The sequence below is a fragment of the Sphingomonas pollutisoli genome (assembly GCF_029167165.1).
GTDB lineage: Bacteria > Pseudomonadota > Alphaproteobacteria > Sphingomonadales > Sphingomonadaceae > Sphingomonas > Sphingomonas pollutisoli.
The window spans coordinates 170111-400796 of the sequence record NZ_JARFNJ010000002.1; the positions used below are offsets into that span (position 1 = coordinate 170111).

Sequence of the window (230686 nt, forward strand, 5' to 3'; positions counted from 1 at the left end):
ATCCCATCTGCCACATCAGCCAGTTGAACGTCTCGGCCCGCGCGCGCGGCTCGGTCGGCAGGAACGCGCCGAATTTCTCGGCGAGATAGACGAGAATCGAGCCGCTCTCGAACAGCCGCAGCGGCGGATCGAGCGTGTGATCCGCCAGCGCCGGGATCTTGGAATTGGGATTGATCGTGACGAACCCGCTGCCGAACTGGTCGCCCTTGCCGATCTCGATCAGCCAGGCGTCATATTCGGCGTCGGCATGGCCCGCCGCGAGCAACTCTTCGAGCAGGATCGTGACCTTCTGGCCATTGGGCGTGCCCAGCGAATAGAGCTGGAGCGGATGCTCACCCACCGGCAACTCGCGTTCATGCGTCGCGCCGGAAATCGGGCGATTGATGTTGGCGAACTGCCCGCCATTGGTCTGGTCCCAGGTCCAGACCTCGGGAGGAACATAGCCCGCGGGTTGGTTGTTCGCGCTCTCGTCGGTGTCGGCCACTTGCGTTCTCCACGGTCAAACCAGGTCGTTTCTCCCGTATCACAGCGCGCGGCGTGATCCATCGCGTCATTCTCATAGTTGCGGTGCGGCGCCGAAACCCTATGATTGACACCGGTAACCAAAGCCGGAGTCCATCCGGCCCGACCAGGAGAGACTTGGATGCAAGACGCCGCCCTCACCCGCCGCGATCTGCTCGCGGGAACCGCCGCGCTCGGCGTCACCGCAGCCATCGCGCCGCGCGCGGCGCAAGCGGCGCCGGCGTCCGCCGCGATCGACGCCGCGATGCTCGGCGCGGCCCGGTACATGGTCGAAAAGGTCAGCCATCAGGGCGGTTACGTCTGGCAGGTGCTGCTCGATCGCTCGCGCGAATGGGGCGAGATGCAGGCATATCCGACGAGCGTGTGGATTCAGAACCCCGGCACGCCGCTGATGGGCCAAGTCTTCCTCGATGCCTATCACGCCACCGGCGACGCCTATTTCTACCAGGCGGCGGCCAAGGCGGCCGACGTGCTGATCCGCGGCCAGCACGAAAGCGGCGGCTGGAACTATCATTTCGATCTCGCCGGCGAACGATCGATCCGCCGCTGGTACGATACGGTCGGCAAGAACGGCTGGCGGCTGGAGGAATTCCAGCATTATTACGGCAACGCGACCTACGACGACAGTTGCACCGCCGATTGCGCCAAGTTCATGCTGCGCATGTATCTGGAAAAGCGCGAGCCGCGCTATCGCGCCGCGCTCGACAAGGTGCTGGGCTTCGTGCTGGCGAGCCAATATCCGGTCGGCGGCTGGCCGCAGCGCTTTCCGCTGCGGGACGAGTTCCACGATCACGGCCTGCCCGATTACACGTCGTTCATCACCTTCAACGACGACGTCGCGGCGGAGAACATCGTCTTCCTGCTGATGGTCTGGCAGACGCTCGGTGACGCGCGCGTGCTCGATCCGATCGCACGGGCGATGGACTGCTTCGTGCGCGCGCAGCAACCGCAGCCGCAACCCGGCTGGGGCCTCCAGCACAGCGTCGCCGATCTCAAGCCGGCGAGCGCGCGCACCTACGAACCCGAGGCGCTCGTCTCGCACACCACCGCGACGAACGTCGCGTTGATGATGGATTTCTATGAACTGACCGGCGAGCGCAAGTTCCTCGATCGTCTGCCCGAGGCGCTCGACTGGCTCGATTCGATCCGCCTGCCCGCCACGATCGACCCGCAGCGCCGCTATCCGACCTTCATCAAGGTCGGCGCCAACACGCCGATGTACATCCACCGGCGCGGCTCGGATGTCGTCAACGGCGAATATTATCACGACGGCGATCCGCACAATACGATCGCGCATTACAGCTCGTTCCGCTCGCCCGATGTCGCCGCTCTGCGCGCGCGCCTTGCCGTGCTGTCCGCGCGCCCGGTCGCCGAGGTCACCGCCGGCTCCGCGCTGAAGGGGGGCCGCCGGCCGCTGCCGCGCTATTTCACGCTGCGCGATATCGCGATCGGCGATCTCAAGACCACCGCCACCCACACAATTGCGCCGAGCGCACCGGGCGAGGCCGCCGCGATCCTGGCCGCGCTCGATGCCGAGCATCGCTGGGTCACGCCGCTGCATACCACCAGCCACGCCTATACCCGCGACGGCTATGCGACGCCGGTGCCGGGAGACTTTTCGCACACCTATGTCGGCGACGATACCGACACCTCGCCCTTCCCCGATCCGCGCCCTGTGCCCGGAATCAGCACCGCCGTCTTCGCAAAGAACATGGGCGTGCTGATCCGTGCGCGGGCCACGGCCTGATCGCGCTTAGAACAGCGTCGTCAGCAGGTAGAAGAGCGCGCCGACCGCCGCCGAGGCGGGAATGGTGATGACCCATGCGATCATGACGTTGCCCGCGATCCCCCAGCGCACCGCCGAGGCGCGCCGCGCCGTTCCCGCGCCGATCACCGCGCCGGTGATGGTGTGCGTGGTCGATACCGGGATGCCGAGCCACGAGGCGCTGAACAGGATGATCGAACCGCTCAGCGACGCGCTGAACCCCTGATGCTGCGACAATTTGGTGATCCGCGACCCCATCGTCTCGATGATCTTCCAGCCGCCGCTCAGCGTCCCCAGCGCGATCGCGATATAGCAGCTCACCGCCACCCAATGCGGCACCGCGAAGCGGCCGTGCAGATAGCCGGTCGAATACAACAGCACGGTGATGATCCCCATCGTCTTCTGCGCGTCGTTGAGCCCGTGCGAGAGTGAATAGGCGCCCGAGGAGATCAGGTGCAGGATGCGGAAGCTGCGCTCCGCGCCGGTCGCGCTCGCGCGCCGGAACAGCCAGCTCGTGACCAGCATCACCAGCATCGCGAGGATCATGCCGAGCGTCGGCGACAGCACGATCGCGATGAGCGTCTTGTTGAGGCCGATCCACTGCACCCCGCCGACGCCGGCATGGGCGACGCCGGCGCCGATCATGCCGCCGACCAGCGCGTGGCTGCTCGATGAGGGGATGCCCTTGATCCACGTCACCACGTTCCAGAACATCGCCCCGACCAGCGCGCCGAACACCACGCCCGGCGTGATCAGATCCTTCTCGATCAGCCCCTGCCCGATCGTGTCGGCGACCTTGTGCAAGGCCGGGAAGGTGATCGTCAGGAAATAGGCGGCGCCGTTGAAGGCCGCCGCGAACAGCACCGCATGCACCGGCTTGAGCAAACGCGTCGCGACCACGGTGGCGATCGCATTGGCGGCATCGTGCAGCCCGTTGAGGAAATCGAACGCCAGCGCGACCAGAACCAGTCCGACGAGCAGCGGAAACGCGAGCTCGTACATCAGGCGTGGTCGATGACCAGGCCGTCGATCTCGATCGCGACATGCTCGAACGCGTCGATGATCCGTTCGAGATGCTTATAGACCTCGCGCTGGACCGAAAAACGCAGCGAGTCGATCGGCCCGAGTTCCTTGAAAGCGCGCTTCAGCCCGGCGGTATGGATGTCGTCGCCGTGGCTCTCCATCCGCACCAGCCGCTCGGTCAGTTCGTGGAGCCGCACCCCGTTGCGCGCGACATCGCGCAGCAACGGCATCGCCTCCGCCGTGAGCCGCGCGGCATCGACGATGATCGCGGCCATGTCCTTCATTTCCGGCTCGAACACGGTCATGTCGTACAGGTCGATCGCCTGCGCCGCCGCCTGCATCTCGTCGATCGCATCGTCGAGCGAGCCGATCAGGCTGGTGATCGCCCCCCGATCGAACGGCGTGAGGAAGGTTTCGCGAACGGTGGTCAGCACCTGGCGGATGATCTCGTCGGCGTCATGCTCGCGTTCGATCACCTCACGGATGTGGTCGCGGTCGCCGTCCTGCAGCAGCCGCGACAGCGCGTTCGCGCCGGCGACGACGGTCATGGCATGGGCTTCGAACAGATCGAAGAAATTGCCCGTCTTCGGAAGCAATCTTTGGAACCACGCAAACATGCCACTCACCTTCGATCGCGCGGCGACGGCATGGAGGATTCCGGTGCGCTGCGCTGCCGCCTTGAATTCCGCTTGGCCGAAAGATCGGATCAGGTCACGCAAATCCGGTTCATCGACCATGTCGGCCGCTTCGGCGAGGCTGACCCAGCGCCGCTCGCGTTGCCCCTGTTCCTTCCAGGCGGAAAGTTCGCTGCTCACCGCGAGCGGAAACACATCGACGTCGATCAGCAGCGACGCGCCGCTGCGGCGCCTCTTGCGATAGCGGTACGAACCGAGCGGTTCGGGGCAGATCAGCCCGCGCACGCCCGCTTCCTCCTCGGCCTCCATCGCGGCGGCGACATGCGCGCTCATCCCCGCCGGCTGGTTGCCCTTGGGAATCACCCAGCGCCGCGTCTCGCGCGACGTGACCAGCAGGATGCGGACGGGCGCGTCGATCGCATGTCCTTCGGAACGGTACGGCAGGGCGGCGATCTGACGGATGAGCATGCTCCGATCGGGTGCGGGGGCGAGACAGTTACAGAATTATGGCAGCGCTTCCAACCGTTTCCACCGCGTGCCGAACAGGCATTGGTGAATCGATGCAACCAACTGCGAGATCGGGCTTTGACACGATCGACCGACCAAAGGAGTGGATCGAACATGAGCACACTCCACGACCGCGCGCGCCGCGCCGGCTTGCAGATCGATTGGGAAGACGCACAGGGCCATGCGCAGCGAGTCTCCGATGCCTCGCTGACCGCGATTCTCGCCGCCCTCGGCGAGTCCGCCCCGGACGATATGGACGATTGCGGCTTAGTCATCGCCGATGCCGGACGAGCGATCACCCTGCCCCGCACCTGCGCCGCACCGGGGCCAGCCGAGTTGATCCTGGAAAACGGCGAGCGCCGCCACGTCATGCTGACCCTCAGCGGCGACCGGCTGGAAATCCCTGCGATCGCGACGCCCGGCTATCACCGCCTCGACGTCGGTAGCCGCGAGGTTCAACTCGCGGTCGCACCCGCGCGCTGTTTCTCGGTCGCGGATGCGGTGGGCGCACGGCGCATCTGGGGGCCGTCGGTGCAGATCGCCGCCCTGCGCGACCGTGCGGACAGCGCGTTCGGCGATTTCGGCACGCTCGCCAGCGCCGCCCGCGCCTTCGCCGCGCGTGGCGCGGATGCGCTCGCGATCAGCCCGGTCCACGCGCTGTTCCCCGCCGACAGCAGCCGCTTCAGCCCCTATGCGCCATCGAGCCGGCTGTTCCTCAACGTGCTGTATGCCGATCCCGCGCTGGCCGGCGCGGCCGCCACCGGCCCGGCGGGCGGCGATCTGATCGACTGGCATCATGCCATCCCCGAACGGCTGCGCACCTTGCGCGCCGCCTATGACGGGCGCTCCGACGCTGTTCGCGCCGAGGTCGCCGCGTATGCGCTGAACGGGGGCGAAGATCTCGAACGCCACGCGCGTTTCGATGCGCTGCACGCGCATTTCTTCGCGCTGAGCGGCGCGCGCGGCTGGCAGGACTGGCCGAGCGCGTATCACGATCCCGCCAGCCCGGCGGTGGATCGCTTCGCCGCCGAGCACGCTGACGAGATCGGCTTCTATCTGTTCCTGCAATGGCTCGCCGCGCGCAGCCTGCAAGCCGCGCAACGCGCCGCCACCGGTGCCGGGATGGCGATCGGGCTGATCGCCGATCTCGCGGTCGGCATGGATGCGGGCGGTAGCCACGCTTGGAGCCGCCCCGGCGATCTGCTCACCGGCCTGTCGATCGGCGCGCCGCCTGATCCGCTCGGTCCCGACGGGCAAAGCTGGGGGATCACCGCCTTCGCGCCGGATGCGCTGCGGCGCACCGGGTTCGCGCCGTACATCGCCACGCTGCGCGCCGCGATCGGCCATGCCGGCGGCATCCGGATCGACCATGCGCTCGGGCTGCGGCGGCTGTGGGTGGTGCCCGAGGGTGCCTCGCCGACCGAGGGCGCGTATCTGACCATGCCGATGACCGACATGCTCCGCCTGCTCGCGCTCGAATCGCAGCGCGCGCAGGCGATCGTGATCGGCGAGGATCTCGGCACCGTGCCCGAGGGGTTCCGTCCCGCGATGGACGCAGCCGGGATGCTCGGCATGCGCGTGCTGTGGTTCGAACGCGACGCGGCGGGCGGCTTCCTGCCTCCCGCCGGCTACGCGCGCGACGCCGCCGCGATGACCGGCACGCACGATCTCGCCACCGTCGCGGGCTGGTGGCGCGGGCGCGACATCGACTGGACCTGGCGCTTGGGGCGCAGCTCCCCCTTCCCGGACGAAGCTGCCGACCGCATCGCGCGCGCTGCCGACCGCACGCGGCTGTGGGACGCGTTCACCGCCGCCGGTGCGGCTGACGGACCCGAACCGCCCGTCGAGGCGGAGGCGCCGGCGGTCGACGCCGCGCTCGCCTTCATCGGCGCCACCCCGTCGGCGCTGGCGATCGTGCCGCTTGAGGACGTGATCGGCGCGGTCGAACAGCCCAACCTCCCCGGCACGATCGACGAGCACCCGAACTGGCGCCGCCGCATGCCCGATGCGACCGACGCGCTGCTCGCCCGCGCCGAGGTGACCGCGCGGGTCGCCGCGCTCGACGCGACCCGACGCGGGTGATCGTCACCGCTTCGGCGGGCGCGGTGAGAGCCAGCCGCTATCGGCGAGCCAGTCGTTGAGCCGGTCGGGCCAGTGCAGGATGCCGATCCGGTTCGATTCGTCGAGATTGAACGCATGCCCGCTGTCGGCATACATGTGCAGTTCGGCCTCCACCCCAGCCTTGCGCAACTGCTCGTAAAGCGCGACCGACGGCGCCGCGCAGCACGGATCGAGGCTGCCGGCGGTGATGAACGCGGGCGGCGCGCTCGCGGCGGCCGTGCCGGGGATGCCGAGCGGCCCTGGGAACACCAGCACCTGGAAATCGGGCCGCGCCGACAGCGAATCGATCGCATCGGTCTTCGGCCGGCCGGCGGGTTCGGTATTGTCGGCGATCAGCGAGACCAGTTCGCCGCCCGCCGAAAACCCCATCACCCCGACCCGCGCCGGATCGATGCCATAGTCCGCCGCATGCGCGCGCACCCAGCGCACCGCGCGGCGCGCGTCATCGGCGGCATCCCCCTCGATCGAGTAGGGCGAGCCGGGCTCGCGCGCGAGCCGGTATTTGAGCACGAACGCCGAGATGCCCATCCGGTTGAGCGCGACCGCCGCCTTGGTGCCCTCGTTGGTCCAGACGAGGATCTTGTGGCCGCCGCCGGGAATGACGACGATCGCCGCGCCGGTGTTGTGCGCGGGCAGCGCCGGAAACGCCAACAGCGACGGCGTGCGGATATTACGCACCCAATAATCGCGCCCGACTTCGGGCGTGACCGGGCGCGAGTCGGTGCCCGGCGGCCCCTTGGCCCACAACGGGATCGCGACGAGCTTGGCGGGCGGGACCGGATCGGGGTCTTGCGCGGGCGCGTTGCCGACCAGCGCGGCACAGGCCAACAGCATCCATCCGGTCTTGCGCATCAGGTCTCTCCTATGACTCGGCCATTGGCGGCGCGTTACCGATATCATAGCGGCCAAGTGACTTCGTGGAAGCGTGATTGCGCTTCGCCCTCAGTGCTTTATGGTTGCGCTATCAAAATGTACCGACCGGCCCGACGTCGGCGGTTTCCGGAAGGGGATGCACAATGGCCATCAATCGCCCGCTCGGCACGATCCTGACCACCGCGATCGCCGCTGCCCTGCTGGCGATCAGCCCGGTGGCCGCGCAGACCGCCGCGCCCGCGCCCCATTTCCCCGGTGACGGCCAGGGCGCTTTCAAGACGCACCGGTACCGCGATCTGTTCGCCGAGCAGCTCGGCACCGCCCCCGGCGCGGCGCGCGCGAAGATGGAGGCGGCGTTCCAGCAATTCTTCCACGGCGACGGCCAGGAACAGCGCGTTTATTTCGAGACCGGCGCCAACGCCAACGGTCCGCTCGCGTATGTCACCGATTGGGCGAACAACGACGCGCGCACCGAGGGCATGAGCTACGGCATGATGATCGCGGTCCAGCTCGGCCACAAGCGCGAGTTCGACGCGCTGTGGAACTGGTCGAAGACGTACATGCTCGTCACCGATCCCAAGAACCCCTCGGTCGGCTATTTCGCCTGGTCGATGGCGACCGACGGCTCGCCGCGCTCGACCGGCGCCGCGCCCGATGGCGAGGAATATTATGCGATGGCACTGCTGTTCGCCGCGCGGCGTTGGGGCAATGGCAAGGGAATCTATGATTATCAGGCCGAAGCCGACAAAATCCTGCGCGGCATGCGCCACCATCCAGTCCTGACCGGCACGCCGCCGTTCCGCATCCACCCCGGCGACGCGCCGTTCGTCCAGCCCGACCGGCCGTGGCCCAGCCCCAACAATCGCGCGGCCGCCGTCGAAGCGGCGAAAGCGGGCACACCCTGGCCGCCCTTCCGCCCCGATCGCACGCCGCGCCCCGTCACGGTCGGGCCGATGGTCGATGAGGCGCACATGATGGTGCGCTTCGTCGCCGAAACCAACGTCGATGGCACCGACGCCTCGTACCATCTGCCCGCCTTCTACGAACTGTGGGCGCGCTGGGGTCCGGCCGAGGACCGCGCGTTCTGGGCGCGCGCCGCCGATGTCAGCCGCGCGTTCTTCGTCACCGTCACCAACCCGAAGACCGGCCTCGCTCCCGATCGCAGCCATTTCGATGGATCGACGATGCTGACGCGCGACGGCAAGCCCGATCCGTTCGGCTATGATAGCTGGCGCACCGTCAGCAACTGGTCGGTCGATTACGCCTGGTGGGGCAAGGATGCGCGCCAGCGCGCGCTCAGCGACCGGGTGCAGGGCTTCCTCGCCGCGCAGGGGATCGACCGCTTCGCCGATCGCTACACGCTCGATGGCACGCCGCTCTCGACGCGCCACTCGCCCGGCATGGTCGCGGCGGCCGCGGTCGGCGGATTCGCCGCGACGCCGGGCGCGAATTCCAAGGCGTTCCTCAAGGCGCTGTGGGACATGCCGCTGCCGACCGGCGAGCAACGTTATTTCGACGGCATGCTCTATCTGATGAGCATGCTCCACTGTAGCGGCGAATTCCGCATCATCGACGGGCCGGGCCGATAAGCGCCGTTCGACCCGCGATGGCGCCCACCACCAACCCGATCAGAAACGCGCGTTGACGCCCACCGCGAAGGTGCGGCCCACCCGCGTCTGGTACAAGGTGTCCTTGCGCTGGCTGTCGGTATAGAGCCGGTTCTGCTCGTCGGTGAGGTTCTGCGCTTCGATGATGAGCTTGAAATTCTCGGTGATATTGTACGAGGCTGAGGCGTCGACATACGTGGTCTGCGCATTGCCTTGCAGGTCGCTGCCCGCCGATGCCGGGATGCCGCGGATGAACGGCCCGCGATAGTTGATCGTGCCGCGGATGCTAAACCGGCGATCCTCGTAATAGAGCGTGCCCGAGGCGGTGTTCTTGGACAGGCCGACGAGATCGTTGGTGGTGGTGACGGTGCAGACGCCGGCGACGCTGGTCAGGCAATAATTGATCCGCGAGGTGACGTGGGTGTAATTGCCGAGCGCGCCGAAATTGCTCAGCACACCGGGCAGGAAGCTGAACGGCACTTGCGCGTTGATCTCCACGCCCTTGAGCTTGCCGCCCGGCGTGTTGACCGGGCGCGTCACGCTGAACAGCTCGGTCGGCTGGGTGTTGCTGCCGTCGAGCAACGCCACCGGTAGCCCGAGGTCCGTGTACGGCACCAGGCTGGTCACGCTCTGGATATAGGTCTTGATGTCCTTATAGAAGAACGCCGCCGACAGCAGCGAGCCGGGCCGGAAATACCATTCGAGCGCGGCATCGAAGGTGTTCGCGCGGATCGGCTCGAGCAGCGGGTTGTTGACCGTGCCGGTGCGCGTGACCGGGTTGACGCCGCTCGTCGGGGTGAGCACGCCCAGTTCCGGGCGCGACATCACCTTGGCGCCGGACACGCGCAGCAGCAGGTTCCGGATCGGCTCGAACACGATGTTCGCTGAGGGCAGCCAGTCGTCATAGCTCCGCGTCACCGCGCCATAGAGGCCGGTCACGCCGGTCGGCGAGGCGGCGCTCGCGGTCGATACATAGCCCGACGAGAATTGCAGCGTGTTGATGTAGCGCACGCCGACATCGCCGCGCACGCCGAAGCCGATCGTATCGGTCAGATCGAACACGCCCATCGCGAACGCGCTCTTCTCCTCCTCGCGAACGATCGGTTTGGGGCTGCCGCATTCGATGGTGCAGCTTCGCGATGCGCCGAGATTGGCGGTGTCGTAGAGTTTCTTCCAGTCGAGCGTCGCCCAACTCGCCGGCGCGCCATTGCCCCAAAGGGCGCCGAAATCGGTGATCCGAGACGAGATGCTGGCAAGCGACGTGCCGGCGGGCAGCGGCTTCACCAGCGTGTCGGCGGTGTAATAGCGGGTGTCGATGCCCGACTGCTTCGATTGGCGATATTGCGCGCCGCCGCGCAGCGTGAGCGCGTCATTGATCTCCCATTCCGCCTCGAACTCGGCGAGATAGCCGTCGGTCGTCGTGGTCGCGGGCTTGCCCTGGAGCGAGAAGCCGCCGAGCACCGTGCCGTCGGCGAGTCCGGGCGCATAGTTGAAATTGGCCGGGTCGGTCACGTCGAAGCCGAAGCCGAGCAACGGGGTGGTGCCGCCCTTGCGGTAATCGAGCGTGAAGCCCTTATCGATCGCGTCCATGAAATATTGCACGCGCTGGTGATCGTCGAACACGGACTGGTTGAGGCCGAACTTGCCGGTGATCTTCAGCCGGTCGGTAAAGCGGTGCATGAAGTTGAGGTTGGCCTGTTTGAACGTCGAGGTGAAATCGGCGTGCAACCCCTCCGAACGGATATCGACGCCGTTGAACGCGCCATATTGCACCGAGCCGAGCGACGACAATTGCAGGTCGGTGACCGAGGTCATCGGCTGGCCATCGTTCGACGCCGATCGGCCGAACGAGATCGCGCCGAGATAATTGTCGTCGCGAATGACGTGGAAGCGCGAATAGAGCAGGTCGAGCGAAATGTCGGTATCGTCGCCGTCCTTGAACTGGAGCGTCAGCGTGCCCGCGATCCGCTCCTGGCTCTGCGTCGAGTTGAGGTAGCGCGGAATACGCGGGAAGAACGCGCCGCTGCCCGGTGTGTTGGGGGCGTCGGCCCGGCGCGCGTTGACGATCGCGTTGTAGGCCGAAAGGCTGCCGGTGCGCGGATTGTTGGTGCTGCAGTTGGTCGCCGTGACACCGCGCAGCGCGAGCTGTGCCGGTGTCTGCCCGGCGGTGTTGATCGGCGCGCCGATCGGCGAGCAGAAACCGCCGTTGGTGTTGGCGGACAGGATATCCACCGCCGAATAGCCGACTTCGCGCAGGTGGCGCTGGTTGTACGCGACCGAGCCGAGGATGCCGAACCGGCCCTCGCCGAATTTCTTCGATATGAGCGCGGACACGCGCGGATCGGCGCGCTTGGAGATTTCGCCGTAGATCGCCCGTCCGGTCGCGGCGGCGACGAAATCGTCCTTCTGGTCGAGCGGATGTGGCGCGGCGAGATCGACCGTCGCGCCGAGCGAACCTTCCTCGATATCGGCGGACGGCGTCTTGCGCACCGAAAGCGACGAGAAGATCTCGGTCGGGAAGACGTTGAAGTCGAAGCTGCGGCCCGTGTTGCCCGCGCCGTAGATGTCGGAGCTGCCGGTCTGCGAGGTGCCTTCCATCCCGTTGATGCGGACGCGCGTGAATTGCGCGCCGAGGCCGCGCACCGATATGTTCTTGCCCTCGCCGCCGTCGCCCCGCGCGAGCGCGACACCGGGGATGCGCTGCATCGATTCGGCGAGGTTCGAATCCGGGAATTTGCCGATGTCCTCGGCGACGATCGAATCGACCGCGGCGGTCTGCGAGCGTTTGAGGTTGAGCGCGCTGTCGAGCGAGGCACGGAACCCCGTCACGACGATATCCTGCACCTCCGCGTCGGACGGTGGCGTGGCGACCGGGCGCGAACCGCCATCCTCGGCGGATGTCTGCGCGTGGGCGGGAAGCGCGAGCCCGGCGGCGATCATCAGTGCCGCGCCGGACGTGCAATGGAGCCACGCCGATGTCTTCTGGAACGTACCCGCCACGCCAAACCTCCCCTTTGATAGCAACTTTATTGTCCCAATGTTTTACATTGTGGAACATAGTTGATGTATATGGTTGAAAATCGGATGTATGAAAAGCCGGAAAGTTCCATTGACGCGCAGATATTCCCTAAATATGGAAATTATCAGCGCTTTATGGGACCAAACGGAAGCCCGTCGGGCGCGGTGGCCGCTTGGATACCCGGCGGAGAGGATGCCCGATGCCCGTCAACGCCGCGTTCGCCTTGATGCTCGCCGCCGCCTCGCCGGCGGGCGCGCTGCATTTCGATCTGTCGGCGAATGCGCCTGACCGCCAGCCGTATCGGGCGGGCGGGCACGGGGTCGAGCCGGGCGGGTCCGCCGCCGATTTCGCCTTTTCGGTGGCGGTGCCGGAGGGGCTGTACCGCGTCACCGTGCGGCTCGGCGACCGCCGCGTCGCGGCGGAGGCCACCGTCAAGGCGGAAGCGCGCCGGCTGATGCTGCGCGGCGTCGCGACGCGCGCCGGACAGTTCGTCACGCGCAGCTTCCTCGTCGACGTGCGGACCCCCGCGCTCCCCCCGCCGCCGCAGAGCGCGCCCGGCGGCGCCACGGTCCGCATCGACGCGCGCGATCGGGCGGAATATACCTGGGACGACAAGCTGACGCTGGAGTTCCTCGGCGATCCGCGCGTGACCTCGGTCGATATCGTGCCGGCGACTGCGCCGACGCTGTATCTGGTCGGCGACTCCACCGTGACCGACCAGTCCGCCGAACCCTATGCGAGTTGGGGGCAGATGCTACCGGCGATGCTCGACGATACGGTCGCGGTCGCCAACCATGCGCGCTCGGGCGCGACGCTCAAGAGCTTCCTCACCGATCTGCGCTTCGACAAGGTGCTGTCGCGGATCAAGCCCGGCGACTGGCTGTTCATCCAGTTCGGGCATAACGACCAGAAAGCGGAATGGCCGCAGACCTACGTGGCGGCGGATACGACCTACCCGGCCTATCTCGCCGCCTATATCGCCGAGGCGCGGCGGCGTGGTGCCTTCCCCGTGCTGGTGACCTCGCCCGAGCGACGCACGTTCGACGCGCGGGGGCGGATCAAGGAAACGTTGGGCGGCTATCCGCAGGCGGTGCGCGCCCTGGCGCAGGCGCAGGCCGTGCCGCTGATCGACCTCAACGCGGACAGCCGCGCGATCTACGAGGCGCTCGGGCCGACCGTGGCGCCCCGCGCCTTCGCGAACGACGGCGCCGATCTGACCCATCATGACGATTACGGCGCCTGGCTGCTCGCCAGCGCGGTTGCCGAGCGGATTCGCGCCGCCATCCCCGCGCTCGCGTCGCACGTCGTCATGCCGCGTTTCTCGCCCGCGCATCCACCCGCGCCGTCCGAGGTGGCGATCGTCGCGAGCGCCGCGCGCGCCGCCGATCGTCCGGCGGGGAGTTGAAGCGATGTGGATGAACCGCCGCGATCTCACCTTGGGCATGCTCGCGACCCTGGCGCTGATGCCCGCCGCCGCGCTGCCGTTCACGCGGCACCTCGCCCGCCGCTTCGACGTGCGCGATCACGGCGCGCGCGGCGACGGCGTTACGATCGACAGCCCGGCGATCAACGCCGCCATTCTCGCGGCGTCGCGGGCGGGCGGCGGCACCGTCGTCGTGCCGCGCGGCCGTTACCTGTCCTTCTCGATCCGGCTGAGGAGCCGCGTCACGCTCCTGCTCGCCGCCGGCGCCGTCATCGAGGCGGCCGACCTCGCGCGCCACCCCGGCCGCTACGACGTGCCCGAGGCGGGAAGCGACCAACTTTATCAGGATTTCGGGCACAGCCACTGGCGCAACAGCCTGATCTGGGGCGAGGACGTCTCCGAAGTCGCGATCGTCGGCCCTGGGCTCATCCACGGCGCCGGCCTCACCCGCGACGGCCCCGGCGCGCGCTGGAAGGCGCAGACCGGCGAGCGCCCGCTGTCGATGCGCGGGATGAGCGCGCGCGAGATCGCGGCGCTCGAACCCGACTGGAACCGGATGATCGGCCTCGGCAACAAGGCGATCGCGTTTCGCGGCGGGCGCGACATCCACCTGTCGGGCTTCTCGGTCCTGAAAGGCGGGCATTTCGCGATTCTGGCGACGGGCACGCGCGGGCTGCGCATCGATGGCCTCACGATCGACACCGACCGCGACGGCATCGATCTCGATTGCGTGCGCGACGTGGTCGTCGAGCGCTGCCGCGTCAATTCTCCCAATGACGACGCCATCGTCGTGAAGAGCAGCTTCGCGCTCGGTCGCGCGGTCGCGGCGGAGGACATCGTGATCCGCGACTGCGCCGTGTCGGGCTATGACATGGGATCGTTGCTCGACGGCACCCGGCGCACGACCCAGCAGTTCGCGCCCGACCGCGACCGCGTGACCGGGCGGATCAAACTCGGCACCGAATCGAACGGCGGCTATCGCAACGTCCGCATCGAGGATTGCAGCTTCACACATTGCCGTGGCCTCGCACTCGAAACGGTCGATGGCGGGGTGATGGAGAACGTCGTCGCCCGCCGGCTGACGATGCGCGACGTGACCACCGCGCCGCTGTTCCTGCGGCTCGGCGACCGCCGGCGCGGCCCCGAGGGCACCGGCGTCGGCGCGATCCGGGGCGTGACGATCAGCGACATCGACGCGCGCGGCATCGATCACCGCTTTCCCGCCGCGATCGCCGGCCTGCCCGGCCACCGCATCGAGGATGTCTCGCTCAGCCGCATCCACCTGTCCTATCGCGGCGGCGGCACGGCGCAGGATGCGCGCGCCGTGCCCGAGGAGCATGCCAGCGCCTATCCCGAGCCGAGCATGTTCGGCGCGCTGCCGTGCTGGGCCTTGTGGGTGCGCCACGCCGAGCGGCTGCGGATCGACCGCTTCACCGCCGAGACCGCCACGCCCGACAGCCGCCCGCCCTTCGTCTTCGCGGACGCGCCCGGCCTGTCGATCGCGCGCACGCCGCTGTTCCGTGCTTGACGTTTGACACGCGCCACCAGTACATTGCCCATATTACGGAATGCTATTTCATAATATGGCGGGAAGAGGGGCAATGAGCGAACGCGCATCGCAAACGCATTTTCGCCGAAGCGCGCGCACGCCGCTCGGTCGAACGCTCGCCGCGCTGCTGACGGCGGCCTGCCTCCTGTCGCCCGCCACCGCGCAGGTCGCCAAGCCGACCGCCAATCTCGCCGCCCCGGTCCGCAGCTTCGGCCGCGTCTCCTACGATGCGCGCTCGCTGATGATCGACGGCAAGCGCACGCTGATCTGGTCGAGCGAGTTCCACCCCTTCCGCCTGCCCAGCCCCGATCTGTGGCGCGACATCCTCCAGAAGATGAAGGCGAGCGGCTTCAACACCGTCGCCGTCTATTTCGACTGGGGATATCACAGCCCGAAGCAGGGCGTGTACGATTTCAGCGGCATCCGCGACATGGATCGGCTGCTGACGATGGCGGAGGAAGCGGGCCTCTACGTCATCACCCGCGCCGGCCCCTATGTGAACGCGGAATTGTCGCGCGGCGGCTTCCCCGGCTGGCTCGTCAACCAGCGCGCCAAGGCCCGCACCGACGATCCGCAATATCTGGCCGCCGTCGATGAATGGACCAGCCGCATCGACGCGATCATCGCCCGCCATCAGATCAACGGCGACGGCAAGGGGCATCGCGGCACCGTCATCCTCCACCAGATCGAGAACGAACTGTCCGCGACCACCGCGTCGCAGCGGCGCTACATGGACCATCTGTACGCGCACGCGCGCGCGGACGGCATCACCGTGCCGATCTTCCACAACGATCAGGGCCGCAACGGCAATTGGGTGCCCGACGGCTCGCCGGTCGCGCGGGTCGTCCACGGCCCCAACGATCTCTACGCGTTCGATGGCTATCCGGGCGGCACCTGCACCGTGCAGGGCAAGCCGACCCGCGACGTCGCCGCGCCCGACTGGGGCTTTTACGGCCCCGGCGGCGCGAAGGGCGGCGCCTCGGCATCGCCCGACACGCCCGGCTTCCTCGCCGAATTCGGCGGCGGCTGGTTCGATTATTGGGGATCGAACGGCGGCTATGATTGCAACGCCATCCAGCGCGGCAAGCGTTTCCAGCGCGTGTTCTACGGCACCAATCTCGCCAACGGTATCGGCATCCAGAGCTTCTACATGGGCTATGGCGGTACGAGTTGGGGCTGGCTGCCCGCGCCGGTGGTGTTCACCAGTTATGATTATGGCGCGGCGATCTCCGAACCGCGCGACATCCGCGAGAAAGCCGGAGAACTCAAGCAGCTCGGCGGCCTTATCGCCTCGGTGCCCGATCTCGCCGGGATGGTGCCGGCGCGGCCGGTGGCGATCTCCTCCCCCGCCATCCAGGTCTATCACAACCGGAACCCCGAGAGCGACGCACGCTTCCTGCTGGTGACGCACAAGCCCTCCAACGCGCGGAGCGACGACCGTTTCACCGTCACCGCCGATCTCCCCGACGGCCGGTACACCCTGCCGCTGCGGCTTGACGGCTTCGATGCCAAATGGCTGGTCGCCGGGGTCGATCTCGCCGGGCAGCGGCTGGTCTATTCGACCTCCGAGCTGCAAAGCGCGCAGACGATCGACCACGCCGCGCTGCTGCTGCTCTACGGGCGCGCCGGTGAGGCGGGCGAGACCGTGCTGCGCTATGCCTCCGCGCCCACCGTCGTCGTGGTGGAAGGCACGGCGACGAGCGTGTTCGATGCCGCGACGGGCGATCTCAAGCTCGGCTACACGCATGCCGGCCGCGCGGTCGTGCGGATCAGTGGCGGCGGCCGCCCGCCGCTCACACTGATCCTCGCCGACGAAATCGAGGCGGTCCGATATTGGCGCGAAGACAGCGCGGCGGGGCCGGTGCTGGTGCGCGGCCCGGCGCTCGTCCGCACGGCGGAGAGCCGGGGCGGTGTGCTGGCGCTGACCGGCGACACCGCCGCCGACACGCCGCTCGAGCTGTGGGCACCGAAAGCCGTACGCGCGGTGCGCTGGAACGACGGCGCCGTGCCGGTGAAAGCGACCCCCGCCGGCAGCCTCGCCGCGATCCGCCCGCTCGCCGGCCCGGCCGCCGTGACATTGCCCGCGCTCGCCCACTGGCGCACCGCCGACGGCGTTCCCGAAACCGCGCCGGGCTTCGACGACGCCAACTGGCAAGCGGTCGACACCCGAGCCAGCGCCAGCATCACCGCGCGCCCGGACGGCCAGCCCAACATGGGAATGGATTCCTACGGCTTCCACGACGGCGACGTCTGGTATCGTGGCCGCTTCACCGGCGCGCCCGATGCGAAGACGCTGGCATTGTTCTACGGCGCGGGCGGATCGGGGTTGGTACAGGTCTGGCTCGACGGCGTCTTCGTCGGGCAGGACGAACTGCCCGGCGGCCTGCCCCGCCCGATCACCACCGGCGGCGCGCGCTTCACGCTTCCCGCGACCGCACAGGCGCCGGGCGAGCACGTCCTGTCGATCATGATCCGCAACGACGGCCATAATTGGGATCTCGACGCCGACGATTACCACAAGGAAGCGCGCGGCCTGATCTCCGCATCGCTCGAAGCGCCGGGCGGCCGCAGCTTCGGCATCCCGATCGCCTGGCGGATCCAGGGCCGGCGCGGCGGCGAAGACCTGCCCGATCCGGCGCGCGGCCCGGCCAACAGCGGCGGCCAATATGGCGAGCGACAGGGCTGGCATCTGCCGGGCTTCGATGACCGGACGTGGGCGGCGGCGACGCTCCCCGCCGCAGCGGCGAAGGCCGGCACCACCTGGTACCGCACCGGCTTCGATCTCGCGGTGCCGAAGGGGCAGGATGCGACGATCGGCGTCTCGTTCGGCGATCCGGCGGCACCGCGATCGGCCGCGCGCTACCGCGCCTTGCTGTTCGTCAACGGCTGGAACATGGGCCAGTTCATCGCGCATGTCGGCCCGCAGCGCACCTTTCCGATCCCCGAGGGTATCCTCGATCATCACGGCCACAATGTCATCGCGCTCGCCGTCACCAGCGACGGCGCGCCCGGCGACGCGCTGGAGGCGGTGAAGCTCGTCACGCTGCGCACGGTGGCGGGCGGCGTTCCCGTCCGTATGGTCGCCGCGCCGCGTGCTCCGGCCGAACTGAAGTGAGCGCCGTCTCGCTCTCGCGGCGCGCGCTGGGAGTCGGCGCGGGCGGGCTGCTACTCGCGGGGGCGACGCGCGCCGCTGCCGTCGCAACGCGCCCGTGGCCCTATCTGATCGGCGCCGACATCTCATGGGTGCCCGAGGACGAAGCGGCGGGCGCGCGCTATTACGAAGGCGGCATCGAGCGCGATCCGCTGGCCATCTTCCGCGATGCCGGCTTCAACGCGATCAAGCTGCGCTTGTTCGTTGATCCCGCGAACGGCTATTCGCGCGGCAAGCCGGGTGGGCCGTGGTGCGGCCTCGCCCAGGTCATCGACTTTTCGCGGCGGATCAAGGCGGCGGGCTTCCACCTCTCGCTGACGCTGCACTATTCCGATACCTGGGCCGATCCCCAGCATCAGGACAAGCCGGCGGCATGGGCGGGGCTGCCCTTCCCGAAGCTGGTCGAGGCGGTGCACCGGCATAGCCGCGATTCGCTGGCGGCGATGGCGGCAGTGGGCGCCGCGCCCGATCTCATCATCATCGGCAACGAGACCACGTTCGGAATGCTCTGGCCCGACGGGCGCGTGCCGCTGACGATCCCAACCGGCAATCCCGTCACCGACCGCACCCACATGCAGGTCGCCGGCGCGGGCGGCTATGATCGTTTCGCCGCCTTGCTGAAGGCCGGCATCGCCGGCGCGCGCGAAGCCGTGCCGGGCGCGAAGATCGCGCTGCACAACCATCTCGGGCGCCACTGGCCGATCGTGCAGGCGTGGATGGACAATTTGCTGCGTCGTGGCGTGCGCTTCGATGCGACCGGCTTCTCCTGCTACCAGCAGGCGGCCGAGGGTGATTGGGCGCGCACCTTCGACGCGTTCGAACGGCGCTATCCCGATCACGGCTTCTTCGCGATCGAATATAGCTCGCGCAAACGCTATCTGAACGATCTCGTTCACGGCCATCGCGCCGGCTGGGGCAGTTTCATCTGGGAACCGACCCGGCATCAGGAAGCGATCTTCACGCGCAACGGCGTCAACGCCGGCGAAGGGCCGAGGCCCAACCTGCTGTCGCAAGGCGCCAACGGCGCGGAGGCGCCCGGCGGCGCATCCGGCGCGGCCCCGACCCTGCCAGAGGATCATGGCGGCCGCTACGATGCCGATCCCCGCTTTCTCGATCTCTATCGCCACATGGCGCGCGATTACGGCCTGTCGGCCACCGCGCGCCCCGCCCCGACCCGCAAGTAACAGGAGATACCCTTGGCCGCTCTCACCCACGACATCCCGCGCACCCAGGTGACGGCGGCGATCGGTCGGCTGATGGACAATCTCCTCTCCATCACCGACGAAACCGGCGCGTTCCTGCTCCATCTCGAGGACGGGCGGATCATCGACACCAAGGGCTGGGCCGGCTGGGAATGGACCCACGGCGTCGGCCTGTTCGGCATGTGGCGCTATTACGAGCAGACCGGCGACGCGCGTGCGCTCGGCATCATCAAGCAATGGTTCGAGGATCGTTTCGCCGAGGGCACGCCGACCAAGAACATCAACACGATGGCGCCGTTCATCACGCTCGCCTACCTCCACGAACATGCGCCCGATCCGCGCTACATCCCCTATCTCGACACCTGGGCGGAATGGCTGATGGCGCCCGACGGCCTGCCCAAGACCGAGGACGGCGGCTTCCAGCACATCGTCTATAACGACGAGAATCCCGGCGAATTGTGGGACGACACGCTGATGATGTCGGTGCTGCCGCTCGCCAAGATCGGGCTGCTGCTCAATCGCCCGCACTATGTCGAGGAAGCCGAGCGCCAGTTCCTCGTCCACATCAAATATCTGTTCGACAAGAAGACCGGGCTGTGGTTCCACGGCTGGGACTTCAACGGGCGCCACAATTTCGCCGAGGCGCTCTGGGCGCGCGGCAATTGCTGGGTGACGATCGCGATTCCGGAGATCATCGAGATCCTCGATCTGCCGCACGGCGACGCGCTGCGCACCTTCCTCATCGACACGCTCGCCGCGCAGGTGAAGACGCTGGCCGAGACGCAGGACGCCGAAACCGGGCTGTGGCACACGCTGATCGTCGATCCCGAAAGCTATCTCGAAGCGTCGGCGACGGCGGGGTTCGCCTATGGCATCCTCAAGGCGGTGCGGAAGGGCTACCTCCCGCGCCAGTATGAAGCGGTCGGCATCAAGGCGGTGCGCGGCGTGCTCGCCCATATCGACGAGACGGGCGAACTCAGGCAGGTCAGCTTCGGCACCGCGATGGGGGACACCTTGCAATTCTACAAGGACATCGCGCTCACCTCGATGCCGTACGGACAAAGCCTGGCGATCTGCGCGCTCGCCGAATTCCTGCGCAGCTACATCTGACTTCCGGGAGCGCCGCCGTGGAGACCGTGTCCGACACCACCCGCCACGCGCCCCGCCGCGTGCGGCTGCACACCTATCTCGCCTATGGCGGCAACGACGTCCTCGGCGCCGGGTCGATGGCGGTGGTCAGCACCTGGATCTTGATCTTCTACACCAGCTTCTGCGGGCTTTCGGCGGCGCAGGCGACGATCATCTTCGGGGTGGCGCGCGTGCTCGATGCGTTCACCAGCCCGCTGATCGGGCATCTCTCGGACAATCTCGGGCGGTCGTGGCTCGGGCGCCGCTTCGGGCGGCGGCGCTTCTTCATCCTCGCCGCGATCCCGCTGCTGCCGTCTTTCGCGGTGATGTGGGTCGCGGGCCAGGGCTTCTGGTATTATCTCGTCACCTACGTGCTGTTCGAGATGGTCTATGCGATGGAGATCATCCCCTATGAGACGCTCGCCTCCGAAATGGCGACCGATTACGCCACCAAGGCGAAGTTCGCGGGCGCGCGCATCCTGATCGGCCAGGTGTCGGCGATCGCCGCCGCGTTCCTGCCGGGCTGGCTGATCGCATGGCTCGGGCCCGACTCCCCCGACACCTATCTTTACATGGGCATCATCTTCTCCGCGCTGTTCATGGCCGCCGCCACCTTGCTGTACCTGTTTAGCTGGGAACGCCCGCGCGCCGCCGGGCTCGACGACGCCGCGGGCGACCGCCCCACGCTCGGCGCGGCCTTCGCCGCCCTGTACCGCAACCTGTGGTCGACGCTGCGCATCCGCGCGTTCCGGCTTCACCTCGGCATGTACCTCGGCGGCTATATCAGCCAGGACATCTACAACGCCGCCTTCACCTATTTCGTGATCTTCGCGCTGGCGGGATCGACCGCGATCGTCGCCAGTCTCGTCGGCGTCACCTATATCGTCCAGCTCGTCGCGGTGGTGCTGGCGATCAACTTCGCGCTGCGGCTCTCCCCCGCCGCCGCCTATCGCTTCGCCGCGCTGAGCTTCGCGAGCGGCGTGGTGATCTTCCTGGCGATGTACGCGGCCGGCTACACCGCCACCGCCGCGCTGTTCTGGCTGCCGGTGGTGTTCGCCGGGCTGGGGCGCGGCGCGCTCAACTATATTCCGTGGGCGACCTACAATTACATGGCCGACGTCGACGAGATCGTCACCGGGCGACGGCGCGAGGGCGCGTTCGCGGGCGTGATGACCTTCGTGCGCAAGATGAGCCAGGCGCTCGCCGTCATCCTCGTCGGGCAGGTGATGCAGGCGGCCGGTTTCGTGTCGAAATCGGCGCAGCAAAGCCCGCAGGCGATCGCGGCGATCGTCGCGGTGCTCGGCGCCGGCACGCTGGCGATGCTGGCGTTCGGCGTGCTGGTCTCGCTCCGCTTCCGGCTGACCCCGGCGACGCACAAGATCCTGCTCGACGAGATCGAGCATCTGCGCCGCGGCGCGCGCACGCCCTCCTCGCCGGAGGCGGCGGTGGTCGTCGAGGCTTTGTCGGGCTGGCGCTACGCCCGGCTGTGGGGCAACAATCCCGTCGCGGCGCCGCGCGCGCGCTGAGGCTCCGGCCCCCGCCCGTTCGTGTCGAGCGAAGTCGAGACACCCGCGCACGGGCCGGTCCCTCGACTTCGCTCGGGACGAACGGCTTTTATCGATTACAAAAACCCAACCTGCCGCAACCACGCTTCGCACAGGCCCGGCCACGCCGACACTGGCAACCCCGGCGTATCCAGCGCGAAGCCGTGCGGCGCGTCGCCGAAGACGTGGAGGTCGGCGACGGCTCCCGCCGCGCGCGCCGCGCCATACAGCCGCAGCGCATTCTCGACCGGGACGACCGCGTCGTTGCCGGAATAGACGATGAACATCGGCGGCGGCGCGGGCAGAAGCTGCGCGTCGGGCTGGAGCCGGTCGTACAGCGCCTGCTTCTCGGCGGGCGGCAGCGGCGGCTTGTCGGGCCGCAGCGTGCGGCCCTTGGCGTTGGTCGAGAGCGGGCCGTAGCCGACCACCAGCACATCGGGCCGCGTCGTCGCTTCGCCATGCGGCGCGGGCGGCTCGCGCCATTCGGCCGGATATTCGGCGGCCAGGCACGCGGCGAGATGCCCGCCCGATGACAGGCCGACGACCCCCAGCCCCGCCGGCGCCGCCCCGCTCGTGCGGATACGCCGCATCGCCGCGCGCGCGTCGTCGAGCGGCGCCGACGGCCCCGTCGTCGCGTCGGGAAAGCGATGGATCAGCACGAACGCGTGATAGCCGAGGCCGGTCAGCCAGCGCGCGACCTGCACCCCCTCGCGCCCCGCCATCAGCGCGACATAGCCCCCGCCGCCGAGCACCAGCATCGCGCGGCCATTGGGCGCGGCGGGCGCGAAGCCGAGCAACACCGGCTCGGCGACCGCCGTCACCACCGCCCGCTCGGGCGCGGCGGCGGCATCCTCGAGCGTGAAGGCACGCTCGCTCGCGGTATCCGCCCATATTGGCCAGAGGGTATCGGCGCCGAGCTTCGTCATGATGTCCCCGCTTCGGCGCCGGACGGCGCCGCTATTTCGCGCCCTTGTAGCCGATCGCCGCGCTGACCTGATTGGCGGCGCGCGCGACCTGCGCGGCGAGATCGTCGATCGTGTCGTCGGTCAGATAATGCGCCGCGCTGGCGATGCTGATCGCGATGCAGATCTGGCCCCGCGCGTCGCGCACCGGTGCGGCGATCGAGCGGACCCCATCGCCGAGTTCGCTGTCATGGAGCACCAGCCCGCGTTCGCGGTTCTCGCGCATCATCGCGATGAAGCGGGTGCTGCGCGCCGAACCCGCCGGCTCCCCGGTCGCCTGCTGGTAGAGCTGCGCCCAATGCTCGTCCGGCTCGTCGAGCAGCAGCGCCTTGCCGATCCCGGTTTCCGCGATCGGGCGGCGATCGCCCGGGGAGGTCGCGACGCGCAGCCGTTGCCGCCCGGTCACACGGTCGAGGTGGCGCGACCAATCGCCCTCGCGCTTGCCCGCGAACACGCAGAAGCCGGTCCGCTCGGACAGCAATTCCATGAACGGGCGGGCGATGTGCATGAAGTTGATCTGCTCGGTCGCCAGCGCGCCGAGCTGGAGCAGCTTCGGCCCGAGCGCGAAACCGGTCGGCGTCACCTGCAGATAGTTGCGTGACGCCAGCGCCTGCACCAGCCGGTGCGCGGTCGTCTTGCTCATCCCCAGCTTGCGCGCGAGATCGGTCGCGCGGATCGGCCCGGCGATCACCTCGTCCATGATATCGAGCGCGCGCATCAGCGTCTGCGCGCCTTTCACGCCCGCCGGTTCCTGCTTTTCGTCCTGCTCGTCCATCACTCTCATCTCGTTCCGCGCGGCAGCGCGGATTGCCGGACCTACGCCGAGATGGTGGCGCGAGTCAGCAGCTTTTTGATCGCCGGCGCTTTCGGGAACGCCCGGCGGCGGGCGTCCGCGATCGGGAACCACCGCGGCGCTCGATCGCTGAAGCGCTGATCCTTCAAGGAGTTACCCATGAGCGACCGCCTGACGATGCAAGATCCGCGACAGCAATATCCGCGCCCGCCCTTCCCCCGCCAGCCGCAGCCGGTGCCCGGCCTCGCACGCGCGCTGGACCCGAAGCCGGATCACGGCGAGACGAGCTACACCGGCTCGGGCAAGCTGAAGGGGCGCAAGGCGCTCATCACCGGCGGCGACAGCGGCATCGGCCGCGCCGCCGCGATCGCCTTCGCGCGCGAGGGCGCCGACGTCGCGATCTCCTATCTTCCCTCCGAACAGCCCGACGCGGCCGAGGTGATCGCGCTGATCGAGGCCGAGGGCCGCACCGCGGTCGCGCTGCCCGGCGACATCACGGACGAGGCATGGTGCCGCGATCTGGTCGCGCAGGCGGTCGAGAAGCTCGGCGGGATCGACATCCTCGTCATCAACGCCGGCCACCAGCAGAACCGCGAGGATATCTCGAAGGTCACGTCCGAAGATTTCGACGTGACGCTCAAGACCAACCTCTACGCGCTCCACTGGATCACCCAGGCGGCGGTGCCGCATCTGCCGGCGGGCGCCTCGGTCATCACCACCGCCTCGATCCAGGCGTATGAGCCCTCGGCGATCCTGCTCGATTACGCGACCACCAAGGCGGGCATCGTCGCCTACACCAAGGCGCTCTCGAAGCAGCTCCTCGAAAAAGGCATTCGCGCCAACGCGGTCGCGCCGGGCCCGTTCTGGACCGCGCTGCAACCGTCCGGCGGGCAGCCGCAGGAAGTGATCGAGAAGTTCGGCTCCGAAAGCCAATACGGCCGCCCCGGTCAGCCGGTCGAGATCGCGCCGGTCTATGTGCTGCTCGCCAGCCAGGAGGGCAGCTACATCACCGGCGAGGTGTTCGGCGTGACCGGTGGCGCCGGAATCGCCTGAACCGCCGTCAGGCGCGGCGGCGGAGGTCTTCGTACAAGGCTCTCAGGTCCGCCGCGTCGATGTCGAGCGTCTCGCCATATTCGGCGAGCACCGCGTCGAAATCGGCGGGGGTGAGCGCGTCGGGCGCGGGCTTCGCCGTGGCGTGGGCGCGGTGCGGATAGGAATGGCCGGTCGCGGTGTTGAACGCGATCGCGACGATCATCAGCAGCAGCGAGTTGAGCAGCACCGGTTCCAGCACGAAGCCATAGCCCGCGGCGGCGATGCGGCCGCCGCCGAGCACCGCCGTCAGCGCCACCGCGCCGCTCGGTGGATGGACGCAGCGCAAGGCCGACATGGCGGCGATGCTGAGCCCCAGCGCGATCGCGGACGCCGTGACGGGATCGGCGATCGTCCGCGCCGCCGTCACGCCGATCAGTGCGGCGATCAGGTTGCCGCCGACGATTGGCCAGGGCTGCGCGAGCGGGCTGGCCGGCACCGCGAACAGCAACACCGCCGATGCGCCCATCGGCGCGATCAGGAACGGCAGCCCGGACGAGCCCACCCCCATCCACCACGCCGACACGAACCCGATCAGCACGATGCCGAGCGCCGCGCCGAGCGCGCCGCGCACCCGCTCGCCCCAGCCGATCGCGGGCGGCGGCGGCACGAAGGCGGCCCAGAAGCTTCGCACGTCAGGGTTTTTCGGCTCGGTCATGATGGGGCGGGTCGCTACCGGATTTGCGCGGCGCGAGCCACCGATGATAGCAAGCCGGGGACAGGAGGGCCTTGATGCGCAGGCGAGATCTTTTGCGCGGCGCGTTGCCGCTGGCCACGCTCGCGATGCCGCGCCTCGCCTGGGGGAGGCCGACCGGTGATCTCTGGCGGTTCGATTCGCTGCGCTCGGTCGCCGGGCTGCCGGTCGAGGTGCTCGGCGCCCCCACCCTCATCGACAGCCCGTGGGGTGCGGCGACCGCGTTCGACGGCGTCGGCGATGCGCTGCTGATCGGCCGCCATCCCCTGGTGGGGGCGCGCACCTTCACCTTCGAGGCGCTGTTCCGCCCCGATGGCGGCGCGTTCGAGCAGCGGTGGTTCCACCTCGAAGCCGATGACGGCGCGGGCGGCGCGCCGGGCACCGGCACGACGCGGATGCTGTTCGAAATCCGGGTGGTCGATCGAAGCTGGTATCTGGACGCCTTCGTAACCGGCCCCGGCTATAAGCAGACGCTGATCGCGCCGGCGCGGCGCTTCCCCGTCGGCCGCTGGTATCACGTCGCGCAAAGCTATGACGGCCATGTCTATCGCGCGTTCGTCGACGGCGTGGTTCAGGCCGAGGCGCCGCTCGCCTTCACGCCGCAGCGCTCCCCCGGCGGGCCGGGGCGCGCCGCGATCGGCATGCGGATGAACCGCGTCAATTATTTTCACGGCGCGGTCCGGGCGGCGTTCTTCGCGCGGCGCGCACTCGATCCGGCGGATTTCCGGCTGCTGCCCCCCGGCGCGGCGCGATCCGGACGCGGCCACCTCTGAATGCCCAAACGCAATCCCTATCATGCCGGCCCGGTCACCGATCATTTCGATGGGCTGCGCTTCCGCAACGTCGAGAACGAACCCGAAACCGACCGCTCGCTCGGCGACGTGCTGCGCTGGCGCCGCGCCGCGCCCAACACGCCTTGGCCCCGCGCGCTGGAAGTCTCGCCCGTCGTTCCCGAAACACGCGTCGCCGGGCTGCGCGTGACGATGGTCGGCCATGCGACGGTGCTGATCCAGATCGCCGGGCTCAACATCCTCACCGATCCGGTCTGGTCGCCGCGCGCCAGCCCGCTCGCCTTCGCCGGGCCGAAGCGGGTCACCGCGCCCGGCGTGACGCTCGACGCGCTCCCGCCGATCGACGCGATCCTGCTGTCGCACAACCATTACGACCATCTCGACATCGCCACGTTGCGCGCGCTCCACGCCCGCCACGACCCGTTGATCGTGACCCCGCTCGGCAACGATGTGATCGTGCGGCGCCATATCCCGGCGGCGCGGACGGTAGCGCGCGACTGGGGCGAGCATGCCGACATCGCCGGGGGCGCACAGGCGCATGTCGTGCCCGCGCTCCACTGGTCCTCGCGCGGCATTCGCGATCGGCGGATGGCGCTGTGGGGCGGCTTCATGCTCCGCGTCGCCGGGCGGCAGGTCTATTTCGCGGGCGACACCGGCTACGGCACCGGCGCGATCTTCCGTGCGATCCACGCCCGCTTCGGCGCGCCCGATCTCGCGCTGCTGCCGATCGGCGCCTATGATCCACGCTGGTTCATGGCCGCGCAGCACACCGATCCCGACGACGCGATCCAGATCATGGCCGATCTCGACGCGCGCGCCGCGATCGGCATCCACTGGGGCACGTTCAAGCTCACCGACGAGCCCCGCGACGATCCCGCCCTTCGCCTCGCCGCCGGGCTGGCCGCGCGCGGCATCGACCCCGCCCGCTTCGTCGCGCTGCAACCGGCAGAAAGTTTCACGCTGGACTGACGTCTACCCCCAGTGCGCCCGCTTGGAGGTCTGACCGATCCCCGGATTGAAGCTGTTGGTCGGATCAAGCGCCCGGTAATGGGCGGCGAGCGCGGGCTTGGCCGGGTACAGATGGCCGACATTGTGTTCGGCCGGATATTCCGCGCCGCGCGCATCGAGCAGCGCCCACATGCGATGCTCGATCTCCAGCGGATCATGGCCTTTGCGGATCACGTAATCCTGGTGGAAGACGTGGCAGAAGAAATGCCCGTAATAGAATTTGTGCGCGATCGCCGAGTCCAGCTCGGCCGGCAGCGTCTCGAACCAGTCGGTGTCGTTGCGGCGCAGCGCGATATCGAGCGCGACGATATCGGCGACCTCGCGCGCATGCACCGCGCGGTAGCGCACCGCCGCCCCCGCCGCCGCGAAGCGGTGCAGGAACGCGGCGTCGCCCTCCTCACGCGTGCAGCGGAAGAACGCGCCCCGCCCCTGCCCCAGCACCCGCGCGAGCAGCACCTCGGTCGCCTCCGCATCGGCGCCGCTCACGCGCAGCATCAGATGATGTTCGAACCGGTCGCGATAGTCGGTCAGCCGCTTGGGCAAATGGCTCGGGCCGAACCGGGTCGCCACCTGCAGCGCCTTGTCCGCGACATCGCGCAGCCCGACGCGCCGGAACCAGCCATCGACCCGGTCCTTCCAGCGGAACAGCGCCGGCAACCGCGCGGTGCCGAGATGGCGGATCGCGAGGAACGTGTCGCGGCCGTAGCGCTCGGTTAGCACGAAGGCATCGTGGTGGAGATATTCGCCCGCGATCGGCAGCGGCAGCTCGCTCCCCAGCATCTCGCGCCGCAACCGCGTCAGGTCGGCGGGGTCGTTCGATCCGATATAGAACACCGCGGTCGCGGCTTCCTTCGCGAAGGTATCGAGCCGCACCGCGAACACCACGACATGCCCGGCCGATCCCGACGCCTCGAACAGCCGCCCCGGATCGGCGTTGAAGCGCGCCGGCGTGGCGGCATCGACCTCGCGGACATGCCGCGCATAGGCGTGATCGGACGCGCGGCCGCCCTCGCGGACCGCGCCGAAATCCCCGCTTTCGAGCCGAGTCAGCATCTCCTCAGGCGCGTCGCCCAGTTCCACGCCGAGATGGTTGACCAGTTCGAGCCGCCCGTCGCCATCGACCCGCGCGTACAAAGCCAGCTCGGTAAACGCCGGCCCACGCCGCACCAGCGCGCCGCCCGAGGTGTTGCACACCCCGCCCAGCACCGACGCGCCGATGCACGACGATCCGATCACCGAATGCGGCTCACGCCCGAGCGGCGCCAGCGTCCGTTCGAGCCCGTCGAGCGTCGCGCCGGGCAGGCACACCACCTGCTCGCCGCGCCGCACGACATGCACACCGGCGATCCGCCGCATCGAAACGATCACCACCGGGCGATCATATGTATCGCCATCGGGGGTCGATCCGCCGGTGAGGCCGGTGTTGCTCGCCTGCGGGATCAGGATCGCGCCCGCATCCACCACCGCTTGCGCGACCCGCCACAGTTCGACCAGCGACCCCGGCCGCACCACCGCCGTCACCGGCCCGGTGCCGAAACGATAGCCGGTGCGGAACCGATGCGTCTCGGCATCGCCGGTCAGCACATGGCCGGCGCCGACGACCCCGCGCAGCGCCGCGAGCAGATCGCTCACGCGCGCACCAGCCGCACCGCGATCCACGGCGTGCCGGGTAGCGCGAGCGTCGGCCGCACCGGATCGTGGACGTCATAGTCGTTCATCTGCGCCATCGTGAAGGTGCCCGCCGGGGTGATCGTCATGTTCCAGGTATCGATGATGTCGGCGCGATAGGTATGCAAGGCTTCCGCGCCTTTCCCCGGCAGAATGACGGGCCATGCGCGCGGCGCCTCCTCCCCGAAATAGCGCAGATAATAGTCATGCTCGCGCCCGCCGAGCCGATAGCCCCACCAGGTCTGGATCGGGTCGATCCCCGGCACCGGCCCATCCTCGAGGATGCGGCGCAGGAAGCCGAGCCGGGGCGCGCTCGCGCCGTGCAGCGTACCGCCCTGCCCCAGCCACGAGAAATCGGCGTTGCGACCGCTCGCGAAGGTTTCGCTATGCCCGACATAGGTGCCGCCGATCGTGCCCCACCAGAAGCGCTCGACCATTCCCTCTGCCGAGAGATTGCCCCAGCGCTTGTCGATATCGCCCTCATAACAGACCTCGTCGAAGATCACCGGCTTGCCCGTCATCGCGCGGTGAAGCTCGGCGCGGCCGTCGTCGAGCACGGCATGGCCGTTCTGCACGCTGGCATGCGTGATCCACGGTTTGCGATGATCGTAATAGCGCTTGATCTGGTGGATCGAGCGCAGCCGGTCATGCGGATCGGCGGCCTGCAGCACCTCGAACAGATGGTCCCAATCCGCGTCGCTCTTGCTCTTCACATCGTCATATTCGTTGGCCATCGACCACCAGACATGCCGGAACGCGCCGAACCGCGCGGCGACGTAGCGCAGATAGCGTTCGTCATCGGCGCGGCGCATGTCCGAATAGCCGCGTTTCACGTCATAGGGGTGGAACAGGATCACGTCGGCTTCGATGCCGAGCGCGCCGAGCTTGCGGAGCCGATCCTCGTAGCGGCGGAAATACGCCGGATCGAACCGGCTCGCATCCCAGTCGCGCGGCCCCGTGCCGGTGCGCACGAACGGATCGGTCGCGACCGAGGGTACGTTCGGGAACACCAGCATCCGCATCTTGTTGAACGGCGTGTCGGCAAGCGTCGCCAGCGTCTCGGCGCATTTCGCGTCCGATTGCAGCGCCCAGGAATAGCATGTTGTGCCGATCTGCCGGTAGGGCGTGCCGTCGGCATACGCGAAGTGGAAGCCGTCGCGCGTCACCCGCACCGGGCCGTGGTTGCCCTTGCCCGGCGCCCCGCACCGGAACGCGCCGGTGCGCCCGTCGAGCGACGCGGCGTTGCTTTCGGATCGCCAGCGCCACGCGCCGGTCGCGTCGGGGCTGAAGCGGATGCGGTAGGTGCCGTCGCCATCGTAGAAGCCGGGAACCCGGACCCGCCGCCCCGCACATTCGAACACGGCCGCGATGTGCACGTCATCGAACGGATTGCCCTCCGTCGGGCCGGAGAGCGTGGCCTCGAACACGCCCCAGCGCTCGATCTGCACAGGCGGCGTGGCCAGCGCCGGCGTGGCGGCGACCGCGCCGGCGGCGAGCGTACCGGTCAGGATCGTGCGTCGCGATAGGGTCAAGCCATCCTCCTCATGTCTTTCGAAAACGAAACCATTCGAAATCATTTACGTCAATATTTTATTCTATTCGAAAGATGTTCGTCGATAATCGAAGCCGAACCTCTTGCCCCTCTCGGGTCGGCGCGATACGGTGCGCCAATAGCACAAGCGCCCACCGCCCAGCACGAGGACGGAAGGATCGCGCGCCACCATCGGGAGAGACTCTTTTGCCGCACAGCGCCGCCCAGCCCGGTTCGACACGCGCCGACTGGAAGAACACGATCCTCGCCGGGCTCGCCAATTACATCGATGCCGGGTCGATCGTCGCGGGCGGGGTCGCGCTGGCGCTCTGGATGGAGGCGTACAAGCTGAGCGCGAGCTTCGTCGGCGTGATTGCCGCGCTTGGCCCCAATGCGATTTCGGCGGGGCTGGGTGCGATGATCGGCGGGCGACTGTGCGACGCGTTCGGCCGCAAGAAGATCTACCAATATGACATGCTGTTCTACGCGTTCGGCATGGGCTGGCTGGTGTTCGCGGTCAGCCCGTGGATGATCGTGCTCGGCTTCTTCCTGGTCGGGCTCGCGGTCGGCGCCGATATTCCCGCCTCCTGGTCGCTGATCGCCGAGATCGCGCCCGAACGCGAACGCGGCAAGCACAGCGGCGTCGCGCAGGTGCTGTGGTATCTCGGGCCGGTGGTGGTGCTCGGGCTGTTCCTGATCGTCGCGCCGCTCGGACTGCTCGGCGCGCGGCTGGTGTTCGCGCATCTCGCCATCCTCGCGGTGGCGCTGACCTTCCTGCGGTCGAGCATGCATGAATCGTCGCATTGGCTGGAAGCGCAGGCCGCCGAAAAGACCGTGAGCGCGGCCCAGCGCACGGGCCTGCGCGATCTGCTCAAGCCGCGCTACATCGGCGGCATGGCGTTCCTGACCGGAATGTACCTGTTCTGGAACCTGTGGGCGGGCACCAACGGCTTCTTCTTCCCCTATATCCTGCGCACGGTCGGCGCGCAGACCCAGGCGACATCGGTGATGATCCAGATGCTGAGCTTCACCGCCGGCATGCTGTCGATCGCGTTCATCTTCATGCCGCTCGCAGACAAGGTGAACCAGCGCATGCTGTTCGCCGCCTCCGCGATCATCCAGATCGTCGGCATGGCGCTGCTCGCGATCTTCCCGCTGACGCTGCCGGTTGCGATCATCCATGTGTTGATGATGGCGATCGGCCAGGGTTTCGGCGCGCAATCCTTCTTCCAGCTCTGGAGCTCGGAACTGTTCCCGACGCTGCTGCGCAGCACCGCGCAGGGCGTGATGTTCGCGGTGGTGCGGATTTCGCTGGGCTTCTGGTCGTTCTTCGTGCCCGTGCTGACCGCGACCGGCTTCCACACGCTCGCGTGGATCTTGACCGGCTTCCTCGTCATCAGCGGCGCGGTCGGCATGATCTGGGCACCACGCAACGAAGGCAAGACACTCGACGAACTCGAAGCGCGGCTGCGCTGAGCCGCGCCCCGGTTCCGGCCGTTCCACATAACCTGAACCCGCGACCGGTTCGGGAGAATGCCCGTGCCATCTTGAATGTCGGCTACGGGGTCGGCGCCACCGTCATTCCGTTTCGACAGTATTGCCCATTTGGCGTCGCGGACGACATGGATCTGTCCGGCTACCTCACAACCCAGGCACCGCACGCCGCTGGGGCGGTTCAGCGGGACCGCGATGTGGCCTTCGCTGAAGTGGGATCTGCTTTAGGGGGCCGTTGCCGCCGGCGCGACGACACCGGCGACCGGCGCGCTACCGGAGCCGGTCACCGGAGGTGACGGGGTGGCAATCGCGATCGGTGTATCTGCAGGCGGGGGAGTCGAAAGCGACAGGGTGCCGAGCGTAACCGGGGCAGCGCCGTCGAGCGTCACGACCGGGGCCGGCGTTGCGACAGCGATGGGCGTATCGATGGTTCTTACAACCGGTGGCGGCGCCGGCTCATAATAGTCGCGCCAGGCATTGAAAGCCGCGTAGAAATCGACGAACGGCTTGTCGAGCCGCACCAGAGCCTTCCGGGCGAAGGCTGGCAGATCGGTATCCGCAACCTGACCGACCTGCGCGATCTCCCGGCGCGCCACCGCGCAAAAGGCCGCCCGCATCGTCGGCTGGCTGTAGAAATTGTAGATCCGCGTCTGGTTGTTGTCGTAAACCCGCTCCCAGTCCCACCAGCCGGTGGACTGCCATTCGTGACGATAGGCCTGAAAGTAATGGTCGAGCACGGCGGCATGTGTCGTGAGCCAAGCATTATAAGGCTCGACGATTCCGCCGCCCGCCTGATCGCAACCGAGAGCAGCGACATTCAGCGCATTGCGCAGATGCCACACTGCGGCCTGATCGGTATTGTCGATGTTGGGCGTGACGTAGGTGCCGTTCGCAAGTTTGTGTGGAATCTTCATGCCGATATAGCCACCCGGCGGCATCTGCGGGGGTGGCGGCGGCACCGTTGCGACAACCGGTGGTGGCTTCACCGGCGGCGTGGCGCAGCCGGCCACGCCCAGAACCCATCCGGCCAGCACGCCCCGGCCAAGGATCGCACGCAATGTCATCGTCTCGTCCGTATAGTCCGCCGTCGCCTGCTTAGTCCGTGCCGGATGAACTCTGCAAGAATGGCCGGCAAAGGCGCTGGCGGCGCGTGCAGCTATCCCCCTGTTGCAGATCCATACCTGCCCTTCCGCAGTGGCCGAAAAGCTGCCGGGCAACGATCGCCCGCCTCCGGCCTTCAACCAGCGATGCCGCCGATGTCCTACGCGCGGTCTCCGCCATATTTCCGGTCTCGCTCTTTGACACTGTCGGCGCCAATATCGACGGCTCGTTCGCTGCCGCGCGGAGCGCCTGCCGCCCGCCGATGGACGCAAAAGTCACACGCCCACAGACCGTGGCTCGGGTAGGCAACGTTAACCATGTTTCGATCTCCCGCGCGGACGAAAAAAGGGCGGCGCGATCGCTCGCGCCGCCCGTGAGGTCAGACCGAACGGCCGCTCAGAACTTCAGCCGCACACCGCTGTAGAAGCGTCGGCCGATCGGATCATAGGTGCCAGCCGCCGTCTCGGTGCCGGTCACGCTGCCGGGCAGGCCGGTGATGACCCGCGGCGGCTGGGTGTCGAGCAGGTTGTTGACGCCGACGTAAAACTCGAATTGCTTCTTCACATGGAAGCGCACCTGCGTATCCAGATAGAAGGCCGCGCCGACCCGGAAATACTTCTTGTCGGGCAGCGATCCGTCGGCGAGCTTGAACAGCATCCGGTACTGATCGTCGAGGTACGACGCGCCGATATACTGGCCGTTGAACGTCACGCCGACCGCGTCGCTGTCATAGCTGAGCGAGAAGGCGCCCCGATCCTGCGGCGTGTTGATCTCGCCAAGCGTGGTATCATAGGCCGCGCCCGTCAGCGGCGTGCCGCCTTGCTTGAACAGATGCGTATAGCTGACCGAGAAGGTCGCCGCAGCATTGCCAAGGCCCCAATCGGCCATGTTCTGCCGATATGAGAAGGTCGTATCGAGGCCCTGCGTCAGCAGCCCGCCGCTGTTGACCAGCGCCGAATCTACCTGCTGGATCGACCCTGCGCTATACGGGCCGGAGCCGATCGCGCGGCGTGATACCAGCGAGCAGAACGTCGGATCGTTGTTCTGGTAGCATTGCTGGAGGATGTAATCGCGGCTGGTCCGCGCGATCGCTCCGTCGAGCTTGATGTTGTAATAATCGAGCGTCAGCGTGACGTTGCGCAACGCGTGGATCGAGACCGGATTGATCACCGCGCCGAGCGTATAGGTCGTCGCTTTCTCCTCGCGGATGTTCGGGTTGCTGACGTTGAGACCGCCGACACCCTGAAGATCCGATTGGTTGAGGATGAAGCTGCCGTTGGCGTTGATATTCGCGAGAACACCCGCGTTGGCGCGGCAGACCGTGCTGGTGGTGCCCGTGCTGGTGAGCGTGACGCCTTGGCACGGATCGTTGACCGACGAGATGCTCACCGCCGGCGCCGCATACAGCTCGCCGATATTGGGCGCGCGCACCGCCTTGGCATAGACGCCGCGGAAACGGATATCAGGCACCGGCGACCACTCGACCCCGCCATTATAGGCGTAAAAGGTGCCGACCGTGGAGTAATCCGACATCCGCACCGCACCGCGCACGGTGAGATTGTCGAAGAACGGCGTGTTGTGGATCAGCGGTACGACGATTTCGCCGTACACTTCCTTGACGTTGAAGCTGCCCGACGTGTTGGTCTGCTGGACATAGGCGTTGCGCGCCGCGATCGAGAGCGGATCGAACGTCTCCTCGCTCGACTCCCGGCGATACTCCGCGCCGACCGCGACCTGCACCTTGCCGGCGGGCAGTTCGAACAGCGAACCGGACAGGTTGGCGGCGGCGACTTCGAGCGTCTGCACCGCATCATGCGTCGATGTGGCGTTGAGATAGGCGATCGACGCCGGTGAGGCCTTGCCCGCGCCATAGACGTTCCACGGCACGCAGCCCTGTGCGCGCGCCTCGGCGCTGGCGCAGATCGCCTCGCTGGTGTTGCCGTTACCGTTCACGTCGTACACGTCCTGGATGACGTTGAGCGCCTGAACCGCACGGTCCTGGTTGATGAGCCCGGTCAACTGGCTGGAGACGCGAGTCTGGCCCCAATTGTACGACACGTCCCAGTCCCAATTGCTGCCGAGAGTGCCGTTGAGCCCGCCAACGAAGCGTAGGTTGGTCCGATCGAAAATCGCGAACCGCTGGCCGAACTCGGTGAGCCGGCGCGAGACCGCGACATCGCGGAAGCCGTCGCCGTTGGTGTCGGTCGCGACGTTGTACAGCCCCGCCGGCACCAGCGGGTTGCGCACCACTTGCGATTGCAGCGGGTTGTTGGGGTTGGTGACGAGCTGCTCGATATTGTACCGCCCGTTGCCCTGACGGAACAGCCCGAGCGATCCGGTCGGCACCAGCGGCGACGGCTCGAGCAGCCCGCGCGACTTGGTATTCGCATAGGTGCCTTCGAGATAGACGTTGATGCTGTCCGAAATCTGGTAATTGCCGCGCCCGGCGAACTGGCGCTTTTCGAGCGGGACCGAGATCTGGTCGTACGGGGTGCGATCGAACCCGTCGGTTGAGGCGTTGTACGGGCGCACGACGCCGGTCGAATCAACGATGTAGTTGCCAGTGCCGGCGTTGAACGTGCTGTCCGGCACCACGCTCGACTTGTTGGCACGCGCTACGAACAGGTTCTGAGCAGCGGTCAGATTGGCGTTGGTCAGCGCGTTGCTGCGCGTCGCCGCCCCGACGCTGGTCTGGTCGGTGACGCTGCGGCTGCGCGCGGCGGAGGAGACGCCGCCCTGTTTCTGCCACCCGCCGAACAACAGGATGTTGCCGCGATTGTCGTCGAAATTGTGCCCGATCGTCAGATCGACCGAATATTGGTCGTCGTCGCCCTTCTCGGAGATGCCGGTCTGCGCGTTGAGCACCACGCCTTCGAACTTCTTCTTGTAGATGAAGTTGACCACGCCGGCGACCGCGTCTGACCCGTACACCGCCGAAGCACCGCCGGTGAGCACATCGACACGCTCGATGAACGAACTCGGGATCATCGACAGATCGACCTGCGCGGTGCCGGGCACACCCGCCACCACGCGGCGCCCGTCGATCAGCACGAGCGTGCGATTCGCGCCGAGGCTGCGCAGGTTGATCGTCGAGGTGCCGGCGCTGAGCGCACCATAATTAGAGGTGTTGCGCGATTGCCCGGGCACGCCGAACGCGGGGTTCTGCTGGAGCACTTCCTGGATGTCGAGCTTGCCGGTGCGCTGGATATCCTCCGACGTGACCGCCTGCAGCGGCGACGGCGAGGTGAGCGTCGGGCTTTTGATGCGCGAACCGGTAACGATGATCGTCTCCGCGGTCTCCGTGTCGATCGCGGCCGCTCTTTCCGCGGGCGTCGTGGCTTGCTGCGTTGCCGGCAGCGCACTTGCCGGCGCGGCTGTGTCCTGCGCGTGTACGGTGCCGGCGGCGAACGCCGTCACCATCCCCGCGCTGGCGAGAAGCGCACCCTTGCGCACGCCCCGGCCGGTTCGTCTGATAGTGCCTTTCATGTCCCTCATCCCCTTTTTGATTGTTATTGCGCTTCGGAAACGGATCCTTCCCTGTGCGATGCTGGCATCGCCTCGGACCGGTCGGAGCGAAGCGCCGCCCCGGCCATGTCGGTGATCGGATGAACCGCGCGCGCCACCGCGTTGCGCCACTGCTGGCGGACGGCGTTGCGCCGCTCGGCTGGCATCGCGGGCGCGAACGTGTCGGCGTCGCGCCGCGTGGGCGGCTCGCTCCACCCGAGGGCCGCGGCAGCCATGCGCGCCGCGCCGAGCGCGCTCGCCTCCGCCACGCGCGGGCGGATGATCGGGCGGTCGAGCAGATCGGCGAGCAGTTGGATCAGCAACGGGTTTCGCGCCGCGCCGCCATCGACAAGCAGTTCGGGTAGCCTGGTGCCGAGATCGGCGTCGATCGCATCGAGCACGTCGCCGATCTGAAGCGCTATCGCCTCGAGCGTCGCCCGCGCGATATGCGCCGGCCGCGTCGAGAGCGACATGCCCGAGATGGTACCGCGCGCGCTGGTACACCAATGCGGCGCGCCGAGCCCGCCAAGCGCCGGCACGAACACCACGCCATCGCTGGTCTCGACGCTCAACGCGAGTTCGGTCAGCGCCGCTTCGTCGGCAAGGCCGAGCAGCGCGGTGGTGAACGCAGCGGCATGCCCTGAGACCGAGATGTTGCCCTCGAGCGCGTGCTGAGTCACGCCGCCGCGGCGCCAGGCGATCGTGCTCGACAGCCCGTGGCGCGAATGAACGCGCCCCGCCGTAGCCACCATCAGCGAGCTGCCGGTGCCGATGGTCGCCTTGCCGAGCCCGGGCGTATCGACCCCGTGGCCGAACAGGGCGGCATGGCTGTCGCCCAGCATGGCGTGGATCGGCGTTCCCGCCGGCAGCGCGGTCGCGCCGGGGGCGACATCGCCGAAGTGGCTGTCCGACGGGCGGATAGCGGGCAGGATCGCAAGCGGGACGTCGAACAGCCGCGCGAGTTCATCATCCCAGCCGAGCGTATCGAGATTGAAAAGGTGCGTACGCGAGGCGTTGCTGAAATCGGTCGCATGCACCGCGCCGCCGGTGAGGTTCCACAGCAGCCACGTATCGATCGTGCCGCACCGGATTTCGCCGCGCGCGGCTCTTACGCGGGCGTCTGGGACCGAATCGAGCAGCCACGCGATCTTCGCTGCTGGAAACAGCGGATCGAGGCCGAGGCCGCTGCGCGCGACAATGGCCGCTTCGGCACCCGCTCCGCGCAGCGTGGCGAGCCGCTCCGCCGAGCGCTGGCATTGCCAGACGATCGCGGGGGCGAGCGGACGGCCGGTTGCCGCCTCCCATAGCACGACCGTCTCGCGTTGGTTCGAGATGGCGAGCGCTGCCACCTCGGTGTCCGGCGCGGCGGCGTGAACCTCGCCGATCAGCGCAGCAACCGCTTCCCAGATTTCGGAGGCGGATTGTTCAGCCCAGCCTGCGCGCGGATAGGTGACGCGCATCGCGCGCGACCGAGAGAGCAGCACCGTCCCATCGGGCGCGACGAGCAGCGCCTTGGTGTTGGTGGTGCCCTGGTCGATCGCAAGGATGGCGTGGCGGGTCATCGGCCTGCCTTGGCGTCCAGCAATTCGCGCGCCGCGCCGGCAATGCCGGCTGCGTTGAGGCCGAAATGCTCCATCAGCCACGGGGCGGACCCGGTCGGCGCGAAACCGGGAAAGCCGACCATCCGCATCGGTACGGGCGCGTGCCGCGCGCAATATTCCGCGACCGCGCCGCCGAGACCACCCCGCGACAGCCCCTCCTCGGCGGTGACGATCGCGCCCGTGGCAGCGGCGGCAGCGAGCGCGGCCTCATCAATCGGCGCGACCGTCGCCATGTTGACGACGCGCGCCGCGATCCCCTCGGCTGCGAGCGCGTCGGCGGCGGCCAGCGCGTGATGTACGAGCGTCCCGTTGGCGATAATCGCGAGGTCGCCGCCCTCACGCAGCGTCTCGGCCCGTCCGATCGCGAACGTCGAATCTGCCCGCGCAAGCTCGGGCACCGGCATGCGGCTGACCTTGATATATACCGGGCCGTCGAACGCCGCCGCGGCCTTGATCGCCTCGGCGGTCTGCCATGGATCGGCGGGAACGATCACCGTCAGCTTGTCGATCGCGCGCAACCAGGCGACATCCTCGATACTGTGATGGGTCGCGCCGAGTTCGCCATAGGCGACGCCACTCGAGATGCCGCAGAGCTTCACATTGGCCTGGCTGTACGCGCAGTCGACCTTGATCTGCTCCATCGCGCGCGCGGTGAGGAAGCATCCTGCGCCGCTGACGAACGGAATCTTGCCGCCGTTGGCGAGGCCGGCGCCGACTCCCACCATATTCTGCTCAGCGATGCCGACGTTGATGAGCCGATCGGGGAAGCGTTCGCGGAAGGCGCCGAGCTTGGACGACCCGACCGAGTCGTTGACCACCGCAACGATGCGCGGATCGGCTTCGGCAAGCTCGCGCACCGCGCGGACATAGGCGTCGCGGCAGTCGAACAGGCCGGGCGCAGAGCTGGAAGCGCTCATGCCGACAGTTCCGCCAGCGCCTGCGCATATTGCGCGGCGTTGGGAACGCCGTGGTGCCAGCCCGCCTGATTTTCCATGAAGCTAACGCCTTTGCCCTTGATCGTATTGGCGATGATGCAGCGCGGCCTGTCGCGCGGCGCAGCGGTATCATCGAACGCGGCGAGCAACGCGGCGGGATCGTGCCCATCGACCTCGACCACATCCCACCCGAACGCCCGCCATTTGTCGCCGAGCGGTTCGAGCTGATTGGTATCCTCGGTGCCCGCGCCCTGCTGCAAGCGGTTCCGATCGACGATCACGGTGAGTTTGCCAAGGCCACGGTGGCCGGCGAACATCGCCGCCTCCCACATGCTGCCTTCTTGCAACTCCCCATCGCCGGTCAGCACGAAGACGCGGTATTCCGATCCGTCGATCTGCCCCGCCACCGCTATGCCGACACCGACCGGAAAACCGTGGCCAAGCGGCCCGGTGTTGGTCTCCACGCCCGGCAGGTACGTGCGGTTGGGATGGCCGTTCAGGCGCGACAGCGGCTTCAGATACGTATCGAGTTCCGCCTCCGCGAAGAAGCCCGCCCCGGCCAGAGCAGCATAGAGCGCGCCCGTACAATGGCCCTTGCTCATCACGAAACGATCACGCTCCGGCGCGGAAGCGTCGGTGGGGTCGATCCGAAGAATATCGAAATAGAGGCTGGCAACGATGTCGGTCGCCGAGAGGTCGCCACCGGGATGCCCCTGGCCAGCATCGACGATCATGCCGAGAAGCCGCCGGCGCATCCAGTTGGCGCGTTCGCGGACATGCGCCACGCGCGCCTCCGTCGTGCCCGCACCCATGCCGCCAACTGGCCGAAGCTGTTCCGATGATGCCATTGTGCCCCTCTCCTGCGCTGCTGAATACCGCAGCCCTCGCGCAACCGCAAGCTGTTTGCTTTCGATTTTTTACGTTTTAAAAGTTTACAGAAGACTATTTGACAGAAACCGAAACGAGAAGCTAACAGGTCGCAAGGCATGGCCGGCGTGGTGTTGCCGGTCCTTCGGAGTGATGATGTCAAAAACGGTCGGTCTGGACTTGCTATACGAGCGCGACCACGCGGATAGTCGTGCCATGCAACGCTCCCGCACCCCGCTCGACAGCACCCAGCCCAACAGCGCAGCCTCGCAATCGCGCGCGCTCGGCGAAACCCGGCGCCACAAGATCCTGGAATGGCTCCGCGAACAGGGCAGCGCCCGTGTCCGCGAACTGGCGCACGCCTTTTCGGTTTCGGAAGTCACCGTTCGGCAGGATCTCGAAAAGCTGGAAAGCGATGGTCACATCGTACGCGAACATGGTGGCGCCTATCTCAAGTCGGTGCGCCAGCAGGTCCGTGCGATGGCGCTCCAGCATCTCGACAATATGGACGCCAAGCGCCGCATCGGTCGCCGCGCCGCCGCGATGATCGGCGACGGCGAGACGATCATCCTCGATTCTGGGTCGACCACGACGGAAGTCGCCGCAAACATCCTCGGCCACCGCGACATGACAGTCATCACCAATGCGCTCAACATCGCGCTGATGCTGGGCGCGGAGCCGGGGTTCGAAGTGCATGTCAGCGGCGGCCAATTCAAAGCCCCGACCTTGTCGCTGAGCGGCGAGCGCGCCGCCGAATCGTTCCGCGGCATGTTCGTCCAGAAACTGTTCCTCGCCACCGCCGGCTTCGATCTCGACGCCGGCCTCACCTACCCTGCGCTGTCCGACATCGCGGTGAAGCGCGCGATGATCGACGCGGCGGAGAAGACCATCCTCGTTGCCGATTCGAGCAAGATCGGCGCGCGCTCCTTCTCCGCGCTTGGCGGGATCGAGCTGGTGGACATCCTCATCACCGACGAAGGCATCCGGGATGCCGATCGCGCGGTGATCGAACGGGCGGGCGTCGAAGTCATCATAGCATAATCCGCCGGAGCGGCGCCTTCGCGCGTCCTGCTTTCCGGCACCATTGGGAAGAGGACGAACGAGTGAGCAATCAACGCTACGGCGCAGGCATCTGGCATTTCGCGACCTATGTCGATCGGTATGCGACCGACGGCTATGGCGCGCCACGTTCGCTGATCGAGATGATCGATCTGGCAGGCCAGGTCGGCGATCTGTCGGTGGTCGATATCAATTATCCCTTCCCAGGCGGCGAGACCTCGCTGGAGGCGATCGGCACCGCGCTGGAGCGCAACAACCTGTCGGTGATTGGCATCACGCCCGAGATCTACACGCGCCAGTTCGCCAAGGGGGCGTTCACCAATCCCGATCCGGGCGTCCGCCGCCTGGCCAACGAAATGTGCAACGACGCCGCCAATATCGTGCGGCATTTCGGCGCCGATTATGTGAAGCTGTGGCCGGGGCAGGACGGCTGGGATTATCCGTTCCAGGTCGATCACCGCAAGCTGTGGCGGATGAGCGTCGAAGGCGTCGCCGAACTCGCCACGCAGAACCCCGATCTCAAGTTCGTGATCGAGTACAAGCCGCGCGAGCCGCGCAACCATATGAGCTACGACAGTGTCGCACGCACCTTGCTCGGCATCGAGAAGATGGGCGTGCCGAACGTCGGCATCCTGCTCGATTTCGGTCATTCGCTGTACGGTGGCGAGAGCCCGGCCGATGCGGCGCAGCTCGCGATCGATCATGGCCGGCTGTTCGGCATGGACGTCAACGACAATCTGCGCGGCTGGGACGACGATATGATCGCCGGCTCGGTCCACCCGATCGAATTGTTCGAATTCTTCTATACGCTGCGCAAGAACCGTTGGGAGGGCGTGTGGCAGCTCGACCAATTCCCGTTCCGCGAAGATTCGGTGGCGGCGGCACAATCGGCGATCGGCTTCCTCAAGGCGATCGAGCGCGCGCTCGACACGCTCGATTTCGAGGCGATGCAGGCCGCACAAGACCGACAGGATGCGGTCGGTGCGCTCAAACTGGCGCGCGAGGCGCTGTTCTCCTCCTACTGAATCAGGACGTCTGATGCGCGTCGTCGATCTCCGTACCGAATACATCACACGCCCGCTTGGTATCGAAGCGGCGCGCCCTCGCTTGTCCTGGCGCGTCGAGGCGACCGTGCCCGGGGTCGTGCAGACGCGCTACCGTATCCGCGCGGCGGCCACGCGAGAGGCTCTGGCGACGGGCGATCTGCTGTGGGACAGCGGCGGCGTCGACTCCGCCGCGAGCGTCGACATCGTATGGGACGGCCCAACGCTCGCGCCCATGCGACGCATTTGGTGGGACGTGGAGGTCTGCACGAACGACGCGACGTCACGGTCGGAGCCGACATGGCTCGAGACCGGGCTCCTCTCGCCCGACGACTGGCGCGGCGACTGGATTGAGGTCGAGGATGACATCGCCGCCGCCGACCGCAAGGCGGCCCTGGCATGGGTGTGGAGCGAAACGGCACTCGACGATCGGCCACACGCCTTCCGGCTCGACTTCGACGCACCGGCCGACCTTGTCCGCGCGGAGGTTCTGCTTGCGGGCAAGGACCATCTGCGCGGCGTGTGGATCAACGGCACCGCAGCGCCGCTCGATTGGCCCTTCGACTGGACTACCGAACTGCCGTTCTGTGGCACGCTCGGAGTGTATCGCGGCGAGGTGAAGCCGGGCGGCAACAGCATCTGTGCTCTGGTTGAGGCCGATACCACCGGCTTCTTCCCGGTCGATGGTGGCGCGTTCGCGGCGTTGATTCGGCTGTGGCGCGCGGACGGCAGCGTGGACCGGATCGTCAGTGGCGGCGGCTGGCGCGTGAGGCCCTCGCCGCCCGAGGGCTGGATCGAAGCCGCTTTCGATGCCACCGATTGGGCGTCTGCCCAGCGAAGCGGTGCAAACGTCCACAATGATCCACGTCCGCCCGAGCCGGCGATGCAGGTGCGAACGCGCTTCAGTGTGGATCGGCCAGTTACAAGCGCGCGGCTCTACGCCACCGCGCTCGGCGCCTATAATGCGCGAATCAATGGCGCCCCCGTGTCGGATGCGATCCTCGCGCCAGAGATCAGCGTGGCGCGCGATCACGTGCTCTATCAAGTCCATGACGTCACCGATCGTATCGTGCCGGGCGAGAACGTGCTGGCGGCACTGGTGGGCGACGGCTGGTATGCCAGCGCGTTCGGCTGGCGCATCGAACGCTACGGCTTCGGCCCTGCGCCGCGCCGGCTTCGCGCGGCCTTGCGGCTCGATTATGCCGATGGCGACAGTGATTGGATGACGACCGGCCCCGACTGGCGGATCGCGCCATCGGCGATCGTCACGTCCGAAATCTACGACGGCGAGACGTATGACGCGCGGCTGGAAACGCCGGGCTGGGACACGCCCGGCTTCGACGCCTCGGGCTGGCAGTCCGCCAAGATCGGCGAAGCGCCCGGCACGCGGCTGGTCGCGCAGATCGCACCAGCACTGGAACGGACCGGAACGCGCACGGCGGTCCGCGTAGATGTACCGGCGCCCGGCCGATACGTGTTCGATTTCGGTCAGAACACCTCTGGCTGGGTCCGCATCACCGCGACGGGTTCGAGCGGAACGACGATCACCGCGAAGTTCGCCGAATTGCTCTACCCCGACGGGACGGCCGATCTATCGAACCTGCGGCTCGCCAGAGCGACCGACCGTTTCACGCTGGCCGGAACCGGCCGAGCCGAAGTGTTCGAACCACATTTCACGTACCACGGCTTCCGCTATGTCGAAGTCGAGGGCTTCCCCGGCGTACCGACCGCCCAAGACATACTTGGCATCGTCGTTCACAGCGCCTGCCGCGAGACGGGCACGATGACCTTCCACGATGCGCCGCTGCTTCAGACGATCTGGAACAACGGGCTGTGGAGCCAGCGTTCGAACTTCTTCGCGGTACCGACGGATTGCCCGCAGCGTGACGAGCGGATGGGCTGGATGGGCGACATCCTCGTCTTCCTCGATGCGGCCGCGTTCAACATGGAAGTCGATCCGTTCATCCGCCGCTTTCTGCAAGAAGCGCGCGCGGCGCAGCGGCCCGACGGCGCCTATCCGATCGTGGTGCCGCAACCGCAATCCTTCCCCGACGTGGTGACCGCGGGATGGAGCGAGGCGGGCATCGTGCTGCCCTGGCTGCTGTGGCAGCGTTATGGCGATACCGCCGTGATCGACGAGAATTGGAAGGCGATGGAACGCTGGATGGCGTATGTCGCCGACCGCAATCCCGATCACGTCTGGCGCGACGGCCGCGGACTCGATCTCGGTGACTGGCTCTCGGTCGATGCGATCAAGCCCGATGACGAGACCACGCCGCGCATCCTGTGCGCGACCGCTTTCTGGGCCTGGGTAGCGCGACAGATGGCGGATATGGCCCAGGCGACCGGACGGACCACCGCGTTTCGACGCTATCGCGAGTTGCGCGCGAGGATCGGCGCCGCCTTCCTAGCCGAATTCGTCGCGGAGGATGGTACGGCCGGCAACGGCAGTCAGACAAGCCAGGTGCTCGCGCTCTACATGGATCTCGTGCCCCCAGATCTTCGTCCATTGGCGGCACGCCGCCTCGCGGACGACATCCGCGTACGCGGAATGAAGCTTTCCACCGGCTTTCTCGGTACCCCGTACATCCTCGATGTGCTCGCCGACGCCGGGCTGCACGATGAGGTCGCCGGCCTGCTGCTTCAGACGGGGTATCCGAGTTGGGGCTATATGGCGTCCAAGGGCGCGACGACGATGTGGGAGCGCTGGAACGGCGACACCGGCGATCTGTCGATGAACAGCTACAACCATTACGCCTTCGGCGCGGTGATCGGCTTCTTCTACCGCCGCCTCGCCGGCATCGCACCCGCCGCGCCCGGCTTCACGCGAATCGCGGCCCGGCCTTTGTGGTATCCGCGGATCGGTCGGGTGTCGGCGCGCTACGAATCGTGCATGGGGCTGATCGTCACCGAAACTGGCGGCGATGCGAGCGGCCTCGCACGATTCCGGCTCACGATCCCCGCCAACACCGTTGCCGAGGTCGAACTGCCCGACCGCGAGTGGCGCGAGAGCGGCCACTTGCTCGTCAACCATCCCGAGGTCCGCGCGCTGACTCGCGGCGATCGCATGATCCGCTTCGAGATCGGCTCGGGTGACCATCATTTCACGACTCCCGCCTGAGAGGATATTCCGTGCCGACGCTTGGCCTCATCCACAATTCGCCGGTGCTCGCGCCGATTTTCAATGAGATCGCGGCGCGGATCATGCCCGACGTGCGCATCCTGCACTTCGTCGATGAAAGCACGATCAAGAATACGATCGCCGCCGGCTATCTCCAGAAGGCGACCAAGCGGCAGGTGATCGGTCTGGTCGGCTCGGCGTTCAACGCCGGGTGCGACGCGGCGCTCGTCACCTGTTCGTCGATCGGCCCGGCGGTGGACATGGCGGCTGAGCTGTACGATCAGCCCGTGCTGCGCGTCGATCGGCCGATGGCGGAGAAGGCCGTCGCGATGGGTAGCCGGATCGGCGTGGTCGCGACGCTGACGACCACGCTCACGCCGACCGCCGATCTGGTGCGGCTGGTGGCGCAAGAGCAGGGCCGGACGGTCGAGATCGTCGAGCACGTCTGCGATGGCGCCTTCGCGGCGGTGATGGCAGGAGACGGCGCGACTCACGACCGCATCGTCGGCGAGGCGCTGACCGACGCGATGCGGGGCATGGACGTCATCATCCTCGCGCAAGCCTCGATGGCGCGGGTCGTCGCGGCCTTGCCCGAGGGAGCGCTGCCGGCGCCGGTGCTCTCCAGCCCCGAACTCGGCATGGCGCGCGCGAGGGATCTGCTCGCGGGCCTCGCGCAGTGAAGAAACGGCGCATCGTACTGGGCTTCCTCGCGACGCTATCGGTCATCACCTTCATCGACCGGCTCGCGATCGCGGTGACGGGGCCGACGATGCAGAAGGATCTGAACATCAGCCCCGCGCAATGGGGCTGGGTGCTGAGCGCCTATGTAATCGCCTATGCGGTGTTCGAAGTGCCCTCGGGCGCGCTCGGCGATCGGCACGGTTATCGTAAGGAATTGTCGCGGATCACGGTCTGGTGGTCGGTGTTCACGGCGGCGACCGCCTTGTGCCGCAACTTCTGGCAGCTCGCCAGCGCGCGTTTCCTGTTCGGGCTTGGCGCGGCCGGCGCGTATCCGAACATGTCGGGCGTGCTCTATCGCTGGTTGCCGGCGCGGGAGCGGGCGCGCGGACAAGGCGTGATCTGGGCCGCGAGCCGGCTCGGCGGCGGGCTGGCACCGTTGCTGCTGGTGCCGGCCAACGCGATGTTCGGTTGGCGGGCGGTGTTCGCGATCCTCGGCGCGCTCGGCTTCGTCTGGGCGATCGCGTGGTGGCGCTGGTTCCACGACCGCCCCGAGGCGCAGCCCGGCATCACCGCGGAGGAAGTCGCCGAGATCGGCGGCGATGCCGGCGCGGCGCATTCGGGGACGCCGTGGCGGCGGCTGCTGGCGTTGCCGCAGCTCTGGCTGATCGCGGCGGCCTATGGCTTCTATGCGTTCGGGAGCTGGTTCTTCTTCGGTTGGTTCCCGACTTGGATGGTGAAGGGCGCGGGCTTCACCGTCGGCGAGATGGGCGTGTACGGATCGATCCCGTTCCTGCTCGGCATCGTTGGCAACCTCGCGGGCGGCATCTTGTGCGATCGGCTCGCCGAGCGGATCGGCATCCGGCGGGCGTACAGCCTGATCGCGGCGGTGTGCCTGACGATCACCGCTGCGCTGCTGGTGGCGATGAGCCTGGCGGCGGGGAAATTCACCATCATCGTCCTTGCGGGGGCGGCGTTCATGGTGATGGACCTGATGCTGCCGGCGGCGTGGGCGATGTGCATGGCGATCGGCGGGCGGTGCGGCGGCACGGCGAGCGGCGTGATGAACACCGCGGGCAATATCGGCGGCTTCGTCTGCTCGGTCGCGTTCGGCTATGTCGTCGCGGCGACGGGGAATTACGATCTGCCGTTGCAGGGCGTGGCGGCGATGGTGCTGATCGCGGCGGGCATCTTCGCGTTCATCGACTGTACCAAGGGACTCGGCGCCGATAGCGGGGCGTGAAAGATGGCTAACGTCGCGCAGAGGCAGCGCGGTCGGGGCGCGTGGCTTTTGGGCCGGCGGGAGAGGCATTCGAGCGGCGCGCGACCGGCAGTGTGGCAGGTTTCGGGCGTGTAGGACAGGCCCGATGCCGCGCGCGTCAGCCCGGCGCCTTGGGGCCGGCGATCGGATCCTTGGTGGCTATCATCACGTAGAAATCGGCCTCCGCACCGCTTCGCCACACGACGCCGTCCTCGCTTTCGCGCGCGAGCACGACCTGGTCGGTCGGGCCGATCACCATGACGGTATAGTCGTTGGCGTAATTGACGGCCATCGCGTCGGCGGCGGCCTTGTCGGCATAAGCGAGTATGACGGTTCGGGACATCACATGGCTCCTGCGCAGGGGTTCAGGGGATGGTCCAGGCGGCGAAAGCGGCGTCGAACGCCGCCTTCCTCGCGGTGTAGAACGGTCGATAGGGATCGTTCTCGGTCACGGCCTTCCGGCACGGATCGACCGCGGTGCAATCGTCGGCGACACCCACGCTCGTCGCGCCCGCCGCCGCCTCGAACGCCTTCATCTTGGCGCCGAGCTGGCGCGGGTCGGTAAGCGTGATCTTGGCGAGCAGCCCGTCGCGGAAGGCGGAATAGGCGTCGCGCATCGCCACGCCCTTTGTGAAAGCGGTCTCGCCGCCGAACAACGCCGCGAGGGTGGCAGGCTCGGGCGGCCCCTTCCTGGCGGCCTCCTTGGCGGCGTCTCCCACCGCGACGACCGAGGCCCCGCCGGTGTAGGCGAGGATCTGCGCCGCCATGCCGGTCGCGAAATATTGCGCGAGACCGCCCTTCCCGCTCGATCCGTCCACGCGCGCCCCGGCATCGAAGGTCGCGCCGAAGCTGGCGAGCACCGAATAGCTGTCCTGCGCCTCGCCCTTCATCGCCACGAGCGAGCAGGGATGGACCGCAAAGCCGGACCCGCCGACGACCGTCACCGGCGTGGTCAGATCGCACGGTTTCTGGGTGTGGCCGTCGTCCGCGACGTTGGCGACGAGCGGCATGACCACCGCCTCCTGCCGCGAATAGCCGATGTTGACCTCGGGCACGCTGGTCGGGCTGGTGCCCGCGCGAATGCCGAAATGCGTGTTGGTCCCGAACAGCAAGGTGTTGCTGTGACGCGTCGATTGCACGCAGCCGCCCGCGAGGGCGACCGCCGTCAGTGCCGCAAACTTCCGGTATAATCCGCCACGCATGCGTTCCGCCCCTCCAGCGCCCGCAGCACCTCCGCCGCGTTGCGCGCCTCCACGCCCGACCGGATCACGACGAGAAGCTGACATTTGGCCGGATCCGCTTCGACCCAAGTGTCAGAACGCCAACCGAGCCAGGGGCCGCGATGCCAGCCCGCCCCCGCCGTCTTCACGGAATACGCCACAAGGTCTCCGGCTCGATCCGGCACCGTCACACGCACCACGCCGAGGTACACCCGGCTTTCACCCCGATCGGCCACCTGCACGCTCGTACAGCCGCAGAGCGCCAACGCCACGCAGATGACACCCCGCAGAACCGATCCCCCCGAGTCGCACATCAAGAGTAACACACTGACCAAGCTCGTCGATATGGGCCACGATACTATGACACGACTTTAGCGCCGATACGGGTATTCCACGGTATCACGATCCGCTACTCGCCCTATTCGGCATGGCATCGGGCACGGAAATGGGCCTGCTTGGATCAACCTTGGCGCGATGCGCGCGGCCCGTTCGCCGGACGCGTGCCGACCGAAGCGGGCGGCTTCACGCGTCGGCGCGCACCGTCGCGCCGTGGCCGACCAGCGCCGCCGTCTCCCGCGCGATCTGTTCCTCCTCGTCGGGGGCGCACACGCGAACGCCGACGGCACCGGCCTCGCCGGCGCGCGGCACGCCCGCCCAGGCGAGGTCCGCGCAGATCGCGTCGCGCGTGGCGGCATCATGCTCGCCGATGCCGCCGCTGAAGACGAGCATGTCGATTCCGCCGAGACTGACGATCATCGCGGCGATCTGCTTGGCGACCGACCGGCAGAAGATGTCGATCGCGAGCCGCGCCTCGGGCGCCGCCTCCCGCGCCTCCCGGAGCGTCCGCATGTCGCCAGAGCGATCCGAAACGCCGAGCAGACCCGATTTCTTGTCCACCAGTTCCTCGAGCGTCGCCGCCGTCATGCCCCGCTCGCGCAGCAGGAACAGCAGGACGCCGGGATCGATATCGCCGCTGCGCGTCGCCATCACGACCCCGCCCGACGGGGTCAGCCCCATCGAGGTATCGACGGAACGGCCGGCGCGAACCGCGGTCACGCTGGCGCCGCTGCCGAGATGCGCGATTACGAGGCGTTCGGGAAGATCGTCGCCGAGCTGCCGGACGATCGACCGGCACGACAGGCCGTGGAAGCCATACCGGCGGATGCCCTCGGCGCGAAGCCGCGCGGGCACGGGCAGCACCGCCGCGACCGGCGGCAGATCGCGGTGGAAGCCGGTGTCGAAACAGGCGACTTGCGGAATATCGGGGAAGCGCCGCCGCGCCGCGCCGATCAGCGACAGCGCCGCCGGGCCGTGCAGCGGCGCGAACGCGCACGCCGCCTCCAGCCGCGAAGTCACGTCCGCATCGACCACGACCGGATCGAACAGGTCGGGGCCGCCGTGGACGATGCGGTGGCCGATCGCGTCCGGCGTCGCGCCGTCGAGCCTGGCGGCGATCGCATCGAAGCCTTCGGCATGGTCCGCCCCCGCCACGGTGCCGCCCGCGACGGCTTCGCAACGGTTCCCGTCGATCGTGAAAGCGCCGTATTTCAACGACGACGAACCGGCGTTGAGCGCGAGGATCAGCGCGCCCATCGCCAGTCGCGCACCTCCGGCAGATCATCCCCCTGTTCGGCGACATGGAGCTTGTGCCGCTCCATCATCGCCCAATAGCGCGCCGTCGCGGCGGGCACGTGATCCTTGAGGCGTGGCACCCGTTCGATCGCATCGAGCGCGAGCCGGTAGCGATCGAGATCGTTCATCACCACCATGTCGAAGGGGGTCGTGGTCGTGCCCTCGCCTTTGTAGCCGCGGACGTGGAAATTGTGGTGCCCGGCGCGCGCATAGGCGAGCCGGTGGATGAGCGACGCATAGCCGTGGAAGGCGAAGATCACCGGCTTGTCGGTGGTGAACATCGCATCGAACGCGCGATCATCGAGCCCGTGCGGATGCGCCTTCTGCGGCTGCAACACCATCAGATCGACCACGTTGACGACGCGGACGCGGATGTCCGGCACATAGTCCCGCAGCAGCATGGCGGCGGCGAGAGTCTCCAGCGTCGGCACGTCCCCCGCGCAGGCGAGCACCACATCGGGATCGCCCTCGTCGCTGGCCCAATCCCAGACGCCCGCGCCGATGGTGCAATGGCGCACCGCCGCCTCGATATCGAGCCACTGAAGCTCGGGCTGTTTGCCGGCGACGATGACGTTGATGTAGCCGCGGCTGCGCAGGCAATGGTCCGCCACCGACAGCAGGCAATTGGCATCGGGCGGTAGATAGATGCGCGCGACGTCGGCGGTCTTGTTCGCGACATGATCGAGGAAGCCGGGATCCTGGTGCGACGACCCGTTATGGTCCTGCCGCCACACGTGCGAGGTGAGCAGATAGTTGAGCGACGCGATCGGCTTGCGCCACGGGATCACGCGCGTGGTCTTGAGCCATTTGGCATGTTGATTGACCATCGAATCGACGATGTGGACGAACGCCTCATAGCAGGAGAACAGCCCGTGGCGGCCGGTGAGCAGATAGCCCTCCAGCCAGCCCTGGCAGAGATGCTCGCTGAGCACCTCCATCACGCGGCCATCGGTGCTGAGATCGGTATCGTCGGGGAGCGTTTCGGCCATCCACCGCTTGCCGGTGACGTCATAGACCGCTTGCAGGCGGTTCGAGGCGGTCTCGTCCGGGCCGAACAGGCGCAGATTGGCGCCGGCGAGATTGAGCGCCATCGCGTCCTTGAGATACCGCCCAAGCGTCGCGGTGGCCGCCGCTTCGACGCAACCGGGCGTCGCCACCGCCACGGCATGCGCGCGGAAATCGGGCAGGACGAGCGGGCGCATCAGCTCACCCCCGTTCGCATGCGGGTTCGAGCCCATCCGGCGGTGGCCGGTCGGTGCGAGACCGGCGAACGCCTCGCGGAACTTGCCATTGGCGTCGAACAGCTCGTCGGGCCGGTAGCTGCGCAGCCATGTTTCAAGCTGGACGAGATGCTCGGGATCGTTGAAATCGGCGATCGGCACCTGATGCGCGCGCCACGTTCCCTCGACAGGCTTGCCATCGACGCGCTTCGGCCCGGTCCAGCCCTTGGGGGTGCGCAGCACGATCACCGGCCAGGCCGGCCGATCGCCCGCTGCGCCGGATCGCGCGTGCCGCTGGATGTCGCGGATGCGGGCGAGCGCGGTATCGAGCGTCGCCGCCAGCTCCTGATGGACGATCATCGGATCATCGCCGCCGACGAACAGCGGTTCGTGGCCGTAGCCGCGCATCAGGCTGGCCAGTTCGTCCTCCGGGATGCGCGCGAGGACGGTCGGGTTGGCGATCTTGAAGCCGTTGAGATGCAGGATCGGCAGGACCGCGCCGTCGCTCGCGGGATTGAGGAACTTGTTGCTGTGCCAGCTCGCGGCGAGCGCGCCGGTCTCCGCCTCGCCATCGCCGATCACACAGGCGACGACCAGATCGGGATTGTCGAACGCGGCGCCGTATGCGTGCGCGAGCGCATAGCCGAGTTCGCCGCCCTCGTGGATCGAGCCGGGGGTTTCGGGCGCGACATGGCTGGGGACGCCGCCCGGCCAGGAGAATTGCCGGAACAGCCGCTCCATCCCGCCCCGGCTGCGCTCGATCGCCGGATAGCGTTCGGTATAGGAACCTTCGAGATAGGTGTGTGCGACCAGCCCCGGCCCGCCGTGGCCGGGGCCGATGATCGCGATCATGTTCACGTCCTGCTCGACGATCAGCCGGTTGAGATGGACGTAGAGCAGGTTGAGCCCCGGCGTGGTGCCCCAATGGCCGAGCAGCCGGGGCTTGATGTCGGCGCGGGTGAGCGGCCGCTCCAGCAGCGGATTGGCGCGCAGATAGATCTGCCCGACCGAGAGGTAATTGGCGGCGCGCCAATAGCCGTGCATGCGGTGGAGCAACTCGGCGGAGAGCGGCCCCGCCGGCGCGCCGGGCGCCCGTTCCAGCTCCGCCTGTTCGACTCCGGTCTGTGTCGTCACGGTCAAGGCCCTGCTCCTCTTGCGTCTCGAACGGGCGCGCGCCGGACGCGGCAGCGCCGGCGCGAGACGGTACCCACGATGGGCGCTTGTACCACAGCGCGGGCGGCGGGCGAAAGCCGAAGCGGGGCCGAACGGCCGGGCCGGTTCGCGCGCGGGGTGGATGCGGCGCGGGCATCCGCGCTATGGCGCGGCGATGCGCCGCTACGAACACCCCCACCGCCTGCTCGCGATCGGGCTCGCCGCGCTGGCGGGCTTCGTCGATGCGCTCGGCTTTCTGAAGCTGGGCGGAATGTTCGTGTCGTTCATGAGCGGCAATTCGACACGGCTCGCGGTCGGCGTCGCCGGTGATCCGCGCGGCAGCCTGTTCGTGGGCGCGGTGATCGCGGCGTTCGTGATCGGGGTGATGGCGGGCGCGACGGTGGGGCGTGTGGCCGGGCGCTGGCGCAAGCAGGCGGTGCTGGGGTTCGTGCTGCTCGAGCTGATCGTCGCGGCATCGCTCGACAGCGGCCCGGTGGTGGCGCCGCTGCTGATGGCGAGCGCGATGGGGGCGCTCAACGCGGTGTTCCAGCGCGACGGCGAGGTCAGCGTCGGCGTGACCTATATGACGGGCACGCTCGTCAAGTTCGGGCAGCATCTCGCCGCCGCGCTCGCCGGGGGACCGCGCTTCGCGTGGGTACCGTATCTGCTGCTGTGGCTCGGGCTGGTGACGGGCGCGATCGCCGGCGCGGCGGTGTACCCCGCGCTGGGGCTGACGGCGCTGTGGATCGCGGTGGCGGCGACGGCACTGCTGCTGGCGGGAACGGTCGCGATCGGGCCGGTGCGGGAGGTTTGAGCCGGCTCACTTGCGGCAGGGATAGGCCTTCTTGAACGCGCGCAGGACGATGATGCTGCCCTGCCGGTCGCGATCCTCGGGATGCTTGTTCATATATTTGACGGTGACGGCGGCGAGCTTCTTGATCGTCGCCTTGGTGGGGATGCAGACCTGCCGCACGTTGCGCCGGTTGGACCATTGCGTGACGGCGATGCCGTCCGCCGCGCCCTCGACATAGCGCAGGCATTGCAGCCGCTCGGAGTCGTCGCCCTTGCACAAGGCGTACAGATCCTGCCCGTTCATGAAGGTGGCGCTTTCCGCCGCCAGAAGCATCATCAGGCCGATCATGTCGCTCTCCTCGCGCGCGCTGTTCGCATATCGCGGCGCGATCCACAATCGGACACGGGCGGCTTTGGCGATCGGGGCGATCCGGGGTAGAAGCGCGGCATGACTCGTTCGATGCCATCGCGCGCTGGCGCGATTCCGTTTGCGTTCGCCCTCGTCGCGGGGGTTTGCTGCTGGCCCGCTGCGGGCATCGCCCAGGCGCCCGAGCCGGCCGCACCGCCGCCAAGCGACACGATCCGGCTGAGCGATGCGGAGCGCGACGCGATCCTCGACAGCAACACCGTGGAAAGCGCGGCGGCGGCGCGCGGTGAAGCACGCGACGCCGGCGGTCCCGGCATCCACGGCGAGATCGGCGCGATGATCGGTTCGAACGGGACCCGCGGCGCCTATGGCGTGGCGGCGATCCCGCTCGGCGACAATGCCGGCGCGGTGGTGTCGTTCGAGAGCAGCCAGTTCGGCGGATATCGGCGCGGCCGCTGAGCGTGACGAGCGAATGGGACGGCGCCGCAGTGCGCACCTGGCTCGCGCGGCGGATCGTCGCCGCACGCGCCGAGCAGGTGCGGGCCGAGCGCGGCGGGTATGAGTTTCACGACGATTGCGACAAGGCGGCGGCGGAGGAGATGGTCTGCGCCGCGCTGAAGGACAAAGCCTCGGTCGATGCGCAGAGCGCGTTCGCCGAGGAGGTGCGCGCGCTGCTGGCGCGTGACGACTATATCTGGCGCGGCGTGTATGACGATACGCGGTTCGACCGGCATGTTCGCAGCTATCTGCGCAAGCTCGCCAAGATGACCAGGACCAACACCGGGTTCGGCAACGTCGCGCGTTATCAGTGACGCGCGGCGCTATCCGCCCCGCCGCACGGTTTCGAAAAAGCCTTCGCCCCCCATTTGCCCGCCCTTGAGAACCAGTTCCAAACCGTCGATCGCCGGATCGGTGGCGTGCGCGCGCACGAGCGGGGCGCCGCGTTCGATCGGCGCGGCCCAGGTGAGCGCGTCGATGCCGAGCTGGGCGACGCCGTGGCTCGATGTGTCACCGCCCGCGAACAGGATGCGCGTGAGGCCGGTGCGCTCGATCACCGCGCGGGTGACGCGGCCGAGCGCCGTCCCGAGCATACCGCCGGCGGCAGGCGCGGTCTCGCCGAGCGGGCCGTCCGCCGAGTGGATCACGCCGCGCCCACCCTGCCCCAGCGCGGCGACCGCGGCGGCGACCAGACGCTCTTCCTCGGCGCTCTCGCCGCGCAGCAACGCGGCAACATCAGCGCGCGCGGGCGCATAGCCATCGGCGATGCCGCGCGTGATCTGGCGGGCGGTGACGGGTGAGCAACTGCCGCTGACGACGAGCAGCCGATCGACCGGCGCGGCGCGCGGCGGTGGCGGCGCCGGTTCGATCAGCCCTGCCGCCTGCCAGGCGAGCACCAGCGCGCGCGTCACGCCCGAACTGCCGACCGCGAAGCGCACGCCGCGCGTGAGCAGCACGTCGCCGGTGGCGGCGAGATCACGCAGCGAGACGCCGTCGAACAGCACCGCGTCCGCATCGGCCGAATCGAACGCCGTGCCGGCCTCGCCCGCCTCAATCCGGTCGAGCGGGATGAGGGCGATGCGCGCCTCAGTCTGCGCGGCGAGGTGGCGGGTCAGGTCGGCCTCGTGCATCGGCGTGACGGGGTGGCGCGCCATCGTCGGGTGGCGGTCGATGCGGTACACCTCCGCGCCGGCCGCCGCGAACAGGTTTCCGAACGCGACGTAGCGGCGCAGGTGCGGCGCGCCGACGACGATCGCGGCGGGGCCACCGAATGCGGCGACACCGAGGTCGAGCGCGCGGCCGATCGAGCCGGTGTGCGGGCTGCTGTCGAAGGTCGAGCAGGTCTTGTAATGGACCACCGCCCCCTCCCCGAGCGCGCGATAGGCGGCGGGGAGATGCTCGGCCATCCATTCGGGCGAGCGGCTGCGGCTGTCGCCGGCGAGGCCGATCGCGCGCACATCGGGAAAGCGCGCGCGGAGCGCGGCATCGGGCGCGCGCAGGAACAGCACCGCCGGCACGCCGCCTTCGGCGAGCTGTTCGAGCACGTCGGTCGAGCCGGTGAAATCGTCACCGTAGAAGGCGTAGCGGAGGGTCATGGGGTGGGTGTCGTTAACGCGGCCCAACCGGGTCCGTTCGTGCCGAGCGAAGTCGAGGCACCTGCGCTCCTGTGCCGCCCCTCGACTTCGCTCGGGGCGAACGGAGTGGGTGTGGATGCAGCACGTGCTTCGACTTCGCTCAGCATGAACGGAGAACGGGCGGCTTCGTTCAGCACGAACGGAGTGGGTACCGATGCAGCACGTGCTTCGACTTCGCGCAGCACGAACGGAGAACGGGCGGCTTCGTTCAGCGCGAACGGAGTGGGTACGGATGCAGCACGTGCTTCGACTTCGCTCAGCACGAACGGTACGGACGCGAAGCTCATCCGCCGAACGCGCCGAGCGCGGCCGCGAGTTCGGGCGAATCCTTCGCTGCCTGTTCGACCGGCACCCCAGCCACGGCCGCCTCCCACGCCTGCATCAGCGCGCGTACCCCCGCCGCCGGGCCGCCGGGGTGCGCCATGATGCCGCCACCGGCCGCGAACATGCAATCGACCGAGCCGAGCGCGGCATAGGTCGGCGCGGCCTGGCGCGCGGACTGGCCGGAGGAGAACACCGGCATGATCTCGCAGCCGGGATGGGGCGCGTCGAACATCGGCGTCAGGCACTCGCGCGCCGAGGCGATGACGCTGTCATTCGGTTCGCAGAACTTGTTGTCGATGCCGTTGACATGGGTGTGGTCGATCCCGGCGAGCCGCCACAGTTTCTGATAGGCGATGAAGCTCATCCCGATCGCCGGAGACCGCCCGAGCATCCCCCAGCCGTTGCGATGGCCGTGGATCGGCAACTGGCTGTGCGCGCGCAACACCTTCATCGCGGGCAAGCCGATCGAGTTCATGCTCGCCATGATGCAGGTGCCGCCGTGCGCGACGACATGATCGTGGCGGGCGAGCATCTCATCGATGTCGCCGGTGAGGTTGGCGGCGTACATCACCTTCTTGCCGGTCTTATCGGCGTGATCGTTGATGACGCGCATCACGGCGGAGATACGCGCGTCGAACGGGCAATGCGGGCCGTCGGCCTGAAGCTCGTCATCCTTGATGAAATCGACCCCGGCCTCAACCAGCACGCGGACCTGATCGGCGGTGGCTTCGGGCGAGAGGCCGACGCTGGGCTTGATGATCGTGCCGATGATCGGACGATCGTACACGCCGGCCAGCCGCCGCGTACCGGCGACGCCGAATTGCGGCCCCTGATAGCGGTCCAGGAAGGCTGGCGGGAGGGTGAGATCGATCAGCTTGAGGCCGGAGAATGCCTTCAGCTCGGAGAGATTGCCCGCCACCGTCGCGAGCAGGTTGGGGAGCGACGCACCTAAATTGACGAGCGGCCACGACAGCACCACGCGCGCGGCGCGGCGCGTCGCCTCGCCCGACTTCGGGAGGCCGCTACCAGGCAAGGACGGCGCGGCGACTTCGCCCAGATCATCGATCGCTTCAACGCGGGCGGCGTGCGCCTCGCGCAGCGCGTCGGTCTCGCCGGGAACGCGGACGAAGGTGCCAGTCGATTGCTCGCCCGCCATCGTCGCCGCCGCCTGTTCGAGCGGGAAAGCGGTCTCGATCCAATAGGTCGCGAAAACGCGGTCGTCGCTCATCACGCCACCTTGAAATAGGTCGCCGATCGTTCGGTATCGACGGTATAATAGGGCACGAAGACGAGGTTTCGCCCGCCGACATCGGTGCGATAGGCCTGCGGGTTCTCGGGCATCGCCTCAAGCGCCTGCGGCAGCGCGATCGGCTGGGTTTCGATTCCGGCCCAGGGGTTGATGCCGACGTACATCACCGGCCCGCGCAGCACGGCGGCGAGTTTAGGGTTCTGGTCGTCGATCGGGAGCGTGCGCAGCGGCTGCGGGATGACAAGATCGATCACGTCGCCGGCCTTCCATGTGCGTGTCACCACCGCGAGCGTGCCGGGCGTGACCGGTTGGGGCTTACCGTTGACCTTCAGCGTGGCGTCGCGGGTCCACGCCGGGATGCGAAGCTTGACGCCAAAGCGGCCATCGCCCGCCTTGCGTACCGTAAGTCGAACCGTATCCGCGGCGGGGTAGCCGGTTTCCTGCACGAGTTCGACCGTGCCGCCCGGACGATCCCAGCGCACTTCGGAGGGCGTGTAGAGATTGACCAGCACGCTCGCGTCGTCGTGGAAATAGGCGTTGAGCCCGTAATCCGCGACGCCCTGCACCAATGTGCCCGAGCAGCATGGCCATTTCTGGTGATAATAGCGTTTCTCGCCGGCCGGACCGTAATCCGAATAATACGGATAGCCGCCGTCGCTGTCGGGCATGCGCGCGGCGAGCATGGTGTTGTAGAGCGTGCGCTCCAGCCCGTCGCCATACTGCGCCTCTCCCGTGAAGCGGATCAGATAGCGCGCGAGCTTGAGATCGGCGAAGCTGCCGCACGGCGTCTCGAAATGCGCTTTCGAACTGGTCAGGCTGGCGGCGAGCTTGCCCTGATGGAGCGGAACGAACTGCTCCTCGGGCCCCCAGCCGCCGCTGGCGAAGCGCTGCGGCTCCATGAAGCGATACGCGTTGACCAGCGCCTTGCGGTATTTGTCGTCGCCGAGGTGGAGATAGGCCTGCGCGCCCGAGCTGAGCGCGATCGTGTGGCTATAGGCGTGCTTGCCGGGCAGCACGTCCTGCCCCGCCGCGAGCGGATCGAACCACTCGGGATCGAGCATGTAATGTTTGGCGAGCTGGCGGTATTTGTCGTCACCGGTGATGTCGGCGACGAGGAACAGGTTCTCGGGCAGGACATAGGTTTCGTCATAGGGCGGATCGAGCTTGCCGATCCGGTCGCGCGAGACCGGGGAGATATAGGGCAGGCATTTCGCGACGATGATCGGCAGCAACGTCTTGGCCTGCTCGACGCCGCTCAGGCGATAGGCGTCGATCATGCCGACGATATATTTGTCCATGACGTATGCGGCCCACTGCGCCTGCGCCTTGGGGCCGACATAGGGGTTCTTGGCGGCGACGAACGCCTTGCCGAAGCCATCGACCAGCGCCGCGACTTTCGCGTGGCACGCCTTGTCGCCAGTCGCGGCGCCGAGCCGGGCAAGGCCAGAGATATATTGGCCGAGCGTGAGGCCGGGGACGAAGCCGTCCTTGTCGTACCAGCCGCCCATATCCGGCCCCGGCGCGGGCAGGCCGGCATTCTCGCGGAAGACCTTGAGGATGCGATCATTGTCGAGCGCGAGATAATGCGCGTGGATGCGATCGAACTGCGCCTTGAGCGGGCCGCCGGTGAGCGTGACCGCGCCATATGGAAACTCGCGCATCGCCTCGCGACCCGGCTGGGTGGCGGATGCCGGGACCGCCGCGCGGCCGACCGACGCGGCGCCGAGCGCGGTTCCCGCCGTCGCGCAGGCGGCGCATTGCACCATCGTTCGGCGCGACAGCTCCAGATCGAGCAATCCTCTCAAGACCATTTCCTTTTCGCAGGGACCGCTGCGCGGTGGCTTCGACTCGTGATTAGCGGCAGACAAATACGAAGGCAATCGAAAGCGATTCGAAATTAAAGCCAAACATGCTATGCCGGCGCGACAGAACCATAAACCGGGACGGGAGAGGATGATGCGGAGATCGGCGATGTGTTTGGCGGCGCTGGCGTGCGGCGGGGCCGCGCCCGCGCCGATCCGGCTGTTCGACGGGCGGACGCTCGCGGGCTGGGAACAGGGCACGGCGGACAGTTTCCGCGTCGAGAACGGCAGCATCACCGGCGGCACGATCGACCAGGTGCTGACCAAGAAGACCTTCCTGTGCACGACGCGCGACTATGGCGACTTCCGTTTGACCGCACGCTTCCGCATCGACGGCGGGCAATATGCCAATACCGGCATCCAGTTCCGCACCGCGCGCGTCGATGCGGGGGCGACGCAGGTGATCGGCTATCAGGCCGATGCCGGGCATATCTATTGGGGCACGCTGTATGACGAGGGCCGCCGCAAGGTGACGCTCGCCGATTTCGACCAGAGCAAGATCGCGCGGCATCTGAACGACGGCAAATGGAACCGCTATGCGATCGTCGCCAAGGGGCGGCATATCGTGCTGACCTTCAACGGCGTGAAGACGGTCGATTATGTCGAGCCGGACACGAGCATCGCGCAGACCGGCAAGATCTGCCTGCAATTGCACGACAAGGTCGCGATGACGGTGGCGTTCAGGGATATCGTGCTGACGCCGTTGTGAGGGGGCGTGCCGGCATAAACCTGCTGGCCTTCCGCCGAGCCTTGCGCCACAAGCGCGTCGAAACGATCCCCAGGGGTCTTTTCGGCCTTTGGCTGTTGGGAAACGGCGGACGTTCTGGATTTTTCGATGCACCCCGCGCTGCGACACATAAGCAACTGGATCTTCGATCTCGACAACACGCTGTATCCGGCGAGCGCGGACCTGTTCCGCCAGATCGACGCGAAGATGACCGCCTATATCGCCAACCGCTTCGCGGTGGATACGGCGGAGGCGTTCCGGTTGCAGAAGAGCTATTTCCTCGGCCACGGCACCACGCTCGCCGGGCTGATGGCCGAGCATGACGTCGATCCGCACGATTTTCTCGACTTCGTCCACGATGTCGAGATGGACGTGCTGGAGGAGAATGCGCCGCTCGCCGCCGCGATCGCGCGGTTGCCGGGGCGCAAGATCGTCTTCACCAACGGCGACGGGCCGTATGCGGGCCGCGTGCTCGAAAGGCTCGGGCTGTCGCAGAGCTTCGAAGCCATCCACGACATCCACGCGATGGACCTGATCCCCAAGCCGCAGGCATCGGCCTATGCGGGGCTGTGCGCGGCGTTCGATCTCGATCCGGCGGCGTCGTTGTTCGCCGACGACATGGCGCGCAACCTCGCGCCGGCCAAGGCGATCGGCATGACCACGGTGTGGGTCGATAACGGCTCCGAACAGGGGCATGACGCCGACCGCGGCTTCATCGACTTCACCACCCACGACATAACGCACTGGCTGCACGACATTCTGGAGGACCAATGAGCGACGACCTGCAAGCGACCATCGAGGCGGCGTGGGACGCGCGTGACACCATTGGATTCGATACAGGCGCGCCGGTGCGCGATGCGGTGGAAAGCGCGCTGGCGCTGCTCGATGCGGGCAAGGCGCGGGTCGCCGAGCCGTCGGGCGATGGCTGGGTGGTCAACCAGTGGCTCAAGAAGGCGGTGCTGCTGTCGTTCCGGCTCAACGACAATAGCCTCGTCGATAGCGGCGCGGCCGGCGCGCCGGCGTTCGACAAGGTGCCCTCCAAATTCGCCGGCTGGGGCGAGGCCGAGTTCCGCGCGGGCGGGTTCCGCGTTGTGCCGGGCGCGGTCGCGCGGCGCGGGTCGTTCATCGCCAAGGGTGCGATCCTGATGCCGAGTTTCGTCAACATCGGCGCCTATGTCGGCGAGGGCACGATGGTCGATACCTGGGCGACGGTCGGCTCGTGCGCGCAGATCGGCAAGAACGTCCATCTCTCGGGCGGGGCGGGGATCGGCGGGGTGCTCGAACCGCTGCAGGCCGATCCGGTCATCATCGGCGACGGCGCGTTCATCGGCGCGCGCGCGGAAGTGGCGGAGGGCGTGCGCGTCGGCGAAGGCGCGGTGCTGTCGATGGGTGTCTATCTCGGCGCATCGACCAAGATCATCGATCGCGCGACCGGCGAGGTGCATGTCGGATCGGTGCCGCCCTATGCGGTGGTGGTGCCCGGCTCGATCGGCGGCGGCGAGGGCAAGCCCGCGCTGTACTGCGCGGTGATCGTCAAGCGCGTCGATGCGCAGACGCGGTCGAAGACCAGCATCAACGAACTGCTGCGCGACTGATGCGCGGGGCCGGTCGCCTCATCGGGCTGCTCGCGCTGCTGGGGCTTGCCGCCCCGGCGGCGGCCGACCCATTGCCGCTCGAACCGGCCAAGGTGATCGCCAGCTTCCCGCACGATACCAGCGCCTATACCGAGGGACTGTTCTACCGCGACGGCGATCTCTACGAGAGCACCGGCTTCGAGGGACGCTCGACGATCCGCCAGGTCGACATCAAGACCGGCGTGGTGCGGCGCAAGGTCTCGATCCCGCCGTCCGATTTCGGTGAGGGGATCGTCGACTGGGGCGACCAAATCGTCAGCCTGACCTGGAAGGGCGGCCACGGCTACCGATGGACGCTGGGCGGGTTCAAGCGCATCGGCAGCTTCCGCTATCCGGGGGAAGGCTGGGCGCTGACCAAGGACGCGCACCACATCATCATGTCGGACGGGACGCCGGTGCTGCGCTTCCTCGATCCCAAGACGTTGCGGATCGTCAAGCGCGTCAGGGTGACGGCGGACGGCAACCCGGTCGAGAACATCAACGAGCTCGAATATGTCGATGGCGAGATCCTCGCCAACATCTGGATGACCGACCTGATCGCGCGGATCGACCCGGCGAGCGGGCATGTGCTCGGCTGGATCGACGTGAGCGCGCTGACCAAGCAGGCCGACGCCGGCGGCGGCGATTCGGTCGCGAACGGCATCGCCTGGGACGCCAAGACGCGCCGGCTGTTCGTGACCGGCAAGAACTGGCCGCTGCTGTTCGAGATCGCGCCGCCGCATGCGCGGTAATCGGCGCCTGACACATGATTGGTAACGCTACCGTCTTTTTCGGCCGCAGCAAAGTCTTGCCGACACGCGGCGAAGAGTAAAACGCCGAGCGAAAGCTTTCCGCCCGAGCCGGACAAGAAGACTCCCGCCACGCCTCGACAACGTCACATCCGCTGCCTATCCGCAGGTCACACGCAGCAGGGGAAATCGTTCATGTCGACCGTCAGCAATGTTCTGGACCGCGTCCTAGTCCTGGAAATGGTCCGCGTGACCGAAGCGGCGGCGATCGCCTGCTCTCCCCTGATCGGCCACGGCGACGAGAAAGCGGCGGACGCGGCGGCGGTCGATGCGATGCGCACCGCGCTCAACGGACTCTACATGGACGGCACCGTCGTGATCGGCGAGGGCGAGCGCGACGAGGCGCCGATGCTCTATATCGGCGAGAAGGTCGGCTCGGCGATCGGCAAGGGGCCGAAGATCGACATCGCGCTCGATCCGCTCGAAGGCACGACGATCTGCGCCACCGCCGGCCCGAACAGCCTCGCGGTGCTGGCGATCGCCGAGGAAGGCGGGCTGCTCAACGCGCCGGACGTGTACATGGACAAGATCGCGGTCGGCCCCGGCTATCCCGACAACATCATCGATCTCGACAAATCGCCGAGCGAGAACGTCAAGGCGGTGGCGGCGGCGAAGGGCGTCGAGCCGTCGAAAATCATGTGCTGCGTGCTCAACCGCCCGCGCCACGAGGCGCTGATCGCCGAATTGCGCGCGCTCGGCTGCGGCGTGATGCTGATCGGCGACGGCGACGTGGCAGGCGTGATCGCGACGACCAACCCGGAAACGACGATCGACATCTACATGGGCTCGGGCGGCGCGCCGGAGGGCGTGCTGGCGGCAGCGGCGCTCCGCTGCGTCGGCGGCCAGTTCAAGGGCCGGCTGCTGTTCCGCAACGATGACGAGCGCGCGCGTGCCGCGAAATGGGGCGTCACCGACCTCGACAAGCAATATGACCTGACCGAACTGGCCAAGGGCGACTGCATCTTCGCGGCGACCGGCGTGACCGACGGCTCGCTGCTCGCCGGCGTGAAGCGCAAGAAGGGCGTGATGACCACCGAGAGCGTGGTGATGCGCGCGTCCTCCGGCACGGTGCGCTGGGTGAAGGGCGAACACCGGATCTGATGTACGCCCTCCCGCTCCGGCGGGAGGATTGCCCGGCGGACTGCGGAAGGGGGCGCGAACGGGCGGCTTCGCCTGGGGAAGCGCCCCCCGCCCCGTTCCGGGGAGGATCAGAGCGTGCGTTGGAGGAAGAGGACGTCGAGCGAGCGGCCGAATTTCTCGCCGATGTCGTGGAGCCGGCCGACTTCGCGGAAGCCGAGCTTCCCGTGAAGCGCGACCGAGGCGGGTTCGGGGCCGCCGACCACGGCGACCATCTCGCGGAACCCCGCCGCCGGCGCGGCGGCGATCAGCGCGCCGAGCAGGACGGTGCCGACGCCGCTGCCGCGCGCTTCCTCGGCGATGTAGATGCTGTCCTCGCACGCGGCGCGGTACGCCGCGCGATCCCGGAACTGCGCGGCATAGGCATAGCCGAGCACCCTGCCCGCGCGCTCGGCGACGAGGAACGGCCAGCCGCGCGCGCGAATCTCGGCGATCCTGTGCCGCCAGTGCGCGACGCCGGGGGGATCGATATCGAACGTGCCGGTGCCGTGCAGAACGTGGTGCGCGTAGATCGCGGTGATCGCGTCGGCATCGGCTTCGGTTACAGGGCGGATCGTCGTCATGCCCGCGCTTTGGCAGAAATCGGCTCGGCATCAAACCACCGAGTCCGCGGGTACCCGCCCTCCGCTTTGGACGCCGCGCGCGGCAGCGCGTGCCGCATCAGGGCATGAATCGTCGCTTTTCCGGTATTTCCGTGCCGCCAACGTGATATGAGGCGCGCGTTGAGGACAAGGTCGTCATGATCGATACCATTATCGAGCCATCCGACCCGGAGGCGGGTTGGTCGCGACTGGCAGCGGCGAGCGAGCGGCTCGCCACGACGCGCTCGCTCGGCGAGGTCGTGGCGGTACTGCGCGAGACGGCGCGCGCGATCGTCGGCGCGGAGGGCATCGCGGTCGTGGTCCGTGAGGCCGGCACCTGCTTCTACGCCGCCGAGGATGCGGTCGGCCCGCTATGGGCGGGGAAGCGCTTCCCGATCGAAAGCTGCGTTTCCGGCTGGGCGATGCTGCACCAGGAAACCGTGGTCATCCCCGACATCCGTACCGACGACCGCATCCCACGGGATGCCTATAGCCCGACATTCGTGCGCAGCCTCGCCATGGCGGCGATCGGCCGGCCCGAGCCGATCGCCGCGATCGGCGCCTATTGGTCGCGGATGGGCGAGCCCGATCCGGCGGTGGTCGCGCGGCTCGAGGCGCTCGCCCGGTCCGCCGCGATCGCGATCGAGAATGCGCGGCTGCTCGCCTCGATTCGCGAGAGCGACCGTCAGCGCGAGATGGCGCTCGCCGCCGGGCGCATGGGGGTGTGGTCGCTCGATCTGCCGAGCCGCACGCTCAAGACCTCGGCGATGTGCCGGATCACCTTCGGGCGCGATCCCGACCGGGATTTCTCCTTCGCCGAACTGCGCGCGGCGATCCACCCCGATGACCGTGAGCGCGTGTTCGCGACGATCTGGGAAAGCATCGCCAACGCCAACGACTGCGATCTCGAACATCGCGTGGTGACGGCGGCGGGCGAGACGTGCTGGGTCGCGATCCGCGCGCAGCCGACCTATGCGGCGGACGGAACGCCGCTGATGCTCGTCGGCGTATCGGTCGACATCACCGCGCGCCAGCGGATGGAGGAGGCGCTGCGCGACTCCGCCGCGACGCTCGAACATCTCGTCGCCGAGCGCACGCGCGAACTGATCAAGACGCAGGAGGCGTTGCGCCAATCGCAAAAGCTGGAGGCGATGGGCCAGCTCACCGGCGGCGTCGCGCACGATTTCAACAATCTGCTCACCCCGATCATCGGCAGCCTCGATCTGCTGCAGCGCCGCGCGGTCGGCGGCGCGCGCGAGCAACGGCTGATCTCGGGCGCGATCGAATCGGCGGATCGCGCCAAGACGCTCGTCCAGCGGCTGCTCGCCTTCGCGCGCCGCCAGCCGCTCAACCCCGGCGCGATCGACGTCGCGACGTTGCTGATCGAGATGAGCACGCTGATCGGCACCACGATCGGTCCGCAGATATCGCTCCGTCTCGATATCGCCGAGGATCTGCCGCTCGCCCACGCCGATGCGAACCAGGTCGAGATGGCGATCCTCAATCTGGCGGTGAACGCGCGCGACGCGATGCCCGAGGGGGGCACGCTGACGATCGCGGCAAAGCTCGACAGCGCCGGCCGCGACCACCGCGCCAGCCTGAGCGAAGGGCAATATATCCTGCTGTCGGTGGCGGACACGGGAACCGGCATGGACGAGACGACGCGCGCGCGCGCGATCGAACCGTTCTTCTCGACCAAGGGCGTCGGGCGCGGCACGGGGCTTGGCCTGTCGATGGCGCACGGCCTCGCGCTGCAGCTCGGCGGCGCGCTCGCGCTCGACAGCGCGGTCGGCGCGGGAACGCTGATCGAATTGTGGCTGCCGGTCTCGAATGTCGCCGTGCTCGCCGTCGCGGCGGTGCCGGCCGAAGCGGCGCCGCACCGGCACTCGGGCACGGCGCTGCTGGTCGATGACGAGAATCTGGTCCGCGCCACCACCGCCGACATGCTGACCGATCTCGGCTTCACGGTGATCGAGGCGCGCTCGGGCGAGGAGGCGCTCGCGCTGCTCGACGCGAACCCCGACATCGACATCCTCGTCACCGACCATGTCATGCCGCACATGACCGGGGCCGAGCTGGCGCGCGCGGCGACCGCGCGGCGCCCCGGCCTGCGCGTGCTGGTGGTTTCGGGCTATTCCGACGCCGGCGGCCTGTCGCCCGACCTGCCGCGGCTGGAGAAGCCGTTCCGCCAGGCCGACCTCGCGCTGCATATCGCCGCGGCGATGCAGATGCCGGCGGCGGCCTCGGTCTGAATTGGTCAATCCGATCAAGACGATGATCGCGCGATTGGAAAGAACCCGAGACAGACCCGCTTCGATTATGGCAGAAGACGCGGTGGGCCGCGAAATCGCAAGGGGCGCGGGCGGCCACGGCATCGGAGGGGGGCATGAAGGCCGAAGGCGAAACACAGGCTGAGGGCTCCGGCGAAGGCCGCGACCGGCTGTATCAGCAGCTCGCGCGCAAATTGTTCGAGGAACTGGCTTCTGGCCGCTACGCGATCGGCGACCGGTTGCCCGCCGAACGCGATCTCGCGATCGAGCATGGCGTCAGCCGTCCGACCGTCCGCGAGGCGATCATCGCGCTCGAGGTGCAGGGCTTCGTCGAGGTGCGGATCGGTGCGGGCGCCTATGTGCGGCGCATTCCGGGCACCGCCGAGACGCCCGGTTTCCACGTCACCGGCTTCGAGCTGATGGAGGCGCGGATCGCGATCGAAGGCGAGGCGGCGGCGCTGGCGGCGGTGCAGATCACCGATGCCGAACTCGATCTGCTCGACGAGCTGGTCGAACGGATCGACCGACAGAACCGGATGAGCGCCAACCCCGACGACGCGGACAATACCGACCGCGAGTTCCATCAGGTGATCGCGCGCGCGACGCGCAACGCGGCGATGGTCAATACGGTCGAGCATATGTGGCATCTGCGGGCGAGTTCACCCGACATCGCGCTGCTGCTCGCCAAGGCGCGGGCGGCCAAGGTGAAGCCGGTGGTCGAGGAACATCGCGTGATCGCCGAGGCGCTACGCTCGCGCGACCCGCAGCGCGCGCGCGGGGCGATGCGCGCGCATATCGCGGCGGTGCTCGACCATCTGCTGTTCGCGACCGAGGAAGCCGCCGTCGCCGAAGCGCGGCGCGCGGCGCAGACCACGCGCGAGCGGTTCAGCCGGCTGAGCGGGCTGTAGCGAGCCGGGCGCGGGATCCGACGAACGGTTTCGAGACGAACCGTTCGCACTGAGCGAAGTCGAAGGGCGTGCCGCAAGCGCCGTGCTCGCGGTACGGGCTTCGACTTCGCTCAGCCCGAACGGGGTTGAGGGTTACTCCGCCGCCTGCGCGAGCGCCGCGTCCTTCCACACCAGCACCGGCTTGCGCGCCGCCTGCGTCTCGTCGAGGCGGCTGCGCGGCGCGAAATGCGGTGCGGTCTTGAGCGTGGCGTCGCCCGCGCGCGCACGCTCGGCCACGCTGCGCAGCGCGGCGACGAACTGGTCGATGCCGGCCTTGCTCTCGGTCTCGGTCGGCTCGACCAGCATCGCGCCGTGGACGACGAGCGGGAAATAGACCGTCATCGGGTGGAAGCCCTCGTCGATCAGCCCCTTCGCCACGTCGAGCGTCGAGAAGCCCTCGGGGAAGCCGTCGTCCGAGAACAACGCCTCGTGCATGCACGGCCCCGACGCCGCGTAGGGCGCGGAGAGCGTGCCCTCGAGGCTGCGCAGGATGTAATTGGCGTTGAGCACCGCATCCTCGGCGACCTGCTTCAAGCCGTCGGCGCCGTGGCTGAGGATATAGGTGAGCGCGCGCGTGAACATGCCCATCTGGCCGTGGAACGCGACCATCCGGCCGAAGCTCTGCGGATGATCGTCCCCCGCGGTCTCTTCCTCGACCAACGCGAAATGGCCGTCGGCGTGCTTGGCGACGAACGGCAGCGGGCCGAACGGCGACAGCGCCTCGGACAGCACGACCGGGCCGGAGCCGGGGCCGCCGCCGCCGTGCGGGGTCGAGAAGGTCTTGTGCAGGTTGATGTGCATCGCGTCGATGCCGAGATCGCCCGGACGCACCTTGCCGACGATCGCGTTGAAGTTGGCACCGTCGCAATAGACGAAACCGCCAGCGGCGTGGACCGCGTCCGAGATCGTCTTCATGTCGCGCTCGAACAGCCCGCAGGTGTTCGGGTTGGTGATCATCACCGCCGCCACATCCGGCCCGAGCCGGGCGATCAGCGCGGCGCTGTCGACACGGCCTTCGTCAGTGGCGGGGATGTTCTCGACCGTATAGCCCGCGAACGCCGCCGTCGCGGGGTTGGTGCCGTGCGCGCTCTCCGGCACCAGGATGACCTTGCGGTGCCCCTCGCCCTTCGCGTCGAGCGCCGCCTTGATCGCGAGGATGCCGCACAGTTCGCCGTGCGCGCCCGCCTTGGGGCTCATCGCGACGCCGTGCATGCCGGTGAGCGTGATGAGCCACACCGCGAGTTCCTGAATCACGCCGAGGGCGCCCTGCACGGTATCGACCGGCTGGAGCGGATGGACGTCGGCGAAACCGGGCAGCCGCGCCATCTTCTCGTTGAGGCGCGGATTGTGCTTCATCGTGCACGAGCCGAGCGGGAACAGGCCGAGGTCGATCGCGTAATTCTGGCGGCTGAGCCGGGTGTAGTGCCGCATCATCTCGGGCTCGGACAGGCCGGGCAGGCCGATCGCGGTGGTGCGTTCGAGATTGCCGAGGCGCGGCTTGCCGGCGGGCGGCTCGGCGAGATCGACGCCGGTGGTGCGGGTCGAGCCGACCTCGAAGATCAGCGGTTCCTCGAGCATCAGCGCGCGGTTGCCGGTGACGGTGGTGGGCGCCGCGTTGGCGGCGGTCTCGGGGCGCTCGGGGCGCCAGCCGGCGGGATTGATGCTCATGCCAGTTCCTCCGCGAGCGCCTGCGCCAGCGCTTCGACATCGTCTTCGGTGGTGGTTTCGGTGACGGCGACGACAAGGCCGTTCGCCAGCGCCGCCGCGCCCGGATAGAGCCGCCCGAGCGACACGCCGGCGAGAATGCCGCGATCGGCGAGCGCGCGTACGACCGGGCGGGCTTCCTTGGTCAGCTTGAGCGTGAACTCGTTGAAGAACGCGCCGTTCACCAGTTCGACGCCGGGCACTTCAGCAAGCCGGTCGGCGGCCGAAACCGCGCCCAGGTGATTGAGATCGGCGAGTCGGCGCAGCCCCGCTTCGCCCAGCAGCGTCATGTGCGCCGACATCGCCAGCGCGCACAGAACCGAGGAGGTACAGATGTTCGAGGTCGCCTTCTCGCGGCGGATATGCTGCTCACGGGTGGAGAGTGTCAGCACGAAGCCGCGCTTGCCCTCGGCATCGACGGTCTCGCCGCAGAGCCGGCCCGGCATCTGGCGGACATATTTGTCCTTGCAGCCGAACAGCCCGACATAGGGGCCGCCGAACTGGAGACCCACGCCGAGCGACTGGCCTTCACCCACGACGATATCGGCGTCCATCTCACCCGGCGAGCGGATCGCGCCCAGCGCGACCGGCTCGGTGACCACCGCGACGAGCAGTGCCTTGTTGGCGTGGCACGCATCGGCGAGCGCGGAGAGATCGGCGATGCGGCCGAGGATGTCGGGATATTGCACGACCACGCACGAGGTTTCGCCGTCGATCTTGGCGATCAGCGCGTCGATGCCGAAATCGTCGTCAAGCGTCGGCAGCGCGGTATCGAGCGCGTCGCCGGTGTATTTCGCCATCGTCTTGGCGACGGAAACGTAATGCGGGTGAAGCCCCGGCGAGAGGATCGCCTTGGCGCGCTTGGTGATCCGCCGCGCCATGCCGATCGCTTCCCAGCACGCAGTCGAGCCGTCGTACATCGAGGCGTTGGCGACGTCGGTGCCGAGCAGCCGCGCGACCTGCGTCTGGAACTCGAACATCACCTGCAACGTGCCCTGCGCGATCTCGGGCTGGTACGGCGTATAGGCGGTGAGGAACTCGCCACGCTGGATGATGTGATCGACGCTCGCCGGCACGTGATGCCGGTAGGCGCCGCAGCCGAGGAAGAACGGCACCTGCCCGGCGACCGTGTTGCGCGCGGCGAGCGCGCTCATGTGGCGTTCGACCGCCATTTCGCTCGCGTGCAGCGGCAGGCCGGCGATCGGACCCGAGAGGCGCGCGGCCTCGGGCACATCGACGAACAGATCGTCGATCGTGGCGGCGCCGACCACGCTGAGCATCGCCTGGCGATCGGTGTCGGTGAGGGGCAGATAGCGCATTCGAATCTCCTCCCCTCCCGCTTGCGGGAGGGGCTGGGGGAGGGCTTGTCCGCAAACAATCGGCCGGAGGGGTGGACAGGCCCTCCCCCGACCCCTCCCGCAAGCGGGAGGGGAGGCAGGTTATTGCTTCGCGACGAACGCCGCGTAGGCCGCTTCGTCCATCAGCCCGGACAGTTCGGACGGGTCGCTGAGCGTCAGCTTGAAGAACCAGCCCTGCCCTTCGGCATCCTCATTGACGAGCGCGGGATTGTCGGCGAGCGCGGGGTTGCCCTCGGTCACCGTGCCGGAGACCGGCGCATAGACGTCCGACGCGGCCTTGACGCTTTCGACCACGGCGGCGTCGCCGCCCTTGGTCAGCGCCTTGCCCGCCTCGGGCACCTCGACGAACACGATGTCGCCGAGCTGGCCCTGTGCGAATTCGGTAATGCCGACCGTGCCGGTGTCGCCCTCGACATCGACCCACTCATGATCTTCGGTGAAATAGCGGCTCATGGCACGGGCCTCCTGTTAGCGGACGTAGCGATGGGGAACGAAGGGCATTGCGGTGACGGTCGCGTGATGGACCTTGCCGCGTTGCGAAAGCTGGATGCGGGTGCCGGCAGCGGCGAGCGCGGCGGGCACATAGGCCATCGCGATCGGTGCGCCGAGGCTGGGCGCGAAGCCGCCCGAGGTGACGCGGCCGACTTCGCCGCCATCGGCACCGAGCACGGCGGCGCCCTCGCGCACCGGCTGGCGACCCTCGACCAGCAGGCCGACGCGCTTCACCGCCGGGCCGTTCTCGCGCTCGGCGAGGATGCGCTCGGCACCGGGGAAATCGGCGGCTTCCCGGCGGCGCTTGGACAGCGCGAAGCCGAGATCGGCGACCACCGGCGTGATCGTCTCGTCGAGATCATGGCCGTAGAGCGGCAGCCCCGCCTCCAGCCGCAGCGAATCGCGCGCGCCGAGACCGATCGGCTTGACCTCGGGCTGTTCGCACAGCGCATCCGCGAGCGCCTCGGCATGCTCGCCATCGACCGAAATCTCGAAACCGTCCTCGCCGGTATAGCCCGAGCGCGCGATCCACAGCGGCTTGCCGTTCCATTCGAACGCCCCCGCCGTCATGAAGACGAGATCGCGCACGCCCGGCACCAGCCGCGCGAGCGCATCGACCGCCTTCGGCCCCTGCAGGGCGAGCAGCGCCTGATCCTCCATATGGTTGATGAGCACGTCCTCGGGCAGTTGATCGAGGAAATAGGCGATGTCGTCGAACTTGGTCGCGCCGTTGACGACCATGTAGAGGCCGCGCACGTCGAACGGATTCTCGTCGGGCAGGCGCGTCACCATCAGATCGTCGAGAATGCCGCCATCTTCGGCTAGCAGCAGCGAATAGCGCTGGCGGCCCGGCTTCAACCCGGCGATGTCGCCCGGCAGGACCGATTCGAGCGCGCCGTCGAGATCGGCCCCCGCTTCGGCGGGTTCCTCGATGCGGAACAGGAGCTGGCCCATGTGGCTGACGTCGAACAGCCCCGCCGACTCGCGCACCCAGAGGTGCTCGGGCATCACGCCTTCATACTGGACGGGCATGTGATAGCCGGCGAACTCGACCATGCGGCCGCCGCGCGCGCGGTGCCACGCATCGAGCGGCAGCGGCAGGATGGCGGGTTCGCCGCCGTCGTCCGGGCCGGTATCATCGATCAAATCCGCTTCGCTCATCCCGGTCTCCATGCGTAGGTTTGACGGCGAACATGGCGCGCATGCATGCCCGCCACGATTCACCGCCCCCTCTGTCACGGAACCTGAGAGCTTTCACCAACCGCACGACCGGATGGTTTACCCCTTCGGTGGGCCGCGCGAAACGCGCTGGGCCGCTTTCCAGAGTGTCGATTCGGCCGGCACGGTCCGCTTTGCCTGAGAGATTCCGGGGCGGTTGCTCCTTCGGCGGCGGGTCGCCCCGCACTCTCCCGTGCCTACCCATGCCGGTCACCCGGCATCGACCGCGCCGGTGTGGCGTGGTGCGGCAACGGTGTCAATCGGCGTTGGCGCGGGTGGTGTGAAATTGCCGACGCCGTTGCGTTCCCACCCAAGCCGTTCGTGTCGAGCGACGTCGAGACACACGCGCGGCGCTCGGGGCGCGTCCCTCGACTTCGCTCGGGACGAACGGTGTGGGAGTGGCGCTCGCCGCCGAATGGTCGGTTCGGGGCGGGAGTGGCGCTTGCCGCCGCATGGTCGACTCCGGCCGGCGCCTCGACTTCGCCCCGGGGCGGACGGGTGGGTTGGTGAGGTCAGATCTCTCACCGCCCCCCCATCCCGGCCCCATGTTACCGGGTCGCGTTATACTTGAGCTGATCGTCGGTGAGCTGGAAGCCGACCAGCGCCTCGAAGGTGGCGCGGGCGACGGCCTGGCGGATCTCCGGGCGGGTCAGCGGGTCGGTGGCGGCGTCCTGATCGCCGGCCTTGCGCTTCTCGGTCAGCTTGGCGCGGACCTCCTTGGGCAGGGTCGCGGCCGAACGATCGACGCTGGCGCCGCCGGTTCCGGTCGCGCTCGCGCGCAGGCTGCCGGCATCGAAGTGGAGCGTGACATGGCCGATACGCTTGGCGACCACGGCGGTGCCGCCCTGCATCACCACCACGAAGAACGGCAGCGTCACGTCGCGCGCGCCCTCCGCGCTGGCGCGGCGCGCGCGCACCTCGAAGGTGACGGTGGTGGCGATATCGTCGCTCTGGTCGTTGCAGGTCGAGCGGACGTTGGTGAGCGTCGCCGTGACGTCGATCGCCTTGGCGTCGCGGCTCTGCGGCGGGTTGAAGAGCGTGATGTCGCCCGTCGCCGCCGGGACGCCTACCGTGGGGCAGGCCGAGCGGATCGCGGAGATGCCGCCGGTCTCGTCGAACTCGCCGACCGAGGAGCACCCCGCGAGCAGCGTCAGGAGGGCGGAAGCGGCGAATTTGCGGCCTGTCAGGAACATACGCACCTTAGTCACGAAGGAAGGGGCCGCGGCTTGTGATCGCCCGGCCCCGATGGCATGGCACCATAGGAAGCGGCTTCCGCCCGTGCAAGCAATCGCGTAGAAGGTTCGCTAATGACTCCCTCACCCCTCCAAACGCCCGGCAAGCCCCGGCTCGAACTCGTCATCGCCGCCCCGCGTGGCTTCTGCGCGGGTGTCGACCGTGCCATCCAGATCGTCGAACTCGCGATCGAGAAGCATGGCGCGCCCGTCTATGTCCGCCACGAGATCGTCCACAACAAGCATGTCGTCGATGCGCTGAAGGCCAAGGGCGCGGTGTTCGTCGAGGAGCTCGACGAGGTGCCCGATGCGGCGCCGGTGGTGTTCTCGGCGCACGGCGTGCCCAAATCGGTGCCGGTGGAGGCGACCGTGCGGGGGCTGTCGTGGCTCGACGCGACCTGTCCGCTCGTGTCCAAGGTCCACCGTCAGGCCGAGCGGCATGTCGCCAACGGCCGCCACATCGTTTTCATCGGCCATGCCGGCCACCCCGAGGTGATCGGCACGCTCGGCCAGGTGCCCGAGGGGGCGATGTCGCTGCTCGAGACCTGCGCGGACGTGGCGGCGTTCGAACCCGCCGACCCCGACAATCTCGCCTTCCTCACGCAGACGACGCTATCGGTCGACGACACGGCGGAGATCGTCGCGGCGCTGAAGGCGAAGTTCCCGAACATCCAGGGGCCGCGCGGCGAGGACATCTGCTACGCCACGTCGAACCGGCAGGAAGCGGTCAAGGCGATCGCGCAGGATTGCGACGCGATGCTGGTGATCGGCGCGCACAATTCCTCCAACTCGGTGCGGCTGGTCGAGGTCTCGCGGCGCGAGGGCACGCCGGCGCAACTGATCCCGTGCGCGGACGAACTCGACTTCGCGTTCCTCGACGGGGTGAAGACGCTCGGGATCAGCGCGGGCGCGTCGGCGCCCGAGATACTGGTGCGCGATCTCGTCGCCAAGCTGGCCGAGCGGTTCGACATCGTCGAACGCGAGGTCGAGACGACGCGCGAGACGATCGCCTTCAAGCTGCCGCGCGGCCTCGAAGCCGTCGCGTGACGCGCCTCAGCACACACCGGTAATTTCCCATGGCCGTCTATACAGAGGTGTCAGCCGAGGCGCTGGCCGCTTTCCTGTCGCGCTATGATTGCGGCGCGCTGATCTCCGCCAAGGGCATCGCCGAGGGGGTGGAGAACACCAACTACCTCGTCGATACCACCAGCGGGCGCTTCATCCTGACGCTCTACGAGAAGCGCGTCGCGGCGGACGATTTGCCGTTCTTCATGGCGCTGCTCGATCATCTCGCCGCGAAGGGGCTGAACGTGCCGCCAGCGATCAAGGATCGTTCCGGGCGCGAGATACAAGAGCTCGCGGGGCGGCCCGCGTGCCTCATCAAATTCCTGTCGGGCGTGTCGGTGTCACATCCCACGCCGGCGCAGGCCGAGGCGGCGGGCCGGGCGATGGCTGAGATGCACGTCGCAGTGGGGGATTTCACCGGCACGCGCGACAATTCGATGGGCGTGGCGAGCTGGCGCCCGCTGTTCGAGCGGTGCGGGCGCAGTCTCGATGAAATCGCGCCGGGGCTGTACGACGATCTCGGCCGCGCGCTCGACGTGGTCACCGCCGCCTGGCCCGATGCGGGGTTCGACCGGATCGCGATCCACGCCGACCTGTTCCCCGACAACGTGCTGATGCTCGGCGATACGGTCTCCGGGCTGATCGACTTCTATTTCGCCTGCACCGATCTCCGTCTCTACGATCTCGCGATCATGCACACCGCATGGAGCTTCGATGCGAGCGGCGAGACGTATCACGCCGCGACCGGCGAGGCGCTGATTCGCGGGTATGAGAGCCGCTTCGCGCTCCAGCCGCTCGAGCGCGCCGCGTTCGACACGCTGGCGAGCGGCGCGTGCATCCGCTTCGCGCTGTCGCGGGCGTGGGACTGGCTCAACACGCCGGCCGACGCGCTCGTCACGCGCAAGGATCCGCTCGCCTATCTGCGCCGGCTCGCCCATTATGACCCCTCGCTGGTGACACACGTACGATGAGCGAACTCGACAAGGTTGAAATCTTCACCGACGGCGCGTGCAAGGGCAATCCCGGCCCCGGCGGCTGGGGCGTGGTGCTGCGCATGGGCGCGGCCGAGAAGGAGCTTTCGGGCGGCGCGCCGCTCACCACCAACAACCGCATGGAGATGACCGCCGCGATCGAGGGCCTCAAGGCGCTCACCCGGCCGTGTCAGGTCGTGCTGTCGACCGATAGCCGCTATGTGATGGATGGCCTGACCAAGTGGATCAAGGGCTGGCAGAGGAACGGCTGGAAGACGGCCGACAAGAAGCCGGTCAAGAACGCCGAACTCTGGCAGGATCTGCTCGCCGCCGCCAAGCCGCACCGGATCGAGTGGAAATGGGTGAAGGGCCACGCCGGCCACCCCGAGAACGAACGCGCCGACCGGCTGGCGAGCGACGCGGCGGTGGCGGCGGGGCGGCGGGGGTAAGCCTCGACCACGACCAACCCCTCCCCGTTCGTGTCGAGCGTAGTCGAGACACCTGCGCTTGGTGCCATCCCTCGACTTCGCTCGGGACGAACGGGTCGGAAGTTTATACCTGCCCACGCCGGCCATGTATCGCTCAGCACGAACGGAATGTCCGATGATGGTGACGAACCCGCCGCGTGCCGCTATGGGCACGCGCATGAGCCAGATCACCCCCGAGATCGTCGCCCAGCACGGGCTGTCCGAAGATGAATATGCGCGCGTGCTGAAGGCGCTCGGGCGGGAACCGAACCTGACCGAACTCGGCATCTTCTCGGTGATGTGGTCGGAGCATTGCAGCTACAAATCGAGCCGGATCCATCTCAAGAAGCTGCCCACCACCGGCCCGCAGGTGATCTGCGGCCCCGGCGAGAATGCCGGCGTGGTCGATATCGGCGACGGCCAGGCCGCCATCTTCAAGATGGAGTCGCACAACCATCCCTCGTACATCGAGCCGTATCAGGGCGCCGCGACCGGAGTCGGCGGCATCCTGCGCGATGTGTTCACGATGGGCGCGCGGCCGATCGCCAATCTCAACGCGCTGCGCTTCGGCTCGCCCGACCACCCCAAGACGCGCCATCTGATCGCGGGCGTGGTCCACGGCATCGGCGGCTATGGCAATTGCGTCGGCGTGCCGACGGTCGGCGGCGAGGTCAACTTCCACAAGGCGTATGACGGCAACATCCTCGTCAACGCGATGACGGTCGGCATCGCCGATACCGACAAGATCTTCTATTCCGCCGCGAGCGGGGTCGGCAATCCGATCGTCTATGTCGGATCGAAGACCGGGCGCGACGGCATCCACGGCGCGACCATGGCCTCGGCCGACTTCGGCGAGGATGCCGACGCCAAGCGCCCGACCGTGCAGGTCGGCGATCCTTTCACCGAGAAGCTGCTGATCGAGGCGTGTCTCGAACTGATGGCCTCGGATGCGATCGTCGCGATTCAGGACATGGGGGCGGCGGGCCTCACCTCCTCCTCGGTCGAGATGGCGTCCAAGGGCGGCGTCGGCATCGAACTCAACATGAACGCGGTGCCGCAGCGCGAAACCGGCATGACGCCCTATGAGATGATGCTGAGCGAGAGCCAGGAGCGGATGCTCATGGTGCTCAAGCCCGGCCGCGAGGATTTCGCCGAGGCGATCTTCCGCAAGTGGGAGCTGGATTTCGCGGTGATCGGCCATGTCACCGACACCGGGCGGATGGTGCTGACCTTCAACGGCGAGACCGTGTGCGACATCCCGCTCGCGCCGCTCGCCGACGAGGCGCCGCTGTACGACCGGCCTTCGGTGAGCCGCGAGGAATACAAGGCCTGGGCGGGCGTGAAGCCGCTCGACGACACGCCCACGACGACCGATCTCCGCGCCGATCTGCTCAAGCTGATGGCTTCGCCCGACATCGCTTCGCGCCGCTGGATCTGGGAGCAATATGACACGCAGGTCGGCGGCGACACCGTCCAGCGGCCCGGCGGCGACGCGGCGGTGGTGCGCGTCCACGACACGCAGAAGGGCATCGCGATCAGCACCGATTGCACCCCGCGCTATTGCTATGCCGATCCCTATGAGGGCGGCAAGCAGGCGATCGCTGAATGCTATCGCAATCTCTCGGCGGTCGGCGCGCTGCCGCTGGCGGTGACCAACTGCCTCAACTTCGCCAATCCGCAGCGCCCCGAGATCATGGCGCAGATCACCGGCTGTCTCGACGGCATGAGCGACGCCTGCCGCGCGCTCGACTTCCCGATCGTGAGCGGCAACGTCTCGCTGTACAACGAATCCAAGGCGACCGGCGGCGGATCGGCGATCCTGCCGACCCCGGCGATTGGCGGGATCGGGCTGCTCAAGGACTGGTCGAAGTCCGCGACGATCGGCTTCAAGGGCACTGGCGACGTGATCGTGCTGATCGGAAGCCGCACCGGGCATCTCGGCCAGTCGCTGTGGCTGCGTGAGCTTCATGGCCGCGAGGACGGCACGCCACCCCCGGTCGACCTCGACGCCGAGCGCGCGGCGGGCACGTTCGTGCGCGAAGCGATCCACGCCGGCGCGCTGACGGCGGTGCATGACGTCTCCGACGGCGGCGTCGCCGTGACGATCGCGGAAATGGCGCTGGCCGGCGGCTATGGCGCGATGCTCAACGCGCCGCTGCCGTGCGGCGTGGCGTGCGCGCTGTTCGGCGAGGACCAAGGGCTGTACGTCGCGACCGTGGCCGACCACCTGCTGATGGAGACGCTGAAGCGCGGCTATGCGGCCGGAGTGGAGATCGAGCGGATCGGGCGGACGATCGCCGACCGGATCATCTTCGAGCTGCCCGATTACGATCATGTCGTTACGCTCGCCGAGTTGCGCACCGCGCATGAGGGTTTCTTCCCGGCGCTGATGGGCGACACGATCGCCTGAGCGTTCCGTCGCCGCTGGATGGTTTCCACGGCCGACGCTGGCCGGGCGCGGGCGGGCGCGACGTTTACCGCCGCCGCGCGCTCGCCTATCCTCGCGCCCGCATTGAACGATCAGGGCCACGGCATGACACCTTATACCCAATCGGGCACGTGGCGCGGGCTGGTGCTGGCGACGGCGGTTTCTGGCACGTTGCTGCTGCTCGCGGGGTTCGCGGGCGCGATCTGGTCGGGGGGCAGCCCGCTGGCGATGCTTACCCATATCGCGAGCGGTGTGATCGGCGACGCCGCGTGGCGTGGCCCCGTCATCGGGCCGCTGCTCGGGCTGCTGGTCCATTTCGTGCTGATCGGCGTGATCGTGAACCTGTATGTGGTCGCCGTTGTTCGGGTGCCCGCGCTGGGCCGGCGTTGGCGGCTAAGCGGGGTGGTGTTCGGCGCCCTCGCCTGGATGGTGCTGGCCGTGATCGCATCGCCGCGCGACTGGCCGCCGTCGTTCCTCGCACTCACCCCGCGCGAGGCGAGCGTGCAGATCCTGCTCCATATCCTGCTGCTCGGGCTGCCGAGCGCGGCGCTGCTCCGGCGGGCGAACGGCTGGCGCGGGTGATTCTTATTGCGAGCGCGCCGCAATAGACTTGCGATGGATTCGCATTATCGCTACTTGAGCGCCAGCGGAGGATCCTTCGGATGGTCGTGTGTATCTGTAATGCGATTCGGGAAAGTGACGTTCGGGCAGCGGCGCGCCAAGGCTGCGCGACGCCGTGCCAGGTTCACCAGGCGCTCGGCCGCCCGCCCAAGTGCGGAAAATGTGCCGCCTTCACGCGCACCATCATCGACGAAGAACGCGCGGTCGCCTAAACAGCCCGCTTTCTGAACGGGAGCGGCATATGCGCGGCGACGACAAGGTTATCGAGTTCCTCAACGAGGTGCTCAAGAACGAACTCACCGCGATCAACCAATATTGGCTGCACTATCGGATGCTCGACCATTGGGGCGTCGGTCGCCTCGCCGAGTTCGAGCGCCACGAGTCGATCGACGAGATGAAGCACGCCGACTGGCTTTCGGAACGCATCCTGTTCCTCGACGGGCTGCCCAATTTCCAGTTGCTCGGCCGGCTGCGCATCGGTGAAACGGTCGAGGAAGTGCTCAAGGCCGATCTCGCGCTCGAAATGGACGCGCTGCCGGTGCTGCGCGAAGCGATCGCGCATTGCGAGGCCGTCCACGACTTCATCAGCCGCGACCTGTTCAAGAAGATCCTCGCCAGCGAGGAGGACCATGTCGACACGCTGGAACGCCAGTTCGACATGATCGCGCGGATGGGGCTGGAGAATTACATCCAGTTGCAGAGCAAGCCCGCCGACGAGCAGGCGTAAGCGCGCCGGCGGCGTTCCCCGATCGACGCCATCAACACGCGGCGCGCCTCGCTACGAGGTCGCCGCGTCGTTCCACGTATCGAGCACATCGAGCATCTGCGGCGTGATCCAGCCGTAGCGATAGTTGAGCATGAACAGCCCCCACAGGACCGAGCCGACGATCACCACGCGCAGCGCGGTGCGGCCGGGGCGAAAATCATGCGGCGCGCTTTCGGCCTGACCGGGGACGCGCTCGGCGCCCGCCTCCTCGGCGGTACGGACGCCGAACGGCAGCACGAAGAACACCGACAGCGCGCAGAACAGGAACCAGATCGCGAGCGCCGAGGTCCACCGCATAGCCAAGTCCCATCTGCTCGCTAGCCGTTCGCGCCGGGCGAGGTCGAGGCGCCTGCGCTGGGCAGCCCCTCGGCTTCGGTCGGGACGAACGGCGGGAGTATGTTACGCCTCGATCACCAGCACGTCGACGATCGGCTTCTTGCCGGTCCAGCGCGTCGCGACGCGGCGTGCGGCGAGGCGGATCGCCTCGCGCAGCTTCTCACGGTCCTTGGGCGGCTGTTTGGCGACGGCGGCGATCGCCTCGACGGTTTCCTCGATGAACGGCACCCGATCCTCCTCGACCGGGATGCCGCTATAGCGGACCTGCGGCGTGCCGATCAGCCCGCGCGCGCCGACCGCCACCGCGACCGCCATCTGGCCGTTGACGGCGAGCTTGCGCCGCTCGTTGATCGTTCCCCCGTCGCCCGGCAGGATGACGTCGCCATCGAGCACCAGCCGGCCGACCGGCGCGTGGCCGATCTTCGTGGGCGCGCCGGGCGCAAGCCGGACGATCTCGCCGTTCGTCTGCACCATCGCCTGCGGCACGCCTTGCGAAAGGCCGAAGCGCGCCTGTTCCATCAGGTGCCGCATCTCGCCGTGGACGGGCATCAAAATGTCCGGGCGCAGCCAGCCGTACATCTGCGTCAGCTCGGGGCGGCCGGGATGCCCGGAGACGTGGACATGCGCCTGACGATCGGTGACCATCTCGATGCCCTTGGCGGCGAGCTGGTTCTGGATGCGCCCGATCGCGACCTCGTTGCCGGGGATCTGCTTCGAGGAGAACACCACCGTGTCGCCCGCGTCGAGCTTGATCGGGTGATTGCCGAATGCGACACGCGACAGCGCGGCACGATCCTCGCCCTGCCCGCCGGTCGCCACGATCATCACCTTGTCACGCGGCAAGCGCATCGCCGCCTCGGGATCGATCGTCGCGGGCAGATCGCGCAGATAGCCGGTCGCCTTGGCGACCTTGATGATCCGGTCGAGCGAGCGGCCCGCCACGCACAGCGCGCGGCCGGTCTCCTGCGCGACCTGGCCGAGCGTGTGCAGCCGCGCCGCGTTCGACGCGAAGGTCGTCACCAGCACGCGCCCGCGCGCCTTGGCGATCACCTCGGTGAGGCCGACGCGCACGTCCGCCTCCGAGCCCGACGGCTCGGGGTTGAACACGTTGGTCGAATCACACACCAGCGCGAGCACGCCCGCATCGCCGATGGCGGTGAGCGCATCGGGCGCGGCGGGCTTGCCGATCACCGGCGCGGTATCGAGCTTCCAGTCGCCGGTGTGGAACACGCGGCCATAGGGCGTCGCGATCGACAGCGCGTTCATCTCGGGAATCGAGTGCGACAGCGGGATGAAATCGATGCCGAACGGCCCGAGCTTGAGCGTCTTGGCCGGATCGACGACATTGAGCTCGATCCGCTTGACGTTGCCTTCCTCCTCCAGCTTGCCGCGGATCAGCCCGGCGGTGAAGGGGCTCGCGTAGAGCGGCACGCCGAGATCCTCGGCGAGGTACGGCAAGGCGCCGATATGGTCCTCATGCCCGTGGGTCAGCACGATGCCGAGCAGATCGTCGATCCGCTCCTCGATGAACTGGAGATCGGGCAGGATCAGCTCGATGCCCGGATAGTTCGGATCGGCGAAGGTGATGCCGCAATCGACCATCAGCCATTTGCCCTGGCATCCGTACAGATTGACGTTCATGCCGATTTCGCCGGATCCGCCGAGCGCGACGAAAAGCAGTTCGTTCTTTGGGGTAGTCACTAAGTTTCTGTTCTTTCAAATGACGGCTTTTGGCCGGGGAATTTCGTGGTCATCGCCGGGGAACCGGCATCCCGTCCCGCCGGGCGCTGGGCAGCAGCCTATGGGCGATGGAGCCTGACGTGCGTCAGGATGACGTGAGCGCGATATCGACGCTGGCCGACATGCTTCACCGCACCATATGGGCGCGATCCCACAGCATCGCCAGCCCCTGAATGGTCAGATCGGGTTCGATCGCGTCGAAAACCGGCGTATTGCGCTCGAACAAGGTGGCGAGGCCGCCGGTCGCGATCACCTTCACGGGGCGGCCGATCTCGACCTTCATGCGCGCGACCAGCCCCTCGATCATCGCGATATAGCCCCAATAGATGCCGATGTGCATCTGGCTGACCGTGTCGCGCCCGATCACGCTGGTCGAGGCGGGCGCCTCGATCGCGATGCGCGGCAGCTTGGCGGCGGCGGTGACGAGCGCGTCCAGCGACAGGTTGATGCCGGGCGCGATGATGCCGCCTTTGTACGCGCCGCGATAATCGGCGACGTCGAAGGTGGTGGCGGTGCCGAAATCGATGATGATGAGATCGCCGCCGTGCAGCGCGTGGGCGGCGATGACGTTGACGGCGCGGTCGGCGCCGACCGATTGCGGCTCCTCGACATCGAGCGCGATGCCCCATTCGGCCACGCCCTGCCCCGCGATCAGCGGCTCGAAGCTGAAATATTTGCGCGACAGCGTCTGCAGGTTGTGGAGCGCGCGCGGCACGACGGTGGCGATGATGACGCCGGTCACCGCCTTGCGATCATAGCCTTCGAGCGCGAGCAACTGATTGAGCCACACCGCATATTCGTCCGCGGTGCGGCGCGCATCGGTGGCGATGCGCCAGCGCGCGCGAATGATGCCCCGGTCGAGCAGGGCGAAGACGACATTGGTGTTGCCGGCGTCGATCGCGAGTTGCATGGCTTATCCTCCCCGTTCCCGCAGCCGCGTCAGGACGCGGTCACAGCAGGAATATGTCGGCGGCATGAATGACACGCCGCCCACCATCCGCCAAGCGCAAGACGAGCGCGCCGGTCGCGTCCAGTCCGTCGAACAGCCCGTCGATGGCGCTGCCGTCGGGTAGCCGCGCGGTGAGCGGGGTACCGGGCGGGTGCGCGCGCTCCAGCCAGCGCGCGCGGACCGGCGCGAGCCCCTGCCCGCGCCATACGCCGAGCCAGCGCGCGAATGCGTCGGCGAGCGTCTCCTGAAAGGTTGCGGGATCGACGGCTGCGCCATGCGCGGCGAGGCTGGTGGCGGCGCGATCGAGATCGCGGGGATGATGCGCGAGGTTCGCGCCGATGCCGATCACGACCGCGTCACCGGCGCGTTCGAGCAGGATGCCGGACACTTTGGCGCCATCCAGCAACAGATCATTGGGCCATTTGAGCGTCGGTGTCGCGGCGCCGCCGAGGTGCGCGCGCACCGCCTCCTCGAGCGCGACCGCCGCGACCAGCGCGAGCGACGCGGCGTGCGGATCGGTCGGGCGCAGGCGGACGAGCGTACTGGCGTAGAGATTGCCGGCGGGCGACGCCCATGCCCGCCCCTGTCGACCGCGCCCGCCGGTCTGGCGCTCGGCGCGCAACCACAACCCTTCGGGCGCGCCGCTGCCGGCGAGATCGAGCATGTCGGCGTTGGTCGAGCCGGTCTCGGCGAGGGTGCGGATCATCGCGCCGCACCCCATGGACGCTCGGCGGTCAGAACAGCGACCTGGCCGCCGCCATCGTCGCCAGCCCCAGCGGGGCGAGCAGCAGCCAGCCGATCGGCGACACGAACACCGCCGCGGCGGTGATGAGGCCGCCCTCGACGATATCACCGCTCTTCGGGAAGCCCGCGCCGACCGGCTCGTCGAAATACATCACCTTGACGACGCGCAGATAATAATAGGCGCCGATCACCGAGGCGACGAAACCGACCACCGCGAGCGGATAGAGACCGGCGGCGGTCGCCGCGTCGAACACCGCCAGCTTGGCGTTGAAGCCGAGCAGCGGCGGGATGCCGGCGAGGCTGAACATGAAGATCGCCATCGCCAGCGCCAGACCGGGCCGCGTACGCGACATGCCCGACAGGCTGGCGATCGTCTCGACCGGCTGGCCATCGGCATCGCGCATCTGAAGCACGACGAGGAAGCTGCCGAGCGTCATCACGACATAGACGGTGAGATAGAACAGCACCGCCGCGACTCCCGCCTGCGTGCCCGCCGCGAGGCCGACCAGCACGAAGCCGACATTGTTGATCGACGAATAGGCGAGCAGCCGCTTGACGTTGGTCTGCCCGATCGCCGCGACCGCGCCGAAGATGATCGAGGCGAGGCTCGCGAAGATCACGATCTGGCGCCATTGATCGACCGCCGGACCCATCGCCTCGACCGCGACGCGCACCGCGAGGCCCATCGCCGCGACCTTGGGGGCCGAGGCGAAGAACGCGGTCACCGGGGTCGGCGCGCCTTCATACACGTCGGGCGTCCACATATGGAACGGCACCGCGCTGATCTTGAAGGCGAGGCCGGCGAACACGAACACCAGCCCGAAGACGAGGCCGAGCGAATGGCCAGCGCCATAAGCGGTCGCGATCTGCGGGAACACCGTCGAGCCGCTGAACCCGTACACCAGGCTGATGCCGTAGAGCAGGATGCCGCTCGCCAGCGCGCCGAGCACGAAATATTTGAGCCCCGCCTCGGCCGAGCGCGTATCACGGCGCATGAAGCTCGCCAGCACATAGGCCGCCAGGCTCTGGAGTTCGAGACCGACATACAGCACGAGCAGATCGCCCGCCGACACCATCATCCCCATGCCGCATGCCGAGAGCAGCAGCAGCACCGGATATTCGGGACGGAGATCGTCACCGCTGGTCTGCTTGAAGAAGCGCGGCGCGAGCAGGATCGCCACCGCGGTCGCGCCGTAGATCAGCACCTTGGAGAAGGCCGCGAACGCATCGGCGCGGAACAGCCCGTCAAAGGCGACCCCGCCGCTCGACGCCGGCCCGAGCAGCGCGATGGTCGCGCCCGCCAGCACCGCCACCGCCACCCAAGAGATCATCCGCGTCGAGGCCTGCCCGCCCCAGGCGGCGATCAGCATCAGCACGATCGATCCGATCGAGAGGATCTCCTCGGGGAGCACCATCATCAGCGAATCGGTCATTAGCGTGCCTCCCCGTGCGCGGCAGGGATCACCGCATGTCCAGCCGTCGGCAGCGAGTCACCGGCGGGCTTGGCGCGATCGACGCGCGCGACCAGCGTCGCGACGTCGCCGCGCATCGGCGCGAGGAAGCTCTCCGGATACACGCCCATCCACAACACCACCGCCGCGACCGGCGCGAGCAGCGCGATTTCACGCAGCGAAAGATCGGGCATCACCCGCACATCATCCTTGGTCAGATCGCCGAACACGACGCGGCGATAGAGGTAGAGCATATAGGCGGCGCCGAGAATGATGCCGGTCGTGCAGATCGCGGTCGCCACGGTCGAAACCTGATAGGTGCCCATCAGGCTGAGGAACTCGGCGACGAAGCCGCTCGTCCCCGGCAGGCCGATCGAGGCCATCGTGAAGAACAGGAACAGCACGGCATAGCGCGGCATGTTGATCGCCAGACCGCCGTAGCGGTCGATCTCGCGGGTGTGGAGCCGATCGTAGATCACCCCGACGCACAGGAACAGCGCGCCCGAGACGAGGCCGTGGCTGAGCATCATCACCATCGCGCCCTCAATGCCCTGCTGGTTGAAGGCGTAGAGGCCGATGGTGACGATCGCCATGTGCGCGACCGACGAATAGGCGATCAGCTTCTTCATGTCGGACTGCACCAGCGCAACGAGCGAGGTGTACACCACCGCGATCGCGGAGAGGGCGAGGATCAGCCAGGTCAGTTGCGACGACGCTTCGGGGAACATCGGCACCGAGAAGCGCAGGAAGCCGTAGCCGCCGAGCTTGAGCAGCACGCCCGCGAGGATCACCGAGCCGGCGGTCGGCGCCTGCACGTGCGCGTCGGGCAACCAGGTGTGGACCGGCCACATCGGCATCTTCACCGCGAACGAGGCGAAGAAGGCGAGCCACAGCCATGTCTGCACCTGGCGCGGGAAATCGGTCTTGAGCAAGGTCGGGATGTCGGTGGTGCCGGTGTAATGGATCATCCACAGCATCGCGATCAGCATCAGCAGCGAGCCGAGCAGCGTGTACAGGAAGAACTTGTACGACGCGTAGATGCGGTTCGCGCCACCCCAGATGCCGATGATGAGGTACATCGGGATCAGGCCGGCTTCGAAGAAGATGTAGAACAGCAGCAGATCCTGCGCCGCGAACGTGCCGATCATCAGCACTTCGGTGATGAGGAAGCACGCCATATATTCCTGGACGCGCTTCTCGATCGCGACCCAACTCGCGCCGATGCAGATCGGCATGAGGAACACGCTGAGCATGATGAGCATCAGCGCGAAGCCGTCGATGCCGAGCTTCCAGCCGAACACGCCGACGCTGCCGGCATTCTCGACGAACTGCCACTGCGCGCCGCCGATATCGAAATTGGCCCACAAGCCAATGCCGAGGACGAAGTCGATCAGAGTCGCGATCAGCGCCAGCCACCGCGCGCCGGCGGGGCTGAGGAACAGGCATCCGACCGCCGCGACCGCGGGGATCGCGAGCATCAGGGAGAGAATGGGGAAACCGCTCATCGTGTGATCGCCCAGGTCATCGCTGCGGTCAGCCCGATAAGCATGACGAACGCATAGGTGTAGAGATATCCGGTCTGCAGGCGGCCAGCCACTCGGCTGCCCAGCGAGACCATCCAAGCGGAACCGTCGGGCCCGAACCGGTTGATCGTCTTCTCGTCGCCGCGATGCCAGAAGAACCGGCCGATCGCGAAGGCGGGCTTGACGAAGATCAGGTCGTACAGCTCGTCGAAATACCATTTGTGGAGCAGGAAGTCGTACAGCACGCTGAACTGCCGCGCCATTTGCGCCGGTAGCTCCGGCTTCGCGAGATAGGCGTACCAGGCGCTGAACAACCCGAGCAGCATCGCGATCGACGCCGACAGCTTCACCCACACCGGCACGCCATGCATCGCGTGCATCAGATGCTCGTTGAAGGCGATGCTGCCGCGCCAATAGCTCTCGCCCGCGCTCGGCTCGATGAAGAAGCCGTGGAAGACGTAGCCGGCGAGCACCGCGCCCATCGACAATATGATGAGCGGGATGAGGATCGGGAACGGACTTTCGTGCGGATGGTAACCGCCCGTCCCCGCTGGCAGCTCGTGCGCGCCCGGCGCGTGCGTGTCAGGTGTCGCCCCCTGCCCTTCCTCGGCGCTTTCGCCGTGGTGGGCATGTGCGGCCTGGGTTCCGTGATCGTCATGACCATGCGCGTGGTCGTCATGGCCGTGGCCGTGGCCGTGCGCGTCGTGGATCGCGTGCTGGATATGCTCGGACTGCGCCCAGCGCGGCTTGCCCCAGAAAGTGAGGAACATCAGGCGCCACGAATAGAAGCTGGTCAGCAGCGCGACGAGCACGCCGACGAACCATGTACCTGTCTGGCCAGCGGCGAACGCCACTTCGATGATCGCGTCCTTCGAATGGAAGCCGGCGAAGCCGATCTGCGGCAGGCCGAAAATGCCGGGGATACCGACGCCGGTGATCGCGAGCGTACCCGCCATCATGCCCCAGAAGGTGATCGGGATGCTTTTGCGCAGGCCGCCGTAATAGCGCATGTCCTGCTCGTGGTGCATCGCGTGGATCACCGAACCCGCGCCGAGGAACAGCAGCGCCTTGAAAAAGGCGTGCGTGAACAGGTGGAACATCGCCGCGCCATAGGCACCGCAACCCGCCGCGAAAAACATATAGCCGAGCTGCGAACAGGTCGAATACGCGATCACGCGCTTGATGTCGGTCTGCACCAGGCCGCAGGTCGCGGCGAAGAAGCAGGTCGCGGCGCCGATCGTCATCACGACGTGCATCGCGAACGGCGAGGTCTCGAACATCGGCGACAGGCGACACACCATGAACACGCCGGCGGTGACCATCGTCGCGGCGTGGATCAGCGCCGACACCGGGGTCGGGCCTTCCATCGCGTCGGGCAACCAGGTGTGCAGGCCGAGCTGCGCGGACTTGCCACACGCGCCGACGAACAGCAGCAGGCAGAGCACCGTCATCGTGTCGAAGCGCGCGCCGAAGAAGCCGATCGTCGAGCCTGCCATATGCGGCGCCGCGGTCAGGATCTCGTCGATCGACACCGTCTTGAACACCAGGAAGGTGCCGAAGATGCCGAGCATGAAGCCGAGATCGCCGACGCGGTTGACGACGAACGCCTTGATCGCGGCGGCGTTGGCCGAGGGTTTGCGGAACCAGAAGCCGATCAGCAGGTACGACGCGAGACCGACGCCTTCCCAGCCGAAAAACATCTGGACGAGATTGTCCGCCGTCACCAGCATCAGCATCGCGAAGGTGAAGAGCGACAGATAGGCGAAGAAGCGCGGCTGGTCGGGATCGTCCGACATATAGCCCCAGCTATAGAGGTGAACCAGCGCCGAGACGCTCGTCACCACCACCAGCATCACCGCGGTCAGCGCATCGACGCGAAGCGACCACGATACATGCATCGTGCCCGAGTTGATGAAGCTCAGCACCGGGGTGACGATCTTCTCGCCGCCACCGAGATAGTGGATGAACACCGGCCACGACAGCGCACAGGCGATGAACAGCGCGAGCGTCGTCACGATCTTCGGGAAGGCGGTGCCGAACGCTTTGTTCGAGAAGCCCGCGAGGATCGATGCCGCGAGCGGCAGGAAGACAATGAAGAGGATCGAAGTCACGCCGGTATCACCCCTTCATCCGGTTGACGTCGTCGACCGCGATCGTGCCGCGACCGCGGAAGTAGATCACGAGGATCGCGAGCCCGATCGCCGCTTCGCCCGCCGCGACCGTCAGCACGAACATCGCGAACACCTGGCCGACGAGGTCGTGGAGGAACGCCGAGAAGGCGACGAGGTTGAGGTTCACCGCGAGCAGGATCAGCTCGATCGCCATCAGCATGACGATGAGGTTCTTGCGGTTGGCGATGAGCCCGAGCACGCCGAGCGCGAACAGGATCGCCGCGACGACGAGATAATGCGTGAGGCCGATCATGCGGTCACCCCGTCGCCCCGGCGCAGGCCGGGGCCGCTGTGTTGTTGAACGTTGCGCGCGGCAACGCGGCGATCCCGGCCTGCGCCGGGATGACGATGCAGGCTCACAGTTCGATTCCCTGTCCGACGGTCGGCCGGGCGTTGCGCGTCGCGTCCTGCGGACGGCGCTTGACCTGGCGATTGATGTTCTGCGGGCGAACCCCGCTACGCTCCCGGTGCGTCAGCACGATCGCGCCGATCATCGCGACGAGCAGCACCAGCCCGGCGCCCTCGAACACGAAGAGGTAGCGCGAATAGAGCAGCAGCCCGAGCGCCTCGATGTTGGGCACCGTATCGGGCGTCGGCGCAGCGCGGCGGCCGAGTTCGATCGCGCCCGCACTCCACGCGCCGAAGGCGATCATGATCTCGGCGGCGAGCGCGACCGCGAAAGCGAGCCCGATCAGCGCGTAGCGGACGAAGCCCGCGCGCAGTTCGGCGAAATCGATGTTGAGCATCATCACGACGAACAGGAACAGCACCGCGACCGCGCCGACATAGACGATGACGAGCAGCATCGCGATGAACTCGGCGCCGACCAGCACCATCAGTCCGGCGGCGTTGAAGAAGGCGAGGATCAGCCACAGCACGGCATGAACCGGGTTGCGGGCGGTGATCGTCAGCACGGCTGACGCGATCACGATGATCGCGAAGAGATAGAAGGCGAAGGCCTGGATCACGATGTTACTTCGAACCCCCGTTCGCCCGAGACTGTGAGATCGCCGTCGCCTCGCCCGTTGGCGATGGCAGCGCGTGCGCCGACGGCATGGAATCGATGTGGCTGCGCATTACCGGTACGGCGCGTCTGCGGCAAGGTTCGCCGCGATCGCGCTCTCCCAACGGTCACCGTTATCGAGCAGCTTGTTCTTGTCGTAGATCAGTTCCTCGCGCGTCTCGGTCGCGAACTCGAAGTTCGGGCCTTCGACGATCGCATCGACCGGGCACGCCTCCTGGCAGAAGCCGCAATAGATGCACTTGGTCATGTCGATGTCGTAGCGCGTGGTGCGACGCGAGCCGTCGTCGCGCGGCTCGGCCTCGATCGTGATCGCTTGCGCGGGGCAGATCGCCTCGCACAATTTGCACGCGATGCAACGCTCCTCGCCGCTCGGGTAGCGACGCAGCGCATGTTCGCCACGGAAGCGCGGGCTGAGCGGGTTCTTCTCGAACGGATAGTTGATCGTCGCCTTGGCCTTGAAGAAATACTTCAGGGTCAGCGCGTGCGCCTTCACGAACTCCCAGAGCGTGTAGGTCTTGATCAGATGGCCGATGCTCATGCCGGTACTCCAACCCGCACGAGCATGAGATAGCCCGACACGAGGAAAACGAAGATCAGCGACATCGGCAGGAAGATTTTCCAGCCCAGCCGCATAAGCTGGTCGTAGCGATAGCGCGGGACGGTCGCCTTGACCCAACTGAAGAGGAAGAAGAACGCCGCCATCTTGAGCAGCAGCCAGATGATGCCCGGCACGACGTACAGGAAGCCGATGTCGAGCGGCGGCAGATAGCCGCCCCAGAACAACGTCGCGTTGAGCGCGCACATCAGGATGACGTTGGCATATTCACCGAGCCAGAACAGCGCGAAGCTCATCGACGAATATTCGGTCTGGTAACCGGCGACGAGCTCGCTCTCCGCCTCGGTCAGATCGAACGGCGCGCGCTGCGTTTCGGCGAGCGACGAGATGAAGAACACCACCGCCATCGGGAACAGCAGCGGGTTCGCCCAATGCCCGTTGAGGAAGCCGTAATAGCCCTTCTGGTTTTCGACGATCGCGCCGAGATTGAAGCTGCCCGAATAGAGCACCACCGAGATCAGCACAAAGCCGATCGCGACTTCATAGCTGACCATCTGCGCCGCCGCGCGGATCGCCGAGTAGAACGGATATTTGGAGTTGGACGACCAGCCGGCGAGGATGATGCCGTACACGCCGAGCGACGAGGCCGCGAGCACGTAGAGCAGCGCCACGTTGATATTGGCGACCGAGGCATCGCGCGCGAACGGCACCACCGCCCACACGATCAGCGCGACCGTGAAGGTGATGATCGGCGCGAGCAGGAACAACGTCTTGTTCGCGGCGATCGGGATGATCGTCTCTTGCAGGAAGACCTTGAGACCGTCCGCGAACGATTGCAGCAGCCCGAACGGGCCAACCACATTGGGTCCGCGCCGCAGCGCCATCGACGCCCAGATCTTGCGATCGACGTAAATGATCATCGCGACGGCGAGCATCAACGGCAGCGCGATGACGAGAATGTCGATCAGCGTCGCGACGAACCACGCCCAGCCGAACGGCAGGCCGAGATAGGTGAACCAACTGGTCATTCGGCCGCCTCCGCGAAATCCTGGCCGTGGAGAATTTCGGCCGAGCAGCGCTGCATCGTCGGGCTGGCCCGGCAGATCGCGTTGGTCAGGTAGAAGTCCTTGATCGGATAGCTGACCTCACCCGAGCCGGCTACGTCGAGCGACGGCGGGTTCCAGGCGAAGGTCTTGAGGCCGAGCGTGGCGAGATCGGGCGTATCGACGCCCATCGCCGCGCGCAGCTCGTCGAGCGTGTCGAACGGCAGCGTGTGGCCGAGCACCGCCGACAGCGCGCGCAGGATCGTCCAGTCCTCGCGCGCATCGCCGGGCGGGAACACCGCGCGATCGCCACGCTGCACACGCCCTTCGAGGTTGACGTAGGTGCCCGACTTCTCGGCGTAGCTCGCACCGGGCAGCACCACATCGGCCGCCGCCGCGCCCTTGTCGCCGTGATGCCCGATGTAAACCTTGAAGCTGCCGGCGAACTTCGAGAAATCGACTTCGTCCGCGCCGAGGAAGAACGCGAGCTTGGGGTTCGCCGCCGCGACATCAGCGATGCCGCCCTTCTGGGCGAAGCCGAGCATCAGCCCGCCGTTGCGCGCCGCCGCCGCGTGCAGCACGTTATATCCGTTCCAGCCGTCGCGGACGAGATTGAGCGTCTTGGCCAGCGCCAGCGTCGCGCCGTGGCCACCCTTGAGCGCGGCGCCACCGACGATCACCATCGGCCGTTTCGCGGAATCGAACGCCTGCGCGACCTCTTCGGGCAGCTTGCCGAGCAGCGACAGATCGTTTCCGAGCCACGTCGCCCGATAGGTCAGGTCGACTTCCGGGCCGATCGCGAAGACCTTCGCGCCCTTCTTGATCGCCTTGCGGATCCGCGTGTTCACCAGCGGCGCTTCCCAGCGAAGGTTGGTGCCGACGAGCAGGATCGCGTCCGCCGTTTCGGTGCCGGCGATGGTGGTGTTGAAATTGACCGCGGCCAGGCTCGACGTGTCGTAATCCATGCCGGTCTGGCGGCCTTCGAGCAGGCTCGAGCCCATCGACGCGAGCAGCGCCTTGGCGGCGTACAGCGTCTCGCAGTCGACCAGATCGCCGTGGATCGCCGCGACGCTGCTACCGGCGTCAACCGCCTTGATCGCCGCGAATGCCTCATCCCAGCTCGCCGCGACGAGCTTGCCGTCCTTACGGACGTACGGCCGGTCGAGCCGCCGGCGGACCAGACCATCGACCGCGTGGCGGGTCTTGTCCGAGGCCCATTCCTCGTTGACGTCGTCGTTGATGACCGGGAGCGCGCGCAGCACCTGCCGCCCGCGCGAGTCGAGCCGGATGTTGGTGCCGACCGCGTCCATCACGTCGATCGTCAGCGTCTTGCGCAGCTCCCACGGGCGCGCCTCGAACGCATAGGGCTTCGAGGTGAGCGCACCGACCGGGCACAGATCGACGACATTGCCCGACAGCTCGCTCGTCACCGCATGTTCGAGATACGAGGTGATCTGCATGTTCTCGCCGCGATAGACCGCGCCGATCTCCTCGACCCCGGCGACTTCCTCGGCGAAGCGGATGCAGCGCGTGCACTGGATGCAGCGCGTCATCACCGTCTTGACGATCGGCCCCATATATTTCTCGGTGACCGCGCGCTTGTTCTCGTCATAGCGCGAATGGCCGCGACCGTAAGCGAGGCTCTGGTCCTGCAGGTCGCACTCGCCGCCCTGATCGCAGATCGGGCAATCGAGCGGATGGTTGATGAGCAGGAACTCCATCACGCCTTCGCGCGCGTTCTTCACCATCGGTGAGTTGGTGAAGATTTCCTGCTTGTCGGCGGCCGGCAGCGCGCACGATGCCTGCGGCTTGGGCGGCCCCGGCTTCACCTCGACCAGGCACATCCGACAATTGCCGGCGATGCTGAGGCGCTCGTGATAACAGAAACGCGGGATTTCCTTGCCCGCGAGCTCGCACGCCTGAAGCACGGTCGCGCCCTGCGGCACCTCGACTTCGACGCCATCGACTTTGACTATCGGCATTATTCGGCAGCTTCCATCATCGGCGCGTCACCGCCGCCGTTCCGGGCGAGGATGCGACGCTCCATCTCGGGGCGGAAATGCTTGATGAGGCCCTGGATCGGCCATGCGGCGGCGTCACCGAGCGCGCAGATCGTATGACCCTCGACCTGCTTGGTGACCTGATACAGCGTATCGATCTCGGAGATGTCGGCATCGCCGGTGCGCATCCGCTCCATCACGCGCCACATCCAGCCGGTGCCCTCGCGGCACGGCGTGCACTGGCCGCAGCTCTCATGCTTGTAGAAGTAGGACAAGCGGCTGATCGCGCGGACGATGTCAGTGGACTTGTCCATCACGATGATCGCGGCGGTGCCGAGGCCCGATCCGACCTTCTTGAGCCCATCGAAATCCATCGGGCAGTCCATGATCTCGGCGGCGGGCACCAGTGGCACCGACGAGCCGCCGGGGATCACCGCGAGCAGATTGTCCCACCCGCCACGAATGCCGCCGCAATGCTCTTCGATGAGTTGGCGGAACGGGATGCTCATCGCCTCCTCGACCACGCAGGGCTTGTTCACATGCCCGCTGATCTGGAACAGCTTGGTGCCCTTGTTGCCCTCCGCGCCGAAGCTGGAGAACCAGGCCGCACCACGCCGCAGGATCGTCGGCGCGACCGCGATTGATTCGACGTTGTTGACCGTGGTCGGGCAGCCGTAGAGGCCCGCGCCGGCCGGGAACGGCGGCTTGAGACGCGGCTGGCCCTTCTTGCCCTCGAGGCTTTCGAGCATCGCGGTCTCTTCGCCGCAGATGTACGCGCCGGCGCCGCGATGGACGAACACGTCGAAATCATAGCCCGAGCCGCTGGCGTTCTTGCCGATCAGCCCCTTGTCATAGGCCTCGGCCACGGCCGCGAACAGCACCTCGGCCTCGCGGATATATTCGCCGCGAATGTAGATGTACGCGGCGCGCGCGCGCATCGCATATCCCGCGATCAGCGCGCCCTCGATCAGCTTGTGCGGATCGTGGCGGATGATCTCGCGATCCTTGCACGAACCCGGCTCGGATTCGTCGGCGTTGATGACGAGGAAGCTCGGGCGGCCGTCCTTCGATTCCTTGGGCATGAAGCTCCACTTCATGCCGGTCGGGAAGCCCGCGCCGCCGCGCCCGCGCAGACCCGACGCCTTGATGATGTCGATGATGGCATCCTGCCCCAGCGCCATCAGATCCTTGGTATTGTCCCAGTCGCCGCGCATGATCGCCGCGTCGAGGTTCCACGGCTGGAAACCGTAGACGTTGGTGAAGATCCGGTCCTTGTCGGCGAGCATCAGAAGCGCCCCCCCTTGTTCTTCGTAAGCGCGAGATAGATGACCACGCCGAGCGCGATCACGATGACCGGGCCAAGCAGCGCGAAGGTCAGCTTGAGCAGCCAGCCGAGCACGACGATCCCGCCGATGATCGCCAGGATGGTGACGATGAGGTTCTTGTCGCGCTGGCTCACGACGCCCACTCCCCGCGATAGTCGTGGTTCTCGTCGACCATCTGCTTAAGGCTGGTCGGGCCGCCGGCGGGGCACGAATCGCGACGCCCGGTCTGCGATCCCGGCGTCACCGCCCTGCCCTCGGCCAGCGCCTCGAGCAGCGCGGTGGTCTTGTCGTAATCGAGATCTTCGAAATTGTCGTCGTTGATCTGGACCATCGGCGCGTTCGCACAGGCGCCGAGACACTCGACCTCGGTCAGCGTGAACAGGCCGTCCGGCGTGGTGTGGCCCTTCGAGAGCCCCTTGTTCTTGCACGCCGCGAGCACATCGTCCGAGCCGCCGAGCAGGCACGGCGTCGTCCCGCAGACCTGGACGTGATATTTGCCGACCGGCGCGAGATTGAACATCGTGTAGAAGGTCGCGACCTCGAACACGCGCATGTATGGCACGCCGATCTGGCGCGCGACATATTCGATCACCGGCACCGGCAGCCAACCCTGCGTCTGCGTCTCCGCGCCGACCTGACGCTGCGCGAGATCGAGGAACGGGATCGACGCCGATTGCTCGCGGCCCTTGGGGTAGCGGGCGAGGATCTCGTCGGCCTTCGCCTGGTTCTCGGGCGTCCACGCGAACGCGCCCCAGCGCGCGCGGGTCTCTGCCTCGTCTGGGATCTTTGGGGCGTCGGCCATTACCGGATGAACTCCACGCGGTCGACCTTGTCGCCGACGAACGAATAGATGGACATGACTTCAAACGTCTCGCCGCCGGGCGCGCGCGAGACGTCCTCGTGCAGCACGATGGTATCGCCGAGGATGTAGGATTTGAGGATCTCCGCGCGATTCTCGGGGAATTGCGCGAACATCGCCTTGAGGCCCGAACGCACGCCTTCTTTGCCCTCGCGCAAGACCGCGCCGCGATACATGGCTTCGCAGGCGGTGTCGGTCATATGCTCGACATAGCCGTCCGCATCCTGCGCGTTGTAGAGCGCGATCATGCGGTGGGTGGTCTCAAGCCGCGCGTCAGTCATGGCGCGCTCGCATCCGCGCGCCGCGCTGCGCGACATAGGCGGTCCACAGCGCCGAACCGACACCGGCGACGATCATGCCGGCGCCCGCGTGAAGCTGCCCGACCGCGAACGCGGCGGCGGCGATCGCCAACGCCACGGCGACGAACACCCACGTCGGGAACACCGCGCCGCTCACCGGTCGCACTCGCCGAACACGATGTCCATCGCGCCGAGGATCGCGGTGGTGTCGGCGAGCATGTGACCCTTCGACATGAAATCCGCCGCCTGGAGGTGCGAGAAGGCCGTCGGGCGGATCTTGCAGCGGTACGGCTTGTTCGAACCATCGGCGACCAGATACACGCCGAACTCGCCCTTGGGGCTTTCGGTCGCGACATAGACGTCGCCGGCGGGGACGTGGAAGCCCTCGGTGTACAGCTTGAAGTGGTGGATCAGCGCTTCCATCGAGCGCTTCATCTCGCCGCGCTTGGGCGGCACCACCTTGCGGTCGAGGCTCGCGATCGGCCCTTCGGGCATCTCGTTGAGGCACTGGCGCATGATCCGCGCCGACTGGCGGACTTCCTCGACGCGCACCATGAAGCGATCGTAGCAGTCGCCGCGCGTGCCGACCGGCACCTCGAAGTCCATCTTGCCGTACACGTCGTACGGCTGCGCCCTGCGGATATCCCAGGGGATGCCCGAGCCACGGATCATCGGGCCGGAGAAGCCCCATTTGATCGCGTCCTCGCGGCTCACCGTCGCGATATCGACGTTGCGCTGCTTGAAGATGCGGTTGTCGGCGACGAGGCTGATCGCGTCCTCGAACAGCCGGGGCAGCCGCGTGTCGAGCCATTCGCCGATATCGGTGAGCAGCTTGAGCGGTACGTCCTGATGAACGCCGCCGGGACGGAAATAGGCCGAGTGCATGCGTGCACCCGAGGCGCGCTCGAAGAAATTGAGGCAGTCCTCGCGGATCTCGAACAGCCACAGGTTCGGCGTCATCGCGCCGACGTCCATGACGTGCGAGCCGAGGTTGAGCATGTGGTTCGAAATGCGCGTCAGCTCGGCGAAGAACACGCGAAGATATTGTGCGCGGATCGGCACTTCGAGGTCGAGCAGCTTCTCGACCGCGAGCACGTAGCTGTGCTCCATGCAGAGCGGCGAGCAATAATCGAGCCGGTCGAAATACGGCAGCGCCTGCATGTAGGTCTTGTATTCGATCAGCTTCTCGGTGCCGCGGTGGAGCAGACCGACGTGCGGATCGACGCGCTCGATGATCTCGCCGTCGAGCTCCAGCACCAGACGCAGCACGCCGTGCGCGGCCGGGTGCTGCGGGCCGAAGTTGATCGTGTAGTTCTGGATGTCGATATCGCCGAGCGTGGGGTCGGCCGCGTCGGTGACGCCCTCCAGCTTTTCGAGATAGTCGCTCATAGGTTCTGCCCCTTGCCCGGCGTCGGCGTCACGTCGGGGTTCTGCGGCTTTGGCGTCGCGTCAGGCTCGGCCTTGCCGGCACCGGTCTGCGCCGGGGTGTCGGTGGTCTTGGTCTCGGTCGGCGCGACCTTGGCGGATTGCGCGGCGTCAGCCTTCTGGATCTCGTCAGCCTTGAGCGGGGTCGGTGCACCCTTTTCCTCGGGGAGCTTGGCCTTCTCGTCGCCGGGGAGGATATATTCCGCACCCTCCCACGGGCTCATGAAATCGAAATTGCGGAAATCCTGCGCGAGCTGGACCGGCTCGTACACGACACGCTTGGCCTCTTCCGAATAGCGCACCTCGACATAGCCCGTGAGCGGGAAGTCCTTGCGCTGCGGATGGCCGCGGAAGCCGTAATCGGTGAGGATGCGGCGGAGATCGGCATTGCCCGAGAACAGCACGCCGTACATGTCGTACACCTCGCGCTCGAGCCAGCCGGCGACCGGCCAGATCCCGGTGACCGACGGAACCGGCAGCGTGTCGTCGGTGCGGACATGCACGCGAATGCGATGGTTGCGCGTCAGCGAGAGCAGGCAATACACCACCTCGAAGCGCTCGACCCCGCGATCGGGATAGTCGACGCCGGCGATTTCCATGAGCTGCTGATATTCGAGGCCGGGCGTGTCGCGCAGCGCGGTCATCGTCTCGACCAGGCTGTCACGCGCGACATGCAGCGCGACTTCGCCGACCAGATCGGTCGCGAGATCGAGCTTGGCGCCGAGCGCGGCGGTCGCCGCCTCGATCACACCGTCGTTGGCGGTGTAGGCTGGTGCGGGCGCCCTCACCGTTCCACCGTTCCCGAGCGGCGAATCTTCCGCTGCAACTGCATGATCCCGTAGAGCAACGCTTCCGCGGTCGGCGGGCAGCCCGGCACATAGATGTCGACCGGCACCACGCGGTCGCAGCCACGCACGACCGAATAACTGTAATGATAATAGCCGCCGCCATTGGCGCACGAACCCATCGAGATGACGTATTTGGGCTCGCTCATCTGATCGTACACGCGGCGCAGCGCCGGCGCCATCTTGTTGCAGAGCGTGCCCGCGACGATCATCACGTCCGACTGGCGCGGTGACGCGCGCGGTGCGGCGCCGAAGCGCTCGAGATCATAGCGCGGCATGTTGACGTGGATCATCTCGACCGCGCAGCACGCGAGGCCGAAGGTCATCCACCAGAGCGAGCCGGTGCGCGCCCACTGGAACAGCTCCTCGGTCGAGGTGACGAGGAAACCCTTGTCGGTCAGTTCGCCGTTGAGCCCGTCGAAGAAGCTCTGGTCGGGCGGCAGCATTACGTCGCCGCGCGCGGGGCGGGTGAGTTCTACTCCCATTCGAGAGCTCCCTTCTTCCAGGCATAGACGAGGCCGAGCGCCAGTTCGCCGATGAACACCATCATCGCGATCCACGCAGTCCAGCTCGCCCAGCCGCCGAACTTGAAGACGCTGACCGCCCATGGATAGATGAAGGCCGCCTCGAGATCGAAGACGATGAACAGGATCGCGACAAGATAGAAGCGCACGTCGAACTGGCTGCGCGGATCTTCGAACGCGGGGAAACCGCATTCATACTCGCTGAGCTTTTCAGGACTGGGCTTGTGCGCTCCCGTCAGCCGGCCGACGATGATCGGCAGGACGACAAAGGCGGTGGAAAGCGCCAGCGCCACGCCGAGGAACAGCAGGATCGGCAAATATTGCAGCGGATCGAACAATGGGGTTCTCGCAGGTGCGAAGTGGATGACCGGGGCTTTAGGACGATGGTTTCGGCCGGGCAAGGGTATCGGACGGTGAGAATGAATCGCAACAAGCGACACACTTTCGACGCGCGCCATCGACGCCCGCTCATAGGCCGCTAAGCGCTTGTATGCTTTAACATTTCTCAACTATCGCGGGGGCGCGGACGGCCCCCGCGCACGATCAGCGCAGGGCGCCAGCGATCAGCTTGTGAAGGCGTGATTGCAGCGCGTCGTTCGCCGCGAGAAATTCGTTGCGTTCCATCATCTTGTCGCCACCACGGAAATCGGTGACGAACCCGCCGGCTTCCTTGACGAGCAGCATCCCCGCGGCAACGTCCCACGGCTTAAGACTCGACTCCCAGAAGCCGTCGAACCGACCCGCCGCGACCCAGGCGAGATCGAGCGCCGCCGAGCCGAGCCGGCGGATGCCGGCCACTTCCGGCGCGACCGCGCCGAAGATGCGGCTCCACTGGGCGAAATCGCCGTGGCCGAGAAACGGGATGCCGGTCGCGATCACCGAGTCGGCAAGATCGCGGCGCGCCGAGACGCGCAGACGCTGCTCCTGCACCCAGGCGCCTCGCCCCTTCTCTGCCCAGAAGCTCTCGTCGGTGAGCGGCTGATAGACCACGCCCGAGGTGATCTCGCGCTTGCCGTTCGCCATCGGCTCCTCGACCGCGATCGAGATCGAGAAGTGCGGGATGCCGTGGAGGAAGTTGGTGGTGCCGTCGAGCGGATCGACGATGAAGCGCGGCTTGGACGGATCGCCGGCGATCTCGCCGCGCTCTTCCATCAGGAAACCCCAGTCCGGCCGCGCCTTGGACAGTTCCTCGTAAATCGTCTGCTCGGCGCGCTGATCGGCCATCGAAACGAAATCGGCCGGGCCCTTGCGGCTGACCTGGAGATGCTGGACCTCGTTGAAATCACGCCGCAGCCGTGGCGCGGCCTTGCGCGCGGCGCGGTCCATGACGGTGAGAAGGCCGGAATGGGATGGCATTGTTCATTCTCCTCCCCTCCCGCTTGGCGGGAGGGGTCGGGGGAGGGCCAGTCAACACACGCGAAGCCGGAGACACGCCCTCCCCTAGCCCCTCCCGCAAGCGGGAAGGGGAATTAATCCGCGCGCTTCACATAGGTCTGTTCGTACACGTCGACGACGATCCGCGTGCCCGCGCCGATATGCGGCGGCACCATCACGCGCACGCCATTGTCGAGCACCGCCGGCTTGTAGCTCGACGAGGCGGTCTGCCCCTTCACCACCGCGTCCGCCTCGACGATCGTCGCTTCGATCTGCGAGGGCAATTCGACCGAGATCGGGCGCTCGTCGTAAAGTTCCATCACGACATCCATGCCGTCCTGCAGGAAGGCTGCGGCATCGCCGAGGATGCCGGCGTCGAGCGTGATCTGCTCGTAATTGTCCTTGTCCATGAAGGTCAGCGCGTCGCCGTCGCGGAACAGGAACTGGAAATCCTTGGTGTCGAGCCGGATGCGCTCGACCGTCTCGGCCGAGCGGAAGCGGACGTTGTTCTTGCGGCCGTCGATGAGGTTCTTCATCTCGACCTGCATGTACGCGCCGCCCTTGCCGGGCTGGGTGTGCTGAATCTTGACGGCCTTCCAGATGCCGCCTTCATATTCGATGATATTGCCGGGACGGATGTCCACGCCGCTGATTTTCATTGGATGTACCTGTGGAAAGAGCGAAGGCTGCGGGCTTTACCCTCAGCCGCCCGATCCGGCAACCCGCCGCTCGGTGAGATGTGGGAACGGATCGACATCCTCGCCTTCGTACCAATGCTGATCGGGCGTGGTGCGGGTGAGGCCGAAATGGAGGTGGTAATTCCCTGCCCCCGCATCGCCGGTGTCGCCGACATAGCCGAGCGGATCGCCGGTACGCACCGCCTGCCCCTCATGCAGGCCCGGTGCGTAGCCGGCGAGGTGCGCGTAATAATAGGTCCAGTCGCGCGCGGGCGAACGGACATAGACGGTGGTGCCCCCGGCCTTGCTCTCGAACAGCTTTTCGACCGTGCCGGGCGCGGCCGCCGTGACCAAGGTTCCGCCCGCGGCGGGAATATCGGTGCCGTGGTGCTGGCGCGCGCCATTTTCGCGCGGATCGCCCCAGCTATCGGTGATCTGGCCGCGCGCAACGCCAGCGACGGGGACGGCGAGCGCCGCCACGCCTGTGCGCGTCGCGTCCGCCGGCGGACCATACCGCCCGGCTTCCGAACCGGCGGACGTGGCCGATACGGGCGCCTTCGCCGTCGGCGCGTCGGGAAGGCTCAGCAACCCCAGCCACGCCGCGATCAGCAGCGCGGCCAGCAGGATCAGGATGAGGACGAGCCGCCGCATGTCATTCCTGGAAAACGGCGGGCGTGCCGGGCTTGACCATCAGCGACAGCCGCGCGACGTCCCAATTGGTCAGGCGGATGCAGCCGTGGCTCTCGGCGCGGCCGATCGTCGAGGGTTCGGGCGTGCCGTGAATGCCGTAATGCGGCTTGGAGAGATCGAGCCACACCACCCCGACCGGGCCGTTCGGCCCCGGCGGCAGCGTCGCCTTCTTCTCGCCCTTCTTGGCATCCCAGAACAGCTTCGGGTTGTAATGGAACGGCGGGTTGTACGCCGGACCGAGGATCTTCCACGTGCCGATCGGCAGCGGATCGTGCTTGCTGCCCATCGTCGCCTGGAATTGTGCGACGAGCTTGCCGTCGGCATCGAGCACGCGCAGCACGGAATCGGACTTGTCGACGACGATCTTGGCGCCTTGCGGCTGCTTCGAATCGACGTTGAGGCCGCTCAGCGTCTGGCGCCATTTCTCGGGCAGCTTGGGATCGTAATCGCGCGCGGTGGCGATCGCGTTGGGCACGACGATCTTGACGCCGGGCGACAGCCGGGTGTCCGGGCTGTTGAGCGCGACCAGCACCGCCGGCGTGGTATGGAACATCTCGCCGAACTTCTCCATCGCGTTGCGATAGCCGAGTTCAGGCAGGTCCGCCTGCTTTGCCGGACTCTTGGGCAGCGGGTTGGTGTACGGCCCCGCGAGCAGTTCCGGGGTCAGCGTCACCGTCTGCGTGGCGGGGATGTTCTGGTATTTCGACAATGCTGCCTGGGTCGGCTTGTCGAGCGTTCCGTTCACATCGAGGCCGTTCGCCTCCTGAAACCCCTTCACCGCCGCCGCCAGCGACATGCCCGATTTGCCGTCGAGCACGCCCGGCGAAAAGCCGAGACGATCGAGGATCACCTGCGTCTGGAGCACGCCTTGATCGACAGCCGCAGCGGCTTTGGTTCCCGCTGCGCCCGCCGGAACAGGCCCAAGCGAGGCAGACGCCAGACAAGCCGCGAGCAGCGCTATTCTTCTCATCGTTTCAACATCCTACAAGGTCTTCATGCCATCAACGACAAACATGGCGGTTGTTTCCGCGCCGCAACGGTCTCTCTCGCGCCGCGGGCTTCTGGGCGGCCTTGCCGGGCTGGGCGCGATCGCGGCGATGCCGGGGCCGGCGCGCGCGCTTGCCGGCACCCGCGAGTGGCGGCTGGCGATCCGCAACGTCCACACCAACGAGAGCGTCGATGCCGTGTTCGCGCGCGGTGGGCAGTTCGTGCCGGAAGGACTCGCCGAGCTGAACCACGGCTTGCGCGATTGGCGCACCGGCGAAGCGACGGTGATGGACCGCAAGCTGCTCGCGCTGCTGGTCAGCCTGCGCCGCACGCTCGATGTCGGTGACAATCGCAAGATCGATCTGATCTCCGGCTATCGCTCGCCCAAGACCAACGCTTCGCTGCGCGCACGCGGCGGCGCGCATACGGGCGTTGCCAGCCAGAGCCAGCACATGCTCGGCAAGGCGACCGACATCATGGTGCCCGGGGTGTCGCTCGACCGGCTGCACAGCGCGGCGCTGGCGCTTGGTGGCGGCGGCGTCGGCTTCTATCCGCGCGACGGCTTCGTCCACGTCGATACGGGCCGCGTGCGCCACTGGTAGGTTTCGGCGCGTCGGGAATCGCGCCGTTAACTTTCTTCATACTTTCGTTGCGCTTGATCGTCGCGGGGGCACGCGCCAAGTGCCGCGCCGCGGCAACGAACCTGTCGCGCCAATGGTTACGAAGCGGCGAGATGAACCAGGCTGCGGCGCATTATGAGGTGATCTTCGCGCTCGACCGCGTGTTCGTCGGGGGGCCGTTCCGCTGGTCGTGGGTCAGGATCGGTGGCGATGGCCTGGTCGCCGTGCGGGGCAAGGCGCACGAGACGATGCGCGCGGCGATCGATGAAGCGGCCCGGCATCGGCGCGACCATGGCGGCGGCGAAATTCGCGTCAACCTGAAGGACACGCCCCACGAGGATGCGCGGGACGTGACCTATCTGGCGTGAGCACCGCGACGGCGTGAGCTGGCCGGGCCGGTGCGCTACCGGGCGAGCACCGCCTCGAACGCCTTCACGGCGGCGGCCTCGTCGCCGCCCCAGACCGCGCCCGACACCGCGAGGAAATCCGCGCCGGCGCGCACCAGCGGCGCGGCATTGGCGGGGGTGATGCCGCCGATCGCGACACAGGGCAGTTCGAACATCGTCGCCCACCAGCTCAGGATCACCGGTTCGGGCCGATGCTCGACCGCCTTGGTGGTGGTCGGATAGAAAGAGCCGAACGCGACGTAATCCGCACCCGCCTCGCCCGCTTCCATCGCGAGGTGGCGGCTGTCGTGGCAGGTCACGCCGATCTGCGCATTGGGGCCGAGCACGCTGCGCGCCTCACGCGGATCGCCGTCACTTTGTCCGAGATGGACGCCGTCCGCACCGAGTCGCTTGGCGAGCGCGATGCTGTCGTTGACGAGGAACGCGACATCGCGTTCCGCGCAGATGCGCTGAAGCGGCTCGGCGAGCCGCGCCGCCTCGTGCTGATCGATATCCTTGACGCGGAACTGGAACGCCGCGACCGGCCCCGCGTCAAGCGCGCGCGCCAGCCGGTCGGCGAAGCCGCCGGTCACGTCGAGCGGCGAGATGAGGTAGAGCTGACACGGGGGCCGGCGGTCGTCGCGCCGGAACTGGTCGGCGAAATCGGGATCGAGCGGGCCGAGCGGATCTTCTTCTGTCATGCCGCCGCCCTAGCGCGCGGATCGCCGCAACGAAAGCGGCGGCGCGCTTACTTCGCCAGTTCCGCCTCGATCGCGGCGACCAGCGCGGGATCGTCGGGCGCGGTCGATGGCGCGAAGCGCGCCGCGACGGTGCCATCGCGGGCGATCAGGAACTTCTCGAAGTTCCACAGCAGTTCAGGCGCGTCGTTCGGGGTCATGCCATAGCCGCGCAGCCGGGCGCGAAACGCCTCGGCATCCCCCGCCGCATCCGGCGCGGCCGCGATCAGCGCGGCGTATAGCGGGTGCTTGCCCGGACCCGTGACGGCGATCTTCGAGAACATCGGGAAATCGACATCGTAGGTCGCCTTGCAGAAATCGGCGATTTCGGCGTCGCCACCCGGCTCCTGCCCGGCGAAGTCATTGGCGGGAAAGCCCAGCACCTTGAAGCCGCGCTCGCGATACTGGCGGTACAGAGCCTCCAGCCCCTCATATTGTGGGGTCAGCCCGCATTTGGATGCGACGTTGACCACGAGCAGCACGTCGCCCGCATATTGGGCGAGGCTGGTGTGCTGGCCGTCGATCGTCTTGAGCGGGGTTTCGAGCAGGGTCGTCATCAATGTTCTCCGGGGCGTATCCATAACGCTCGTCCGACACGCGGGGGTCGGTGCCGGGCGGGCGGCGAGCTTCCTTACTGGGCGGCCCCGGCCTTCGCCGGGGCGACGATGACTGGGCTCACGCCGCGACCGGCTGGGCGACCTTGTCCACCGAGGCCGCATAGATCTCGTCGATCGCCGCCGACAGCGCCGCGTCGAACTCGGCATCGCTCATCTGGCGGCGCAGATCGGAGAGCAATGCGCGGCTGAAGCTGGCGATGACGCCGCGATTCTTGGCGAGCTCGGCGCACGCTTCGCCGCGCGAATAGCCGCCCGACAGCGCGACGACGCGCAGCACGCGCGGATGATCGACGAGCGGATCGTACAGCCCAGGCTGCTCGGGAAGCGAAAGCTTGAGCATCACCTTGTCGTCGCCTGTCAGCGCGTCGAGCGCCTTGAGCAATTCGTCGCGCAGGATCACCTCGGCTTCGGCGCGCTCGGGGCTCTTGATGTTGAGTTCGGGTTCGAGGATCGGCATCAGCCCGCCGGCGATCACCTGCGCGCCGATTTCGAACTGCTGCGCCACGATCGCGGCGATGCCCTCGCGGTTGGCGAGGTTTATCACCGAGCGTTCCTTGGTGCCGAACACGCCCAGCGCTTTCGATCGCGCGAGCAGCGAATCGAGGCCGGGGATCGGCTTCAGCAGTTGCACGCCGTTCGCTTCGGCCTCAAGCCCCTTGTCGACCTTGATGAACGGCACGATGCCGCGGTCGATCAGCGCGGCGGGCGCGCTCTTGCCGGCGACCGTGCCGTCCATCGTGCGTTCGAACAGGATCGCGCCGATTACCTTGTCGCCGGTGAAGCTCGGCGCGGTGATGATACGGCTGCGCATCTCGTGGATGAGCGCGTACATCTCCTCGTCGTTCGACCAGGAGCCCTCGGCGATGCCATAGCCGGTGAGCGCCTTGGGCGTGGACCCGCCGCTCTGGTCGAGCGCGGCGATGAAGCCTTTTCCGGCGGCGATCTTGGCGGTCATCTCGGCGGTGTTCATGGCGTGCCACTCCTTGCGTGCTGCGCTGCGTCATGACGTGTTAGCGAGACAGTCGGGGTCGAGCAACGGCCAAGCGCGTCGCTTGACCGAAGCTTCGCAAAGTTTCAGCGTCATGTCGTCTCGGGGGGAATAATATCATGGCCGGAACATCGCAGGTCTTTCGACATCTTGCGCTCGTCTTGGTAGCGCTAGCATCAATTGGCGCGAAAGCGCCCGAAGTGGGAGGCCAGGCGCCGCCGTTCGAACTGACTTTGGTCGATGGCACCAAAGTGTCCTCGGCGGACCTGCGCGGTCAGGTGGTGGTGCTCAATTTCTGGGCGACGTGGTGCGTGCCGTGCAAGCAGGAACTGCCGACGCTCGACGCCTATTATGCGGCGACCAGCAAGTTCGGCCTGCGCGTGTTCGCGGTGACGACCGAGGATTCGGTGCCGCTCTCCCAGTTGAAGCGGCTGTTCGCCGCGATGCACATCGCCCCCGTTCGTAAGGTTCGGGGGCCCTATGCCACGATGAGCGGCGTGCCGACCAACTATGTTATCGATCGCGCGGGCCGGCTACGCTATGCGCGCGCCGGCGCGTTCGACCTTGATGCGCTCAACGCGCTGCTGATCCCGCTGCTCAAGGAGCCGACGCCGCCAGCAGCCGCCCCGACGGCCTGATCGCTCAGCGCGCCAGCGCCGCAACGCCGGGCAGTTCCTTGCCTTCCATCCATTCGAGGAACGCGCCGCCGGCGGTCGAGACGAAGGTGAAGTCGTCACCCGCCCCCGCCTGGTTGAGCGCGGCGACGGTATCGCCGCCGCCCGCGACCGAAACGAGCGATCCGCCGACCGTGAGCGCCGCCGCCGTCTTGGCGAGCGCGACGGTCGCCGCGTCGAACGGCGGAGTCTCGAACGCACCGAGCGGGCCGTTCCACACGAGCGTCTTGCAGGTCTTGAGCACGTCGGCGAGCGCTTCGACCGCCGCCGGGCCGATGTCGAGGATCATCTCGTCGGCGGCGACCTCATGGACGTTGCAGGTCCGCAGGCTCGGCGGGTTGGGTGCGAATTCCTTCGACACGACCACATCGTACGGCAAATGAATCGTGCAGTTCGCGCCCTCGGCCGTGGCGAAGATTTCCTCGGCGGTGCCGACCAGATCATGCTCGCACAGCGACTTGCCGACATCGACCCCGCGCGCGGCGAGGAAGGTGTTGGCCATGCCGCCGCCGATGATGAGGTGATCGACCTTGGTGACGAGGTGCTTGAGCACGTCGAGCTTGGACGACACTTTCGCACCGCCGACCACCGCCGCGACCGGATGCTCGGGATTGCCGAGCGCCTTGTCGAGCGCGTCGAGTTCGGCTTCCATCGCGCGGCCGGCGAACGCGGGCAGCACATGCGCAAGTCCCTCGGTCGAGGCGTGCGCGCGGTGCGCCGCGGAGAAAGCGTCGTTGACGTAGAGATCGCCGAGCTTGGCGAGGTCGGCGACCAGAGCCGGATCGTTCTTCTCTTCGCCCGCGAAGAAGCGGGTATTCTCAAGTACCGCGATATCGCCCGGTTGAAGGGTTGCGACCGCGTCTTGCGCGCCATCCCAGTCGATGAAGCGCACCGGGCGGCCGAGTACCGCCGAATAGGGCTTCACCACCATCGCCAGCGACATCTCGGGGTTGCGCTGCCCCTTGGGGCGGCCGAAATGCGCGAGAACAAGGACGATCGCGCCCTTGTCCGCGAGCTCGCCCACCGTCGCGACGGTGGCGCGAAGCCGGGTGTCGTCGGTGACGGCGCCCTCGGCCATCGGCACGTTGAGATCCTCGCGGACCAGCACGCGCTTGCCGTGGATGTCGCCCATGTCGTCGAGCGTCTTGAAGTTGCGCGCCATCGTCACCTCCCGTCGTCTATCATCACCCTCACCCTTCCCACTCGCCTTCGGCTCGCGGGCCCCTTCCCTCTCCCGGCGGGAGAGGGAAGGAGGAGCGTAGCGACGGAAGGGTGAGGGCGATTTGCTCTATCGATTACAGGAACTTCGCCATCGCGCCGGCGGTGTCGATCATGCGGTTCGAGAAACCCCATTCGTTGTCGTACCAGCTCACCACGCGGACCAGCTTGCCGTCGATGACCGCGGTTTCGAGGCTGTCGACGGTCGACGAATAGGGCGTGTGGACGATGTCGATCGACACCAGCGGTTCGTCCGAGAAAGCGAGGATGCCGGCGAGCGGGCCGCTTTCCGACGCCGCCTTGAGGATGCTGTTGATCTCATCCTTGGTGGTGTCGCGCTTGGGGGTGAAGGTCAGATCGACGAGGCTGCCGTCCGCGACCGGCACGCGCACCGCCGAACCGTCGAGCCGGCCCTTGAGCTCGGGCAGCACCTCGCCCACCGCGCGCGCGGCGCCGGTGGTGGTGGGGATGATGTTCATCGCGGCGGCGCGCGCACGGCGCAGATCGGGGTGGATCTGGTCGAGGATCTTCTGGTCGTTGGTATAAGCGTGGATCGTCGTCATGAGCCCGCGCTCGATGCCGACCGAATCGTTGAGCACCTTGGCGATCGGCGCGAGGCAATTGGTGGTGCACGACGCGTTCGAGACGATCGTGTGCCCGGCTTCGATCTTGTCGTGGTTGACGCCGTACACGACGGTCAGATCGACGTTCTTGCCCGGCGCCGAGATCAGCACCTTCTTGGCGCCGGCGTCGAGATGCTTCTGGCAGCTCGCCTTGTCGGTGAAGAAGCCGGTGCATTCGAGCACGATATCGACGCCGAGTTCAGCGTGCGGCAGGTTGGCGGGATCACGCTCGGCGGTGACGCGGATATGCTTGCCGTCGATGACGATATCATTGCCCTCGGCGACGACGGTGCCGGGATATTTGCCGTGGACGCTGTCGCGGCTGAACAGCCAGGCGTTCGATTTCGCATCGGCGAGATCGTTGATCGCGACCAGTTCGAGGCCGGTGTCGGCACGTTCCATCAGCGCCCGCGCCACGAGACGCCCGATCCGCCCGAACCCGTTGATCGCTACCTTAACCGTCATCGCATGCGCTCCTGTCGCCAATGGCGGAGACGGGCTGCAAGCGCAGCAGGCTTCCCCGCCGATTCCCTCGTGTTCGCGGCGTCTTTGCGGTGGGCGGAGGCTGGCGTCAACCAGTGCGAAACAATTCGAATATTGTCAGACAACCCTGTCATGCTAGGCCTGCGCGATGGCAGAAGTACCGTCCCCTGCCGCGATCGACCGGATCGAACGCGCCATCGCCCGTATCGAAGCAGCGGTCTCGGATCGCGAACATGCCCATGCCGCGCTTGCGAAACGGCATGAGGCGCTGCGCGCGCGAATCGAGGCGGCGATCATCGCGCTCGACGCGGTGACGGCGGCGGAGGAGATCGACTGATGGCCGACGTGACGCTCACCATTGGCGATCGGCGCCACGTCGTCGCCTGCCGCGACGGTGAGGAAGAGCGGCTGATGAAGCTCGGCGCGCTGCTCGATTCGCGCTGGGCGGATGCGGCGCGCGCGTCGGGCGGGATGAGTGCGGAGCGCACGATGCTGTTCATCGCGCTGCTGCTCGCCGATTCGCTCGACGAGTCGGAGCGCCGCCCTGCCGAACTGGCCGAATCGCATGCGCTGGACCGTGTCGCCGAGTGGCTGGAGGATCTTGCCGATGCCCTTGAGAATCGCAGCATCAACGCCTAGATTGGTCGGTGGCGGGCACTGCCCGGTACGAGCCTTACCGAACATCCCTGAGGCGATTAAACTTCCTAGGGAGTTGTCCCTGCGCTGGCCTTGGCCTGTCGTACATGATCCCCACCTGATGCTTACGGCGTCAGAGGATATTCAGGCAAACGGCCACGGCGGTCCCGCCACCCGCTTCCCCGGCCGCGCGGCATGACGCTCGACAAACGCGCCTTGCGTGCGCGGATGCGCGCCGTACGCGACGCGTTCTTCGCGACCTCGCCGCCGCCGATCCGCGCGAGTGCGGAGTTCGCCGCGCTCCTCCCCCACGCCGCGACCGTCGCGTCCTACGTGCCGATCGGCAGCGAGGCGGACCCGATGTGGCTCGCGCGCGCCGCCGCCGACCATGGGTGCGCGATCGCGCTCCCGCATGTCATCAGCCGCGCGGACCCGATTCGTTTCCTCGCCTGGGATGCCGAGGACGATCTCGCCCCCGGCCCATATGGCCTGCAACAGCCGCACCACGCCTCGCCCGCGCTCGCGCCCGATCTGGTGCTGACGCCGCTGGTCGCGTTCGATTCGGCGCTCAACCGGCTCGGCCAGGGCGCGGGGCATTACGACCGCGCGTTCGCCGCGTTTCCGAACGCGGTGCGAATCGGGGTGGCGTGGAGCGTGCAGCAGGTCGATACCCTGCCCGCCGACCCGTGGGACATGCCGCTCCACGCGATCGCGACCGAGACAGGATGGATCACGCGATGACCCCAAGCTGGCGCAAACCCTTCGGTATGTTCGCCATCCTCGCGCTGATCCTGGTGTGGGTGGCGACCGTCGCGAGCTTCTCGGGCTGGGTCGGGCGCTGGCCCGCGCTGGTCCAGGCGCTGTTCTACGTCGTCACCGGGGTGATCTGGATCGCCCCGCTCAAGCCGCTGTTGGCGTGGATGGAGACCGGGCGCTGGCGGTAGCCACCGAGGTCATGCCGGACCACCCCTAAGCCGTTCGTGCTGAGCTTGTCGAAGCACGTGCCAAAAATGCGACGTTTGCGGCACGCCCTTCGACAAGCTCAGGGCGAACGGTGACTATCGATGCTCGGTAACCGCTTGATCCGCCAACCCTTTTTGGAAGGGTGGCGCGAGTGACGGGGCTCGAACCCGCGACCTCCGGCGTGACAGGCCGGCGCTCTAACCAACTGAGCTACACCCGCTTGGAAAGCGTGAGGCGCGCCAACTAGGTCAGGGGTTCATGGCTGTCAACAGACTTCGCCAGACTTTCTTCAACCTCGCCACTTTTTGGCGGCGCGCCCTTGGCCATCGCGCCATGTTCGAACAGAAAACCGGCGATGTCGGGCTTGCCGACCGCGCCCAGCACGGTCTGCAGGATGATGAGCAGCGGCACCGCCAGCAGCGCACCGGGCGTGCCCCACACCCAGCTCCAGAAACTGATCGAGATGAGAATCAGGATCGGGTTGATCGTCAGCCGCCGTCCGACGATCAGCGGGGTGATGGCATTCGCCTCGACGAGATGGCAGCCGATCATCAGGAACGCCGGGAACAGCGCCGCCCAGATATCGCGGAAGGTCATCAGCCCGCCCAGCCCCAGCAGCAGCGCCGCCGCGATCGGCCCGAAATAGGGCACGTAGTTGAGCAGCGCGACGATGCCGCCCCACATCAGCGGATAGGGCATGCCCATCGTCCACAGCACGCCCGAGACGAGCAGCCCGAGCGCGAGGTTGATGACCGTGATCGTGCCGAGATAGGCGGCGGTATCATCGACGACATGCTGGATCACCCGCGCGGTCGCCATCGCGCCGCCGAAACTGGAACGGCTGGTGATCGTGCGCCGCCGCAGCCGCGTCCAGCCGGCGAGGAAGAAATAGATGACGAGAATGCCGAAGAACACCTGTACGATCGCGGTCGGCGCCGAGGTGGCGGCGAGTTCGAGGATCGAACTCGGCGGCGCGACCGCGGTGGTCTGTGCCGTCCGCACCGGCCCCGGCGAGGCGAGATGCCGCACCGCGCGGTTGAGATAGCGCTCCAGGCTCGAATACAGGTCGATCAGCGGCGCGATGTTCATCTGGATGCGGTCGATCCGCTCGGGCAGCTTGCGGAAGAACTCCACCGCCGGCACGACGATCGCGGCGAGCGCGATATTGGCCGCGAGCAGGAACAGCAGGATGCACACCAGCGCCGCCAGCGCCGAGGGGACACGATGCCGTTCGAACCATTCGAGAATCGGCACCAGCGCGATCGCGATCACCAGCGCCGCTGTGGTCGGCAGGAAGAATTCCGCCCCCGCCTTGAGCGCGAACGGGGTCGCCAGCGCGAGGCCAATGCCGGCGAACAGCGTGAGCGTGGCGAGGATGCGGTCGCGCCGCATCGCCAGCACCATCATCATCTCGTCGGGATCGGCGGCGGCCGGCAAGCGCGGGAACGGGCCGACCGTCGGGGGCGCCAAACGCGCTTCCTCTTCCCGCATGTCGATACTGGTGTCGTCCACGCCTACCCGCTCCCTTAGACCGCAGGCGAAACCCTAGCGGCATTCCCCCTTCATGCAATCGGCGCTACGGGGCGAAATGACCGTTCCGCCCCACCCTGCGCGCGACCGCTGAGCGATGTCGGTGCGACTCCGCCTTGTCCGGCCGGTGAACTGGCTGCGGCGCCGCCTGCGCGCGAGCGAGGCGGTGTTCATTCTGCTCGCGATCGGCATCGGCGGCGCGGCGGGCGCGCTCAGCGTCGCGCAGGGTGCGCTCGCGCGGACGCTGCAACATTGGTTCTTCGCCCTGCCCGGCACCTCGCGGCTGAGCGCACAGCCGGATCTGTCGCTGGGCGCGCTGCTGGTGCTGCCGATCGGCGGCGTGGTGCTCGGGCTGTTCACGCTGGCGACGCGCGCGCGCAAGCGGCGGCTGGTCGATACCGTCGAGGCGAACGCGCTGCACGGCGGACGGATGGCGATCGGCGACAGTCTGGTGATCTCGGGGCAGACGATCCTCTCGAACGGGTTCGGGGCGTCGGTCGGGCTCGAGGCGGCCTACGCCCAGCTCGGCGGCGCGGTCGCCTCATGGACCGGCGGGCTGCTCAACCTGCGGCGGTCCGATCTGCGCAACCTCGTCGGCGCTGGCGCGGGGGCGGCGATCGGGGCGGCATTCGGCGCGCCGCTGGCGGGCGCGTTCTACGCATTCGAGATCGTGATCGGCGCGTACACGCCGTCGGCCATCGCTCCGGTCGCCGCGGCGACATTGTCGGCGGTGCTGGTGTCGCAGACGCTCGGCGCGCACCCCTATGTGCTCGAAACCGCCTCGGGCGCCGTCACCGAGACGCATCATTACATCGCTTATGCCGGGCTCGGTGCGGCGTGCGCGGGGTTCGGCATCGTGCTGATGAACGCGGTCGCCTTGCTCGAACGCGGCGTGCGGCGGCTGCGCATCCCCGATTGGGCACGGCCCGCGATCGGCGGCGCGCTGCTGGTGCCGATCGCGCTGATCTCGCCGCAGGTGCTTTCGGCGGGGCACGGCGCGCTCCACAACGATCTGATGGCGGGCGTGCCGCTCAGCTTTATCGCGGTAATCCTGGTGGCGAAGTCGCTGGCGTCGATCGTGTCGCTCGGTTTCGGGTTTCGCGGCGGGCTGTTCTTCGCCTCGCTGTTCCTCGGCACGCTCGCCGGCACGCTGTTCGCCGCCGGATTGACGGCAGTGGCGGGGTTCCAGATCATCGACCCGCACAATGCCGCGATCGTCGGCATGGCGGCGCTCGGCGTCGCGGTGATCGGCGGCCCGATGACGATGGCGATGCTGGTGCTCGAGGCAACGCATGATTTTGGATTGACCGGCGCGGCGATCGCGGCGAGCCTCGTCTCCTCGACGATCGTGCGCGAGCTGTTCGGCTATTCGTTCTCGACGTGGCGACTCCACTTGCGCGGCGAGACGATCAAGAGCGCGCGCGACGTCGGTTGGGTCAAGATGCTCACCGCCGGGCGGATGATGCGGCGCGAGACGCGCGAGACCCCGGCCGAGACGACGATCGCCGAGTTCCGCCGCCGCTATCCGCTCGGCTCGGCGAGCCGCGTGGTGCTGATCGACACCAACGCGCATTACGCCGGCATCGTGCGGACCAGCGACGCCTATGCCGAGACGCTCGACCCGGCGGCGCGGGTGGCGAGCGTCGCGGTCAACACCGAGGCGGCGATCAAGCCCGACATGGACATCAAGCAGGTGATGACCGCCTTCGACGCGACCGGCGCCGACGAACTCGCGGTGCTGGCGGCGGATCGGACCGTGCTCGGCGTGCTTTCCGAGACCTATGTGCGGCGGCGCTACGCGGAGGAACTGGAGAAGGCGCAGCGGGAGTTGTTCGGGGAGCGGTGATGCCGAGGCTCCTGCCCGTCACTCGGCCGCATCGTCCTGACGCGCGCCCGGCGGATGGTAGAGCATCGCCACGTTGCACCGCTCGTACCGCCTGCCGAACGCGTCCATGATCCCGACGTCATGGACGAAGCCGATCTTCTCGTAGAGATGGATCGCCGCCGCGCTCTTGGTGTTGCTGAGCAGATAGAGCCGGTCACAACCGAGCGCGTGTGCGCGCGCGACGATCGCATCGAGCAGGAACGCGCCGACCTTCTTGCCCCGCGCCTTGTCCAACACGCCCATCTTCGTCAGCTCGAACTGGCGCGCGCCCGTCTTCTGCAACGCGCAGGTGCCGACGATGCCAAGGCTCGGGTCTTCGACGAACAATATGTCGCCACCCGGCGCGATGATCCGTTCGCGCGGGTTCTTGAGAACATCGATATCGGTCTGCTCCAGCCGATACATATCCCCGATCCATTCGGCATTGATGCGATAGAACGCGTCCGCCAGATCGTCGGTGAAACGCCGGATCGCGAGACCACCGGCGGGCCGCTGGTCCAGCGGCTGTTCGGCAAGGGCGCGCTCGGTCGCCTCGATCATGGCGAGCAGCGCCGGCGCGTCGCAAACCTCCCCCACCGCGGCGCGCAGACGCGGCCACAATATCGTCGTGGCCAGTTCCATCGCCTCGACACCAGCGGGGGTGAGCGAAATCGTCTTGCTGCGCTGATCGCGCACGTCCCGGCTGGTTTCGACCAACGCCATCTCGACCAAGCGAGACAGGATCCGCGTGACGGCGGGCTGGCTGATCCCCAGCACCTGCACGGCATCGCCCACCGTCATCGGCCCCCGGCGGTATAAAGCGGTGAGGAGCGGCATCTGGCTCGGCTGGGTCGGCAGGCCGCAATCCGCAGCGATCCGTTCGGCGCCCGCCTGGAGGCGTTCGGCCAGCCGCTTCAAGCGGCTGCCGAGCATCACAGCGCCTTCGTGTGCCAGTACGTCCGTCATGAGCCATTCCTCTCGATCTTCATAACGCGTTATATATCACGTTATGAATCTCCACCAGTAGATTTGTGGATATTTCTCGGCTCGCTTGTATCGTCGCGATTTGGCGCGAGCGGTGCGAACCTGTACAGCCCCGCGATGCTCCGTCTCTCCGGCCTATACCTCCCGCTCGATCATCCCCCCGAGGCGATCGCGCCCGCGATCTGCGCGCGGCTCGGCGTCGCGCCTGACGATCTGCGCGGCTACACGCTCTACCGGCGCGGAAACGATGCGCGGCGGCGGAACGCGGTGCAGCTCGTCTATACGTTCGAGGTCGATCTCGCCAACGAAGCCGACGTTTTGGCGCGCTTCGCCGGCGACAAGGACGTCCGCCCGACCCCCGACATGACCTACCGCCCGCCCGTCACTGCGCCCGTGGGCTGGTCGGGCACGCGGCCCGTGGTGATCGGCGCGGGGCCGTGCGGATTGTTCGCGGGGCTGATCCTCGCGCAGATGGGGTTCCGCCCGATCATCGTCGATCGCGGCAAGGCGGTGCGCGAGCGGACCAAGGACACGTGGGGGCTGTGGCGGCGCGGCGTGCTCGACCCCGATTCGAACGTCCAGTTCGGAGAGGGCGGCGCCGGCACTTTCTCCGACGGCAAGCTCTATTGCCGGGTGAAGGATCCACGCTTCCTCGGGCGCAAGGTGCTCGAGGAGTTCGTCGCCGCTGGCGCCCCCGACGATATCCTGTGGGAAGCGCATCCGCATATCGGCACGTTCCGGCTGGTCTCGATGGTCGAGGCGATGCGCGCGCAGATCGAGTCGCTCGGCGGAGAGTATCGCTGGCAGACCCGCGTCGACGATCTCGAACTGGAGCGCACCGGCGACGGCCAGCAGCGGCTGCGCGGGCTGCACCTGCACGACGGCGGCTTCCTTGAGGCGGAGCATGTCGTGCTCGCGGTCGGCCACAGCGCGCGGCCGACGTTCGAGATGCTCCATGCGCGCGGCGTGCATATCGAGGCCAAGCCGTTCTCGATCGGCGTGCGGATCGAGCATCCGCAAAGCTGGATCGACCGTGCGCGCTTCGGCGCCTGCGCGGGCCATCCCGATCTCGGCGCGGCGGCGTACAGTCTTTCGCACCACTGCGCGAACGGGCGCACCGTCTATAGCTTCTGCATGTGCCCAGGCGGGCGGGTGGTGGCGGCGACCTCCGAGGAGGGCCGCGTCGTCACCAACGGCATGAGCCAATATTCGCGCGCCGAGTTCAACGCCAATTCGGGCCTCGTCGTCGCGATCGATCCCGCGCGGGATTATCCAGGCGGGCCGCTCGCGGGGATCGCGTTCCAGCGGCACTGGGAGTCGCTGGCCTATGTCGCGGGCGGATCGTCGTATCACGCACCGGGGCAGCGGGTGGGGGATTTCCTCGCCGGCCGCGCGTCCACCGCGCTGGGCGCGGTGACGCCGTCGTACAAGCCCGGCGTGACGCCGACCGATCTCGCCGAATGCCTGCCCGATTATGCGATCACCGCGATCCGCGAGGCGCTGCCGGTGTTCGGCCGGCAGATCGCGCGCTACGACGATCCCGATGCGGTGATGACCGGCGTCGAGACGCGCACCTCGTCGCCGATCCGCATCACGCGCGGGGCCGATTTCCAGAGCCTCAATTGCGAGGGACTGTACCCGGCGGGCGAAGGCGCCGGCTATGCGGGCGGGATTCTGTCGGCGGCGATCGACGGCATCAAGGTGGCGGAGGCGGTGGCGGCGCGAATCGTGGCGGGATAGCGGAGGTTCGGCTCGATCGCGGCGATGCGAACGGCACGGCGAAACAGCGCAAAAGTTGTCCATCGGAGGCACGGTGCGCGGGGTGTCACTTTTGAGCTTCTCCCACGGCGGGGCATACCCCGCGCGCGCCGCGAAGGTGACCGGATACGATGGCGCTGACACTGTCAAAGAGCTTGGCCGGGAGTTTGCCACGCGCGGCGCGCGTAGGACAGGCCGGACGGTAACGCTGATTAGGCGTCCAGAGGTGAGGTCAGCCGTCGTTCCGCTTCAGGCTGTTCTCGATCAGCCAAAAGTGAAGGAGATGCATACCGACGAAGCTAGCCCCTATCAGCATCGTCACGGGCAACACGATGCCCCCTTGGCCAACCCGCGGCGCAACGTCGAGCGCCAAAAGCGCGATAAACCCCAAGATGACAGCCGCCAAGGCCGGGGTGAAGCTGAGCGCAAGAACGCGAGGCGCGGTCCAGTTTACCGTTCCCGCAAGTGACCATTGCATCGGCAATCGCTCATGCGGGCGGAACCGGGCATTGGCCCACATCGATAAGCCGATGAGGACGGACGCGAAGATGCATGCGATTGCGAACACAAACATCGCGACTTGATATCATCAGGCTGCGTGGCGGCAAATGGGCGGCTGCCGATAGACCGCTTCGGCCCGGCACCGGTCGTCGGCGGGAACGGGCGAAAGTGGTGGTGGGCAGCTCGACCGCTTTCGGGCGGGCAGAGAATAAAGCCGCCAAAACGGAAGCCGAGTCAACCGTTAATCGGCCGGCGGGAAAGCTCGGAGATGTCTGATTGCTACGGTCATCATCAACACACCAAAGCCGACCACCCAAACGAGCGCTCCTACGCTGTGGTCGGCTTCAACATAACGGCTTGCGGTGAACAGGCCGAAAGCGGAGCCAGTAACTGCAAATTTGGCCAACGGAGGGAGGCTTTGTGATCGCGCCACCATAAACACGATGACAATCACCCCGCCGAGGACTGCCGCCAAACTCAATAGATCATCGACCATCACTGCCATCTCCGAGCGGCCTACGTGCGGTTATCGGATCAGACTTTCGAAGGCGCAAGGTCGGATTGTGGGCGACTCCCGCCCCCCGCTCACATCCGCTCCACTCCCCGTTCGCTTCCCTGCCCGCGCCGCAGCAGCCGTGCGATCATCCAGCCGGCGGCGAGGATCAGGAACGGCATCGCCGGATAGTGATAGCGCACCTGTCCGGTGAAGACGAAGGCGGTGAGCGTCACGAACGCGGGCATGCAGCCGAGCAGCAGGATCGGCCGCCGCTCGTCCGCTCCACCCCGGCCACGCCACAGCGACGGCAGCGCGACCGCCAGCCCGGCGAAGCCGAACAGCAGCACGCCGAGATAATAAAGCTGGTTGCCCACCTGCGCGATGGCGACCCGGCCGCGCAGCCCCGGATAGCTCGCGTCGATCCCCCACAGCCCGTCCGTATCCTTGCGCCACACCAACACGACCTTGCGGACGCCGAGCGCGATCCATTGCCGCGGATGACGGGCGATCCAATCGCGGGCGAGCGCCTTGAAACGCCGGTCGAGCTCGACCTGGCGCTGGACGTGCTCGCGGTACGGGATGCCGACGCCGGTCGCGTCCCAGATCGGCGTGCGCTCCCATTCATACCAGTCGCCGGTCGCGCGGTCGTTGGCGCCGTAATAGAGCGCGATGCCGCCGTTGGTGGAGACGGGGATGAACGCCCCCATCTCGGCGCTGTTGCGGATGGTCCACGGCAGCACCACCGCCGCGAGCGCGAGATGAACCGGCAGCAGCGCGCGGAGCAGCCCGCGCCAGCCGAAGTCGCGCAAGCACAGCGCCATCGCGATCAGCGCGCCGATCGGGAAGAACAGGATCTGCGCGCGCATCAGCGTCGCCGCGCCGAACAGCAGCCCCGCCACCACCAGCCCGCCCGCGCGCGCTCGTCCCGCGACCATCACCGTGAACGCCGCCATCACCAACGCGGTCGACACCGTTTCCGAGAAGGGCGCGCCGGCATAAGCGATATGCGCGGGGTAGAGCGCGTAGAGCAGCCCCGCGATCCGCACGCCGAGCGGCCCGATCCCGAGCAGCGCGCCGAAGCGGACCATCAGCGCGAGGATCGCGGCGGCGGCGGCGAGATTGAGCGCCAGCGGGCCGAGCGGCGACGGGCCGGCGACGATCATGCTCGCGGCGAGCGCGGCGGGATAGCCGACCGGCCAGAAGGCGGTCGGGCGGCCCTGCTCCTGGAAACCCAGCCCGCGCGCCATCTCGCCCGCGCGGTCCATGTACCATAAGCCGTCGGACATCGGCTGCTGCGGCATCAGCAGCATCAGCGCGAGGCGCAACCCGATCGCGATCGCGAAGATCGCCGGCATGACCCAGCGCGCGGTCTCGAACGTGCCCGCCCAGCCATGCCGCGCCTGCGGGCGCGCCGTCACGTTCGCTGCCGCCATGTCCATCGCCACCCTCCCGCTTCTGCACGGCGACGGTAGCGAAACTGTGTTAACGGAAACGCCTGCGGGCACGGCACCGGCTTGACTCGCGCCGCGCGGGCGCGGACGGCGGGGTATCGCAGTGGGGAAGCCTTCGATGACCGTTCCGCCTTCCGACGATGTCGCCTCCGAACTCGTGACCTTGCTCGACGTGGAGGAGATCGACACCGATCTGTTCCGCGGCCGCCGGCTTGCCGGTGCTGTCGGTCGCGTGTTCGGCGGCCAGGTGATCGCGCAGGCGCTCCAGGCCGCGCAACGCTCGACCGAGCCGCCCAAGACCGCGCATTCGCTCCATGCCTATTTCATGCGGCCGGGCAATGACGATTATCCGATCGTGTTCCGCGTGGTGCGCGATTTCGACGGGCGCAGCTTCGCGACGCGGCGGGTGATCGCGACGCAGAAGGGCGTGCCGATCCTGACCATGACGGCGAGCTTCCAGCTTCCCGAGGACGGGCTGCACCACCAGGATGCGATGCCCGACGTGCCCGGCCCCGAAGCGCTGCGCAACGAACGGCAGCTCCGGGGCGGGCTGGCCGTGCCCGAGGGCACGCCGCCGCCCGCCTTCGCGCGCGCGATCGAGGTGCGGCCGGTCGAGCCGGCGCTCTGGGCCTCGCCCGAGGCGGGGCCGGCGGTGCTCAACATCTGGCTGCGCGCGATCGGCGAGATCGGCGACGATCCCGCGATGCACCGCGCCGTGCTCGCCTATGCCTCCGATCTCGGGCTGATCACGGCGGCGCGCTCGCCGCACCCGATCACCTTGTTCGACCCGCGCGTCCAGGGTGCCAGCCTCGACCATGCGCTGTGGCTGCACGAGCCGTTCCGCGCCGACGAATGGCTGCTCTATTCGATTCAGTCGCCGTGGTCGGGGCACGCGCGCGGGCTGGGCCTCGGCCGCATCTTCACGCGCGACGGGCGCCTGGTCGCGAGCAGCGCGCAGGAGGGGCTGATGCGCTGGCGCGGGTGATCGGGCGGGGCGCGGCGGCATCCCCTGTCCCATTCGTGTCGAGCACAATCGAGATGGCCGCGCTCCGGTCGGCCCCTCGACTGCGCTCGGGGCGAACGGTTGGGAGTGTGAGCGCGCCCCCGCCCCACCCGTTCACGCCGGGCGCGGGTGCTCCGGTCGTCGCGCTCGCGCGCGGGGTAGAGACGCGCGCGGGGTAGAGATCAGCGCCCGCTTGCCGCCAACGCGCGGTCGCGCAGGCGCGCGGAGGCGGCGGCGTGGATGCCGGGGGCGGTGGCGAGGATGCCGAAGGCTTCGGCGGCCTCGGTGTTGAAGGCGAGCGCGCCGCCAAGCGCATCGGTGATGATCGCGCCGGCCTCGGTCGCGATCAGCGCGGCGGCGGCGATGTCCCATTCGTTGCCCCAGCGCGCGGTGGCGACCAGATCGGCCTCGTCGGCGGCGACCATCGCGATGCGGAGCGCAATCGAATTGGGCTTGTCGACGATGACGAGATCGCGGTCGCCCTTGGGCAAGGCGTCAGTCGGCACGCGCGCGCCGACGAGATTGGTGCGCGCGCTCGCGCGCAGGCGCGTGTCGTTGCGATGCGCGCCGCGCCCGCGCGTCGCGCGCCACACCTCGCCGCGCGCCGGCGCGTCGAGCACGCCGATCACGGGCGCGCCATTCTCGATCAGCGCGACCGACACCGCCCAGCCGGGCCGCCCGCGCAGATAATCGCGCGTGCCGTCGATCGGATCGACCACCCACAGCCGGCGGCACGACAGCCGCGCGGCGCTGTCGGCGGTCTCTTCCGAGAGCCAGCCCGCATCGGGATCGAGTTCGGACAGCCGCGCGTGGAGCAGCGCGTTGACTTCGAGATCGATGTCGCTGACCGGATTGCCGGGCGATTTCTCCCAGCGCGCGAAATCGGTTCGCCAGCGCGCCATCGCCAGCGCGCCCGCCTCCGCAGCGATGTCGGCGATCCGGTCGGCGAGCGCGTCAGCCACTCGCGACCGTCATACCGTCGATGCGGATGGTCGGCACGTTGGTGGCGTAGCGGAATTCGAGGTCGTTCGCCGGGGTCAATTCGCGGAACATATCCCTGAGATTGCCCGCGATCGTGAACTCGGCGACGGGCGTGGTGATCTCGCCATTCTCGATCAGGAAACCGGCGGCGCCGCGACTGTAATCACCGGTGACAGGGTTGACCCCCATGCCGATCAGCTCGGTGACGTAGATGCCGCGCGCGATGTCCGCCGTCAGCGCCTGTACCGACATGTGGCCGGCCGCCATGTGGAGGTTGCTGGTCGCGACGCCCGGCGCCCCGCCGACACCGCGCGCGGCATGGCCGGTCGGCTCCAGCCCGAGCTGCCGCGCCGAGGCACTGTCGAGCAGCCAGCTTTCGAGCACCCCGTCCTGGACGATCGCGAACGGCGACACCGGCAGCCCCTCGCCGTCGAACGGGCGCGACCGCAGCCCGCGCGGGCGGTGCGGATCGTCCTCCACGCGGACGCCGGGCGCGAACACCGGCGTGCCGAGCGCATCGAGCAGGAAGCTGGTGCGGCGCGTGACCGCCTGACCGCCGATCGCGCCGATGAAATGCCCGAGCAGGCTGGAGCCGATGCGCGGATCGAACACCACCGGCATCGCCCCGCTTTCGACCCGGCCGGGATTGGCGCGGGCGACGGTGCGCTGCCCGGCACGCGTGCCGATCACCTCGGCGCTGTCGAGGTCGCGGCGGCGGCGCGTGGAGTGATAGGCGTAATCCCGCACCATCAGGCCGCCCTCCCCCGCCAGCACGCTCGCCGACAGGCCGTAGCCGGTCGCGGCATAGGCGGCGGCGAAGCCGTGGCTGGTGGCGAGCGCCCAGATCGAGCGCGACGCGTTGGCCGAGCCGCCTTCGCTGTTGGTGACGCCCGGCACCGCGCGCGCGGCATCCTCGGCCGCGAGCGCGGCTTCGCGCAGGGATTCGGGGGAGACTTCGCCGCCGTCGTCGAGATCGAGTTGCGGCGGCGCGCCGCGCATCAGCCGTTCCTTGGGGGCGAGCCCGGCCCAGGCATCCTCGGGTGCCTCGCGCGCCATCGCGACCGCGCGTTCGACCAAAGCGGCGAGCGCATGCTCGCTGAAGTCCGAGGTGGAGACGCTGGCCGAGCGCTTGCCGGCGAAGACGCGCAGGCCCAGTTCCTCGCTCTCGCTGCGGCCGACATCCTCGAGCGCGCCGAGCCGCACCGACACGTCGAGCGCGGTATCGGCGGCGAAGACTGCATCGGCGGCGTCGGCGCCGGCGGCGCGGGCGCGGTCTACGATGGCGGCGGCGCGATCCTGCGCCTGTTCGATGGTCAACATGGGTCGGACTTAGGTGCGCGATCCGCCAAGGTCAAAGTGTCGCGACGGTTGCGACGACGAAACACGCGCAGAACACGAGAAATCCAGCGAAGCGATTGGACCGGAAACGGGCGAGCGCGCCGGCGCCATCGTCAGGCGAGAGCGTGCCGACCTGCCAACCGAAATGCGCGGCGACCGGCAGCAAAGCGGCGAGCGCAAGCGGATCGGGGCGGACCAGCCACAGCGCCACGCCCCACAACAGCAGCGCGCCCACGTAGAACAGCCCGACGCCGAGCCGGACGCGCCGGCCCATCCGCAGCGCCGAGGAGCGCACGCCGATCAGCGCGTCATCCTCGCGGTCCTGCAGCGCGTAGATCGTGTCATAGCCGATCACCCACGCGATCGACCCGGCGTAGAGTAGCAGCCCCGGCCACATCAGCCGGCCGGCGATCTCGCTCCAGCCGACGAGGCACGCCCAGGAGAACACCATGCCGAGCCATGCCTGCGGCCACCAGGTGATCCGCTTCATAAACGGATAGCCGGCCACCAAAGCGAGGCTGAGGAGTGCCACGATCGCGGCGTAGAGGTTCAACTGGAGCAGGACGACGAGGCCGATCAGGCAAAGGGCGACCAGCCAGACCCACGCCGCCTTGAGGCTGACCGCGCCGCTCGCGAGCGGGCGGCTGCGCGTGCGCGCGACCTTCCGGTCGAGATCGCGATCGACGATGTCGTTATAGACGCAGCCCGCGCCGCGCATCGCGATGCTGCCGAGGAGCAGCCACAGGATCAGATCCCAGTGCGCGATCGCGCCGCCGGCGAGCGCGACGCCCCAGGCGCCGGGCCAGAACAGCAGCCACCAGCCGATCGGCCGATCGAACCGCGCAAGCAACGCGAACGGGCGCGCGGCGGCGGGGAGCAGCGCGACCAGGCCGCGATGTTCGGTGTCGGGGGTGAGATCGGTGGCGGTCATGCGTCCCGCACGCCCCTTCCTTCTCCCCTCCCTGGAAGGGAGGGGTCGGGGGTGGGTCGGTTGCGGCACGCGTCACGCTCCCATGCCAGCAACCCACCCCCAGTTTCGGGTGAACAGTGCCCCGCACTGTTCAGGTCATGCCGGGGGCATGACCGACCCGAAACTCCTCCCTTCCAGGGAGGGGAGCCGGTTGCGTTCTCGGACAGCCCCATCCTCACGCCGCCTCGCTGAATTGCAGGCTCGCCAGCCGCGCGTACAGGCCGCCGGCGCCGATCAGCTCGGCGTGGCTGCCGCTTTCGACGATGCGGCCTTCGTTCATCACGATGATGCGCCGCGCCGCGCGCACGGTGGCGAGGCGGTGCGCGATGACGAGCGTGGTGCGGTTGGCCATCAGCCGTTCGAGCGCCTGCTGGACGAGGCGTTCGCTCTCGGCGTCGAGCGCGCTGGTCGCCTCGTCGAGCAGCAGGATCGGGGCATCGCGCAGCAGCGCGCGCGCGATCGCGAGGCGCTGGCGCTGCCCACCCGACAGCCGCGCCCCGCCCTCGCCCAGGAACGTATCGAGCCCGTCGGGCAGCTTGCGGAGGAATTCGGCGGCGTTGGCGGCCTCGGCGGCGGCCCAGACCTGCGCGTCGCTGGCGTCCCAGCGGCCATAGCGGAGATTGTCGCGCGCCGACGCGCCGAAAATCACCGTATCCTGCGGCACCATCGCGATCCGTTCCCGGACCTTGGCCGGATCGGCGGCGGGCAGCGCGACGCCGTCGATCCGCACCTCGCCGCCATCGGGATCGTAGAAACGCTGGAGCAATTGGAACAATGTCGATTTGCCTGCGCCCGACGGACCGACGATCGCGACCGTCTCGCCCGGCGCGACGCTCAGCGTGAAATCGTGCAGCGCCGCCACGTCGCGGCGCGTAGGATAGCGGAATTCGACGTGCGAGAATTCGACCGTGCCGCGCGCCGGCTCGGGCAGCGCGAGCGGCGCGGGCGGCGCGGCGATCGTCGGCCGCTCCGCGAGCAGTTCGGAGAGGCGCCCGGCGGCGCCCGACGCGCGGAGCAGATCGCCATAGACCTCGGTGAGCGACCCGAACGAGCCGGTGACGATTCCCGCGGTCAGCACGAAGGCGGCGAGCGACCCGCTCGACAGCCGCCCGCTCGCGACATCGTTGACCGTGTCCCACATCAGCAGCGTCACCGCGCCGAACAGCAGGCCCATCACCAGCGCGGTCATGATCGCGCGCAGCCGGAAGCGGCGCTTGGCCGACTGGAAGCTCTGGTCGACGGCGGTGCGGAAGCGCTCGCCCTCGCGGCGCTCCTGCCCGAACGCCTGGACGATCTTCATCGCGCCGAGCGTCTCGACCGCGAGCGCGCCGATATCGGCGACACGGTCCTGGCTCGAACGCGAATATTGCCGCACGCGCCGGCCGAGCAGGAAGATCGGCGTGATGATGATCGGGATGCCGACGATCAGCGACAGCGCGAGCTTGGGCGCGAGCGCGAACAGATAGACGATGCCGCCGATGCCGATGACGAGGCTGCGCAGCGCGACCGAGATCGTGCTGCCGACCGCATTCTCGATCTGCGCGGTGTCCGAGGTGAGCCGCGACGCGATCTCCGACGGGCGATTCTCCTCGAACCACGCGGGCGACAGCGTCAGCAGGTTGTGATGGACGGCGGTGCGGATGTCCGCGACCGTGCGCTCGCCGAGCCAAGAGACACTGTAGAAGCGCACCGCCGTCGCGACCGCGAGCACCAGCACGACGATGATGAGGTGGTGGAAATAGGGCGCGACCGCCGCCGCGTCGGCGTGTTCGGCGAAGCCGTTGTCGACGATCTGCTTGAAGGTCGCCGGGAACGCCAACGTCGCCCCCGCCGCCACCACGAGCGCGACCAGCGCGGTCGCGATCCGGCCGGGGTAGCGCGTGGCATGACGCCACACCATGCCGAGATTGCTCAACTTGCGCGATCCGCGCGGCTCGGCGTTGTCGACTTCAGCCATTGCCGTCGCCTAGCAAAGCCGCCGCGCGCGCGCCACTGCCCCGGCGATCGATAGGGTCGATCACCGAAACAAAAAATCGGCGTGGACCCACATTGATGTTGCGTATGTTTATTTCGCTGAAAACAGCTTACAGGGCACCCCATGCTGTACAATGCCTATGAACTGCAACGTTCCCTCCTGGCCGGCGCGAGCGCGATGGCCGATTTCAGCGCCGAGCTGCTCCAGAACCCGGTCAACCCCTTCGCTTATTTCGGCGGCGGTCCGGTGATCGCCTCGGCATTGGAGGTGTTCGCCCATGCCGCCGCGCCGCGCGGCAAGCCGCATTTCGCGCTCGACCGCACGATCGTCGATGGCAAGGAGGTCGATGTCATCGAGGAGATCGTGCTGCGCAAGCCGTTCGGGCAGCTCAAGCATTTCGCGCGTCGTGGTGTCGAGGGCGGCCCCAAGCTGCTGATCGTCGCGCCGATGTCGGGCCATTTCGCCACGCTGCTGCGCGGCACGGTCGAGCGGATGCTGCCGGTCGCGGACGTGTACATCACCGACTGGCGCGACGCGAAGCTGGTGCCGATGTCCGACGGCGCGTTCGGGTTCGAGGATTATGTCGATTACGTGATCGCCTTCCTCGAGGCGATCGGGCCGGACACGCACATGCTCGCGGTCTGCCAGCCGTCGGTGCCGTGCTATGCCGCCGCGTGCGTGATGAGCGCGGACAAAAACCCCTGCCGCCCCAAGACGCTGACGATGATGGGCGGGCCGATCGACACGCGCGAGGCGCCGACCGCGGTAAACACGCTGGCGACCGAGCGGCCGCATAGCTGGTTCGAGCAGAATGTGATCGTCAAGGTGCCGCTCACCTATCCGGGGGCGGGCCGCAAGGTCTATCCGGGCTTCCTCCAGCTCGCCGGCTTCATGTCGATGAACCTCGGCAATCACCTGATGTCGCATTGGGAAATGTTCAAACATCTCGTCCAGGGCGACGACGAGAGCGCCGATGCGACCAAGCGCTTCTACGAGGAATATCGTTCGGTCTGCGACATGACCGCCGAATTCTATCTCCAGACGATCGACCTGGTGTTCCAGAACCACGCGCTGCCCAAGGGCGAGATGACGCATCGCGGGCGCAAGGTCGATCCGGCGGCGATCACCGACATCGGCATCCTCGCGATCGAAGGGCTGCGCGACGATATCTCGGGTGTCGGCCAGACGCGCGCGGCGCTCACGATCGCGACCAGCCTGCCCGAGGAGAAGAAGCGCTATTTCAGCGTCGATGCCGGACATTATGGCATCTTCAACGGCAGCAAATGGCGCAATCAGGTGGCGCCGGTGGTCGAGCAGTGGATGGCCGCGAACGCGTGATTGGCGGGGGTGGCGTGGCTCGCGCACCCCAAGATCCCGTTCGTCCTGAGCGTGGCGAGGGACGGCCCCACACGGTGACACCTGGGGCACCCACTTCGACAGGCTCAGTGCGAACGGGCTTTAACGGTTAAGCGAGGGCGGGGTTTCCCCGCCCTAACCCATTCAGACCGCGGTCGTCTCGACTACCGCGTGGCTGCTGTCCTCGTCGCTCTTGATCGTGCCGCCGAACAGCATCTTGATGCGGCCGGTGAGCGAGATGTCCGTCTCCCAAAGCTCCGCGCTTGCGATGTCGAGGCGGATCAGCGCGAGGTTGGGATCGTCCTTGCCGCCGGGAAACCAGGCCTCGACCTGATTGTTCCACAGCTTGTCGATCAGCGCGCGGTCATTGTCCTGGCGGATTTCGCCAGCGAGGCAGGCGAAGAAATCATGACCCTTGGACACGAACTGCGCCATCGCGCCGCCGCCGCCGGCGAGGCGGTTGTCCTTGCCGACGAAGAAGAACAGCGTGTCGACCTGATCGCGGTCGAGCTGCGCGGTCAGCGGCTCGCTGTGCTCGCTGGTGCCGGTCAGGCCGACCATGAGGAACGGGCTTTGCGCCATCTTGTCCCACATCGTCTGCTTGATCGCGTGCGTATCGGTCATGTCGCTCTCCTTGCCTCGGATTTCGTCCAATGAACGACGCAACCCCGGCTTGGTTGCGAGGGCGCGGCGCGCGGACGATCAAGCCTTGTTCGCCTCTCCGTCCACCCGCTCGACCTTCTGCGGATCGGGATAGGGCATGATGAGCGTACCGTCGGGCGCGGCGGTGAAGGTGGTCTGGGTCGGATAGGCCAGCGAAATGCCCTCCTTGGCGAAGCGGCGCAGGATCGTGACGAGCAGCCGGTCGCGGGTGGCGTGCGCGGTGGCCCAATCGTTGCCGGCGGTGTCGAACTGGACCGCGAAATCGAGCGTGCTCGCGCCGAACGATTCGAAGCCGGCGCGCGCCACCGTGGCGCCCTCGGCCTGGATCAGTTCCTTGAGGATACCGGGCAGCTGCTCCAGCGTCTCGTGCGGCGTCTCATACGCCACGCCGAGCGTGAAGCCGATGCGGATGTGGTTACGCTGCGAGACGTTGAGGATTTCCTTGTCGAGCAGGTTCTTGTTGGCGATTACGCGTTCCTCGCCGGTATAGGCGCGGATGCGGGTCGATTTCAGCCCGATGCTCTCGATCACGCCGCTCGAATCGCCGAAGCTGATCTGATCGCCGCGTTTGAACGGCCGGTCGAACAGGATGGCGAGCGCGGCGAACAGATCGGCGAAGATGCCCTGCGCGGCAAGGCCGATCGCGATGCCGCCGACGCCGAGCCCCGCCACCAGGCCGGTGACGTTGACGCCGAGATTGTCGAGCACGACGATGAAGGCGATCGCGAACACGGCGAAGGTGACGAGCAGGCTGATGATGCCCATCGCGCTCTGTAGCGCCTCGCCCGAATAATTTTCCGAATGGGTGCGGTGCTCGATCGCGCCGAGGATGATCTCGCGCGCCCAGATCGCCACCTGGAACACGCTGGCGATGGTGAACAGGAAGCGGATCGTCGTCGCGACCTCGGGCGGCGCGCCGGCATAGCCCTGCACCAGCTTGGCGGCGACCATGACGATGAAGAAATTGTTGGTCTTGACCACCGCGCGGCCCAGCACCGTGCCCCATCCGGCGATGCCGATGCGGGTGCTGCACAAACGCTGGCCCAGTTTGCGCGCGGTGGCGAGCGCGATGACGATCACGGCGCCGATGGCGAGCGCGATCAGGATTTGCAGCCAGTGCGTGGCGAGCCAGTCCACCGTCGCGCCGACAAGGTCGCGCAGTTGGGCGTTGATATCGCGCACCTTCACCGGCGGAAGGATCGCTTTCGTCGTGTTGCTCATGGCGGTTACGCTGCCTCTGCGATGTCGGGGGCGCCGCCCTTTTCGAGAAACGCGATCAGGCCGCGCTCGGCGCGAGTGAGATAGCGGGTCGCGCGCGGCAGGCGCGTCGCGCGCAGCGCCGCCTGCCCATCCTTCACCGCCGCGATCAGCAGCGGGTGGACATAGGATTTTCGGCTGATCGCCGGCGTGTTGCCCAGCGCCTCGGCGACGGGTTCGAGCATCGTCTTGAGGCCGATGTCGTGCGCCGCGCAGAGCAAAGTCTCGAACGCGATCACGCTCGCGCCCCAGGTGCGGAAATGCTTGGCGGTGTACGGCCCGCCCATCGCCTCGCGGATATAGGCGTTGACGTCCGACGAGGTGACGGGATGCGTCGCGCCGTCGTCATCGACCCAGCGGAACAGATGCTGGCCCGGCAGATCCTGGCACTTCTTGACGAAGCGGCTGAGCGAATGGTCGGTGATCGTCAGCAGCCGGATCTTGCCCGATTTCGCCTTGTACTGGAGCTTGATCGTCTTGCCCTTGAGCACCGCGTGGCGGCGGCGCAGCGTGGTCGCGCCGTAGCTCTTGTTCGCCTTCACATAGCCTTCGTTGCCGATGCGGATATGGCCGAGATCGAGCAGCCGCACGATCGCCGCGACGGCGACGGCCTTGCCCAGCCCGCGCCGCGCCAGATCGGCGTCGACACGCGCACGCAATTTGGGCAGCGCATGGCCGAACGGCGCGCACAGATCATATTTGGCGCATTCCTGCGCGGCGCGGAATTCGAGGTGGTAGCGATATTGCTTGCGGCCGCGCTCGTCCCAGCCGACCGCCTGGATGTGGCCATAGGGGTCCGGGCTGAACCAGGCGTCGCGATAGGCGGGCGGCAGGCCGATGGCGTTGAGCCGGTCGATCTCGTCGCGATCGGTGATGCGCTTGCCCGCCGCATCCCAATAGCCCCAGCCGTGGCGCAATTTCCGACGGGTGATGCCCGGTTCGGTATCGTCGCAATAGGTGATCTCGCCGTCCATCGCGCTCCCTCGTCAAGTCTCTAAAAATGCGCGGTCGGTCGCTTCGTTCCGGAACGGGCGGCATCGGCCGCGGGTTTGGACGGCATTCGCGACGCCATTTGGCAAGGAGACTTCCCCGTGACCGACCTATCGCAAGCGCACGTCCTGATCGTCGCCACCAACGGCTTCGAACAGTCCGAACTGTTCGAACCGCGCCAGGCCCTGCTCGATGCCGGGGTGAAGGTGACGCTCGCCTCGCTCTCGACCGATCCGATCCAGGGCATGAAGCACGACGAGAAGGGCGACACGATCACGCCCGACCTGACCGTCGATGACGTCGATACGCAGGATTACACCGCGCTGCTGCTTCCCGGCGGTGTCGCCAACCCCGACACGCTGCGCACCAGCGACCGCGCGGTCGAGATCGTCGAGGAGTTCGTCGACGACGAGAAGCTGGTGGCGGCGATCTGCCACGGCCCTTGGCTGCTGGTCGAGGCCGATGTGGTCGATGGCCGCACCGTGACGAGTTGGCCCTCGATCCGCACCGATCTGGAAAATGCCGGCGCGGACGTGGTGGACGAGGAAGTCGTTCGCGACGGCCAGTTCATCACCAGCCGCAAGCCGGATGACATTCCGGCGTTCAACAAGGCCATCCTCGCGGCGCTGGCGGAAGAAACCGCCGACGCATAAGCGGCACACGCAGTTCTGAGCCGCTCGGGTCGAGCGCGGTCGTGACACCGCGCACGGCACGCGGGGCATATCCCTCGACTTCGCTCGGGACGAGCGGAGGTTTGCGTTAGCCTGGTCCGGGGCAGAGCGTCCGTTTGCTCCTGCGGAACAGTTGCCGCCTCGCTTGCACACGGCGATGGCGGCAGCGCGATATCCAAACCGTTCGTGTCGAGCGTAGTCGAGACACCACAAGGCACGCGGGGCCTCCCTCGACTTCGCTCGGGACGAACGGAGGTTTGCGTTAGCCTGGTCCGGGGGCAGAGCCTCCGTTTGCTCCTGCGGAACAGTTGCCGCCTCGCTTGCACACGGCGGTGGCGGCAGCGCGCGATCCAAACCGTTCGTGTCGAGCGAAGTCGAGACACCATGCGGCACGCGGGGCCTCCCCCGGCTTCGCTCGGGACAGGCGGATATCATGTGAGCGCGGCGTCGGCCAGCGGCTGTTTCGCCTTTCGGAACGGGCGCCATGCCGCCTCCGAGCGTTTGCGCGCGAGATAGGTGTCCAGCCCGATCTGCGCGCCGATCAACTGGTAGATGAACGGCTGGAACGCGATGCCGACGAACGACGCGCCGAGCAGGTAGATCAGCAGCGCCGATTGCAGCGCGCCGGCCAGTGGCGCGATCCACTGCTCCTCGGGCGGCGCCTTGCGATAGCGGCGGCGCAGCATCTCCATGCGGATGATGCCGATGACGTTTAGCCCGCCCCACAGGATGATGCCGGGCCAGCCCTGCTCGCCGAGCATCTCGAAATAGGAGCTGTGATAGGCGCGCGCACGGTCCGTGGTCGGGGTGTGCTTGACGATCAGGCTGTTGCCGCTGCCCTCGGTCGTGACGAGATCATAGTTGAGCACGTCCTGCCGGTACATGTCGAAGCCGCCGCCGAACGGATGCGTCTTCGCGTAATTCCACGTCCATTGCCACACGGCGAGCCGCGTCGAGGCGGATTCGTCGGCCTTGTAGGTCTTGATCGTCCCCATCCGCGCGACGAAGGCGGAAGGGAGGAACGGCACCGCGACCAGCCCGATCGCGGCGATCAGCCCGAGGTAGAGCAGCTTGCGCTTCACGTCGCGTAGCATCAGCACCGCCGCCAGCACGACGCACAGCAGCCCGGTGCGCGCCGAGGTGCCGACCGGGATCATGCAGCACGCGAACACCAGAGCGTAGCAGAAGATCTTCACCTTCCAGTCGGGCTTGAAGACGGTGCCGTGGTTGGAGAACCACAGCACCAGCGGCACGATCGCCACCGCCACGGTCGAAATGATCGAGCCTTCGTACAGACCGCTGTTGTTGGACACCATCAGGTTGAGCGAGCCGTACCCGCCGCCCGACACCACCGTCTTGATGCCGCCGACGATGATGATCGACGAGGCGGACAGCACCATGAACAGCAGCAGCGATTCGATCCTGAGCCTGGTGCGCAGCGTCAGCGGCAGGAAGGCGGCGAACACCAGCGCCTTCCACACCCAATCCCATTTATCGAGCGCTTCCAGCGGGAAATCGGCGTTTCGCGTGGTGATGCCGCAATAGAGCAGCAGCAGCAGGATGATGATCTGGCGCGGCGCGATCCGCACGTCGCGCTTGTCGTCGATCAGCGCCCAGCTCAGCACCGCCGCGCAGAAGGCGATCAGCGAGATCGGCATCGCATTGAGCAGCAGATAGGTCAGCCGCTGCGGGCTGACGATGTCGATATAGATATAGGCGAGGATGAAGATGAACGGCTTGCGCAGGCCCGCCAGGAAGAAGGCGCCGAGGAACGCGACGAAGACGAGGTCACGCACCGGGCCGGTCCTCTTCCGGTCGCCGGGCGGCACGCGGGCGGCCGCGGATGTCGCGGTCGAACGGCCCCGGTTCGTGATCGAGATCGGGCCGCTTGAGCAGTGCCCAGATCGCGAGCAGCATCAACCCGTGGCTGATCAGAAGCGCGAAATTGTCGATCATGCTTGATACCCCTGGAACGCGCTTCGCGGCTTCGCCGGCACCGCGAATACGCGCCGCGAGTTGAGGCTCCGTTAAGCACTGGCGTGCGAGGGTGGCGGTGATGAAAATCCTCCACGTTCTCGACCACGGTTTGCCGTTGCAGAGCGGCTATACCTTCCGCACCCGCGCGATCCTGAGGGCGCAGCAGGCACGCGGCTGGCAGGTCGCCGCCGTCACGGGCACGCGCCAGGGCGCATCGGCGGCGGCGGCCGAGACGGTCGACGGCATCGACTTCCACCGTACCGCGCCGATCGGCGCCTCGCCGCCGGTGCTGGGCGAGCTGCGCGAAATCCGGGCGCTGTCGCGCCGCGTCGCCGAGGTGGCGGAGACGTTCCGCCCGGACATCCTCCACGCGCATTCGCCGGTGCTCGGCGCGCTGGCCGCGCTCCGCGTCGCGCGGGCGACGCGGCTGCCGCTGGTCTATGAGATTCGCGCCTTCTGGGAGGACGCGGCGGTCGGCAATGGCACCGGGCGCGAGGGATCGGCGCGCTACCGGGCGACGAAGATGCTCGAGACCTGGGCGGTGCGCCGCGCCGATGCCGTGTCGGTGATCTGCGAGGGCCTGCGCGGCGACCTCATCGCGCGCGGCATCGCGCCGGACAAGATCCTTGTTTCGCCCAACGGGGTCGATCTCGCGCTGTTTGGCACCCCGCTCGCCTATGACGATGCGCTTGCGCGGCGGATCGGCGTCACGGGGGCCGAGGTGATCGGCTTCATCGGCAGCTTCTATGATTACGAAGGCATCGACGATCTGATCGCGGCGATGCCCGCCCTCGTCGCGGCGCGCCCGACCGCGCGGCTGCTGCTGGTCGGCGGCGGGCCGATGGAAGCGGCGCTGCGCGCGCAGGCGGCGGCCTCTCCGATGGCGAGCCATATCCATTTCGTCGGCCGCGTGCCGCATGATGAAATCGACCGCTATTACAGCCTCGTCGACATCCTCGCATATCCGCGCAAACGGATGCGGCTGACCGACCTCGTCACGCCGCTCAAGCCACTGGAGGCGATGGCGCAGCGCCGGCTGGTCGCCGCGTCGGATGTCGGCGGGCACCGCGAGCTGATCCGCGATGGGATCACCGGCACCTTGTTCCCGCCCGGCGATCCCGCCGGGATCGCCGCCGCGCTCGCCGGTCTGCTCGGCGACCGCGACGGCTGGGAGGAGCGCCGCGACCGCGGCCGCGCCTTCGTCGAGGCCGAGCGCAACTGGGCGGTCAACGTCGGTCGTTACGAACCTGTTTACCAAAAACTTACCAGTGCGGTGGCATCACCCCGCCCATGGTCGCGTCCCCCCGTCAGCGTCTGATCCTGCCCATCGCGCCGCTCGGCGCGGGCGTGACGGGCGCGTTCATCGCCTTGCTGTTCCTCCTGATGCCGACGGACGCGCTCGAATCGCTCGTCGTCGACAGTGGCGTCGCCACCCTGCTCGACGCGGCGCGGCCGCCGCTCGGGCTCACCGCGCGCGCGGTGCTGGCGCTCTCGGGCGGCGGCGCGGGCGCGCTGTTGGCGTGGATCGCGCTGTTCGTCGCGTTCGGCACGCGGCTGGTGATCCTCAACGGGTCGATCGCGAACGGCGATGCGGTGCCGCCCCAGCGCCGTGCGGACGCGCATCCCGACGCGCCGCCGCGCCAGCCGGTATTCGCCAACCGCGATCTCGGCACGCCCTTCCTCGATGTCCGCGCCGAGGCGCCCGCCGCGGTGCCGATGGGCGCGGCACGCGCGCGGCCGCTGCCTGCCAATCTCGACGTGCCGCTGGCGCTGTTCGATCCGGTCTCGTTCGCCGCGCGCACCGTGCCCGGTCCGGTCGAAATCCCTGAACCCATCCGCGAACAGCGTGACACCGCGCCGATCCCGATCCGGCGCGACACCGCCGACGTGCTCGGCCTGATCGCCGTCTCGATGCGATCCGCCCCGCCGGTGCGCCGCGCCGAGGCCGAATCGCCCGCCTCGATCCGCGCGCTGCTCGACCGGCTCGAACGCAGCGTCGCGCAGCGCGGCACCGCTCCTACGCCGGGCCGGCCGGATTCGATCCGCGATACGCTCGATACGCTGCGCGGCCTCGCCACGCGCGCCGGCTGATTTGCCCGCCACGGCGCGCGCGGCTAAGGCGTGAGCGATGACCGGCAGCCCCCTCACCCTCTACAACAGCCTCACCCGCGCGACCGAGACGTTCGTGCCGATCGACCCGGCCAACGTGCGCGTCTATTCGTGCGGGCCGACCGTCTACAATTACGCCCACATCGGCAACTTGCGCGCCTATGTCTTCACCGACACGCTGAGCCGGGTGCTGACGTGGAAGGCCAAAGAGTCAGGATGGGGCCCCCTCACCCATATCATCAACATCACCGATGTCGGCCACCTCACCTCCGACGCGGACGCCGGCGACGACAAGATGGAAGCCGCAGCACGCGCCCGCGCGATGAGCATCTGGGACATCGCCGCGCATTATACCGCGGCGTTCAAACAGAACCTGCGTGACCTCAACATCCGCGAGCCGGCCAAATTCCCGCTCGCGACCGATCATATCGCCGAGATGATCGCGTTCGGCGAGAAGATCGCGCCCAAACATTGCTACCGGCTGGAAAGCGGCCTGTATTTCGACGTGTCGACCGTGCCCGATTACGGCCGGCTCGCGCGCGTGGCGGACGATGCGCGTGAAGGCCGGATCGACCCGGTCGCGGGCAAGCGCAACCCGCAGGATTTCGCGATCTGGCGCACCTCGGCACCCGGCGAGAACCGGCAGATGGAATGGGATTCGCCCTGGGGCCGCGGCGCGCCGGGCTGGCACCTCGAATGTTCGGTGATGAGCCGGAAATATCTGGGGGACGGGTTCGACATCCACACCGGCGGAATCGACCACCGCGAGATCCACCACCCCAACGAGATCGCACAGAACCAGGCGCATTGCGACTGCGCCGACACCGGCGCGAGGGTGTGGATGCACAACAATTTCCTCGTCGAGCGCGCAGGCAAGATGTCGAAATCGTCGGGCGATTTCACGACGTTGCAGACGCTGGTCGATCGCGGCTTCCACCCCCTCGCCTATCGGCTGATGTGCCTGTCCGCGCATTACCGCAGCGAACTTGAATTCTCATGGGAGAATCTGGCGGCGGCGTTCACCCGGTTGAAGCGGCTGGTGATGGCGGTTGAGGCGCTGCGCGCGCGTGACGACGGCACCGAGAAGGGCGACGCCGCGCCGTATCTCGCGCGGCTCGACGAAGCGGTGTCCGACGATCTGGGCACGCCGCGCGCGCTGCCGGTGCTCGATGAACTGCTCGCCGACAAGAAGCTGTCGCCCGCCACGCGGCTTGCGGCGTTGGGCGCGTTCGTCGATGTGCTCGGCCTGCCGCTGCTGACGCTGGCGCGCGCCGACCTGCGCGTGATGCCAGCGGGCGCGACCATCATCCCCGCCGAAATCGAGGACCGCCTCGTCGAGCGCAAAGCCGCGCGAGTCGCCAAGGACTTCCCCCGCTCCGATGCGCTGCGCGACGAACTCGCCGCCGCTGGCGTCGAGGTGATGGATGGCGATCCGCTGGGGTGGGACTGGAAGCCGATCATCGATTAGGTTCGCGCAGAGGCGCAGAGGACGCAGAGAGGTCGGAAATCGCGCGATGGAGCGGAGAAGAAAATCAAAGCGGCCGAAGGCCGCATCTCCTTCTCTGCGTCCTCTGCGCCTCTGCGCGAACCAATTTACCCTATCCGCGTAAACGCCCTTGTACCGCTTACCCTATTCGGGTAATGGCCGCCTCCCATGACGACACTCGCAGGCATCAAGATCAAGCGCTTCCGAGAGGAACGCACCCTCAGTCGGGCCGCGTTCGGCGCGTGGTATGGCGCGCCCGGCAGCACGGTGCAGGGCTGGGAGGAAGACGGCAAACGCGCCGGCAGTCAGATCGTCAACCAGATCGCCGCGAACGGCATCGCCACGCACGCCGACTGGTACGTCCAAATTCGAACGGAGAACGACATGAGCACCTGGTCGCCCGATAGCTGGACGCGCGCCGAGGCCCGGCAGATGCCGACCTATCCCGATGCCGCCGCGCTCGACGCGGCGACCGACACGCTCGCCAGCTTCCCGCCGCTCGTCTTCGCGGGCGAGGCGCGCAATCTCACCGCCGATCTCGCCAAGGTCGCCGAGGGCAAGGCGTTCCTGCTGCAAGGCGGGGACTGCGCCGAATCGTTCGCCGAGCATAGCGCCAACAACATCCGCGACACCTTCCGCGTCATCCTCCAGATGGCGGTGGTGCTCACCTATGCGTCCAAGCTGCCGGTGGTGAAGGTCGGCCGCATGGCGGGCCAGTTCGCCAAGCCGCGCTCGGCCGACATGGAGACGGTCGGCGGTGTCGAGCTGCCGAGCTATCGCGGCGATATCGTCAACGACATCGCGTTCACGCCGGAAAGCCGCATTCCCGATCCGCAGCGGATGGTGCGCGCCTACAGCCAGTCGGCGGCGACGCTCAACCTGCTGCGTGCGTTCGCGGGTGGCGGCTATGCCAATCTCCACCAGGTTCACCGCTGGACGCACGACTTCATGGGCCGCAGCCCGTGGTCGCAGAAATATGCCGACGTCGCCGACCGGATCGGCGAGGCGCTCGACTTCATGGAAGCGTGCGGGATCAACCCCGAGACGGTGCCGCAGCTCGCGCAGACCAATTTCTACACCAGCCATGAAGCGCTGCTGCTGCGCTACGAACAGGCGCTGACCCGGCAGGATTCGCTGACCGGCGACTGGTACGACACGTCGGCGCATATGCTGTGGATCGGCGACCGCACGCGCTTCGAAGGCAGCGCGCACGTCGAATATCTGCGCGGCATCGGCAATCCGATCGGCATGAAGTGCGGCCCGAGCCTTGAGCCCGACGCGCTGCTGCGGCTGCTCGACACGCTCAATCCGGGGCGCGTGCCGGGCCGGATGACGCTCATCACCCGCTATGGCCACGATACGATCGAAAAGGGCCTGCCCAAGCTGGTGCGCGCGGTGATGCGCGAAGGCCATCCGGTGGTGTGGAGCTGCGACCCGATGCACGGCAACGTCGTCAAGGCCGCCAACGGCTATAAGACGCGGCCGTTCGACCGCATCCTCGCCGAAGTGCGCGGCTTCTTCGCGGTCCACCGCGCCGAAGGCTCGATCGCGGGCGGCATCCACGCCGAGATGACCGGACAGAACGTGACCGAATGCACCGGCGGCGCGGTCGACGTGACCGAACAGTCGCTCGCCGATCGCTACCACACGCATTGCGACCCGCGCCTCAACGCGGGGCAAAGCCTGGAGCTCGCATTCCTGCTCGCCGAGATGCTCAACGCCGAAATGTCCGAACGCCGCCGCGCAGCGGCGTAACCGCGACAATCCATCTTGACCGTTGGCGGCGCGCACCGTAAAGCCGCGCCTCCAACGCATACGGCCCCTTCGTCTAGCGGTTAGGACGACGCCCTCTCACGGCGTAAGCACGAGTTCGATTCTCGTAGGGGTCACCATCGCCATCAACTCGTCGGACATGCCGCGACCATGATCGCGGACGCCTATCACAATCCCACCTCTGTCCCTGCGGCCAAGCCCGAGGGGCGCAAGGTCGGCGACTAGCTACGCCCCACCGTGGGCTCACATCTGCATCAATCGAAACTCGTTGTTTCTTCGCTCTTGCTCGACGCGGACTCTGAACTCACCAGCGGGGTCGGAGCCCAGATCAACACACGTCGCTGTCATGTGGTTCTACGCAATCAACACGTTCGTTTTCGAGGACGTACCGGAACCCGCCGAGTGTCAGGTGAATGGAAGCAAATCCTACAGCCAAGCCGAATCGAACGGTCTTTCCGGTGAAGCCGAATGTGAGGCGTTGGGCCTCCGGCAAACCCGGCGCGGTTCACGGCAGGACACCCCTGTCCGCTTGGCCTCGAGACAAATTATGAGATCAACCTCGGCACGGACATCTCGCGGATCGAGAAGCGGGCGTCGGGATGCTCCGAAGCGCCGTCGCGGCTCTGGGCACGGTGCTGGACCACGCCGTTCTTGCCGAAGCCGGGGACGACTGGGCGGTCGGTATGGCTCGACAGCCACAGCCTCAGCAGATGCCGCTTGCGCTGCGGCTCGGGCCAGTCGTCGAACGCGGTGCGCGCGTGCAGCGCCGCATAGTTGGAGAGCCATTGGATATCGCCGGGGCGGAAATCCATCTCGATCGCCATGCCGGGTTCGTAGGTGATTTCATCGAACAGCCGCAGCACCTCGATCTGGTCGTCGCTCAGCTTGGGAACGCCGGGATACTCCTGCGCGGTGAGGATGTAGAGTGACCCCGCGTACATGCTGAATACGCCTTCCTCGACACTCACTACCGGCGACGTGTAGGTGTCGGCGGGCGCGTTATGGTCCTGCCGGCGCCAGTCCCAGTGGAACGGCTCGAGCAACAGCCCGGCGAGATCCGGCCGCCGACGCAGGATCTCGTTGTAGATTTCCGCGCCCGACACGAGGCAAGACAGGCCGCCCTGCTTGGCCCCGCGCAGGCACATCAGCGCGACGATGTCCGAACTGTCGGAATGATACACCAATTTGTCGCGCACCTTGGAAGACAGCGCGGTCGGGTCGTCCATCGTCTTGTCGGAGGTGGCATAGACATGGTCGAGCAGATCGCCCATTTCGTTCTGCCGGATCGGATCGCCCATGTGGAGGCCGAGCACATAATAGATCGCGGCGGAGAGCGCGTCCGAATAGAGGTGCGACTTCAGCCCGCGCACCAGCACGAAGCCACGCCCGAAATCGACATCGCGCCGCCATGACCGCACCGCGTCCGCGGCCGCATCGAGCGGATAGTCGGCCGCCTGCACGAAACGCAGATCGGGATCGTCGGCGAGGAAGCGCGTGCCGAGCGCCTCGAGTTCGGCGACTTGCCGGTCATCGAGCGTGTAGACCCAGTCCTCGCCTGTCATAAGCCGGTCACCACGCCAGGCTGCTTCGGTGTGGACGGGGTCAGGGATGTCGGCAACGCGCATGATGGTCTCCATTTGCCAGCCTGTATCGAGCGGCAGCCCGACCCAGTCTTGTTCCACCGCGCACAGTGACATTGCAGCAGCGCCAAACATGCATCGAAGCTGCGGCTGCGGTGCGCGATGCCCCGGAAAAGCGAACCTTGGCTGGAATTTCTACGCCTGGCGACAAGTTTTGCCGCGCGCGGCTCGATAGCATCCCCACACGCCCCATGATCCGTCGCGAGCGAAGCGGCGCCTAGGGACGGTGCATGGCGGTGCCGGCTGGCCGAGTCTTGGCGGTGGCGGGCGCTGGGGATCAAATTTTGCGGCGTTGCCCCCAGCTTGGCCCTCATGCACGTTTACCGGCGAATCACAAGGCAGTTGCCCGGTGGTTCGTCGCAAGGACGCGGCATGCTGTCGCCACGGGCAGCGAGCGGTCAAGCCGGCGGGACAGCGGGCTGGGCGCGATACTGGGATGAGGGCCTGGAGAAGGCGCTGGCATGCGTGGCCGTGAAGGCTGCGCACGAGAGTGGGGGATTTTTGTGATCACGAAATATCGAATTGTTGGATCCGCAAGCGTCTCCATCCTGGCGCTGATGGCGGCGGCGTGCCCCGCGATTGCGGCGGCGGAGGATGTTCCGGCGGCGGCTCCGATGCCGGCGGCCGTGGCACCAGAACCCGATACGTCGGAGGCGGCACCGCCCGAGATCGTCGTGACGGCGGAACGCACCAACGTCACGCTGCAAAAGACCAATCTGTCGGTGACGGCGGTGACGGCGGACACGCTCGCCAAGAGCAACATCACCGAGATCACCGGCCTCAACGGCGCGGTGCCGGGGCTTGTCGTCGCCAAAAGCGGGGGCGGCGAGCGGCAGATTTCGATCCGCGGGATCGGCTCCGAAACGCCTGAAAATCCGCAAACCCAACCGGGCGTCTCGGTCCATGTCGACGGCGTCTACATCTTCAACTCGATCGCCGCGAACGCCGCGTTCATCGACGTCGCGCAAGTCGAAGTGCTGCGCGGACCACAGGGCACGATGTACGGGCAGGGATCGACCGGCGGCACGATCAACATCGTGTCGAAGCAGCCCGAGCTCGGCAAATGGACCGGCAACGTCGATGCCGGCTATGGCAATTACAACCTCGTCAAGACCGATGGCGCGCTCAACGTGCCGATCGGCGACACGATCGCCATCCGTGGCGCGATCCAATATTACAATCACGACGGGTACGCCAAGGCGACCAAGGTCGCCGGCCAGCCCGATTACCAGCTCGACAACGCCAACGATCTCGGCGGCAAACTGTCGCTCAAATGGCAGCCGGCCGATAACGTTTCGCTGCTGCTGAGCACGATCCAGTATCGCGGCGACGCAAACGCGCCGGCGCAGAAGAACATCCTCGATCCAGAACCCGATCCCCGTGTGCTGACGCAGGATTATCCGGGCAAGTCATACATCCGCACGCAGCTTTATTACGGCGTGCTCAAGTTCGACATGGGGCCGGTGGTGTTCAACTCGATCACCGGGTATCAGAAGCTGCGCAGCATCCAGTCCTGGGACGGCGACGGTCTCGACACCGATCTGTTCTACGCGCTGACCAACGCTCAGGCGCCGGGTGCGGGGGTAAAGTACGATCACATCGCGACATGGACGCAGAACACCGAAAGCTGGACGCAGGAGTACAATCTCGCTTCCAACACGGACGGACGGCTCCGCTGGATCGTCGGCGGCGTGTATCTGCATTCGACGAACAACAGCTATATCAACGAGTTCCGATCGAATGAAGGGAATGGGCTGAATGCCGCGTTGCCCGTCTCGGCGGCGTATAACGACCCGTTGGTGAAGACCATCACATATGCCGAACTCTCGGCGGTCACGCGGGAGGCCTATGCCGGTTACGCGCAGGGCACCTACAAGCTGACCGACCGGCTCTCGTTCACGGCGGGCATCCGCTACAACCATGACACCTATAGCGGCGTCAGCGCCAGCCAGTCGGGGCCGACCTCGAGCAACACGTCCGGCGCTTATCTCCAGCCGAAGCCCGGGGTCGGCACCAGCACCAATCGCGTCACCGGCAAGGCGGCGCTGAACTACGATATCACCGGCACGAGCATGGTTTACGCGAGCTATACACGTGGCTTCAAACCAGGCGGGATCAACAGCTCGGCCGCGGTCGGCAACAGCTCCTATACGATTTTCGGCTTCAAGGACGGGACCAAGCCGACCTTCAAGCCCGAAGAACTCGATTCATTCGAGATCGGTTCAAAGAACCGCTTCTTCAACAACACACTTCAGCTCAACGCATCGGGCTTCTTCTACCTGTACCACAATATGCAGTTCCTCGAGGAAGATGCGGTGCTCTTCGGCAACGGCGTCAGCAACGCGCCCGAAGCGCAGGTGCTCGGCGCCGAGATCGAAGCGGACTGGCACCCCACCCGGCATCTGCGCTTCGAAGGATCGCTGTCGCTGCTGCACAGCGAGTTCACCAGCGATTATTACGCGCTTGATCCCACCAAAGCGCGCAACGCGCAAATCGCCGCTGGCTATGCCGGCGTCGGCGGGTTCTACTCGAACTTCTACATGGCGACGCTCGCGCGCGAAGCGGCACGGGTCAACATCAACGGCAACAAGCTGCCCAAGATGCCGACGGCGCAAGGGTCGGTGGCGGCATCCTGGACCGGCGAGGTCGGCCCCGGCGAGTTCACCGCACGCGCGCAATACATCTACCGTGGCGGCTACAATTCACGCGTGTTCGCCGATCCGGTCGCCGACAAGACGCCGAACTACTCGCAGGTCAACCTGTTCGCCAATTACGACTTCGCCAACAGCGGATTCCACGCCTCGGTGACGGTGACCAACCTGTTCGACGAGGCGGGCGTCAACTCGCGCTTCACCGATCCTTATGGCAGCGGCCAGGTGTCCAACACCTACATCCCGCCGCGCCAGGCGATCTTTTCGCTCGGATACCGGTTCTGACCGACCCGCGGGAAGCCTGCTCCCGCGTCGCTTATGGCCGCCGCCTTCGGGTGGCGGCCACTCTTTTTTGGGGCGCGGCGGCCGATGGTCTGGCGTTTTGATGGTAACGGAATTGAAATTTGTCGTGATCGGCACCGGCGGTGAATCGCGGATGGCGACCGGGAATGATCCCATTGTCTCGAAGGGCTTCGCATGAGCGTCACGGTGTTCGGCTCTCTCAATCTCGATATCGCCCTGCGCTTGCCGGCAAGGGCGGCCTGGGGGCAGACCCTGCTGGTCGATGAAAGCGCGCAGGCTGTCGGCGGCAAGGGACTGAACCAGGCGATCGCCGCCGCGCGCTTCGGGTCACCGACGCGGATGGCGGGCGCGGTGGGCAAAGACGCGGCCGGCGAGATGCTGCGCGCCGCATTGGCGGCCGAGGGTGTCGATATCGCGAATGTCGAGACGCTCGATGGTGTCGGCAGCGGACGCGCGACGATCCTGATCGAACCGGCGGGCGACAACATGATCTTGGTCGAGGCCGCCGCGAACGCGCACGCGCGCGCCAAGGCCGGACTGGCCGCGCTCGATCGCGACAGCCGGGTGCTGCTGGTCCAGTTGGAGACCGACGTGGATGCGGTCGCGGCGATGTTCGCGAACCCGGCGGCCGCGTCGTTGTGCAAGATCCTCAACGCCGCGCCGGCGATTCCCGCCGGCGCGGCACTGTTCGGCCTCGCCGACATGCTGATCTTCAATCAGACCGAGTTCGCCGACTATCTGGCGCTCGATCGCGAGCCGGCGAGTATCGACGACGTACTGGTCGCCCGCCGCCTGCTCACCCGTCCCGACCAGGCGGTCATCGTCACGCTCGGCGCGATCGGATCGGCGATGGTCTGGGCCGAGCGCTCGGTCTTCGCACCGGCGTTTCCGGCGGAGACGGTGATCGACACCAGCGGCGCGGGCGACTGCTTCTGCGGCGTCGTGGCGGCATGCATCGACCAGGGAACCGCGCCGGAACAGGCGTTGCGTCTGGCCAACGCCGCCGCGTCGATCGCGGTCGGCCGGCACGGCGCCGCGCCATCGATGCCGAAGCGCGCCGAAGTGGCGGCGCTGCTCGGCGAGGCGATCACACATTGATGGTGGGAGATGAGATGATGGACATTGCCCTGCACGAACGCCCGCACGCCGCCACGCGCTATCGGCACATCAGCGTGGCACCGCTCAATCCGACGATCGGCGCGGTGGTGGGCGGAGTGGACCTGACCATGCCGTTTGGCGAAGATGTCGCCGATGAGCTTCGCCGTGTCCTCGCCGAGCATCTGGTGATCTTCTTCCACGATCAACCGATCGATTTCGACGCGCATCGCCGGCTCGCGGCGGTGTTCGGCGAGGCGCATGTCGCGCCCAGCACGGTGCCGTGGCAGGTGCCGGGCTATCCCGAGATCACCCGGATGCACGCCGACGCCAACTCGACCTTCGTCGCCGGCGAGGACTGGCATTCGGATATGAGCTGCGATCCCGCTCCGCCGATGGGATCGATCCTGTACCTCCACACATTGCCCACGCTCGGCGGCGACACGGTGTTTTCGAGCATGTACGCCGCCTATGATGCGCTGTCCGACGGGATGAAGGCGCGGATCGCCGGGCTGCGCGCGGTCCATGACGGCGTAAAGGCGTTCGGCGATATCGTGCCCGAGGGCATGGCGCTGCCACGCTCGTCGCATCCGGTGGTGCGCACGCACCCGGTGACGGGGCGCAAGGCGCTCTACGTCAACCGCAGCTACACGACGCGGATCGAAGGCCTGTCCGAGCGCGAGAGTGACGCGCTGCTCGCCTTCCTCAACGAGCATGTCCAGAACCCGATGTTCCAGTGCCGCTTCACCTGGCGCCCCCACGCGATCGCGGTCTGGGACAATCGCTGCAGCCAGCACATGGCGATCTGGGACTATTTCCCGCAGGTGCGGTCGGGTTACCGCATCCAGGTCAAGGGCGAGGTTCCCGAATAACGTACGCGATCGCGCGTCGCTCAAAGGAGGGCAGCCGGCACGATCCGGCTGCCCTCTTTCGTTTCAGCCCTCCAGCGGTTCGGCGGCGCCGAACCCGGCGAGATGCGCGGTTACGCCGCGCGGCTGCGGCTTGCGCAACATCGCGACCAGCGCGAACAGGACCAGGCTCACGCCTGCCAGCGCATAGAAGATGCCCGAGAAACTGCCGGTCTGATCGCGGACCATGCCGCCCAAGGCCGGTCCGAGCGCGGCGGAGGTCGAAACCGCGGTCATGATCGAATACAGCTCCAGCGCGGCGCGACGGCCGAAATATTCCTGAAGCAGCATGATCGTGCTGACATAGCTGAAGCCGAGGCCCCCGCCGAACGCCAGCAGCCAGACGACCAGCACGCCTGAGCCGTTGGCCAGCGCCAATGTCGCCGCCGAAAGCGCGAGCGTGCCGAGCGAGAACATTGTCAGCACGCGCGGCGAGGTCTTCTCGCCGATCACGCCGGCAAGCGCCGAGCCGATCGCGCAGACCAATGCCGACAGGCTGATGAACTGGGTCGCCTGATCCGCCGCCAAGCCGTGCTCGAGCAGATGCTGATAGGCGAAGCTATGCGTCGTGGTGTTGATCGCGAGGCACGCGGTATAGGCGAAGATCACCACCCAGAATTGCGGCGTTGCGAGCGCATCGCGGACTTTCCAGCCGGAGGACGCGGGCGCCGGCTCGGCGCTTTGCTCGGCCGCTGGGCGGGCGATCGCGAGCCGGCTGGTGATGAGTACGGACAGCCCGCCGATCACCACCGCCCCCAACCCGAGCATAAGCCAGTACAGCCGCCACGACAGGCCGGCGGATTGCGACACGTAATAGAGCAGCGGGCCGAACACCGCGCCGAGGTTGCCGATCGTGAAATACACGCCCAGCGCGGTCGAGCGGCGGTTGAAGATGCTGGAGAGCACATGCACCGCCGGCACGGTGCCGCAGAAGCAGAACCCCACGCCCAGTAGCGTCGTGCCGAGATAATAAGCGGCGACGCCGGTCGCGAGGTACAGCAACCCGAACCCGGCCAGCAACACCGCCGTACCGGCGAGCATGGTCCGCGCCACGCCGAGCTTGCGGACGGTATAGGCGGGCGCGAGGCTGAGGAGGCCGCACGCCACCCCGAGCAAGGTGAAGCCGAACCCGGCTTGCGCCCAGCTCATGCCGAAATCCTTGACCATCGCCGGCAGCACCATGCCCAGCGAGTTGAAGGTGCCTGCGGTCAGCAGGAAATAGAGCAGGCTGAGGATCAGCAGAACGGCGTAGTTGATCGGCTTGCTACTCATGCCTGGCGCCTTTCACAGCGGGTCGAAGAAGGAAGTTTCGGTACATCACAGCACCGGCCATGCGCTTGGAACGGTCTTGCCCGCCCGCGCGAGCAGAAGCGGAGCGATCGCCTCGACCTCGGCGAGCAGTGCGGCTTCGTCGATCAGCGTCGCGCGATAGTTTTCGACGACGCGCCTGCCATCGACCCAAACGCTATGCACGCCACGCCCGTCCGCCGACCAGACGAGCTGGTTGACGGCATTGAGCAGCGGCATCCATTCCGGCCGGTCGCGATCGTGCGCGACGAAATCGGCCTTCTTGCCGGGTTCGAGCGAGCCGATCAGGTGGCTCATCCGCGCTCCGGCGGCGCCGTTGAGCGTCGCGCATTCGAGCACGTCATAGGCCGAGAACAGGCTGCCATCGCGGCGCGAATCCTTGAACAGCCCGGCGGTGACGAACATCGCCCGCATCATGTCGGCGGAATTGCCGTTGTTGTTGCCGTCGGTGCCGAGCTGGATCGGCACGCCGGCCGCCGCCATTTCGGGGAACAGCCCCGAGTGGCTGGCCCCATAGGCGCCCTTCATCGCCGTCATCGGGCAATGCGTGACGTGCGTGCCGGTCTGCGCGAGCAAATCGACCTCGTGCGCGTCGAGATAGATCGCGTGCGTCAGCGAGAGATGCGGGCCGAGCGCGCCGATATCGGCGAGGTGGGCGATCGGGCGCTTGCCCGTGGTGGCGAGATAGAAGTCGGGATCGGCGGGATCGGGACTCATATGCGCGGTGACGCCAGCGCCGAATTCATGCGCGAGCGCGGTCGCGGCGCGCCACAGATCGTCGGTCGCGAGCGAATGGCCGACCAGCGCGGGCCAGGCGGCGAGCAAGGGATCGCCGTGGCACGGATAGCGCTCGACCTCGCTGTGCAGACCCGCGATCGCGGCGCGGGTGAGCGCGGCCTGGTCCTCGTGCGGCGCGAAAGCACGATCCTGCGTCCAGCGCCCGATCCGGCCGCGAATGCCGGTCTCGGCGAGGCCGTCATGGACCGCGTCGAGATCGAGGATCGTGCCCGCCTCGATGAAACAGGTCGTGCCGGTACGCAGCATCTCCAGCGCGGCGAAACGCGCCGACAGCCGCTCCTCCTGCGGGGTCTGCGCCTGATAGGTCGGGATCAGCCAGCCGAGCACGTTGGCTTCCCAATCGGCATCGTCGGGCACCGCCCCGCGCGTGATCGGCTCGCCGGTGATATGGACATGGCAATTGACGAAGCCCGGCGTCAGCACGAAGCGCGATCCGTCGATCGTCTCGCGCGGGGACACCGCCGCCGCGACCTCGGCGCTCGGGCCGACCGCGTGGATGCGGTCGCCGATCACCGCGACCGCGCCGTCGCGGTAGATGCGACGCTCGGCATCCATCGTCACGACCCACCCGCCGCGGATCAGCAGGTCCACGGGCGTGGGGTGCGGATCGCTCATGCCGACCATGCGGCGACCACGGCATCGGTCGTGACGAGCAGCGAGGTGTGGCTCGCCAGCGCCTTGAGCGCGCCGGCATGAACATCCGGCTCGAAACTGGCACAGGCGTCCGACACGACGAAGGTGTGGAAATCGCGGTGGAACGCGTCACGCGCGGTCGAATCGACGCAGCAATCGGTGGTCAGCCCGGTCAGCACCAACGTGTCGATCCCACGCGCGCGCAATTTCTGCTCGAAGTCGGTGCCGTGGAAGCTCGAATAGACGAGCTTTTCGACCTCGATATCGCCCGGCTCGGGATGGACGCGGTAATAAGCCTCGCCGCCGCTGCCGACACGGCAGATGCCCGCATCGCCGGGCGTGCCCTTGCGCGCCATCCATGTCTTGAGCGCGTTCGAATCGGTTTCCGGCCGCGTCATCACCCGCATGAAGCCGACCGTCGCGCCAGCGCGGCGCGCCGCCGCGATCAGCGCCTCGATCCGGTCGATCGCGTCTTCGGCCGGGCTCATGTCGGTGCCGTAGCGGCCGATCAGTCCGTCTTTCGAGGCGAAATCGACCTGAACATCGACGACGATGAGGGCGGTGCGCGCGGGCGCGATCATGTCGCCCAGGTCGGTGACGTGCGGCAGGGCGGTGTCAGGCATCGGCCGCTTCCATCACCTTCGCCGGGAAGCGTTCGCGCAGCACCGGCAGCACCTTTTCGCCGAAGATCGGCAGCGCTGTGAGGTAATCGGGGAAGATCAGCATCAACCCGTCGAGCGAGGTCTTCTCGAAGATTTCGCTCAGCCGCGCGATCACCGTCTCGGGAGTGCCCATCACGTGCGGCGTCATGAAGGTCGAGCGCGCTTTCTGGACGAACGCATTTTCCTTGCCGATCTCGGCGTCGAGGAAGCCATAGGCGCGCATCATGCCGTAGAGCGCCTCTTCGTCGAGCCCGGCGCGGAAATGCTCGGCAGTCGCGGCGGCGGCGGCGTCGGTCCCGCCGAACACGATCGTCATCATCGAATAGGTGCGGATCGTCTCGCCAAGCTCGGCGGCGCCGGCCTTGGCGTCGGCGCTGGCCTTGGCGAGTTGCGCGACATCGCCGCCCGAAAGGAACAGCGCGTCCATCTCCTGTGCGGTGAAACGCACGCCGGCCTTTGACGTGCCCGCGCACACCAGGAACGGCGGCGTCTTGGGCTTGGGATCGGACATGCAATCCTCAAGCGTGAAATACTTGCCGTGCTGCGTGACCGAATCCTCGTTCCACAGCGCCTTGATCGCCTGAATCCATTCGGTCGCGAGCACATAGCGTTCGTCATGATCAACGCCCTCGGGCCAGGCGCCCATCTGCGCGAACTCGCCCTTATAGGCGCCGGTGACGACGTTCAGCCCGGCGCGGCCGTGGCTGATCTGGTCGAGCGTCGCGATCATCTTCGCGGTGACGGCGGGGTTCTGGAGCAGGGTGTGGACGGTCGCCCAAACCTTCACCCGGCTGGTCGCCTGCGCGAGCGCCGCCATCATCATCGGCGAATCGAGCGTATGGCGCCAATGTTCGGTCCGGCCGCCGTAGCCCCGGTATTTCGCCATCGCCATGATGAAATCGAGCCCGATCTCGTCGGCGAGCCGCGCCGCCGCGAGATTATAGTCATAGGAGCCGTCGAGCGGCGGGGCGTTGGAGGACAGAATCCAGCCGCCATTGGCCATCGGCATGAAGATGCCGAGATCCCGCCCGCCGCTGTCCGAGGGCAGGCCGAAGGTTGCGGGCCGTGGATACGTCTTTGACACTCTAGTCCCCTGCTTATCGCGTCGCCGCGGCAAGGTATGATGGGATGCGGCGCGGTTCTTGTCGCTGCACGCCCATGCTGTTGTCTCGCCCACGTCGCGGCCGATAGGTCGGCGAGATACACGTCGGGATCAAGCCTTGGGGCGTGGCGGGGCAAGATGCGGCGGCCCCGCGCGCGGTAACGCGGCAAGGGCAGACAAGAAGGGGGCGGCGCGTATGCGGAACTGGTTCATCACGGGCGTGAGCACGGGGCTCGGCAGGGCGCTCGCAAAGGCGGCGCTCGCCACCGGCGATACGGTCGTGGGGACGGCGCGCTCGGCCGATGCGCTGGCCGCGTTCGAAGCGCTCGCGCCCGGTCGCGCGACCGGACTGCCGCTCGACGTGACCGATCTCGATGCCATCGCCGTGGCCGTGAACGAGGCCGAACGGCGCACCGGCGGCCTCGACATCGTCGTCAACAACGCCGGCCTCGGCTATACCGGCGCGATCGAGGAGACCCCCATCGCCGATGCCAAGGCGTTGTTCGACGTGAACGTCTGGGGGCCGCTCGCGGTGATCCAGGCGGCGCTCCCGCACCTGCGCGCGCGCCGCGCCGGGCATATCGTCAACATCGGTTCGATCAGCGGATTGGCGTGCTGGCACGGCACCGGACTCTATGGCGCGTCCAAATTCGCGCTCGACTGTATCGGCCGCACGCTGGCGCAGGAGGTGGGGCCGCTCGGCATCAAGGTTACGAACGTCGCGCCGGGCGGGATGCGCACCGAGTTCGCCGCGACGCGACTGTGCGGCGCCGATCCGACGATCGCCGATTATGCCGAGACCGCGCACTTGGCGCGCGAAGTGCTCTTGGGCCATTACGGCGAGGAGCCAAGCGACCCCGATCTGATCGCGCACGCGATCCTGACCGCCCTCGCCGCACCCGAGCCGCCTTTGGTGCTGCTGCTCGGCACCGATGCCCTGGGCTACGCGCAACGCGAGTTCGCGATGCTCGGCGGTGAGCTGGAGCGGTGGGTCGGCCTCACCACCTCGGTCGCCGTGCCGCGCTGACGGGGCGCTTGGCGGTACATGAACTTCTGGCCGAAGTTGGTAAGGCGAAAGAGCCCGCGAGTGTCGCCTATTGGCTCCTCAAGCAGCTCGCGCCAGATCAGTCGCTGAGAAATCATCACCGACGAACAGGAGTGGCGCCGCCATCTCGTTTGCAAGTGCGTAAGCGAAACAATCGCCGAAGTTGAGGCCGGCTGGGTTGATACCTTTGCCCCATCTACCATAGGCGTCTGCAACCTGACGGGCCATCGCGGGAGTGACGGGGGAGATGTTGATGCCTAAGCCGTCAAGCAGGCGGCGCATCTCTTGGCCGCACCCGCGGCGGTCTGCGACGATTAGCGCTTCCGCAACGGTCCCCGCCGACATCGACAGGGCTTCCGCGGTCGAAAGCGCGTCCATGCAGTCTGCCGCTGCAGGCTCGTCCAGCAGGACTGCCATCAGCGCCGAGGTGTCGACTACAATCACTGCGGCAGCCCGTCTTCACCGTACAACTCGTCCTGGCTATGGGCAGCGCTCGGCCCTGGTGTGACGTGGCTCGCGGCGCTGTGTCGCACTGCCTCCAGAAGGGCGCGGCGATCGGCCGCGGTGCGTTTTTGCGCTACGGGCACCAATCGCACGGCGGCACGACCGTGTCGTGTGAGCACAATCTCATCGCCTGCCTCCGCGCGACGAACGAGGTCCGTCAGTTGCCCCTTCGCTTCACTCACAGAAACTTCCATGATCCTAACTCCTGTACTGCCAGGATAGACCATCTGATAGTCCAAATCAATGACCGGCCTTGCGCCCCTACTTACGACGACGGGCGCAAAGTGCTTGAACAAGAGTCCGCTCCCGGGGCGCCTAAGCTCCGCTGACAGGCCCTTTCTGCATCTTCGTCACCGGCAGCAGACGACCAAAACGCGCCATTCGGCTTTCCTGCCTCACTCTGCAAAACTGCCGCTCGTTCATCAGCGAGTCCGACTTCAGAATTTTCGCATGCTTGCGTCACGTCGTTGAAATATTATCACAAATCCTGGCGCTTAATCACAAGATCACCGCGAAAGTATTTGCGCGGGTCCACCCCGACGATACGCTGCGTGGTAGGCCCTTTCCGGCTCATAAACACAACTTCGACAGTGACGGGTGCAAGCTTCGCCAGCCCGAAATGCACCGGCTGTTCATTCTGCACGCCATAGCCACCGCCGGTCGAGACCTGCGCGGCACCGAGGAGCTTGCCCGCCGCATCGTAGAGCCGCACTTCGGCGCCCTGCTGATTGTATCGGCCATTCGCGCCCAGCACGAGCACGTTCAGGCTGCGCCGCGCCGCCGCGCGCGGCAGATCGTTGTGGAACAGATAATGGCCGCCGACCGGGCTGTAGCCGCGCGTGATCGACAGATCGAGCGCGCCGTCGCGATCGTAGTCGATCCATTCGACACCGTGGTCCCCCGCGCTGAGCAGATCGCCGGGTTTGAGCACGTTGACGAAGCCCTTGCCCTTCAGATTGTGGAACAAGGCGTCGGCCGGCTGCTGCTGTCCGGGCTCGCCGTGATACGACATCACCATCAGGTCGATATAGCCGTCATTGTCGTAATCGCCCCATGACGCGCCGACCGCATGGTTCTCGACCCCGACGCCCATCGACTCGGCGACGTTGGTGAAAGTGCCGTCGCCATTGTTGTGCCACAGCACGTTGCGGCCGTAATTGGGGACGAAGATATCGAGATTGCCGTCATTGTCGAAATCGCCGATCGCGCAGCCGACGCCGCCTTCGTCCTTGGTACGGCCAGACATCGCCATGCCGAGCGCCGGCGCGACATCGGTGAAGCCCTTGCCGCCGTCGTTGCGCCACAGCGCATCGGTCTTGCCCGACTGGTTGGCGAGGAACAGATCGAGATAACCGTCCTTGTTATAGTCGAGCCAGCACGCGCCGACGGTCGAGCGCGCGTCGGTCGGCCCCGCGCCGGGAAAGGCATCGACGAACCGTCCGCCGTCGTTGCGATAGAGCCGGTTCGCGCCGGTCCGGTCGGTCGCGTAGAGATCGAGGTCGCCGTCATTGTCATAGTCGATCCAGGTGTTCTGGCGCGACGAACGGCCGGGCATGGTCAGCCCGACGGCGGGCGCGACATCGACGAAACGCTTGCCCGCGAGATTGTGGAACAGCATGCTCGCACCCGTCGGCACCGACGAGCCGACCAGCAGATCGGGGTAGCCGTCACCGTCGTAATCGCCCCAGCTCAGCCCGCGCGCCTCCTGCTTGGGTGCCGCGCGCGGCAGTCCGACCGCAGCACCGACATCGACGAGCGTGCCGGCATCGTTGCGGTACAGCCGGATCTCGCCGCTCTTGAGCGAAACCGCGAGATCGAGATCGCCGTCGCGATCAAAATCCGCCCAGGCGTTGGAAAGCGAGCCCGGCACGTGAAACGTCTCGGGCTGCCGCTCGGAAAAGGGCGGCGGCTGATCGGCTGGCGCCGCCGCGATCGCATGCACGCCGACGAAAGCCGCCGCGATCGCCGCCGCCGCGCAGCCGATCCGCGCGCGTGTCCATGCCTTGCCCATCCTGTGCTCCCCTCGCCTTATGCCGGATGCCACTTCGATTAGTTGGTAACGGGAATCTTCGGCACCGCCACCGGATCGGCGAGCGCCTGCGCCTGACGCAGTACGCGCAGCGCGTTACCGCCCCAGACCTTGCCGACGTCCGCCGGGGTGTAGCCCGCCTCCAGCAACGCCGCCGTCACCTTGGGATAGTCGGTGATGTCGTCGAGGCCGTCGATGCCGCCGCCGCCGTCGAAATCGCCGCTGACGCCGACATGGTCGATCCCGACCAGTCGGATCGCATGGAGCAGATGCGCCATGAACATCTCGAACGTCGCGCGCGGCGCGGGATAGCGCGCCTCGAACGCCTTGCGCTGCGCCATCAGCGCGCGCTTGTCGGCAACGCTCATGCTGTCCATCCGCATGAAGCCGCCCATCAGCGCCTTCATCGCGGCATCGCGCGCCGGATCGGGCGGAGGCGCCGCGACCATATAGGCGCTATAGGCGTTGATCTGGATGACGCCGCCGTTCGCGGCGACCAGCTTGGCATCCGCGTCGGAGACGTTGCGCGGATGGTCGTGGATCGCGCGCATCCCCGAATGCGACAGGATGATCGGCGCTTTCGAGAGTGCTACCGCCTGGCGCAACACCTCGTCCGAGGCATGCGACACGTCGATGACGACGCCGAGCCGATTGGCCTCGGCGATGAACTGCTTCCCCTTGGGCGACAGGCCGTGCCACTCGGGGGTGTCGGTCGCGCTGTCGGCGAGGTCGTTGTTTTTGAAGTGGACCGGGCTCATCATCGTCACGCCGAGCGCGCGGAAGGTGCGCATCAGCGTCAGGTCGCCCTCGAACGGATAGCCGTTCTCCATGCTCAGGAACACGAAGCGCTTGTGCGCCGCCACCGCCTTCGCCGCATCGTCGGCGGTGAGCGCGAGGCGGAACACGTCGCTATGCTTCGCCACCATCTCGCGAATTTGCACCGCGCGCTGGATGCCGAAATCGCGCGCGGCCCAGTCGCCCTCGGGCGTGCGCGGGCCGGACGGCGTATAGATCGCGAAGAACCCGCCATCGACGCCGCCATCGACCATGCGCGGGTAATCGACCTGATCGCCATCGGTCACGGTGGCGTGCCGATCCATGATGCTCCAACCGGGACGGCCGAGGTTGGCGGGCGTGTCGAAATGCGTGTCGAGCACGATCAGCGCCTCGTGCACCGCCCGCGCCGGGTCGGACGCCTTCGCCGATCCGGTCGCGGCGCCGCCCAGCATCAACGCGGCACCGGCCAGCGACGCCGCCGTGCGGCGGGAGCGCCGTCTCATTTCACCTTCTCGAACCATTCCAGGAACGCCTTGGACTTGCCATCCGGCGCCTTGCCGACGCCCCAGCGCACCAGCGATTTACCGTCTTTCGAAAATTCCCAATATTGCCCGACGATCACGTCGCCATCCTTCTGCTCGAGCACCTGGTAGGTGTTCGGCCCAAGCGTCTTGATGCGAATCTGGTTGAAGCGCGCATTGTCGTTGAGCGGCCCAACCTGATCGTCGAGCGTGGCGACGAAATCGTTCTTGTACGGCGGCTTGCCCTTCACCGTGTCGTTGACGGCGTGGTATTCGAGTGTGTTGGGGCTGAACTTCAGATCGATCGTCAGGCTGAACCCCTTGGGGAATTCCCCGTTGCTCCAGAAGCTTTTCGACTCGACCGAATGATACGTGCCGCTGTGATCGGCGGCGAACGCCGGCGAGGTGATCGCGGCGGCAAGCAGTAACGGCGCAAAGAGCATCTTCATGGGTTGGGTCCTGTCCTGAGAGATTAGAAACGATCGGTCGCTTCGAGGTTCTTCTCCACGTCCGCGCGATTGATCCACAGCGTGCGGAACGTCTTGCTGGCGAGGAACTTCAACTGGTCGCTGGCGTGCTTCGAGCCCGGCTGGCTGCTGTTGCCGTAGCTCATCACGCCGACCGCCTTCATCGGCGTGCCGAATTCAACCATCGACACCCAGGTTTCACCGGCGACGGGCGTGCGCTCGCCGTTCTTCATCGGCCCCCAGGTGATGGTGCGGAAGATGCCGGTGTTGCCCATGCCGCCGTTGGCCGGCAAATTGACGTCGCCGATGTGGAAGCGCGAAACGTCGCCATAGGGTCGATCGATCGCACCATAGAGCTGTTTGGTCTTGGCGACCGCCTGCTTGAGCATCGCCACGGCGGCGGCGGGGTCTTTCAGCCCGCGCGGGGTCTCCAGCGGATTGTCGAGCGTCCACTTCTCCGCATAATTCGCCTGGCTGGTGAAGTTGTTGGGCGCGAAGATCAGCGCCCAGGTCTCGAACAGCAACGCGCCGCGCGCGTCCGGCTCGTCGCGGTGGTCCCAGGCCGACAGCACCGCGACCGCCTGCTTGATGTCGGGATCGTCGCTGGTCGATGCGGCCTTGAGCAGATCGGGCAGCATCCGGTCCGCCATCAGCGCGGTGGTCGTCACCTTCTTGGCGACGAAATCGTCGAAGCTGATCGTGTTGGTGCCGGCGAGCAGCCGGTTCGACATTTGCGAGCGCTGGCTCATCGGTCCGACGACGGCGACATAGGCCGGGTACTTTTTGGGATCGAGCACGCGCGGCCAGGTCGAGACCCAGGGCGGATCGTTGGTGTTCTGGACGAACCCGCCCGCCGGATTGAACACCTTGGGCATGTCCGCATACGGATGGACATCCTTCCACAGCGTCGCCGAGGTATCGCCGGGCACCGGATGGCTCCAGTGCGCGAAATCGCCGCCGTCGGGGTGCTTGGGCAGGATGCCGTTGTCGAGATACAGGATGTTGCCGGCGCGGTCGCCATAGACGATGTTGAACATCGGCACTTGCAGCGTCTTGAGCGCCGCCTCGAACTGCGCCCAAGTGTGCGCCTTGCCCATGTCGAGATATTGCTGGAGCACGCCGGGCCGGTCGAGCCCGGCCACCTTGAGCGCGATCGTCGTCTTGCCGTCGGGCAGATCGAACACCGGCCCCTGCACCGTATAGCGCTGGGTGAAGCTCACCGTCTTGAGCGTGCCGTCGGGCTGCTTGACCTTGTAGCTTTTCGCGACCGTCTTGAACGGCAGCACCTTGCCGTCGAACGTATAGCCGCCATCGGCGAGCTTCAGGATGTAGCTCGTGTAGCCCGAGATCGTGTTGACAGTGTTGGTGAAGCCGAGATCGTTGTTGAACCCGAAGCGCAGCACCGGCAGCCCGACCTGCGTGGCGCCGTAGATGCTGATCCCCGGGCCGGTCATCTGCGCCTCGTAATAGGTGAGCAGGCTCGGCGCCCAGGGCAGATGCGGGTTGGCGAGCAGCATCGTATGCCCGCTCGCCGAGCGCGCCGGCGCGACCGCCCAGGCGTTCGACCCGCCCGCCTCGTTGACGGCGGGGCTGACGAGGACGCGCTTGTCGGAGGCGATGTAGAGATAGTTCATCAGCCGGTGCGCGTGCTGGATGACATCCAGCCCGGTGATCGGCAGGACGACCTTCACCGCCGGGTCGATCTTGTCGGGATGCGCGGCGGCATAGGCGTTGATCCCGGCGGCGAACGCGTCGAGATCGGCGCGCATCTGCGGGGTCTGCGCCTTGTACCAGGTGATCGAGCGGCTCGGCACGTCGTTGGCGACGATCCACTTGTCCTGGCTTTCGAAGCTGGCGCCCCAATATTCCGCCGCCCGGCCCCGCGATTCGCCATACATATGAAGCAGCAGATCGCCGTGGCTCTGCGCCTGCGCGTAGCCGAAGCCGTAGAAGGTGCCCGCCTCGGTCTTGGCGTAGATGTGCGGCACGCCAAAGCTGTCCCACAGGATCTCACCCCCCGCCCACGCCGGCGTGGCCGTCTTCGATTGCAGCGGCGCCGAGGCCGCGCCCAGCGCGACGCCGGCCAACGCCAGGCTCAAGAGCATTTTCCGCATCGTCTCGTCCTCGTGCTTAGAAGCCGACCGTGATCCGGCCATAATAATAGCCGCCGGTGAAGCCGTAGCCGCCGGTGGTGGGATATTGACTGGACCCGAGCGTCGCGTTGAACGACGCCGTGGTATAGTCGGGGTACACGTTGAACAGGTTGTTGCTGCCGACCGCGAGATTGATCTTCGGCGTCAGATCATAGCCGACTTCGAGATCGGTGATCCATTTGGCGCCGAAGTGACGATCGTTCGCGGTCGGATTTGCCCCGTTCACCAGATTGGCGATCCCGTCGAACTTCCCGTACCGCACCACACGCGTATTGATCGTGAACTTGCCGAGATTGGTGAGGTTGCCGATGAACAATTTTGTGCGCGGCAGGTTGGTGGTCAGATTCGCTTGCGACAGCCGATCGAACAGCACGAAGTTCGAACCGAGCGCGGCGAGCTGCGACGGGTTGGCCTTGATGTGGGTGATGTCGGTCTGGTTGTAATTGTAGCCGACGTTCCACGACATCGTCGCGAAATCCGCGACCTTGTGCCGGTACGTCGCGACGACGTCGATGCCGCGCGTGCGGGTGTCGATTGCGTTGGTGTAATATTGCGCGCTGATATCGGGCGACAGCCCGTTGGCGACGAGGATCTTCGATACCGCCGTGCCGGTCAGCGTCGAAGTGATCGCGATGCGGTCCTTGACCGAAACCTGATAGCCATCGACCGTGATGTTGAGGTTGCGGATCGGGTTCAACACGAACCCAGCGCTGAAGTTGGTCGAGGTCTCGGGCTTGAGTGGCGTCGCGCCGAGCGCGATCGCGGCGGGCGAACCGACCGGCAGCGTCTTGATCTGCAACAGGTTCAGGCTGCCATCGGGGAGGTTACGGAATTGGCCGGTGGTGGACGCATAGATTTGCTGCGCCAGCGCCGGCGCGCGGAAGCCCGAACTGACCGCCCCGCGGAGCGCGAGCCAGGGCGTGATCGCCTGCCGAATGTTGGCCTTGCCGATCGCGGTGTCGCCGGAGGCATCGTCGTAATGCTCGAACCGGCCCGCCACGCCGATCGTCGTGCTCGGCGTCGGATCATAGGCGAGATCGACATAGGCGGCGATGTTGTTGCGCTTCTTGCTGCCGGCGTCGGCCGGGGTGAAGCCCGCCGCCGCCTGTGCGCCCGGTGCCGGTCGGATCGTGCGCCCGTTGACGACATAGGTGTACGTCCCCGCCTGATAACTGGCGAGTTCCCCCGCCATCACGGCATAGGTTTCGAGCCGATGCTGCAAGCCGGCCGACACCTGAAGGTTGCCGCCGCCCAGCGCATAGCCCTTGGTGATATCGAACGAATTGACCCATTCGGTCGATTTCAGCGTGCCGACATAGACGTCGTGCGGGCTGGTCGGCCCGAGCGAGGGGTTGAGCGTCTTGCTGCCATATTGGCCGGCGCGGTTACTGCCATAGGTGCTGCTGATGTCCCAGTTCCAGCCCGACAGCGTGCCCTTCACCCCCAGCGCGAACTCGAAATCCTCCTCGGAGATGTTGAGCCGCGGGCGGAAGCCGTCGGGATAGACGTTGGGCAGCGAGGCCGCGTTGTTGGGGTAGCGGAAGGTGAAATCGAGCTGCGAGTTGCGCTGGCTATAGGTGCCGAACGAATACACCTGCACCCCGCCCAGATCATAGCCGGCATTATAACCGAGGTTCATCTGCCGGGTCGGGAACGCGCCGTAATTCTTGGTGACGAGTCGGTCCGCGCTCGCCTCGCGCGGATCGATCGCGGTGTCGCCGGCGCGGTAATAGAGGCAGGTCGATCCGCCGAGCGTCGTGCAGCCCGCGATCGGCACCGCGCGGTTCGAGGCTTCCTGCTTCTTCAGGTTGACGAAGACGTCCGCGAACCCGGCCTCGCCGAGCTTGGTGCCATAGCTGAGTTGCGCCAGGTAATTCTCGCCGTCGGAGCGGTCCATGTTCTGCCCCGCCGTGAAGCTGGCCGAACCGCCGCTGGTGCCGTGCTTGAGGATGATGTTGATGACGCCGGCGATCGCGTCCGAGCCATATTGCGCCGCCGCGCCGTCGCGCAGCACTTCGATATGATCCACCGCCGAGGTCGGGATCATGTCGAGGTCGGCCGGGACCGAGCCATTGTACAGCGACGACACCGCGTTGATGAGCGAAGTCTTGTGGCGGCGCTTGCCGTTGACGAGGATCAGCGTCTGATCCGGGTTGAGCCCCCGAAGGCCGCCGGTCGAGATCACCGTGGAGGTGCCGCCGCCGGCGCGGGTCGGCACGTTGAACGAGGGCACCAGCGAGTTCAGCGCGGCGAGCACGCCGGGCTTGCCGGTCTTCTCCAGTTCGGTCGCGGAGATCACGTCGATCGGGGTCGGGCTTTTGGCGACGCTGCGCTGGATACCGCGACTGCCGGTGACGATGACGGTCTCAGGCTCGTCGATGGTGGCGTCGGCCGCCTCGGGCGCTGGAGCGGAGGTCTGCGCCGCGACCGGCGCCGGGGCGAGCGCCGCGACGCGACCGCCCTCGATGTCGAGGCTGGCCTTTCGGATCGCGCTCGCCATGCTGGTGTCGGCCGTCGCGGCGAGCGCCACGACACCCTTGCCCGAGCGCGCGACCTTGAGGCCGGTCCCCTCGATCATCTGGTTGAGCGCCACCTCGGGCGTCATGATGCCGCTGACCGTGTGCGTGCGCATGTTTCGCACCCGATCGTAAGGGAACAGGATCTGCACGCCCGATTGCCGGGCGAAGACGCTCATCGCGCTCGCGAGCGGCTGTGCCGGAATGTCGAACGAGCGCGCGCTGACCTTGATCGTAGCTTGCGCCGCGACCGGCGTCGCGACGATGGCGGTCGAGACCAGCATGGCCGCGACGATGAGTGACCGATTGCCCCGCTTCATGATTGTGACCCCCCGAATTTGCTATGTTCGGGTTGCTATAACGGAGGGCAGGCGCACTTCTGCCAATGCGGATTTCAAATATGTTGCACCGCATTGCAAATAGGTCGCCGCCGCAAAACGCTGGACAACGCATTCATCCGCGGCAACCATGTTGCCTCGTAATAATGTTCGGGTGGTGCGAATCGCGGGCATGAGATGGGGCTTACGGTCAGTTGGGGGTCGCGGTGGAGTTGGTCAGAAAGCGTCTGGACTGGTATAAGGCGACGATCCTGCCGCATCAGGCGGCCTTGCGCGAACGGGTTCGCCGCATCCTGCCGCGCCGTGACGATCTCGACGATCTCGTCTCGGAGGCGATGACGCGGGCGTTCGCCACCGTCGAGTTCGACCATATCGTTCACGGCCGCGCCTATCTTTTTCAGATCGCGCGCAACATGATCATCGACGAGGTCCGCCGCGACAAGATCGTGTCGCTCTCCCTTGTCGCCGATCTCGATCTGATCGCGATCGACAGCGGCGCCGAGGCGCGGCTACAGGCGCGCGACGAATTGCGGCGGCTGGAAGCGATCATCGAAACCTTGCCGATCCAATGCCGTCGCGCGTTTATTTTGCGGCGCGTCCACGATAAATCGGTCCAGGAGATAGCAGACGAGATGGGTCTGTCCGTTTCGACCGTAGACAAGCATATCGGCCGCGCCGCGTTGAAGATCATGCAGGCCATCGGCCAATATGAGGATCTGGGTTTTGGATGGTCGATACAAAAACGCCGAGGAACGGCAAGCGATCGACCAGGAAGCGGCACGGCGCTTTCTTGAGGCGCGCACGCTCGACACGCCCGATGCCTGGAACGCCGTTTACGCCTGGATCGCCGAAGATCCCGCGCATGGCTTCGCGTTCGCGCAAGCCGAATCCGCGTGGGAATTCAGCGAACGCCTGAGTGAGATCACCCCCTCGGTCGCACCGGAGGAGATCGCCGGGCCGGCGGGCCGCTTCGAAGCGTTCTTCGATCGCCGGATCGTCGCCGGCATGGTCGCGGCGATGCTGGTCGCGACCGCCGGGACGATCGGTTTGCAGAAATGGGCCGCGGTCGAGCGCCTGCACACCGCCGTCGGCCAGGAGAAGAGCTACCGGCTCGAGGACGGCAGTCTCGTCCATCTCAACACCGACAGCACGGTCGAGGTCGCGATGCGCGACCGGGAGCGGCTCGTCCATCTGCTCAAGGGCGAGGCGCGCTTCGATGTGGCCCACAACACGCAACGCCCGTTCATCGTGCAGGCCGGCGACGCCACCGTGCGCGCGGTCGGCACGGCCTTCGCCGTTCGCCTGCGCAACGATCTGACCGAACTGACCGTGATCGAAGGCCGGGTCGCGGTGCATGAGGGCGCCGCGCCGACACAGATGGTCGGTGCCGGCACCGCGGCGGCGATCCGCAGCGGAACCGTCTCGACGACGGCGCTGTTGCCCGGTCAGATCGCGCAGCGCACCGCCTGGCAGGACGGCGTGATCCAGTTCGACGGGGAGACGCTCGCGCAGGCGGTCGAGGAGTTCAACCGCTATCGCACCGCGCCGCTGGTGATCGGCGATCCGCAGATCGCCTCGCTGCGGGTCGGCGGCACCTTCAAGGCCGGCAGTTCGGATCAGTTCGTGACCGCGCTGTCGCAGAGCTTCGACATCCGTTCGGTGTCGGGCAAGGACAATTCGGTCATTCTGCTGCCTGCCGGAAATCCGCCACGGGCCGGGGCGGGCGGTGGCAGAGATCGCTGAGCCATCCGTTCTGGGGCGCATGACAGTTTCACCTCCGCCCGCGCCCGGCGCCCCCGCCCCTTCGACCTCCAGCCGCATCCGCTCGATCTTCGGCGGGTCGATGGGAAACCTCGTCGAATGGTACGACTGGTACGTCTATTCGGCCTTCACGCTCTATTTCGCGCCGGTCTTCTTCCCGGCCGACGATCGCACCGCGCAGTTGCTCAACGCCGCGGCGATCTTCGCGGTCGGCTTCCTGATGCGGCCGCTCGGGGCGTGGCTGATGGGCATGTACGCCGACCACCATGGTCGGAAAGCCGGGTTGACGCTGTCGGTGATGCTGATGGGCGGCGGCTCGCTGCTGATCGCCGCGACGCCAGGCTATGCGACGATCGGCGCGGGCGCGCCGGCGCTGCTGCTGCTCGCCCGGCTGTTGCAGGGTCTGTCGGTCGGCGGCGAATATGGCGCGAGCGCGACCTATCTGTCCGAAATGGCGCAGCGCGAGCATCGCGGTTTCTTCTCCAGCTTCCAATATGTCACGCTGATCGCCGGGCAATTGATGGCGCTGTGCGTGCTGCTGCTGCTTCAGACGATGCTGCCCGAGGCGGCGCTCGAGCAATGGGGCTGGCGCGTTCCGTTCGCGATCGGCGGGGTGCTGGCGATCAGCGTCTTCTACCTGCGGCGCGGCCTGCTCGAGACGCAGGATTTCAAGGCCGTCGAGGCCGACGCCGCCGCGCCACGCTCGAGCGGGCTGCAACTGTTCCGACATCACCCCAAGCAGGTGTTGATCGTGATGGCGCTCACCGCCGGCGGCACGCTCGCCTTCTACGCCTATTCGACGTACATGCAGAAGTTCCTCGTCAACTCGGTCGGGTTCGCGCGCGATACCGCGACCGGCATCATGGCGGCGGCGTTGTTCATCTACATGCTGCTGCAGCCGGTGGCCGGCTGGCTGTCCGATCGGGTTGGCCGCAAGCCGCTGCTGATCGGCTTCGGCGTTGCCGGCATGACGCTGACCGTGCCGATCTTCATGCGGCTCGAAACGGTCGCGAACTCGTTCGAGGCGTTCCTGCTCGTGCTCGGCGCGCTGGTGATCGTGACCGGCTATACGGCGATCAACGCGGTGGTGAAGGCAGAGCTGTTCCCGGCCAACATCCGTACCCTGGGCGTCGCCCTGCCCTATGCGCTGGCGAACACGATCTTCGGCGGCACGGCCGAATATGTCGCCCTGGCGTTCAAATCGGCGGGGCTGGAGCGCGGCTTCTACTGGTACGTCTCGGGCATGATCGCGATCTCGTTGACCGTCTATTTGCGCATGAGCGAAACCAGCGAGATCGTAGTCGATCGACAGCTCAAACGGGCGCGCGAGGCGAGCGGGCCTAAGGCGTAGGGATGGGATAGTCATGGCAGCTCCTCCCGGTGAAGCCCCGATGCTCTGCCTGTCTCCCTGAGCGCTCAAACGTCGCGCGGCACTCAGTCTGTCACCTCTACCGTGCCCCGAGCGCCCCTCCGCGCAGCGGTTTCGTGCTTCCAGCAACTCTCCTCGTTCAGGACGCGCCCGTGTTGGTCTGTCCTACACGCACAGCTTCGGCCATATTCCCGCGCACTCTTGGACATCGTCGGCGCCCAACATGACGCCCGTTCAGGCCGAGAACAGGCTCTTGCGGATGATCGCGTGGACGCCCCAATTGCCGTTGGCGACCTGACTGATCCCGAAATCGACCGCGACCGACAGCAGTGAGATCGCCTCGTCCTCGGTGAGATCGCGCAGCGTCATCAGGAAGCGACGCGCCTTGCGGAAACAGTCGCGCATGGCGAGGTCGATCGAGGACTGCTTGTACACCTCGCTCTGGGCGTTCGGGCCGAATTCCTTGAGGTAATCGGGGTTCGAAAAGCCCAGGATCACCCATTCGTCGCGCGTCTCGATCATCGGATAATCGAGGTCGCGGATAAATTTGGCGCTCGCCTTGGCGGGGTGAAGGATGACCTGGATCGTCGCGGTCATCGAACATTCGATCGCGGTGCCGCACAGTTCGGAATCGCCTTGGCTGGCATGCGGATCGCCAAGCGACAGCAGCCCGCCCGGCACGCTCACCGGCAGGAACACGCTCGCGCCCGCGCCGAGCCGCCAATTGTCGATGTTGCCGCCGAAATTGGCGGGCGGCACCGAATCGACCAGTTCGGAATGCGCCGGCGCGAGCGCGACCACGCCGAAATGCGGGCGCACCGGAATGGTGATGTCGCGCAGCACGTCGTAATTGCGCGTGATCGTCTCGGGATCGACCGGGATGCCAGGATAGTCAATCCGGTCATGCACCACGCCCGACGGGTCGGTCTGCGGAGTCCAGCGGTACGAATAGACCGCCTGCGCGGTGGTGCGGCCCGGCTCGTTGCCGATCTCGTAGATCGTGACGACCTCGCGCTGCTTAGGCTCGGTGATGAGATCGCTGTAGTGGAAACCCCAATAGGCGGCGGCGTTGCTGCCGAACGAGCGCCCGGCGAAGCGCGGGTTGGCGCTCGGACGCGTCGCCATGTCGAGGATGCGGACTTCGACGACATCGCCGGGCCGCGCGCCCTCGATCGCGATCGGGCCGGTGCAGATATGCACGCCATACCCTTCGCCGGGGCCGCGCCCGAACGCGGAAGCGTCGATCGGACCCGCGCCGCGCCGCTCGACCGCCTTGCCGTCCGCCGTCCAGTGATAGACGCTTTCCGCGCCGGCATCGCCCTCTACCATCCTTTCGGCATCGTCGTTGGCATGGTGGGTCAGCGTCTCGACCGTCACATAATCGCCCGAGCGGATTTCGAGCACGGGCTTGAGCGATCGGCTGAAATACCCCCAGTGGATCGTGTCGGGGCGGACCGGCAGCAAGTGATGCCGCACGGTACGCGCGGCATCGTCGAGCGGCGGCAAGGTGGCGATGGCGGCGCCGGTCTTGGCGGCGTCCAACCGCACGTCGCGGGCCTTTTCGGGGCGTCCGCGCCGGGGAAGGCCGGCGGCGGTGGCGTCGGCCTCGGGCGATTTGCGATATTCGCGCGGGCTCATGCCATATTGCTCGCGGAACGCGCGGCTGAACGAGGCGCTGTCGTTGAAGCCCCATTGGAACAGGATTTCCGAGATCGAACGCTGCGCGTGCAATGGGCTGTGAAGGTCGAGCCGACATCGCTCCAGGCGGCGAAGCTTCACGTAATGGCCAAAGCTCTCGCCATGCGCCTCGAACAGCTTCTGGAGGTAGCGCGGCGAGATGTCGTGCTCGGCGGCGATCTGGTGGGTGTTGAGATTGGCGTCGGACAATCGCATCTCGATCGACTGGAACACGCGCTCCAGGATCGCGGCGCGTCCGCCCGCCGCGCCGCCGAGCGCCTTGGTGGGCGCGCGGTCGAGCAGGGTCGCGGCGATCAGTTCGGGCAGGGCGAGTTCGACCGGTCGGATCTGATCGTCGGAAATGTCGAGGATCGTGTCGGCGACGGTGCGCAGCAGACCGGACAGCATCCGCCCGGTCGCGGTATCGGAGATGAGGTTGCTGATATCGGTCGGCAGCGGCGAGCGCGCTTTCAGCGCGGGCAGATTGTGCGGGACTTTGACGACGAGCAGCCGGAATTCTCCGGTCAGAGCGATCTCGCACGGCGTATCGCCGCTGCCATAGACCATGTCGCCCTCACCGATCTCCAGCCTCGCGGCACCGCCGGTCGCGCGCAACGCGCCTTCGAGCAGGAGAACGAGCCAGAAGCAGCGCGCTTCCTGCCGGAAGTCGATCGCGATCGTCTGCGCGGTGCCGGTGATGCGAATGAACTGAAGCCGCTGCCCGCTGGTGAAGCTGACAAGATCGCCATAGATGTCCTCTGCGGCCATCTCGAGCGTCAGCGAAACCCGGCGCAATGCGAACCGCCATGCCTCCAACCGCTGGTCGTGCGGATAGGCATTGGTCGTCAGTCGCACTCCGGTCATGCCCGCATTTCCCCTTCAGCAGCCCCACATCGTCCACAGGGGACCGTCGCGGAAAAATATGGTGGCAGAATGTCCACGCGTCGCCGGGACGCTAAATCTACGCGATTCCGTCCTGGGCACCCAGACGCTGGTGCGCCGCGCGGTAGCGGTGGACCAGCCATTTGTTGAACTGGCCCTGCGCGCCCTCCTGCCAGGAATAGCGACCGCGCGGCGCGAACCGAGACCGCAACCCTTCCTGCACCAAGGCGTCGACGTGCATGTCCTGCGCGATGATCTTGCCCGATGCGGCGATGTTCATGTCGAGCAGGTTGTCGAAATTGGGCGCTCGCATCGCGCCGGGGGCGAACAGGAAGCCGGTTTCCAGCTCATGCGATTCCGGGCCGTCGGGGCGCAGGATCAGGTAAATCACCATGTCGCTCATCATCACCAGGCTGAGCGAGGGCGGCACGTTGGCGAAGGTCATCCGCGACCGGTCCGCGTCGGTCAGCCCGGGGAACACCGGCAGCACCGCGCGCTGTGTCGCGTTGAAGCTGGCATCGGGGTGCAGCGTGCCGTTGAAGCGCAGGAAGCCGGCATCCTCCGGCTCCGACGGCGGGAATTCGGCGCGGCCCGAGGGGACGAAATCGTGCAACGGCCCCTGGTGCAGCCGGCTCGCGTGATAGCCGTCGTTGTTGTTCTCGAACATCACCTTCCAGTTCCACGGCAGCTTCGCGGCCGGCTCAGGGCGCGGGCCTTCGGCGCTCGCGAGATCATAGCCGGCGATGGCTTCCGCGACCTTGGCGAGACGCGGCGCGAGCGGCGCGGCGTGCTTGTCGAAGTTGATGAAGACGAAGCCGTTCCAAACCTCGACCGCGAAGGCGGGCAGGCCGTTCGCCTTGCGATCGAAATCGCAGGTCTTGTTCATCGCCGGCGCGCCGACCAGCGCGCCGTCGAGCGAATAGCTCCAGTGGTGATACGGGCACAGGAAGCCGCGCGCGTTGCCGCTGCCTTCCGCCACGAGCATCGCGCGGTGCTGACACACCGCCGACATCGCCTTGATCTCGCCCGCCTGGTTGCGCGCGACGATGATCGGCTCGCCGATGATGCGCGTGGTGAAATAGTCGCCGCGTTCCGGGATCCAGGATTCACGGCCCGCGCACAGCCATTCGGCGTAATAAAGCGCTTCCTTTTCGAACTCATAGAAATCCCGGCTCGTGTAGCAGGCCGGCGGCAGCGTCACCGCCTCCGCGAGATCGACCGCGGAAGACGAGAGGGATTCGATGAAGCTATCGGACAGGCGCGCGGGCATCGGGATGTTCCTGGGAAAAAGCGGTATGTGGATCGACTGCCAACCTGCACGACGGCGGCGGGAAGGCAATCGGGTGATCGAGGCGGCGTACTTACTCGCGTGTATAGTCGGCGGGTATGACGGGCGGATCGCCCGCCTTCCCCCACAGGATGATCTCATTGCCCCACGGATCGCGGAAGGCGTGGTTGAGGCCGTTGAAGGTCGACCAGAAGTGGTTGCGCCACAGGATCGTCGCGCCGCGTTCTTCGGCCGCCGACAGGATGCGTTCGGGCGTGTCGTCGTCGCTGATGAGCACCCAGATGCGCGGCTTGCGGCCTTCGGTCGAGAGTTCGCGCGGAGCGACGCCTTCCGCTTCGGGATGCGGGCGAGCGTTGTCGGCCTTGAAAATGCCGAGGTGGAGGTTGCCGATCGCGCTATCGCTGCCGTCGGGGTTGGGGAACATGCCCCCCGGGACCATGCGGTGATAAACGCCCGCCGGCTTCTCGTCGTCGCGCCAGCCGAACACCTCCGCGTAGAACCGCCCGGCGGCAGCGGGATCGTCGCTCGGCATGTCGACGAAGATGAGCGTGTTGGGCATGGATTGTTCCTCGTATCGCGTACCGCCAGCGGCGCCGGCTCGGGTGATCGGACTGTGCGCGAGGCGTGCGCCGCGCGCTTGGTCTGGGACGATCACTTTGTTGACCGAGTTCATCGCTGCCGCCTGCTCCGCAAATTCTAGGGCGCGCCGGCGCAAGACCATCGGAGGCATCGGTTCGACATCACCATGGTCGATCCTGCAAGCAACAAAGGGGCAGTTAATGGCTTCCGTGACCACTCTAAGCGTGGCGAAGGCGCAAAGCCGGCCAGCCGCGTTCTGGCATCTCAAAGCCACACCGGAGACCATTCACTGGGGGTATTTTTCCCCGGATATCAAACCGGCGCTGCGCGTCCGCAGCGGCGATTTGATCCACGCGGAAGCGGTGACCCACCACGCAGGCGACGCGCCCGAACTGATGTTCGACGCGGGCATCGAGCGGATCTTCCGGGAGGTCGACCCCGCCACCCGCGCGCCGGGCGTCCATATCATGACCGGGCCGATCTACATCGAGGATGCCGAGCCCGGCGACATGATAGAGGTGCGTTACCTCCAGATGGTGCCGCGCAACGCCTATGGCTCGAACCTCGCGGCGAACTGGGGGCATCTCTACGAGGAGTTCGGCCGCAAGGAGCGCGTGACGATCTACGAACTCGACGCCAACGCCAACACCGCGCACGCGCTCTACGCCTACGATTTCCCCGGTGATTATCTCGTGCCGGGCACCATCACCAATTGCCCGGTGTGCGATCGTCAGCCGGCGCTACCGGGCATCACGATTCCGGCGCGCCCGCATCTCGGCACCGCCGGGGTGGCGCCGGCGGTCAACGAACCGGTCTCGACGATTCCCCCCGGTCTGCACGGTGGCAACATCGACAACTGGCGGATCGGCGCCGGATCGACGATGTTCTACAAATGCCAGGTCGAAGGCGGGCTGTTCTCGATCGGCGATCCGCACGTCAGCCAAGGTGACGGCGAGATCTCCGGCACCGCGATCGAGGCGTCGCTCGACTGCCTGTTCCAGATCATCCTGCGCAAGGATTTCGATTTCCCCTCACCACTACTGGAAACGCCCGAGAACTGGATCGTCCACGGCTTCGGCGCCGATCTCGATGCGGCGATGAAGGCGGCATCGCTCGATATGCTGCATCTGCTCCACGAGCATCAGGGGCTAAGCAAGAACGACGCCTATTCGCTGATGAGCGTCGCGACCGATTTCGGCGTGACCCAGGTGGTCGATGGCACCGTGGGTGTTCACGCACGGGTGGAGCGGCGGATGTTCCCGCAGAAGGGCTCGGTCATCGATCCGGGCTGAGGTGGACGTAACGACGAGAAAGGCAAAGGCCCGGTCGGTTCGATCGGGGCTTTTTGCGTTCGAATGTTGATCCATCCCACGCCCCTGTCACGGAGGCGTGATGCTCATTGCGCCGCGACAAGCCCCGGCATCTCCGCGTCGCTGCCCCGCCGGCCGAGCGAGGGCAGGAAGAACAGCAGCACCATGCCCGCCGCCAGCGTTCCGATCAGCGCGGTCGCGGCCTGGTCGTACGAACCGGTGCGGTCATAGCTCATGTCCATCAGCGCGGGGGTCAGCCCCTGCGCGAGAATGACGGCGGCGTAGAGGATGCCGTTGATGCTGCCGAAATGCCGCAGCCCGAAATACCGCGAGCAGAAATACGATAGCGCCGCATATTCCGCGCCCATGCCGATGCCGAGCAACACCCCCGCCGCCGTCATCGTCATCCCGCCATGTCCGAATTCGAGCAGCGCGAGACCAAGCATCGCCGCGACGTACATCGGCACGATCAGTATCGGCGATCGGAACGTGTCGAGCAGACCTCCGGTCACGACCTGCCAGGCCGCCGTCACCAGCGCGAAGATCACGACGATTCCGGTCGCCTCGCCGAGTCCGAAGCCGCGGTCCATCATCATCGGCACGACATGGGTGAAGACTGCGGTCATCGCGCCGGCGCCGCTCGCCACCGCGATCAGCAGCAGCCAGAAGCGCGCGGTTCGCGCCGCCTCGGCCGGCGTCATGCCTTTCGCCAGCGTCTGGGACTTCTCGACGCGGTGGCGCTCGACATCCGGGCTGTCGCGCAGCCACAGCCACAGCACCGGCGCACCCACCACCAGCACGATCGCCCCGATCGCCACATAGGTGCCGCGCCAGCCGAGCAGCGGCAACAGCACGCCAGCGACGATCGGCACGACCGTCGCACCGACACCGTTGCCGACGCCGGCGGTTACGCCCAACATCAGCCCCCGCCTTTCGTCGAACCAGTTGGAGACGACCTTGGCGATCATCGGCGACGCGCACATCGCGCCAGCGAGGCCGACGATGCCAAACTGGAAATAGAAGAGCCAGATGTTGCCGTTGGTGAGCGCAAGGAGTGCGATCGACAGCGCCAGCAGCGCGTTGCCGGTAAGGATGATCGGCCGTGCGCCGACGCGGTCCATCGCCCGCCCGATCAGCGGATAACTCAGCGCCGACAGGATCGCGATCAACCCGAGCACGCCCGACACCGCCGCGCGCGGCCAGCCGAATTCTTGCGAGATCGGTACGAGAAAGGTGCCGAACGTCGCGCTGATGGCGGCGGTGATGCACACGAGGTTGCCAGTGGTGGCGGCGATGGCGAGCCGGGTCGCGGTTCCATCCCGAGCGGCAGTCTGCAAGGCGCGTCCTCCGTTGTCCAGGCGACAAGTACATCCCCGATCGGCGGCGATCCCAAGCGAATAACGCGGCTCGCAAGATTTCCTTCGCGCGCTGTCAAGTCTGTGGACTTGCACGCGAACGCGCGTCCACCGAAGGGTAAGCGTACCAGATGCGAGATCGCGCGAAGGGACCGATATCATGACCGCACAAACCAGCGCGACGCGTAATCCGGCATCCACGATGCCGACCCTGTTCATCCCCCACGGCGGTGGTCCGTGCTTCTTCATGGACTGGAGCGCGATGATGGGTGGTCCCGCCGATACCTGGGACAAGACCGAGGCGTGGCTGCGCGCGCTGGTCTCCACCCTGCCCGAGCGGCCTAAGGGGATCGTTATAATCTCGGGCCATTGGGAGGAGCCGGCCTTCACCGCATCGACCGCGGTCGATCCCGGCATGATATATGATTATTACGGCTTCCCGCCGCACACCTACCAACTGCAATATCCTGCACCGGGCAACCCCGCGCTTGCGGCACGAGTGGTCGCGTTGCTCCAACAGGCAGGGCTGCCGGCGCGTACCGATCCGGCACGCGGCTTCGATCATGGCGTGTTCGTGCCGTTGCTCGTCGTCGATCCCGATGCGACGATCCCGGTGGTGCCGCTGTCGCTCAAGGCCGATCTTGATCCGGCCGAGCATCTCGCCGCCGGCCGCGCGCTCGCGCCGCTGCGCGACGAGGGCATTTTGATCGTCGGGTCGGGCATGAGCTATCACAATATGCGTGCCTTCCGCACGCCCGCCGCGACGCGGCCCTCAGCGGCGTTCGATCAGTGGCTGACGCAGGTCATCGAGGCGCCGGTCGCCGAGCGCGATGCCGCCCTGGTGCAATGGGCCGACGCACCGGCAGGTCGCGAATCGCATCCACGCGAGGAGCATCTTCTGCCGTTGATGGTCGCGGCCGGAGCCGGCGCGGATTCGTCGGGTGCCAGAGTGTTTACCGACAACGTGATGATGGCTGATATCTCCGCGTTCCGCTTCGGCTGACCCCCCTTCCGGTGGCTTGCCGCCGCGCGCCAAGGTTGTAAGAGGTGGGCGCCAGTGTGCCAACAGCTTGCAGTCAGGAGGGCGCCCGATGGCCGAAACCAAGCCCAACGCGGCCCGTCCCACCGAGGCGAGCGTAAGGACGCGCCTCGCCGAAGCCGGCCTCGACGTGCCCGACCCGTGCGTTACCGAAACGCTGGCCAATCTGCTCGTGTTGCAGGATCACGTCGCGACGCTGCGCGCGTTTCCGCTCGATCCGCGCAGTGCGAGCGCGTTGCGCTTCGAGGCGTGAGCATGGCAACGCGGCCGCCCACCGCGATCACGCTCGCGCAGGCGGTTCGCGACGGCCAGCTCAAGGCCGCCGATCTGTGCCGCCAGGCGCTCGACCATGCGGAGGCGCTGGGTAGTGAGCGTAGCGGGTTCACACGGCTGTTGCGCCGGCGCGCGATGCTGCGCGCCGAAGCGATCGACAAGCTGGTGGAGGCGGGGCTTGATCCCGGGCCGCTGGCCGGGGTGCCGTTCGGCGCCGCGGATCTGTTCGACGTCTCGGGCGAGATCACCACCGCCGGTTCGGGCACGCGCCACGGTGCCCCGTTCGCGAGCCGCGACGCCACCGCGATCCGGCTGCTGGAAGCGGCAGGCGCCGTGCTGATCGGCACGCAGAACATGGACGAATTCGGCTATGGCTTCGTCACGATGAACGCCCATTTCGGCACGACCCGCAACCCGCACGATCCCACGCGGGTCGCAGGCGGTGCCGCGGGCGGGTCCGCCGTGGCGGTGGCGACGCAGGTGGTACCCTTCTCGCTCGCGTTCGACACCAACGGGTCGCTGCGCGTTCCGGCGGCGCTGTGCGGTGTGATCGGGCTGAAGCCGACCTATGGCGCCTTGCCGCGCGGCGGCTGTTTTCCCTTCGTCGAAAGCCTCGATGTGGTGGGCGCACTCGCCCGCGATCTCGACGATCTCGCTTTGGTTTACGCCATCCTCCGCGACGGCGCGTCCGAGCGCGAGGCCGGGCGCGAGCCGATCCGGTTCGGTCGGTTGATGAGCTGGTTCGACGACAATATCGCCGAGGAAATGCGCGCACCGCTGCACGCCTTCTGGAACCGGCTCGGCCGCATCACCTTCGAACTCGAACATTCGGAAATAGCGCGCGCGGCCGCCTCGGTCATCATCGCCGCAGAGGGCGGGAGCCTGCACCGACCGGGGATCGAGCAAGACCCGATGGCGTTCGAGGCGCCGGTGCGCGGTCGCATGCTGGCGGGCATGCTGCTGCCGAGCGAGGATTATCTGCGCGCGCAGCGCTTCCGCGCGTGGATCCAGGAACGGCTGCGGCGCCAGTTCGAGCTGTGCGACGTGCTGTTCACGCCGGCGGCGCCAGGCTACGCGCCAACCATCGCCGATCCGGTGATGCTGTTCGGGGGCGAGCCGATCCCGGCGCGCAGCCATCTCGGCATCTATACCCAACCGATCAGTCTGATGGGGCTGCCCGCGCTGGTGCTGCCGCTCGCCGGGGACTTTCCGATGCCGCTCGGCATCCAGTTGATCAGCGCGGCGGGCAACGAGCCGGTGCTGTTCCGTGCGGCGCGCGAGCTGATCGACCAGGGGCTGTGCGCGGTGCCGGGCCTGCCGGCGCGGTGATCGCCGATCAACTATTGGGCCGCTCGTGCTCAAGCGTCGTGGCGGTCGGTCGCTAAGGTACGACATCGACCGGCGGCTTTGGGGGCGCGAATGCACGTGGATACGCTCATCAGCGGCGCGACCGTCATCACGGTCGATGCCGAACGCCGTGTCATCGCCGACGGTGCGGTGGCGATCGCCGACGACACCATCGTCGCGGTCGGCAAACGCGCCGATGTCGCGGCGCAGGTGCAGGCGCGCGAGACCGTGGACGGCCGACGCTTCGTGCTGACGCCCGGCTTCATCAACGGCCATGTCCATGTCACCGAGACGTTGATCCGCGGATTCCTGCCCGAGGCGCTGCCGTTCGATGAGGAGATCGGCCGCTGGGTGATTCCGCTGTACGAAGCGCACACCGCAGCCGAGCAGATCGTCAGCACCAAGCTCGCGATCGCGGCGATGTTGCGATCGGGCACCACCACCTTTCTCGAGGCCGGCACGATCATCGCGTTCGACGATGTGATGGACGCGATCGCCGACAGCGGCATCCGCGGCATCGCCGGCCGCTGGACGATGGACCGCGCGTTCGATCCCAATGCAGACCAGATCGCCTTGACCGAAACCGCCGTCGCCGCGCTGGCGGCCGATATCGCCCGCTATCCGCAAGACGGCAGGTTGATTTCGGCATGGCCGATCCTGATTGGCCACAACACCGCCTCCGATGCCTTGTGGCAGCGGGCGAGCGCGCTGGCGCGTGAGACGGGGTGCGGCGTCTCCGCGCATATGAGCCCGGTCGCCGACGATTCGAAGTGGTACCTTGCGAACACCGGCAAGCGGCCGATCGTGCATCTCGATGCGCTCGGCGTGCTCGGCCCGCATCTCAACCTGGTCCATATGGTTCATGTCGATGCTGCCGAAATCGCGCTGCTCGCGGCGACCGGCACCAATGTCACCCATTGCCCCGGCGCGGCCATCCGGACCGGCCTTGGCACCACGGCGCACGGTCTGTTCCCCGAAATGGCGAAGGCCGGGATCAACGTGCTGCTCGGCACCGACGGCGCCGCCAACCACGACATGATGCGCGTGATGATGTTGATGGCCGGGCTGTTCAAGGATGCCCGCGAAGATCGCGAGATCTTCCCGGCACATGAGGCGCTGGAGATGGCGACGATCAACGCCGCGAAGGCGGTGGGCCGTGCCGGTTCGATCGGCAGCATCGCGGTCGGTATGCAGGCGGATATCGTCGCGCATGACAGTTTCCGGCCGGAATGGCAGCCGATCAACGATCCGGTGCGCCAGCTCGTGTGGTCCGCCGACGGGCGCAGCGTGCATTCGGTCTGGGTGGGCGGCCGGCGCGTCGTCGATGGTTTCCGCTGCACGACGATCGACGAGGAAGCTTTGTACGCCGAGGGGCGGGCCGCCGCCGCCGCCGTGATCGAGCGCGCCGGGCTGCCGCTCCGCACCGCATGGCCGATGTCCTGACGAACAAGAGGAAGACAGACGTGGAATATAACACCATCACGGTTCGCCCGCTCACGCCGACGATCGGGGGCGAAGTGTCGGGCATCGACCTCAACCGCCCGTTGTCGGACATGGAGGTGGAGGATCTGCACCGCGCGCTCGACGATCGGCTCGTGCTGTTCTTCCGCGATCAGCCGATCGACCATGCCGCGCATATCCGGTTCTCCGAATATTTCGGCGGGATCCACATCGCGCCGAGCACCAAGCCGTGGCAGGCGCCCGGCCACCCGGAAGTCACCATCATCCATGCCGACAAGGATTCCACCTTCGTCGCGGGCGAGGACTGGCATTCCGACATGAGTTGCGATCCCGAGCCGCCGCTTGGATCGGTGTTGTACCTGCACACCATCCCGCCGGTCGGCGGCGATACCGTGTTTTCGAGCATGTATGCCGCGTACGACGCCCTGTCCGAGCGGATGAAGGCGCATCTCGAAGGGCTTACCGCGATGCACGACGCCGCGGTCGGGTTCGGCGGCATTACGCCCGAGGGCATGAAACTGCCGCGTACCAGCCATCCCGTCATCCGCACCCACCCCTCGACCGGGCGTAAGGCTCTGTTCGTCAACAAGGGCTTCACCACCTATATCGAGGGCGTTCCGCGCGCCGAAAGTGATGCGCTGCTCCAATATCTGTTCCAGCATCTCCAGCATCCGGCCTTCCAGTGCCGCTTCACCTGGACGCCGCACGCGATCGCCTTCTGGGACAATCGCTGCGCGCAACATTCCGCGATCTGGGATTATTTTCCGCAGACCCGCTCAGGCTTCCGCGTCCAGATCCGCGGCGACGTGCCGCGTTGATGCAGAGTGACGAACGCCGGGGCCGGAGCCGTGCACTGGCGGTACTGACGGCGACGTCGCTGGCACTGATAATCGCGCAGTCGGTTGTATTCGCGTCGTTCGGGATCGTCCTATTCGCAACTGCCCCCGGTCTCGGCTTGTCGGCGAGTGACAGCGGATTCGCCTATACAGTTGTGGTGCTGGGCGCGTGCATCGCCGCGCCGGCGCCAATGCTGCTGATCCGATGGATTGGTGGCGGCCGCACGATCATACTTGGTCAGGCGGTGTTATGCGCCGCGTTCCTGATTCTGGGGGGTGCGCACGCCTTGGGCGAGCTTTACGCGGCCGCGTTGCTCGGCGGCGTCGGGTTCTCGCTCAGCGGCAATTCGCCGGCGGTATTCCTGCTGTCGGGCTGGGCCGGCACGCGGGCCGCGCGCTGGATCGGCATATACATGATGATCGGTATGCTCGGAAACGCGGTCGGTCCGCCCGTTGCGCAGGCGCTGATCGCGGAGGTGGGCTGGCGCGGGTATTGCGGCGTCGTGGCGCTGGTTGCAGCGACGATGGCCGGTACATGCGCAGCCTGCCTACGCGAGCCACCTCTCGATAATCCACGAGAGGACAGCCGATCACCTTTGAGGAGGCTTGGTCGGATGCTACGCTCCCCGATCTTCCTGACGCTGGCGGCGGCGGTCGTCGCCAGCCAAATCTGCATCATCACCGTTGCAAGCGTCGCACCGCCTTATCTGGCGGCACAGGGTCAGGGAACCGTGATTGCTGCGCGGCTGCTCAGTATCGAGGGGCTTGCCAGCGCGCTGGCGACCGGTTTGCTCGGGTTCGGCGTCAGGCTTATTTCCGCGCGGCGTCTGCTGCCGATCTCGCTGTTGGCAGGCGCGGCCGGGCTGGCGATCCTCGCCAGCAGCGTCGATACCGCTCTTCTAACAGCGTTTGCGATACTGGTGGGCGTCAGTGTCGGCGGCGCGACGCTGGCGGTCACATTGCTGCTGGTGCGATATTTTGGGCCGGTTCAGGGCGCCGCCGCGCTCGGCGCGGTCTGGACGCTTGCTGGGCTCGCCGCGTTCGGCCCATGGATCGCCGGGATCATCGCCGACTCGAGTGGCAGCTACGCGCCCGCCTTCTTCGGGATCGCCCTTTTGCTTCTTCCGATCGCGGCCGGTAGCGCGCTCCTGCTTCCTCGTGACGTACCGGATGGGCGCCTTGCCGCATGCCGTGACTGATTGCGGTCGCAGGTTTTTGCTTCACCTGCGGCATGCACGGCCAGTTCATCTTCAAATCACGCCCGATCCCGTCTGAGACCAGGCGCACGGACCTGCACAAGCCGGGCGACAGCCACAATCCCGACGATCCCTTCTTCAAGGCGTTCAAGGAAAGGACGCTGCGCCAATATGGCGTGACCCGTGTAGAAGCTCTGCCGGTCAATCATAACGGCCTGCTGGCGACGGAGGGCGAGAAACGCACTATGATGTCGATGTCGTTCAAGTCGGCGCGTTCCGCGATCGCGATGTTCTATACACCCCGGCAACGGTCAACGTCGTGACGCGCGCGCTCCTGACCGATCAGGGAGCGCTCGGATTGGACGATGCGCTGCGCAATACACCGGGCGTCACGCAGCAAACCACCAGCCCGTTCAACACGAACACGTTCCTCGCCCGGGGCATCGCGATCGATGCGCAGACTAACTATCGCCTCAACGGCGGGCGGCCGATCATCAACTTCGCGCCGATGGAGTCAGCGACGATCAGACCACCCGCGCTGTGCGCGCTACGCTTCCGTTGTCACCAGCAGTGTTCCCGCATTCAGCCCGGAGAACAAACCCGCGAACGCGGTCGGCAGCAGCGTGAATCCCCTTCGCAGATCGACCCGGCATTGCAACTGGCCACTAGCGGACCATGCGCGGATCGCCGCCGCTGCCTCGTCATACCGTTTTGCGAAATCCCCAACGACAAAACCTTCCATGCGAATGCGACCATAGACGAGCTTCATCATATCGCTCGGGCCTGCCGCCGGCCGGCCGGTGTCGTAGGCGGAGATCTGGCCACACAGCACAATTCGGCCATGTGGCACCATCTGATCGATCGCATCCTGCAGGATCTGACCGCCGACGTTGTCGAAGAAAACATCAAATCCGTCAGGGCTGGCGGCCTTCAACCGCGAGGCCAAGTCGCCCACGCGGTAATCGATCGCGGTGGCCACTCCGCAATGCTCTTCCAACCACCGGCATTTTTCCTGCCCGCCTGCGACGGCGACCACGCGGCACCCCGCCAGCCTCGCCATCTGGCAGGCCATCGCGCCGACCGAGCCGGCGGCGCCAGAAACAAGGACGGTCATGCCCGGCTCGGGCTCTCCGACCGCGAACAGACCGAAATAGGCGGTCAGGCTGTTCGGGGAATAGAGCGTCATCGCATCGACGGGATCCATGCCACGCGGCACCGTGGTGACGGGAACCGCCGCGGTCTCGGGTCGGAGCACGGCATAATCCTGCCACGGCGTCACCGCGGTGACGAGATCGCCGACCGCGAAGCGGGGATGACGCGTGGCGAGGATTTCGGATGCCGCCATGCCCCGGATCGCTTCGCCGATGCCGATCGCGCCGCGGTAACTCCGGCCGGGCGGGTTGAGCCAATTGCGGATCGTGGGCGCGCAGGAGAAAATCCGGGTTCGGACGAGCAGCTCCCCGTCGTCGAGCTCCGGCGCGACATAGTCCTCTTCGCGATACGCGAAATCGGAGGCGGCGACCGGCCCTTCGGGTCGCCGCGCCAGAACCCAGGCGCGGTTGCGGCTCACGCCCTGTCGCCGAAACCAAGCCCTTTTTCGGCGAGCCTGAGAAGCAGATCCGAGGGGCGGAACGCCTCGCCATGGCGGCTTTCCAGCGCGCGCATGTCCGCGACGATCCTGCTGAGCCCGATCTGATCGGCCCAGAACAGCGGCCCGCCGCGATACACCGGCCAATTGTAGCCGAGAACAGCCGCGATATCGATATCGGACGCGCGAAGCGCTATGCCTTCGTCGAGGATCTTCGCACCCTCGTTCACCACCGGATAGAGCAGCCGCGCCAGCAACGCCTCGTCGCCGACGGTGGGACTGGGCGCGACGTTCCGCGCCTTCGCGACCGCGTCGATCATCTCGGCGGTCGTGTCGGACGCGCTGGGCCGCCGCTTGTCGTCGTAATCGTAATAACCGGCTCCCCGCTTCTGACCGAGCCGGCCCGCCGCGACGAGATCGCCCATCACGGTTCGCTCGGTCGCATCGCGGCCGATCACGTCGAGGCCGACCAGATCCATCATCTGGAAATGGCCCATCGCGAAGCCATACTCGACGAGAACGCGGTCGATCTCCGCGATCGGCGTCCCCTCCAGCATCATCGCCTCGGCCTGCGCGCCGCGCGGCGCGAGCAGGCGATTGGCGATGAAGCCGTCGCAGACACCGCTCAACACGGCCACCTTGCCGATCCGCTTGGCGAGATGCATCGAGGTCGCGATCACCGATTGCGCCGTCTCTCCGCCCCGCACGACCTCGAGAAGCCGCATCACATTGGCGGGCGAGAAGAAGTGGAGACCGACGACGCTCTCGGGCCGCCGCGTCGCCGCCGCGATCCGGTTTAGATCAAGGAACGATGTGTTCGACGCCAGGATCGCACCGGGCTTGGCGATCGTGTCGAGCTTGCCGAAAATCTCGCGCTTGACGTCGATATTCTCGTACACCGCTTCGATGACGAGATCGGCGTCGGACAGCGCCACCATATCGAGCGTGGGCGAGATCAGGCCGATCCGCTGTTCCATCTGCTCGGCACGCATCCGGCCCTTGCTGACCGTTGCTTCGTAATTGCGGCGGATCACCGCGACGCCGCGGTCGAGCGCCGCTTGCGTCGTCTCGACCAACGTCACGGGGATGCCAGCGTTGAGGAAGTTCATCGTGATGCCGCCGCCCATCGTCCCCGCGCCGATCACGCCGACCGATCGGATCTCGTGGACCGGCACGTCGGCGGACAGGTCGGGCACGCGCGCCGCTGCGCGCTCCGCGAAGAACACATGGCGCTGCGCTGCTGATTGCGGGCTTGCCACGAGTTGCTCGAACAGCGCGGTCTCGTGCGCGAGCCCTTCCTCGAAGGGCAGTTCGACGGCAGCTTGGACGGCCGCGATGATCGCCTGCGGCGCGGCGAGCCCCTTGAAGCGGCGGGCGTTCGCGGCGGCAAAGTCCGAAAACAATGCGGGATTTTCACGATCCGCGGTGATCCGGTCCGTCCGGTCTCGCGCCTTCGGCAGAGCAGAACCCTGCGCGACGACATCGCGCGCATAGGCGATCGCGGCCTCACGCAAGTCCGCGTCGGGAACGAGCGTATCGACGAGACCGAGGGTAAGCGCCTCGCGCGCGCCGATCTGGCGGCCGGAGGTGATGATATCGAGTGCGGCTTCGGCGCCGACGAGACGGGGCAGCCGCTGCGTTCCCCCTGCCCCCGGCAGCAGCCCGAGATGAACCTCGGGCAGCCCGACCTTGGCGCTCTCCGTCGCGACCCGGTAATGGCAGGCGAGCGCCAGTTCGAACCCGCCGCCGAGCGCGGTGCCGTGGATCGCCGCGATCACGGGTTTGGGCGCCTGTTCGATCGCAGCGAAAAGATCGGGGAAGCTCGGCGGCTGCGGCGCCTTGCCGAACTCGGTGATGTCGGCGCCCGCGATGAAGGTCCGCCCTGCGCAGATCAGTACGATCGCCGTGATCCCGGCGTCGGCCGAGGCCTGCTCCAGTGCCCGTAGCAGACTGGCCCGCAGCGCTGCCGACAGCGCGTTCACCGGGGGATTGTCGAGCGTGAGGATGGCGATGCCGCCGGCCCCGGCGGTCTCTACCGGTTCGGTCATGTGCTCTCTCCTAAACCCGCGGGGAAGCCCCGCGCCGCAGCTCGACCGCGTCGATCGCGACGGCGGCCATCGCCTTCTTGTCCAATTTGCCCGTGGCGGTGACGTGCATGGCGTCGACGATCACCAGATGTTCAGGCCACTTCTTCCGCGACACGCCTTGCGTCGCCATGTGATCGAGCAACGCGGGAAGATCGATTTCGCCTTCGGCCGGGCGCAAGCGGCACACCGCGCACGCCTGTTCGCCGAGCTTGCGCTCCGGAACCGCGACGACCGCGACCTCGGCGATAGCCGGGTGGCGCAGCAAGGCCGCCTCGACTTCCGCTGGATCGATGTTGAAACCGCCCCGGATGATCTGATCCTTGATACGGCCTACCACGCGGACGAAGCCGGCTTCGTCGCGGATGATCTCGTCGCCGGTCAGGTAGAAACCGTCGGCGGTCTTGCATTCCTGCCCCGCGCCCAGTCCCTCGGCATAGCCCAGGAACAGCGACGGCCCGCGCACGCCCGCCTGCCCGCGCGAGCCTCTCGGCAAGACGCGCAGGTCCGAATCGAACGCCTCCTCCTCGGTACCGGGGAACGGGATGCCGTCGAACATCTGCCGATGCTCGAGCGGATGATCGGGCCGGGTCGATGCATGGCCCATACATTCGGACATGCCGAACATGCGGAGCGCCTTGAGGCCGAGCAGCGCGTCAGCATCCGCGATCAGGTCTGCGGTCATCGCGCTGCCGCCGACCGCCATCGCCCGCAGCGGCAAGCGCCCGTGCCAATCGCCCTGCCGCGCCGCCTCGACCATCGAGAACAGGTGCGTCGGCACGGCGATCGCCCAGCCGCAGCCATAGCGCTCGGCGCGTCGCAACGCTTCGGCTGGCACCCACGGATCGACGAGGACCAGCGGGTGCCCGAGCGAGAGCGCGAAATGCGCGGTGAAGGTGAAGCCGGGCGCGCTGTCCAACGGCACGATGCCGAGGATCGCGTCACCGGCCTGCAAGCCGGCGATGGCCGCGCAGGCGCGCGTCGCATAGTTGAGCGCCCCCGGCCCGTGCATCACGCCCTTCGGAATGCCGGTGCTACCGGAGGTGAAACCGATCAGAACCGTGTGCGCATCGCGCGGATCGGCGGATCGAACGCCCTTACCCGAGGTCACTTCGATGCGGCTCGCGTTGGTCGGCAGGACTTTGGCGACGTGGCCGATCCGCGCCTCGATCAGAGCGAGATCGGCGGGCCCGAGCTTGGGCGACACCGGGCAGAACACCGCTTCGAGCGACGATACCGCCAGCGCGGTCGCGATCGTCGCGGGGGCCTTGTGCGCCGCGACGAGCACGCGTGAGCCGGCGGAGACCCCCGCGTTCGCGAGCTGAACCGCGATGTCGCTGGCCAGATCGTGCAGCTCGCGGCGGCTCCACAGCCGGTCCTGACAATCCGCCATGGCGAGCGCATCGGGACTGGCGGCGGTCAGCGCTTCGAACTGCGGCCAGAGCCGCGCCTCGCCCCATTCGAACGCGGGATGGGTCGCTTCATCGGGCAAGGGATTGTCCCCCATCGACGAGGAAAGTCTGTCCGGTGATGAAGCTACCCGCGTCGGATGCGAGCAACGCCAGCGTGCCGGTCACTTCCTCGGGCTTGCCGAAGCGGCGCAGCAGGATACCGGCGCGGGTCTTTTCCTGCGTCGCGGCGTCAAGCGTTTCGGTCATCCCCGTTTCGATCGAGCCGGGCGCGATCGCGTTCACGCGGATGCCATGCTGCGCCCATTGCGCGGCGAGATCGCTGGTGAGGTGGACGATTGCCGCCTTGCTGGTGGTGTACGGCACGACCTGACCGGCATCGGGCTGGTAGGAGATGAACGCGCCGACCGAGGCGATGTTGACGATCGCGCCGCCGCCCGCAGCGATCATGTGGCGGGCGGCGTGGCGGCAGGCCAGGAACGTGCCGGTCACGTTGACGTCCATCACCTTCTGCCAGCCCTTGAGCGGGATGTCCTGCGGCAAGCCCCACCAGGAGGCGCCGGCGTTGTTGATGAGGATGTCGAGCCCGCCCAGCCGATCGACGACCGTGGCGACAGCGGCCTCCATCGATGTTTCGTCCGCGACGTTGCAAGCGAGCCCGATCGCAGGAACACCGAACCGCTTAGCGATGTCCTTGGCGACGCCGCTGCAATCCGCCTCCGATCGCGACGCGAGCGCGACCGAACAGCCGAGGTCGGCAAGCGTCGCCGCCATCGCCTCGGCGAGCGCACCGCGCCCGCCCGTAATCAGCGCACGTTTGCCGTCGAGGCGGAACTGCCCGGTCGAAAAGCCGCGAACCATCTCAGCCATCACTTTTCCCCGCCAGCAGATCGACCTCTTGCGTGATCAGGATGATGCGCCGCCCGCCCATGCCCTTGGTCTGAGCGGTCGCGGCCTTCCATTCGGGAGACGCGAAGGCCGCATCCAGCGCGGCCTGATCGGCGAAGGTCAGCACGGCATGCCCGTCCCAGCCCGGCGCCTGGGGATTGTCGTAATCCTTGGTGACCGCGCCATGCCGATATGCTGTCAGCCCGGGCAGGACTCTGGCGGCGTCGGCGTGAGGCCCGCGCCACCAGATCGTGAACTGCTCGTGCGTCCAGTCCGTCGGCCGGCTGGCCAGGACGACCATGCTGACCGACATCGCTTAGTTGCCCGTCCAGACGGGTTTGCGCTTTTCGAGGAACGCGGCGACGCCCTCCTTCGCATCGGCCGAGTGATGAACGACGTTGCAGGTCATCGTTTCGAGCGTGATGAGCGAGTTGGTATCCGCGTCCATGCCGCGGTTGAGCGCCATCTTGGTCATCCACATGCAGAACGGACTCTTGTCGATCAGCGGCGCGCAGAAATCCTCGATCAGCTTGTCGAACTCGGCGGCCGGGGCGGAGGCGTTGCACAGATTCCACTCGACGCACTCGTCGCCGGTGAGGAGCTTGCCGGTGAGCATCAGTTCTTTCGACTTGCGCATGCCGATGTAGCGCGGCAGCCGGTAGATCGGCCCGGCGCCGCCGAACAGCGCGCGGCGAATGTGGAAGTCGCCGATCTTCGCCTCGGACGCCGCGAGCGCGAAGTCGCACGAGATCATCAGCTCGAAACCGCCGGCGACGGCATAGCCTTCGACCGCCGCGATCGTCGGTTTGCTCATGTTGTAGATCTTGTCGTAGGTCCGCGCCGAGTCGATCGCGAGCTGGAGCGATACGGTCGTCTCATGCAGCACAGGGCCGACAAGCTGGTCGAGATCCGCGCCCGAGCAGAAGGTGTTGCCGCGGCCGCGGAACACGACGGCGAGCGCCTTCTTGTCGGCAGCGGCACGATCGACCGCGACTTCCAGTTCGCGCAGAAGCTGCGGGCTGACGCAGTTGCGCTTGTGCGGCCGGTTGAGCCAGATCGTGCAGATGCCGTTATCGGCCAGCTCGTACTGGATGACGTCCTTTTCGGGTTCCACTGATTGTCTCCTTGGTGAACGGTTGGAAAGATCGGCCCGTGCGTCAGCGCGGGATGCCGCCCTCCTCGGGGGGCGCCAGCATGCCGCCGACCGCCATCCAGGCGGCGACGCCCGCCGCGGGCACGGCACACAACACGGCTTCGGCAATCTCTTCGTCGGACGCGCCGGCGTTGCGGGCGCCGCGAACATGCGTCGCCGCCATCGGGCTGTACCCGGCTGCGAGGATCGCCAGCAGCAGCAGTTCGCCGTGCTTCGGCGAAAGCGGGTTTGCGTCGATGCTGCCGCGCCGCATCAGATAATAGGCATCGGCGGCTTTAGGGCTCAGGCGTAGAAGTTGCTGGAGCGGCGGCGGTATCGTGCCGAAATAGGCGGTGAAATTGGCTTCGGCCTCGCCTGCGGCGGCGGTCGGAAGTTCGGCCGGAGCGGGCGCCTGCACATCCTCGAACGCCGTGTCGAGGATATCGGCGAAGTCCATCGCCGCTGCCTCGCCGCGCAGGCTGGTCAGCACGATGAGCCCCGCCGTCGCTTCAAGCGGCGTCAGCCCGAGCATCACGCCGCGCGCGATCTCGCGTCGCGCCAGCCCCAAATGGCGCCGGTCGATCGCGGCGACGGCAACGAACAACGCCTTCAGCCGCGCAGGCACCGCGCCATCGGTATCGATAACCGACCGGAAGGCCGCGAACCCGGCCAGCGTATAGGGCGCATGCCCTTTGAGCAGCGCGATATCCATAAGCGGACGTTTTGTCATTCTGCCCTCTCCTGCTCCAACAGATGCTCGACCGACTGGTCGGGCGTCAACCGAAAAAAATCGACACTGACCTATTTGACAGCCGACCGGTCGGTCGAGTAGCGAAATAGTCGACCGGTCGGTCGGGCGAGTCATAAGAAGGCGGACGAAACGAGTCGTGTCACGCATCGGGAGGACAACGAGTGATATTCGAGCAGTCTGCACGGTCCAGGGAGTGGATGGGGCGGGTTCGCGCCTTCATGGACGAGCATATCGTCCCAGCGGTGCCGGTCTACCAAGAGCAACTCGCCGCGATCGACCGCTGGAGCGAGATTCCGCCGATCTTCGATCAGCTCAAGGCGAAAGCTCGCGCCGAGGGGCTGTGGAACCTCTTCATGCCGCCGTCGGAGCATGACGACGCCTTCTTCACGAGCGTTGGGCTCACCAACGTAGAATATGCGCCGATCGCCGAGCTGATGGGCCGCATCTCGTTCGCGAGCGAGGTGTTCAACTGCATGGCGCCCGACACCGGCAACTTCGAAGTGCTGCACCGCTACGGCACGCCGGCGCAGAAAGAGCGCTTCATGGTGCCGCTGCGCGACGGCGAGATTCGGTCCGCCTTCCTGATGACCGAACCGGCCGTCGCCTCGTCCGACGCGCGCAACATCCAGACCGAGATGCGCCGTGAAGGCGACGAGTATGTCATTAACGGCCGTAAGTGGTGGTCATCGGGGGCAGGCCATCCGCGCTGCGCCTTCTTCATCGTGATGGGCAAGACCGATCCGGATGCCGCGCCGTACAGCCAGCAATCGATGATCCTCGTGCCGCGCGACACCCCCGGCGTCACGCTTGTCCGCCACCTGCCGGTGTTCGGCTACGATCACGCGCCGCATGGGCATTTCGAAGTCCTGCTCGAAGACGTGCGAGTGCCGGCCGAGAACATCCTGCTCGGCGAAGGACGCGGCTTCGAAATCGCGCAAGGCCGCCTCGGGCCGGGGCGCATCCATCATACGATGCGCAACATCGCGACGATGGAGGTCGCGCTCGAGAAGATGTGCCGGCGGCTGTTGTCGCGCCGTGCCTTCGGAAAGGCAATTTCCGAACACTCGGTTTGGGAAGAGCGGATCGCGCGCGCGCGGTGCGAGATCGAGATGGCGCGCCTGCTGTGCTTCAAGGCGGCGCACATGATGGACACGGTCGGCAACAAGGAAGCCCGTGCCGAGATCGCGATGATCAAGATCGCCGCGCCCAAGATGGCGCAGCAGATCGTCGACGATGCCATTCAGGCGCACGGCGGCGGCGGCGTCAGCGATGATTTCGGCCTCGCCGAACTGTGGGCGAACACACGCATCGTCCGGCTCACCGATGGCCCCGACGAGGTCCACGAACGTCAATTGGCGCGGATGGAACTCGCCAAATATCGCGACGAGACGCGTGGAGCACACGCATGAGCGCGCCGCAGCCTGCGGTGATGATCGGCGGCACCGTCGATGTCGCCGCCAACAGCGCCTTCGACGAAGCACGGCTCCGCGCCTATCTGGCCGGGCGTATCCCGGCGTTTTCGGGCCCGATGCGGGTCCAGAAGTTCGAGGGCGGTCAGTCGAACCCGACCTTCCTGCTTTCGACCCCGGATGCCCGCTACGTGCTGCGCCGCAAGCCGGCGGGCGTCCTGCTCAAGTCTGCGCACGCGGTCGATCGCGAGTATCGCGTCACCAGGGCGCTGTTCGAAGCCGGCCTGCCCGTCGCCGAGCCGCTCGTGCTCTGCGAGGACGATGACGTGATCGGCACCATGTTCTACGTGATGCGGCACGTTCCCGGACGGAGCTTCTGGGATCCGCGCATGCCGGGTCTCGATCCTGCCGAGCGCGCGGCGATCTATGATTCGGCGAACGAGACTTTGGCCCGGTTGCATCTGGTCGATTACGCCGCGCTCGGGCTCAGCGATTATGGCAGGCCGGGCAATTACTTCGCGCGCCAGATCTCGCGCTGGACGCGCCAGTACGAGGCTTCGCGCACGCGCGACATCCCCGAGATGGAGCGACTGATCGCATGGTTGCCCGGCGCCGTGCCCGAGACCGGGGATCGCACAACGATCATCCACGGCGATTATTCCTTTCACAATCTGCTCGTGCATCCGACCGAGCCCAAAGTTTCGGCGGTGATCGATTGGGAACTGTCGACGCTGGGCGATCCGCTCGGCGATCTGACCTATCACATGATGGAATGGTCGCGGCCCGACGGCGTCGATGTGCGGGGCACGTTGCAAGGCGCCGATCTTGGCGCGCTGGGCATTCCGACCGCGCTGGAATATGCGCGAAGCTATTGTGAGCGCACGGGTTTTGGCGGCGATCCGACCCACCCCTTCTACCGCGCCTTCAACCTGTTTCGCGTGGCCGCGATCCTGCAGGGAATCGCGGGGCGGGCGCGTGACGGCGTTCAGACCGGCGCGAACGCGGAAGAGATCATCTTGCGTGTCGAACCGCTCGCCCGCGCGGCCTGGATCGCCGCACAGGAAGCGGGAGCGAGCTGACCCGGATCATCCGAAGGCGAAACGATCATCATGGCCGCTAAAAGGTCAGTCGTAGGGGAGAAAAAGATGTCCAAGAAAGCGCAGTACATCCGTGCAATGCTACTCTGTGGAGGCGCCGCCGCGTTCGCCACCCCCGCGCGCGCGCAGACGCCGCCGGCAGCCCCAGCGCCCGGCGGCGCACTCGCGCAATCGACGATCGACGACATCGTCGTAACCGCAACGCGTCGCGCCGAGCGCCTTCAGGACGTTCCGATCGCGGTCAGCGCGCTCGACGGCGCCCAGATCCAGGCGCAGCGCATCGACAATTTTGCCTCGATCACCAAGATCGCACCGGGGCCGACGTTCGTGCCGGTGAAGGGCACCTCGACCATCTCGGTCCAGATCCGCGGGAAATATTCGAACAACGACGCGCCCGGTCTCGAAAATCCGGTCGGAGTGTACATCGACGACCTCTATTATGGCTCGCTCGCATCGTTCGATGCCAACCTCTTCGACGTCAGCCAGGTCGCGATCCTGCGCGGACCGCAAGGTACGACCTTCGGCCGCAATGCGGTCGGCGGCGCCCTCCAGATCACCAACAACGTCGCCGAACTGGGCAGGACCGACGCCCGGATCACGCTCACCGGGCTCGGCAATGCGATGGGCCAGTTGGGCATCGAGAGCGACGGCTACGTCAATTACGCGCTCGGCGACTCGCTCGCCGCGCGCGTCGCCTACAGCGTGAAGAGCGACGGCGGCTATCAGAAGAACCTGCTGAGCGGGAATTACCTCGACGACAACCGCGTGCAGAGCGTACGCGGCTCGCTCACCTGGCAGGCGTCCGAGCGCCTCCGGGTCACCGCCAGCGCCGCCTATACGCACCGCGGCGGCTATGGCGATGGCGCGGTGATCGTCGGGCAAGGAAACCTCGTCAAACAGGTTCGGGCGGCGAATGGCGGCGACCTCCACAAGACCCTGCTCGACGACGACGGCGAGACGCGCCGGCACCTGTTCGCAGGCACGATCAAGCTCGATTATGATACCGACGTCGGAACGATCACGTCGATCACCGGCTATCGGTCGCTCAACGCTTACTATCGGGAGGATTCGGACGGTGGCCCGCTGCCGGCCAATTACCCGTCGATCAATCTTAACCGTGAGAAGCAGGTCAGCGAGGAGCTCCGCTTCACCTCGAAATTCGGCGGCCCGTTCGACTTCGTCTCGGGCGTCTATTTCGGCTACGAGGATCTCTACAAAGGCATCCAGTTCAATTTTAACGGGACGCTGCCGCAATCCTATCTTTCGGTCCTCTCGCCCGGACGCGTCGCGTCGCAGTTCGTCGCGGGCCGGATTTCGAACTACAGCGTCGGGCCGTTCGTGGAAGGCAAGTACAAGCTCACCCCGCAGCTCTCGCTGACGGCCGGGCTTCGCTACAGCTATGAACGGAAGAACGGCTATACGTCGCATGTCGGCTCATCGCCCTTTTATGGCGCGCCCTATTTCGTCGATCTCGGCAAAGACGGCTCGACCAATTCGTGGCAGTCGTTCACGCCGCGCTTCATCGTCGATTACAAACCGACCCGCGATATCTCGTTCTACGCGTCTGTCTCCAAAGGCTTCCAAGGCGGCGGCTGGGTGCTGACCGCGACCAGCGCGGCCAAGGCGCTCGTCCCGCTCGCGGCGGAGACCACCTGGAGCTACGAGATCGGCACCAAATCCAATTTCTTCGATCATTTCCTGACGACGAATGTCGCGGCGTATCTGTCCGATACGAGCAACCTTCAGGTCCGCTCGCTCATCAACGGCGTGCTGACCGACAGCAACGCCGGCAAGGAACGCGTCAAGGGCGTCGAGGTCGAGGCATCCATCCATCCCGCGAAGGGGCTCTCGATCGGCGCGAATTACGCGTATACCGACGCGAAATACCGAAGCTTCCAAGGCTGCGCGGCCGGCGGGCTGGATTGTACCGGCAACCGCGTGCCGTTCGTTTCGAAGCACGATTTCACCGCGATCTTCGACTATAAGCTGGACATGAACAGCGGCGCCAAACTCGCCTTCCACGCCGACGACAAGTTCGCCAGCCCGTATCAACTGATCGCCACCAACCTGCAGCAGATCGGCGTGCCCTATACGCGGCGGCGCAACGTCGCCAATGTGTCGCTAACCTATACGCCGCCCTCGGGCGCATGGGATCTGCGGCTGTGGAGCACCAACCTGTTCGACAAGACCTATGCGAGCAACGGCTTGAATTATTACTTCTACCATCTGTCACCGGCGGAAGTTGCCAGCGTCGGCGGCCCGGCCAACGCGGATGTTGAGCGGCTGACGATCGCCCCACCGCGCGTCGTCGGTATCACCTTCACCGCGCGGGTCGGAGGTTAGGCATGGAGGGCGCCGTGTCTCTGACGTCGGAAACGGCGCCTCCGGTCGTTCCGACCCACCGGACCCGACGGCTCGTGCTGCTGATGCTGGGGCTGGTGTCGATGTTCAACTACATCGACCGCACCGTGCTTTCGATCCTGCAGGAGCCGATCAAGCGCGAACTCAGGCTCAGCGACACGCAACTCGGTTTGTTGACCGGCCTTGCGTTCGCGCTTTTCTACGCGACGCTTTCGCTCCCGATCGCGCGGTTGGCAGACCGGCTCAACCGGCGCAACATCGTGACCGCCTCGCTCGCGGTTTGGAGCGGGATGACCGCGCTCAGCGGGCTCGCCACCGGCTTCGCGACGCTGGTCGCCTTCCGGATCGGCGTCGCGCTCGGCGAGGCGGGGTCGGTGCCGGCGTCGCACTCGATCATCGCCGATTATTACCCGCCCGACAAACGCGTGACCGCGCTCGGCCTGTGGGGTCTGGCGCTGCCGGCGGGAATCATGCTCGGTTATGCGTCGGGCGGCTGGATCGCCGCGACGCTCGGTTGGCGCGCAGCGTTCGCGGTGATCGGCGGAGCCGGCCTCTTGCTCGCACCGTTCGTCATGCTGCTGGTGCGCGAGCCCGTGCGCGGCGCTTTCAGCACGCGTCCGCTAGAAACCGAGCCGATATCGCTCGGTGCTGCGCTCGCCACGCTCTGGAAGCTGCGGACCTACCGCTACATGCTCGTGGGAACGACGCTTCACGCCTTCGCGCAATATGCGATGATGAGCTGGACCGCGCCCTTCTACCTGCGCGTGCATCACATGCCGCTGTCGGACGTCGCCGCCTGGCTGGCGCTGATGAACGGAATCGGCGGCGGGGCCGGCATCTATCTGGGTGGGTGGCTCTCCGATAGGATGGCGCAGACCAAGCCGTCGGCGCGTGTTTGGGTCAGCGCGGTGGCGATGCTCTTCATGGTGCCGGCGGCGCTGGTCCAGTTCCTCGTTCCTTCGCTCGGCGTCTCGCTGGCGTTCGGCTTCCTCTCGTCGATGTTGATGTTCTTCTATTACGGCCCGATCGTCGGCGTGCCGCAGTCGCTGGTGGCGCCGCAGATGCGGGCGGTGACATCGGCGGTGACGCTGCTCGTCTTCAACCTGTTCGGGCTTGGCCTCGGGCCGGCGGTCACCGGCGTCATCAGCGATCGACTGGCCGCGGGCTACGGCATGCACGACACGTCGCTGCGCTATGCGCTGGCCGCCGTGCTGATCTTCTCACTGGTCGGCGCGCTCAGCATCCTACGCGCCAGCCAGTTCTATCGGTCCGACATCCGCGAAGCATGAGCCGCGATGGCCGGACAGTGGCACCCGCCCGCATCATGCCGGCGGGCACAAGCTCGGCGATCGGCGGCGCCTGTTCGGCGCCATAGATCGCACGCTCAGGCGGCGAGCGCCATCCGCGCTGCCGCACTGCCGCCATGAAGTCGCGACAGCAGCAGCACGCGGCGCAGCCCTCGGCCGACCGCGAGTTCATCGGTCACGCCCATGCCGCCATGAAGCTGCACGACATCCTCGGCGAGTCGCAGGGCCGCATCGCAGACATATGCTTTGGCTTCGGTAACGGCCTGACCTCGCGCGTCATCCCGGACGAGCGCGGCGCGGAGCATCATCGAACGCGACTGTTCGAGCAGGGTATAGAGCCGCGCGCAGCGATGCTGGATCGCCTGGAAGCTACCGATCGGCTTTCCGAACTGCTTGCGCTGCCGAACATAGTCGATCGCGAGATCGAGCAACGTACCCATCGCGCCGGCCAGTTCCGCGACGATGGCCAGTTCCGCCAGCTCGACCGCGGCGCTCAGATCGCCCTCCGATATGTCCAGCGGGACGCAGCGAGCGCCTTCGAAGCGGAGGTCGGCTGCAATGCTGCCATCGACCAGTCGCACCGGCGATCGCGCGACGCCCGGAGCGTCCGCTTCGACCAGCGTGACACCGCCGGTCTCACACGCCACGACGAACACCGACGCCGCCATCCCGCCTGGAACGATACCGGCGGCGCCGGAAAGCGCGCCCGCTCGGGCGATGCCGCCGCGTGCGAAGCCGAGGACGGCATCACCCTGCGCGAGCGGTTCACTCCAATGCGCGCCGGCAGCACCGCCGCGCGCGATCACGTGTCCACAGAGCACAACGCTGTCTGAGAGTGGGGTGACGGCCAGCGCGCGGCCGAGCTCTTCAGCAACGATCATTACCTCCATCGCGCCGCCGCCCATTCCCCCGGCGGACTCGGGAAGCAGGAAGGCGAACAGCCCGAGTTCGCCAAGCGCGCGCCAGTCCTCCGCCGGCATCGGCCCGCTGGCCATGCTGGTCGCATCATAGCGGTCGGCGAGGAAGCGCCGCACCATGTCGCGGACCATCACCTGCTCGTCGCCGGGCGCGATGTTCATCGTCAAAGCACCTCGATGATCGACGCGTTGGCGATGCCGCCGCCTTCGCACATCGTCTGCAGCCCGTAGCGGCCACCACGTGCCTTCAAAGCGTGGATCAGCGTCGCCATCAACTTGGTGCCAGTGGCGCCGAGCGGATGGCCGAGCGCGATGGCGCCGCCGTTGACGTTGAGCTTGGCCGGATCGGCGTCGAGCGCCTTGGCCCAGGCCATCGGGATCGAGGCGAAGGCTTCGTTGACTTCGAACAGATCGATGTCGGCCATCGACAGCCCTGCCCGCTCCAGCACGCGGCGCGTGGCGGGGATCGGCTCTTCGAGCATGATGACCGGATCGCCCGCCGTCACCGCGAGATTGACGATCCGCGCGATCGGCGTGAGGCCGTGTGCCTTGACCGCGGCTCCCGATGCGACCAGCACGCCGCTCGCGCCGTCGCAGATCTGGCTGGCGGTCGCAGCGCTCAGCGTGCCGCCCTCGCTCAGCAGCTTGACCGAGCCTATCGACTCCAGCGAGGCATCGGCGCGGATACCTTCGTCGCGATCGTGCATGACCGTCTCGCCATCGGGCGTCATGACAGGGAGCGGGACGATCTCCACGGCGAACGCGCCGGCGGCCGTGGCGGCAGCGGCCTTCTGGTGGCTTTGCAGAGCGAAGCGATCATGGTCTTCGCGGCTGAAGCCATATTTGTCGGCGATCATCTGCGCGCCGACGAACTGGTTGAAACCCTCGACCCCGTAGCGCTTCTGGATGGACTCCGCGAACGGGTTGGCACCAATGCCGCCGGCCTTGGCGAGCGCGATCGGCGAGCCCATCGGCACCCGAGTCATGCTCTCCACGCCGCCCGCGATCACGATGTCCTGCATGCCCGACATCACCGCCTGGGCCGCGAAGTGGAGCGCCTGCTGCGACGAGCCGCACTGGCGATCGATCGTCACCGCCGGCACACTGTCGGGCAGCGACGACGCCAGGACGACGTTGCGGCCAAGCGCGAAAGTCTGCTCGCCGATCTGGCTCACGCACCCGATGATGACGTCATCGATCGCCGCCGGATCGACACCGGCGTCGGCGACGAGCGCGTCGAGCACCGCAGCGCCGAGGTCGGCCGGATGCCAGCCGGCGAGACGGCCGTTGCGACGCCCTCCGGCGGTACGACGCGCGGCAACGATATAGGCTTCAGGCATGATGTGGTCCTTCGTCTTTCACAGGCCGAGCGCGGCCTTGGCGATGATGGAAAGCTGAATCTCGCTGGTGCCGCCGAAGATCGACCAGGCGCGTGCGTTGAGGTAGCGCGCGACCGCGACCTGCGCCTCGGCCGAGCGGATCGGTGGCGGCGCGTCCGCGCCGTAAAAGGGCCGTTCGAGCGGAAGCTGGAGGCCGGCGAGGCCGAACGCATCAACCGCAAGCGCTTCGATGCCCTGGCGAATTTCCGACGCGATCAGCTTGGTCGTTAGACTGCGCGGATCGGGCGCCGCGCCGGCGTCGATTTCGATCAGCGTCCTGAGCTCGGTCATTTCGAGCGCCTGCGCTTCCAACTGAAAGCGCAACGCGCGGTCGGCGAATTCGCCAACAAACGGCCCCGCCGCCTCGCGCAGCCGCCGCAGGTCGGCGAGCAGTTGCGGCGCGAACGACGAGCCGCCGCGCTCGTTTTCGAGCAGGAACTTGGCGATCGACCACCCCTGCCCTTCCGCGCCGACCCGATTCGCAACGGGCACACGCACGTCGTCGAGAAACACTTCGTTCAACTCGTGATCGCCCGAGGCGCTGAGGATCGGCCGCACCGTGACGCCGGGTGCGGTCATGTCGATCAACAGGAAGCTGATGCCTTGCTGCGGCTTGACGTCGGGATCGGTGCGCACCAGCGCGAACAAGCGGTTGGCGAACTGCGCCTGTGTGGTCCAGATCTTGTGGCCAGAGACGATATAGTCGTCGCCGTCGCGTACCGCGCGGGTGCGGAGGCTGGCGAGATCTGACCCCGAACCCGGTTCGGAAAAACCTTGCGCCCAGACATGCTCGCCGCTGCGGAGCGCGGGCAGATACTCCGCGCGCTGCGCGTCGCTGCCGAACGTGTAGAGCACCGGCCCGACCAGCTTCAGCCCCATGCCCGGCAGCACGGGCGCGCCCGCCTCCGCGCATTCCTTCTCGAAAATCCAACGCTGAACACGAGTCCAGCCCGGCCCGCCCGCCGCCGCCGGCCAATGATAGACCAGCCAGCCTTTCGCCTCGAGAATGGCTTGCCATGCCCGCGCGATATCCGGCTCCGCGAACACGCCCGAGGTCAGCGCCGCACCGCGCCGCAGTTCGGGCGACAGCGAGTCCCCGAGGAAGGCGCGCACCTCGTCGCGGAACGTCCGCTCGGCGTCGGTCAATGCCAGATCCATCACCTCACCTCTCGACGATCGCCACCGCCGAAACGCCCGGCGCTCCATAGACGTGACTGTAGCCAAGCCTCGGATCGCCCGGCACCTGCCGCCGGCCGGCGCGCCCGGTGAGTTGGACGTAATTCTCGTACACCTGACGCAAGCCCGAAGCGCCGATCGGCTCGCCACAGGCGAGGCAGCCGCCATCGGTATTGACCGGGAGCGTGCCGTCGATCCGGGTCCGCCCTTCCGCGATCCAGGCGGTCTGCTCGCCGTCGGCGCAGAAGCCGTTCTCGGCCATGTGCATGATCTCGGCACCCGTTTCGGTGTCCTGAAGCTGGGCGATGTCGATGTCTTCGGGTCCGATCCCCGCCATCTCATAGGCGGCGCGCGAGGCGACCGTGGTCGGCGAACCGCCCCGGTCCAGATCGAGCGCCGGCGAGAACACCTCGAACGATCCGGGCGGCCGCGTCCGTACCGCCGCCGCACGCAGCCGCACGCTCGGCAAACCAAGCTCCCGAGCCCGCTTCTCACTCGCTAGGACCAGCGCCACCGCACCCTCGCCGGGCGAGCAGAACATGAATTTTGTCAGCGGGTCGCTCACCATCTGCGAGGAGAGGATCGTATCGATATCAACCGCCTCACGCCGCCAGGCGTGATCCGCCAGCACTCCGTTCGCGAACGCCTTTTCCGCGACCGCGCCGAGCGTGCGCGGCGTGATGCCATAGGTCGCCATGTAGCGCTGGATCTTCATGGCGAAGAATTGGGTGGTGAGCATCAGCCCGGTCTCGCCATACCAGTCGGGCAGCCCCCAGTCCGCCGGCAGCGGCGAGAACGAGCCACGCGGGTGCTTGTCGAAACCCACCGCGATGCCGAGATCGAACTCGCCCGATTTGATCGTGCTATATGCCCCGAACATCGCTGAGCCGCCGGTCGCGCAGCCATTGGCGACGTTGATGAACGGCAGCCCCGTCAAGCCGAGTTCGGACACCATCGTATCGGCATTACCCGCCGAATCCGAACCGCCGAACGCGAAGCGGATGTCGCTCCAGCCAAGGCCGGTTTGCGCCAGCGCCTGGCGCACCGCATATACGCCCTGCTGAAGCCCGCTCAGCGCCGGTGTGCGGCCGAACGGATGGATGCCGGCGCCGATGATGAAGACGTCGCTCATCGCCCTGCCTCCTCGACCGGCGCGAAGGCGAAGCTGGTGCGCACCGCGCCGCTTGCCAGCGTGAACTCGAGTGGGACGAGCCGCATCGGCATGTCGATGCGCAAGCCATCGAACTCCACATCGACCAACCGCGATTCGACGATCAACGCGCCATCGAGTTGCACATAGCCGACCGCATAGGGCTCGAACGCCTCCGCCCCTGCATAGGGCGGGGATTTCGGCCGGAAGCGCTGCACCGTCCACGACCACAGCCGCCCCTCGCACGGGAGCAGGACCGCTTCGTAGCGGTCGTCGGTGTCGGGTCTGGCCGGGAAGATCGTCCGGCCACTCGCGCGGTGACGCGATGCGATCAGGTGGTGGGCGCCGTCCACTTCGACGAGCAGATTGTTGGCGATCATCGGCGCGAGGGTGGGCATCTGGTCTCTCCTGCCCGCCTTGTAGCGTCCGACCGTGCGGTCGGCTTCTGACCAATGCGACAGCGCCTAACGGATCATCCCGAGAAAGCCGAGTTGGGCCGCCTTGAACAAAGTCTGATCGCGGTTGACCGCATCGAGCTTGAGCGAGGCGGCGCGGATGTGGAACCGCACGGTCGTGCGTTGCAGGCCCAGGATCAGCCCGATCTCATCGTTGGTCTTGCCGGCCGCCGCCCAGCGCAGGCACTCGACCTCGCGCTTGGTGAGCGACACGCCGGCCACATCCTGCCGCACGCGCGCGGTGACCTTGACATAGCTCTGGATGAAGGCGCGCGCGAGCACCGCCAGCGCATCGACGCTGCTCTCGTACGCGCCGGACAGATCCTCTTCGTGCGGGTCGGCTGCGAGGAAACTGGCCGCGCCGATCTGACCGAATGGCAAATGGATCGGCACCACCAAGGCCGCCGATGTCATCGCGCGCGCGCGGAAATCCGAAAGGTCGATCGCGTCGAGCAGCGGATTGGCGATGCGCGTATGAAAGCCGCGCGCATTGCACCAGAACGGCTCCGCCTCGACCCGGCAGGCGTGGACGAGCGGCGAGGACAGCGCCAGTTGCGGGGCCTCCCACCAGCGCCCCTCGCCCTCCCGGAACCCGAACACCTCACTGGCCAGGATCGCGCCGTCGCCATCGCGCATCGGCTCGCGGACCGCGATGTTGTGCGACACCGCCGTCCGCAGCCCACAGATGCTCGCGACCCTGTCCCGAAGCGCTTCGGCCGCTGAACGGATACCGGGCGGCTCCGTGAAACGTACCGCCGCCACGTCCTGCGGGGACGGCATATACTGGTGCGCGGACGGTATCACGGCTTAGGATTTCGCCAGACTGAGCCCCTCGAAAAACGGCCGGCACAATGCGTCGGCGACATCTTCGGGCGACTGTTTTCTCGCCAGCGGCGGATACCATTTATAAGCCCAGTTGCACATGCCGAGGAACCCGTAGGTCGTCAGATCGGGATCGCAATCGCGGAACTGCCCGGCCTTGATGCCGGATATGACGGTGCCGCGAACACGCTCGAAATAGTCCTTGCGCTGCGCTCGGATCTGGTTGCGCATCGTGCCTTCCAGATCTTCATAATGGTCCATGAACGCGCGAACATAACCGGGATGCTCGGCGATTTGCCGCAAGATGTTGATACACGCCGCGCGCAGCTTGCCGAGCGGATTGTCCGAAAGACCCTCGTCCGCCAACCCGTCGAGCAGCGCCGTCATATGTGCTTCGTGAATCGCGTAGAGGATCGCGTGTTTGCTCGGGAAGTAATGGTAGAGCGTCGGCTTGCCCAAGCCGACCTCGTCGGCGAGCATCTGCATCGAAGCTTTGTGATAGCCGACCTTGTCGAACAGGTTGGCGCAATGCCTGAGAATCTCATTGCGCTTCTCGTCATGCGCTTCGGTCGTCTGTCGTTTCTTTGTCGCCTGCCGCGCCATACCGGACCCAGATCCTCATGTGTTCGAGCGGCCACGGGGCCACCAGCGTTTCACCCTATTGCACCAACGCGCCACCGTCCACGGCAAGCGCCGCGCCGGTGATGTAGGACGCGTCCTCGCCGGCCAGAAACAGAACCGCGGCGACGACCTCGTCCGCAGTCGCGAGGCGGCCGACCGGGACACGGGAAAGGCGCGCGCTCAAGGCCGCCGGATCGATATACGCCGCGCGGGCGAGCGCGCTGTCGATCGGCCCGGGATGGACGGAGTTGCAGCGTATGCCTTCGCCCGAATGCTGGGCGGCGGTGACGCGCGTCAACATCGTCAGCGCGGCCTTGCTGCAAGCATAGGCCGCGTCCATGATCTGCGACTGGCCGATGCCCGCCACCGACGATACGTTGACGATCGTGCCCCCGCCTTGCGCGCGGAAGACCGGCAGCAGCGCTCGGGTGCCAAGAAACGGACCCTTGGCGTTGACCGCCATGCTCCGATCCCAATCCTCGGGCATGCGCTCCTCGATCCGCGTCAATCCCGATGCGACCGCCGCATTGTTGATGAGAACATCGACCCCGCCCCAACGGTGCCGAGCCTCACGAACCACCCGCTCCCAGTCTTCCGGCTTCGTGACATCAAGCGCGACGGCGCAGGCGTCGCCGCCCGCCACGACGATAGTATCGGCCAGCTCTGCCACGGCCTGCGCGTCAACATCCGCGACCACGACCCGCGCACCTTCCATGGCAAACGCTTTGGCGATCGCCGCACCGAGGGCGCCAGCCGCTCCCGTGACGAGCGCACGCTTGTTCGCGAACCGCATGGCCTCTCCAAATGGCAACTCGACCGTCCGGTCGGGCGTGGTTATCGTTGGCGGTGTTTGGGCAACAACGCAAGCCCGGAGGAGATGGACATGGAATTGAACGGCAAGACCGCGCTGGTGACCGGTGCAAGCTCGGGTTTGGGTCGGCATTTCGCGATGTTGCTGGCGGCGCAGGGAGCGACCGTCTTCGCCGCCGCCCGACGTGAATCGGCGCTGGAAGCGCTGGCGAAGGAGGTTTCGCGTGCCGGCGGCCAGTGCCGACCGGTCGTCATGGACGTCACCGATCCCGCATCGGTAACGACCGCGTTCGAGCGGCTTGAGCAGGGCGCGACCGCACCCTTGTCGATCCTCGTCAACAACGCCGGCGTCGCGCAGACACGCCGCGCGATGGATATGTCTCACGATGAGTGGCATTCGGTGCTTGGGCCGAACCTCACGGGCGCCTTCCTCGTCGCCCAGCAAGGCGCGCGCGCGATGCGCGAGGGCGGCGGCGCGATCGTCAACGTGGCGTCGATCCTCGGCGAGCGCGTCTCTAAGGGGCTCGCCGCCTATGCCAGCAGCAAGGCCGGATTGATCCAACTCACCAAGGCGCTAGCGCTCGAATGGGCACCGCTCGGCATTCGCGTCAACGCGCTCGCGCCCGGCTATATCGAGACCGATCTCAACCGGGCGTTCTTCGCATCGAGCGCCGGTCAGCGCCTGATCGCCCGCATTCCGCAGGGGCGGCTCGGCCAGATGCACGATCTCGACGCGCCGTTCCTGATGCTCTGCTCGGATCAGTCGCGCTACATGACTGGCGCGGTGATCGCGGTGGACGGCGGCCACCTCGTCAGCGAGCTTTAGAGGATCAGGCGTCCATCGCGGTGGCGCCGATCACCCAGGCGGACAGCCCGGCGGTCGGCACCGCGCAGATCACCGCCTCGGCAATCGCTTCCTCGCTCGCCCCGGCCTTGCGCGCGCCTTTGATGTGGACCGACGCCCATTCGCTATAATCGGCGGCGAGCACCGTCACGAGCAGCAGTTCCGCATGGACCGGCCCGAGCGCGGTCCCGGAGAGCGTGCCCTCGCGCATCAGATAATACGCATCGGCACCGAGCGGCTTGACCTCGAACAGCTTGCCGAGCGACGGCGGCATCGTGCCGAAATAGTGGAGGAAATTGGCCTCCGCCGTGCCCGGCTCGACAAGGATATCCTCGTTCCCGGCCTCCACCTCTGCACCGTCGGGATAAACCTCGCCAAACAGTCCGTGAAAGCGCAGCGCCGCCCCCTCGCCCCTCACGCTCGACAGAATCGCGACCGCCGCGCCGGCTTCCGCCTCGGTCAGTCCGGCCTCGCGGGCCGCCTGCAATTCGCGGAGCGCCATCTCTTCATACCCCTTCACGGTCGCCGCGCAGGCCACGAACAGCCGCTTGATGCGCGCCGGCACTGCGCCATCCGTGTCGATGATGGTGCGCCACCGGCGAAAACCGGCGACCGTCTTGGGCGCGTCGCGGCGCAGGCGACCGAGCGCGACGAGAGGATTGGGTTCGGACATCGTGACACCTCCTGAAACTCCAGACCGTCCGGTCGGCTGACATACTGCTATGTCGTGCTTTCAGGTCGGTCAACCGACCGACGCAGGTTGACGTCCGACCGGACGGTCGATTAAAGCCGGGGTATGGCGAGTCCGAAGGCAGGACCGCGCGAGCCGATGGGAGAGAGGCCGGCATGAAAGACTTTTCCGGTAAGACCGCCGTCATCACCGGCGCCGGAAGCGGCATTGGCGCGGCGCTCGCCGAGCTCGCCGCTGAAGAGGGCATGAACCTGGTCCTGGCCGACATCAACCGCGCCGATCTCGATACCGTCGGCGCGCGCCTCTTGGCGAATGCGGTGCTCCTTCAGCAAACCGACGTCGCGGATCCGGCAGCGGTTCAGGCGTTGGCGGATGCTGCCTGGGATCGCTTCGGCCGCGTCGATCTGCTGTGCAACAACGCCGGCGTCGTGCCTGGCGGGCGACACCGCCCGGTCTGGGATTACGCGCCCGAAGACTGGCGCTGGGCGTTCGGCGTCAACGTCGATGGGGTGGTCAATGGCATCCGCAGCTTCGTGCCGCGCATGCTGGCCGATGGGCGGCCGGGCCATATCCTCAACACCGCCTCCGTGGCCGGGTTCGTGAGCGGATCGGGTTCGGCGGTATATGGCGCGTCGAAACATGCCATGGTCCGCGTCACCGAGGCGCTCTACGCTGGCTTGCGCGACGAAGGCGCGCCGATCGGCGTGACGATGCTTTGCCCCGGCTTGGTCGCCACCCGCATCTACGATGCCGAGCGCTCCCGCCCGGATCATCTTCAAACCGCGCGCGGCCGGCCGGAAGAAGCGCGCGAACTGCGCGAGATCGCCGATACGCTGTATCGCAACGCGCCGTCACCCGAGGCGGTAGCCGCGCAGGCGTTCGACGGCATTCGGGAAGACCGCCTGTACGTCTTCACGACGACTCGCTTCGACGAACCGATCCGCGCGCGTGCGGAGGCGATCCTCTCCCGCACCAACCCGACGTTCGAGAGCCTGCTGTCGCTCAGCAAGAACGACGCCGGCGTGGTCGAGGAGAAGGCATGAGCCGCTTGAGCGATCGTGTCGCACTGGTCACGGGCGCGGCCTCGGGCATCGGCCTCGCCACCGTGCGGCGTTTCGCGTCGGAAGGCGCGACCGTTCTGCTTGCCGATCGCGACGTGGAGAAATTGGGAGTGGCGCTCGCGGATCTCGGCGGTGCGCCGCACGAGGCGGTCCCGCTCGACGTCACCGATGAAGCCGGCTGGATCGCGCTGGCGGACCGCGTCCGACAACGCTTCGGTAAGCTCGATGTCCTCGTCAACAATGCCGGCTTCGGCAAGTTCGCGACGATCGCCGAGACCACGCTCGACCAGTGGCGTGCGATCCTCGCGGTCAATCTCGACAGCGTGTTCCTCGGCACCAAGCACATGATGCCACTGCTCGCCGCCTCCGGCCACGGCGCGATCGTCAATATGTCGTCGATCCGCGGCATCGTCGCCGGCACCGGCACGGGCTCATACTGCGCCGCCAAGGGTGGTGTGCGGATGTTCACCAAAGTCACCGCGCTCGAATGCGCGGAAGCCGGCAACGGCGTGCGCGCGAACTCGATCCATCCGGGACACATCGCGACGCCGCTTTCCGCACCCGCATACGCCGATCCCGAGATCGCGAAGAAACTGCTCGCGGATGTGCCGCTGGGGCGGGTTGGGCAGGCAGACGAGATCGCCGACGCGATCCTTTTTCTGGCGAGCGACGAATCGCGCTACATGACCGGCGGCGAGCTCGTCGTCGATGGGGGAACGACTGCGCAATGACCGAACGCGCCCAGCAGATCGCCGCGAGAGTGGAAGCCTTCGTTCGCGAGACCGTGATCCCGTACGAGGCGGATGACCGGCGCGGCGGTCATGGCCCGGCGGACGCGCTGGTGCGCGAACTGCGCGACAAAGCGCGCGCAGCAGGCGTGTTGACGCCGCACATCCTGCCAGATGGCTCGCACCTCACGCAGCGCGAGACGGCGATCGTGCTGCGCCGGTCCGGGCTCTCGCCGCTGGGGCCGCTCGCCTGCAACACCGCCGCGCCGGACGAAGGCAATATGTACCTGCTCGGCAAGGTCGCCAGCGCCGAGCAGAAGGTGCGCTTCCTCGATCCGCTGGTTGCCGGCACGGTGCGCTCGGCCTTTTTCATGACCGAACCCGCCGAGGATGGCGGCGCCGGCTCCGACCCATCGATGATGCAGACGACCTGCCGGCTCGACGGCAACCATTGGGTGATAAACGGGCGCAAGAAATTCATCACCGGCGCGGAGGGTGCCAGCGTCGGCATCGTCATGGCCAAATCGGACGATGGCGCCTGCATGTTCCTCGTCGATCTGCCCGACCCCGCGATCCGCACGGCGCGCGTGATCGATACGATCGACAGCTCGATGCCGGGTGGCCACGCCGAGATCGACATCGTCGACCTGCGCGTGCCCGCCGACCAGATGCTCGGCGCGAGCGGCGAAGGCTTCAAATATGCGCAAATCCGGCTCAGCCCGGCGCGGCTGTCGCATTGCATGCGCTGGCTGGGATTGGCGACGCGCGCGCAGGAGATCGCGTGCGGCTACGCCAACCGCCGCCACGCATTCGGCAAGCCGCTCATCGATCATGAAGGTGTCGGGTTCATGCTCGCCGACAACCTGATCGACCTTCAGCAAGCCGAGCTTATGATCGACTGGTGCGCGGGCGTGCTCGATACCGGATCGCTCGGCACCGCCGAAAGCTCGATGGCCAAAGTCGCGGTGTCGGAAGCGCTGTTCCGGGTGGCCGATCGCTGCGTGCAGGTGATGGGCGGGACCGGCGTGTCGGGCGACACGATCGTCGAGCAAGCCTTCCGCGAGATTCGCGCCTTCCGCATCTACGATGGGCCGAGCGAGGTCCATCGCTGGAGCCTCGCCAAGAAGATCAAACGCGATTGGAAAGCGGCGCAAGCATGAGCACGACCATCCGCGTCCGACCGATAGCCTATGGTCTCGCCGTGCAGGCCGCCTGCCTCGCCGCCACGCCCATCCACGCGCAGCAGAACAATTTCGCCGCACCCGAAGCGCCGCGTTCAATGCGCGATTATGGTGATGACCTGCTGCCGAAGGACGAGAAAAGCCGGGACGAGGTGCTCAGGTCGGCGGCGTTCGATGCGACGATCTACGGCATGTCCGCCTATCTGCAATATGAGCAGATGTACCGGCAGGTGTTCGACCGCACCGCGCCGAACTTCACCGGTTTCAACCGCTTCGCGCATGAACGCACCTTGGCCGGTCCGGATTACGCGACGTTCAAGGTGCCCAATTCGGACACGCTATATTCGACTGCCTGGATCGATCTTTCCAAGGGCCCGGTCGAGATCACGATCCCGGCCACCAGCCTGAAGTATTTCACGCTCAACATCTTCGACATCTTCGGGAACCCGAGCAACCTCAGCAACCGCACGATCGGGTTCAAAGGCGGGCGCTCCCTGCTGGTGCCGCCGGGCTGGCACGGCTCGCCACCACCCGGCACCACCGTTTACCGCGCCGCCACCGTGCAGCTCTGGATTTTGATGCGCGTGTTCGCGCAGACCGACAAGGAGGTCGCCTACGCCCGCCAGTTCCAGGACAGCGTGAAGATAACGCCGCCCGCTGCCTCGGCGATGCAGGCCAGCCCCGCTGCCGTACCGCCCGCGCCGGCACCGGGGGCGGCGGCTTTCATGCAGGTTCTCGATTATATCCTGCGCACCGATGGCTGCCAGCCAGGCGAGGACGCTTTGGTGTCGCGCTTCCGCCCGCTCGGCGTGCTCGGCGATCGTCCGGCCGATCCAGCGGCGCTCGACGCGACATCGCGCGCCGCGATCGAAAAGGGTTACGAAAACGCGGTCGCGGTCATCGCAGCCTCGAAATCGCAGCTCGGCGTCTCGACCGGGACCGGCTGGATGAAGGTGAACAAGGGCGAATACGGGTTCAATTATCTCCGCCGCTCCGTCACCAACACCGCCGGCCTAGGCGCGAACGTTCGGGAGGAGAACGCTTCTTACACGACCTTCGTCGACGCAAGCGGCAAGCCCCTGAACGGCGCGACGGCGCATTACACGCTACGCCTGCGAACGCCGCCGCCAGTCAACGCCTTCTGGTCGGTCACGCTGTACGACGCCAAATCGTTCGCGCTCCACGCCAACCCGATCAACCGCTATCTGGTGAGCGACCGCACACCGGGGCTCAAGGTCGCGGCGGATGGGTCGGTGACGATCCAGATCCAGCATGAGCCGAGCGAGCGCGACACCTGGCTGCCTGCGCCGGCCGGGCCGTTCTTCATCGTCCTACGCGCCTATAGCCCTAAACCGGCGATGCTCGGCGGCGGGTGGCTGCCCCCTGCCATTCAGGCCGATACGGCTCGATGACCGCCGCCCCGCCCCGCCCCAACGCCATCGAAAGGCGCCAGCCTTGACCGTCTCCGCGATCGCCAACATCGGCACCACGCCGGTACGTGCGGGTTATGCCCTCGACGCGCACGCGCTCGACACATGGATGCGCGAGGCTGTCGAGGGCTATGCCGGTCCGCTCGCGATCCAGCAGTTCAAGGGCGGCCAGTCCAACCCGACCTACCGGCTCGTGACCCCTGCCAAAAGCTATGTGCTGCGCAAACAGCCGCCGGGCCAATTACTGAAGGGCGCGCACGCGGTCGATCGCGAAGCCCGCGTCATCGGCGGCCTCGCCGAGGCAGGCTTTCCGGTTGCGAAACTATGCGGCGTCTGCACCGATCCGGCGGTGCTCGGCACGATCTTCTACGTCATGGACATGGTCGAGGGCCGCATCTTCTGGGATGCCACCCTGCCCGGCATCCCTGACGCCGAACGCGCCGCGCTGTACGACGCCATGAACGCGACGATCGCGCAGCTTCATAGCATCGACTATCAAAGCGTCGGCTTGGGCGACTATGGCCGGCCCGGCAATTATTTCGCGCGACAGATCGGGCGCTGGTCGAAGCAATATCTGGACGACACGGAAGCCGGCCGCGACGCCAACATGGACCGGCTCGTCGAATGGCTGCCCACCAACATTCCGGCGAACGACGAAACCAGCATCGTCCATGGCGACTTCCGCATCGACAATATGATCTTCCATCCCGGCGAGCCACGCGTGCTGGCGGTGCTCGATTGGGAATTGTCGACGCTGGGGCATCCCGGTGCCGACTTCGCCTATCATGCGATGATGTACCGGATGCCGCCGCACATCGTGGCGGGGCTCGCGGGCGCCGATGTCGCCGTGCTCGGCATTCCTAGCGAACACGACTATCTCGCCGCCTATAATCATCGCCGCGGGCAAGCGGCCATGCCGGGGTATGATTTCTACATGGCATTCAATTTCTTCCGTCTCGCCGCCATTTTCCACGGCATCAAGGGGCGCGTCCTCCGCGGCAACGCGACCTCGCACGAGGCGAAAGAGCGCGTGGCGGTCTTGCCCGAACTGATGGCGCTCGCCTGGGCGCAGGCGCAGCGGGCAGGTGCGAAATGACCGCGTCCGCGATCACGTTCGAACTGGCCGATGGTGTCGCCTGGCTGACGCTTGCGCGGCCGGACCGGCGCAATGCGATCGGGCCGGAGATCGCCCGCGCGCTCCACGAGGCGGCGGATCTGTGCGCTGACGATCCCGCGATACGGTGCGTCGTGCTGACCGGAAGCGGCCGCTTCTTCTCGGTCGGCGGCGACATCGATGTTTTCTCGGAAGCCGGCGGCGATGTCGAGGCGATCGTGCTCGATCTGGCGCACAGCTTCCATGCCGGTGTTCACCGCCTCGCGACGATGGACAAGCCGCTCGTCACCGCGATCAACGGCCCCGCCGCCGGCGCCGGCCTCAGCCTCGCGATCCTCGGCGACATCGCGATCGCCGCCGCGTCCGCGCATTTCACCTCGGCGTATAGCGCGATCGGCCTCACCCCGGACGGTGGTGCGTCCTGGTGGCTGCCCCGGCTGGTCGGGCTTCGCCGCGCGCAGGAGATCGTGCTGACCAACCGGCGCATCGATGCATCGGAGGCCGCCGCCATCGGACTCATCACGCGCGTGACAGCCGACGAAGATCTCATCGCAGCCGTGCGTGAGGTTGCTGTGGCACTCGCGAGCGGCCCCACCCGCGCGATCGGCCGGTGCCGACGTCTGCTCCTCGCCTCCGCCACGAGCGATCTCGCGACTCAGCTCGAAGCCGAGGCCAATTCGATCGCCGCCACCGCTGGCGGCTCGGAAGGTCGGGAGGGCGTGAAAGCGTTCCTCGCCAAACGTCCCGCGGTTTTCCCGAACACGTGATGGCGGCCCGCGCGTGAGGCCGACGACCCTGAATTATCCGGTCAATCCGGACTATGGCAACGGTGCCTGCTGTCGGCGCATCACCGTGGACGCGGCGGACGGTCAGGTCACGGCGTATCTCACCGATACTTTCCACGAAATGCGGTGCACCGTGAACCACGATGGTGAGATCATCACCGCGATCAGCGGCGAAACCATCAGGATACCGACTTCGGCCTGCCCCGGCGCCGTCGGGCAACTTCGCATGTTCGTGGGCCTTCCGATCGCAACGCCGACACGCGAATTCTACCGAGGCACGCTCGCGGCGCGACACTGTACCCATCTCCTCGATCTCGCCGTGATCGCGGTCCGCCAGTGCGGTCGGCCGTACGGCACCACCCGGTATGACGCCGAGGTTCCGGACGAGACATCAGGCGAGACCACCATGGAGATCCGGCGAAACGGCGAGCAAGTGCACCGGTGGCTGGCGCGCGACGGTCGCATCGCCGCGCCGGCCGCGCTGCGAGGGCGCACGTTGGAGAGAGGTTTCGCCGCCTGGGCGAGCGAAATTTTCGACGCGGACGATTTCGAGGCCGCGACGATCCTCGCGCGCACCTGGCTCATCGCCATCGGCCGACGCTACCGTGTCGCCGACGCGGCGGGCCAACCCGCCTCGATGAACCCGCAGATGTTCGGCCGGTGCTACGCCTATAGCATGCCCAACATCACGACCGCCGTCTTCACCGGCGAGCCGGAGAGAAACGTCCCGCCGCGAATTTGATCAACACAGGCCGACCGGCGTTCCAGGTCCGCGACACCATCACCATCGACGCGCGGGGAAGCTGATTTCGACCGAAGTCTCAAGGTCCGCAGCGGAACTGCCGATGGCGAAACGGTAGGTGCCCGCCGCCATATCCCATCGCCCGGCTTTCCATGTGGCGAGCAGGCGCGGGTCGATCGGGACTTCAAGAACGCGCCGTTCGCCGGGCTTCAGCGTCACCTTCGCGAAACCGACGAGACGGGTCGTATCGCCAGCCGGCGTACCCGTGAGATAGACCTGCCCGACTTCGGCGCCGCTGCGTTTGCCGATATTGGTCACCGCAAAGCGCGCCACCGGCGCCGTACCCGGCAGGACGTTCAGCGCGCCATGTTCGAAGCGCGTGTAGCTGAGGCCGAACCCGAACGGGAACAGCGGCACGGCACGGCGCTTCGCGAACCAGCGATAGCCGACATCGGAGCCTTCGACGTTATAGTCGATGTCGAGCGTCTGCCCCGGCTTGCCATACCCGAGGAAGTTCGGTTCGATCGTGTCGCTGCCCGGCAGCTTGGGACGCGGAAGCTGATCGACGGATGCCGGGAACGTGACCGGCAGCCGCCCCGACGGGTTCGCGTCGCCGAACAGGATCGCTGCGATCGCCTCACCGCCCCGCGCGCCGGGATACCATGCCTCCAGCACCGCAGCGGTCTTATCAAGCCACGGCATCAAGACCTGGCTGCCGGTTTCGAGCACGACGATCGTGTTTGGATTGGCTTCGGCGACGGCGGTGATGAGTGCATCCTGGCCGTCCGGCAGCGACAGATCGGGCGCGTCGAGGCCTTCGGTCATCCACTGGGTCGCGAAAACGATCGCGACATCGGCCTTCTTCGCCGCCGCGACCGCGTCGGCGATGTAGCGGCCGTTTCGGAACACGACCTCCGCCTTGGGCGCGCGCGCCACGATCGCCCCGAGCGGTGACGAGCGTTGATAGGATTGGGCGAGCACCGCCGCGAACGGCCCGCCGACCGTGGGGATCGCCACGACGGGGCCGCCGACGCCCTGCACCTGCGAGGAGCCGCCGCCTGAAAGCACACCGCTGTCCGCATACCCACCGATCACGGCGATCCGCTGCGCCTTCGCGGTCAGCGGCAGGACATCGCGATTGCGGAGCAGGACAATGCCCTGCTCGGCGACATCCTGCGCCACCCGCGCATTCGCGGCGAAGTCGATCGGCGCCTTCGCCGGTGGATAACGGTCGATGCCGACCGCGTACATCGACCGCAGGATGCGGCGGTTCATGTCGGTGAGGCGCGCGCCATAGCGTTTGTAGCGGCGGGCCGCGGCGGCGAGGTCATCGCCGAAATAGAGCTTGTCATCGAGCTGCGCGCCGGATTGCTGGTCGAGCCCCTTAAGTGCAAAGTCGAGCCCGTGGACGGCGCCCCAGTCCGACATTACGAACCCCTTATAGCCCCAGTCGTGCTTAAGCACGCCGTTCAGCAGCGCGTCGTTCCCGCAGGCCGAGGCGCCGTTGACGCGATTGTACGCGCACATCACCGCGCCCGGATTGCCGCGCTCGATCGCTATCTCGAACGCCAGCAGATCGCTCATCCGAAGCGCCGAAGCGCCAATCACGGCGTTGTGAAACTGGCGTCCGGTCTCGACTGCGTTGATGGCGAAGTGCTTCACGGTCGAGATCACATGCCGCGACTGAATACCCGCGATCGCGGCCCCGCCCAGCAAACCGGAGTGCAGCGGGTCTTCGCCAAGATATTCGAAGTTGCGGCCGCCACGCGGATCGCGGACGAGGTTGATGCCGCCAGCGAGCAGAACGTTGAACCCCTTCGCGCTCGCCTCGCCTGCGATCGTCTCGCCACCGCGCCGGAGGAGATCCTGGTTCCAGGTCGCGCCCATCGCGAGCCCCGAAGGCAGCGCGGTCGCACCGTCACCCCGCAGGCCGCCGACATAGGAGACGCCGAGGCTGGCGTCGGTTTCGGTGAGGGCTGGTACCCCGAGCCGGGGAATGCCTTCGACATAGCCCGCCCCGAGCAGCAGGCCCTCGGGGAGCTTCGTGGCGCCGTAGGGGATAGCCATGATGCCGTGGGTGATCGTGACACGTTCGGCGTCGGTCATCTGCCGCTCGATCGCGGCTGCGCGCGCATCGGGATCGTTCGGGCTGTTCGCCTGCGCGTTGGACGCGGCGGGTATCGAGAGCGCGCTGCCCATCGCCAACCCCAGATAGCGCCGAATCCTGCCCGCTCGAACCATCGCTGCTCTCCCCGATTATCGTCCGCCCCGTATCGCCGATACGGTTCGATTATAAAAATAGAGGATTTGTATATATCCATCAGCCCAGGCTATTGATGCGCGGGGAGATGGATCATGCGCCGCACACCGAGCCTGTCGAGCCTTCGTCTGTTCATGCAGGTCGCCATCACCCGAAGCTTCAGCGAGACGGCGCGGCTGGCCAATCTGTCGCAGCCGGCGCTCAGCCGGACGATCAAGCTGCTCGAAGAGGAACTCGGCGTTCGCCTGTTCGATCGCAATTCGCGCAACGTCGCGCTGACGCCGGCGGGCGCAGCCTTGCTCCCAACCGTCGAGCGTCTCGCCGGGGATTTCGACTTGGCCTTCGAGGAGTTGCAGCAGACGTTCGCCGGGCAGCGCGGACGTGTGATCGTCGGCGCGCTGCCGTCCGCTGCCGCCCATTTTCTGCCCGCGATCATCGCCGAGTTCCGCCAGACTCACCCGCAGGTCGAGATCATCCTTCGCGACAATCTCTCCGGCGCCTTGTACCAGCAGATGCTCGACCGGCTGATCGACTTCGCGATCACGACTCCGCCCGGGTCCGGCGACGGCTTTCGTTTCGATCCGGTCATGGATGACGAATGCGTGCTGGTCTGCCGGCGGCAGGACGCCGACGATATCCCCACGCCAGTCGATTGGACGATTTTTTCGAGCCGGCCCTTCATCGCGATGGAGCCGCGCAGCAGCGTGAGGTTGCTGACCGATGCGGCCTTCGCCAAGACCGACCTGCTCGTTCGTCCGCTGTACGAATGCTCGCAACTGGCCACCGTTGGCGGTCTCGTCTCCGCCGGCCTCGGCATCACATTGTTGCCGCTCTCGACCTTGCCGATGCTGGGTGTCGGCGGGGATGTCGCGTGGCGGCGGATGGCGCCGCCGCGCGTCTCGCGCGAGATCGGTATCGCCTGTCTGGAAAACCGCACGATGTCACCCGCCGCGGAGGCGTTTCTCGGGACCGTGATGGCAGGTCTGCAATCGATATTAAAAACTGATTGCTCCATCAGATAAGTCGAATTGCTGGATAGATCATCCGTCGGCATCATGGGGCAGAGATCAACTGACAGAACGGGGGGAGAAGGGATGCTCGCGCTCATAGCCGCCGCGACGATCATGGCGCTGCTCGCCGCGATCCTGTCGAATCGCGTGTCGCCGCTCGCGGCGCTTATCCTCATCCCGATCGCGGGAGCGATCGCGGCGGGGATGGCGCCCGAAATCCCGGAGCATATCGTCGCGGGCCTCGCCAAGATCGCGCCGGTCGCGGGCATGTTCGTCTTCGCGATCCTGTTCTTCGGGATCATGACCGATGCGGGCCTGCTCGCGCCGCTGGTCGGCGCGGTGCTGCGGCTGGTCGGCGAACGACCGTCGCGGATCACGGTCGGCACCGCGCTGCTCGCGCTGCTCATCCACCTCGACGGTTCGGGCGCGGTCTGCTTCCTCATCACCATTCCCGCCCTGCGCCCGCTCTACGACAGGCTCGGCATGGACCGGCGCGTGCTGGCCTGCACCGCGTCGATGGCGGCGGGGGTGAACTTCCTGCCGTGGACCGGACCGACGCTGCGGGCGAGCGCCGCCCTGAAACTGCCCGTCACAACCATTTTCACCCCGATGATCGGCGTCCAGATCGTCGGTCTCGTCTTCGTGTTCGGCGTATCCTGGTGGCTCGGCATCCGTGAGGAACGCCGCCTCGCGATCGTGCGGCAGGCGCCCGCGTCGGCCGGCGCGGCGATGACGAGCCCCTCGCACGCGCCAAGCGATGCGGAGCGCGCGCTCCGCCGACCGGCCCTCTACCCCGTAAACGTGGCGATCACGCTGGTCGTGGTGCTGACGATGGTGACGGGACTGATGGAGCCGGTGGTCGTGTTCATGGCCGGTACCGCGCTCGCGCTCATCATCAACTATCCGTCTGCCACCCAGCAGCGCGAGCGGATCGACGCGCACGCGCGCGCGGCGCTGATGATGGCGGGAATCCTGTTCGCCGCCGGCGCCTTCACCGGCATCATGACGGGATCGGGCATGATAAAGGCGCTGGCGCAGGCATCGGTAGCGCATGTCCCGGATGCGATCGGCCCGCGCATCCCGGTGCTGCTGGGGTTCGCCGCGATGCCGCTCAGCCTCCTGTTCGATCCCGACAGCTTCTACTTCGGCGTGCTGCCGGTGATCGCGGAGGTGGCAGGCCATTTCCACATACCCGCCGTTCAGGTCGCGCAAGCGGCGCTGTTGGGGCAGATGACCACCGGCTTCCCGGTCAGTCCACTCACCCCGGCAACGTTTCTGGTCGCCGGTCTCAGCGGCGTCGAGCTTGGCGCGCACCAGCGCTTCGCCATTCCCTGGCTGTTCGCGGCATCGGTGGTGATGACGCTGGCGGCCATTCTCTTCGGGATATTTTCGCTATGACCGCGCGGACGATCCGCATCGGTGCGGGGGCGGGCTTCTCCGGCGACCGCATCGAGCCGGCGCTGGAACTGGTCGAGCACGGCCAACTGGATTTCCTTGCATTCGAATGCCTGGCGGAGCGGACGATCGCGCTCGCGCAGGCCGCGCGCCGGATCGATCCGGACGCCGGTTTCGATCCGCTGCTCGAAGACCGCATGCGGATGGTGCTGCCGGCGGCACACGCGCGTGGCGTGCGGATCGTCACCAATATGGGAGCGGCCAATCCGGCCGGCGCCGCGCGCCTCGTCGCACGAATCGCGCGCGATCTCGGACTGCATGGGCTTCGCGTTGCGGCGGTCGGCGGCGACGATGTGCTCGATATCGTGCGCGCCGGGGATTTCGCGCTGACCGACCGGCCCGGCACCAGCCGCGATCTCGGTGATGCGATCGTCTCGGCCAACGCCTATCTCGGCGCGGACGGCATCGTCGCCGCGCTGGCGGGCGGCGCGGACGTGGTGATAACCGGGCGTGTGGGCGATCCGGCGCTGTTCCTGGGGCCGATGATCCATGCGTTCGGCTGGGCGCGGGACGACTGGGACAGGCTCGGGCGCGGGACCGTCGTCGGGCATCTGCTTGAATGCGCAGGCCAAGTCACCGGCGGCTATTTCGCCGATCCCGGCGTCAAGGACGTGCCCGGCCTCGCCCGGCTCGGCTTCCCCTTCGCGGACGTCGCAGCCGACGGCTCGGCGGTGCTCGGCAAGGTCGATGGCTCGGGCGGTCGCCTGTCGGTCGCGACGTGCAAGGAGCAGTTGCTCTACGAAATCCTCGATCCCGGCGCGTATCTGCAAGCCGATGTCGTCGCCGATTTCCGTAGCGTTGCCTTCGATCAAGTCGCGCCGGACCGGGTCGCCGTCAGCGGTGGCGGCGGGGCACAGCAACCCGACACGCTGAAGGTTTCGATCGGTTATGGCGATGGCTTCCTGGGCGAGGGCCAGATCTCCTATGCCGGGCCGGGCGCGGTCGCGCGCGGGCGTCTCGCGCTCGACATCGTGCGCGAACGACTCGACATGACGGGCGCCCCCGTCACCGATCTGCGCTTCGAGATGATCGGTGTCGATGCGATCGACCGCACGGGGCGCGGGAGCGCTCCCGAGCCCCGCGAAGTCCGCATCCGCGTCGCCGGCCGCGCCGCCACACGCGCCGGAGCCGAGCGGATCGGCGCCGAAGTTGAGGCGCTCTACACTAACGGGCCGTTTGGCGGCGGTGGCGCCGTCACCGCCGTCCGCGAAGTGCTCGCGGTGGCCTCGACGTTGATCGACCGCACGCGGATCTCGCCCACAGTCCATTACGAGGTCGCCTGACATGATCCTGCGCGACGTGGCGCATATCCGCACCGGTGACAAAGGCGACATTTCGCAGATCGCCGTCATCGCCTATTCCGCCGCCGATTTCGCCCTGCTGGCAGAGCATGTGACCGCCGATCGGGTCGCCGGCCATTTCGCCGATCTGCCGATCCGCAGCATCCGCCGCTACGAGCTTCCCGCGCTGGGCGCGCTCAACTTCGTGCTGGAAGGCGCGCTGCGCGGCGGCGTCACCCGGTCGCTCGCGCTCGACGCCCACGGCAAGACGCTTGGCGCGCAACTGCTCGATCTCATCATCGAGCGCGACTGAAAGGTTCGATCATGCCAAAATCGCACATCTTCCTCGCCGGGTCCGCGCTGGCGGCCCTGCTCGCGGCGCCGGCGTCGGCACGCCTCGAACGCATCCAGATCGACAGCGTGACGCCAGCCAAGGCCGCCACGCCGACGGCCTATGAGATCGTGCGCGGCCGCTTCTTCGGGACGTTGGACCCGGCCGACGCGCACAACCGCATCATCACCGACATCGAAGGGGCGCCGCGCGACGCGCGCGGGCGTGTCGCTTATTCGGCGACCTTCGCGATCGCACGGCCAGTCGACCCTGCCAAGAGTAGCGGAGTGCTGTTCTACGATGTGCCGAACCGCGGCGGCTGGCCGATCGACGCCGATCCCGACGGCAACGTGCGCGTGATAAGCGGCTGGCAGGGCGATCTTACGCCCGGCGCCGATGTCCAGTCCGCGACCGTACCGATCGCGCATGCGCGCGATGGCGGTCCGCTGACCGGACCGGTGCTCGCCCGCTTCGTCGATATGCCCGCCGGCGCGAAATCGCTGCCGATTACCGGCAGCATCGGCAAGCCGACCCCCCGCCCCGCGCCGGTATCGCTCGATACGACCAAGGCGCGGCTGTTCCGCCAGACCGCCGACACCGCCGAATCGGTCGATATCAGCCCGCGCGACTGGGCCTTCGCCGATTGCAGCACCACGCCCTTCCCCGGCACGCCCGATCCGGCCAAGCTGTGCGTGCGCGGCGGCTTCGATCCGGCCTATGCCTATACGCTGATCTATCAGGGGAAAGACCCGCTGGTGCTCGGGATCGGCTTCGCCGCGACACGCGATCTCGTCGCGTATTTGCGCAGCGGCAAGCCCGACGATCGCGGCACCGCCAATCCGGCGGGGGCGATCCGCTGGACGTTGGCGAGCGGAACCTCGCAATCGGGCAATTTCCTCAAGAGCTTCGTCAATCTCGGCTTCAACGCCGATGAGACTGGCAAGCGCGTGTTCGACGGGGTCAACCCGAACATCGCCGCGCGGCAGGTGCCGCTCAACCTGCGCTTCGCGGTACCCGGCGGCGCCGCGACGCTCTACGAACCCGGCAGCGAAGGGACTTTGTGGTGGAGCCGGTACGATGACGTCGCGCGTGGACGCGGCACGAGCAGCCTGCTCGATCGCTGCCGCGCGAGCGATACCTGCCCGAAGATCATCGAGACGTTCGGGTCGGCCGAATTCTGGGGGCTGCGCATGTCGCCCGGCCTGATCGGCACCGATGCGAAGGCCGATCTTCCGCTCCCGCCGGACGTGCGGCGCTATTATTTCCCCTCGGTCACGCATGGCGGTTCGTGGACCGGCGGCTTCAAGAGCGCGGGCGATCCGAAGTCACCGGTCTGCGCGCTTCCGGGCAATCCCAATTCGTCACTCGAAAGCCTGCGTGCCGCGCAGACGATGCTGATCGCCTGGGTTCGCGACGGCACGGCCCCGCCGCCGAGCCGCTACCCGACGCTCAAGCACGGCGATCTCGTCGAGGCGAACGCCGCCGCGACCGGCTTCCCGACCTGGCCGGGCGCACCCTCACCGGACGGCAAGCTCAACGTGTTCCTCGATTACGACATGGGAAGCGGCTTCGCCTATCACGACATCAGCGGGGCGATCACGCGGCAGCCGCCGATCGTGCGCGGCGTGATTCTGTCGCGCGTGCCGCGCGTGAACGCCGATGGCAACGAAACATCGGGCGTCCCCTCCGTGCAGCTCCAGGTTCCGCTCGGCACCTATCTCGGCTGGAACATCCAGTCGGCCGGCTGGGGCAAAGGCGGCGGTTGCGGCTTCTTCGGCGGCTACGTTCCGTTCGCGCGCACGCGCGCCGAACGGCTGGCGGCGCACGATCCACGACTGTCGCTCGAGGAACGGTATCGCGATCACGACGGCTTCGTGGCGAAGGTCCGCAGCGTCGTCGCCAGCCAGCAGGCGGCCGGCTGGCTGCGCGCAGACGACGCGAAAAAGCTGATCGCCCAGGCGGTCGAGAGCGACGTCCTCGTCAGCCGCCAGTAACGATCAGTTCAACGCATCGATCAATCAGAAGATTATATTTCTGTTCTGGAACGGAACAGGCCACTCATACACAGACAAGAACGTCCGAAGCCGGATGTCGTCGAGAGGATGCAAGGCCAGTCGCCCGCGACCTGACCTGATACGACCGCCCGTGACTGGCGGCATGATCCCTCGCGCGTCCGGTACTTCGGCCACAAAGGGGAAACTGCCGATGACCAATCCGCTCGCATGTTCGCATCGCCTTCTCGGCGGTCTCTCGATCACCGCGGTTGTGATGATGCTGGCCACCGCCGCCAGCGCGCAGGTTGCTGATCCACAGCAGCCCCCAGCGGCCGATCCGCAAACGCCCCCGCCCGCAGAGATCACGCCCGACATCGTCGTCACCGGCTCTTATCTGCGCAACGTGCGGCAGGAGGATCGCGCCTCGCCGATCCTGTCGATCGACGCCGCGAACCTGGCGAGGACCGGTCACCTCGCTTGGCGACATCACCCGCTTCATTCCGCAGAACGTCGGCAGCGCCGGTGGTATCCAGGATCTCGCCAAGGGCGGCGGCGCGGATTCGCGCGATACCCGGTCCGCCAACCTGCGCGGGCTCGGCGCGGGCGCGACGCTGGTGTTGCTCAACGGGCGGCGGGTCGTACCCGCCGACGGCTTCGTCAACCTCAACAGCCTGACGCCCGAGATCGCGATCGACCGGGTCGAGACCGTGCTTGATGGCGCATCGTCCACCTATGGCGCGGATGCGGTCGCGGGTGTGTTCAACGTCATCACCAACACGCGCTTCAACGGCCTCAAGGTCTCCGCCCAATATACCCACATCGACGATTCCCCCGCCGCCACCGTGCAGGCGATGTGGGGCATCGGCAGCGGCCGCTTCCACACCGTCACCTCCGCCGCGTATCGCTATCAGGCCGGGCTTCAGAACAGCCAGCGCGAAGTGACGAACTTCTTCAACCCCTCCTCGGGTGCGGGCGCCAATCCGGGCGCGTTCACGCTCTATTCGCGGCCGCAAACCGCCAGCGGCGGCGATGTCGTGCTCAACGGCAACAACTATTCGACCCTTTATGATCGCTTCAAATCCTCCGCCGGTACGCTGACGGTCGTCGATCCCAATTGCGGTTCGGCGGCCAGCCAGAGCCGCTACGTCCCCGCGGCGAACAGCCCCGGCTTCGGCTTCGGCCTCGGCTCGTGCCAGTTCAGCTTCCAGGCGCAGAATCCGATCCGACCCGAGGCGAAGAGCTACCTCGTCCACAACGACACTTCGTTCGAGATCGCGCCGGGGCAGACCTTGTTCGCGGAGATCGGCATCTATCATCAGGATTCGAACCGCCGCAGCGTGCCGTCCTATGCGCAGAACCGCGTCGGCGCGCGCCCGCCGATCGTGCCGGCGAGCAATCCCTATAACCCCTTCGGCGTCGATGTCGCCTTCATCGGTCGCGCGATCGGCTCGCAGGGCTTTCCTGGCTATCCCTATCGCCTGATCCAGGACAAGGTCGATCAGGGCCAGTTCGTCGTCGGTGCGCGCGGAAACATCAGCGGAAACTGGAAGTACACCGCCAACGCCACCTATTCGCGCGCAGACATCTCCTCAACCGACCGCGACACCGACATGAATCTCTTCCAGGCCGCGCTCAACGGCTATGGCGGCCCGAACTGCAACATCCGCTACAGCGGGCCGGGCGCCGGCGCGCAGCCCGGTGTCGGCAACTGCCTCTATTTCAGCCCCTTCACCGCCGACGTGTCCAAGATGGACCCGTCGCTGATCTACAATCTCCAGAGCAACGTCACGACGCTGTCCAAGATCGAATATATGATCGGCGAAGCGGTCGTGAACGGTTCGCTCGCGCAGATCAACGGCCACTCGCTCGACGTCGCGGTCGGCGCGCAATACCGCAAGGAGAAGCAGTCGAACACCTATTCGGACCTGCTGCTGAGCGGGTTCGGCGGTTTCCTCGGGCCGAACCGCAACACCGCCTTCAGCCGTGAGGTGAAAAGCGTGTTCGCGGAGGCGAATTACGAGGTCGTCACCGGCCTCAACGTCAACGCCGCCGCGCGCTATGAGGATTACGGCAACTTCAGCACGACCGCGCCCAAGATCGCGGTGAACTGGCGCATCCTGCCGCAACTGTCGCTGCGCGGTTCGGCGAGCAAGGCGTTCCAGGCGCCGAGCATCGCCAATTCCGCCGCCGTGCTGATCTCCACCAACGTCGCCAACATCATCGATCCGCGCGACGGCACGACGACCTTCCGGTCGGTCCAACAATATGGCAACCCAGGTCTGCGACCGCAGAAAGCGGACGTGTTCAACGTCGGCGCGACGCTGCTGCCGATCCAGAACCTCAGCCTGTCCGTCGATTACTGGCACTACAAGTACAAGAACCAGATCCAGCTTCAGAACGGCCAGGCGGTCATCAACGCCGCCCCCAACGGCCCCAACGTCATCCGGGATGCGAGCGGCGTCGCCCAATCCGTCATCGTGTCCTCCTACAATGCACCCAGCGGCACGGGCACGTCGGGTATCGACGTCGCGGCGAACTATCGCTTCGAGGTCGGCGCGGCGCATGTCACCCTGCGCGACAATCTGAGTTACCTGGCGACCTATGATGTCGATACCGGCACGATCGTCTACGACGGCGTCGGCCACCGCAACAACTACCAGACCTCGCCGCTGACCTCGGCCGCCGCGCCGCGTTGGCGCAACCTCGCCAGCATCGATGTTTCGCTCGGCGACCATTTCCTGTCGGGCACCTGGCGTTACGTATCGAGCGTGATCGACGATTATCAGCAGGTCGTCGGCGCGCCGACGGTGGCGCGGGTCGGGGCATGGTCGGTGTTCGACGTTCAATACGGCCTGCAATTCGGTGCGGACAAGCAGTACGAACTCACGCTCGGCATGATAAACGCGCTCGACACCGCGCCGGCCAAGGCCTTGTACACCGGTTATCTCTCGACGCTGGGAGACCCCTATGGCCGCCAGGCCTATGTCCGTGTCAGCGCCAAGTTTTAGTGCGCTGGTTTCGCCGTCCCCCTGCCGACGGATTTTCGGAGAAATCCGCGTTGGCAGGAGATCGAGGCATCGCGCGCATATAGGTTCGACGGCCGGGTTCGGCGAGACGAGACGATTTCAAGTAGCACGCGGAACGACGCATGTGGTCGACTGCTGCCGTCGCGTCTTCGGACACAGCCGTCGTTTGCGTCCACACTTGGGAAGTCGGGTTTCGATTGAAGCGACCGCCCGCAGGCGTGATCACCGCCATTCGGCGAACGCGCACGACTGGCCGATACGCCCCGGCGGCTTCCGGGTGTCTGAAGGGCTTTGCAGATGCTTCGGTCGCCTCAAGCATGTCTGACGTCTCGCCACCCGCTATGATCGCTTGGCCATCCACTTCGCCGCCGCCAGCGCCATCGTCAGGCTGCGCTGGATGTCGATCCGCTGGACGTGGATTTGCGCAACGCACAGCTACGCCGGTGCAGGGGCCGTCCACGCGATCGCATCAATGCCGATCAGAGGGCCATCGGCTCCGATTATAGCGAGTTATCGCCTCGCGCACGCCGAGGGTCTCGGCCACTCGGACGAGATCGGCGGCCGATGGGACCCGCAAAGCAGTTGCCGACAATTCGGTCGGCGGCGACATGACCGCCGCGATTTCGCTGATGGCCAAGGATCGTGATGACCCGAAGATCAGCTACCAGGTGCTAATGGTGTCCGCGACCGACGCTAGTGTCGAAACCGCATCGTATCGCGAGTTCGCGGGCGGCATCCGCGACCATATCGGTCGCTGACCGATTTTCGACCGGCTTCGAGCCGGCCCGCGTCCGGCAAGGGTCAGGCGGCGATCTCGCTCACGAAGTCCAGAAACGCCTGGACCTTTGCCGGAACGATAGGAGAGGCATGATGGAAAGCATAGAGCGGGAAGGTCTCATCCGACCAATCCTGTAGCAGATGGACGAGGCGCCCCGCCGTGATGAGATCGCGTGCGTAGATATCCAGCAGTTGCGCGATTCCAGCGCCGCCCAGGCAAGCGCCAAGCAACATCCCGGTATCGGTGACGAGGAGTGCCCCGCTTGCGGCCACGGCCACCGACTTCTTTCCCCGATGCAACTCCCAATCGTAGGGGCGACCGGTTGCGTCGTTGCGGATCAGCAGACAATGGTGTTGCCCATGCGACAGGTCCTGGGGCGTCCGGGGTTGCCCATGCCGCTCGACATAGGCCGGTGCCGCGCAGGTTACGACGCGAGTGCGCAGCAGCAGGCGCGCCTTCAGAGACGAGGGTTCGGGCTCTCCGAACCGAACCGCCACATCGAAGCCATCGCCGACGAGATCGCCCATCCGATCCCGTACGCCGACTTCGACAGCCAGCTCCGGGTACCGCGCCAAAAACTCTCCGAGTCTAGGCGACAGCAGATGATGCCCGAATGTGCCATCGACGTTGACCCTGAGCCGGCCTCGAACGACGGCTCTGTTGCCGGCGGCGCGAACAGCAGCATCCTGGATTCCGGCCAGCAGCGGAGATACGGCCTCGTAGAAGCTTCGCCCCTCGTCGGTCAGGGATATCGCGCGAGCGCTCCGGTTGAATATGCGGACTCCGACCCGCTCCTCCAACCGTGCCACAGCGCGGCTCACCGCAGGCTGCGTCAACCCCATCGCCTCTCCGGCACGCGCGAAGCTGCCGGCTTCCACGACGGCCGAAACCGCACCGATCCCGCTCAGCAACCTGCTATCGAACACCATAAGGCATACTTTCAGTCATTCATGCATTAACATTTATGTATTATATTGATTCATCGCGCAAAACTAGATTTGTTCCCCGGAGCCGAACCTCTTCGGCCCGACAAGAGAGAACGGAGGAAGACATGAGCAAGAACGGAAAAGTTGCCCTGGTCACCGGTTCATCGCGCGGGATTGGGGCTGAGATAGCGGTTCGCCTCGCGGCCGACGGTTACGCCGTGGTCGTCAACTACGCGGGCGGCGTCGGTCCAGCACAGGAGGTTGTCGACAAGATCAAGGCTGCAGGCGGCGACGCGATCGCGGTTCAGGCCGACGTTGCCGATCCGGCCGCGGTGGCCGCCATGTTCGAGCAGACCGAGAACACGTTCGGCGGCATCGATGTCGTGGTCAATTCCGCCGGCGTGATGCTGCAGGCGAGGATCGCCGAACTGCCCGACGACATGTTCGACCGGAGCATGGCCATCAACGTCAAGGGCACGTTCAACGTCTGCCGCGAGGCCGCCAACCGCGTTCGCGAAGGCGGCCGCATCATCAACATTTCGACCAGTGTCATCGGCATGCGCCTGCCGACCTACGGCCTGTACGTGGCAACGAAGGCGGCAGTGGAGGCCATGACACAGGTTCTCACGCAGGAGATGCGCGGGCGCAACATCACCGTGAACGCGGTCGCCCCGGGGCCGGTCGCCACTGAGCTGTTCCTCCATGGCAAAAGCCCCGAGCTGATCGATCATATGGCGAAGCTCAATCCGCTCGAGCGGCTGGGTCAGCCGGCGGATATCGCCCGCGTCGTGTCGTTCGTGGCCGGCCCGGAGGGCGCCTGGGTCAACGGCCAGGTTCTCCGCGCGAACGGCGGAATGTGCTGAGCCGGACCTTTCCCTCCGATCGAAGGACAATCATCATGAAGCAGGTAGTTCTGGTCACCGGCGCGTCGAGCGGGTTCGGCCTCCTCTCCGCACAGGCGCTCGCGAAGGCAGGTCATGTCGTGTATGCGTCAATGCGTGAAACCAAGGGGCGCAACGCGACCAAGGTGGCCGAGGTCGAAGCCTACTCGAAAGACAACGGCGTCGATCTGCGCACCGTGGAACTCGACGTGCTGTCCGAAGCGTCGGTGAACGCGGGCATCGATAAAGTCATCGCGGACAACGGTCGCCTCGACGTGGTCGTGCACAATGCCGGCCATATGGTGTTCGGCCCCGCCGAAGCCTTCACGCCCGAGCAATATGCCGAGCTCTACGACATCAACGTGCTGTCCACCCAACGCGTGAACCGCGCGGCGCTCCCCCACCTGCGCAAGCAGGGTCGCGGGCTGCTTGTCTGGGTCTCGTCGAGTTCGGCGCGGGGTGGCACACCGCCATTCCTCGCTCCCTACTTCGCAGCGAAAGCGGGCATGGATTCGCTCGCGGTCTCCTACGCGGCCGAAGTGGCGCGCTGGGGCATCGAGACATCGATCGTGGTGCCGGGCGCTTTCACGAAGGGCACGAACCACTTCGCCCATTCCGGCGCGCCCGCCGATCAAGAGCGCGCCACCGAGTATCTGGAGGGCCCTTACAAAGGCGTCTCCGAGCAGGCGCTCCATGGGCTAGCTGCCCTTGAGCCAGCCGATGCCGATGCCGGAGAGGTGGCGGTCGCGATAGCGGCGATCGTCGATGCCCCCTTCGGCAAGCGACCATATCGAGTCTACGTCGATCCTTCGCAGGATGGCGCGGAAGAGGTGTTCCGGGTCGGGGATCGCATGCGCCGCGAGATGTTTCAGAACATCGGCCTGCAGGATTTGCTCAAGCCTCGCGTCAACTAGCCCGTACGGCGGGAGAGTCTATCGGCTCTCCCTCCCATCGGCGCATTCGGCTACCCCCTTCATAGCAGCGGAATGTGCGGCGCAGCGGGCAAACGTTGGGCAATCCACGACACGATGTCTTCGATGACAGCTTCCCTGCCGATATCCGATAGAAGATCGTGATACGCTCCCTCGTAGAGTCTCAGCGCCTTATCCTTGGACCCTGTGGCGTCGTAAAAGTGCTGGCTGCCGCTGGGCTGCGTTGCTCGGTCGGCCGTGCCGTGGAGGATGAGGACCGGGGTCGTCAACTGCGAGAAGTCGCGATCCAGTCGCTCCCCCGCGCCGATCAGCGCCGCTACGGTGACGAGTGGTTGGATCTCGCCAGCAATAAGGGGATCGGCATTCAAATGCTCGACCCATGCACCGTCGCGGGAAAAGTCTTCGGTCTTCAACCGCAGTACGCGGGCGCCGGGTGCGATGCGACCGAACAGCTTCAGCAACGCCAGCGCAACGGCGGGCGCAGGCAGCCGGAGGGCGACGCTTTCGCAAATCAGGCCTTGCAAGCCGAACGGGTGCTCGATTGCGTACAGGCAAGCGGCCACGCCACCGGCACCGTGTCCCAGCAGGTATAGCGGCAGGTCTTGGTCGCGTCGCCTGGCCAGCGCGATCATGGCAGCGATGTCCGCCACATAGTCGTCGAATCGTTCAACGGTGAAGCGCGGTCCGGTCGAGCGGCCGCGCCCGCGCAGATCGACGGCGTATACGGCGCAGCCCGCCGCAACCAGTCGCTCGGCCACCCACGCATACAGGCCGCCATGCGCGTTGAACCCGTGGCAGATGGCAACGACCGCGCGCGGCAACGATACGGGGCGCCAACGGCGGACGAAAATAGCCGCACGATCGACCGACAGGGTAATCTCTTCAGGAACCACGCGAAAGGCGCCCTCGGCCATCGTTCAACTCCTCCTCACGAACGGGATCGTTGAAAAACACGCCCGCAGCGCGAATGCGGGATTTGATAGCGAGCACGACGGCATGACAGTCATGCTGCGGCCTTCCCCTCGTGCCTGCTCACCGTCATACGCCACATCCGTGCCGCGCTCTGGTGAGCTATGGTAAGGCGCGGTTAAGTGCGGGCGTTACGCGCGCGTCACGCATCCGATGACCATGCGCAGACGCCGCCTTCCCTTATTGAAGGGCAGGGTCACGGCGAGCCGTGGAAAATTCCTCGTGGATCGCTAGGATAGCCATAACGGATATGAAGGACGGCGGCGACTTCGGGCATCGGAAGGGCGCCATCGGGGATCGGGATAGTGTGACGATACGGGTGTTGACGGTCGATGATCACGCAACGGTCCGCGATGGCGTGGCCGCGCTGATCGCGCGGCAACCAGACATGGAAATCGCAGGCGAAGCGGCGAACGGCATCGAAGGGGTAGCGATGTTCCGCGCGCTCACGCCCGACGTGACGCTGATGGACCTGCAGATGCCGGACCTGAACGGCATCGACGCGATCGGCGCGATTCTGGATCTATGCCCGCGGGCGAGAATCCTTGTACTCACCACCTATTCCGGAGACGCGCAGGCGGTGCGGGCGATCCGCGCCGGGGCTGCTGGCTATCTGCTCAAGAGCTGCCTGCGCACCGAGTTGCTGGACGCGATCCGCACCGTCCATGCCGGCCGCCGCGCGATGAGCGCTGAAATCAGCCACGCCGTGGCCGAACATGCGCTGGACGAACCGCTTACGGATCGCGAAATGGCGATTCTCGGCATGGTCGCCGAAGGGCATCCCAACAAGCAGATCGCGCGGGATCTCGACCTCTCTCCGGATACGATCAAGTCGCACCTCAAGAACATCTTCGCAAAGCTGGGGGTCGATGATCGCACCCATGCCGTGACCGTCGCGATCCGGCGCGGCTTCTTCCAACGCTGACGCGGCCTGCGGCGTCGGCGCTCAGTTCTGCACGTCTGCGATGAATCGATAGCCGCGCCCGGTGACGGTGGCGATGTAGCGCGGCGCCTCGACCACTTCGCCCAACACCCTGCGCAGGCTGGCGACATGCACCTTGAGATTACCATCGCCGACGAACGTGTCGGGCCAGGTGCGCGCGCGCAGTTCGCGCTTGCTGACGACCTCCCCTGGCCGCTCGACCAATATGGTAAGGATGTCGAGTGCGCGGGCGCCGATCTTGACGGGAACGTCGTGCTTGAGCAGCGACTGCCGGCCAGGCCTGAGGATAAACGGACCGAAGCGGAAGCATTGCTCGACCGCTCGCACGAAGGGGCCTTGATAGAAGGGCGGCGGCGCGGGCATCAATACAGTAATAGACGACATGCCGACGATCTCCCCGTCGCATTGCTCCGGCCGGTCTTCGGCGGGTGTAGTTCCGGCCGCCACGCCATAGCCAGAGCAATGTTGTTGTGCCGCGAAGACTATGCCGCTGCTGACGCTGCCGCATCATACGGGCGGGTTAGCTGGTCTCACCCGTTTGGGGGATCGACAGGCGCAGCATCCTTGCTTCCGCGTGACACCTGGTCCGGTTTAGCCGAAATACGCGGCATGTCGTCTGCTGCGAAATATTGCGTGGTCGGGATGTTGGCGTCGCTGCCAAGCCCGTGTGACGCGCTCGGAGCGACCGTGCAGCGCACCCTCCAACAACTGCGGCATACCGCCTGGACGGCACGGGAGGGCGCACCACCGGAAATCTGGGCACTCGCCCAGTCGCGCGACGGCTATCTATGGCTGGGCACGGGGAGCGGACTGTACCAGTTCGACGGCGCGCGCTTCGAGAAGTTCCGACCCTCCAAGGGCGAACATCTACCGTCGCTCAACGTCAACGCCCTGCTTGCGAGTCGCACCGGCGACCTATGGATCGGCTTCGCATCGGGTGCCGTGGCGCGGCTGCGCGCAGGGCACCTCACCACGTTCGACCTTGGCATGCCGTCGGTGCCCGTGCTGGCGCTCGCCGAGGACCGAGCGGGTATGATCTGGGCTGTCTTGGGCGAGGATAACAGAGGCGAAGTCGCCCGTTTTCGTCAGGGCAGATGGGAAATGCTCGGCCGCTCGCACGGTATCCCCGCAGGTGCCGCAACCAGCGTCGTCGCGGGGGTGGATGGATCGGTGTGGGTCGCGGTCGGCGGCGAACTGGAGGTGCTGCGTCCCGGCGCCACCCGCTTCGCGCGCGTCCCCGCCTCGGCTTCGGAAAGACCGCAGTTGAAACAGGCGCCCGATGGCGCGATCTGGCTGAGCACCGGAGCCCGTCCCGGTCTCCAGCGCATCGCGCCTTGGGCGGCTGGCGCACCCCCGACATGGGTGCTGCCGCCCCTATCGGCCAATCCGCGCGCAGAGAGCTTGCTGTTCGACCGACACGGCAATCTTTGGGGGACCTATGGAAGTGGCGGCGTTTTTCGTCTCGGCGCCGGCTGGGTCGATGGTGCCCTCGTCGCCAATGGTCCGCGAGAGAAGTTCGGCGTGGAGCGCGGCCTGACGTCCAACCTCGCCAACCCCATCCTGGAAGACCGGGAAGGCAATATCTGGGTAGGGACCAATCTCGGCCTCGACCAGTTCCGAGAAACCAGCGCGGTGGTCGCCGCCGGGCTGCCGACGGACTCGCGGAACGGCTTCCGGATCGCGCGGGGCCCCGCAGGCGCGATGTATGTGACAACGAACGACGCGCTGTTCCTCGCGGGGCCGGGCATCACCGCTCGAAAGTTGGCTGAGCTTCCGCGGCGTCCGCTGATCCTGCACACCGATGCGCTGGGACGCATTTGGATCGGCACGGATCGGACGTTGGGCATCTGGTCGGGCGCGGCCATGCGCGACGTGCCCTTGCCGTGGGCGCGACCAAAGCCGTTCGCGCTTCTCGAGGAAGCGCCGGGTCGGATCTGCGTCTGGTCGGCGGAAGGCGCCTTTTGCCGGAAAGGCAGAGGCTGGGCCCCGGAACAGCGGCTCGCGACCTTGGGCAATGTACCGACGCAGATACTGCGCGACGAGGCCGGGCGCATGTGGATCGCGGAAGGCGATCGCATCGAGATGGTCGATGGGCGCAAGCGGCGGGTGTTCTTCGCCCGCAACGATCTTGCACTGGGCACCGTCGTGGTCATCGCCGTTCGGGGGCAGCATGTTTATGCGGGCGGCGACTTCGGCCTGGCGCGGTTCGATGGCCGGCGTTTCGTCACCCTGAAGTCCGACGTCCATCCTTTCCTGAGCCGAACGGCCGGGATCGTCGAAACCTCCGCGGGTGACCTTTGGCTCAATACCGCCGGCGGCGTGGTCAAGATCGCGCGCGCCGCCTTGGATGATGCGTTGGCACACCCCGAACGCCCGATGAAGGCGCGCGTGTTCGACCGCGACGACGGCATGCCTGGCGTGGCGCAGCAGGATTCGTGGTCGCAAACCGCGGTCGAAGCGACGGACGGCCGAGTCTGGTTTCTGACCAGAGTCGGCGTTGCCTGGATCGATCCCAAGCAGGTGTTCTCCAATCGGCTGCCCCCGCCGGTGATTGTCAAATCGCTGATCGCCGGCAGACGCACCTTTGCCAACGAAGTGCCGCCCCGCCTGCCCAAGGGCACCTCCAACCTCAAGATCGCCTATACCGCCACGAGCCTGTCGGTGCCTTCGCGCGTGCAATTCCGGTACCAGCTCGAAGGGATCGACGAGGATTGGATAGACGCGGGCACGCGCCGTGAGGCCTTCTACACTGGGCTAGCGCCGGGCAACTACCGGTTCCGGCTGATGGCGGCGAACGAGGACGGCGTATGGAACCGCCAAGGCGCGACGCTCTCCTTCGAGATCCCGCCGACCTTCGTCCAAAGCTGGCCGTTCCGCCTCCTCTGCGGTTTTGGAGTGCTGGTGCTGCTCTGGCTTCTCTACACACTCAGGCTGCGGGCCATGTCCAATCGCATCCGCGCGCGGGCGGCCGAGCGGACGGCCGAGCGCGAACGCATCGCCCGCGAACTGCACGACACGCTGCTGCAATCCATCCAGACCCTCACCCTGCACGTACAGGCGGCCGTGGAAGATCTGCCGCAGGGTACGCCGGAACGCGCGCAGCTCGAGAATGCCTTGACCCGCGCCGACCGGGCGATATCGGAGGGGCGTGACCGCGTACGCGACCTGCGGAAGCACCGAGACCCCGAGGGGATCGTCGAGATCCTAACCGACATCGTCGCCGACAAGGGCTTCGGTTCCGCAACGAGCGTTCGCATCCAGGCGGATGGCAACCCTCGCCCGCTTGCACCGGTCGCGCTCGACGAAATCGTTCGCATTGCCGGTGAAGCCGTCGCCAACGTCCGCCAGCACGCCAGAGCGACCCAGTTGCGCATTGAAATCCGCTTCGCCCGCCCGTTCACGATCCGGTTCTCGGACGATGGCTTAGGGATTCCGGCACCCGTTCTCGAAGAGGGACGCAAGGCGCATCACTACGGACTGCAAGGGATGCGGGAAAGGGCGAGGAAAATGCGCGGCACTCTGACCATCCGATCTCCCTCGGAAGGCGGCACCGAGTTGTTGCTCACCATCCCCGCGCAAGTCGCCTATACGCGTCGCGGTGCATCGCGCTGGGCGGCGTGGCGCAACCGGGCGGCGCGTCTGCTCGGCGCCCGTCTGCGACGACGGCCTGCCGCGTCCGGGCGCACGCCCATCGATTAGCCGACAGGAACTCCGCGGGAATTTCCCGCGCGTGGCCCGCCTCCGCCTAGCGCACATGGCGCTGGAGGAAGTCGCGCGTGAGGTCGGCGATCTCGCCCGCATGCGTCTCCAACGCGAAGTGGCCTGCATTGAGGAGGTGCACCTCGGCATCGCGCACATCGCGCCGAAAGGCTTTCGCGCCCGCCGGAAGGAAGAACGGGTCGTTCGCGCCCCACACCGCCAACAGCGGAGGCTGCCGGTCACGCAGATAGGCATGAATGCGCGGGTACAGCGCGACGTTGCTCGCATAATCGGCGATGAGGTCGAGTTGAATCGTATCTTGCCCCAGGCGGGCGAGTAGCGCGGCATCAAGCCAATAGCCTTCGGGGGCGATCATGGCCGGGTCCGGCGCGCCGTGGGTATATTGCCAGCGCGTTGTCTCGAGCGTGAGCATGCTGCGCATCGCCTCGCGGTTGGCGGGCGATGGATCCGCCCAATACGCGCGGGTCGGCGCCCAGCCGTCGCTCATGCCCTCTTCATAGGCGTTGCCGTTCTGCGAGACGATCGCGCTGATCGCGTCCGGACGCTCCAGCGCGAGGCGGAAGCCGACCGGCGCGCCGTAATCGAACAGATACAGCGCGTATCGCGTTAGGCCGAGCGCGTCGCAAAAGGCGCCGACCGTCTCGGCGAGGCGACCAAAGCTGTACACGAAGGCACCGAAGACTTCGGTGAAGCCGAAGCCGGGGAGGTCGGGAGCGATCACGTGGTACCGATCGGCCAGACGCGGCATCAACGAACGAAACTGATGCGACGAGCTCGGAAAGCCGTGCAGCAGCAAAATCACCGGCAGTCCGGGATCGCCCGCCGCGCGGTAGAAGATCGATGCGGCCGCCGCCTCGATCCGGTGGACGGATGTCTCGAACGGCTCAGACAGACGCTGCATCGGCACCTCATGTCAGAACGGCATGGCGGTGCCGGGCACCCCTTCTCTCCGCCGGCGATTAGTGCGGGACAAGTAAATCGATGTAAATTGAAATCTCCAGGCGAGATGCGGCTAGTCGCGCAGATATCTCACGCGATCCAGCTTTACGGCGTTTTACACCAAATGACACCAGCCTTCGCCAGACTCGCGTACCTCTAGAGGAGTCTCATTACGTAATCACGTCGCAAGGAGAGTATATATGAAACGAATGCTCAGGGTCGCAGCGCTCGCTGCGGTGATGATCGCCGCCACTCCTGCTTCGCTCGCGTACGCCAAGAGTGCGCCGCAGCCGCCCGCACCCATCAGCGTGCCGGTGATCCACTATCGCACCGCCACGGTCGATGGGGTGAAGATCTTCTACCGCGAGGCCGGCCCTGCCGACGGGCCGGTTGTCCTGCTGCTGCACGGCTTCCCCACCTCGTCGCACATGTTCCGCAACCTGATCCCGCTGCTCGCCGACAAATACCGCGTCATCGCGCCGGACTATCCCGGCTATGGCCAGAGCGACGCGCCGGACCGCTCGCAATTCTCATACACGTTCGCCAACCAGGCGGACGTCATCGACAAGCTGGTCACGCAACTCGGTGCCAAGCGTTACGCGATGTACGTCATGGATTATGGTGCGCCGATTGGCTACCGGCTCGCGCTCAAGCACCCGGAGCGGGTGAGCGGACTCATCGTGCAGAACGGCAACGCGTATGACGAGGGACTGCAGTCACCGTTCTGGGATCCGATCAAAGTCTATTGGCGGGATCGCTCGCAGAAGAACCGCGACGCGCTGAACGGCCTGGTCACGCTCGACATCACCAAGTTCCAGTACACCGACGGGATGGGCGACGTCGCCCGCATCAGCCCCGACAACTGGGTGCACGATCAGGCGCTGCTCGATCGGCCCGGCAACCGCGACGTGCAACTCGATATGCTCGGCGATTACGGCTCGAACGTGCCGTTATATCCGCAATTCCAGAATTTCTTCCGCACGCGCCGACCGCCGACGCTGATCGTCTGGGGAAAGAACGACAAGATCTTCCCGGAGGAGGGCGCGCATCCCTATCTCCGGGATCTGCCGAAAGCCGAGATCCACATCCTCGATTCCGGGCATTTCGCCTTGGAGGACCGCCTCGACGTAATGGCACCGCTGATCCGCGATTTCCTCGATCGCAATATCACGACATGACGGGCATTGCCGTGCCCGCGATGCCCCAGTGGCTCGCGGGCAACGTCCGGCGGCGATTCGATAGCGCTGATCAAGGCCGGCACTCGGGCGCGAATGCTCTGGCGTTTGTCGCCTGCACTTTGGCAAATTCCGGTAAAACAGCGTCGCATCGGTCGCAAAAGATGATCCGGCGATATAGCGCAGCCGCCGGTCACTACTTGCCCGAGCGGCACTGTCGAAATGGAGTATCTGATGCAGGGGCCGGCGGGTTGGACGAGACGATCGGCGTTGCGGGCCGCTGGTACGATGGCGGGAACGAGCCTGTTGGGCGCGAACGCATGGGCACGTCGCGCCGACATCCCCAGCACCGACGGCTATGCTTCGGTGCCTGGCGGCAAGGTCTATTGGCGGCGGTTCGGCACCGGCGGCAAGACCCCGCTGCTGACGCTGCACGGCGGCCCGGGCGCCGCGCACAATTACCTGCTGTCGATGCAAGCGCTGGCTGACGAACGTCCCGTGATCTTCTTCGACCAGTTGGGGTGCGGCAAAGCGGACGCACCCGAGGACGAGGATATCTATACCATCCAGCGCGCGGTCGATGAAGTCGATGCCGTGCGCGTGGCGCTCGGGCTGCGCGACGTCGTGCTCTACGGCCATAGCTGGGGCACGCTGCTGGCGATCGAATATCTGTGCCAGGGCCGCGGCGCGGGCGTCGAACGATTGATCTTGGGCGGCGCCTTCGCGAGCGTGCCGCAGGTGGTGGCCGGGATGCAACGGCTGATCGCCGGCATGCCTAATGGCTTCGCCGCGCGGCTCCACGCGCTCGAGGAAGCCGGCAAAACCGGCACGCCCGAATATGCGGCGCTCGTCCAACAATTCTATGATCGGTTCCTGATGCGGGTTCCCCCGACGCCGGACGCCGCGGCGAGCTTCGACGCACTGGGCAAGTCGATCGCCTATCAGGTGCTCAACGGGCCGAACGAGTTCACCATCGTCGGCAAGATCAAGAACTGGGATCGCCGTAAGGACTTGAAGCAGATCACCCAGAAGACGCTGCTCACCACCGGCGCGTATGACGAAGTGACGATGGAGTGCCACACTACGCTCCGCGACGGCCTGGCCGGCAAGACCCGGCTCGCGGTGATGCGCGGCTGTTCGCACATGACCATGGTGGAAAAGCCAGACGAGTATAACGCGTTGCTCCGCACGTTCCTGGCCGAAACCTGATCCGCTACGGCGTTCTCCAATCCTTTGAGTTCGCAGCCTCAGTCGCCCGAACCAAAAGGCGCGGCGGGATCGATCAAGCCCGCATCCCGCAGCGCGCCCCAGAATTGCGGGGGAATCGTCTCCGACAGCGCCGCACGATCCTCCGCGATGCGGGCGGGCCTGCTTGCGCCGGGAATCACCGCCGCTACCGCCGGATGGGCGAGCGCGAAATGCAATCCTGCGGCCTTCATGCTGATCCCGTAGCGATCGGCGATTGCCTTGATCGACGCGACCTTGGCAAGAATCTCCGCACTGGCCGGCGCATATTCGAAATTAGGGCCCCCGACGAGAACCCCCGAACTGTATGGTCCGCCAACGACGATACCGAGGTCGCGCTCGATGATTTTGGGCATCAGGCGTTGTAGCGCGCGCCCGTGATCGAGCAGCGTGTAGCGCCCGGCGAGGAGCGATCCGTCGGGCTGGGGGGCGTCAAGATCGAGAAGGATTTCGATCGGCTCGACGCGATTGACGCCGAGGCCCCACGCCTTGATCACGCCTTCACCCTTCAACCGATCCAGCACCGTGAAGGCGCCTTTACGGGCGCTCTCGAATTGCTCGAGCCAGGCGTCGCCATAAAAATCCTGGGCGACATCATGGACCCATATGATATCGATCCGATCGGTCTGGAGCCGTTTCAGACTGTCTTCGATCGAACGCAGCGTCGCGTCGGCCGAATAGTCGTTGATCACCTTATTCGCACGGCCATGGGCGAACACATCCCCCTTTTCGCCATTGTCGCGCGCGCCGGGCTCGATCTCATCGAGAACGATGCGGCCAACCTTGGTGCTGATCACATAGTCGTCGCGCGGCTTGTCCTTGAGCGCTACCCCCATGCGGAGTTCGGCAAGGCCCGCTCCGTAGAAGGGCGCATTGTCGAAATAGCGGATGCCGTCCTGCCAAGCCGCTTCCACCGTCGCCAGCGCCTCCTCCTCGGGAATCGCGCGGAACATATTGCCGAGCGGCGCAGCGCCGAAGCCAAGCCTGCCGGGTAGAATATCCTTGAGAGCCATGATCGAGTTCCTCTTGGGTCAGGCGACGATGAGCGGTTCGAGGCTGAACGCCTTGCGTTCGGCCAACTGTGCGATGGTCGCCAGATAGCGCTGGTAGTGCGGTGTCGCGCGGTGCGCATCGCGCGCCCCGGCATCGACGTAGAGTTCGTCGAGTACGAAGACGCCCGGCTCGGCCGGATCGGCCCACAGGTCGTAGCGCAGGTTCCCCGGCTCCGCACGGCTCGGTTCGATCAGACCTTCGAGCAGCGCCTGCAAGTCCGCTTCCTTACCCAGGCGAGCCGTCAGCACGCCGACGGTCTTCACGTTGCGGATCATCTCGCTCCTCCATCGCGGCCGCCGGACGAACCGTACCATGCCGGCGCTCTTGTAGCGCGGCCCTTTTCGGGGCCGCAGTTAAGTCAGGTTAATTTTGGAGAAGGTTACTCAGCCGCCGAAGGGAACCTGTCCATGCCTTAACACTACGTTACCGCAATTGACGCGCCCTGCCTGAGGGATGAGACTAGATAATCCCTGCACTGCTGCTGAGCCGATCCGGACCAGGGAGGACATGATGAGCAAAGGCAAGGTCGTCGTTATTGGTTCCAATGCCAATCGCATTGAAACCAAAGGCGGATATTGGGGAGATACCGGTAATTACTTGAATGAGACAGTGGTTCCGATGCTGGCGCTCATCGATGCCGGCTATGAAGTGGTGCTTGCGACGCCCAATGGCGCGCCACCGACGATCGATAAAGCCTCGGACTCCCCCGCGCACTTTGGGGGCGATGAGCAGGCCTACGAGCACGCGAAGCGTTTCTGGGCCGAGGACC

205 protein-coding genes, 2 tRNA genes, 2 pseudogenes and 2 riboswitches (2 of these 211 cut by a window edge) are annotated in these 230686 nt (G+C 66.8%); of the genes and pseudogenes, 94 read left to right on the forward strand and 115 right to left on the reverse strand.

The genetic code is table 11. The annotated features are described in order from the left end of the window. Nucleotides 1-484 carry the 5' portion of a glutathione-dependent disulfide-bond oxidoreductase gene (gene yghU / locus PX554_RS04200; RefSeq protein WP_275499239.1) on the reverse strand. 386 nt of this gene lie to the left of the window's left edge, so 484 of the gene's 870 nt are visible here — the first part of the coding sequence; it begins with the start codon at nt 482-484; its stop codon lies off the left edge, out of view. 159 nt (nt 485-643) lie between these two features. Between yghU and PX554_RS04205 the strand changes: the two genes are divergently transcribed. Next, nucleotides 644-2269: a pectate lyase gene (locus PX554_RS04205; protein WP_275499241.1), complete on the forward strand. Its 1626-nt coding sequence runs from the start codon at nt 644-646 to the stop codon at nt 2267-2269. Nucleotides 2270-2275: 6 nt separating this feature from the next. Here the strand turns inward: PX554_RS04205 and PX554_RS04210 are convergent, their stop codons facing one another. Both PX554_RS04210 and PX554_RS04215 read right to left on the reverse strand, forming a co-directional pair. Beyond that, the gene (locus PX554_RS04210; protein WP_093220752.1) at nt 2276-3289 is read right to left on the reverse strand and encodes an inorganic phosphate transporter; all 1014 of its coding nucleotides are present in this window, start codon (nt 3287-3289) and stop codon (nt 2276-2278) included. Then, nucleotides 3289-4407 carry a DUF47 family protein gene (locus PX554_RS04215; RefSeq protein WP_275499978.1) on the reverse strand — a complete coding sequence of 373 codons (1119 nt, stop codon included), beginning with the start codon at nt 4405-4407 and terminating at the stop codon, nt 3289-3291. The genes PX554_RS04210 and PX554_RS04215 overlap by 1 nt, the downstream gene beginning before the upstream one ends. A 159-nt stretch (nt 4408-4566) precedes the next feature. Here PX554_RS04215 and malQ point away from each other — a divergent pair, with 159 nt between their 5' ends. Then, the gene (malQ, locus tag PX554_RS04220) at nt 4567-6534 is read left to right on the forward strand and encodes a 4-alpha-glucanotransferase (RefSeq protein WP_275499243.1); all 1968 of its coding nucleotides are present in this window, start codon (nt 4567-4569) and stop codon (nt 6532-6534) included. A gap of 3 nt (nt 6535-6537) precedes the next feature. On the opposite strand, the gene PX554_RS04225 is transcribed toward malQ, so the two are convergent. Beyond that, complete coding sequence (locus PX554_RS04225; protein WP_275499245.1) at nt 6538-7425, reverse strand: alpha/beta hydrolase; 888 nt, start codon at nt 7423-7425, stop codon at nt 6538-6540. Nucleotides 7426-7589: 164 nt separating this feature from the next. On the opposite strand from PX554_RS04225, the gene PX554_RS04230 reads away from it, so the two are divergent. Beyond that, nucleotides 7590-9035 (forward strand): family 8 glycosyl hydrolase, encoded by a 1446-nt coding sequence (locus PX554_RS04230; RefSeq protein WP_275499247.1) that lies wholly within the window; start codon nt 7590-7592, stop codon nt 9033-9035. 39 nt (nt 9036-9074) lie between these two features. Here PX554_RS04230 and PX554_RS04235 read toward each other — a convergent pair whose 3' ends face one another. Continuing rightward, a complete protein-coding gene (locus PX554_RS04235) occupies nt 9075-12053 on the reverse strand; it encodes a TonB-dependent receptor (protein ID WP_275499249.1) in 2979 nt (992 codons plus the stop codon). A 218-nt stretch (nt 12054-12271) separates the two neighbouring features. Between PX554_RS04235 and PX554_RS04240 the strand changes: the two genes are divergently transcribed. The 6 genes from PX554_RS04240 (at nt 12272) to PX554_RS04265 (ending at nt 22051) form a co-directional block, all read left to right on the forward strand. Next, the gene (locus PX554_RS04240; protein ID WP_275499252.1) at nt 12272-13477 is read left to right on the forward strand and encodes a rhamnogalacturonan acetylesterase; all 1206 of its coding nucleotides are present in this window, start codon (nt 12272-12274) and stop codon (nt 13475-13477) included. A 10-nt stretch (nt 13478-13487) separates the two neighbouring features. Further along, nucleotides 13488-15023: a rhamnogalacturonidase gene (locus PX554_RS04245; RefSeq protein ID WP_275499254.1), complete on the forward strand. Its 1536-nt coding sequence runs from the start codon at nt 13488-13490 to the stop codon at nt 15021-15023. A 73-nt stretch (nt 15024-15096) separates the two neighbouring features. Then, the gene (locus PX554_RS04250; RefSeq protein WP_275499256.1) at nt 15097-18159 is read left to right on the forward strand and encodes a glycoside hydrolase family 35 protein; all 3063 of its coding nucleotides are present in this window, start codon (nt 15097-15099) and stop codon (nt 18157-18159) included. Next, on the forward strand, nt 18156-19379 hold the full coding sequence (locus PX554_RS04255) for a glycosyl hydrolase 53 family protein (protein WP_275499258.1): 1224 nt from the start codon (nt 18156-18158) through the stop codon (nt 19377-19379). The genes PX554_RS04250 and PX554_RS04255 overlap by 4 nt, the downstream gene beginning before the upstream one ends. Before the next feature lie 12 nt (nt 19380-19391). Next, entirely contained in the window at nt 19392-20507 is a 1116-nt protein-coding gene (bglB, locus tag PX554_RS04260; protein WP_275499260.1) for a beta-galactosidase BglB, read from the forward strand. A gap of 26 nt (nt 20508-20533) precedes the next feature. Then, complete coding sequence (locus PX554_RS04265) at nt 20534-22051, forward strand: MFS transporter (protein ID WP_275499980.1); 1518 nt, start codon at nt 20534-20536, stop codon at nt 22049-22051. Nucleotides 22052-22146: 95 nt separating this feature from the next. Here PX554_RS04265 and PX554_RS04270 read toward each other — a convergent pair whose 3' ends face one another. Together PX554_RS04270 and PX554_RS04275 are read right to left on the reverse strand one after the other, a co-directional pair. Continuing rightward, nucleotides 22147-22995: an alpha/beta hydrolase gene (locus tag PX554_RS04270; RefSeq protein ID WP_275499262.1), complete on the reverse strand. Its 849-nt coding sequence runs from the start codon at nt 22993-22995 to the stop codon at nt 22147-22149. 31 nt (nt 22996-23026) lie between these two features. After that, the gene (locus PX554_RS04275) at nt 23027-23806 is read right to left on the reverse strand and encodes an IclR family transcriptional regulator (RefSeq protein WP_275499264.1); all 780 of its coding nucleotides are present in this window, start codon (nt 23804-23806) and stop codon (nt 23027-23029) included. A gap of 177 nt (nt 23807-23983) precedes the next feature. On the opposite strand from PX554_RS04275, the gene PX554_RS04280 reads away from it, so the two are divergent. Beyond that, entirely contained in the window at nt 23984-24877 is an 894-nt protein-coding gene (locus PX554_RS04280) for an SDR family oxidoreductase (RefSeq protein WP_275499265.1), read from the forward strand. 7 nt (nt 24878-24884) lie between these two features. Here PX554_RS04280 and PX554_RS04285 read toward each other — a convergent pair whose 3' ends face one another. Next, nucleotides 24885-25571, reverse strand: a complete 687-nt coding sequence (locus PX554_RS04285; protein ID WP_275499267.1) for an HPP family protein — start codon at nt 25569-25571, stop codon at nt 24885-24887. Between the two features lie 74 nt (nt 25572-25645). Here PX554_RS04285 and PX554_RS04290 point away from each other — a divergent pair, with 74 nt between their 5' ends. Together PX554_RS04290 and PX554_RS04295 are read left to right on the forward strand one after the other, a co-directional pair. Then, the gene (locus tag PX554_RS04290; RefSeq protein ID WP_275499269.1) at nt 25646-26380 is read left to right on the forward strand and encodes a LamG-like jellyroll fold domain-containing protein; all 735 of its coding nucleotides are present in this window, start codon (nt 25646-25648) and stop codon (nt 26378-26380) included. Then, complete coding sequence (locus PX554_RS04295) at nt 26381-27367, forward strand: MBL fold metallo-hydrolase (RefSeq protein ID WP_275499270.1); 987 nt, start codon at nt 26381-26383, stop codon at nt 27365-27367. A 3-nt stretch (nt 27368-27370) separates the two neighbouring features. Here the strand turns inward: PX554_RS04295 and dld are convergent, their stop codons facing one another. After that, entirely contained in the window at nt 27371-29038 is a 1668-nt protein-coding gene (dld, locus tag PX554_RS04300; protein WP_275499273.1) for a D-lactate dehydrogenase, read from the reverse strand. Continuing rightward, nucleotides 29035-30606, reverse strand: a complete 1572-nt coding sequence (locus tag PX554_RS04305; RefSeq protein WP_275499275.1) for a DUF5060 domain-containing protein — start codon at nt 30604-30606, stop codon at nt 29035-29037. The genes dld and PX554_RS04305 overlap by 4 nt, the downstream gene beginning before the upstream one ends. Before the next feature lie 206 nt (nt 30607-30812). Here PX554_RS04305 and PX554_RS04310 point away from each other — a divergent pair, with 206 nt between their 5' ends. After that, the gene (locus PX554_RS04310) at nt 30813-32081 is read left to right on the forward strand and encodes an MFS transporter (protein WP_275499276.1); all 1269 of its coding nucleotides are present in this window, start codon (nt 30813-30815) and stop codon (nt 32079-32081) included. A gap of 242 nt (nt 32082-32323) precedes the next feature. Here the strand turns inward: PX554_RS04310 and PX554_RS04315 are convergent, their stop codons facing one another. From PX554_RS04315 to PX554_RS04335, 5 genes are all read right to left on the reverse strand, one after another. Further along, nucleotides 32324-33316: a hypothetical protein gene (locus PX554_RS04315; RefSeq protein ID WP_275499278.1), complete on the reverse strand. Its 993-nt coding sequence runs from the start codon at nt 33314-33316 to the stop codon at nt 32324-32326. A 280-nt stretch (nt 33317-33596) separates the two neighbouring features. Continuing rightward, nucleotides 33597-36686, reverse strand: coding sequence for a TonB-dependent receptor plug domain-containing protein (locus PX554_RS04320; RefSeq protein WP_275499280.1), 3090 nt, complete (start codon nt 36684-36686; stop codon nt 33597-33599). Between the two features lie 23 nt (nt 36687-36709). After that, on the reverse strand, nt 36710-38266 hold the full coding sequence (locus tag PX554_RS04325) for an FGGY family carbohydrate kinase (protein WP_275499281.1): 1557 nt from the start codon (nt 38264-38266) through the stop codon (nt 36710-36712). Next, a complete protein-coding gene (locus PX554_RS04330; protein ID WP_275499283.1) occupies nt 38263-39222 on the reverse strand; it encodes a transketolase family protein in 960 nt (319 codons plus the stop codon). Before PX554_RS04330 ends, PX554_RS04325 begins: the two co-directional genes overlap by 4 nt. After that, entirely contained in the window at nt 39219-40088 is an 870-nt protein-coding gene (locus PX554_RS04335; RefSeq protein WP_275499285.1) for a transketolase, read from the reverse strand. The genes PX554_RS04330 and PX554_RS04335 overlap by 4 nt, the downstream gene beginning before the upstream one ends. Nucleotides 40089-40323: 235 nt before the next feature. Between PX554_RS04335 and PX554_RS04340 the strand changes: the two genes are divergently transcribed. The 5 genes from PX554_RS04340 (at nt 40324) to PX554_RS04360 (ending at nt 47251) form a co-directional block, all read left to right on the forward strand. Next, nucleotides 40324-41148 carry a DeoR/GlpR family DNA-binding transcription regulator gene (locus tag PX554_RS04340; RefSeq protein ID WP_093220809.1) on the forward strand — a complete coding sequence of 275 codons (825 nt, stop codon included), beginning with the start codon at nt 40324-40326 and terminating at the stop codon, nt 41146-41148. Nucleotides 41149-41210: 62 nt separating this feature from the next. Beyond that, a complete protein-coding gene (locus PX554_RS04345; RefSeq protein ID WP_275499288.1) occupies nt 41211-42191 on the forward strand; it encodes a sugar phosphate isomerase/epimerase family protein in 981 nt (326 codons plus the stop codon). Nucleotides 42192-42204: 13 nt separating this feature from the next. After that, nucleotides 42205-45330: an alpha-L-rhamnosidase gene (locus tag PX554_RS04350; RefSeq protein ID WP_275499290.1), complete on the forward strand. Its 3126-nt coding sequence runs from the start codon at nt 42205-42207 to the stop codon at nt 45328-45330. Between the two features lie 11 nt (nt 45331-45341). Continuing rightward, complete coding sequence (locus PX554_RS04355; protein WP_093220815.1) at nt 45342-46010, forward strand: aspartate/glutamate racemase family protein; 669 nt, start codon at nt 45342-45344, stop codon at nt 46008-46010. Then, nucleotides 46007-47251, forward strand: coding sequence for an MFS transporter (locus tag PX554_RS04360; protein ID WP_275499292.1), 1245 nt, complete (start codon nt 46007-46009; stop codon nt 47249-47251). Before PX554_RS04355 ends, PX554_RS04360 begins: the two co-directional genes overlap by 4 nt. A 136-nt stretch (nt 47252-47387) precedes the next feature. Here PX554_RS04360 and PX554_RS04365 read toward each other — a convergent pair whose 3' ends face one another. From PX554_RS04365 to PX554_RS04385, 5 genes are all read right to left on the reverse strand, one after another. Beyond that, nucleotides 47388-47612, reverse strand: coding sequence for a hypothetical protein (locus PX554_RS04365; RefSeq protein ID WP_093220820.1), 225 nt, complete (start codon nt 47610-47612; stop codon nt 47388-47390). A gap of 22 nt (nt 47613-47634) precedes the next feature. Next, nucleotides 47635-48471: a hypothetical protein gene (locus tag PX554_RS04370; protein ID WP_176787014.1), complete on the reverse strand. Its 837-nt coding sequence runs from the start codon at nt 48469-48471 to the stop codon at nt 47635-47637. Beyond that, nucleotides 48435-48725 (reverse strand): hypothetical protein, encoded by a 291-nt coding sequence (locus tag PX554_RS04375; RefSeq protein ID WP_275499295.1) that lies wholly within the window; start codon nt 48723-48725, stop codon nt 48435-48437. The genes PX554_RS04370 and PX554_RS04375 overlap by 37 nt, the downstream gene beginning before the upstream one ends. 286 nt (nt 48726-49011) lie before the next feature. Further along, nucleotides 49012-50082, reverse strand: a complete 1071-nt coding sequence (locus PX554_RS04380; RefSeq protein ID WP_275499297.1) for an acetate/propionate family kinase — start codon at nt 50080-50082, stop codon at nt 49012-49014. After that, nucleotides 50070-52475, reverse strand: coding sequence for a phosphoketolase family protein (locus tag PX554_RS04385; RefSeq protein ID WP_371128246.1), 2406 nt, complete (start codon nt 52473-52475; stop codon nt 50070-50072). The genes PX554_RS04380 and PX554_RS04385 overlap by 13 nt, the downstream gene beginning before the upstream one ends. 193 nt (nt 52476-52668) lie before the next feature. Between PX554_RS04385 and PX554_RS04390 the strand changes: the two genes are divergently transcribed. After that, nucleotides 52669-53307, forward strand: coding sequence for a YoaK family protein (locus PX554_RS04390; protein ID WP_275499982.1), 639 nt, complete (start codon nt 52669-52671; stop codon nt 53305-53307). Nucleotides 53308-53313: 6 nt separating this feature from the next. On the opposite strand, the gene PX554_RS04395 is transcribed toward PX554_RS04390, so the two are convergent. Next, a complete protein-coding gene (locus PX554_RS04395; protein ID WP_275499299.1) occupies nt 53314-53634 on the reverse strand; it encodes a Rap1a/Tai family immunity protein in 321 nt (106 codons plus the stop codon). Nucleotides 53635-53733: 99 nt separating this feature from the next. Here PX554_RS04395 and PX554_RS04400 point away from each other — a divergent pair, with 99 nt between their 5' ends. Next, nucleotides 53734-54111 (forward strand): hypothetical protein, encoded by a 378-nt coding sequence (locus PX554_RS04400; RefSeq protein WP_275499301.1) that lies wholly within the window; start codon nt 53734-53736, stop codon nt 54109-54111. Nucleotides 54112-54113: 2 nt separating this feature from the next. Then, complete coding sequence (locus tag PX554_RS04405) at nt 54114-54464, forward strand: hypothetical protein (protein ID WP_338061565.1); 351 nt, start codon at nt 54114-54116, stop codon at nt 54462-54464. A gap of 9 nt (nt 54465-54473) precedes the next feature. On the opposite strand, the gene PX554_RS04410 is transcribed toward PX554_RS04405, so the two are convergent. Genes PX554_RS04410 through PX554_RS04425 form a run of 4 tightly spaced genes read right to left on the reverse strand, consistent with a single transcriptional unit; the run spans nt 54474 to nt 59162 of the window. Then, nucleotides 54474-55745 carry a four-carbon acid sugar kinase family protein gene (locus PX554_RS04410; protein WP_275499303.1) on the reverse strand — a complete coding sequence of 424 codons (1272 nt, stop codon included), beginning with the start codon at nt 55743-55745 and terminating at the stop codon, nt 54474-54476. Beyond that, on the reverse strand, nt 55742-56071 hold the full coding sequence (locus tag PX554_RS04415) for a hypothetical protein (protein WP_275499305.1): 330 nt from the start codon (nt 56069-56071) through the stop codon (nt 55742-55744). The genes PX554_RS04410 and PX554_RS04415 overlap by 4 nt, the downstream gene beginning before the upstream one ends. Further along, on the reverse strand, nt 56068-57336 hold the full coding sequence (locus PX554_RS04420) for a ribulose-bisphosphate carboxylase large subunit family protein (RefSeq protein WP_275499306.1): 1269 nt from the start codon (nt 57334-57336) through the stop codon (nt 56068-56070). The genes PX554_RS04415 and PX554_RS04420 overlap by 4 nt, the downstream gene beginning before the upstream one ends. After that, nucleotides 57336-59162, reverse strand: coding sequence for a beta-L-arabinofuranosidase domain-containing protein (locus PX554_RS04425; protein ID WP_275499308.1), 1827 nt, complete (start codon nt 59160-59162; stop codon nt 57336-57338). Before PX554_RS04425 ends, PX554_RS04420 begins: the two co-directional genes overlap by 1 nt. A gap of 166 nt (nt 59163-59328) precedes the next feature. Between PX554_RS04425 and PX554_RS04430 the strand changes: the two genes are divergently transcribed. The 5 genes from PX554_RS04430 (at nt 59329) to glpX (ending at nt 63469) form a co-directional block, all read left to right on the forward strand. Beyond that, a complete protein-coding gene (locus PX554_RS04430) occupies nt 59329-59928 on the forward strand; it encodes a 3-keto-disaccharide hydrolase (RefSeq protein WP_275499309.1) in 600 nt (199 codons plus the stop codon). Between the two features lie 126 nt (nt 59929-60054). Continuing rightward, nucleotides 60055-60720, forward strand: coding sequence for a pyrimidine 5'-nucleotidase (locus tag PX554_RS04435; RefSeq protein ID WP_275499311.1), 666 nt, complete (start codon nt 60055-60057; stop codon nt 60718-60720). Then, complete coding sequence (gene dapD / locus PX554_RS04440) at nt 60717-61541, forward strand: 2,3,4,5-tetrahydropyridine-2,6-dicarboxylate N-succinyltransferase (protein WP_093220850.1); 825 nt, start codon at nt 60717-60719, stop codon at nt 61539-61541. The genes PX554_RS04435 and dapD overlap by 4 nt, the downstream gene beginning before the upstream one ends. After that, entirely contained in the window at nt 61541-62311 is a 771-nt protein-coding gene (locus tag PX554_RS04445) for a glutaminyl-peptide cyclotransferase (protein WP_275499314.1), read from the forward strand. Before dapD ends, PX554_RS04445 begins: the two co-directional genes overlap by 1 nt. A 192-nt stretch (nt 62312-62503) precedes the next feature. Next, nucleotides 62504-63469, forward strand: coding sequence for a class II fructose-bisphosphatase (gene glpX / locus PX554_RS04450; protein WP_093220856.1), 966 nt, complete (start codon nt 62504-62506; stop codon nt 63467-63469). A gap of 107 nt (nt 63470-63576) precedes the next feature. Here glpX and PX554_RS04455 read toward each other — a convergent pair whose 3' ends face one another. Next, the gene (locus PX554_RS04455; RefSeq protein ID WP_275499317.1) at nt 63577-64068 is read right to left on the reverse strand and encodes a GNAT family N-acetyltransferase; all 492 of its coding nucleotides are present in this window, start codon (nt 64066-64068) and stop codon (nt 63577-63579) included. 176 nt (nt 64069-64244) lie between these two features. Here PX554_RS04455 and PX554_RS04460 point away from each other — a divergent pair, with 176 nt between their 5' ends. Next, the gene (locus PX554_RS04460; protein ID WP_275499319.1) at nt 64245-66338 is read left to right on the forward strand and encodes an ATP-binding protein; all 2094 of its coding nucleotides are present in this window, start codon (nt 64245-64247) and stop codon (nt 66336-66338) included. Between the two features lie 134 nt (nt 66339-66472). Beyond that, entirely contained in the window at nt 66473-67264 is a 792-nt protein-coding gene (locus tag PX554_RS04465) for a FadR/GntR family transcriptional regulator (RefSeq protein ID WP_093220862.1), read from the forward strand. 132 nt (nt 67265-67396) lie between these two features. Here PX554_RS04465 and gcvPB read toward each other — a convergent pair whose 3' ends face one another. From gcvPB to PX554_RS04490, 5 genes are all read right to left on the reverse strand, one after another. Beyond that, on the reverse strand, nt 67397-68971 hold the full coding sequence (gene gcvPB / locus PX554_RS04470) for an aminomethyl-transferring glycine dehydrogenase subunit GcvPB (RefSeq protein ID WP_275499322.1): 1575 nt from the start codon (nt 68969-68971) through the stop codon (nt 67397-67399). Next, nucleotides 68968-70326, reverse strand: coding sequence for an aminomethyl-transferring glycine dehydrogenase subunit GcvPA (gcvPA, locus tag PX554_RS04475; protein WP_275499324.1), 1359 nt, complete (start codon nt 70324-70326; stop codon nt 68968-68970). Before gcvPA ends, gcvPB begins: the two co-directional genes overlap by 4 nt. A 120-nt stretch (nt 70327-70446) precedes the next feature. After that, the gene (gene gcvH, locus PX554_RS04480) at nt 70447-70818 is read right to left on the reverse strand and encodes a glycine cleavage system protein GcvH (protein ID WP_275499327.1); all 372 of its coding nucleotides are present in this window, start codon (nt 70816-70818) and stop codon (nt 70447-70449) included. A gap of 15 nt (nt 70819-70833) precedes the next feature. Continuing rightward, a complete protein-coding gene (gene gcvT, locus PX554_RS04485; protein WP_275499329.1) occupies nt 70834-72018 on the reverse strand; it encodes a glycine cleavage system aminomethyltransferase GcvT in 1185 nt (394 codons plus the stop codon). Between the two features lie 61 nt (nt 72019-72079). Further along, a riboswitch (glycine riboswitch) is annotated at nt 72080-72190 on the reverse strand. Next, nucleotides 72191-72279, reverse strand: a riboswitch (glycine riboswitch). Between the two features lie 344 nt (nt 72280-72623). Further along, nucleotides 72624-73268: a hypothetical protein gene (locus PX554_RS04490; RefSeq protein WP_093220872.1), complete on the reverse strand. Its 645-nt coding sequence runs from the start codon at nt 73266-73268 to the stop codon at nt 72624-72626. 114 nt (nt 73269-73382) lie between these two features. Between PX554_RS04490 and ispH the strand changes: the two genes are divergently transcribed. The 7 genes from ispH to bfr all read left to right on the forward strand — a co-directional run bounded on the left by ispH (nt 73383) and on the right by bfr (nt 79586). After that, on the forward strand, nt 73383-74354 hold the full coding sequence (ispH, locus tag PX554_RS04495) for a 4-hydroxy-3-methylbut-2-enyl diphosphate reductase (RefSeq protein ID WP_275499331.1): 972 nt from the start codon (nt 73383-73385) through the stop codon (nt 74352-74354). 29 nt (nt 74355-74383) lie between these two features. Next, a complete protein-coding gene (thrB, locus tag PX554_RS04500; RefSeq protein ID WP_275499333.1) occupies nt 74384-75343 on the forward strand; it encodes a homoserine kinase in 960 nt (319 codons plus the stop codon). Then, entirely contained in the window at nt 75340-75792 is a 453-nt protein-coding gene (rnhA, locus tag PX554_RS04505) for a ribonuclease HI (protein WP_093220878.1), read from the forward strand. Before thrB ends, rnhA begins: the two co-directional genes overlap by 4 nt. Before the next feature lie 196 nt (nt 75793-75988). After that, on the forward strand, nt 75989-78220 hold the full coding sequence (gene purL, locus PX554_RS04510) for a phosphoribosylformylglycinamidine synthase subunit PurL (protein ID WP_275499336.1): 2232 nt from the start codon (nt 75989-75991) through the stop codon (nt 78218-78220). A gap of 123 nt (nt 78221-78343) precedes the next feature. Beyond that, complete coding sequence (locus PX554_RS04515) at nt 78344-78820, forward strand: hypothetical protein (RefSeq protein WP_275499338.1); 477 nt, start codon at nt 78344-78346, stop codon at nt 78818-78820. 80 nt (nt 78821-78900) lie between these two features. After that, nucleotides 78901-79071 (forward strand): (2Fe-2S)-binding protein, encoded by a 171-nt coding sequence (locus PX554_RS04520; protein WP_275499340.1) that lies wholly within the window; start codon nt 78901-78903, stop codon nt 79069-79071. A 29-nt stretch (nt 79072-79100) separates the two neighbouring features. Then, nucleotides 79101-79586, forward strand: a complete 486-nt coding sequence (bfr, locus tag PX554_RS04525; RefSeq protein WP_275499342.1) for a bacterioferritin — start codon at nt 79101-79103, stop codon at nt 79584-79586. 51 nt (nt 79587-79637) lie between these two features. On the opposite strand, the gene PX554_RS04530 is transcribed toward bfr, so the two are convergent. From PX554_RS04530 to PX554_RS04650, 25 genes are all read right to left on the reverse strand, one after another. Then, nucleotides 79638-79922, reverse strand: a complete 285-nt coding sequence (locus PX554_RS04530) for a DUF1467 family protein (RefSeq protein WP_275499344.1) — start codon at nt 79920-79922, stop codon at nt 79638-79640. A 102-nt stretch (nt 79923-80024) separates the two neighbouring features. After that, complete coding sequence (locus tag PX554_RS04535; protein WP_275499987.1) at nt 80025-81602, reverse strand: ribonuclease J; 1578 nt, start codon at nt 81600-81602, stop codon at nt 80025-80027. Nucleotides 81603-81828: 226 nt separating this feature from the next. Next, on the reverse strand, nt 81829-82611 hold the full coding sequence (locus PX554_RS04540) for a type III pantothenate kinase (RefSeq protein WP_093220894.1): 783 nt from the start codon (nt 82609-82611) through the stop codon (nt 81829-81831). Between the two features lie 40 nt (nt 82612-82651). Beyond that, nucleotides 82652-83356: a biotin--[acetyl-CoA-carboxylase] ligase gene (locus PX554_RS04545; RefSeq protein WP_275499346.1), complete on the reverse strand. Its 705-nt coding sequence runs from the start codon at nt 83354-83356 to the stop codon at nt 82652-82654. Nucleotides 83357-83384: 28 nt separating this feature from the next. Continuing rightward, nucleotides 83385-84827 carry an NADH-quinone oxidoreductase subunit NuoN gene (nuoN, locus tag PX554_RS04550; RefSeq protein WP_275499348.1) on the reverse strand — a complete coding sequence of 481 codons (1443 nt, stop codon included), beginning with the start codon at nt 84825-84827 and terminating at the stop codon, nt 83385-83387. Further along, entirely contained in the window at nt 84827-86350 is a 1524-nt protein-coding gene (locus PX554_RS04555; protein ID WP_275499350.1) for an NADH-quinone oxidoreductase subunit M, read from the reverse strand. The genes nuoN and PX554_RS04555 overlap by 1 nt, the downstream gene beginning before the upstream one ends. Next, nucleotides 86347-88479 carry an NADH-quinone oxidoreductase subunit L gene (gene nuoL, locus PX554_RS04560; RefSeq protein WP_275499352.1) on the reverse strand — a complete coding sequence of 711 codons (2133 nt, stop codon included), beginning with the start codon at nt 88477-88479 and terminating at the stop codon, nt 86347-86349. Before nuoL ends, PX554_RS04555 begins: the two co-directional genes overlap by 4 nt. Before the next feature lie 7 nt (nt 88480-88486). Next, nucleotides 88487-88792, reverse strand: coding sequence for an NADH-quinone oxidoreductase subunit NuoK (nuoK, locus tag PX554_RS04565; protein WP_093220903.1), 306 nt, complete (start codon nt 88790-88792; stop codon nt 88487-88489). Nucleotides 88793-88895: 103 nt separating this feature from the next. Beyond that, nucleotides 88896-89507 carry an NADH-quinone oxidoreductase subunit J gene (locus PX554_RS04570; RefSeq protein ID WP_093220905.1) on the reverse strand — a complete coding sequence of 204 codons (612 nt, stop codon included), beginning with the start codon at nt 89505-89507 and terminating at the stop codon, nt 88896-88898. Nucleotides 89508-89615: 108 nt separating this feature from the next. Then, nucleotides 89616-90101, reverse strand: a complete 486-nt coding sequence (gene nuoI / locus PX554_RS04575; RefSeq protein WP_093220908.1) for an NADH-quinone oxidoreductase subunit NuoI — start codon at nt 90099-90101, stop codon at nt 89616-89618. After that, entirely contained in the window at nt 90098-91147 is a 1050-nt protein-coding gene (gene nuoH, locus PX554_RS04580; RefSeq protein WP_093220910.1) for an NADH-quinone oxidoreductase subunit NuoH, read from the reverse strand. The genes nuoI and nuoH overlap by 4 nt, the downstream gene beginning before the upstream one ends. Further along, on the reverse strand, nt 91144-93144 hold the full coding sequence (gene nuoG, locus PX554_RS04585) for an NADH-quinone oxidoreductase subunit NuoG (protein WP_275499357.1): 2001 nt from the start codon (nt 93142-93144) through the stop codon (nt 91144-91146). Before nuoG ends, nuoH begins: the two co-directional genes overlap by 4 nt. Beyond that, nucleotides 93144-94448 (reverse strand): NADH-quinone oxidoreductase subunit NuoF, encoded by a 1305-nt coding sequence (gene nuoF, locus PX554_RS04590; protein ID WP_093220913.1) that lies wholly within the window; start codon nt 94446-94448, stop codon nt 93144-93146. The genes nuoG and nuoF overlap by 1 nt, the downstream gene beginning before the upstream one ends. After that, a complete protein-coding gene (locus PX554_RS04595) occupies nt 94448-94621 on the reverse strand; it encodes a hypothetical protein (protein WP_275499360.1) in 174 nt (57 codons plus the stop codon). The genes nuoF and PX554_RS04595 overlap by 1 nt, the downstream gene beginning before the upstream one ends. Then, nucleotides 94618-95289, reverse strand: a complete 672-nt coding sequence (locus tag PX554_RS04600; RefSeq protein WP_093220918.1) for a complex I 24 kDa subunit family protein — start codon at nt 95287-95289, stop codon at nt 94618-94620. The genes PX554_RS04595 and PX554_RS04600 overlap by 4 nt, the downstream gene beginning before the upstream one ends. Next, nucleotides 95289-95627 (reverse strand): nuclear transport factor 2 family protein, encoded by a 339-nt coding sequence (locus tag PX554_RS04605; protein WP_275499363.1) that lies wholly within the window; start codon nt 95625-95627, stop codon nt 95289-95291. The genes PX554_RS04600 and PX554_RS04605 overlap by 1 nt, the downstream gene beginning before the upstream one ends. After that, nucleotides 95620-95802: a hypothetical protein gene (locus PX554_RS04610; RefSeq protein WP_275499365.1), complete on the reverse strand. Its 183-nt coding sequence runs from the start codon at nt 95800-95802 to the stop codon at nt 95620-95622. Before PX554_RS04610 ends, PX554_RS04605 begins: the two co-directional genes overlap by 8 nt. Beyond that, a complete protein-coding gene (locus PX554_RS04615) occupies nt 95799-97034 on the reverse strand; it encodes an NADH-quinone oxidoreductase subunit D (RefSeq protein WP_275499367.1) in 1236 nt (411 codons plus the stop codon). The genes PX554_RS04610 and PX554_RS04615 overlap by 4 nt, the downstream gene beginning before the upstream one ends. After that, nucleotides 97031-97858, reverse strand: a complete 828-nt coding sequence (locus PX554_RS04620; protein WP_275499369.1) for an NADH-quinone oxidoreductase subunit C — start codon at nt 97856-97858, stop codon at nt 97031-97033. The genes PX554_RS04615 and PX554_RS04620 overlap by 4 nt, the downstream gene beginning before the upstream one ends. Then, the gene (locus tag PX554_RS04625; RefSeq protein WP_093220928.1) at nt 97855-98400 is read right to left on the reverse strand and encodes a NuoB/complex I 20 kDa subunit family protein; all 546 of its coding nucleotides are present in this window, start codon (nt 98398-98400) and stop codon (nt 97855-97857) included. Before PX554_RS04625 ends, PX554_RS04620 begins: the two co-directional genes overlap by 4 nt. Continuing rightward, nucleotides 98391-98777, reverse strand: coding sequence for an NADH-quinone oxidoreductase subunit A (ndhC, locus tag PX554_RS04630; RefSeq protein WP_069206701.1), 387 nt, complete (start codon nt 98775-98777; stop codon nt 98391-98393). Before ndhC ends, PX554_RS04625 begins: the two co-directional genes overlap by 10 nt. A gap of 205 nt (nt 98778-98982) precedes the next feature. Further along, nucleotides 98983-99795, reverse strand: coding sequence for an inositol monophosphatase family protein (locus PX554_RS04635; protein WP_275499372.1), 813 nt, complete (start codon nt 99793-99795; stop codon nt 98983-98985). A gap of 113 nt (nt 99796-99908) precedes the next feature. Beyond that, the gene (gene efp / locus PX554_RS04640) at nt 99909-100472 is read right to left on the reverse strand and encodes an elongation factor P (protein ID WP_093220932.1); all 564 of its coding nucleotides are present in this window, start codon (nt 100470-100472) and stop codon (nt 99909-99911) included. Nucleotides 100473-100514: 42 nt separating this feature from the next. Beyond that, nucleotides 100515-101141, reverse strand: a complete 627-nt coding sequence (locus tag PX554_RS04645) for a M23 family metallopeptidase (RefSeq protein WP_275499375.1) — start codon at nt 101139-101141, stop codon at nt 100515-100517. 1 nt (nt 101142) lies between these two features. Beyond that, nucleotides 101143-102150 carry a L,D-transpeptidase family protein gene (locus PX554_RS04650; RefSeq protein WP_275499377.1) on the reverse strand — a complete coding sequence of 336 codons (1008 nt, stop codon included), beginning with the start codon at nt 102148-102150 and terminating at the stop codon, nt 101143-101145. Between the two features lie 43 nt (nt 102151-102193). Here PX554_RS04650 and PX554_RS04655 point away from each other — a divergent pair, with 43 nt between their 5' ends. Both PX554_RS04655 and PX554_RS04660 read left to right on the forward strand, forming a co-directional pair. Next, nucleotides 102194-102769 (forward strand): peptidoglycan L,D-endopeptidase MepK, encoded by a 576-nt coding sequence (locus PX554_RS04655; protein ID WP_275499378.1) that lies wholly within the window; start codon nt 102194-102196, stop codon nt 102767-102769. 131 nt (nt 102770-102900) lie between these two features. Then, nucleotides 102901-103155, forward strand: coding sequence for a hypothetical protein (locus tag PX554_RS04660; protein WP_143023298.1), 255 nt, complete (start codon nt 102901-102903; stop codon nt 103153-103155). 35 nt (nt 103156-103190) lie between these two features. Here the strand turns inward: PX554_RS04660 and thiE are convergent, their stop codons facing one another. The 3 genes from thiE to PX554_RS04675 form a co-directional block, all read right to left on the reverse strand. Further along, nucleotides 103191-103874: a thiamine phosphate synthase gene (gene thiE / locus PX554_RS04665; protein ID WP_275499380.1), complete on the reverse strand. Its 684-nt coding sequence runs from the start codon at nt 103872-103874 to the stop codon at nt 103191-103193. A 47-nt stretch (nt 103875-103921) separates the two neighbouring features. Then, nucleotides 103922-104467: a glutathione peroxidase gene (locus PX554_RS04670; RefSeq protein WP_275499382.1), complete on the reverse strand. Its 546-nt coding sequence runs from the start codon at nt 104465-104467 to the stop codon at nt 103922-103924. Between the two features lie 118 nt (nt 104468-104585). Continuing rightward, on the reverse strand, nt 104586-105497 hold the full coding sequence (locus PX554_RS04675; RefSeq protein ID WP_275499384.1) for a fructose bisphosphate aldolase: 912 nt from the start codon (nt 105495-105497) through the stop codon (nt 104586-104588). A gap of 137 nt (nt 105498-105634) precedes the next feature. Between PX554_RS04675 and PX554_RS04680 the strand changes: the two genes are divergently transcribed. Continuing rightward, on the forward strand, nt 105635-106153 hold the full coding sequence (locus PX554_RS04680) for a TlpA family protein disulfide reductase (protein WP_275499386.1): 519 nt from the start codon (nt 105635-105637) through the stop codon (nt 106151-106153). Between the two features lie 4 nt (nt 106154-106157). Here the strand turns inward: PX554_RS04680 and PX554_RS04685 are convergent, their stop codons facing one another. Together PX554_RS04685 and gap are read right to left on the reverse strand one after the other, a co-directional pair. Next, nucleotides 106158-107351, reverse strand: a complete 1194-nt coding sequence (locus tag PX554_RS04685) for a phosphoglycerate kinase (protein WP_275499388.1) — start codon at nt 107349-107351, stop codon at nt 106158-106160. Between the two features lie 133 nt (nt 107352-107484). Next, nucleotides 107485-108495, reverse strand: coding sequence for a type I glyceraldehyde-3-phosphate dehydrogenase (gene gap / locus PX554_RS04690; protein WP_275499390.1), 1011 nt, complete (start codon nt 108493-108495; stop codon nt 107485-107487). A gap of 166 nt (nt 108496-108661) precedes the next feature. Here gap and PX554_RS04695 point away from each other — a divergent pair, with 166 nt between their 5' ends. The 4 genes from PX554_RS04695 to PX554_RS04710 all read left to right on the forward strand — a co-directional run bounded on the left by PX554_RS04695 (nt 108662) and on the right by PX554_RS04710 (nt 110093). Then, nucleotides 108662-108850 carry a hypothetical protein gene (locus PX554_RS04695; RefSeq protein ID WP_093220959.1) on the forward strand — a complete coding sequence of 63 codons (189 nt, stop codon included), beginning with the start codon at nt 108662-108664 and terminating at the stop codon, nt 108848-108850. Then, on the forward strand, nt 108850-109152 hold the full coding sequence (locus tag PX554_RS04700) for a cell division protein ZapA (protein WP_093220963.1): 303 nt from the start codon (nt 108850-108852) through the stop codon (nt 109150-109152). Before PX554_RS04695 ends, PX554_RS04700 begins: the two co-directional genes overlap by 1 nt. A gap of 192 nt (nt 109153-109344) precedes the next feature. Then, complete coding sequence (locus PX554_RS04705; protein ID WP_275499394.1) at nt 109345-109890, forward strand: 5-formyltetrahydrofolate cyclo-ligase; 546 nt, start codon at nt 109345-109347, stop codon at nt 109888-109890. Further along, nucleotides 109887-110093, forward strand: coding sequence for a DUF2842 domain-containing protein (locus PX554_RS04710; RefSeq protein ID WP_275499396.1), 207 nt, complete (start codon nt 109887-109889; stop codon nt 110091-110093). The genes PX554_RS04705 and PX554_RS04710 overlap by 4 nt, the downstream gene beginning before the upstream one ends. A 162-nt stretch (nt 110094-110255) precedes the next feature. Here the strand turns inward: PX554_RS04710 and PX554_RS04715 are convergent. After that, nucleotides 110256-110332, reverse strand: a tRNA-Asp gene (locus tag PX554_RS04715). 23 nt (nt 110333-110355) lie between these two features. Continuing rightward, nucleotides 110356-111522 (reverse strand): AI-2E family transporter, encoded by a 1167-nt coding sequence (locus PX554_RS04720; protein WP_093221809.1) that lies wholly within the window; start codon nt 111520-111522, stop codon nt 110356-110358. 217 nt (nt 111523-111739) lie between these two features. Here PX554_RS04720 and PX554_RS04725 point away from each other — a divergent pair, with 217 nt between their 5' ends. Further along, a complete protein-coding gene (locus PX554_RS04725) occupies nt 111740-113488 on the forward strand; it encodes a chloride channel protein (protein ID WP_275499398.1) in 1749 nt (582 codons plus the stop codon). A gap of 18 nt (nt 113489-113506) precedes the next feature. Here the strand turns inward: PX554_RS04725 and PX554_RS04730 are convergent, their stop codons facing one another. After that, entirely contained in the window at nt 113507-114472 is a 966-nt protein-coding gene (locus tag PX554_RS04730) for a bifunctional helix-turn-helix transcriptional regulator/GNAT family N-acetyltransferase (RefSeq protein WP_275499401.1), read from the reverse strand. A 135-nt stretch (nt 114473-114607) separates the two neighbouring features. On the opposite strand from PX554_RS04730, the gene PX554_RS04735 reads away from it, so the two are divergent. Beyond that, nucleotides 114608-116230, forward strand: coding sequence for an NAD(P)/FAD-dependent oxidoreductase (locus PX554_RS04735; protein ID WP_275499403.1), 1623 nt, complete (start codon nt 114608-114610; stop codon nt 116228-116230). A gap of 250 nt (nt 116231-116480) precedes the next feature. Here PX554_RS04735 and PX554_RS04740 read toward each other — a convergent pair whose 3' ends face one another. The 3 genes from PX554_RS04740 to PX554_RS04750 all read right to left on the reverse strand — a co-directional run bounded on the left by PX554_RS04740 (nt 116481) and on the right by PX554_RS04750 (nt 118684). After that, complete coding sequence (locus PX554_RS04740; protein WP_275499405.1) at nt 116481-116822, reverse strand: hypothetical protein; 342 nt, start codon at nt 116820-116822, stop codon at nt 116481-116483. Between the two features lie 168 nt (nt 116823-116990). Further along, nucleotides 116991-117254 (reverse strand): hypothetical protein, encoded by a 264-nt coding sequence (locus tag PX554_RS04745; RefSeq protein ID WP_275499407.1) that lies wholly within the window; start codon nt 117252-117254, stop codon nt 116991-116993. Between the two features lie 80 nt (nt 117255-117334). After that, on the reverse strand, nt 117335-118684 hold the full coding sequence (locus PX554_RS04750; RefSeq protein WP_275499409.1) for a hypothetical protein: 1350 nt from the start codon (nt 118682-118684) through the stop codon (nt 117335-117337). Between the two features lie 130 nt (nt 118685-118814). On the opposite strand from PX554_RS04750, the gene PX554_RS04755 reads away from it, so the two are divergent. Then, nucleotides 118815-119681, forward strand: coding sequence for an acyl-CoA thioesterase (locus PX554_RS04755; RefSeq protein WP_275499411.1), 867 nt, complete (start codon nt 118815-118817; stop codon nt 119679-119681). Between the two features lie 200 nt (nt 119682-119881). Here the strand turns inward: PX554_RS04755 and PX554_RS04760 are convergent, their stop codons facing one another. From PX554_RS04760 to PX554_RS04775, 4 genes are all read right to left on the reverse strand, one after another. Beyond that, nucleotides 119882-120661 carry an inositol monophosphatase family protein gene (locus tag PX554_RS04760; RefSeq protein WP_093220987.1) on the reverse strand — a complete coding sequence of 260 codons (780 nt, stop codon included), beginning with the start codon at nt 120659-120661 and terminating at the stop codon, nt 119882-119884. Then, nucleotides 120654-122000 carry a TldD/PmbA family protein gene (locus tag PX554_RS04765; RefSeq protein WP_275499414.1) on the reverse strand — a complete coding sequence of 449 codons (1347 nt, stop codon included), beginning with the start codon at nt 121998-122000 and terminating at the stop codon, nt 120654-120656. The genes PX554_RS04760 and PX554_RS04765 overlap by 8 nt, the downstream gene beginning before the upstream one ends. Before the next feature lie 31 nt (nt 122001-122031). Beyond that, entirely contained in the window at nt 122032-122949 is a 918-nt protein-coding gene (gene ubiA, locus PX554_RS04770) for a 4-hydroxybenzoate octaprenyltransferase (protein ID WP_275499416.1), read from the reverse strand. A 214-nt stretch (nt 122950-123163) separates the two neighbouring features. Further along, entirely contained in the window at nt 123164-124945 is a 1782-nt protein-coding gene (locus PX554_RS04775; protein ID WP_093220995.1) for an ABC transporter transmembrane domain-containing protein, read from the reverse strand. Nucleotides 124946-125086: 141 nt separating this feature from the next. Here PX554_RS04775 and PX554_RS04780 point away from each other — a divergent pair, with 141 nt between their 5' ends. Further along, the gene (locus tag PX554_RS04780) at nt 125087-126301 is read left to right on the forward strand and encodes a polyhydroxyalkanoate depolymerase (protein ID WP_093220997.1); all 1215 of its coding nucleotides are present in this window, start codon (nt 125087-125089) and stop codon (nt 126299-126301) included. Between the two features lie 162 nt (nt 126302-126463). On the opposite strand, the gene PX554_RS04785 is transcribed toward PX554_RS04780, so the two are convergent. The 3 genes from PX554_RS04785 to PX554_RS04795 all read right to left on the reverse strand — a co-directional run bounded on the left by PX554_RS04785 (nt 126464) and on the right by PX554_RS04795 (nt 129213). Continuing rightward, on the reverse strand, nt 126464-126943 hold the full coding sequence (locus PX554_RS04785; protein ID WP_275499419.1) for a pyridoxamine 5'-phosphate oxidase family protein: 480 nt from the start codon (nt 126941-126943) through the stop codon (nt 126464-126466). Between the two features lie 78 nt (nt 126944-127021). Next, the gene (locus PX554_RS04790) at nt 127022-128203 is read right to left on the reverse strand and encodes a mechanosensitive ion channel family protein (RefSeq protein ID WP_275499421.1); all 1182 of its coding nucleotides are present in this window, start codon (nt 128201-128203) and stop codon (nt 127022-127024) included. Nucleotides 128204-128208: 5 nt separating this feature from the next. Beyond that, entirely contained in the window at nt 128209-129213 is a 1005-nt protein-coding gene (locus PX554_RS04795) for a DNA topoisomerase IB (protein ID WP_275499422.1), read from the reverse strand. A gap of 117 nt (nt 129214-129330) precedes the next feature. On the opposite strand from PX554_RS04795, the gene PX554_RS04800 reads away from it, so the two are divergent. Beyond that, nucleotides 129331-129882: a type 1 glutamine amidotransferase domain-containing protein gene (locus tag PX554_RS04800; RefSeq protein ID WP_275499424.1), complete on the forward strand. Its 552-nt coding sequence runs from the start codon at nt 129331-129333 to the stop codon at nt 129880-129882. Between the two features lie 449 nt (nt 129883-130331). Here PX554_RS04800 and PX554_RS04805 read toward each other — a convergent pair whose 3' ends face one another. Then, nucleotides 130332-131696, reverse strand: coding sequence for a putative O-glycosylation ligase, exosortase A system-associated (locus PX554_RS04805; RefSeq protein WP_275499425.1), 1365 nt, complete (start codon nt 131694-131696; stop codon nt 130332-130334). Beyond that, nucleotides 131689-131856 carry a hypothetical protein gene (locus tag PX554_RS04810; protein WP_176787018.1) on the reverse strand — a complete coding sequence of 56 codons (168 nt, stop codon included), beginning with the start codon at nt 131854-131856 and terminating at the stop codon, nt 131689-131691. Before PX554_RS04810 ends, PX554_RS04805 begins: the two co-directional genes overlap by 8 nt. Nucleotides 131857-131956: 100 nt before the next feature. Between PX554_RS04810 and PX554_RS04815 the strand changes: the two genes are divergently transcribed. The 5 genes from PX554_RS04815 (at nt 131957) to PX554_RS04835 (ending at nt 137364) form a co-directional block, all read left to right on the forward strand. Next, complete coding sequence (locus PX554_RS04815) at nt 131957-133195, forward strand: TIGR04063 family PEP-CTERM/XrtA system glycosyltransferase (RefSeq protein ID WP_275499428.1); 1239 nt, start codon at nt 131957-131959, stop codon at nt 133193-133195. Then, on the forward strand, nt 133168-133968 hold the full coding sequence (locus PX554_RS04820) for a hypothetical protein (protein ID WP_275499429.1): 801 nt from the start codon (nt 133168-133170) through the stop codon (nt 133966-133968). The genes PX554_RS04815 and PX554_RS04820 overlap by 28 nt, the downstream gene beginning before the upstream one ends. 37 nt (nt 133969-134005) lie before the next feature. Beyond that, nucleotides 134006-135454, forward strand: coding sequence for a cysteine--tRNA ligase (gene cysS, locus PX554_RS04825; protein WP_275499431.1), 1449 nt, complete (start codon nt 134006-134008; stop codon nt 135452-135454). Between the two features lie 186 nt (nt 135455-135640). After that, entirely contained in the window at nt 135641-137227 is a 1587-nt protein-coding gene (locus PX554_RS04830) for a class II 3-deoxy-7-phosphoheptulonate synthase (RefSeq protein ID WP_275499432.1), read from the forward strand. Between the two features lie 62 nt (nt 137228-137289). Then, a tRNA-Glu gene (locus PX554_RS04835) sits at nt 137290-137364 on the forward strand. A 426-nt stretch (nt 137365-137790) separates the two neighbouring features. Here the strand turns inward: PX554_RS04835 and PX554_RS04840 are convergent. Then, nucleotides 137791-138870: a TauD/TfdA family dioxygenase gene (locus tag PX554_RS04840; protein ID WP_093221820.1), complete on the reverse strand. Its 1080-nt coding sequence runs from the start codon at nt 138868-138870 to the stop codon at nt 137791-137793. Nucleotides 138871-139499: 629 nt separating this feature from the next. Here PX554_RS04840 and PX554_RS04845 point away from each other — a divergent pair. From PX554_RS04845 to PX554_RS04855, 3 genes are all read left to right on the forward strand, one after another. Then, nucleotides 139500-141821, forward strand: coding sequence for a TonB-dependent receptor (locus tag PX554_RS04845; RefSeq protein ID WP_275499434.1), 2322 nt, complete (start codon nt 139500-139502; stop codon nt 141819-141821). Between the two features lie 192 nt (nt 141822-142013). After that, nucleotides 142014-142937 carry a ribokinase gene (locus PX554_RS04850; protein WP_275499436.1) on the forward strand — a complete coding sequence of 308 codons (924 nt, stop codon included), beginning with the start codon at nt 142014-142016 and terminating at the stop codon, nt 142935-142937. A gap of 14 nt (nt 142938-142951) precedes the next feature. Further along, a complete protein-coding gene (locus tag PX554_RS04855; RefSeq protein WP_338061567.1) occupies nt 142952-143806 on the forward strand; it encodes a TauD/TfdA dioxygenase family protein in 855 nt (284 codons plus the stop codon). A gap of 63 nt (nt 143807-143869) precedes the next feature. On the opposite strand, the gene PX554_RS04860 is transcribed toward PX554_RS04855, so the two are convergent. The 4 genes from PX554_RS04860 to PX554_RS04875 are packed head-to-tail and all read right to left on the reverse strand — an operon-like array spanning nt 143870 to nt 148327. Next, nucleotides 143870-145114, reverse strand: coding sequence for an MFS transporter (locus tag PX554_RS04860; protein WP_275499438.1), 1245 nt, complete (start codon nt 145112-145114; stop codon nt 143870-143872). Between the two features lie 45 nt (nt 145115-145159). Continuing rightward, nucleotides 145160-146563: an amidohydrolase family protein gene (locus PX554_RS04865; protein WP_275499439.1), complete on the reverse strand. Its 1404-nt coding sequence runs from the start codon at nt 146561-146563 to the stop codon at nt 145160-145162. After that, a complete protein-coding gene (locus PX554_RS04870) occupies nt 146560-147204 on the reverse strand; it encodes a cysteine hydrolase family protein (RefSeq protein WP_275499441.1) in 645 nt (214 codons plus the stop codon). The genes PX554_RS04865 and PX554_RS04870 overlap by 4 nt, the downstream gene beginning before the upstream one ends. Beyond that, a complete protein-coding gene (locus PX554_RS04875; RefSeq protein WP_275499443.1) occupies nt 147197-148327 on the reverse strand; it encodes an LLM class flavin-dependent oxidoreductase in 1131 nt (376 codons plus the stop codon). The genes PX554_RS04870 and PX554_RS04875 overlap by 8 nt, the downstream gene beginning before the upstream one ends. 214 nt (nt 148328-148541) lie before the next feature. On the opposite strand from PX554_RS04875, the gene PX554_RS04880 reads away from it, so the two are divergent. Then, nucleotides 148542-149372, forward strand: coding sequence for an oxidoreductase (locus tag PX554_RS04880; protein ID WP_275499445.1), 831 nt, complete (start codon nt 148542-148544; stop codon nt 149370-149372). A 78-nt stretch (nt 149373-149450) separates the two neighbouring features. Here PX554_RS04880 and PX554_RS04885 read toward each other — a convergent pair whose 3' ends face one another. The 7 genes from PX554_RS04885 to PX554_RS04915 all read right to left on the reverse strand — a co-directional run bounded on the left by PX554_RS04885 (nt 149451) and on the right by PX554_RS04915 (nt 158677). Continuing rightward, entirely contained in the window at nt 149451-149834 is a 384-nt protein-coding gene (locus PX554_RS04885; RefSeq protein WP_093221026.1) for a type II toxin-antitoxin system VapC family toxin, read from the reverse strand. After that, nucleotides 149831-150088, reverse strand: coding sequence for a type II toxin-antitoxin system Phd/YefM family antitoxin (locus PX554_RS04890; RefSeq protein WP_093221829.1), 258 nt, complete (start codon nt 150086-150088; stop codon nt 149831-149833). The genes PX554_RS04885 and PX554_RS04890 overlap by 4 nt, the downstream gene beginning before the upstream one ends. 284 nt (nt 150089-150372) lie before the next feature. Then, complete coding sequence (locus tag PX554_RS04895) at nt 150373-151905, reverse strand: CRTAC1 family protein (RefSeq protein ID WP_275499450.1); 1533 nt, start codon at nt 151903-151905, stop codon at nt 150373-150375. Between the two features lie 38 nt (nt 151906-151943). Beyond that, the gene (locus tag PX554_RS04900; protein WP_275499451.1) at nt 151944-153203 is read right to left on the reverse strand and encodes a dipeptidase; all 1260 of its coding nucleotides are present in this window, start codon (nt 153201-153203) and stop codon (nt 151944-151946) included. Continuing rightward, a complete protein-coding gene (locus PX554_RS04905) occupies nt 153200-153670 on the reverse strand; it encodes a hypothetical protein (protein WP_093221034.1) in 471 nt (156 codons plus the stop codon). The genes PX554_RS04900 and PX554_RS04905 overlap by 4 nt, the downstream gene beginning before the upstream one ends. Before the next feature lie 23 nt (nt 153671-153693). Then, nucleotides 153694-155802, reverse strand: a complete 2109-nt coding sequence (locus PX554_RS04910) for a penicillin acylase family protein (RefSeq protein WP_275499454.1) — start codon at nt 155800-155802, stop codon at nt 153694-153696. 16 nt (nt 155803-155818) lie between these two features. After that, on the reverse strand, nt 155819-158677 hold the full coding sequence (locus PX554_RS04915) for a TonB-dependent receptor plug domain-containing protein (protein WP_275499456.1): 2859 nt from the start codon (nt 158675-158677) through the stop codon (nt 155819-155821). Between the two features lie 224 nt (nt 158678-158901). Between PX554_RS04915 and PX554_RS04920 the strand changes: the two genes are divergently transcribed. From PX554_RS04920 to PX554_RS04930, 3 genes are read left to right on the forward strand one after another with little or no spacing between them, the layout of a single operon-like run. Next, nucleotides 158902-159489, forward strand: a complete 588-nt coding sequence (locus PX554_RS04920) for a sigma-70 family RNA polymerase sigma factor (protein ID WP_256326052.1) — start codon at nt 158902-158904, stop codon at nt 159487-159489. After that, nucleotides 159419-160438, forward strand: a complete 1020-nt coding sequence (locus PX554_RS04925) for a FecR family protein (RefSeq protein WP_275499459.1) — start codon at nt 159419-159421, stop codon at nt 160436-160438. The genes PX554_RS04920 and PX554_RS04925 overlap by 71 nt, the downstream gene beginning before the upstream one ends. Nucleotides 160439-160457: 19 nt before the next feature. After that, complete coding sequence (locus PX554_RS04930; protein WP_275499461.1) at nt 160458-161807, forward strand: MFS transporter; 1350 nt, start codon at nt 160458-160460, stop codon at nt 161805-161807. Between the two features lie 252 nt (nt 161808-162059). Here PX554_RS04930 and PX554_RS04935 read toward each other — a convergent pair whose 3' ends face one another. From PX554_RS04935 to PX554_RS04945, 3 genes are all read right to left on the reverse strand, one after another. Beyond that, nucleotides 162060-164366 carry an acetamidase/formamidase family protein gene (locus PX554_RS04935; protein ID WP_275499463.1) on the reverse strand — a complete coding sequence of 769 codons (2307 nt, stop codon included), beginning with the start codon at nt 164364-164366 and terminating at the stop codon, nt 162060-162062. A gap of 97 nt (nt 164367-164463) precedes the next feature. Then, complete coding sequence (locus tag PX554_RS04940) at nt 164464-165654, reverse strand: aromatic ring-hydroxylating oxygenase subunit alpha (protein ID WP_093221051.1); 1191 nt, start codon at nt 165652-165654, stop codon at nt 164464-164466. 91 nt (nt 165655-165745) lie between these two features. Then, nucleotides 165746-166231 (reverse strand): VOC family protein, encoded by a 486-nt coding sequence (locus PX554_RS04945; protein ID WP_093221834.1) that lies wholly within the window; start codon nt 166229-166231, stop codon nt 165746-165748. Nucleotides 166232-166451: 220 nt separating this feature from the next. Here PX554_RS04945 and PX554_RS04950 point away from each other — a divergent pair, with 220 nt between their 5' ends. Further along, a complete protein-coding gene (locus PX554_RS04950) occupies nt 166452-167543 on the forward strand; it encodes an acetamidase/formamidase family protein (RefSeq protein WP_275499466.1) in 1092 nt (363 codons plus the stop codon). 104 nt (nt 167544-167647) lie between these two features. Here PX554_RS04950 and PX554_RS04955 read toward each other — a convergent pair whose 3' ends face one another. After that, the gene (locus PX554_RS04955) at nt 167648-168898 is read right to left on the reverse strand and encodes an MFS transporter (RefSeq protein WP_275499468.1); all 1251 of its coding nucleotides are present in this window, start codon (nt 168896-168898) and stop codon (nt 167648-167650) included. A 178-nt stretch (nt 168899-169076) separates the two neighbouring features. On the opposite strand from PX554_RS04955, the gene PX554_RS04960 reads away from it, so the two are divergent. The 8 genes and pseudogenes from PX554_RS04960 to PX554_RS04995 form a co-directional block, all read left to right on the forward strand. Continuing rightward, complete coding sequence (locus PX554_RS04960) at nt 169077-169919, forward strand: DODA-type extradiol aromatic ring-opening family dioxygenase (protein ID WP_093221059.1); 843 nt, start codon at nt 169077-169079, stop codon at nt 169917-169919. A gap of 88 nt (nt 169920-170007) precedes the next feature. Next, nucleotides 170008-170208 carry a hypothetical protein gene (locus tag PX554_RS04965; protein ID WP_093221063.1) on the forward strand — a complete coding sequence of 67 codons (201 nt, stop codon included), beginning with the start codon at nt 170008-170010 and terminating at the stop codon, nt 170206-170208. Between the two features lie 2 nt (nt 170209-170210). Further along, nucleotides 170211-171557 carry an AtzE family amidohydrolase gene (locus PX554_RS04970; RefSeq protein ID WP_275499471.1) on the forward strand — a complete coding sequence of 449 codons (1347 nt, stop codon included), beginning with the start codon at nt 170211-170213 and terminating at the stop codon, nt 171555-171557. Between the two features lie 90 nt (nt 171558-171647). Continuing rightward, nucleotides 171648-173018, forward strand: a complete 1371-nt coding sequence (locus PX554_RS04975) for an amidohydrolase family protein (protein WP_275499473.1) — start codon at nt 171648-171650, stop codon at nt 173016-173018. 20 nt (nt 173019-173038) lie between these two features. Further along, the gene (locus PX554_RS04980) at nt 173039-173854 is read left to right on the forward strand and encodes a TauD/TfdA dioxygenase family protein (protein WP_275499475.1); all 816 of its coding nucleotides are present in this window, start codon (nt 173039-173041) and stop codon (nt 173852-173854) included. Further along, entirely contained in the window at nt 173854-175071 is a 1218-nt protein-coding gene (locus PX554_RS04985) for an MFS transporter (RefSeq protein ID WP_275499991.1), read from the forward strand. Before PX554_RS04980 ends, PX554_RS04985 begins: the two co-directional genes overlap by 1 nt. An 89-nt stretch (nt 175072-175160) precedes the next feature. Then, nucleotides 175161-175313: pseudogene (locus tag PX554_RS04990) on the forward strand (DUF3526 domain-containing protein); the annotation flags it as partial. A gap of 74 nt (nt 175314-175387) precedes the next feature. Continuing rightward, nucleotides 175388-175495: pseudogene (locus tag PX554_RS04995) on the forward strand (hypothetical protein); the annotation flags it as partial. 120 nt (nt 175496-175615) lie between these two features. On the opposite strand, the gene PX554_RS05000 reads toward PX554_RS04995, so the two are convergent. The 7 genes from PX554_RS05000 to PX554_RS05030 are packed head-to-tail and all read right to left on the reverse strand — an operon-like array spanning nt 175616 to nt 182899. Next, entirely contained in the window at nt 175616-176638 is a 1023-nt protein-coding gene (locus PX554_RS05000) for an NADP-dependent oxidoreductase (RefSeq protein WP_275499476.1), read from the reverse strand. Then, a complete protein-coding gene (locus PX554_RS05005; RefSeq protein WP_275499478.1) occupies nt 176635-178704 on the reverse strand; it encodes a 3-hydroxyacyl-CoA dehydrogenase NAD-binding domain-containing protein in 2070 nt (689 codons plus the stop codon). The genes PX554_RS05000 and PX554_RS05005 overlap by 4 nt, the downstream gene beginning before the upstream one ends. Nucleotides 178705-178714: 10 nt before the next feature. Then, entirely contained in the window at nt 178715-180247 is a 1533-nt protein-coding gene (locus PX554_RS05010) for a class I adenylate-forming enzyme family protein (protein WP_275499480.1), read from the reverse strand. Further along, the gene (locus PX554_RS05015) at nt 180222-181019 is read right to left on the reverse strand and encodes an SDR family NAD(P)-dependent oxidoreductase (protein ID WP_275499482.1); all 798 of its coding nucleotides are present in this window, start codon (nt 181017-181019) and stop codon (nt 180222-180224) included. Before PX554_RS05015 ends, PX554_RS05010 begins: the two co-directional genes overlap by 26 nt. Beyond that, nucleotides 181012-181350 carry an EthD family reductase gene (locus PX554_RS05020; RefSeq protein ID WP_275499484.1) on the reverse strand — a complete coding sequence of 113 codons (339 nt, stop codon included), beginning with the start codon at nt 181348-181350 and terminating at the stop codon, nt 181012-181014. Before PX554_RS05020 ends, PX554_RS05015 begins: the two co-directional genes overlap by 8 nt. Before the next feature lie 3 nt (nt 181351-181353). Then, nucleotides 181354-182151: an enoyl-CoA hydratase/isomerase family protein gene (locus PX554_RS05025; RefSeq protein WP_093221079.1), complete on the reverse strand. Its 798-nt coding sequence runs from the start codon at nt 182149-182151 to the stop codon at nt 181354-181356. A 43-nt stretch (nt 182152-182194) separates the two neighbouring features. Next, nucleotides 182195-182899 carry a carboxymuconolactone decarboxylase family protein gene (locus PX554_RS05030; protein WP_275499487.1) on the reverse strand — a complete coding sequence of 235 codons (705 nt, stop codon included), beginning with the start codon at nt 182897-182899 and terminating at the stop codon, nt 182195-182197. A gap of 218 nt (nt 182900-183117) precedes the next feature. On the opposite strand from PX554_RS05030, the gene PX554_RS05035 reads away from it, so the two are divergent. The 4 genes from PX554_RS05035 (at nt 183118) to PX554_RS05050 (ending at nt 189076) form a co-directional block, all read left to right on the forward strand. Further along, nucleotides 183118-184329 (forward strand): acyl-CoA dehydrogenase family protein, encoded by a 1212-nt coding sequence (locus PX554_RS05035; RefSeq protein WP_275499489.1) that lies wholly within the window; start codon nt 183118-183120, stop codon nt 184327-184329. Then, the gene (locus tag PX554_RS05040; RefSeq protein ID WP_275499491.1) at nt 184326-185408 is read left to right on the forward strand and encodes a phosphotransferase family protein; all 1083 of its coding nucleotides are present in this window, start codon (nt 184326-184328) and stop codon (nt 185406-185408) included. The genes PX554_RS05035 and PX554_RS05040 overlap by 4 nt, the downstream gene beginning before the upstream one ends. A gap of 66 nt (nt 185409-185474) precedes the next feature. After that, the gene (locus PX554_RS05045) at nt 185475-187769 is read left to right on the forward strand and encodes a TonB-dependent receptor (RefSeq protein ID WP_275499493.1); all 2295 of its coding nucleotides are present in this window, start codon (nt 185475-185477) and stop codon (nt 187767-187769) included. Nucleotides 187770-187852: 83 nt separating this feature from the next. Continuing rightward, the gene (locus PX554_RS05050) at nt 187853-189076 is read left to right on the forward strand and encodes a spinster family MFS transporter (RefSeq protein WP_420833422.1); all 1224 of its coding nucleotides are present in this window, start codon (nt 187853-187855) and stop codon (nt 189074-189076) included. Between the two features lie 95 nt (nt 189077-189171). Here the strand turns inward: PX554_RS05050 and PX554_RS05055 are convergent, their stop codons facing one another. The 8 genes from PX554_RS05055 to PX554_RS05090 all read right to left on the reverse strand — a co-directional run bounded on the left by PX554_RS05055 (nt 189172) and on the right by PX554_RS05090 (nt 196407). Further along, on the reverse strand, nt 189172-190173 hold the full coding sequence (locus PX554_RS05055) for an acyl-CoA dehydrogenase family protein (RefSeq protein WP_275499497.1): 1002 nt from the start codon (nt 190171-190173) through the stop codon (nt 189172-189174). A gap of 2 nt (nt 190174-190175) precedes the next feature. Then, entirely contained in the window at nt 190176-191351 is a 1176-nt protein-coding gene (locus PX554_RS05060; protein ID WP_275499499.1) for an acetyl-CoA C-acetyltransferase, read from the reverse strand. 18 nt (nt 191352-191369) lie between these two features. Continuing rightward, nucleotides 191370-192548: an acyl-CoA dehydrogenase family protein gene (locus PX554_RS05065; RefSeq protein WP_093221090.1), complete on the reverse strand. Its 1179-nt coding sequence runs from the start codon at nt 192546-192548 to the stop codon at nt 191370-191372. Nucleotides 192549-192552: 4 nt separating this feature from the next. After that, nucleotides 192553-193698: a thiolase family protein gene (locus tag PX554_RS05070; protein ID WP_093221092.1), complete on the reverse strand. Its 1146-nt coding sequence runs from the start codon at nt 193696-193698 to the stop codon at nt 192553-192555. Next, a complete protein-coding gene (locus PX554_RS05075; protein WP_275499503.1) occupies nt 193695-194114 on the reverse strand; it encodes a Zn-ribbon domain-containing OB-fold protein in 420 nt (139 codons plus the stop codon). The genes PX554_RS05070 and PX554_RS05075 overlap by 4 nt, the downstream gene beginning before the upstream one ends. Nucleotides 194115-194180: 66 nt before the next feature. Next, nucleotides 194181-194951 (reverse strand): helix-turn-helix transcriptional regulator, encoded by a 771-nt coding sequence (locus tag PX554_RS05080; protein ID WP_275499505.1) that lies wholly within the window; start codon nt 194949-194951, stop codon nt 194181-194183. A 27-nt stretch (nt 194952-194978) separates the two neighbouring features. Then, nucleotides 194979-195596 carry a TetR/AcrR family transcriptional regulator gene (locus PX554_RS05085; RefSeq protein WP_093221096.1) on the reverse strand — a complete coding sequence of 206 codons (618 nt, stop codon included), beginning with the start codon at nt 195594-195596 and terminating at the stop codon, nt 194979-194981. Nucleotides 195597-195651: 55 nt separating this feature from the next. Then, the gene (locus PX554_RS05090; protein WP_275499509.1) at nt 195652-196407 is read right to left on the reverse strand and encodes an SDR family NAD(P)-dependent oxidoreductase; all 756 of its coding nucleotides are present in this window, start codon (nt 196405-196407) and stop codon (nt 195652-195654) included. Nucleotides 196408-196497: 90 nt separating this feature from the next. Here PX554_RS05090 and PX554_RS05095 point away from each other — a divergent pair, with 90 nt between their 5' ends. Continuing rightward, nucleotides 196498-197250, forward strand: a complete 753-nt coding sequence (locus PX554_RS05095) for an SDR family NAD(P)-dependent oxidoreductase (RefSeq protein ID WP_093221100.1) — start codon at nt 196498-196500, stop codon at nt 197248-197250. A 4-nt stretch (nt 197251-197254) separates the two neighbouring features. Here the strand turns inward: PX554_RS05095 and PX554_RS05100 are convergent, their stop codons facing one another. Next, nucleotides 197255-197941, reverse strand: coding sequence for a carboxymuconolactone decarboxylase family protein (locus PX554_RS05100; protein ID WP_275499512.1), 687 nt, complete (start codon nt 197939-197941; stop codon nt 197255-197257). Nucleotides 197942-198114: 173 nt separating this feature from the next. Between PX554_RS05100 and PX554_RS05105 the strand changes: the two genes are divergently transcribed. From PX554_RS05105 to PX554_RS05135, 7 genes are read left to right on the forward strand one after another with little or no spacing between them, the layout of a single operon-like run. Next, nucleotides 198115-199002 (forward strand): SDR family NAD(P)-dependent oxidoreductase, encoded by an 888-nt coding sequence (locus PX554_RS05105; RefSeq protein ID WP_093221103.1) that lies wholly within the window; start codon nt 198115-198117, stop codon nt 199000-199002. Beyond that, entirely contained in the window at nt 198999-199751 is a 753-nt protein-coding gene (locus tag PX554_RS05110; protein ID WP_275499516.1) for an SDR family NAD(P)-dependent oxidoreductase, read from the forward strand. Before PX554_RS05105 ends, PX554_RS05110 begins: the two co-directional genes overlap by 4 nt. Beyond that, the gene (locus PX554_RS05115; RefSeq protein ID WP_275499518.1) at nt 199748-200908 is read left to right on the forward strand and encodes an acyl-CoA dehydrogenase family protein; all 1161 of its coding nucleotides are present in this window, start codon (nt 199748-199750) and stop codon (nt 200906-200908) included. Before PX554_RS05110 ends, PX554_RS05115 begins: the two co-directional genes overlap by 4 nt. Further along, on the forward strand, nt 200905-202341 hold the full coding sequence (locus PX554_RS05120; RefSeq protein ID WP_275499520.1) for a DUF1254 domain-containing protein: 1437 nt from the start codon (nt 200905-200907) through the stop codon (nt 202339-202341). The genes PX554_RS05115 and PX554_RS05120 overlap by 4 nt, the downstream gene beginning before the upstream one ends. Before the next feature lie 43 nt (nt 202342-202384). Next, the gene (locus PX554_RS05125; protein ID WP_275499522.1) at nt 202385-203455 is read left to right on the forward strand and encodes a phosphotransferase; all 1071 of its coding nucleotides are present in this window, start codon (nt 202385-202387) and stop codon (nt 203453-203455) included. Further along, nucleotides 203452-204240, forward strand: a complete 789-nt coding sequence (locus PX554_RS05130; RefSeq protein ID WP_275499524.1) for an enoyl-CoA hydratase/isomerase family protein — start codon at nt 203452-203454, stop codon at nt 204238-204240. The genes PX554_RS05125 and PX554_RS05130 overlap by 4 nt, the downstream gene beginning before the upstream one ends. Nucleotides 204241-204253: 13 nt before the next feature. Beyond that, a complete protein-coding gene (locus PX554_RS05135) occupies nt 204254-205000 on the forward strand; it encodes a DUF2889 domain-containing protein (protein WP_275499526.1) in 747 nt (248 codons plus the stop codon). A 39-nt stretch (nt 205001-205039) separates the two neighbouring features. Here the strand turns inward: PX554_RS05135 and PX554_RS05140 are convergent, their stop codons facing one another. Continuing rightward, nucleotides 205040-207241 carry a beta-glucosidase family protein gene (locus tag PX554_RS05140; protein WP_275499528.1) on the reverse strand — a complete coding sequence of 734 codons (2202 nt, stop codon included), beginning with the start codon at nt 207239-207241 and terminating at the stop codon, nt 205040-205042. 114 nt (nt 207242-207355) lie between these two features. On the opposite strand from PX554_RS05140, the gene PX554_RS05145 reads away from it, so the two are divergent. The 7 genes from PX554_RS05145 to PX554_RS05175 all read left to right on the forward strand — a co-directional run bounded on the left by PX554_RS05145 (nt 207356) and on the right by PX554_RS05175 (nt 217114). After that, a complete protein-coding gene (locus tag PX554_RS05145; RefSeq protein ID WP_093221116.1) occupies nt 207356-208282 on the forward strand; it encodes a LysR family transcriptional regulator in 927 nt (308 codons plus the stop codon). Between the two features lie 72 nt (nt 208283-208354). Then, complete coding sequence (locus PX554_RS05150; protein ID WP_275499531.1) at nt 208355-209668, forward strand: CitMHS family transporter; 1314 nt, start codon at nt 208355-208357, stop codon at nt 209666-209668. Next, nucleotides 209665-211008 (forward strand): acyclic terpene utilization AtuA family protein, encoded by a 1344-nt coding sequence (locus PX554_RS05155; RefSeq protein ID WP_275499533.1) that lies wholly within the window; start codon nt 209665-209667, stop codon nt 211006-211008. Before PX554_RS05150 ends, PX554_RS05155 begins: the two co-directional genes overlap by 4 nt. A gap of 1 nt (nt 211009) precedes the next feature. Next, the gene (locus PX554_RS05160; RefSeq protein WP_275499535.1) at nt 211010-211318 is read left to right on the forward strand and encodes an AtuA-related protein; all 309 of its coding nucleotides are present in this window, start codon (nt 211010-211012) and stop codon (nt 211316-211318) included. Nucleotides 211319-211329: 11 nt separating this feature from the next. Continuing rightward, complete coding sequence (locus tag PX554_RS05165; RefSeq protein WP_275499537.1) at nt 211330-213330, forward strand: alpha/beta hydrolase domain-containing protein; 2001 nt, start codon at nt 211330-211332, stop codon at nt 213328-213330. 305 nt (nt 213331-213635) lie between these two features. Continuing rightward, nucleotides 213636-216338, forward strand: a complete 2703-nt coding sequence (locus PX554_RS05170) for a TonB-dependent receptor domain-containing protein (protein WP_275499539.1) — start codon at nt 213636-213638, stop codon at nt 216336-216338. A 530-nt stretch (nt 216339-216868) separates the two neighbouring features. Beyond that, nucleotides 216869-217114, forward strand: coding sequence for an alpha/beta hydrolase fold domain-containing protein (locus PX554_RS05175; RefSeq protein ID WP_275499992.1), 246 nt, complete (start codon nt 216869-216871; stop codon nt 217112-217114). Nucleotides 217115-217157: 43 nt separating this feature from the next. Here the strand turns inward: PX554_RS05175 and PX554_RS05180 are convergent, their stop codons facing one another. After that, nucleotides 217158-218063, reverse strand: a complete 906-nt coding sequence (locus tag PX554_RS05180; RefSeq protein ID WP_275499541.1) for a LysR family transcriptional regulator — start codon at nt 218061-218063, stop codon at nt 217158-217160. 122 nt (nt 218064-218185) lie between these two features. Between PX554_RS05180 and PX554_RS05185 the strand changes: the two genes are divergently transcribed. Together PX554_RS05185 and PX554_RS05190 are read left to right on the forward strand one after the other, a co-directional pair. Next, a complete protein-coding gene (locus tag PX554_RS05185) occupies nt 218186-218923 on the forward strand; it encodes an SDR family oxidoreductase (protein ID WP_275499543.1) in 738 nt (245 codons plus the stop codon). Between the two features lie 35 nt (nt 218924-218958). Continuing rightward, entirely contained in the window at nt 218959-219855 is an 897-nt protein-coding gene (locus PX554_RS05190) for an SDR family oxidoreductase (protein WP_275499545.1), read from the forward strand. A 59-nt stretch (nt 219856-219914) separates the two neighbouring features. On the opposite strand, the gene PX554_RS05195 is transcribed toward PX554_RS05190, so the two are convergent. Next, nucleotides 219915-220787 carry an alpha/beta hydrolase gene (locus tag PX554_RS05195; RefSeq protein WP_275499547.1) on the reverse strand — a complete coding sequence of 291 codons (873 nt, stop codon included), beginning with the start codon at nt 220785-220787 and terminating at the stop codon, nt 219915-219917. A 374-nt stretch (nt 220788-221161) separates the two neighbouring features. Between PX554_RS05195 and PX554_RS05200 the strand changes: the two genes are divergently transcribed. Further along, nucleotides 221162-221767: a response regulator gene (locus PX554_RS05200; protein ID WP_338061569.1), complete on the forward strand. Its 606-nt coding sequence runs from the start codon at nt 221162-221164 to the stop codon at nt 221765-221767. Between the two features lie 21 nt (nt 221768-221788). Here the strand turns inward: PX554_RS05200 and PX554_RS05205 are convergent, their stop codons facing one another. Then, nucleotides 221789-222112, reverse strand: a complete 324-nt coding sequence (locus PX554_RS05205) for a winged helix-turn-helix domain-containing protein (RefSeq protein ID WP_275499551.1) — start codon at nt 222110-222112, stop codon at nt 221789-221791. Here PX554_RS05205 and PX554_RS05210 point away from each other — a divergent pair. Continuing rightward, nucleotides 222095-225484, forward strand: coding sequence for a sensor histidine kinase (locus PX554_RS05210; protein WP_275499552.1), 3390 nt, complete (start codon nt 222095-222097; stop codon nt 225482-225484). The two genes, PX554_RS05205 and PX554_RS05210, sit on opposite strands and share 18 nt — an antisense overlap. Before the next feature lie 46 nt (nt 225485-225530). Here the strand turns inward: PX554_RS05210 and PX554_RS05215 are convergent, their stop codons facing one another. Then, nucleotides 225531-226406, reverse strand: a complete 876-nt coding sequence (locus PX554_RS05215) for an alpha/beta fold hydrolase (RefSeq protein WP_275499553.1) — start codon at nt 226404-226406, stop codon at nt 225531-225533. 247 nt (nt 226407-226653) lie between these two features. On the opposite strand from PX554_RS05215, the gene PX554_RS05220 reads away from it, so the two are divergent. Both PX554_RS05220 and PX554_RS05225 read left to right on the forward strand, forming a co-directional pair. After that, on the forward strand, nt 226654-227622 hold the full coding sequence (locus tag PX554_RS05220) for an alpha/beta fold hydrolase (RefSeq protein WP_420833423.1): 969 nt from the start codon (nt 226654-226656) through the stop codon (nt 227620-227622). Nucleotides 227623-227853: 231 nt separating this feature from the next. Beyond that, nucleotides 227854-228828 (forward strand): proline iminopeptidase-family hydrolase, encoded by a 975-nt coding sequence (locus PX554_RS05225; protein WP_275499555.1) that lies wholly within the window; start codon nt 227854-227856, stop codon nt 228826-228828. Nucleotides 228829-228866: 38 nt separating this feature from the next. Here the strand turns inward: PX554_RS05225 and PX554_RS05230 are convergent, their stop codons facing one another. Next, the gene (locus PX554_RS05230) at nt 228867-229877 is read right to left on the reverse strand and encodes an aldo/keto reductase (RefSeq protein ID WP_275499556.1); all 1011 of its coding nucleotides are present in this window, start codon (nt 229875-229877) and stop codon (nt 228867-228869) included. 18 nt (nt 229878-229895) lie between these two features. Then, entirely contained in the window at nt 229896-230192 is a 297-nt protein-coding gene (locus PX554_RS05235; RefSeq protein WP_093221159.1) for a putative quinol monooxygenase, read from the reverse strand. A 235-nt stretch (nt 230193-230427) separates the two neighbouring features. Here PX554_RS05235 and PX554_RS05240 point away from each other — a divergent pair, with 235 nt between their 5' ends. Beyond that, nucleotides 230428-230686 carry the 5' portion of a type 1 glutamine amidotransferase domain-containing protein gene (locus tag PX554_RS05240; protein ID WP_275499557.1) on the forward strand. The gene runs 536 nt beyond the window's last position, so only the first 259 of its 795 coding nucleotides appear in the window; it begins with the start codon at nt 230428-230430; the stop codon falls past the right edge of the window.

Excerpts from the sequence above, each read along its gene's own strand:
- PX554_RS04205 (WP_275499241.1), top strand. The coding sequence starts at position 644 with ATGCAAGACGCCGCCCTCACCCGCCGCGATCTGCTCGCGGGAACCGCC.
- PX554_RS04210 (WP_093220752.1), bottom strand. The coding sequence starts at position 3,289 with ATGTACGAGCTCGCGTTTCCGCTGCTCGTCGGACTGGTTCTGGTCGCG.
- malQ (WP_275499243.1), top strand. The coding sequence starts at position 4,567 with ATGAGCACACTCCACGACCGCGCGCGCCGCGCCGGCTTGCAGATCGAT.
- PX554_RS04225 (WP_275499245.1), bottom strand. The coding sequence starts at position 7,425 with ATGCGCAAGACCGGATGGATGCTGTTGGCCTGTGCCGCGCTGGTCGGC.
- PX554_RS04230 (WP_275499247.1), top strand. The coding sequence starts at position 7,590 with ATGGCCATCAATCGCCCGCTCGGCACGATCCTGACCACCGCGATCGCC.
- PX554_RS04240 (WP_275499252.1), top strand. The coding sequence starts at position 12,272 with ATGCCCGTCAACGCCGCGTTCGCCTTGATGCTCGCCGCCGCCTCGCCG.
- PX554_RS04245 (WP_275499254.1), top strand. The coding sequence starts at position 13,488 with ATGAACCGCCGCGATCTCACCTTGGGCATGCTCGCGACCCTGGCGCTG.
- PX554_RS04250 (WP_275499256.1), top strand. The coding sequence starts at position 15,097 with ATGAGCGAACGCGCATCGCAAACGCATTTTCGCCGAAGCGCGCGCACG.
- PX554_RS04270 (WP_275499262.1), bottom strand. The coding sequence starts at position 22,995 with ATGACGAAGCTCGGCGCCGATACCCTCTGGCCAATATGGGCGGATACC.
- PX554_RS04275 (WP_275499264.1), bottom strand. The coding sequence starts at position 23,806 with ATGGACGAGCAGGACGAAAAGCAGGAACCGGCGGGCGTGAAAGGCGCG.
- PX554_RS04280 (WP_275499265.1), top strand. The coding sequence starts at position 23,984 with ATGAGCGACCGCCTGACGATGCAAGATCCGCGACAGCAATATCCGCGC.
- PX554_RS04285 (WP_275499267.1), bottom strand. The coding sequence starts at position 25,571 with ATGACCGAGCCGAAAAACCCTGACGTGCGAAGCTTCTGGGCCGCCTTC.
- PX554_RS04290 (WP_275499269.1), top strand. The coding sequence starts at position 25,646 with ATGCGCAGGCGAGATCTTTTGCGCGGCGCGTTGCCGCTGGCCACGCTC.
- PX554_RS04295 (WP_275499270.1), top strand. The coding sequence starts at position 26,381 with ATGCCCAAACGCAATCCCTATCATGCCGGCCCGGTCACCGATCATTTC.
- PX554_RS04320 (WP_275499280.1), bottom strand. The coding sequence starts at position 36,686 with ATGAAAGGCACTATCAGACGAACCGGCCGGGGCGTGCGCAAGGGTGCG.
- PX554_RS04325 (WP_275499281.1), bottom strand. The coding sequence starts at position 38,266 with ATGACCCGCCACGCCATCCTTGCGATCGACCAGGGCACCACCAACACC.
- PX554_RS04330 (WP_275499283.1), bottom strand. The coding sequence starts at position 39,222 with ATGAGCGCTTCCAGCTCTGCGCCCGGCCTGTTCGACTGCCGCGACGCC.
- PX554_RS04335 (WP_275499285.1), bottom strand. The coding sequence starts at position 40,088 with ATGGCATCATCGGAACAGCTTCGGCCAGTTGGCGGCATGGGTGCGGGC.
- PX554_RS04340 (WP_093220809.1), top strand. The coding sequence starts at position 40,324 with ATGCAACGCTCCCGCACCCCGCTCGACAGCACCCAGCCCAACAGCGCA.
- PX554_RS04350 (WP_275499290.1), top strand. The coding sequence starts at position 42,205 with ATGCGCGTCGTCGATCTCCGTACCGAATACATCACACGCCCGCTTGGT.
- PX554_RS04365 (WP_093220820.1), bottom strand. The coding sequence starts at position 47,612 with ATGTCCCGAACCGTCATACTCGCTTATGCCGACAAGGCCGCCGCCGAC.
- PX554_RS04370 (WP_176787014.1), bottom strand. The coding sequence starts at position 48,471 with ATGCGTGGCGGATTATACCGGAAGTTTGCGGCACTGACGGCGGTCGCC.
- PX554_RS04380 (WP_275499297.1), bottom strand. The coding sequence starts at position 50,082 with ATGGGCGCGCTGATCCTCGCGCTCAACGCCGGTTCGTCGTCGTTGAAA.
- PX554_RS04390 (WP_275499982.1), top strand. The coding sequence starts at position 52,669 with ATGCGCCGCTACGAACACCCCCACCGCCTGCTCGCGATCGGGCTCGCC.
- PX554_RS04395 (WP_275499299.1), bottom strand. The coding sequence starts at position 53,634 with ATGATCGGCCTGATGATGCTTCTGGCGGCGGAAAGCGCCACCTTCATG.
- PX554_RS04400 (WP_275499301.1), top strand. The coding sequence starts at position 53,734 with ATGACTCGTTCGATGCCATCGCGCGCTGGCGCGATTCCGTTTGCGTTC.
- PX554_RS04410 (WP_275499303.1), bottom strand. The coding sequence starts at position 55,745 with ATGACCCTCCGCTACGCCTTCTACGGTGACGATTTCACCGGCTCGACC.
- PX554_RS04415 (WP_275499305.1), bottom strand. The coding sequence starts at position 56,071 with ATGAGCTTCGCGTCCGTACCGTTCGTGCTGAGCGAAGTCGAAGCACGT.
- PX554_RS04420 (WP_275499306.1), bottom strand. The coding sequence starts at position 57,336 with ATGAGCGACGACCGCGTTTTCGCGACCTATTGGATCGAGACCGCTTTC.
- PX554_RS04430 (WP_275499309.1), top strand. The coding sequence starts at position 59,329 with ATGTGTTTGGCGGCGCTGGCGTGCGGCGGGGCCGCGCCCGCGCCGATC.
- PX554_RS04435 (WP_275499311.1), top strand. The coding sequence starts at position 60,055 with ATGCACCCCGCGCTGCGACACATAAGCAACTGGATCTTCGATCTCGAC.
- dapD (WP_093220850.1), top strand. The coding sequence starts at position 60,717 with ATGAGCGACGACCTGCAAGCGACCATCGAGGCGGCGTGGGACGCGCGT.
- PX554_RS04445 (WP_275499314.1), top strand. The coding sequence starts at position 61,541 with ATGCGCGGGGCCGGTCGCCTCATCGGGCTGCTCGCGCTGCTGGGGCTT.
- glpX (WP_093220856.1), top strand. The coding sequence starts at position 62,504 with ATGTCGACCGTCAGCAATGTTCTGGACCGCGTCCTAGTCCTGGAAATG.
- PX554_RS04455 (WP_275499317.1), bottom strand. The coding sequence starts at position 64,068 with ATGACGACGATCCGCCCTGTAACCGAAGCCGATGCCGACGCGATCACC.
- PX554_RS04460 (WP_275499319.1), top strand. The coding sequence starts at position 64,245 with ATGATCGATACCATTATCGAGCCATCCGACCCGGAGGCGGGTTGGTCG.
- PX554_RS04465 (WP_093220862.1), top strand. The coding sequence starts at position 66,473 with ATGAAGGCCGAAGGCGAAACACAGGCTGAGGGCTCCGGCGAAGGCCGC.
- gcvPB (WP_275499322.1), bottom strand. The coding sequence starts at position 68,971 with ATGAGCATCAATCCCGCCGGCTGGCGCCCCGAGCGCCCCGAGACCGCC.
- gcvPA (WP_275499324.1), bottom strand. The coding sequence starts at position 70,326 with ATGCGCTATCTGCCCCTCACCGACACCGATCGCCAGGCGATGCTCAGC.
- gcvH (WP_275499327.1), bottom strand. The coding sequence starts at position 70,818 with ATGAGCCGCTATTTCACCGAAGATCATGAGTGGGTCGATGTCGAGGGC.
- gcvT (WP_275499329.1), bottom strand. The coding sequence starts at position 72,018 with ATGAGCGAAGCGGATTTGATCGATGATACCGGCCCGGACGACGGCGGC.
- PX554_RS04490 (WP_093220872.1), bottom strand. The coding sequence starts at position 73,268 with ATGTTCCTGACAGGCCGCAAATTCGCCGCTTCCGCCCTCCTGACGCTG.
- ispH (WP_275499331.1), top strand. The coding sequence starts at position 73,383 with ATGACTCCCTCACCCCTCCAAACGCCCGGCAAGCCCCGGCTCGAACTC.
- thrB (WP_275499333.1), top strand. The coding sequence starts at position 74,384 with ATGGCCGTCTATACAGAGGTGTCAGCCGAGGCGCTGGCCGCTTTCCTG.
- rnhA (WP_093220878.1), top strand. The coding sequence starts at position 75,340 with ATGAGCGAACTCGACAAGGTTGAAATCTTCACCGACGGCGCGTGCAAG.
- purL (WP_275499336.1), top strand. The coding sequence starts at position 75,989 with ATGAGCCAGATCACCCCCGAGATCGTCGCCCAGCACGGGCTGTCCGAA.
- PX554_RS04515 (WP_275499338.1), top strand. The coding sequence starts at position 78,344 with ATGACACCTTATACCCAATCGGGCACGTGGCGCGGGCTGGTGCTGGCG.
- PX554_RS04520 (WP_275499340.1), top strand. The coding sequence starts at position 78,901 with ATGGTCGTGTGTATCTGTAATGCGATTCGGGAAAGTGACGTTCGGGCA.
- bfr (WP_275499342.1), top strand. The coding sequence starts at position 79,101 with ATGCGCGGCGACGACAAGGTTATCGAGTTCCTCAACGAGGTGCTCAAG.
- PX554_RS04530 (WP_275499344.1), bottom strand. The coding sequence starts at position 79,922 with ATGCGGTGGACCTCGGCGCTCGCGATCTGGTTCCTGTTCTGCGCGCTG.
- PX554_RS04535 (WP_275499987.1), bottom strand. The coding sequence starts at position 81,602 with ATGAACGTCAATCTGTACGGATGCCAGGGCAAATGGCTGATGGTCGAT.
- PX554_RS04540 (WP_093220894.1), bottom strand. The coding sequence starts at position 82,611 with ATGCAACTCGCGATCGACGCCGGCAACACCAATGTCGTCTTCGCCCTG.
- PX554_RS04545 (WP_275499346.1), bottom strand. The coding sequence starts at position 83,356 with ATGATCCGCACCCTCGCCGAGACCGGCTCGACCAACGCCGACATGCTC.
- nuoN (WP_275499348.1), bottom strand. The coding sequence starts at position 84,827 with ATGACCGATTCGCTGATGATGGTGCTCCCCGAGGAGATCCTCTCGATC.
- PX554_RS04555 (WP_275499350.1), bottom strand. The coding sequence starts at position 86,350 with ATGAGCGGTTTCCCCATTCTCTCCCTGATGCTCGCGATCCCCGCGGTC.
- nuoK (WP_093220903.1), bottom strand. The coding sequence starts at position 88,792 with ATGATCGGCCTCACGCATTATCTCGTCGTCGCGGCGATCCTGTTCGCG.
- nuoI (WP_093220908.1), bottom strand. The coding sequence starts at position 90,101 with ATGAGCATCGGCCATCTGATCAAGACCTACACGCTCTGGGAGTTCGTG.
- nuoH (WP_093220910.1), bottom strand. The coding sequence starts at position 91,147 with ATGACCAGTTGGTTCACCTATCTCGGCCTGCCGTTCGGCTGGGCGTGG.
- nuoG (WP_275499357.1), bottom strand. The coding sequence starts at position 93,144 with ATGCCGATAGTCAAAGTCGATGGCGTCGAAGTCGAGGTGCCGCAGGGC.
- nuoF (WP_093220913.1), bottom strand. The coding sequence starts at position 94,448 with ATGCTCGCCGACAAGGACCGGATCTTCACCAACGTCTACGGTTTCCAG.
- PX554_RS04600 (WP_093220918.1), bottom strand. The coding sequence starts at position 95,289 with ATGGCCGACGCCCCAAAGATCCCAGACGAGGCAGAGACCCGCGCGCGC.
- PX554_RS04605 (WP_275499363.1), bottom strand. The coding sequence starts at position 95,627 with ATGACTGACGCGCGGCTTGAGACCACCCACCGCATGATCGCGCTCTAC.
- PX554_RS04615 (WP_275499367.1), bottom strand. The coding sequence starts at position 97,034 with ATGAGCGACTATCTCGAAAAGCTGGAGGGCGTCACCGACGCGGCCGAC.
- PX554_RS04625 (WP_093220928.1), bottom strand. The coding sequence starts at position 98,400 with ATGGGAGTAGAACTCACCCGCCCCGCGCGCGGCGACGTAATGCTGCCG.
- PX554_RS04635 (WP_275499372.1), bottom strand. The coding sequence starts at position 99,795 with ATGCCATCCCATTCCGGCCTTCTCACCGTCATGGACCGCGCCGCGCGC.
- efp (WP_093220932.1), bottom strand. The coding sequence starts at position 100,472 with ATGAAAATCAGCGGCGTGGACATCCGTCCCGGCAATATCATCGAATAT.
- PX554_RS04645 (WP_275499375.1), bottom strand. The coding sequence starts at position 101,141 with ATGCGGCGGCTCGTCCTCATCCTGATCCTGCTGGCCGCGCTGCTGATC.
- PX554_RS04650 (WP_275499377.1), bottom strand. The coding sequence starts at position 102,150 with ATGAGAAGAATAGCGCTGCTCGCGGCTTGTCTGGCGTCTGCCTCGCTT.
- PX554_RS04655 (WP_275499378.1), top strand. The coding sequence starts at position 102,194 with ATGGCGGTTGTTTCCGCGCCGCAACGGTCTCTCTCGCGCCGCGGGCTT.
- PX554_RS04660 (WP_143023298.1), top strand. The coding sequence starts at position 102,901 with ATGAACCAGGCTGCGGCGCATTATGAGGTGATCTTCGCGCTCGACCGC.
- thiE (WP_275499380.1), bottom strand. The coding sequence starts at position 103,874 with ATGACAGAAGAAGATCCGCTCGGCCCGCTCGATCCCGATTTCGCCGAC.
- PX554_RS04670 (WP_275499382.1), bottom strand. The coding sequence starts at position 104,467 with ATGACGACCCTGCTCGAAACCCCGCTCAAGACGATCGACGGCCAGCAC.
- PX554_RS04675 (WP_275499384.1), bottom strand. The coding sequence starts at position 105,497 with ATGAACACCGCCGAGATGACCGCCAAGATCGCCGCCGGAAAAGGCTTC.
- PX554_RS04680 (WP_275499386.1), top strand. The coding sequence starts at position 105,635 with ATGGCCGGAACATCGCAGGTCTTTCGACATCTTGCGCTCGTCTTGGTA.
- PX554_RS04685 (WP_275499388.1), bottom strand. The coding sequence starts at position 107,351 with ATGGCGCGCAACTTCAAGACGCTCGACGACATGGGCGACATCCACGGC.
- gap (WP_275499390.1), bottom strand. The coding sequence starts at position 108,495 with ATGACGGTTAAGGTAGCGATCAACGGGTTCGGGCGGATCGGGCGTCTC.
- PX554_RS04695 (WP_093220959.1), top strand. The coding sequence starts at position 108,662 with ATGGCAGAAGTACCGTCCCCTGCCGCGATCGACCGGATCGAACGCGCC.
- PX554_RS04700 (WP_093220963.1), top strand. The coding sequence starts at position 108,850 with ATGGCCGACGTGACGCTCACCATTGGCGATCGGCGCCACGTCGTCGCC.
- PX554_RS04705 (WP_275499394.1), top strand. The coding sequence starts at position 109,345 with ATGACGCTCGACAAACGCGCCTTGCGTGCGCGGATGCGCGCCGTACGC.
- PX554_RS04710 (WP_275499396.1), top strand. The coding sequence starts at position 109,887 with ATGACCCCAAGCTGGCGCAAACCCTTCGGTATGTTCGCCATCCTCGCG.
- PX554_RS04720 (WP_093221809.1), bottom strand. The coding sequence starts at position 111,522 with ATGATGATGGTGCTGGCGATGCGGCGCGACCGCATCCTCGCCACGCTC.
- PX554_RS04725 (WP_275499398.1), top strand. The coding sequence starts at position 111,740 with ATGTCGGTGCGACTCCGCCTTGTCCGGCCGGTGAACTGGCTGCGGCGC.
- PX554_RS04730 (WP_275499401.1), bottom strand. The coding sequence starts at position 114,472 with ATGACGGACGTACTGGCACACGAAGGCGCTGTGATGCTCGGCAGCCGC.
- PX554_RS04735 (WP_275499403.1), top strand. The coding sequence starts at position 114,608 with ATGCTCCGTCTCTCCGGCCTATACCTCCCGCTCGATCATCCCCCCGAG.
- PX554_RS04740 (WP_275499405.1), bottom strand. The coding sequence starts at position 116,822 with ATGTTTGTGTTCGCAATCGCATGCATCTTCGCGTCCGTCCTCATCGGC.
- PX554_RS04745 (WP_275499407.1), bottom strand. The coding sequence starts at position 117,254 with ATGGCAGTGATGGTCGATGATCTATTGAGTTTGGCGGCAGTCCTCGGC.
- PX554_RS04750 (WP_275499409.1), bottom strand. The coding sequence starts at position 118,684 with ATGGACATGGCGGCAGCGAACGTGACGGCGCGCCCGCAGGCGCGGCAT.
- PX554_RS04755 (WP_275499411.1), top strand. The coding sequence starts at position 118,815 with ATGACCGTTCCGCCTTCCGACGATGTCGCCTCCGAACTCGTGACCTTG.
- PX554_RS04765 (WP_275499414.1), bottom strand. The coding sequence starts at position 122,000 with ATGTTGACCATCGAACAGGCGCAGGATCGCGCCGCCGCCATCGTAGAC.
- ubiA (WP_275499416.1), bottom strand. The coding sequence starts at position 122,949 with ATGACCGCCACCGATCTCACCCCCGACACCGAACATCGCGGCCTGGTC.
- PX554_RS04775 (WP_093220995.1), bottom strand. The coding sequence starts at position 124,945 with ATGGCTGAAGTCGACAACGCCGAGCCGCGCGGATCGCGCAAGTTGAGC.
- PX554_RS04780 (WP_093220997.1), top strand. The coding sequence starts at position 125,087 with ATGCTGTACAATGCCTATGAACTGCAACGTTCCCTCCTGGCCGGCGCG.
- PX554_RS04785 (WP_275499419.1), bottom strand. The coding sequence starts at position 126,943 with ATGACCGATACGCACGCGATCAAGCAGACGATGTGGGACAAGATGGCG.
- PX554_RS04790 (WP_275499421.1), bottom strand. The coding sequence starts at position 128,203 with ATGAGCAACACGACGAAAGCGATCCTTCCGCCGGTGAAGGTGCGCGAT.
- PX554_RS04795 (WP_275499422.1), bottom strand. The coding sequence starts at position 129,213 with ATGGACGGCGAGATCACCTATTGCGACGATACCGAACCGGGCATCACC.
- PX554_RS04810 (WP_176787018.1), bottom strand. The coding sequence starts at position 131,856 with ATGATCGACAATTTCGCGCTTCTGATCAGCCACGGGTTGATGCTGCTC.
- PX554_RS04815 (WP_275499428.1), top strand. The coding sequence starts at position 131,957 with ATGAAAATCCTCCACGTTCTCGACCACGGTTTGCCGTTGCAGAGCGGC.
- PX554_RS04820 (WP_275499429.1), top strand. The coding sequence starts at position 133,168 with ATGGTCGCGTCCCCCCGTCAGCGTCTGATCCTGCCCATCGCGCCGCTC.
- cysS (WP_275499431.1), top strand. The coding sequence starts at position 134,006 with ATGACCGGCAGCCCCCTCACCCTCTACAACAGCCTCACCCGCGCGACC.
- PX554_RS04830 (WP_275499432.1), top strand. The coding sequence starts at position 135,641 with ATGACGACACTCGCAGGCATCAAGATCAAGCGCTTCCGAGAGGAACGC.
- PX554_RS04840 (WP_093221820.1), bottom strand. The coding sequence starts at position 138,870 with ATGCGCGTTGCCGACATCCCTGACCCCGTCCACACCGAAGCAGCCTGG.
- PX554_RS04845 (WP_275499434.1), top strand. The coding sequence starts at position 139,500 with ATGCCGGCGGCCGTGGCACCAGAACCCGATACGTCGGAGGCGGCACCG.
- PX554_RS04850 (WP_275499436.1), top strand. The coding sequence starts at position 142,014 with ATGAGCGTCACGGTGTTCGGCTCTCTCAATCTCGATATCGCCCTGCGC.
- PX554_RS04855 (WP_338061567.1), top strand. The coding sequence starts at position 142,952 with ATGATGGACATTGCCCTGCACGAACGCCCGCACGCCGCCACGCGCTAT.
- PX554_RS04860 (WP_275499438.1), bottom strand. The coding sequence starts at position 145,114 with ATGAGTAGCAAGCCGATCAACTACGCCGTTCTGCTGATCCTCAGCCTG.
- PX554_RS04865 (WP_275499439.1), bottom strand. The coding sequence starts at position 146,563 with ATGAGCGATCCGCACCCCACGCCCGTGGACCTGCTGATCCGCGGCGGG.
- PX554_RS04870 (WP_275499441.1), bottom strand. The coding sequence starts at position 147,204 with ATGCCTGACACCGCCCTGCCGCACGTCACCGACCTGGGCGACATGATC.
- PX554_RS04880 (WP_275499445.1), top strand. The coding sequence starts at position 148,542 with ATGCGGAACTGGTTCATCACGGGCGTGAGCACGGGGCTCGGCAGGGCG.
- PX554_RS04890 (WP_093221829.1), bottom strand. The coding sequence starts at position 150,088 with ATGGAAGTTTCTGTGAGTGAAGCGAAGGGGCAACTGACGGACCTCGTT.
- PX554_RS04895 (WP_275499450.1), bottom strand. The coding sequence starts at position 151,905 with ATGGGCAAGGCATGGACACGCGCGCGGATCGGCTGCGCGGCGGCGGCG.
- PX554_RS04900 (WP_275499451.1), bottom strand. The coding sequence starts at position 153,203 with ATGAGACGGCGCTCCCGCCGCACGGCGGCGTCGCTGGCCGGTGCCGCG.
- PX554_RS04905 (WP_093221034.1), bottom strand. The coding sequence starts at position 153,670 with ATGAAGATGCTCTTTGCGCCGTTACTGCTTGCCGCCGCGATCACCTCG.
- PX554_RS04910 (WP_275499454.1), bottom strand. The coding sequence starts at position 155,802 with ATGCGGAAAATGCTCTTGAGCCTGGCGTTGGCCGGCGTCGCGCTGGGC.
- PX554_RS04915 (WP_275499456.1), bottom strand. The coding sequence starts at position 158,677 with ATGAAGCGGGGCAATCGGTCACTCATCGTCGCGGCCATGCTGGTCTCG.
- PX554_RS04930 (WP_275499461.1), top strand. The coding sequence starts at position 160,458 with ATGACAGTTTCACCTCCGCCCGCGCCCGGCGCCCCCGCCCCTTCGACC.
- PX554_RS04935 (WP_275499463.1), bottom strand. The coding sequence starts at position 164,366 with ATGACCGGAGTGCGACTGACGACCAATGCCTATCCGCACGACCAGCGG.
- PX554_RS04940 (WP_093221051.1), bottom strand. The coding sequence starts at position 165,654 with ATGCCCGCGCGCCTGTCCGATAGCTTCATCGAATCCCTCTCGTCTTCC.
- PX554_RS04945 (WP_093221834.1), bottom strand. The coding sequence starts at position 166,231 with ATGCCCAACACGCTCATCTTCGTCGACATGCCGAGCGACGATCCCGCT.
- PX554_RS04950 (WP_275499466.1), top strand. The coding sequence starts at position 166,452 with ATGGCTTCCGTGACCACTCTAAGCGTGGCGAAGGCGCAAAGCCGGCCA.
- PX554_RS04960 (WP_093221059.1), top strand. The coding sequence starts at position 169,077 with ATGACCGCACAAACCAGCGCGACGCGTAATCCGGCATCCACGATGCCG.
- PX554_RS04965 (WP_093221063.1), top strand. The coding sequence starts at position 170,008 with ATGGCCGAAACCAAGCCCAACGCGGCCCGTCCCACCGAGGCGAGCGTA.
- PX554_RS04970 (WP_275499471.1), top strand. The coding sequence starts at position 170,211 with ATGGCAACGCGGCCGCCCACCGCGATCACGCTCGCGCAGGCGGTTCGC.
- PX554_RS04975 (WP_275499473.1), top strand. The coding sequence starts at position 171,648 with ATGCACGTGGATACGCTCATCAGCGGCGCGACCGTCATCACGGTCGAT.
- PX554_RS04985 (WP_275499991.1), top strand. The coding sequence starts at position 173,854 with ATGCAGAGTGACGAACGCCGGGGCCGGAGCCGTGCACTGGCGGTACTG.
- PX554_RS05005 (WP_275499478.1), bottom strand. The coding sequence starts at position 178,704 with ATGACCGAACCGGTAGAGACCGCCGGGGCCGGCGGCATCGCCATCCTC.
- PX554_RS05010 (WP_275499480.1), bottom strand. The coding sequence starts at position 180,247 with ATGGGGGACAATCCCTTGCCCGATGAAGCGACCCATCCCGCGTTCGAA.
- PX554_RS05015 (WP_275499482.1), bottom strand. The coding sequence starts at position 181,019 with ATGGCTGAGATGGTTCGCGGCTTTTCGACCGGGCAGTTCCGCCTCGAC.
- PX554_RS05020 (WP_275499484.1), bottom strand. The coding sequence starts at position 181,350 with ATGTCGGTCAGCATGGTCGTCCTGGCCAGCCGGCCGACGGACTGGACG.
- PX554_RS05030 (WP_275499487.1), bottom strand. The coding sequence starts at position 182,899 with ATGACAAAACGTCCGCTTATGGATATCGCGCTGCTCAAAGGGCATGCG.
- PX554_RS05035 (WP_275499489.1), top strand. The coding sequence starts at position 183,118 with ATGGGGCGGGTTCGCGCCTTCATGGACGAGCATATCGTCCCAGCGGTG.
- PX554_RS05040 (WP_275499491.1), top strand. The coding sequence starts at position 184,326 with ATGAGCGCGCCGCAGCCTGCGGTGATGATCGGCGGCACCGTCGATGTC.
- PX554_RS05045 (WP_275499493.1), top strand. The coding sequence starts at position 185,475 with ATGTCCAAGAAAGCGCAGTACATCCGTGCAATGCTACTCTGTGGAGGC.
- PX554_RS05050 (WP_420833422.1), top strand. The coding sequence starts at position 187,853 with ATGCTGGGGCTGGTGTCGATGTTCAACTACATCGACCGCACCGTGCTT.
- PX554_RS05055 (WP_275499497.1), bottom strand. The coding sequence starts at position 190,173 with ATGAACATCGCGCCCGGCGACGAGCAGGTGATGGTCCGCGACATGGTG.
- PX554_RS05060 (WP_275499499.1), bottom strand. The coding sequence starts at position 191,351 with ATGCCTGAAGCCTATATCGTTGCCGCGCGTCGTACCGCCGGAGGGCGT.
- PX554_RS05065 (WP_093221090.1), bottom strand. The coding sequence starts at position 192,548 with ATGGATCTGGCATTGACCGACGCCGAGCGGACGTTCCGCGACGAGGTG.
- PX554_RS05070 (WP_093221092.1), bottom strand. The coding sequence starts at position 193,698 with ATGAGCGACGTCTTCATCATCGGCGCCGGCATCCATCCGTTCGGCCGC.
- PX554_RS05075 (WP_275499503.1), bottom strand. The coding sequence starts at position 194,114 with ATGCCCACCCTCGCGCCGATGATCGCCAACAATCTGCTCGTCGAAGTG.
- PX554_RS05080 (WP_275499505.1), bottom strand. The coding sequence starts at position 194,951 with ATGCCGTCCCCGCAGGACGTGGCGGCGGTACGTTTCACGGAGCCGCCC.
- PX554_RS05085 (WP_093221096.1), bottom strand. The coding sequence starts at position 195,596 with ATGGCGCGGCAGGCGACAAAGAAACGACAGACGACCGAAGCGCATGAC.
- PX554_RS05090 (WP_275499509.1), bottom strand. The coding sequence starts at position 196,407 with ATGCGGTTCGCGAACAAGCGTGCGCTCGTCACGGGAGCGGCTGGCGCC.
- PX554_RS05095 (WP_093221100.1), top strand. The coding sequence starts at position 196,498 with ATGGAATTGAACGGCAAGACCGCGCTGGTGACCGGTGCAAGCTCGGGT.
- PX554_RS05100 (WP_275499512.1), bottom strand. The coding sequence starts at position 197,941 with ATGTCCGAACCCAATCCTCTCGTCGCGCTCGGTCGCCTGCGCCGCGAC.
- PX554_RS05105 (WP_093221103.1), top strand. The coding sequence starts at position 198,115 with ATGAAAGACTTTTCCGGTAAGACCGCCGTCATCACCGGCGCCGGAAGC.
- PX554_RS05110 (WP_275499516.1), top strand. The coding sequence starts at position 198,999 with ATGAGCCGCTTGAGCGATCGTGTCGCACTGGTCACGGGCGCGGCCTCG.
- PX554_RS05115 (WP_275499518.1), top strand. The coding sequence starts at position 199,748 with ATGACCGAACGCGCCCAGCAGATCGCCGCGAGAGTGGAAGCCTTCGTT.
- PX554_RS05120 (WP_275499520.1), top strand. The coding sequence starts at position 200,905 with ATGAGCACGACCATCCGCGTCCGACCGATAGCCTATGGTCTCGCCGTG.
- PX554_RS05130 (WP_275499524.1), top strand. The coding sequence starts at position 203,452 with ATGACCGCGTCCGCGATCACGTTCGAACTGGCCGATGGTGTCGCCTGG.
- PX554_RS05140 (WP_275499528.1), bottom strand. The coding sequence starts at position 207,241 with ATGGTTCGAGCGGGCAGGATTCGGCGCTATCTGGGGTTGGCGATGGGC.
- PX554_RS05145 (WP_093221116.1), top strand. The coding sequence starts at position 207,356 with ATGCGCCGCACACCGAGCCTGTCGAGCCTTCGTCTGTTCATGCAGGTC.
- PX554_RS05150 (WP_275499531.1), top strand. The coding sequence starts at position 208,355 with ATGCTCGCGCTCATAGCCGCCGCGACGATCATGGCGCTGCTCGCCGCG.
- PX554_RS05155 (WP_275499533.1), top strand. The coding sequence starts at position 209,665 with ATGACCGCGCGGACGATCCGCATCGGTGCGGGGGCGGGCTTCTCCGGC.
- PX554_RS05160 (WP_275499535.1), top strand. The coding sequence starts at position 211,010 with ATGATCCTGCGCGACGTGGCGCATATCCGCACCGGTGACAAAGGCGAC.
- PX554_RS05165 (WP_275499537.1), top strand. The coding sequence starts at position 211,330 with ATGCCAAAATCGCACATCTTCCTCGCCGGGTCCGCGCTGGCGGCCCTG.
- PX554_RS05180 (WP_275499541.1), bottom strand. The coding sequence starts at position 218,063 with ATGGTGTTCGATAGCAGGTTGCTGAGCGGGATCGGTGCGGTTTCGGCC.
- PX554_RS05185 (WP_275499543.1), top strand. The coding sequence starts at position 218,186 with ATGAGCAAGAACGGAAAAGTTGCCCTGGTCACCGGTTCATCGCGCGGG.
- PX554_RS05190 (WP_275499545.1), top strand. The coding sequence starts at position 218,959 with ATGAAGCAGGTAGTTCTGGTCACCGGCGCGTCGAGCGGGTTCGGCCTC.
- PX554_RS05195 (WP_275499547.1), bottom strand. The coding sequence starts at position 220,787 with ATGGCCGAGGGCGCCTTTCGCGTGGTTCCTGAAGAGATTACCCTGTCG.
- PX554_RS05215 (WP_275499553.1), bottom strand. The coding sequence starts at position 226,406 with ATGCAGCGTCTGTCTGAGCCGTTCGAGACATCCGTCCACCGGATCGAG.
- PX554_RS05220 (WP_420833423.1), top strand. The coding sequence starts at position 226,654 with ATGCTCAGGGTCGCAGCGCTCGCTGCGGTGATGATCGCCGCCACTCCT.
- PX554_RS05225 (WP_275499555.1), top strand. The coding sequence starts at position 227,854 with ATGCAGGGGCCGGCGGGTTGGACGAGACGATCGGCGTTGCGGGCCGCT.
- PX554_RS05230 (WP_275499556.1), bottom strand. The coding sequence starts at position 229,877 with ATGGCTCTCAAGGATATTCTACCCGGCAGGCTTGGCTTCGGCGCTGCG.
- PX554_RS05235 (WP_093221159.1), bottom strand. The coding sequence starts at position 230,192 with ATGATCCGCAACGTGAAGACCGTCGGCGTGCTGACGGCTCGCCTGGGT.